Annotated in this window: 188 protein-coding genes and 8 tRNA genes (2 of these 196 cut by a window edge); 107 read left to right on the forward strand and 89 right to left on the reverse strand. The window is 51.2% G+C overall.

What is annotated here, in order from left to right:
- The 3 genes from EFB02_RS00705 to EFB02_RS00715 form a co-directional block, all read right to left on the reverse strand.
- A protein-coding gene (locus EFB02_RS00705) for an NAD(P)/FAD-dependent oxidoreductase (RefSeq protein WP_122819469.1) crosses the window boundary here: on the reverse strand, positions 1–1,265 show its 5' portion. 25 nt of this gene lie to the left of the window's left edge; only the first 1,265 of its 1,290 coding nucleotides appear in the window; it begins with the start codon at positions 1,263–1,265; its stop codon lies beyond the left edge, outside the window.
- A gap of 285 nt (positions 1,266–1,550) precedes the next feature.
- On the reverse strand, positions 1,551–2,267 hold the full coding sequence (locus EFB02_RS00710; protein WP_234992676.1) for a class I SAM-dependent methyltransferase: 717 nt from the start codon (positions 2,265–2,267) through the stop codon (positions 1,551–1,553).
- A 35-nt stretch (positions 2,268–2,302) separates the two neighbouring features.
- A complete protein-coding gene (locus tag EFB02_RS00715) occupies positions 2,303–3,058 on the reverse strand; it encodes an HAD family hydrolase (RefSeq protein ID WP_122819470.1) in 756 nt (251 codons plus the stop codon).
- Positions 3,059–3,130: 72 nt separating this feature from the next.
- Here EFB02_RS00715 and EFB02_RS00720 point away from each other — a divergent pair, with 72 nt between their 5' ends.
- Positions 3,131–3,850 (forward strand): histidine phosphatase family protein, encoded by a 720-nt coding sequence (locus EFB02_RS00720; protein WP_122819472.1) that lies wholly within the window; start codon positions 3,131–3,133, stop codon positions 3,848–3,850.
- Between the two features lie 92 nt (positions 3,851–3,942).
- Here the strand turns inward: EFB02_RS00720 and EFB02_RS00725 are convergent, their stop codons facing one another.
- The 4 genes from EFB02_RS00725 to EFB02_RS00740 form a co-directional block, all read right to left on the reverse strand.
- The gene (locus tag EFB02_RS00725; RefSeq protein WP_122819474.1) at positions 3,943–4,455 is read right to left on the reverse strand and encodes a PLD nuclease N-terminal domain-containing protein; all 513 of its coding nucleotides are present in this window, start codon (positions 4,453–4,455) and stop codon (positions 3,943–3,945) included.
- 36 nt (positions 4,456–4,491) lie between these two features.
- Complete coding sequence (locus EFB02_RS00730) at positions 4,492–5,382, reverse strand: 1,4-dihydroxy-2-naphthoate polyprenyltransferase (protein ID WP_122820594.1); 891 nt, start codon at positions 5,380–5,382, stop codon at positions 4,492–4,494.
- An 84-nt stretch (positions 5,383–5,466) separates the two neighbouring features.
- Positions 5,467–7,197 carry an AMP-binding enzyme gene (locus EFB02_RS00735; RefSeq protein WP_122819476.1) on the reverse strand — a complete coding sequence of 577 codons (1,731 nt, stop codon included), beginning with the start codon at positions 7,195–7,197 and terminating at the stop codon, positions 5,467–5,469.
- Positions 7,198–7,643: 446 nt separating this feature from the next.
- Positions 7,644–8,489, reverse strand: coding sequence for an SIR2 family NAD-dependent protein deacylase (locus EFB02_RS00740; protein ID WP_327395022.1), 846 nt, complete (start codon positions 8,487–8,489; stop codon positions 7,644–7,646).
- Between the two features lie 183 nt (positions 8,490–8,672).
- On the opposite strand from EFB02_RS00740, the gene EFB02_RS00745 reads away from it, so the two are divergent.
- The 5 genes from EFB02_RS00745 to EFB02_RS00765 all read left to right on the forward strand — a co-directional run bounded on the left by EFB02_RS00745 (position 8,673) and on the right by EFB02_RS00765 (position 11,560).
- A complete protein-coding gene (locus tag EFB02_RS00745) occupies positions 8,673–8,993 on the forward strand; it encodes a twin-arginine translocase TatA/TatE family subunit (RefSeq protein ID WP_234992677.1) in 321 nt (106 codons plus the stop codon).
- A 15-nt stretch (positions 8,994–9,008) separates the two neighbouring features.
- Positions 9,009–9,830, forward strand: coding sequence for a twin-arginine translocase subunit TatC (gene tatC, locus EFB02_RS00750; protein WP_234992678.1), 822 nt, complete (start codon positions 9,009–9,011; stop codon positions 9,828–9,830).
- A 143-nt stretch (positions 9,831–9,973) separates the two neighbouring features.
- Positions 9,974–10,246 carry a DUF6457 domain-containing protein gene (locus EFB02_RS00755; protein WP_122819478.1) on the forward strand — a complete coding sequence of 91 codons (273 nt, stop codon included), beginning with the start codon at positions 9,974–9,976 and terminating at the stop codon, positions 10,244–10,246.
- Between the two features lie 33 nt (positions 10,247–10,279).
- Positions 10,280–11,311 carry a GTP 3',8-cyclase MoaA gene (moaA, locus tag EFB02_RS00760; RefSeq protein WP_160115341.1) on the forward strand — a complete coding sequence of 344 codons (1,032 nt, stop codon included), beginning with the start codon at positions 10,280–10,282 and terminating at the stop codon, positions 11,309–11,311.
- A gap of 3 nt (positions 11,312–11,314) precedes the next feature.
- Positions 11,315–11,560: a MoaD/ThiS family protein gene (locus EFB02_RS00765; protein WP_122819482.1), complete on the forward strand. Its 246-nt coding sequence runs from the start codon at positions 11,315–11,317 to the stop codon at positions 11,558–11,560.
- A gap of 87 nt (positions 11,561–11,647) precedes the next feature.
- Here the strand turns inward: EFB02_RS00765 and EFB02_RS00770 are convergent, their stop codons facing one another.
- Positions 11,648–12,124 (reverse strand): molybdenum cofactor biosynthesis protein MoaE, encoded by a 477-nt coding sequence (locus EFB02_RS00770; RefSeq protein ID WP_122819484.1) that lies wholly within the window; start codon positions 12,122–12,124, stop codon positions 11,648–11,650.
- A gap of 64 nt (positions 12,125–12,188) precedes the next feature.
- Between EFB02_RS00770 and EFB02_RS00775 the strand changes: the two genes are divergently transcribed.
- From EFB02_RS00775 to mobA, 4 genes are read left to right on the forward strand one after another with little or no spacing between them, the layout of a single operon-like run.
- Entirely contained in the window at positions 12,189–12,932 is a 744-nt protein-coding gene (locus tag EFB02_RS00775; RefSeq protein WP_122819486.1) for a HesA/MoeB/ThiF family protein, read from the forward strand.
- Positions 12,929–14,293, forward strand: coding sequence for a molybdopterin molybdotransferase MoeA (locus tag EFB02_RS00780; protein ID WP_122819488.1), 1,365 nt, complete (start codon positions 12,929–12,931; stop codon positions 14,291–14,293). Before EFB02_RS00775 ends, EFB02_RS00780 begins: the two co-directional genes overlap by 4 nt.
- A gap of 56 nt (positions 14,294–14,349) precedes the next feature.
- Entirely contained in the window at positions 14,350–14,877 is a 528-nt protein-coding gene (moaC, locus tag EFB02_RS00785; RefSeq protein WP_122819490.1) for a cyclic pyranopterin monophosphate synthase MoaC, read from the forward strand.
- Positions 14,870–15,490, forward strand: a complete 621-nt coding sequence (gene mobA / locus EFB02_RS00790) for a molybdenum cofactor guanylyltransferase (protein ID WP_122819492.1) — start codon at positions 14,870–14,872, stop codon at positions 15,488–15,490. Before moaC ends, mobA begins: the two co-directional genes overlap by 8 nt.
- 174 nt (positions 15,491–15,664) lie before the next feature.
- Here the strand turns inward: mobA and EFB02_RS00795 are convergent, their stop codons facing one another.
- Positions 15,665–16,216, reverse strand: coding sequence for a MogA/MoaB family molybdenum cofactor biosynthesis protein (locus tag EFB02_RS00795; protein WP_122819494.1), 552 nt, complete (start codon positions 16,214–16,216; stop codon positions 15,665–15,667).
- A 195-nt stretch (positions 16,217–16,411) separates the two neighbouring features.
- Here EFB02_RS00795 and EFB02_RS00800 point away from each other — a divergent pair, with 195 nt between their 5' ends.
- The 9 genes from EFB02_RS00800 (at position 16,412) to thiL (ending at position 28,784) form a co-directional block, all read left to right on the forward strand.
- A complete protein-coding gene (locus tag EFB02_RS00800; protein WP_122819496.1) occupies positions 16,412–17,731 on the forward strand; it encodes a nitrate/nitrite transporter in 1,320 nt (439 codons plus the stop codon).
- A gap of 74 nt (positions 17,732–17,805) precedes the next feature.
- The gene (locus EFB02_RS00805; RefSeq protein ID WP_122819498.1) at positions 17,806–21,507 is read left to right on the forward strand and encodes a nitrate reductase subunit alpha; all 3,702 of its coding nucleotides are present in this window, start codon (positions 17,806–17,808) and stop codon (positions 21,505–21,507) included.
- Between the two features lie 41 nt (positions 21,508–21,548).
- Positions 21,549–23,042: a nitrate reductase subunit beta gene (narH, locus tag EFB02_RS00810; protein WP_122819500.1), complete on the forward strand. Its 1,494-nt coding sequence runs from the start codon at positions 21,549–21,551 to the stop codon at positions 23,040–23,042.
- Positions 23,039–23,764 (forward strand): nitrate reductase molybdenum cofactor assembly chaperone, encoded by a 726-nt coding sequence (narJ, locus tag EFB02_RS00815; RefSeq protein WP_122819502.1) that lies wholly within the window; start codon positions 23,039–23,041, stop codon positions 23,762–23,764. Before narH ends, narJ begins: the two co-directional genes overlap by 4 nt.
- Positions 23,765–23,768: 4 nt before the next feature.
- The gene (narI, locus tag EFB02_RS00820) at positions 23,769–24,545 is read left to right on the forward strand and encodes a respiratory nitrate reductase subunit gamma (protein WP_122819504.1); all 777 of its coding nucleotides are present in this window, start codon (positions 23,769–23,771) and stop codon (positions 24,543–24,545) included.
- A 213-nt stretch (positions 24,546–24,758) separates the two neighbouring features.
- Positions 24,759–25,163, forward strand: coding sequence for a TOBE domain-containing protein (locus EFB02_RS00825; RefSeq protein ID WP_122819506.1), 405 nt, complete (start codon positions 24,759–24,761; stop codon positions 25,161–25,163).
- Complete coding sequence (gene modA / locus EFB02_RS00830; protein WP_122819508.1) at positions 25,160–25,957, forward strand: molybdate ABC transporter substrate-binding protein; 798 nt, start codon at positions 25,160–25,162, stop codon at positions 25,955–25,957. The genes EFB02_RS00825 and modA overlap by 4 nt, the downstream gene beginning before the upstream one ends.
- Before the next feature lie 8 nt (positions 25,958–25,965).
- The gene (locus EFB02_RS00835; RefSeq protein ID WP_122819510.1) at positions 25,966–27,555 is read left to right on the forward strand and encodes an ABC transporter permease; all 1,590 of its coding nucleotides are present in this window, start codon (positions 25,966–25,968) and stop codon (positions 27,553–27,555) included.
- Between the two features lie 80 nt (positions 27,556–27,635).
- Positions 27,636–28,784 (forward strand): thiamine-phosphate kinase, encoded by a 1,149-nt coding sequence (gene thiL / locus EFB02_RS00840; RefSeq protein ID WP_122819512.1) that lies wholly within the window; start codon positions 27,636–27,638, stop codon positions 28,782–28,784.
- 40 nt (positions 28,785–28,824) lie between these two features.
- Here the strand turns inward: thiL and EFB02_RS00845 are convergent.
- From EFB02_RS00845 to EFB02_RS00855, 3 genes are all read right to left on the reverse strand, one after another.
- Positions 28,825–28,900, reverse strand: a tRNA-Phe gene (locus tag EFB02_RS00845).
- 20 nt (positions 28,901–28,920) lie between these two features.
- Positions 28,921–28,994: transfer RNA gene (locus EFB02_RS00850), tRNA-Asp, on the reverse strand.
- Between the two features lie 33 nt (positions 28,995–29,027).
- Positions 29,028–29,100 (reverse strand) — tRNA-Glu (locus EFB02_RS00855).
- A 166-nt stretch (positions 29,101–29,266) separates the two neighbouring features.
- Here EFB02_RS00855 and EFB02_RS00860 point away from each other — a divergent pair.
- The 5 genes from EFB02_RS00860 to EFB02_RS00880 are packed head-to-tail and all read left to right on the forward strand — an operon-like array spanning position 29,267 to position 32,876.
- On the forward strand, positions 29,267–30,451 hold the full coding sequence (locus EFB02_RS00860; RefSeq protein ID WP_122819514.1) for a mechanosensitive ion channel family protein: 1,185 nt from the start codon (positions 29,267–29,269) through the stop codon (positions 30,449–30,451).
- 3 nt (positions 30,452–30,454) lie between these two features.
- Entirely contained in the window at positions 30,455–30,856 is a 402-nt protein-coding gene (msrB, locus tag EFB02_RS00865) for a peptide-methionine (R)-S-oxide reductase MsrB (protein WP_122819516.1), read from the forward strand.
- A 1-nt stretch (position 30,857) separates the two neighbouring features.
- Complete coding sequence (locus EFB02_RS00870) at positions 30,858–31,691, forward strand: endonuclease/exonuclease/phosphatase family protein (protein WP_160115342.1); 834 nt, start codon at positions 30,858–30,860, stop codon at positions 31,689–31,691.
- Positions 31,692–31,708: 17 nt separating this feature from the next.
- Positions 31,709–32,605, forward strand: a complete 897-nt coding sequence (locus EFB02_RS00875; RefSeq protein ID WP_122819520.1) for an EamA family transporter — start codon at positions 31,709–31,711, stop codon at positions 32,603–32,605.
- A 22-nt stretch (positions 32,606–32,627) separates the two neighbouring features.
- Complete coding sequence (locus EFB02_RS00880; RefSeq protein WP_122819522.1) at positions 32,628–32,876, forward strand: GlsB/YeaQ/YmgE family stress response membrane protein; 249 nt, start codon at positions 32,628–32,630, stop codon at positions 32,874–32,876.
- A 506-nt stretch (positions 32,877–33,382) separates the two neighbouring features.
- Here EFB02_RS00880 and EFB02_RS00885 read toward each other — a convergent pair.
- Entirely contained in the window at positions 33,383–34,294 is a 912-nt protein-coding gene (locus EFB02_RS00885) for a phosphoribosylaminoimidazolesuccinocarboxamide synthase (RefSeq protein ID WP_122819524.1), read from the reverse strand.
- Positions 34,295–34,420: 126 nt separating this feature from the next.
- On the opposite strand from EFB02_RS00885, the gene EFB02_RS00890 reads away from it, so the two are divergent.
- On the forward strand, positions 34,421–35,326 hold the full coding sequence (locus EFB02_RS00890) for a cation diffusion facilitator family transporter (protein ID WP_122819526.1): 906 nt from the start codon (positions 34,421–34,423) through the stop codon (positions 35,324–35,326).
- Positions 35,327–35,581: 255 nt separating this feature from the next.
- On the opposite strand, the gene EFB02_RS00895 is transcribed toward EFB02_RS00890, so the two are convergent.
- A complete protein-coding gene (locus EFB02_RS00895) occupies positions 35,582–37,411 on the reverse strand; it encodes a phosphoenolpyruvate carboxykinase (GTP) (protein WP_122819528.1) in 1,830 nt (609 codons plus the stop codon).
- Positions 37,412–37,699: 288 nt separating this feature from the next.
- Between EFB02_RS00895 and EFB02_RS00900 the strand changes: the two genes are divergently transcribed.
- The 5 genes from EFB02_RS00900 to EFB02_RS00920 all read left to right on the forward strand — a co-directional run bounded on the left by EFB02_RS00900 (position 37,700) and on the right by EFB02_RS00920 (position 42,214).
- Positions 37,700–38,464: an LppM family (lipo)protein gene (locus EFB02_RS00900; protein ID WP_122819530.1), complete on the forward strand. Its 765-nt coding sequence runs from the start codon at positions 37,700–37,702 to the stop codon at positions 38,462–38,464.
- 255 nt (positions 38,465–38,719) lie between these two features.
- A complete protein-coding gene (locus EFB02_RS00905; RefSeq protein ID WP_122819532.1) occupies positions 38,720–39,793 on the forward strand; it encodes a CpaE/TadZ family protein in 1,074 nt (357 codons plus the stop codon).
- Entirely contained in the window at positions 39,790–41,013 is a 1,224-nt protein-coding gene (locus EFB02_RS00910) for a TadA family conjugal transfer-associated ATPase (RefSeq protein ID WP_122819533.1), read from the forward strand. Before EFB02_RS00905 ends, EFB02_RS00910 begins: the two co-directional genes overlap by 4 nt.
- Complete coding sequence (locus tag EFB02_RS00915) at positions 41,010–41,684, forward strand: type II secretion system F family protein (protein ID WP_122819534.1); 675 nt, start codon at positions 41,010–41,012, stop codon at positions 41,682–41,684. Before EFB02_RS00910 ends, EFB02_RS00915 begins: the two co-directional genes overlap by 4 nt.
- 2 nt (positions 41,685–41,686) lie before the next feature.
- Positions 41,687–42,214 (forward strand): PDDEXK family nuclease, encoded by a 528-nt coding sequence (locus EFB02_RS00920; RefSeq protein WP_122819536.1) that lies wholly within the window; start codon positions 41,687–41,689, stop codon positions 42,212–42,214.
- Here EFB02_RS00920 and brnQ read toward each other — a convergent pair.
- Positions 42,211–43,653, reverse strand: coding sequence for a branched-chain amino acid transport system II carrier protein (brnQ, locus tag EFB02_RS00925; protein ID WP_122819538.1), 1,443 nt, complete (start codon positions 43,651–43,653; stop codon positions 42,211–42,213). The two genes, EFB02_RS00920 and brnQ, sit on opposite strands and share 4 nt — an antisense overlap.
- Positions 43,654–43,817: 164 nt before the next feature.
- Between brnQ and EFB02_RS00930 the strand changes: the two genes are divergently transcribed.
- Positions 43,818–44,510 carry a hypothetical protein gene (locus EFB02_RS00930; RefSeq protein ID WP_122819540.1) on the forward strand — a complete coding sequence of 231 codons (693 nt, stop codon included), beginning with the start codon at positions 43,818–43,820 and terminating at the stop codon, positions 44,508–44,510.
- Here the strand turns inward: EFB02_RS00930 and rlmB are convergent.
- A complete protein-coding gene (rlmB, locus tag EFB02_RS00935) occupies positions 44,507–45,496 on the reverse strand; it encodes a 23S rRNA (guanosine(2251)-2'-O)-methyltransferase RlmB (protein WP_122819542.1) in 990 nt (329 codons plus the stop codon). The two genes, EFB02_RS00930 and rlmB, sit on opposite strands and share 4 nt — an antisense overlap.
- A gap of 8 nt (positions 45,497–45,504) precedes the next feature.
- Positions 45,505–46,950, reverse strand: coding sequence for a cysteine--tRNA ligase (cysS, locus tag EFB02_RS00940; protein ID WP_122819544.1), 1,446 nt, complete (start codon positions 46,948–46,950; stop codon positions 45,505–45,507).
- A gap of 212 nt (positions 46,951–47,162) precedes the next feature.
- Between cysS and EFB02_RS00945 the strand changes: the two genes are divergently transcribed.
- Positions 47,163–48,449 carry an adenylosuccinate synthase gene (locus EFB02_RS00945; RefSeq protein WP_122819545.1) on the forward strand — a complete coding sequence of 429 codons (1,287 nt, stop codon included), beginning with the start codon at positions 47,163–47,165 and terminating at the stop codon, positions 48,447–48,449.
- Between the two features lie 130 nt (positions 48,450–48,579).
- The gene (locus EFB02_RS00950) at positions 48,580–49,743 is read left to right on the forward strand and encodes an ICP22 family protein (protein WP_122819547.1); all 1,164 of its coding nucleotides are present in this window, start codon (positions 48,580–48,582) and stop codon (positions 49,741–49,743) included.
- A gap of 205 nt (positions 49,744–49,948) precedes the next feature.
- Here the strand turns inward: EFB02_RS00950 and EFB02_RS00955 are convergent, their stop codons facing one another.
- From EFB02_RS00955 to EFB02_RS00970, 4 genes are all read right to left on the reverse strand, one after another.
- Positions 49,949–50,635, reverse strand: a complete 687-nt coding sequence (locus tag EFB02_RS00955; RefSeq protein ID WP_122819549.1) for a Crp/Fnr family transcriptional regulator — start codon at positions 50,633–50,635, stop codon at positions 49,949–49,951.
- Positions 50,636–50,841: 206 nt separating this feature from the next.
- Entirely contained in the window at positions 50,842–51,582 is a 741-nt protein-coding gene (gene hemQ / locus EFB02_RS00960; RefSeq protein WP_122819551.1) for a hydrogen peroxide-dependent heme synthase, read from the reverse strand.
- Between the two features lie 19 nt (positions 51,583–51,601).
- Positions 51,602–52,717, reverse strand: coding sequence for a ferrochelatase (locus EFB02_RS00965; protein WP_234992679.1), 1,116 nt, complete (start codon positions 52,715–52,717; stop codon positions 51,602–51,604).
- Positions 52,714–54,078 carry a glutamyl-tRNA reductase gene (locus EFB02_RS00970; protein ID WP_122819552.1) on the reverse strand — a complete coding sequence of 455 codons (1,365 nt, stop codon included), beginning with the start codon at positions 54,076–54,078 and terminating at the stop codon, positions 52,714–52,716. The genes EFB02_RS00965 and EFB02_RS00970 overlap by 4 nt, the downstream gene beginning before the upstream one ends.
- Positions 54,079–54,304: 226 nt before the next feature.
- Between EFB02_RS00970 and hemE the strand changes: the two genes are divergently transcribed.
- From hemE to glnA, 5 genes are all read left to right on the forward strand, one after another.
- Entirely contained in the window at positions 54,305–55,339 is a 1,035-nt protein-coding gene (hemE, locus tag EFB02_RS00975; RefSeq protein WP_122820599.1) for a uroporphyrinogen decarboxylase, read from the forward strand.
- Positions 55,340–55,409: 70 nt separating this feature from the next.
- Positions 55,410–57,965, forward strand: coding sequence for an FAD-dependent oxidoreductase (locus EFB02_RS08775; RefSeq protein ID WP_122819554.1), 2,556 nt, complete (start codon positions 55,410–55,412; stop codon positions 57,963–57,965).
- Between the two features lie 34 nt (positions 57,966–57,999).
- Complete coding sequence (locus EFB02_RS00985) at positions 58,000–58,737, forward strand: uroporphyrinogen-III synthase (protein WP_122819556.1); 738 nt, start codon at positions 58,000–58,002, stop codon at positions 58,735–58,737.
- A gap of 122 nt (positions 58,738–58,859) precedes the next feature.
- Complete coding sequence (locus EFB02_RS00990; protein ID WP_122819558.1) at positions 58,860–59,666, forward strand: hypothetical protein; 807 nt, start codon at positions 58,860–58,862, stop codon at positions 59,664–59,666.
- 155 nt (positions 59,667–59,821) lie between these two features.
- Positions 59,822–61,243, forward strand: coding sequence for a type I glutamate--ammonia ligase (glnA, locus tag EFB02_RS00995; RefSeq protein ID WP_122819560.1), 1,422 nt, complete (start codon positions 59,822–59,824; stop codon positions 61,241–61,243).
- Positions 61,244–61,346: 103 nt separating this feature from the next.
- Here glnA and EFB02_RS01000 read toward each other — a convergent pair whose 3' ends face one another.
- A complete protein-coding gene (locus tag EFB02_RS01000) occupies positions 61,347–61,550 on the reverse strand; it encodes a hypothetical protein (RefSeq protein WP_122819562.1) in 204 nt (67 codons plus the stop codon).
- A gap of 97 nt (positions 61,551–61,647) precedes the next feature.
- Between EFB02_RS01000 and hemB the strand changes: the two genes are divergently transcribed.
- The 6 genes from hemB (at position 61,648) to EFB02_RS01030 (ending at position 68,310) form a co-directional block, all read left to right on the forward strand.
- Positions 61,648–62,643: a porphobilinogen synthase gene (gene hemB, locus EFB02_RS01005; RefSeq protein WP_200831518.1), complete on the forward strand. Its 996-nt coding sequence runs from the start codon at positions 61,648–61,650 to the stop codon at positions 62,641–62,643.
- A gap of 8 nt (positions 62,644–62,651) precedes the next feature.
- Positions 62,652–64,286, forward strand: coding sequence for a ribonuclease H-like domain-containing protein (locus EFB02_RS01010; protein WP_122819564.1), 1,635 nt, complete (start codon positions 62,652–62,654; stop codon positions 64,284–64,286).
- Positions 64,287–64,372: 86 nt separating this feature from the next.
- The gene (locus EFB02_RS01015; RefSeq protein WP_122820601.1) at positions 64,373–64,885 is read left to right on the forward strand and encodes a DUF4870 domain-containing protein; all 513 of its coding nucleotides are present in this window, start codon (positions 64,373–64,375) and stop codon (positions 64,883–64,885) included.
- Between the two features lie 205 nt (positions 64,886–65,090).
- Positions 65,091–66,458 carry an ABC transporter permease gene (locus EFB02_RS01020; RefSeq protein WP_122819566.1) on the forward strand — a complete coding sequence of 456 codons (1,368 nt, stop codon included), beginning with the start codon at positions 65,091–65,093 and terminating at the stop codon, positions 66,456–66,458.
- Entirely contained in the window at positions 66,455–67,669 is a 1,215-nt protein-coding gene (locus EFB02_RS01025; protein WP_122819567.1) for an ABC transporter permease, read from the forward strand. The genes EFB02_RS01020 and EFB02_RS01025 overlap by 4 nt, the downstream gene beginning before the upstream one ends.
- Positions 67,670–67,677: 8 nt before the next feature.
- Positions 67,678–68,310, forward strand: coding sequence for an ABC transporter ATP-binding protein (locus EFB02_RS01030; protein WP_122819569.1), 633 nt, complete (start codon positions 67,678–67,680; stop codon positions 68,308–68,310).
- Between the two features lie 132 nt (positions 68,311–68,442).
- Here EFB02_RS01030 and EFB02_RS01035 read toward each other — a convergent pair whose 3' ends face one another.
- From EFB02_RS01035 to EFB02_RS01045, 3 genes are read right to left on the reverse strand one after another with little or no spacing between them, the layout of a single operon-like run.
- Positions 68,443–70,170 carry an ABC transporter ATP-binding protein gene (locus EFB02_RS01035; protein ID WP_122819571.1) on the reverse strand — a complete coding sequence of 576 codons (1,728 nt, stop codon included), beginning with the start codon at positions 70,168–70,170 and terminating at the stop codon, positions 68,443–68,445.
- Positions 70,171–70,176: 6 nt separating this feature from the next.
- Positions 70,177–71,910: an ABC transporter ATP-binding protein/permease gene (locus EFB02_RS01040; RefSeq protein ID WP_122819573.1), complete on the reverse strand. Its 1,734-nt coding sequence runs from the start codon at positions 71,908–71,910 to the stop codon at positions 70,177–70,179.
- A 34-nt stretch (positions 71,911–71,944) separates the two neighbouring features.
- Positions 71,945–74,140, reverse strand: coding sequence for a YcaO-like family protein (locus EFB02_RS01045; protein ID WP_234992680.1), 2,196 nt, complete (start codon positions 74,138–74,140; stop codon positions 71,945–71,947).
- A 339-nt stretch (positions 74,141–74,479) separates the two neighbouring features.
- Between EFB02_RS01045 and EFB02_RS08780 the strand changes: the two genes are divergently transcribed.
- The 4 genes from EFB02_RS08780 to EFB02_RS01065 are packed head-to-tail and all read left to right on the forward strand — an operon-like array spanning position 74,480 to position 78,453.
- On the forward strand, positions 74,480–75,661 hold the full coding sequence (locus tag EFB02_RS08780; protein WP_234992681.1) for a prolyl oligopeptidase family serine peptidase: 1,182 nt from the start codon (positions 74,480–74,482) through the stop codon (positions 75,659–75,661).
- Between the two features lie 29 nt (positions 75,662–75,690).
- Complete coding sequence (locus EFB02_RS01055) at positions 75,691–76,677, forward strand: FecCD family ABC transporter permease (RefSeq protein WP_268811516.1); 987 nt, start codon at positions 75,691–75,693, stop codon at positions 76,675–76,677.
- 14 nt (positions 76,678–76,691) lie between these two features.
- Positions 76,692–77,681, forward strand: a complete 990-nt coding sequence (locus EFB02_RS01060; protein WP_122819579.1) for an ABC transporter substrate-binding protein — start codon at positions 76,692–76,694, stop codon at positions 77,679–77,681.
- Positions 77,682–77,685: 4 nt separating this feature from the next.
- Positions 77,686–78,453, forward strand: a complete 768-nt coding sequence (locus EFB02_RS01065; RefSeq protein WP_122819581.1) for an ABC transporter ATP-binding protein — start codon at positions 77,686–77,688, stop codon at positions 78,451–78,453.
- Positions 78,454–78,825: 372 nt separating this feature from the next.
- Here EFB02_RS01065 and EFB02_RS01070 read toward each other — a convergent pair.
- From EFB02_RS01070 to EFB02_RS01170, 21 genes are all read right to left on the reverse strand, one after another.
- Positions 78,826–78,898: transfer RNA gene (locus tag EFB02_RS01070), tRNA-Ala, on the reverse strand.
- Between the two features lie 167 nt (positions 78,899–79,065).
- Positions 79,066–79,139: transfer RNA gene (locus EFB02_RS01075), tRNA-Ile, on the reverse strand.
- 123 nt (positions 79,140–79,262) lie between these two features.
- Positions 79,263–80,033 carry a DUF3566 domain-containing protein gene (locus EFB02_RS08885; RefSeq protein ID WP_327395037.1) on the reverse strand — a complete coding sequence of 257 codons (771 nt, stop codon included), beginning with the start codon at positions 80,031–80,033 and terminating at the stop codon, positions 79,263–79,265.
- A 14-nt stretch (positions 80,034–80,047) separates the two neighbouring features.
- The gene (gene gyrA, locus EFB02_RS01085; protein ID WP_122819583.1) at positions 80,048–82,714 is read right to left on the reverse strand and encodes a DNA gyrase subunit A; all 2,667 of its coding nucleotides are present in this window, start codon (positions 82,712–82,714) and stop codon (positions 80,048–80,050) included.
- Positions 82,715–82,725: 11 nt separating this feature from the next.
- A complete protein-coding gene (gene gyrB / locus EFB02_RS01090) occupies positions 82,726–84,750 on the reverse strand; it encodes a DNA topoisomerase (ATP-hydrolyzing) subunit B (RefSeq protein ID WP_234992683.1) in 2,025 nt (674 codons plus the stop codon).
- A 338-nt stretch (positions 84,751–85,088) separates the two neighbouring features.
- Positions 85,089–85,772: a response regulator gene (locus tag EFB02_RS01095; RefSeq protein WP_122819585.1), complete on the reverse strand. Its 684-nt coding sequence runs from the start codon at positions 85,770–85,772 to the stop codon at positions 85,089–85,091.
- Positions 85,769–86,857, reverse strand: a complete 1,089-nt coding sequence (locus tag EFB02_RS01100; protein WP_160115343.1) for a sensor histidine kinase — start codon at positions 86,855–86,857, stop codon at positions 85,769–85,771. Before EFB02_RS01100 ends, EFB02_RS01095 begins: the two co-directional genes overlap by 4 nt.
- Before the next feature lie 137 nt (positions 86,858–86,994).
- Positions 86,995–87,774, reverse strand: coding sequence for a phosphate ABC transporter ATP-binding protein PstB (gene pstB, locus EFB02_RS01105; protein ID WP_122819588.1), 780 nt, complete (start codon positions 87,772–87,774; stop codon positions 86,995–86,997).
- 56 nt (positions 87,775–87,830) lie between these two features.
- Positions 87,831–88,970, reverse strand: a complete 1,140-nt coding sequence (gene pstA / locus EFB02_RS01110) for a phosphate ABC transporter permease PstA (protein ID WP_234992684.1) — start codon at positions 88,968–88,970, stop codon at positions 87,831–87,833.
- Positions 88,971–89,942: a phosphate ABC transporter permease subunit PstC gene (pstC, locus tag EFB02_RS01115; RefSeq protein ID WP_122819590.1), complete on the reverse strand. Its 972-nt coding sequence runs from the start codon at positions 89,940–89,942 to the stop codon at positions 88,971–88,973. It lies immediately after the preceding gene.
- A 79-nt stretch (positions 89,943–90,021) separates the two neighbouring features.
- A complete protein-coding gene (pstS, locus tag EFB02_RS01120; RefSeq protein ID WP_122819592.1) occupies positions 90,022–91,122 on the reverse strand; it encodes a phosphate ABC transporter substrate-binding protein PstS in 1,101 nt (366 codons plus the stop codon).
- 156 nt (positions 91,123–91,278) lie between these two features.
- The gene (locus EFB02_RS01125; protein WP_160115344.1) at positions 91,279–92,088 is read right to left on the reverse strand and encodes a class I SAM-dependent methyltransferase; all 810 of its coding nucleotides are present in this window, start codon (positions 92,086–92,088) and stop codon (positions 91,279–91,281) included.
- On the reverse strand, positions 92,063–92,728 hold the full coding sequence (locus tag EFB02_RS01130; protein ID WP_122819595.1) for a DciA family protein: 666 nt from the start codon (positions 92,726–92,728) through the stop codon (positions 92,063–92,065). The genes EFB02_RS01125 and EFB02_RS01130 overlap by 26 nt, the downstream gene beginning before the upstream one ends.
- Complete coding sequence (gene recF / locus EFB02_RS01135; RefSeq protein ID WP_122819597.1) at positions 92,728–94,041, reverse strand: DNA replication/repair protein RecF; 1,314 nt, start codon at positions 94,039–94,041, stop codon at positions 92,728–92,730. Before recF ends, EFB02_RS01130 begins: the two co-directional genes overlap by 1 nt.
- Before the next feature lie 24 nt (positions 94,042–94,065).
- Positions 94,066–95,199 carry a DNA polymerase III subunit beta gene (gene dnaN, locus EFB02_RS01140; protein WP_122819599.1) on the reverse strand — a complete coding sequence of 378 codons (1,134 nt, stop codon included), beginning with the start codon at positions 95,197–95,199 and terminating at the stop codon, positions 94,066–94,068.
- A gap of 207 nt (positions 95,200–95,406) precedes the next feature.
- Positions 95,407–96,201, reverse strand: a complete 795-nt coding sequence (locus tag EFB02_RS01145; protein WP_122819601.1) for an ABC transporter ATP-binding protein — start codon at positions 96,199–96,201, stop codon at positions 95,407–95,409.
- A complete protein-coding gene (locus EFB02_RS01150) occupies positions 96,194–97,018 on the reverse strand; it encodes an ATP-binding cassette domain-containing protein (protein ID WP_122819603.1) in 825 nt (274 codons plus the stop codon). The genes EFB02_RS01145 and EFB02_RS01150 overlap by 8 nt, the downstream gene beginning before the upstream one ends.
- On the reverse strand, positions 97,015–97,854 hold the full coding sequence (locus tag EFB02_RS01155; RefSeq protein ID WP_122819606.1) for an ABC transporter permease: 840 nt from the start codon (positions 97,852–97,854) through the stop codon (positions 97,015–97,017). The genes EFB02_RS01150 and EFB02_RS01155 overlap by 4 nt, the downstream gene beginning before the upstream one ends.
- Positions 97,851–98,813 carry an ABC transporter permease gene (locus tag EFB02_RS01160; protein ID WP_122819608.1) on the reverse strand — a complete coding sequence of 321 codons (963 nt, stop codon included), beginning with the start codon at positions 98,811–98,813 and terminating at the stop codon, positions 97,851–97,853. Before EFB02_RS01160 ends, EFB02_RS01155 begins: the two co-directional genes overlap by 4 nt.
- Before the next feature lies 1 nt (position 98,814).
- Positions 98,815–100,317 (reverse strand): ABC transporter substrate-binding protein, encoded by a 1,503-nt coding sequence (locus tag EFB02_RS01165; protein WP_200831519.1) that lies wholly within the window; start codon positions 100,315–100,317, stop codon positions 98,815–98,817.
- Positions 100,318–100,659: 342 nt separating this feature from the next.
- Positions 100,660–100,732: transfer RNA gene (locus tag EFB02_RS01170), tRNA-Lys, on the reverse strand.
- 144 nt (positions 100,733–100,876) lie between these two features.
- On the opposite strand from EFB02_RS01170, the gene purT reads away from it, so the two are divergent.
- The 4 genes from purT to EFB02_RS01190 all read left to right on the forward strand — a co-directional run bounded on the left by purT (position 100,877) and on the right by EFB02_RS01190 (position 104,889).
- Positions 100,877–102,091, forward strand: a complete 1,215-nt coding sequence (gene purT / locus EFB02_RS01175; protein ID WP_122819612.1) for a formate-dependent phosphoribosylglycinamide formyltransferase — start codon at positions 100,877–100,879, stop codon at positions 102,089–102,091.
- Between the two features lie 216 nt (positions 102,092–102,307).
- Positions 102,308–102,631 carry a histone-like nucleoid-structuring protein Lsr2 gene (locus tag EFB02_RS01180; RefSeq protein WP_122819614.1) on the forward strand — a complete coding sequence of 108 codons (324 nt, stop codon included), beginning with the start codon at positions 102,308–102,310 and terminating at the stop codon, positions 102,629–102,631.
- A gap of 53 nt (positions 102,632–102,684) precedes the next feature.
- A complete protein-coding gene (locus tag EFB02_RS01185; protein ID WP_122819617.1) occupies positions 102,685–103,419 on the forward strand; it encodes a phosphoglyceromutase in 735 nt (244 codons plus the stop codon).
- A 336-nt stretch (positions 103,420–103,755) separates the two neighbouring features.
- Positions 103,756–104,889: an ABC transporter ATP-binding protein gene (locus tag EFB02_RS01190; protein ID WP_122819619.1), complete on the forward strand. Its 1,134-nt coding sequence runs from the start codon at positions 103,756–103,758 to the stop codon at positions 104,887–104,889.
- Positions 104,890–105,121: 232 nt separating this feature from the next.
- Here EFB02_RS01190 and EFB02_RS01195 read toward each other — a convergent pair whose 3' ends face one another.
- Positions 105,122–106,888 carry a CAP domain-containing protein gene (locus tag EFB02_RS01195; RefSeq protein WP_122819620.1) on the reverse strand — a complete coding sequence of 589 codons (1,767 nt, stop codon included), beginning with the start codon at positions 106,886–106,888 and terminating at the stop codon, positions 105,122–105,124.
- A 674-nt stretch (positions 106,889–107,562) separates the two neighbouring features.
- Here EFB02_RS01195 and topA point away from each other — a divergent pair.
- A complete protein-coding gene (gene topA, locus EFB02_RS01200; protein WP_122819621.1) occupies positions 107,563–110,265 on the forward strand; it encodes a type I DNA topoisomerase in 2,703 nt (900 codons plus the stop codon).
- Between the two features lie 157 nt (positions 110,266–110,422).
- On the opposite strand, the gene EFB02_RS01205 is transcribed toward topA, so the two are convergent.
- The 4 genes from EFB02_RS01205 to EFB02_RS01220 form a co-directional block, all read right to left on the reverse strand.
- The gene (locus EFB02_RS01205) at positions 110,423–111,553 is read right to left on the reverse strand and encodes a variant leucine-rich repeat-containing protein (RefSeq protein ID WP_122819622.1); all 1,131 of its coding nucleotides are present in this window, start codon (positions 111,551–111,553) and stop codon (positions 110,423–110,425) included.
- A gap of 153 nt (positions 111,554–111,706) precedes the next feature.
- Positions 111,707–112,450 carry an anaerobic ribonucleoside-triphosphate reductase activating protein gene (locus tag EFB02_RS01210; protein WP_234992685.1) on the reverse strand — a complete coding sequence of 248 codons (744 nt, stop codon included), beginning with the start codon at positions 112,448–112,450 and terminating at the stop codon, positions 111,707–111,709.
- Positions 112,443–114,266, reverse strand: a complete 1,824-nt coding sequence (locus EFB02_RS01215) for a ribonucleoside triphosphate reductase (RefSeq protein ID WP_122819623.1) — start codon at positions 114,264–114,266, stop codon at positions 112,443–112,445. The genes EFB02_RS01210 and EFB02_RS01215 overlap by 8 nt, the downstream gene beginning before the upstream one ends.
- Positions 114,267–114,503: 237 nt before the next feature.
- Positions 114,504–115,418: a phosphatase PAP2 family protein gene (locus EFB02_RS01220; RefSeq protein ID WP_122819625.1), complete on the reverse strand. Its 915-nt coding sequence runs from the start codon at positions 115,416–115,418 to the stop codon at positions 114,504–114,506.
- Positions 115,419–115,516: 98 nt separating this feature from the next.
- Here EFB02_RS01220 and EFB02_RS01225 point away from each other — a divergent pair, with 98 nt between their 5' ends.
- Complete coding sequence (locus EFB02_RS01225) at positions 115,517–117,973, forward strand: DEAD/DEAH box helicase (protein WP_122819627.1); 2,457 nt, start codon at positions 115,517–115,519, stop codon at positions 117,971–117,973.
- 11 nt (positions 117,974–117,984) lie between these two features.
- Here the strand turns inward: EFB02_RS01225 and EFB02_RS01230 are convergent, their stop codons facing one another.
- Genes EFB02_RS01230 through EFB02_RS01240 form a run of 3 tightly spaced genes read right to left on the reverse strand, consistent with a single transcriptional unit; the run spans position 117,985 to position 118,974 of the window.
- Entirely contained in the window at positions 117,985–118,365 is a 381-nt protein-coding gene (locus EFB02_RS01230) for an Rv3654c family TadE-like protein (protein ID WP_122819629.1), read from the reverse strand.
- Positions 118,362–118,751, reverse strand: coding sequence for a TadE/TadG family type IV pilus assembly protein (locus EFB02_RS01235; protein ID WP_200831520.1), 390 nt, complete (start codon positions 118,749–118,751; stop codon positions 118,362–118,364). The genes EFB02_RS01230 and EFB02_RS01235 overlap by 4 nt, the downstream gene beginning before the upstream one ends.
- 10 nt (positions 118,752–118,761) lie before the next feature.
- The gene (locus EFB02_RS01240; RefSeq protein WP_122819631.1) at positions 118,762–118,974 is read right to left on the reverse strand and encodes a DUF4244 domain-containing protein; all 213 of its coding nucleotides are present in this window, start codon (positions 118,972–118,974) and stop codon (positions 118,762–118,764) included.
- 149 nt (positions 118,975–119,123) lie between these two features.
- On the opposite strand from EFB02_RS01240, the gene hemL reads away from it, so the two are divergent.
- From hemL to EFB02_RS01255, 3 genes are all read left to right on the forward strand, one after another.
- On the forward strand, positions 119,124–120,539 hold the full coding sequence (gene hemL / locus EFB02_RS01245) for a glutamate-1-semialdehyde 2,1-aminomutase (protein ID WP_122819633.1): 1,416 nt from the start codon (positions 119,124–119,126) through the stop codon (positions 120,537–120,539).
- Positions 120,540–120,687: 148 nt separating this feature from the next.
- On the forward strand, positions 120,688–122,253 hold the full coding sequence (locus tag EFB02_RS01250; protein ID WP_122819635.1) for a hypothetical protein: 1,566 nt from the start codon (positions 120,688–120,690) through the stop codon (positions 122,251–122,253).
- On the forward strand, positions 122,254–122,961 hold the full coding sequence (locus EFB02_RS01255) for a hypothetical protein (protein ID WP_122819637.1): 708 nt from the start codon (positions 122,254–122,256) through the stop codon (positions 122,959–122,961).
- Positions 122,962–123,001: 40 nt separating this feature from the next.
- Here EFB02_RS01255 and hisC read toward each other — a convergent pair whose 3' ends face one another.
- Positions 123,002–124,057 carry a histidinol-phosphate transaminase gene (hisC, locus tag EFB02_RS01260; RefSeq protein WP_122819639.1) on the reverse strand — a complete coding sequence of 352 codons (1,056 nt, stop codon included), beginning with the start codon at positions 124,055–124,057 and terminating at the stop codon, positions 123,002–123,004.
- A gap of 148 nt (positions 124,058–124,205) precedes the next feature.
- Between hisC and purB the strand changes: the two genes are divergently transcribed.
- The 3 genes from purB (at position 124,206) to EFB02_RS01275 (ending at position 127,599) form a co-directional block, all read left to right on the forward strand.
- A complete protein-coding gene (gene purB, locus EFB02_RS01265) occupies positions 124,206–125,651 on the forward strand; it encodes an adenylosuccinate lyase (RefSeq protein WP_122819641.1) in 1,446 nt (481 codons plus the stop codon).
- Positions 125,652–125,878: 227 nt separating this feature from the next.
- Positions 125,879–127,150, forward strand: a complete 1,272-nt coding sequence (locus EFB02_RS01270) for a hypothetical protein (protein ID WP_122819643.1) — start codon at positions 125,879–125,881, stop codon at positions 127,148–127,150.
- 176 nt (positions 127,151–127,326) lie between these two features.
- Complete coding sequence (locus tag EFB02_RS01275; RefSeq protein WP_122819645.1) at positions 127,327–127,599, forward strand: heavy-metal-associated domain-containing protein; 273 nt, start codon at positions 127,327–127,329, stop codon at positions 127,597–127,599.
- A gap of 74 nt (positions 127,600–127,673) precedes the next feature.
- Here EFB02_RS01275 and EFB02_RS01280 read toward each other — a convergent pair whose 3' ends face one another.
- A complete protein-coding gene (locus EFB02_RS01280) occupies positions 127,674–128,333 on the reverse strand; it encodes a DedA family protein (protein WP_234992686.1) in 660 nt (219 codons plus the stop codon).
- A 121-nt stretch (positions 128,334–128,454) separates the two neighbouring features.
- Here EFB02_RS01280 and EFB02_RS01285 point away from each other — a divergent pair, with 121 nt between their 5' ends.
- From EFB02_RS01285 to EFB02_RS01305, 5 genes are all read left to right on the forward strand, one after another.
- Entirely contained in the window at positions 128,455–131,022 is a 2,568-nt protein-coding gene (locus EFB02_RS01285) for a lysylphosphatidylglycerol synthase transmembrane domain-containing protein (RefSeq protein ID WP_122819647.1), read from the forward strand.
- A gap of 58 nt (positions 131,023–131,080) precedes the next feature.
- Complete coding sequence (locus EFB02_RS01290; protein WP_122819649.1) at positions 131,081–131,890, forward strand: DsbA family protein; 810 nt, start codon at positions 131,081–131,083, stop codon at positions 131,888–131,890.
- A 6-nt stretch (positions 131,891–131,896) separates the two neighbouring features.
- The gene (locus EFB02_RS01295) at positions 131,897–132,745 is read left to right on the forward strand and encodes a cytochrome c biogenesis CcdA family protein (protein WP_122819651.1); all 849 of its coding nucleotides are present in this window, start codon (positions 131,897–131,899) and stop codon (positions 132,743–132,745) included.
- Between the two features lie 109 nt (positions 132,746–132,854).
- On the forward strand, positions 132,855–134,126 hold the full coding sequence (locus EFB02_RS01300) for an aminotransferase-like domain-containing protein (protein ID WP_122819653.1): 1,272 nt from the start codon (positions 132,855–132,857) through the stop codon (positions 134,124–134,126).
- The gene (locus EFB02_RS01305; RefSeq protein WP_122819655.1) at positions 134,119–135,081 is read left to right on the forward strand and encodes a D-alanine--D-alanine ligase family protein; all 963 of its coding nucleotides are present in this window, start codon (positions 134,119–134,121) and stop codon (positions 135,079–135,081) included. Before EFB02_RS01300 ends, EFB02_RS01305 begins: the two co-directional genes overlap by 8 nt.
- Here EFB02_RS01305 and EFB02_RS01310 read toward each other — a convergent pair whose 3' ends face one another.
- The 8 genes from EFB02_RS01310 to rpmH are packed head-to-tail and all read right to left on the reverse strand — an operon-like array spanning position 135,082 to position 140,635.
- Positions 135,082–136,212 carry a ParB/RepB/Spo0J family partition protein gene (locus tag EFB02_RS01310; protein ID WP_122819657.1) on the reverse strand — a complete coding sequence of 377 codons (1,131 nt, stop codon included), beginning with the start codon at positions 136,210–136,212 and terminating at the stop codon, positions 135,082–135,084.
- Entirely contained in the window at positions 136,212–137,117 is a 906-nt protein-coding gene (locus tag EFB02_RS01315) for a ParA family protein (protein ID WP_234992687.1), read from the reverse strand. The genes EFB02_RS01310 and EFB02_RS01315 overlap by 1 nt, the downstream gene beginning before the upstream one ends.
- A 35-nt stretch (positions 137,118–137,152) precedes the next feature.
- A complete protein-coding gene (rsmG, locus tag EFB02_RS01320) occupies positions 137,153–137,806 on the reverse strand; it encodes a 16S rRNA (guanine(527)-N(7))-methyltransferase RsmG (RefSeq protein WP_122819660.1) in 654 nt (217 codons plus the stop codon).
- Positions 137,807–137,865: 59 nt separating this feature from the next.
- Positions 137,866–138,390 (reverse strand): Jag family protein, encoded by a 525-nt coding sequence (locus EFB02_RS01325; protein ID WP_122819662.1) that lies wholly within the window; start codon positions 138,388–138,390, stop codon positions 137,866–137,868.
- A gap of 35 nt (positions 138,391–138,425) precedes the next feature.
- Complete coding sequence (yidC, locus tag EFB02_RS01330) at positions 138,426–139,799, reverse strand: membrane protein insertase YidC (protein WP_122819664.1); 1,374 nt, start codon at positions 139,797–139,799, stop codon at positions 138,426–138,428.
- 12 nt (positions 139,800–139,811) lie between these two features.
- Positions 139,812–140,144, reverse strand: coding sequence for a membrane protein insertion efficiency factor YidD (gene yidD / locus EFB02_RS01335; protein ID WP_234992688.1), 333 nt, complete (start codon positions 140,142–140,144; stop codon positions 139,812–139,814).
- A complete protein-coding gene (gene rnpA, locus EFB02_RS01340) occupies positions 140,141–140,494 on the reverse strand; it encodes a ribonuclease P protein component (RefSeq protein ID WP_122819667.1) in 354 nt (117 codons plus the stop codon). Before rnpA ends, yidD begins: the two co-directional genes overlap by 4 nt.
- A 3-nt stretch (positions 140,495–140,497) precedes the next feature.
- The gene (rpmH, locus tag EFB02_RS01345; RefSeq protein WP_083378387.1) at positions 140,498–140,635 is read right to left on the reverse strand and encodes a 50S ribosomal protein L34; all 138 of its coding nucleotides are present in this window, start codon (positions 140,633–140,635) and stop codon (positions 140,498–140,500) included.
- Positions 140,636–141,044: 409 nt separating this feature from the next.
- On the opposite strand from rpmH, the gene dnaA reads away from it, so the two are divergent.
- From dnaA to rplI, 6 genes are all read left to right on the forward strand, one after another.
- Positions 141,045–142,457, forward strand: coding sequence for a chromosomal replication initiator protein DnaA (gene dnaA / locus EFB02_RS01350; RefSeq protein WP_122819669.1), 1,413 nt, complete (start codon positions 141,045–141,047; stop codon positions 142,455–142,457).
- A gap of 840 nt (positions 142,458–143,297) precedes the next feature.
- A complete protein-coding gene (locus tag EFB02_RS01355) occupies positions 143,298–145,364 on the forward strand; it encodes a transglycosylase domain-containing protein (RefSeq protein WP_160115345.1) in 2,067 nt (688 codons plus the stop codon).
- A 233-nt stretch (positions 145,365–145,597) separates the two neighbouring features.
- Positions 145,598–145,882, forward strand: coding sequence for a 30S ribosomal protein S6 (rpsF, locus tag EFB02_RS01360; protein WP_122819674.1), 285 nt, complete (start codon positions 145,598–145,600; stop codon positions 145,880–145,882).
- Positions 145,883–145,902: 20 nt separating this feature from the next.
- A complete protein-coding gene (locus EFB02_RS01365; RefSeq protein WP_122819676.1) occupies positions 145,903–146,478 on the forward strand; it encodes a single-stranded DNA-binding protein in 576 nt (191 codons plus the stop codon).
- Positions 146,479–146,523: 45 nt separating this feature from the next.
- The gene (gene rpsR, locus EFB02_RS01370; protein WP_022864511.1) at positions 146,524–146,766 is read left to right on the forward strand and encodes a 30S ribosomal protein S18; all 243 of its coding nucleotides are present in this window, start codon (positions 146,524–146,526) and stop codon (positions 146,764–146,766) included.
- Positions 146,767–146,781: 15 nt separating this feature from the next.
- On the forward strand, positions 146,782–147,243 hold the full coding sequence (rplI, locus tag EFB02_RS01375; RefSeq protein ID WP_122819678.1) for a 50S ribosomal protein L9: 462 nt from the start codon (positions 146,782–146,784) through the stop codon (positions 147,241–147,243).
- A gap of 155 nt (positions 147,244–147,398) precedes the next feature.
- Here the strand turns inward: rplI and EFB02_RS01380 are convergent, their stop codons facing one another.
- Positions 147,399–148,712 (reverse strand): MATE family efflux transporter, encoded by a 1,314-nt coding sequence (locus EFB02_RS01380; RefSeq protein ID WP_122819680.1) that lies wholly within the window; start codon positions 148,710–148,712, stop codon positions 147,399–147,401.
- 235 nt (positions 148,713–148,947) lie between these two features.
- Here EFB02_RS01380 and dnaB point away from each other — a divergent pair, with 235 nt between their 5' ends.
- Positions 148,948–150,273 (forward strand): replicative DNA helicase, encoded by a 1,326-nt coding sequence (dnaB, locus tag EFB02_RS01385; RefSeq protein ID WP_122819682.1) that lies wholly within the window; start codon positions 148,948–148,950, stop codon positions 150,271–150,273.
- 38 nt (positions 150,274–150,311) lie between these two features.
- Here the strand turns inward: dnaB and EFB02_RS01390 are convergent, their stop codons facing one another.
- The 3 genes from EFB02_RS01390 to EFB02_RS01400 all read right to left on the reverse strand — a co-directional run bounded on the left by EFB02_RS01390 (position 150,312) and on the right by EFB02_RS01400 (position 155,516).
- Positions 150,312–152,864: an MMPL family transporter gene (locus EFB02_RS01390; protein ID WP_160115346.1), complete on the reverse strand. Its 2,553-nt coding sequence runs from the start codon at positions 152,862–152,864 to the stop codon at positions 150,312–150,314.
- A gap of 202 nt (positions 152,865–153,066) precedes the next feature.
- Entirely contained in the window at positions 153,067–154,233 is a 1,167-nt protein-coding gene (locus tag EFB02_RS01395; protein WP_147471007.1) for a hypothetical protein, read from the reverse strand.
- A gap of 17 nt (positions 154,234–154,250) precedes the next feature.
- Complete coding sequence (locus EFB02_RS01400) at positions 154,251–155,516, reverse strand: hypothetical protein (RefSeq protein ID WP_122819688.1); 1,266 nt, start codon at positions 155,514–155,516, stop codon at positions 154,251–154,253.
- Between the two features lie 171 nt (positions 155,517–155,687).
- Between EFB02_RS01400 and EFB02_RS01405 the strand changes: the two genes are divergently transcribed.
- The 4 genes from EFB02_RS01405 to pntB all read left to right on the forward strand — a co-directional run bounded on the left by EFB02_RS01405 (position 155,688) and on the right by pntB (position 159,635).
- Entirely contained in the window at positions 155,688–156,089 is a 402-nt protein-coding gene (locus EFB02_RS01405) for a hypothetical protein (protein WP_122819690.1), read from the forward strand.
- 67 nt (positions 156,090–156,156) lie between these two features.
- A complete protein-coding gene (locus EFB02_RS01410) occupies positions 156,157–156,375 on the forward strand; it encodes a carbon storage regulator (protein WP_122819692.1) in 219 nt (72 codons plus the stop codon).
- 158 nt (positions 156,376–156,533) lie between these two features.
- Positions 156,534–158,090 carry a Re/Si-specific NAD(P)(+) transhydrogenase subunit alpha gene (locus tag EFB02_RS01415; RefSeq protein WP_122819694.1) on the forward strand — a complete coding sequence of 519 codons (1,557 nt, stop codon included), beginning with the start codon at positions 156,534–156,536 and terminating at the stop codon, positions 158,088–158,090.
- Between the two features lie 3 nt (positions 158,091–158,093).
- On the forward strand, positions 158,094–159,635 hold the full coding sequence (gene pntB, locus EFB02_RS01420) for a Re/Si-specific NAD(P)(+) transhydrogenase subunit beta (RefSeq protein WP_122819696.1): 1,542 nt from the start codon (positions 158,094–158,096) through the stop codon (positions 159,633–159,635).
- A 141-nt stretch (positions 159,636–159,776) separates the two neighbouring features.
- Here the strand turns inward: pntB and EFB02_RS01425 are convergent, their stop codons facing one another.
- From EFB02_RS01425 to EFB02_RS01450, 6 genes are all read right to left on the reverse strand, one after another.
- Complete coding sequence (locus EFB02_RS01425) at positions 159,777–160,457, reverse strand: LmeA family phospholipid-binding protein (RefSeq protein WP_160115347.1); 681 nt, start codon at positions 160,455–160,457, stop codon at positions 159,777–159,779.
- Positions 160,458–160,561: 104 nt separating this feature from the next.
- Positions 160,562–160,891 carry a thioredoxin gene (gene trxA, locus EFB02_RS01430; protein ID WP_122819700.1) on the reverse strand — a complete coding sequence of 110 codons (330 nt, stop codon included), beginning with the start codon at positions 160,889–160,891 and terminating at the stop codon, positions 160,562–160,564.
- 38 nt (positions 160,892–160,929) lie between these two features.
- Entirely contained in the window at positions 160,930–161,850 is a 921-nt protein-coding gene (gene trxB / locus EFB02_RS01435; RefSeq protein WP_122819702.1) for a thioredoxin-disulfide reductase, read from the reverse strand.
- 110 nt (positions 161,851–161,960) lie between these two features.
- A complete protein-coding gene (locus EFB02_RS01440) occupies positions 161,961–166,109 on the reverse strand; it encodes a murein biosynthesis integral membrane protein MurJ (RefSeq protein WP_122819704.1) in 4,149 nt (1,382 codons plus the stop codon).
- 16 nt (positions 166,110–166,125) lie between these two features.
- Positions 166,126–168,285, reverse strand: a complete 2,160-nt coding sequence (locus tag EFB02_RS01445; protein ID WP_122819706.1) for a DUF6049 family protein — start codon at positions 168,283–168,285, stop codon at positions 166,126–166,128.
- Position 168,286: 1 nt separating this feature from the next.
- The gene (locus EFB02_RS01450; protein ID WP_122819707.1) at positions 168,287–168,790 is read right to left on the reverse strand and encodes an NUDIX hydrolase; all 504 of its coding nucleotides are present in this window, start codon (positions 168,788–168,790) and stop codon (positions 168,287–168,289) included.
- A gap of 178 nt (positions 168,791–168,968) precedes the next feature.
- On the opposite strand from EFB02_RS01450, the gene EFB02_RS01455 reads away from it, so the two are divergent.
- The 9 genes from EFB02_RS01455 (at position 168,969) to EFB02_RS01495 (ending at position 178,074) form a co-directional block, all read left to right on the forward strand.
- A complete protein-coding gene (locus tag EFB02_RS01455) occupies positions 168,969–170,375 on the forward strand; it encodes a CCA tRNA nucleotidyltransferase (RefSeq protein ID WP_122820610.1) in 1,407 nt (468 codons plus the stop codon).
- 87 nt (positions 170,376–170,462) lie between these two features.
- Complete coding sequence (tmk, locus tag EFB02_RS01460; protein ID WP_122819709.1) at positions 170,463–171,209, forward strand: dTMP kinase; 747 nt, start codon at positions 170,463–170,465, stop codon at positions 171,207–171,209.
- The gene (locus tag EFB02_RS01465; protein WP_122819711.1) at positions 171,206–172,390 is read left to right on the forward strand and encodes a DNA polymerase III subunit delta'; all 1,185 of its coding nucleotides are present in this window, start codon (positions 171,206–171,208) and stop codon (positions 172,388–172,390) included. The genes tmk and EFB02_RS01465 overlap by 4 nt, the downstream gene beginning before the upstream one ends.
- Positions 172,391–172,465: 75 nt before the next feature.
- Positions 172,466–173,959: an alpha/beta hydrolase gene (locus EFB02_RS01470; RefSeq protein WP_160115348.1), complete on the forward strand. Its 1,494-nt coding sequence runs from the start codon at positions 172,466–172,468 to the stop codon at positions 173,957–173,959.
- Positions 173,960–173,977: 18 nt separating this feature from the next.
- Positions 173,978–174,499 (forward strand): fluoride efflux transporter FluC, encoded by a 522-nt coding sequence (locus EFB02_RS01475; RefSeq protein ID WP_122819715.1) that lies wholly within the window; start codon positions 173,978–173,980, stop codon positions 174,497–174,499.
- Entirely contained in the window at positions 174,496–174,891 is a 396-nt protein-coding gene (locus EFB02_RS01480; protein WP_122819717.1) for a fluoride efflux transporter FluC, read from the forward strand. Before EFB02_RS01475 ends, EFB02_RS01480 begins: the two co-directional genes overlap by 4 nt.
- A gap of 113 nt (positions 174,892–175,004) precedes the next feature.
- Positions 175,005–175,078 (forward strand) — tRNA-Pro (locus EFB02_RS01485).
- Between the two features lie 367 nt (positions 175,079–175,445).
- The gene (betT, locus tag EFB02_RS01490; protein ID WP_122820611.1) at positions 175,446–177,515 is read left to right on the forward strand and encodes a choline BCCT transporter BetT; all 2,070 of its coding nucleotides are present in this window, start codon (positions 175,446–175,448) and stop codon (positions 177,513–177,515) included.
- Positions 177,516–177,705: 190 nt separating this feature from the next.
- Positions 177,706–178,074, forward strand: a complete 369-nt coding sequence (locus EFB02_RS01495; protein WP_122819719.1) for a pyridoxamine 5'-phosphate oxidase family protein — start codon at positions 177,706–177,708, stop codon at positions 178,072–178,074.
- Positions 178,075–178,077: 3 nt separating this feature from the next.
- Here EFB02_RS01495 and EFB02_RS01500 read toward each other — a convergent pair whose 3' ends face one another.
- From EFB02_RS01500 to EFB02_RS01530, 7 genes are all read right to left on the reverse strand, one after another.
- Positions 178,078–180,333 (reverse strand): heavy metal translocating P-type ATPase, encoded by a 2,256-nt coding sequence (locus tag EFB02_RS01500; protein WP_327395062.1) that lies wholly within the window; start codon positions 180,331–180,333, stop codon positions 178,078–178,080.
- Between the two features lie 154 nt (positions 180,334–180,487).
- Positions 180,488–180,563, reverse strand: a tRNA-Thr gene (locus EFB02_RS01505).
- Positions 180,564–181,156: 593 nt separating this feature from the next.
- Entirely contained in the window at positions 181,157–182,575 is a 1,419-nt protein-coding gene (locus EFB02_RS01510) for an MFS transporter (protein ID WP_122820613.1), read from the reverse strand.
- A gap of 20 nt (positions 182,576–182,595) precedes the next feature.
- Positions 182,596–183,363 (reverse strand): IspD/TarI family cytidylyltransferase, encoded by a 768-nt coding sequence (locus EFB02_RS01515; RefSeq protein WP_122819721.1) that lies wholly within the window; start codon positions 183,361–183,363, stop codon positions 182,596–182,598.
- Positions 183,364–183,380: 17 nt separating this feature from the next.
- Complete coding sequence (locus EFB02_RS01520) at positions 183,381–183,896, reverse strand: CarD family transcriptional regulator (RefSeq protein WP_122819723.1); 516 nt, start codon at positions 183,894–183,896, stop codon at positions 183,381–183,383.
- Positions 183,897–184,089: 193 nt separating this feature from the next.
- Entirely contained in the window at positions 184,090–185,253 is a 1,164-nt protein-coding gene (locus EFB02_RS01525) for a metallophosphoesterase (RefSeq protein WP_122819725.1), read from the reverse strand.
- Positions 185,254–185,256: 3 nt separating this feature from the next.
- Entirely contained in the window at positions 185,257–187,458 is a 2,202-nt protein-coding gene (locus tag EFB02_RS01530; protein ID WP_122819727.1) for a transglycosylase domain-containing protein, read from the reverse strand.
- Between the two features lie 187 nt (positions 187,459–187,645).
- Here EFB02_RS01530 and EFB02_RS01535 point away from each other — a divergent pair, with 187 nt between their 5' ends.
- From EFB02_RS01535 to EFB02_RS01545, 3 genes are read left to right on the forward strand one after another with little or no spacing between them, the layout of a single operon-like run.
- The gene (locus tag EFB02_RS01535; RefSeq protein ID WP_122819729.1) at positions 187,646–187,975 is read left to right on the forward strand and encodes a WhiB family transcriptional regulator; all 330 of its coding nucleotides are present in this window, start codon (positions 187,646–187,648) and stop codon (positions 187,973–187,975) included.
- A 27-nt stretch (positions 187,976–188,002) separates the two neighbouring features.
- The gene (sp36, locus tag EFB02_RS01540; protein WP_022864469.1) at positions 188,003–188,164 is read left to right on the forward strand and encodes a Sp36 family protein; all 162 of its coding nucleotides are present in this window, start codon (positions 188,003–188,005) and stop codon (positions 188,162–188,164) included.
- Position 188,165: 1 nt separating this feature from the next.
- On the forward strand, positions 188,166–188,636 hold the full coding sequence (locus tag EFB02_RS01545; protein WP_122819731.1) for a RidA family protein: 471 nt from the start codon (positions 188,166–188,168) through the stop codon (positions 188,634–188,636).
- Between the two features lie 17 nt (positions 188,637–188,653).
- Here EFB02_RS01545 and EFB02_RS01550 read toward each other — a convergent pair whose 3' ends face one another.
- Positions 188,654–189,004 carry a hypothetical protein gene (locus EFB02_RS01550; RefSeq protein ID WP_122819733.1) on the reverse strand — a complete coding sequence of 117 codons (351 nt, stop codon included), beginning with the start codon at positions 189,002–189,004 and terminating at the stop codon, positions 188,654–188,656.
- The gene (locus EFB02_RS01555) at positions 189,005–190,498 is read right to left on the reverse strand and encodes an MFS transporter (RefSeq protein WP_122819734.1); all 1,494 of its coding nucleotides are present in this window, start codon (positions 190,496–190,498) and stop codon (positions 189,005–189,007) included. It lies immediately after the preceding gene.
- A gap of 93 nt (positions 190,499–190,591) precedes the next feature.
- On the opposite strand from EFB02_RS01555, the gene EFB02_RS01560 reads away from it, so the two are divergent.
- From EFB02_RS01560 to EFB02_RS01575, 4 genes are all read left to right on the forward strand, one after another.
- Entirely contained in the window at positions 190,592–190,963 is a 372-nt protein-coding gene (locus tag EFB02_RS01560) for a sterol carrier family protein (protein ID WP_122819736.1), read from the forward strand.
- Positions 190,964–191,086: 123 nt separating this feature from the next.
- Positions 191,087–191,806: a phage holin family protein gene (locus tag EFB02_RS08785; protein ID WP_234992689.1), complete on the forward strand. Its 720-nt coding sequence runs from the start codon at positions 191,087–191,089 to the stop codon at positions 191,804–191,806.
- A gap of 1 nt (position 191,807) precedes the next feature.
- Positions 191,808–192,089 (forward strand): DUF3618 domain-containing protein, encoded by a 282-nt coding sequence (locus tag EFB02_RS01570; protein WP_122819738.1) that lies wholly within the window; start codon positions 191,808–191,810, stop codon positions 192,087–192,089.
- A gap of 180 nt (positions 192,090–192,269) precedes the next feature.
- On the forward strand, positions 192,270–192,470 hold the full coding sequence (locus tag EFB02_RS01575) for a DUF3073 domain-containing protein (protein ID WP_122819740.1): 201 nt from the start codon (positions 192,270–192,272) through the stop codon (positions 192,468–192,470).
- A 146-nt stretch (positions 192,471–192,616) separates the two neighbouring features.
- Here the strand turns inward: EFB02_RS01575 and EFB02_RS01580 are convergent, their stop codons facing one another.
- Both EFB02_RS01580 and EFB02_RS08890 read right to left on the reverse strand, forming a co-directional pair.
- The gene (locus EFB02_RS01580; RefSeq protein WP_122819742.1) at positions 192,617–195,172 is read right to left on the reverse strand and encodes an ABC transporter permease; all 2,556 of its coding nucleotides are present in this window, start codon (positions 195,170–195,172) and stop codon (positions 192,617–192,619) included.
- Positions 195,169–197,214 (reverse strand): ATP-binding cassette domain-containing protein, encoded by a 2,046-nt coding sequence (locus tag EFB02_RS08890; RefSeq protein WP_122819744.1) that lies wholly within the window; start codon positions 197,212–197,214, stop codon positions 195,169–195,171. The genes EFB02_RS01580 and EFB02_RS08890 overlap by 4 nt, the downstream gene beginning before the upstream one ends.
- Before the next feature lie 165 nt (positions 197,215–197,379).
- Between EFB02_RS08890 and EFB02_RS01590 the strand changes: the two genes are divergently transcribed.
- Both EFB02_RS01590 and EFB02_RS01595 read left to right on the forward strand, forming a co-directional pair.
- Positions 197,380–197,643: a hypothetical protein gene (locus EFB02_RS01590; RefSeq protein WP_122819746.1), complete on the forward strand. Its 264-nt coding sequence runs from the start codon at positions 197,380–197,382 to the stop codon at positions 197,641–197,643.
- An 8-nt stretch (positions 197,644–197,651) separates the two neighbouring features.
- Positions 197,652–199,019: a lipase family protein gene (locus EFB02_RS01595; protein ID WP_122819748.1), complete on the forward strand. Its 1,368-nt coding sequence runs from the start codon at positions 197,652–197,654 to the stop codon at positions 199,017–199,019.
- Positions 199,020–199,095: 76 nt separating this feature from the next.
- Here EFB02_RS01595 and EFB02_RS01600 read toward each other — a convergent pair whose 3' ends face one another.
- The gene (locus tag EFB02_RS01600) at positions 199,096–200,601 is read right to left on the reverse strand and encodes a YwiC-like family protein (protein WP_147471008.1); all 1,506 of its coding nucleotides are present in this window, start codon (positions 200,599–200,601) and stop codon (positions 199,096–199,098) included.
- 327 nt (positions 200,602–200,928) lie between these two features.
- Between EFB02_RS01600 and EFB02_RS01605 the strand changes: the two genes are divergently transcribed.
- Genes EFB02_RS01605 through EFB02_RS01620 form a run of 4 tightly spaced genes read left to right on the forward strand, consistent with a single transcriptional unit; the run spans position 200,929 to position 205,702 of the window.
- Positions 200,929–201,504: a 2-oxoacid:acceptor oxidoreductase family protein gene (locus EFB02_RS01605; protein WP_122819752.1), complete on the forward strand. Its 576-nt coding sequence runs from the start codon at positions 200,929–200,931 to the stop codon at positions 201,502–201,504.
- Between the two features lies 1 nt (position 201,505).
- Entirely contained in the window at positions 201,506–202,771 is a 1,266-nt protein-coding gene (gene porA, locus EFB02_RS01610; protein WP_122819754.1) for a pyruvate ferredoxin oxidoreductase, read from the forward strand.
- 10 nt (positions 202,772–202,781) lie between these two features.
- Positions 202,782–204,047 (forward strand): thiamine pyrophosphate-dependent enzyme, encoded by a 1,266-nt coding sequence (locus EFB02_RS01615; RefSeq protein ID WP_234992690.1) that lies wholly within the window; start codon positions 202,782–202,784, stop codon positions 204,045–204,047.
- A complete protein-coding gene (locus tag EFB02_RS01620; protein WP_122819756.1) occupies positions 204,044–205,702 on the forward strand; it encodes an NAD(P)-binding protein in 1,659 nt (552 codons plus the stop codon). Before EFB02_RS01615 ends, EFB02_RS01620 begins: the two co-directional genes overlap by 4 nt.
- 148 nt (positions 205,703–205,850) lie before the next feature.
- On the opposite strand, the gene EFB02_RS01625 is transcribed toward EFB02_RS01620, so the two are convergent.
- The gene (locus tag EFB02_RS01625; RefSeq protein WP_122819758.1) at positions 205,851–206,864 is read right to left on the reverse strand and encodes a hypothetical protein; all 1,014 of its coding nucleotides are present in this window, start codon (positions 206,862–206,864) and stop codon (positions 205,851–205,853) included.
- A 72-nt stretch (positions 206,865–206,936) separates the two neighbouring features.
- Between EFB02_RS01625 and EFB02_RS01630 the strand changes: the two genes are divergently transcribed.
- The 4 genes from EFB02_RS01630 to EFB02_RS01645 all read left to right on the forward strand — a co-directional run bounded on the left by EFB02_RS01630 (position 206,937) and on the right by EFB02_RS01645 (position 219,274).
- The gene (locus EFB02_RS01630) at positions 206,937–207,590 is read left to right on the forward strand and encodes a lipocalin/fatty acid-binding family protein (protein ID WP_160115349.1); all 654 of its coding nucleotides are present in this window, start codon (positions 206,937–206,939) and stop codon (positions 207,588–207,590) included.
- Between the two features lie 2 nt (positions 207,591–207,592).
- Positions 207,593–208,708 (forward strand): CAF17-like 4Fe-4S cluster assembly/insertion protein YgfZ, encoded by a 1,116-nt coding sequence (ygfZ, locus tag EFB02_RS01635; protein WP_122819762.1) that lies wholly within the window; start codon positions 207,593–207,595, stop codon positions 208,706–208,708.
- Between the two features lie 9 nt (positions 208,709–208,717).
- The gene (gene dtd / locus EFB02_RS01640; RefSeq protein ID WP_122819764.1) at positions 208,718–209,164 is read left to right on the forward strand and encodes a D-aminoacyl-tRNA deacylase; all 447 of its coding nucleotides are present in this window, start codon (positions 208,718–208,720) and stop codon (positions 209,162–209,164) included.
- Positions 209,165–209,647: 483 nt separating this feature from the next.
- Complete coding sequence (locus EFB02_RS01645) at positions 209,648–219,274, forward strand: VaFE repeat-containing surface-anchored protein (protein ID WP_147471009.1); 9,627 nt, start codon at positions 209,648–209,650, stop codon at positions 219,272–219,274.
- A gap of 398 nt (positions 219,275–219,672) precedes the next feature.
- Here the strand turns inward: EFB02_RS01645 and EFB02_RS01655 are convergent, their stop codons facing one another.
- Positions 219,673–220,179, reverse strand: coding sequence for a hypothetical protein (locus EFB02_RS01655; RefSeq protein WP_122819770.1), 507 nt, complete (start codon positions 220,177–220,179; stop codon positions 219,673–219,675).
- Positions 220,180–220,350: 171 nt separating this feature from the next.
- Here EFB02_RS01655 and EFB02_RS01660 point away from each other — a divergent pair, with 171 nt between their 5' ends.
- The 5 genes from EFB02_RS01660 to EFB02_RS01680 all read left to right on the forward strand — a co-directional run bounded on the left by EFB02_RS01660 (position 220,351) and on the right by EFB02_RS01680 (position 227,212).
- Positions 220,351–220,860, forward strand: coding sequence for a peptidylprolyl isomerase (locus tag EFB02_RS01660; RefSeq protein ID WP_122819772.1), 510 nt, complete (start codon positions 220,351–220,353; stop codon positions 220,858–220,860).
- Between the two features lie 52 nt (positions 220,861–220,912).
- Positions 220,913–221,626: a rhomboid family intramembrane serine protease gene (locus EFB02_RS01665; protein WP_122819774.1), complete on the forward strand. Its 714-nt coding sequence runs from the start codon at positions 220,913–220,915 to the stop codon at positions 221,624–221,626.
- Between the two features lie 223 nt (positions 221,627–221,849).
- Positions 221,850–224,324, forward strand: coding sequence for an ATP-dependent Clp protease ATP-binding subunit (locus EFB02_RS01670; RefSeq protein WP_122819776.1), 2,475 nt, complete (start codon positions 221,850–221,852; stop codon positions 224,322–224,324).
- Positions 224,325–224,451: 127 nt separating this feature from the next.
- A complete protein-coding gene (locus EFB02_RS01675) occupies positions 224,452–225,165 on the forward strand; it encodes an HAD domain-containing protein (protein ID WP_122819778.1) in 714 nt (237 codons plus the stop codon).
- Positions 225,158–227,212 carry a hypothetical protein gene (locus EFB02_RS01680; RefSeq protein ID WP_122819780.1) on the forward strand — a complete coding sequence of 685 codons (2,055 nt, stop codon included), beginning with the start codon at positions 225,158–225,160 and terminating at the stop codon, positions 227,210–227,212. The genes EFB02_RS01675 and EFB02_RS01680 overlap by 8 nt, the downstream gene beginning before the upstream one ends.
- A gap of 162 nt (positions 227,213–227,374) precedes the next feature.
- Here EFB02_RS01680 and EFB02_RS01685 read toward each other — a convergent pair whose 3' ends face one another.
- On the reverse strand, positions 227,375–230,686 hold the 3' portion of the coding sequence (locus EFB02_RS01685; RefSeq protein WP_122819782.1) for a proline dehydrogenase family protein. It continues 183 nt past the right edge of the window; only the last 3,312 of its 3,495 coding nucleotides appear in the window; its start codon lies off the right edge, out of view; it ends in the stop codon at positions 227,375–227,377.

The following is a 230,686-nucleotide window of genomic DNA, read 5'->3' on the forward strand; positions in this document are numbered from 1 at the left end:
AGAATTTGTAGCACCCTGTCGGAGGCTACTCCTTTGCGGCGTTCGTAACCATCCGAAAGTAGTTTGTGAACAAACCGCATCAAGGCAGGTTTGTTTAGCCCGTACTTGGTGCAGGCATGCATAATTTTTGGATTTTCAATCAGCCGCACAAAAACGCGACCTAAACTGTAGTAGCCACCATATTGATCTTGCAGGTCACGGGGATATTCCCGAAGCGCAAGTTCAGATTGCGCACGCGAAGTACGCCCCAGAGCCTGCACTAAAGCAGCTGCCGCTCGCCGCCCCGCGAACATTGCGGGAGCGATTCCTTCACCATTAAATGGCGAAATCATTCCAGCGGCGTCTCCGACTAAAAGTAAGCCATTTTCGTAAGCCGGTTTGCGATTAAATGCCATCGGCAGAGGAGCGGAGCGCAGGGAGCCGAGCATATTTTCTTCCCGTAAGCCCCATTCTTCCGGTAGGTTAGCTATCCAACGGTGGAATATTTCCTTATAGGGCAACTTAGTGGATTGCGCTCCCGAAGATACTGATCCTAGTCCTACGTTTACAATCCCATCTCCCATTGGGAACAGCCAGCCGTAACCAGGTAAAAGATTAGATTTACCGGGTTTTCCATCCCATAGCTCCAGGTGTGATTCCATCATGGTTTCATTGCCACGAGGGGAACGGAAATAGGCTCGCGCCGCTACGGCCAGCGGACGATTCTTTAGGGGAGTTCTCCCTTGCCGAGAAGCTAGGCGGGCATTCGCCCCGGTGCAGTCCACTACATATTGCGCTCGGAAGGTAAGCTCGCGCTTTTGCCGACTTTCGCGGTCACGTTGAATAGCGCACGCCCCCCGGGCATAGCCGCTCCCATCGGTGAGCAAGTCTTGCACCACGGTATTTTCTTCCAGACGAGCCCCCGCGGCTACCGCCTGCTGGATTAAACGCTGATCAAGTTTTGTACGTTGGCAAGTAAGTCCATAGGACGGCAGGGAACCAGATTCCGGCCAAGGTAAAGCAATCCGATGCCCACCTCCGATTACGCTCAACCCGTAATTGGGCTGCCAACCTTCGTCCAGGGGATTGATCCCCATAGCTAAGATTTCTTTTACCGCTCCCGGAGTTAAACCGTCACCGCAAATTTTATCACGGGGGAAGATTCCTTTTTCAAGTACGAGGACGTCAACACCGGCTTTAGCCAAGTGATAAGCCGTTGCGGCACCCGCAGGGCCGGCACCTACAACCAGCACTTGGCACTGGCTATCTGCTAGCTGATCCGCCATGCCTTAACGTCCCTCCCTTGTAATCGCTAGTTCTTGCCACAGCGGTTACCGCGGCAATAACAACGAGAATTTAGGCATAATCCTCGCACCGTTACTAGGCTAACCTGCTTTTTTTATTTGCTTAAAGTTATATCGGTTTCTGCTGGCTAGCTGAACACCCTCAGGTTAGAGTCCTCTTAATTTTTTTATCGATTAAGCAAGGGTTTTCTTACTTAATTCGCAAAGACTTAAGAAAAACTCTAATATTTTCTGACCATAACGATCTACTCTGCAGGGGTTTTACTCTTAATCATCCTCTTTAAATGCACGATGAATTGCCACAACCCCCAAGGTTAGATTGCGATAGGAGACCTCTCCCCAACCATTTTCCTGGATTAGGTGTCCCAATGTTTCTTGGTCTGGCCAATCCACAATGGAATCGAACAGATAGTTATAGGCATCCGAATCTGAGGAAACGAGGCGCCCAGCCGTAGGTAACACGTTACGCATATAAAGCTGGTAACAGCGGGCAATCAGGGGTGAGGGCGGAGTAGAGAATTCCATAATCGCCAACTTGCCCCCCGGTTTGGTTACCCGGGCGAACTCTCGCAGCGCCCTTGCCGGATCATGCATATTCCTAAACCCGAAAGAACAGGTGACTGTATCAAAACACTGATCAGCGAAAGGTAAATCGTGGGCATCACCGACAACGAAATTTAGCTCACTATGGCGTTTCCGTCCCTCCGCAACCATTCCCGGCGAAAAATCACAACAGGTAACCTCGGCTCCCGCACGATAAAAACCAAGCGAAGAAGTGCCGGTACCAGCGGCAATATCAAGGATTTTTTGTCCGGGATGAGGAGCTACCACTCGCCGGAGGCAACGCCGCCAAATCCGATGCTGCCCAAAAGTCATCACATCATTAGTCAAGTCATAACGGGCTGCTACCTGATCAAACATCCCAGAAACTTCTTCTGGTTGCTTATCTAAACCAGCAGCTGCAGGTGGATTATTTTCGCTCAAAATAGCTCCTTCCCAGTAGGCACCTGCCAGGTTACTCAGAAATGCTTCCCCAATCCAACTAGATTAAATCCGCGTCTCCTGGCCTTAGCTTTTTGCAGAACTTTTCTAATCGGTGAGCGACGCCGAAAATCTATAACCGGCCATCCTCGTTGCAAGGCACGTACCCGTAACCAAATGTCCGGATTGATAGCCGAGGGCTTCCCCACCAGGGTTAACAGCGGCATGTCGTTATCCGAATCTGAATACGCAAAGCAGGATGCCAGGTCATATCCTCGTTCCTGCGCCAGCGCTACTACCCGATCCCGTTTACCCTGGGCATGCATAAGTTCCGAAGCTAAGCGAGCCTCGTAAATCCCATCTTTCACCGCAACTTCAGTGCCGATGCCCCCGGTTAACCCCAAGCGCTGCGCTAACATTTGCGGAAGTTCCGAGGGAGCGGCAGAAATCAACCAAATATCATGTCCCGCCGCTCGGTGCCGTTTGATCAAACCCTGCGCCTGGGGGAACAATTTTTTCTCTAAAAGGTCGCACACTTCCTGGGAAATCGCCATGATTTCCTGGCGGGAATGCCCCGCCATTACCTGCAAAGCTCGGTTTTTTACCTTTTCAACGCGTTCTTGATCTTCTCCTAGCACCACGTAGAGAAACGCCTGCCGCGCCGCGAAGGTCAGGTCGCGGACACCGAAAAATCCCTGACGAAAAAGTTCGCGAGTGAGCACCCAGGAGCTAGCGCCTCGAATTACGGTTTCGTCAAGATCAAAGAAGGCTGCTACCTTCGGTTCCGCACTCACGTTTCTAGCCTAGCGGTCTATCTACCGTTTTCGCACGCCGGTCAGTAAAAACGGTTTGCTAGGGTGGAGAGTATGCAGAATCTAACCACTATTCACCTCATGCGACACGGGGAAGTAGATAATCCGGATGGCGTCTTATATGGACGCTTACCCGGATATCACCTAACAGAACTCGGCAGGCAGATGACACGGATGAGCGCGGAATACCTCTTCGAAAAGGGCGCCTATCTGGATGCCATCATTTCTTCTCCCCTAGAACGCGCGGTAGAGTCTGCTACTCCGGCATCCGAGCGGTTCGATCTACCTATTCGTACTGACAAGCGTCTTTTAGAGTCTATCAATATGTTCGAGGGTGAAGTGGTTAATGGTAACCGCGCAGCTCTGCTACACCCGCATAACTGGCCGCGGTACCGCAATGTATTCCGTCCTTCATGGTGCGAACCATACGCAGTGCAGGCGAGTCGGGTCACAGAGGCGGTACGCTCAGCTTTGCATCTTCCGGTTCAAAGCCCTTCCCGTCTGGGACGCTCCGCTGATGGTTCCCAAATTCGCGAAATTTTGCTGGTTTCTCACCAACTGCCAATCTGGTCGTTCCGTTTATTTGTCGAAGGCCGTCCGTTGGCACATGTCCCTACTCGCCGGCAATGCGCTCTAGCTTCCCTAACTTCCCTTACGTTCTTGGGTAACACCCTGATTAGTCTGGATTATTGTGAACCGGCAGCGCCACTCCTAGCTCAGGCTTGCGATATGGTGCCGGGGACTTCGGCCGCTAGCTTAAATCAAGGGCAATAACAGCGCATTTAGCGGCAAACTAGCGCAGTTTTCGCTCTAAAATGTCTTATAGAGCGCTTGTTCCAATCTGGGGAATCTGGAAGATTTTAGACCTAAGAGGAAGGTTTTTCCGGAGGGTTCGCATCCGGATTCGCTTCGCCCTCGCCGGTATCCGCAGCGGAATTACCCTGACCTTCACCGGCTGTCTCTTCCCCACTAGCAGCATTTTTCTGCTTCTTTTCCGCTCGTTTCCTAACTTCTTCCTCTGCTTCACGTGCCATTCGCTCCCGGCGCATCTTGGCCTCTAAAGAGAACAAAAAATCCGGATTATCATCTGGAGCCTGTGGTATCTGTGGTTCTTGCGGCTGGGAACTCTGGCTACCCCCTCGGAAAATATCCAGGGGATTGCGGGGAATCTCTATACGACCATCAGGACTTTCAGCCCGACTTGCCCAGGAAATAACTATCCAGGCCAAAGGGCCAAAAACCGGCAAGATAATAATGATTAGGAGCCAAAATACGCGTGGCAGACGTCCAGGTAAATCCGATTTATCCGTGCGCAAGCAGTCCACTAGCGCATATACAGCTAGCAGAATCTGTACAAGGGTAATAACTACCGCAGCCATGTTTCCACCCTAGCAACAATCAATATTTTGGCCTCCCTACAACCCTTGGAAAGCCCACCCAACTGCGATAGCGATCCCATAACCCAGGGTGATTTGCCCCACCTGCTTCAAAGTTTGTATCAGGACTTTACCGCGCGCCCCCTGCAACACCTTCAACATCGGAAAACACACCCAAATCGCCATGGCCAGTCCGAACACTAATGCCACCCAGCGAACCTTAAAAGAAAGTATCCCCAGAACCAAGGCCGCATACAAATAGAAAACAAATAGGTAGCGCGAACCTTTATCCCCCAACTTCACCGCTAGCGTATTTTTTCCACTCTGCTGATCCCCGGGAATATCGCGTAAGTTATTGACCAGTAATAGGGCGCAGGAAAGTAACCCTATCCCGCTGGATGCTATCCAGGTGCGCCCAGGTAGTGTATGTGCTTGCACCCAAATAGTTCCCTGCACTGCCAAAAGGCCAAAAAAAGCAAATACCATCACTTCAGCTACCCCTGGTAGGTAACCGTACGGGTGTTTGCCCCCGGTGTAGAACCAGGCTGCGAGAGCCGCGAGAACCCCTAAACCAATCAGAACGTAGCTTCCTGCCCAGACGCAAAGGGCAATCCCGCAGATGCCAGCAAACGCATAGCAACTGAGGGCGGCCGCTAGCACCGTGCGAGGAGCCGCCAACCCTGCGCCTGTAAGACGTTGCGGACCTACCCGTTTCTCTTTGGCGTCGGTGCCCCGAATCCCATCGGAATAATCGTTAGAAAAATTTACTCCTATCTGGAAAAATAAGGCAACTAAAAGCGCCAAGGCCGACTTTCCTACCGATGCAGACCCCAGGCCAAGCGCCCCTCCAATCCCCATGATTACCGGCGCCAGGGACGCGGGTAAAGTTTTGGGACGAGCGGCTTGCATCCACTGTGAACCAGTTGCCATTACGACGCCCATCCCTTTCTGCCTGTGTCTTTTATATTGATTCGTTTACGGAGTTTGGCCGGTAGCCCCATTTTGCACACTGCCTTACCTAATCCAGGCTTCCCCCGCAGCTATTCGGCGTGATGCCAGGTCCCGACACGCCGCTCTATCAAGATTACCCTGCAGATCCGTAGGGATTTTATCTACCAGCACGAGGGCGCGGGGGGCATGAGCACGATCGAGCTGCCCGGTAACTAGGGAGCGCACCAACATTGCCAAATCTGTAGCCGGCTCGGACTCATCTTCGGTAGGAACAGTAGCACTATGGGGGCGATCTCCCCCAGTGGGGCGTTTGCCTCTCCCCAACATCTCAGTTGCCGCAATTTCCATTTGCTCTAGATCTCCATCCAAATCCTCGGGCAAACATACCGGCTCCGCCGCTGGGTTCTCAACAGCTGGAAAGACTATTCCGCCCTCCTCGGTGGGATTAGCGGTCCCGCGCGCAACCTCATAAATTCCCGCCGGTAGTTCTCCAGTTTCCGCAGCGGCGACCACATCCACCTTGGCGCCTCGAATCTTAGCGGCCATCGCTGCCATCGCGGCTTCTAAAGGAGTTAGCTTGGAGCCTTCATCATCGCTATCTGCAGATAACCCAGCAAGTTCCCGCACCCTTTCTGAATCAACTTTAACCGGTTCTACCTGGGGGAATTGCGGCTTATCTTCAGCTTTTACTCCCAGGTTATGTCGGGGGTTTAGCAGCTGCTCGGCAACATCGGGTGCCGGTTTTATTACCGCACTAACCAGGGAACCCCATTTGGGATCAGGAACTCCCACCACCACTACTTGTTCTACTTGCGGCAGATCTCGAATTACTCGTTCTACCAGGGAAGCCTGAATCCGCACTCCGGCAGTGGCAATCACATCCCGCCCCCGCCCGTCCACTACCAGCCGGGGTCCGCGCATGTGACCGGCATCTTTAGTACGTAGCCAGCGCCTGCGTCCTCGCGAAACCGAATCAACTTCTCCCGGATTCCCCAAGTAGCCGGCCATCATACAGATTCCAGACAGCCAAATCCGATCTCCGATAGTGGCCGCATGCACACCCGCTACTGGCTTTCCGTCTATCACGCACAGCCCACTGGATTCGGCAATGCCATACCCCTGCACAATATTTATTCCCGCTTCCTGCGCGGCGCTCGCCAAAAGATCCCGACTGGTCAACCCGGTAACTATCAGCTTTGAGGCCGCAGCCAACTCTTTGCGTTGAGCGGGGGGAATTTCCAGCAACTTCCCCAGTTGCACCTTAGAAATCTGCAGGTAAATAGGGGTTTTATCTTTCTCGGATCGATCTTTCGCCCTTTGGACAGCTCGAATTATTTCCAGGGCGTTGGCAGGCTGGGTCTTCGCTGCTATTACCGGAGGAATGTTGACCGCAATTGCCCGCGCTAAGGTCATTATCCCGTCAATATCAGTTACTGGCGCAGTCAGAATCCAACGTCCCGGCCTACCAACTGCAGAGTTAACCGCCTCTGCCATACCTTTAATAGTCAGCTGGGAATAGCAAATTATCGCTCCCCCTGCCGGAGCCGGCAATGCTAAGGCGGCAGATGCAGGCACTTTCCGACGAAGAGTCTCATACTCTGAAAGTTCTTGAGGGAATCCGCTGGTTTCCAGGAAAGGAAAGAGGATCTGTTTTCCCCTTAAACGCGGGTTACGGAGGTTTTTCGGAGAGTCTTCCGAGCTTCCCATATATTTAGCCAGAGTCGACAGCAACGTCGAGACATCAGCCGAGGAATCACCTATCGGCAGGTAATGAAAAGGAGAAAGAATTTCCATTGCGACTTCCTGAAAGTAAAGTAGTGTCGAATGCTATTCTAGCCTCTCATTAGCTTAGAGATCTTAAAGCAACGTAACCAAAAATGCCGATAAAACTGCAGTGAGTGACAAAATGTTACCTGTGCCATACAAAAAAAGATTAGGTTTCTTCCATTTTTTAGGTATACTGATTGCGGCCGGTAGCTCCGGCTACTTAGGGGAACGTGTGTCAAGATAACCCCTAAACGATAACCTAAAGCCGGTTTCGCAAAAGCGCAGGAGGGAGCGCGCGAAACCGGCTTTAGGCATTAAAACCATTTCCCTCCTCTACTCTAGGCTGCAGACTTTCGCCTCGAGTAAGCGAGGTGAAGTTAGAAAATATCCCCAGGCAACCAGCCTGTACAACTCCCATTAGCAGTAAACTCACCGCTTCATCGCGAATCAGATTATCCCCAATTCTTGAAACCTTAATCCAGCAAAATCTCTGCTATATCGGTCAACACCTGTGAAGAACCACCGGAAACCCGCACATCCGCTAATGAATCAGCAGCCGTAGAGCCGCGATTAATTACTGCTACTTTGGCACCGGTACCCCAGGCTTCCCGCAGCACCCAAAGTCCAGTCAGTACCGCCAGGGAAGTTCCCACCGCCAACACCAAGTCTGCTTCTCGCGCCGCCGCAAAGGAACGATCCATCGCCTCACCAGGTAGCGCTTCTCCAAAAAACACGATTCCCGGTTTAATAATCCCGCCACAACGTGGGCATGATAATAGATTGAACTGGCACGCGCGTGCTGCTACCTCATCTGCCGCCGCTAGGACTGCCACGTTTTTGGGATCAGGGTCGTCACGAACATCGGGATTTAACTTGCGCAGTTTCTGGTCAATACTTTGCCGCGAAAACACAGCCCCGCAGCCCAGGCATTGAACTTCTTCAAAAGTTCCGTGCAGTAATTGCACATTCTTACAGCCCGCCTTGCGATCCAAACCGTCTACGTTTTGGGTAGCGATACAGTTAATCAAACCCGCATCCTCTAGGCGCACTAAAGCATAATGCCCCGGTGTAGGCTGCAGTTTCGCTACAGTCCTCCAGGTCTCTTGATTGCGGCGCCATACCCATTTTCGCCAATATAGTTCTCCCAGGAACTGATCTATATCTACCGTAGGCATTCCCGAGGAACCGGTGCCGCGATAATCGGGAATCCCCGCGTCGGTAGACATCCCCGCCCCCGCGACCACAATAGTCTTTTTCCCCGTCATTAAATCCGCTATAGCCCGAGCTCCTGCCTTTTCTTCCGCAATAATCTCACTCACATTGCCTCCCCTTTCAGATTACCCGGTTTAGAGGAGGCTTACCGAGAATGCTGCCTACTACGCCGCGATTGCCAGTTTTAATAGCCCCAAAATCAATAAGTTGAGCCTACAAGTTTTAGCTATTCTCAACAGTAGTAGCTATTTGTCGTTTATCCCCGCTACAATTGGGGAAGGCAATTTTCGATGCCATCTAAAGAAAGGAAGGGCAGTATGCTGCGACCGGTACATCTTCTGATTCTGCTCCTGGTGTTAATCATTATTTTTGGAGCCTCAAAACTGCCCGATATCGCCCGTAACATAGGTAAATCAGCGAAAGTCCTCAAATCTGAGCTCTCTGATCTCAGCGAAGATGATACTAACAAGCCAATAACAGCAGGAAGCCCAAATCCACAAATTCCCGCTACTCCCTCTTCGCCGGCGCCGGCACAGGGTAACATCCAGGCTTCATCGCCAGATGTAGCTAGCGGGGAATCGAATCTGACTGATCCGCCTGAAAATAAATAATCACCCTTTCCCCCTATGCCGGGACTAAAAAAGACTAACCCGCAAGCTCGCATGCGGGTAACCGAGCATCTGCTAGAACTGCGAAAACGTTTACTATTGGCTCTGGCCGGTATTTTTGTAGCCGCGATTGGCGGCTGGTTTTTGGCCACCCCCACCCTAAACTGGATGCAAAAACCGCTGCAAGAGGTGAGCGGACAAGCCCCGCAGCTGAACTTTCAGACGATTGGAGCTGCCTTTGACATGCGGATTCAAGTATCCCTGTGGCTAGGGGTACTGATTTCCGCCCCCTGGTGGATTTTCCAAATTGGGGCTTTTATCGCCCCAGGTTTAAAGCGTAAAGAAAAAATCTATATTGCCAGCTTTGGCTTAGTAGGAATCTTACTGTTTAGCGGCGGCGCACTATCCGGAATGTGGGTAATCCCGAAAGCGGTTTCGATTCTAAATTCTTTCACCCCAACTGGCGCGGTCATGCTACTACGGGCAGATTCCTATATCACCTTCTTTATGCGCATGGTATTGGCGTTCGGACTATCCTGCTTAGCTCCCGAAATCCTGGTGGCACTGAACTTTGCGGGAGTGATGAAAGCTAAAACTATGTTAAAGGGTTGGCGTTGGGCAGTAGTGATTGCCGCAGTGTTCTCGGCAGTCGCGAATCCTCTACCCACCGCTTGGCCGATGATTGTGCAGATGCTAGCATTAATCGGACTTTACCTCTTGGCGGTCGCAATTTCCGCTATCAACGACTGGATTAGAGCCGGCGGTAACTTGCGCGAGCGTTTGCGAAAGATCTTGCGAAAGCGGAAACGTAATAGTGTTATTTCCGCTTCTAAGCAATAAAAAACGCTGGATTTCCGAGCCTATTTTGAGCCTGTATCCTCGGGGAAACCTCAGGTCCAAAAAACCCATCTTCCCTGATATTGTTAGGATTTGGGGTTTAGAAACAATCTCAAATCGGCCGCAGAAATTAAAAGGGGAATTGGATGTCCGGACATAATAAGAAAGACGATCCAGAAAAGATGGAGCAAATGCATCGCTGGTTGGAAGCGGTACGGTCTGAACTACAATTAACGGATAACCCGCTGGAACCAGTGGAATCAGATTTGCTGTCGCTGATTGGCACGGTGGCGCACGGCCCATCCCGTCCGGGAGCCCCACTTACCGCATTTCTTGCTGGTTACGTCTGCGGTAAAGGAGCTGATGCCCAAAAAATTATTACGCAGTTGCAGGAATTGGCGAAAAACCAGCAAGACTAGAGCTTCGCGAAAATGAAAAGCGCAGGAGAGCTAATGCGCGCTCGATCCGAGGATCCAGTATCCTCACACCAGCTGCTTGATCGTTGGGGTAGATCAGCAGCCGACCTGCGTCTATCGGTTACCGATCGCTGCAATTTGCGCTGCAGTTACTGTCTACCCGAGGATGCCACTACTTGGATACCCCGCCAGGATTTATTAACTCCCCGCGAGTTAGGGCGCCTTACCCAAATAGCCTTGTCTCTAGGGATTCGTAAGGTTCGTTTAACCGGGGGAGAACCGCTTTTACGTCCCGACTTGGCGGAAATTATCCGCCAGATTAACCAGGCGTTTTCCGAAGCTAACTTACCGGCTGATATCGCGCTGACTACTAATGCTATTGGTTTATCCTCCCAATTAAAATCTCTGATAGAAGCAGGTTTAAGCCGGATCAACATTTCCTTGGATACTTTAAATCCCCACCGCTATTACGCGCTCGCTAAACGCGACCGTTTCCCCGAGGTCTCGGCAGCCCTTAACAAATTACCTGATAGCGGCCTATCTCCAATAAAACTTAACTCAGTAATCTTGGATCAACAGTCCTTAGAGGAAATACCTGACCTGGTTCGTTTTTCCCTGCGGCGCGGCTTCCAATGGCGGGCAATCGAATTTATGCCGATTGGCCCCCTGGGGGATTCCGCTGCAAGTCGTCCCCATGCCCGCGATATCCTCGACCGTCTACGAGAATATTTTTCGCTCACTCCCATAGAAACTGATCCGGCAGCTCCGGCGCGGCGCTGGAACGTTGCGGCCAACAGCGACCATCCCGCCGGGATTATTGGGGTTATTGCCTCCGAGTCTGCTCCGTTCTGCGCTACCTGTGACCGCACGCGCCTGTCTGCTGATGGAAAAGTCTATTCTTGCCTATTTTCATTATCTTTTGTCGATTTACTTGCTCCATTGCGCCAGGGCGCTTCCAATGAAGAACTTGCTAAACTTTGGCTCGATGCCCAGGCGGCTAAACCAGCTGGTCACACTGAAATAGCAGTGGGGCGTAGAACTTATTCCCTTTCTCAGATAGGAGGATAACGCGTGGTCACTGTACGTTTTTTTGCTGGCGCTGCCCAGGCAGCAGGAGTCGATAGCGCACAGGTTAAGGCAGCTGCCGACCAGACTTTGCGGGAAATCGCCCAAGCCGCCAGCCACAATGACCTGGCACCAATCCTGGAGGTTAGTTCCTTCCTTGTCGATGGCGCCCTCGCCGATGGCGACACCCCCCTAGGCGAATCCGCCGATGGACGCCAAGTGGATGTACTCCCTCCCTTTGCAGGCGGTTAGGAGTAGCACCCAATTGGTGCGCGTGGGGAATAAGTTTTTCCTCCCGCCCGGATGCTCACAAGAACCAGATTTTAATCTGCGGAGACTTTAGGGACAGTTTGACCAGTGGTTACTACCATCGGAGAAGTATTGATCCTTCCAGATCGGCACCTGCGCCTTGATCTGGTCAACGATTTCGGCGCTCACTTTGAAGGCGGCGGCGCGATGCGGGGCATCAACTATCACTAGCAGCGCGGTTTCTCCGATCTCTAAACGTCCTATCCGATGGCGTACGAAAACCGCATCCAAACTTTTATCGCTATCATCGGTACCCTCCAGGGAAACCGCAGCCTCGCCCTCGGAAAGAGCTATCCCAATCGCGTCCCTAATAGCTTTAATCAAAAATTTTTCTGCTTCCGGATGCGCAGAATAAATCAGGCGGGTTACCCCTTGACCGCCGTCATGGTTACGAACGCAACCGTTGAACACTACTCGCGCACCAGAAGTGTTGGGAACAGCCGGTAATTCTGCCAAGGAACTGGATTCTACCAGTGGTTCTTCTGTCAGCTTTACGTCAAATAACATCTATCGCCCTCCCGATTGCGCTCTCCCGGTAGAGTATAAGGCAGTAGCTAGGGAAAGGACGCGGATGGTTTCTGAACGGGATCGCCTCACCGCGACCGTTGACGGAATTGGTGAACAAGGGATTGATTCTTTGCAGGCCGCGCGAGTTTTGGTAGTGGGCGCGGGTGGTTTAGGCTCTCCTGCTCTAGCCTATTTGAGCGCCGCGGGGGTCGGTACCTTGGGCATATCTGATCCTGACCGGGTAGAACAATCTAATCTACAACGCCAAGTAATCCATCCCGCTTCTAGCTTAGGACAGGTGAAATCGGTCTCAGCAGCCGCTACCATCCATTCTTTGAATCCCAATGTGCGAGTACAACTAGAACCGAAGATTACTACCGATAATGCTTGCAGCATTATCGGCGCCTATGACTTGGTGATCGATGCCACCGATAATTTTTACGCTAAATATTTACTTTCGGATACTTGCACGAAGGTGTCACGCCCGCACCTGTGGGGGACTTTGGTGGCGATGAATTTTCAGATCTCGGTGTTCGCCAGGGGACTTACTTTACGTGACCTGTACCCGGCACCTCCACCAGCTGGAACTACCCCCACCTCTCGGGTAAACGGCGTGTTGGGAGCAGTTTGCGGTCAAGCGGGTTCAATTCTGGCAACTGAAGCTATCAAGATGATCGTGGGAGTAGGCGAACCGCTAATCGGGAAACTGTTAATCGTAGATGCGAGCAGCGGAAAATGGAACGTGGTGCATTTTGGGAACGCAAACCAAAAGCGTACACCGGTATCCGGAAAGGATAAGCAATTATGAAACCGGTAGATGAATACCTAAAGCAGGTGTTAACACAGGTAAAACCGCTTCCTCCCACCGTAATGCCGGTGGCAGAAGCATTGGGGACTACCCTGGCAGAGGACATTTTCGCCCGTTTCCCGGTTCCGCCCTTTACTAACTCCGCTATGGATGGGTTCGCGGTACGTGCTTGCGACTTGCCTAACATCCTTGAAAATAATAGAAATCCAGGGTTCCATGGGGAAATAAACTACCCCGAGGAGAACTTCTCAGCTTCGGTCAGAAGTAACGACTTACCCAGCGCACCCGGGGATGATGGAGCACAAAAAACTTTGCCTTTAAATTTGCCCGTGGAAGCCGATATAGCTGCTGGTGATAACGAGGATTATCAACTCACTCCCGGGCACGCTATCCGGATTATGACTGGAGCGCGGATGCCGAATGGCGCCGATACCGTGATTAAAGTAGAGGACACTACCCTGCCGGCTGGCCCACTTGACGTGCCTAAAGAGGTCACGATTGTGCGTTGCCCCCGTGCGGGAGCCAATGTCCGCAAGGCAGGCGAGGACGCTGCCGTGGGCGACCTGGTGTTGGAGGCCGGAACGGAACTCACTCCCGCGGCACTTTCTTCGGCGGTTTCGATTGGTTATTCAGAGTTACCGGTGTATCGCCGTCCGCGAGTAGCAGTGATCTCTACCGGGTTGGAGCTGCGTCCCGCGGGAGCGAGCCTAAAAGGAGCACAAATTCCAGATTCAAATTCGGTACTACTAGAGGCGTTGCTGCGCCGCCAAGACGTAGTCGTGTCCGGGGTTTATTGCTCTGATGATGAACCCGGAGTATTTGCGAAAACTCTAGAGCAGGCCGCGCAGGGCGCGGATTTGATTGTCACCACGGGTGGGGTGAGCGCTGGCGCCTATGACGTGGTCAAACAGGTTGGTTTATCGGGTGGGTTAGCCTTTACAAAAGTTGCGATGCAGCCGGGTAAACCGCAGGGGTTTGGCACTATTGCTGCCCCTGACGGAGCCGATGTTTACGTGGCAACTCTACCGGGTAACCCGGTAAGTGTGTTTGTGTCTTTCCACGTATTTGTGCGCCCGATTCTGGCCGCTTTGGCTGGTAAATCAGGTCGCGCAGCGCTGCAGACTCGTGCCGCCACTACTACAGTGGCTTGGAAGTCTCCTGCTGGTAAACGCCAATTTGTACCGGTACATTTAACCGAGGCAGAGCGGGTAGGAGATACCCCCACGGTTACTCCGACTCACCGCTTGGGATCACGTTCGCACTTTGTGGCTTCGCTACATCAAGCAAATGCACTGGCAATCGTGCCGGAGGAAATTACCCAAGTGGAGCAATGGAGTCTGGTAGACGTGTTGCCCTGCTAGAGAACGCCTCACCCCGCATAACATCGCGAGCTATCATTAACGGACAAGGAGCACTAATGAAAACCGAGGACGCGAAACCTTTACCCCACTTAAATGCAGCCGGGCAGGCACATATGGTGGATATTACCGGTAAGCAACCCACGGTGCGTGAGGCGCGGGCACGCGCTTTTGTGCAGTGCTCACCGCAGATCATGACGGCTTTGCGAGCCGGGGAAGTCCCTAAGGGAGATGCTTTAGCGGTGGCAAGGATTGGGGGAATCGCGGCCTCCAAACGTACCCCTTTGCTGCTGCCCTTGGCACACCCGATTGGGGTGCATTATTGCGCGGTGGATATCGAACTGGCTGAAGAAGGGGTAGAAATTCTCGCTACCTGTCGCACTGCTGACCGCACCGGAATCGAGATGGAAGCACTTACCGCCGCCTCGGTTGCCGCCCTAAACCTGATTGACATGGTGAAAGGGGTGGACAAAATGGTTTCTATCCGCGAATGTTACGTCCTGGAAAAACGCGGAGGACGCTCGGGAACTTGGGTGCGTCCGGGATGTGATCAGGAAGCTGCGGGTCAGGAAGTTGATCATGGCTAGTTCCCCGCAGTACCTAAATGGAGTGATTGTGCTGGCGGGTGGAACCGGGAAACGCTTGGGCGGATGTAGTAAGCCTGATCTGCTAATTGCCGGGGATCGCCTGATTAGCTGGACGCTGTCTTTCTTACCAGAGGTTCCCACCGCGGTGGTAGCCCCCAATAATGTTGAAGTTCCCGAGAAAGTTTTCCTCACTATGGAGGAACCTCCCGGCTCCGGCCCTGCCGCCGCTATTGTCGCTGGCTGGCGTAAGCTAGCTAACTCTTTCGTATTTTCTCCCTCCGACATTATCGGGGTTTGCCCGGTGGACGCTCCCCTAGCAGGCCTGGCTTTACGTCAGCTTGGTCGAGAACTTATGGAAAATAATGAGGAAGCAGACGAAAAAGAAAAAATACTCTTAGGCCAGGTTGGGGAAGTTACCCAATATATTCTCGGGGCGTTTACCGCACGGGCGTTAATGGAGATGGCACGAGCAAATCCCTTAAATCGGTCAGTGCGTGGAGTGCTAGCTGAGATCGGGTTTGCCACCCGCGACATTTCCCCAGATTATGCCCATGACGTGGACACGCCGGCAGATATCGCCCCGGTAACAGAGTTACTACGCATCTCCCGCTAGCGGCGCGAGGATACCGGGTCACGTCGAGCGAGGGTTGAGCGGGGGAGCAGATGCCCCTCCTGCCCAAGAATTCGGAAAACGTAGCGTCATTTTCCGAATTCTTGGGAAGGAGAAAAAAGTTTTGCCCGCTCCATTCTTAGATTTTTCTATGCATTTTGGTGTTTGAAAGAACTACTAGTCTAGGGGGAAGGCTACCGGATCTAGCTGCTCTAAAAGGTGGGGCAAGAGCGGGCCGAGGACGCTCAGGGTGTCGCGAACTCCTCCTCGCGAACCGGGCGCATTGGCCACGATGGCACCCGCGGCACCGCGAGCGGTGATTCCCACCAGGGCGCGGGAAAGTGAAGCGAGCGGAGTGGCTTTTAAACCCTGCTGACAGATTTGCCAAGCAATCGCATCTAGGCGTGCCTCTAACAGTGGAGCGGTGGCCTCCGGTGTCAGATCCCGTTCGGTAATCCCGGTGCCTCCGGTAGTGATTACTACCCGCGCGCCCTCGGCAATAGCGGCGCGAATTTCATTTTGGACGGATTCGATTCCATCGCTTACTACCCGCACTCGATCTACATCGATTCCATATTGCGCCAGCAGTTCTTGCGCCAGCGGCCCCGACCTATCTGGACGTTCTCCGTTTTTACAACGGTCTGAAACGGTTATCACCGCACCTGCGGCGCGACCGCGTAATTTTTGTAGTTTTTTCTCTTTTAAATGCGCGTGCGGGTCCGTTGACAAGGCGAAATCCTCCTACCAATTACGCAAACCAAAACTTGCGATTACCTGGATATTTTCCCTAAGACCGGGCTATTACAACCGATAAAAATACCGCTTTAACCTGCAGATATTATCCAAAAACATCATAACACGTAAAAGTTAGAAAAAATCTGACAAGCTACAAGTGTTACCCAGCATCAAAGGAAGTTTTTCGCTATGGAAGCTACAAAGAAGTCTAAGTATGTACTAACTGACTGGGAACCCAACAACCCGGATAAATGGAACTCTGGTCTTGCCTGGCGCACCCTGGCGATTTCCACCTATTCCCTAATCTTGGCGTTCACCGTATGGTTCTTGGTCTCCGCAATCGCCCCCAAACTTAACGAGATCGGATTCGACCTCACCAAGGCGCAGCTTTATTGGCTGACCTCCATGCCTGGTTTATCCTGTGGGTTCTTGCGTTTGATTTACACCTTCTTGCCACCCATCGTGGGTACCCGCAAACTGGTGGGCTGGTCCTCAATCCTGTACATCATCCCCATGCTGGGCTGGTTCTTCGCGGTGCAAAACCCGAACACCCCCTATTGGTGGCTACTGGCTTTGGCCTTCATGTGCGGGATCGGGGGCGGTTCCTTCTCTGGCTACATGCCCTCTACCGGCTATTTCTTCCCCAAGCGTCTTTCGGGGACTGCTTTGGGATTGCAAGCGGGGATCGGCAACCTGGGGATGTCTATTATTCAGCTGGTCGGACCGATGCTAATGGGATTCTCGTTATTTGGCCTCACCTGGATGAGCCCTCAGCAGACCGCGGACGGGGCAAGTATTTGGGTATCTAACGCCGCGATTTTCTTCGTGCCTTGGTGTATCGTGGCCGCCATCTTGTCGTTCACCCTGCTACGTGACGTACCGATTAAAGCCAATATTCGCCAGCAGCTCGACATCTTCGGCAACGCCAACACCTGGTACATGACAGTGCTCTACGTGATGACCTTCGGACTATTTTCGGGGCTGTCGGCAGTGTTCGGTCTGCTCATTAACGATAACTATGGTGCCGAATCTCCCCTGAAACTAGCGGTCGCCGGCGCCTCCTTCGCCTTCCTCGGGCCGCTGATTGGTTCGGTTGTCCGCATGGCCTGGGGGCCTTTCTGCGACAAAATGGGCGGAGCGATCTGGACATTTATTTCCGGAGTGGGCATGGCAGCTACCCTGGCCATCGCCGGCTTCTATCTCAGCAACCCCCGCGGCATGAGTGACTTTTACGGTTTCCTGATTGCCATGCTGGTGATGTTCTTCTTCTCTGGGCTAGGCAATGCCGGCACCTTCAAACAGATGCCGATGATCATGCCGGCTCGCCAAGCAGGGGGCGCCATCGGGTTCACTGCCGCGGTAGCCTCCTTCGGTCCCTTCGTGGTGTCGGTAGCCCTCACCATGATTTCTCCGACGGCCTTCTTTTATGGCTGCACCGTTTTTTGCATTATCGGATCGGCACTTTGCTGGTGGCAGTACGCCCGCAAGAACGCACCCTTCCCCGGATAACCAATTATTCCCGAGGGCGCAGCGTCGTCCTCAGGATCAAAACTCAGTAAGCACAAAACTCAAAGGAAAATAAAATGGCTGGTTCTTCGTTATTAAAACTAGGTGCGAAGCTTAGGCGCGGGCAGGTAAGCCAGGATGCTCGCCAAATGTTCCTGGTCGGAGGGCGCGAAGCGGATGCGTTCTACCGGCAACGTTTCAGCCATGACAAAGTGGTGCGCTCTACGCATGGGGTGAACTGCACCGGTTCTTGCTCTTGGCGGGTATTCGTAAAAGATGGGCTGATCACCTGGGAGGCGCAGGCGGTCGATTATCCTTCTACCGGCCCTGACATGCCCGACTATGAGCCTCGCGGCTGCCCGCGCGGCGCCGCCTTCTCCTGGTACGAATATTCCCCCACCCGCATTCGTCACCCCTATGTACGTTCAGTGCTGCTAGATGCCTACCGCAAAGCGAAACAAACCCATCCTGACCCGGTAGATGCCTTCCGGGCAGTCACCTCCGATCCGGTAGCATCCGCCGCCTATAAATCAGCGCGCGGCAAGGGCGGCATGGTGCGTACCAGCTGGGAGGAAGCGCTGGAGATCGTAGCCGCCGCGAACGTAGCCACCATCAAAGACTATGGCCCAGATCGGGTCGCCGGATTCTCGGTTCTCCCCGCCATGTCGATGGTTTCTTTCGGGGCAGGTGCCCGTTACTTGCAATTGATCGGCGGGGTAAACCTATCTTTCTATGACTGGTATGCCGATCTTCCGGTCGCCAGCCCCCAGGTGTTTGGAGATCAAACCGATGTTCCCGAAGCTGGCGACTGGTTTAACTCTTCCTATCTACTAGTTTGGGGTTCAAACCTGCCGCTCACCCGTACCCCGGATGCGCACTTTATGACCGAGGCGCGTTACCACGGGCAAAAGATGGTGTCGATTAACCCCGACTATTCCGATAACACCAAGTTTGCGGATGAATGGTTGCGGGTTAATCCCGGTACCGACGGGGCGCTAGCTACCGCGATGGGGCACGTGATTCTAAACGAGTTCCACGTGGGCAAACAGTCTCCCTATTTCTTGGACTATATGCGTAGCTATACTGACTCCCCCTTCCTAGTAAAGCTAGAAGAAACCCCCGAAGGGCTGGTGCCGGGCAAATTCTTAAGCGCCGCTGATGTGTCTAGCCTGCCGGCAGAAGTTAAAGAAAAACCAAAGCCGGAATTCCGTTTCCTGGTAATGGATGCCGACGGCAGCGTGAAGGACCCGGGCGGCACCTTGGCTGACCGTTTCACTCCGGAAGGTAAAGGTCATTGGAACCTAAAGATGGAGGGGGTAAACGCCCAGCTCAGCCTGTATCAAGAGGGCGGGGAAAGCGCTGAAATCACCCTGCCCCGCTTTGACCTGGTGGCCGGGGAAAGTAAAGGTAGCTCCGTGGGTGCTGGCACGATTAAACGGGGGGTGCCAGTCCGCAAGGTTGACGGTCATCTGGTAGCCACGGTTTACGATATTTTGCTGGCTCAGTACGGGGTCAAACGTGCCGGTCTTCCGGGCATTTGGGGTGAGGATTACCAGGATTCCTCCAACCCGGGGACTCCCGCATGGGCGGAAGAAATCACCGGAGTGCCAGCTAATGCCACCATCCGGATTGCCCGCGAGTTCGCGCAAAACGCCCTCGATTCCAAAGGACGCAGCCAGATTATTCTAGGCGCGGGCACTAACCACTATTTCCACTCTGACCAGATTTACCGAACTATCCTGGCGCTGACTTCGATGTGCGGCACCCAGGGGGTTAACGGTGGCGGCTGGGCGCACTACGTGGGTCAGGAAAAGGTACGCCCGATTACCGGCTGGACCCAATATTCATTTGCCCTGGACTGGCAGCGTCCCGCCCGGCAAATGATCTCCACCGGTTTCTGGTATTTAACCACTGACCAGTGGCGTTACGATTCGCTGACCACCGACCGCTTGACTTCGCCCGCGAGCGTGGCGAAGGTTCCCACGCAAAATATTGCGGATTCTTTATTGGAAGCCACTGAACGCGGCTGGATGCCCGCATACCCACAGTTCAACCGGTCTTCTCTGGAGCTGGGGCGGCAAGCGCAAGAATCCGGGCAGAAACCAGCCGACTATGTGGCCGCACAGCTAGCTGCCGGAAAGCTAGAGTTCGCGGCGAAAGATCCGGATAACCCGGCTAACTATCCGCGCGTCCTCTTTAGTTGGCGTACCAACCTGTTGGGATCCTCTGCCAAGGGTACCGAGTTCTTCTTGCGCCACATGATTGGCGCCGATAATGACGTTCAGGCCGAGGAAGTTCCGGAAGATCAGCGTCCTCGTAACGTTCGTTGGCGCGAGCAGGCCGCGAAAGGCAAATTGGATTTGGTCGTAACTGCGGATTTCCGCAACACTTCTACCACTTTGCATTCTGACGTGGTGCTCCCTGCCGCCACCTGGTATGAGAAACATGACTTGTCCAGTACCGATATGCACCCCTATGTGCATACTTTTAACGCGGCGATCTTGCCGCCTTGGCAAGCCCGCACTGATTTCCAGTTGTTCCAAGATTTAGCGCAGCTGGTCTCCAAGATGGCGAGCAATCACCTGGGTACCCAATTGGATCTCCTGGCGGCTCCTTTGAACCACGACAGCCCGGATGAGCTGGCTAATCCCGCCGGGGTAGTGATTCCGCGCGAGGAATGTGGTTGGGTGCCGGGAGTCAATATGCCGAAGATTATCCCCATCGAGCGTGATTACACCAAGATCGGGGAGAAATTTAACTCCCTGGGGCCGGTGATTGAAAAAATGGGGATGGGTACCAAAGGCGTGCCTTTCACCCCCGATAAAGAACTGCGGGAAATGCGCGAACAGTTTGGAGAAATCGAGACTGCGATCGGGCCACGTCCGCGCCTAGACACCGACCAGATTGCTGCCGAGTTCATTTTGAAGTTCTCGGGCACCACCAATGGACGCCTCGCCACCCAGGGCTTTAAGACCCTAACCGAAAAGGTGGGCGCCGCTGGGGATATGACCGAAATGTCACGCGGGCACGCTGATTACCAGATCACTTTGACCGATGTGCAACAGGCCCCTAAGACAGTGGTTACGTCCCCCGAATGGTCAGGCAGTGAACATGGAGGCCGGCGTTACACTGCGTTTAGCCAAAACGTAGAGTACCTCAAACCGTGGCACACCCTGACCGGCCGGATGCATTACTATCTGGATCACGACTGGATGTGTGCCTACGGGGAATCCCTGCCCACCTATCGTCCTCCACTGGATTTGCATCACCTCTTTGGGGAACCCGCGCCGGGCATGGTGCGTGGGGATGGCACTCCCAGCGCCGAGGTCGCGGTCCGCTACCTCACTCCCCACAACAAATGGGCGATTCACTCCCAGTATTTCGACAACCTCTATATGTTGACCCTGGGTCGCGGCGGACAAACCGTGTGGATGTCTCCGCAGGATGCCGCCAAGATTGGGGTGCGCGATAACGAATGGATTGAAGCCCATAACCGTAACGGGGTGGTTAGCGCCCGCGCGATTGTCTCCCACCGCATCCCGGAAGGCACCGTGTTTATGCATCACGCACAAGAACGGATCACCCACACTCCGCTTAACCAGTCAACCGGTAAACGGGGTGGTACCCATAACTCTCTGACCCGCATCTTTATCAAACCAACTCACCTGTTGGGCGGCTATGGGCAGTTCTCGTACGCCTTCAACTACACCGGTCCTACCGGTAACCAACGCGACGAAGTCACCTATATTCGCCGCCGCAGCCAGGAGGTTGAGTTCTAAATGTCAGTGGCAGTTTGCATTTTCTCTAAAGGAGACCAGTCATGAAAGTAATGAGCCAAGTGGTCATGGTTATGAACCTGGACAAGTGCATTGGTTGCCACACCTGCTCGGTGACCTGTAAGCAGGCCTGGACTAACCGTACCGGCACTGAATATATGTGGTTCAACAATGTGGAGACTCGCCCCGGGCTCGGCTATCCGCGCACCTGGGAGGATCAAAAAAAGTGGAAGGGCGGTTGGCGGCGCACCGCCTCCGGCAAGTTAGTTCCGCGTTCTGGGGGCAAGCTCGCGCAGCTGGCAAAGATTTTTGCCAACCCCAATATGCCGCAGATAGACGACTATTACGAGCCCTGGACTTATGACTATGACAAGTTGTTGTCCGCTCCGGCAGGTTCTAAAGCACTACCGGTGGCGCAGGCGCGCTCCCAGATGAGCGGCAAGCCCCTAAAGAACATTGAGTGGGGGCCGAATTGGGATGACAATTTGGCCGGCTCTACCGAGACCATGCAGGATGATCCCATCCTTAAAAAGATGAATCAGCAGGTAAAGACGGATATTGAAAATTCGTTTATGTTCTATCTGCCGCGGATTTGTAACCACTGTTTGAACCCCACCTGTGTGGCCGCCTGCCCCTCGGGAGCGATGTATAAGCGTACCGAGGATGGGATTGTCCTGGTTGACCAGGATGCTTGTCGCGGTTGGCGGATGTGTGTTTCGGGTTGTCCCTATAAGAAGGTTTATTTCAACCACAAGAGCGGCAAGGCTGAAAAATGCACCCTCTGTTACCCCCGGATCGAGGCTGGTGACCCCACGGTTTGCTCCGAAACCTGCGTAGGCAGACTGCGTTACCTGGGGGTTATCCTCTATGACGCGGATCGGGTCAGCCAGGCGGCGGCAGTCAAGGAGGAAACGGATCTCTACCAGGCGCAGCGCGATGTAATGTTGGACCCCACAGATCCGGAGGTGATTGCGGCTGCGCGGCACAGCGGGATTCCGGAATCTTTCATCGAGGCGGCACAAAAGTCTCCAGTCTATAAGTTGATCGTGGAATACTCTCTGGCGTTGCCCCTGCACCCCGAGTTCCGCACCCTGCCGATGGTTTGGTACATTCCCCCGTTATCGCCGGTAGTAGAGGCAGTAACCGCTTCGGGAGCCGATGGGGAGAACCACCAGGTGCTGCTGACCGCCCTCGCCACTATGCGTATTCCTCTGGAGTATTTAGCAGACCTATTTGCTGCCGGGGATCCGCGGCCAGTAGAACTTTCTTTGCGACGCTTGGCGGCTATGCGCTCCTATATGCGCGATATTAATCTGGGTGACCAACCGAATCCGGAAATCCCGGCTGCGGTAGGCATGAACGAAGAACAAGTAAAAGCCATGTACCGCCTGCTATCAATCGCTAAATATAAAGATCGCTACGTTATTCCCACCACTCATCCCGAAACCGCCCGTACCCCCAGTGAATATATTTGTCCGGTGGGTCAGGGCGCGTCCTCGGGTAAAGTCCCGGTGGAAATCGGGAGGGCACCGCGGTGAGCGCTAAGGTTTCCTTTATTCCGAGCCGGCAGGAGGCACCCCCGGTAAACGCGGTGGCACTCGCGGCGGAGCAGCGCTCGGCTGCCCTTATGGCGTGCGCGCTACTCTTGGATTACCCCGGCGATAACCTAGAGGAAATCCTTTCCCAGGTAAAAGCGGAAGCTGAACTACTGCCTCAGGAGATCGGCCGGGAACTTGGGGAGTTTTGTTCCTGGGCACGCCTGCGTGGGGTACGCGGGGTGCAAGAGGACTACGTGGAGACTTTTGACCGCAAACGTCGCTGCGCCCTGGAGCTGACCTATTACGCCACTGGAGATACCCGGCAACGCGGGATCGCGCTGACGGTGTTTTCGGATTTATTTAGCGCCGTAGGTTTCGAACCTCCCCACCGCGAATCGCTACCTGACTATCTACCGCGGGTTTTGGAGTTAGCTGCCCGCTGTGAGGGCGAAGATTTAGCCCTAGTCTTAAGCGCAATCACGGCTAGCCGTGAAGGAATAGAAGTGCTGCACGCTGCGCTGTGCTCACTAGATTCTCCCTGGCAGAAAGTGGTCGCTGCCCTACGCATGATATTGGGCGAAGCCGATAGGGAAACCACCGAGCGCATGGAGCGCCTCATCCGTCAAGGTCCGCCTACCGAATTGGTGGGCTTGGATGACAGTAATAACTTACCGTGGCCGCAGTTAGCCCCGGTTCGATCAGACACCGCGAGCGAAGGGTGAAGTAATGGACGTGTTGTTTTGGGGAGTATTTCCCTATATTTGCATTACGCTGCTAGTTGCCGGTTTGATTTGGCGTTATCGCTCTGACCAGTATGGATGGACTTCCCAGTCCTCGCAGTTACGGGAAGCTAAAATCCTACGAATAGCTTCTCCGCTATTCCATTTCGGAATCCTGTTCGTACTGTTGGGACACTTTATGGGGCTGATTATCCCCGACTGGATGACGGAAGCCATGGGGGTCTCCCAGCATCAATATCACCTGCTAGCCACCGTTGGGGGTACCGTCGCGGGGATTGCGGCGCTAGTGGGTTTTATAGGTTTGCTGTGGCGGCGTTTCGTCAACCATTCGGTGCGGTTCGCTACTACCGGTCGGGATCTGGTTGCCTACATTTTCTTGGCTATCCCCCTGGCACTGGGGGCGATAGCTACTGCTGCCAACCAGCTCTTTGGGGCTGATGGCGGTTACAACTATCGCAAAACGATTTCGGTGTGGCTGCGATCCCTGTTTATGCTGCAGCCGCGAGTAGATTTAATGGCGAATGTGCCACTCAGTTTCAAACTGCATATTATTGCCGGTTTACTGCTGTTGGCGGTGTGGCCCTTCACCCGCCTAGTGCACGTGCTCTCGGCTCCGGTGGGTTACGTTACCCGTCCTCCGATCGTTTACCGCTCGCGGCGCCCCGCGACTGCCGCTAGCCCGGAAAAGCCGGGTTGGACTCCGGTGCGGGCAACTGTCGCCGGCGGTGAGGACGCTGGCAGGGCGCCTGCACAAGGGGCTTAAAACAGACCATTTTTCCGAGGACGCCGGTTTGCTTTTTGAGCGAGCCGGCATCCTTGAGGTGTCTTATCTTTAAAGAATTTCGCGTCCGCCAGCCGGTTTTACTAAATCTTTAATACTTGAATCTATTTTTTCTATTAGCAATTTTATTCGAACTATTTCCGCACTACCTTAATTTCTCAGATATTTTTTTCGTTTTTGCGATAACCTGGTTTTATGCCTAATTATCGGATATCTACTATTGCCAACCTGCTGGGGGTCAGTGATGACACCATCCGCCGTTGGCTCGATGAAAACCTAATCGAAGCTGTTGCTGGATCCGGTCCAAAGCGGGTAGACGGAGCCTCGGTAGCTCGTTTCCTACAGGAGCGGCCGGCTGCCACCCGCCTGGGGGAAGAACCGAATGAATCCATCCGTAACCACTTCCAAGGACTAGTGGTAGCTCTGAAAAAAGGCCAGGTGATGAGCCAGGTAGACCTGCAATGCGGACCCTACCGGGTAGTATCCCTAGTCTCTACCGAAGCAGTCGAAGAACTGAACTTGGAAATAGGTTCAGTAGCCACTGCCCAGGTCAAAGCCACTAACGTTTCAGTGCAACTTCCGGAAGGAGGCAAACTGTGAAAAAAATTCGTTTTGTTGCTTTAGCAGCCGGGCTCGCCCTGGCTCTGGGTGCTTGCTCCCCCTCTGGCGGTACTAAGGCTACGCAGAGCAAAGCTCCGGCAGAAAAAACCCAGCTGACAGTGTTTGCAGCCGCCTCCCTAAACAAGGCTTTCCCCGAAATTGTCGAGAAAGTACTAAAGAAGTCAGATCCCAATATCGAAGTAAAATTCTCTTTCGAGGGTTCATCTACCCTGGTAGATCAGCTAAAGAACGGTGCGGCAGCCGACGTGTTTGCTTCTGCAGATGAAAAGAACATGACCAAGGCAACCGATGCAGATTTAGTTACCGACGTCAAGCCTTTCGCCTCTAACACTTTGGAACTAATAGTTCCCAAGGGGAATCCCGCCAAGGTCACTGGGCTCGATGCTTCTTTGGAGGGTAAGAAACTAGTCGTGTGCGCCGAGGGAGTGCCCTGCGGTAACGCTACGAAGGAACTACAGGAAAAGCTGGGGGTCACCCTCAAACCCGCCTCTGAAGAACAGAAAGTTACCGACGTACGCGGCAAAGTAGAAAGCGGAGAAGCCGATGCGGGACTCGTTTACCGTACTGACGCTCTCGCTGCTGGCGACAAAGTGGAAATTATCAAGGTTGACGGCATCGATCAGGTGATTAATGCCTACCCGATTTCATTGGTGAAAGCTTCCAAGAACCAGGAAGCCGCGAAGAAATTCATTGCTGCCGTCCTGTCTGAAAAGGGGCTAAAGATCCTAGAAAACTACGGTTTCTCTGCTCCCCGGTCAAAAGATAAGAACTAAAGCTACCCTTGCGTAAATCTTTCGGAGCTAATCAGGCGGCAGGATCTCCAGCGTGGCTGTGGGGTCCCGCCGCCTTAGCGTTACTTTTCCTCCTGATACCTTTCGGCGCTTTGGTTATGCGCGTACATTGGGGACAGATTCCCCAATTGCTGGTTACTGCCGAAAGCCAAGACGCCCTCTGGTTATCTTTAAAAACCTGTCTGATATCTACCGGCCTGTGCATCATTTTCGGGGTACCTCTGGCGCTATGGCTTTCTCAGGCGCAAAACGGTTTCTTTCCCCGCCTAGTACGCACCTTCGTCACTCTCCCCATGGTGTTACCCCCGGTAGTTGCCGGTTTGGTACTGCTGATCACCTGGGGACGTATGGGAATTCTCGGTTCAAAACTGGATCTTTTGGGAATTCAGATTGGATTCACCACCCTAGCGGTAGTTATCGCCCAAACTTTCGTGGCGATGCCCTTCCTGATTACTTCTTTGGAGGGAGCGCTACGTACTCGCGGTTTCCAATACGAGGCCGCGGCTAGGGGCTTAGGGGCTTCCCGTACCCGCACTCTGCTACAAGTAACTTTGCCTTTATCAGCACCGGCGATTGTTTCTGCAACCGCCTTGGCGTTTTCCCGTTGCCTAGGAGAGTTCGGGGCAACTATTACTTTTGCCGGTTCTTTGCAGGCTATCTCGCGCACCTTGCCCCTAGAGGTTTATTTGCAAAGAGAAACTGATACTGACCTGGCACTTTCTTTATCATTAGTGATTATCGCCCTAGCTATAGTGATGGTGGGTGGCACCCAGGTACTTTCCGACTATTGGTATTCGCACCTAATGGGCAGGCATAAACAAGGAGAAATTCCCGGGACAGCTCATACGGTCAGCGGGTTTTCAAAGCAAGCACCCCGTGAAAAGCGGACAGGCCCCGGGGTACACCTGGAGGCAAAAATAGGGGTTCGTAATCTGGATGTTGATTTGGATATTAACCCTGGTTCTTCCACTGCTTTGCTTGGTCCCAACGGAGCCGGGAAATCTACGATTATCTCCCTACTGGCGGGTACGCTGATACCAGATTCTGGTTCTATTAAATGGAGCGTAGACCAGCCTCGAATCGTATTACTCGCCCAAGATCCCGCGTTATTTCCGCACATGTCCGTGCTAAGCAACGTGGTTTTCGGTTTGCGTTGCCTGGGAATTGATAAGCAGCACGCCCAACAGTCGGCACGCACCCAACTGGCGGCTGTGGGAATGCAATCCTTGGAACGACGCCGCCCCAACCAGCTTTCGGGAGGTCAAAAGCAACGCGCCGCCATTGCCCGTGCTATGGCAATCGAACCGGATGTAGTGTTACTGGATGAACCGATGTCCGCATTGGACGTAGAAGTAGCCGATCAATTGCGGCTGTTACTAAGAGAACGCATTGGGGGAGCCACCACTATCCAAGTCACCCACGACTTAACCGATGTGATTGCCCTAGATTGCCAGGTGGTGGTATTAAAACATGGAAAAATTACCCAGCGCGGTTATTGGCGGGATCTTTTCGAGGAAACTGAAGATCGTTTCTTGCAGCAACTAACTCGGAAAGCCCAGTTAGATAACGCCATCAAATAACTTCGCCAGCAATCTAGCCGAAACAAAGAGACCAATAATAGGGGTATAGGTGCTTGCGTGCTGCAGGTAAGCTAACAGCTATGAGAATCCCGCACCCCACAAAAAGCGAGCAGACTACTCCCCCCTCTCCCTCTCAGCCTCTATTTAAGGTCGTTCCAACCCCAATTACGGCAGAAGATCGCCTGATTGCTGATTTTAGCCGCGATTTACACACTCACCCTCGAGTATTGGTGGGAACCGGGGACGATTGTGCGGTTTTATCTCACCCTGATTCCCGTTCCGTCATCTCCACAGACGTGTTGGTAGAAGGAGTACATTTTCGCCGCGACTGGATGAGCCTCGAGCAGATCGGTCAGCGTGCCGCAGCACAAAATGCTGCCGATATTGCGGCTATGGGGGCGAGCGCCCACAGCGCGGTAGCGGCGGTAACTATTCCTAAAAATATGGATAAATTCGAGATTAGCTCCCTCGCTACCGGGCTAGCAAAAGGATTAGAAAGCTACGGATATGCACTGGTAGGTGGGGATCTGTCTTCCGGATCTTGCCTACAGTTAGCGGTTACGGTTATCGGGGACTTACAAGGGCGCCCTCCCCTGATGCGTAGTGGGGCAGAACCAGGTGATCTGGTATATTTCGCAGGTAACTTGGGGGATTCAGCCGCCGGTTTAGCACTGCTAGAACGCTTTGAGAGCCCCGAAGCAGCGATAAATAATCCTACTCTCCCGGAAGCGTTACGCGACCTCGCTAAAGAGGTGGTTTCCCGCTATCAAGTACCGCAAGTTCCCGCTGATCTTGCGTCTCAATTAGCGGGGGCAGGAGCTCACGCCTTGATGGACGTTTCCGATGGACTAACCCGGGATGGGACAAAAATAGCTGTCGCTTCCGGAGTGGTGATTGATTTACGACGCGAACTACTGGAAAAATACACGAAACGTCTATCGGGGCTTGCTAATATCCTGGGGATTAGAGTCTGGGATTGGGTTCTCGGCGGCGGGGAAGACCACGGACTCCTGTGTACTGCTCCCGCAGGATTTTCGGTTCCCGGATTTTCCCCCATCGGACAAGTAATAGCAGCTAATTCCTCTAGGAATTTAACGGGCTGCACAACCAGTAATGAGGATGTAAGTAGTGCCGATTCTTCTACCTGTGCGAATAAAACTATAGAAGCACAGTTATCGATAGATGGGAAACCACATTCCCAGCAAGGTTGGGATCATTTCGCTGGTTAACAGCAAGAAAATAAATAACTACAAATATTAAAAGTAACGATGGTGGCTCCGACCGGCATCGATCCGGTGACCTTTCGATTTTCAGTCGAACGCTCTCCCAACTGAGCTACAGAGCCTAGGGGTCTAATAAGACCTGCGACCCAGACGGGACTCGAACCCGCGACCTCCGCCGTGACAGGGCGGCGCGCTAACCAACTGCGCCACTGGGCCATATTCATTTGTGTTCCACCTTTTGGCGGATCGTACCCCCAACGGGATTCGAACCCGTGCCGTCGCCGTGAAAGGGCGGTGTCCTAGGCCTCTAGACGATGGGGGCCTTGCGGCCTGGCCCAAAGGCCTCGGCTCAGACTTGAATAAGCTTACCGGGCAAAGGCGACTAAAGGCAAAGCAATCACCTATGAAGCCTCTCACAACTAAGGTTTACCCAGTAATTTAGCAGTTCAATAACTGCATTTTTTTCCGGTGAAACGTAGTCTAGGAATATGCAGCTGCAACCTTGGGAAACCTCCGCATCCGATCAAACTGTCGAAAAAGTATTCGACTGGCTAACTAGTCTCGCCGGCATGGGCGTGGGGGTAGCCTCCGGGATAGTGCTGGCATTGGTGGCTACCACGATTGTGAAACTGGTAGCCAGGCGGGAACCTCTCACCAAATTAATCCTGAAACGTGCCACCCGCGCTTTCTTCCTAACTATGGTAATTTTGGGAGCCTACCTGGGATGGAAATACACCACCTCTGGCCTAGAGATTGAAAGTTCTACCGGCATTGGGCGCTTCAGTCACGGGCTACTTATCGCTGTCATTTTGGTGTTTACTTTCTTTACCACCCGTATTTGCTACCTGATTGAGGACGTTGCGGTTAAAGCCAATCAAGACAAGCCTTCCCGTAATCGCTCCAAAATGCTTACCCAAGCACAAGTAATTAGGCGCGTGCTTCAAGCCGTGGTTGTGGTGGTAGGTATCGCCAGCGCGATTCTAACTTTCCCTTCTGCCCAGGTGGCGATGGGTTCTATGTTGGCTTCAGCTGGAGTGGCGTCGATTGTGGCAACTTTGGCAGCCCAATCGACTTTAGCTAACGTGTTCGCCGGGATGCAGATTGCGCTCTCTGATGCGTTACGGGTAGGCGATAAAGTGCAGGTACCCGGCCTAGAAAATGCGAAAGAACTGGGAACAGTAGAGGAAATCACCCTCACTTACGTGGTACTAAATCTCTACGATGAACGTCGCATGATTGTGCCTTCCACCCATTTCACTCAGCAAAAATTCGAGAACTGGACACGTAAACATACCCAGCAGGTGGGAATGGTCGAACTTTATCTCGATTATTCTGCACCTATAGATTCCATCCGCGCGCAAGTGGACTTACTACTATCGGGTACTGAGCTGTGGGATGGACGCAGCGCCAGCGTAGATGTCTCCGACATGAACGCCGATTGTCAGACCGTGCGTATCGCGGTTTCCGCAGCCGACAGTTCAGATTTATGGACGCTCCGATGCTATCTGCGAGAACAGTTAATTCAATGGCTGGTGAAAGAGGTTCCGTGGGCGCTGGTTTCCCGGCGAATTCAGCCGCAAGAAGTCCGCTATTTTAATCGTGACCGTTCCGACGAGGAAGTTCATCGACTAGCACGCGAATTAGTCGGTGAAAATCAGCCACAGAAAGGATAAAACATGAGTGAGTTTGATCCCCACACGGCTGGCGAGCCCGAGTGGCGGGCGCGACTAGATGCAAAGGAATATTACGTTTTGCGTGAGGCGGGCACTGAGCGCCCGGGTACTGGAGAATATCTTTACGAAAATCGGCAGGGGATTTACCGTTGTCGAGGCTGCGGCGCCGAGCTATTCCGCTCGGATACCAAATTTGATTCCCACTGCGGGTGGCCAGCCTTTTTCCAACCCGAAGACGCCGCTGTCAGCTACCATCGCGACTCCTCACACGGGATGGTCAGAACCGAGGTTCGTTGCGCTAACTGTGGCTGCCATTTAGGACATGTTTTCGAGGACGCACCGGATATGCCAACTGGGCAACGCTACTGTATTAATTCGATCTGCCTGGATTTTCAGGCCGAATAATATGCGGATTATCAGCGCAAATCTTCAACACGGTACTACGGCTGAGGACATAGGTTCATCTAGGGATTGCTGGCAGGAGTTAGCCCGACTGTTTGCCGCTTACCACCCTGATGCGATCTGCTTACAAGAAGTTGACTATCACCAAATGCGATCAGGATTCCAAGACCAATCCCGTGTCCTCGTCGCTGCTTTAAAAGAGGCTACCGGACAGGAATGGCAACACAAATTTTTAAGCTTTTTCACCGGTCAAGTAACATTTGGGGTCAGATTTCCAGCGGTGTTAACTGCCAGTTCCCTGGCTATTCATCATCGCCTGTTTCAGGCTAATCGCCCCCTGCTGGGCGGGTATGGAGTGGCGATATTAACCCCGCATCCGGTACGCCGTTGGGTGAGTGCCAAGCTGGGGGCGGCTCCTCCACGGATTAAAATTTCCGGCTGGAATCCACTTACCTGGAGATTCTATGGCGGGCAAACCCGAAGCCTACTAGGGGCAGAAATTGTTACTGCACAGGGACGGTTTTTACTAGGAAACACCCACCTAGAGCTGGGAGTAGCTACCGCTAAAAGACAGCTAGTTCGCTCCTGGGAAGGGCTCTCTTTACGGGCAGGAAAGGCAACGCCGCTGTTGGTGGGGGATTTTAATCTACGCGAGGAGGCCACTCGCGCCCTCTATCCCTATTTAACTTTAGCGACTGCACCTACCTTTCCAGCCAGTGAGCCCACCTTCCAGATTGATCAGTTATTCGCACCCCCGAATTGCCAGGTTTTGGCAATAGACACTATCCAAATGCCGATATCTGATCACCGCGCATTATTCGTGGAATTGCAGTCATAACTGTAGGAGGGGTAACTATGGGGAACATGCGGAAATTTTCTGATCGAATTCCCGCGCCTCTGATTTTTGTAGGCTCCGGTTTGTCGCAATATTCGGGGGCGGCAATCGCGACTGTCTGGTTGTTTAACCTGATGAGTCCGACTACGGTGGCGTGGTGGCGAATAACCATAGCCGCCGTGATCTTAGTGCTGATTCGCCGGCCTTTTCATCGTAATCTGACTTGGCGCCAGGTAGCAGCCGCAACGGTTCTGGGGATCTTCATTGCCACTATGAACATGACGTTTTACCAGGCTATTTCCCGGATTCCCTTAGGTACTTGTGTCTCAATCGAGTTTGTAGGGCCGGTAGTGGTGGCACTTTTTAGAGGACGCGGCTGGGGTACTCGGATAGCGGCAATCCTCGCGGGGGTCGGGGTGGCATCTATTTCTGGAATTGGCCTGGATATTTCCACTTCTGCGGCGCGAATTGGGTTAGCTTTTTCTATTGCGGCCGGTTTTTGCTGGGCAGGCTATATCGTAGTGGGGCAAAAACTCGCCGCCGCCGGCCACGGGCAAGATGCTTTAGCAATGGGTTTGTTTATAGCAGCAATCCTGACCGTCCCCTTGGTGGGGTTGTCGGAAATCGCTAAGGGTTGGCAAAGCGGCTGGATTCTGTTTTGCTGTATTGCGGTAGGAGTGCTCTGTACTGCTCTGCCGTTTCCTTTGGAACAAGTGGCGCTTCGCCGCCTAGGCCCAGATATCTTTTCGCTCTTAGCTTGTTTAATGCCGGCAATTAGTGAGCTGGTAACGATGATAGCCCTTCGCCACCTGCCAAATGTAGGAGAAATCGTGGGATTGCTATGCATTTCTCTGGCGGTTGCTTTTGCACAATACCGTCCCGGGATGTTACACAGAGAGAGTACGCCTAACAACTAGAGAAGATATAACGGAGAAGAAAATGGGATTAATTGGTTCGATTATTGGTGGCGGCATCATTGGAGCTCTAGCTCGGTTCTTTATGAAGGGCAAGCAGAACATAGGCATGGTTATCACCATAATCATCGGGATGGTATCTGCGGCTCTGGCTGATTGGCTTTTGTTAAAGGTGGGAGTTACGAACGGATTCTTGCAGTTCCTAGGAGCTATCGTAGTAGCTGTGGTTCTGATCAGCGCCTACCTAGGTATCACTAACAAGAAAGAAAAGTAGCCCCGGCTACCGAAGAGTTTAAATACTTTCGACTCTTAGATTTACAAACTTTTAGTTGCTGCCCGGCATGTTGTTTGTCGGGCAGCAACTTTTTCTTATTGGCACTATTTGATACTTGAAATGTCTTTAACCCCTTAAATAGTGACTAGAGGGTGTAAGCCTGAGGGCGCGAGAGAGAATTCTTCCACAGAGTATCCAGGTAAATGGGGTTGAAAACCTTTACATTGCCGCCAAACTTCACAAATTATTAGCATAGTTTTCCGCAGGTTATCCCCAGGGAACCAGCAAACTTTAGTGCTCTGACTGGTCAAAGCCTCAATACTGTTACTACCAGCTCAAACCCCTAATACCCTCAAGGTTTACCTGAGAGTAATCGCCAAAAATTTGACTTTTCCAACTTTAAGGGTGTCACGAAAATAGTTATCCACAGAAATTATCCACAGGGTTGTTAACAGCTTCAAAAGCGCAGCAAAAGCTGTGGATGAAAGCTGTTAATAATTTACAAGCTATTCGTTTAGAGTGCGGCCGGTGAGGGTTTCATAAATTTCCTTATAGCGATCGGATGTTTGCTTCACCACATCTACGGGAATCTCCGGTGGATCTTCTAATTTGTAGGGTCGCCAATGGCATGCATCAGAGTCCACCCAGTCCCGCAAAATTTGGGTATCTAGCTGCGGGTTTCGCTTACCCGGTTCATAGCTATCTGCATTCCAGAAACGTGAAGAATCCGGGGTCAGTACCTCGTCACCCAAGACTATGGCCTCACCCCCATAGGGAAGAGCTGATCCGAATTCGAATTTGGTGGATCCTAAAATAACCCCACGTTCTAGAGCGATCTTGGCGGCTCGCGCATACAAATCCAGCGAATATTCGATAATCTGATCCACTCGACCGCTGCCAACTAGCGACCGTAAGGCCTCCCAGGAAACATTGCTATCGTGGCGACCCATCTGAGTATTGGCTATTGGATTGAAAACTGGCTTCTCTAGCTTTTGATCCTGCTGCAGACCCTCGGGCATCCGTGCTCCACCAATAGTGCCTTTGGCCTGATATTCTCGCCAGGCCGCCCCAGCTAGGTACCCGGAAACATGGCACTCCAGAGGGTACATATCAAGGCGACGGCAAATCATGGCTCGTCCAGCTACCATCTCGGGCACCGAGGAGGTAGATAGGAAATGGTTGGGAACCGATTCCCCCAATTGTTCCAACCACCAGGTAGTCAATTGAGTGAGGGCGATACCCTTACCGGGAATTTCTGTGGGAAAAACTTGACCGTAGGCGCTGAAACGATCAGTAGCTACAATCAGAACCGTATCTGAGTCATGCGCTGACTGCCCCGCAGGATAGTAAATCTCTCGTTCTTTACCCGAAAATAAATGGCGCCATCCACGCAACGCCGGAGTATCACTTGACGACATGTTTATCATTCTTACATTTTTTATTTAGATATGTGACAGCTGCGTATAAATATATATAACTTCCTATGGTTAAAATAGGAAACACCATAGAAATTTAGGTATAGCTAAGTTGGAGGTGTCCAGGCCTTGCATCAGCATGCTCCCGCTGCCGACTCTACCCGCAATCGGCTACTGATTGCTGCCGGGATAACATTGGCGATTCTGGTTGCTCAGCTCACCGGATCCATCTTGTCCGGTTCTCTTGCTTTAGCTGCCGACACCGGTCATGTTGCCATTGATTCTATCGGGTTATTCTTAGCAGCGTTCACTGCCACATTATTAACCCGTCCCGCGACTGGTGCCATGACCTATGGTTACGCGCGCCTAGAGGCTATCGCTGGCGGTCTACAAGCGGGGATGATCATTATAATCTGCGCGGTTATTGGCTATCACGGGATTATTCGCCTTATCACCCCGGTTCCGGTTGACGGTACCCAAATGGCCATCTGGGCGTTAGCCGGCCTAATCGGTAATTTAGTTTCTATGGTAGTGATGCTAGGGCGTCACCACGATAACCTGAACATTCGTGCTGCATTCTTAGAGGTAGCAGTCGATGCGATTTCTTCAGTTGGGGTAATAGTGGGGGGACTAATTACTCGTATAACCGGTATTACCCGTGTTGATGCAATAATTTCTCTGCTGATTGCAGCGGCAATGTTACCACGGGGCTACAAGTTATTAAAAGAGGCAGGGGCAATTCTACTTGACCGTGCTCCCAGTGAACTGAATGTAGAGCATATCCGGGAACACATCTTAGAGGTAGAACATGTGACCGGTATCCATGATCTGCACGTATGGCCGTTAAATTCTCAAACTGTGCTGCTATCGGCACATATTATTATCGCCGAGGAGTGCTACCGTGATGGGCACGCCCTAGAAGTATTACACCAGGTAGAAGAGTGCATGAAAGCCCATTTCCCCCGCAGAATCGAACACTGCACCCTGCAGATTGAGCCCGAAGGCCACGCCGCCCACGAGACCCTGGAACACTAGCTGATAGCTATTACTATTATTTTCCATTACTTGTTGCGATTACCCCAGTAACAGTATGAGTAAAAAATTCCGGGAACGATCAATATAAATGATCGTTCCCGGAATTTGCGAAAGCTCGTATTACCTCGGATCTTGAACCAAGCGTTTTAACAAGTTGGAATGCACATGCGGACAATAAGTAAGCGGCCGGAAACTTTCGCTTCCGGCCGCCCCTCTTATATCTCACAAAGAAAAGAGGTAACTCCTACAAGGAGGTTACTTCAGCGCCTGCAAACGCTCACGCAGTTTTGTGAGCTCATCAGCAATCGCCTTAGGTAGTTTGTCACCGAACTGCGAGAAGTACTTCTCGGTGTCTTCGGTTTCAGCCAACCAGGCATCGGGATCGATGGCGAACATCTTGTCCCATTCTGCCCGACCCAAACCGGTGCCTTCCAGGTTGAAGTCCTCGAACTTGGGGTAGTAGCCAGTCGGGCCTTCGATGGCGTCAACTTTGCCAGAAGCGCGGCGCACAATCCAGTCTAGAACGCGAGCGTTGTCACCATAGCCCGGCCACAAGAAGCTGCCGTCCTCGTTCTTACGGAACCAGTTAACCTGGTAAATACGCGGGAACTTCTCGCCCAATTTCTCTTGCATTTCCAGCCAGTGACCCCAGTAGTCAGCCATGTTGTAACCACAGAAGGGCAACATCGCGAAGGGATCGTGGCGCAGAGAACCAACCGCGCCCTCTGCGGCAGCGGTCTGCTCGGAGGCAACGGAAGCACCAATGAACACGCCGTGTGCCGGGGAGTACTGCTCAGCCACCAACGGAACGTTAGTAGCGCGACGTCCACCGAACAGGATGGCAGTAACCGGAACGCCCTCGGGAGCTTCCCAGTCGGGGCAAACAATCGGGCACTGCGCAGCCGGAGTGGTGAAACGGGAGTTCGGGTGAGCGGCCTTTTCGCCAGATTCCGGAGTCCAGTCTTTACCATGCCAATCGATCAGGTGATCGGGGGTTTCTCCGTCGATGCCTTCCCACCAGACATCGCCATCATCAGTCAAGGCTACGTTAGTGAAGATGGAGTTTTCCTTCATGGTCTCCATAGCCATCGGGTTGGTCTTGTAAGAGGTGCCCGGGGCAACTCCGAAGAAACCGGCCTCGGGGTTAATGGCGCGCAAGGTGCCGTCTTCGCCCGGACGCATCCAGGCAATGTCGTCACCAACGGTTTCAACTTTGTATCCGGGGATGGTGGGCTGCAGCATCGCCAAGTTGGTCTTGCCACATGCAGACGGGAAAGCCGCAGTTACATGGAACTGTTCACCGGTCTTCTCGTCGGTCAGACGCAGAATCAGCATGTGCTCTGCCATCCAGCCATCACGGCGAGCCATGGTAGAAGCAATACGCAGGGCGTAGCACTTCTTGCCCAGTAGGGCGTTCCCGCCGTAACCGGAACCGAAGGACCAAATCTCATTGGTTTCCGGGAAGTGAGTGATGTATTTTTCGTCATTGCAGGGCCAGGCTTCGTCAGTCTCGCCCTCTGCGAGAGGCTTACCTACGGAGTGAACCGCCGGAACCCAGGGACGTCCCTCGTTGATGAGATCCATAGCCTTGGCACCCATGCGGGTCATGATCCGCATATTGCAAACCACGTAGGGAGAGTCGCTCAGTTCAATACCCAGCTGGGAAATCGGGCCACCCAGCGGCCCCATGGAGAAGGGGATCACGTACATGGTGCGGCCAGCCATCGCGCCGTCAAACTTTCCATGCAGGGTCTCACGCATCTGCTTGGGATCTGCCCAGTTGTTGGTGGGGCCAGCATCCTCTTCCTTCTCGCAGCAAATGAAGGTACGGGACTCCACCCGCGCCACATCGGAGGGCAACGAGCGTGCCAAGAAGGAGTTAGGACGTTTTTCCGGATTTAAACGGGTGAACATCCCGGTCTCAACCATGAGATCGGTTAGACGAGTCCATTCCTCTTCGGAACCATCGCAAAACTCAATCGCTTTCGGTTTCGCCAGTTCTGCAACTTTGATTACCCAATCAACGACCTCTTTGGGCGCGTTCTTCGGGGCGGCAGCTAGCACATCTTTCTCAGTCACTGTCATTTATCTCTTGCCTCCTGCGGCACTCGACACGGCAACACATGGTTGCTCTTACCCCTCTATTGTCCTTCATCGCCGTCACATTCTCTACTGCGGAAGTCTAAAACTTACCCAAACATCTATGACCTGGCTCATATTAGACAGAACTTTAGGCCATAGGACACCTTCTAAGACAGTTTTCATAGGGAGCTAAAACTATATCTCCGGTATCAGCAGTTCCTTACAGTATGATGGCTATTAAGTGAAAGAGAGGCAGCGGGTGTTTATACCGGCACTCAAGGAGGCAGCGAAGTGAAACGCAAACGACTTTTAGCGTTGGCACTACTGCCCTTGGCGTTGCTGCTATCAGGCTGCGAAGCTAGTACTCAGATGCAGATTTACGAGAACGACACCTACTCGTTTAGCACTCATTTAACTCAGCCACGTACCGCACAAAACATCAAATGCAAAGACCAAATCCCAGGAATTGAGAACTACCTTAAAACTGCGCAAGTTGCGATAAAGGATAAATCTACCGAGAAGGTTTCTGACTGCACCATTACGGTAAAAGCACAGCATATTTCCCAGGCTAAGAAACCCTTCGTGACCATTAAACATATCGGTGATAGTTACCTGGTGAAACTGGAACCAGTACAGAGCCTAGATTTCTTGGATGCCCAAACCGATCAGTTCCGTTTGACGATTACTTTCCCCGGCCCCGTATTAAGAACTGACGCCATTTCAGGAGCACAAGTAAAGGACAATACCGTCACCTGGACTACCCCGCAAGCCCTGGTAAAAGGGTTTGAAGTGCGCGGACAAGATCACCCAGGGATAACTATGAACCAAAAGTGGGGAATCGCATTCCTGGTGATTCTGGTAGTCGCAATAACCACCCTGGTAGCCCTCCGTAAGCATCCGCGCATTGTCCCCATCTGGAACCAGATAATGCAAGCTCTGGGGATTTTCACTGCTTCCTGTCGCAAGCTGTTCTTGCGAGCTTTAAGCTACCTGGATTTAGGCGGCTCTTCGAGCGGGCGACGGACAAAGCATTCCCGGCGTCGAGGACGCAAATAGGTTATTCCTGCGCACCATCTCTACCCTAAAGCCGTAATAAATGGGGGTTCTGATGTACGTCCCCTAATATTTTTAATGCTTCCGGGTTAGCTTGCTCCCTCATCGCCTTTTCTGGTGTTTTTCTCCGAAAATATCCTGTCCCCAGGGGGTAGTAAGCTTGTATTTTCCTGCGAGCGTCCCAGCAGGTTTGCTCTTGACATCACCCTGGTTCCAGCCTGAGGTTACTCGCATAGCCTCATCCGAAAGGAGCCAGTGGTGTCAAAAGTTTCACCTACATGTCGCGGGAGTATCTCCAGCGCCATCCGCTACGACCCTACCTGTCTAATCTGGGGTTTTAATCGCGCGGAAATATATTTTCTATCCCAGACGTTCACTCTCGCCGGTTTTCATTTCACTACTTCACTTTCTCCCACTACCCCCGCCTTGCGAGTGGTTGTCACCGCCCAAAACATTTTCCCAAAGGGTTTCCCGCATGATCTGGCAATAATTAAAGCCAGCTTTTCCGGGGAAACCCCGCCACTAAAAGACAATCCTCCACCCTCTGATCTGCCGCAAAGATACGCGGCAGTCCACGGAATCAACGTACCGAAGAAAACCTGGAATCAAACTGGTATTTTCCAGCTACCTCGTCAGATATCTCCTTTATTAACGAAGTTAGATCAGTACTGCTATCCCCCACGGGCACGGGTGATTAACATTTTTGGAATAAAGCCAGGAATTGGCACCTCGACGACCGCTTTTGGCTTAGCAAACAGTGCCAAAGATTCGGTCTATGTGGATGCCACCAAGCAGTCCACTTCCGCTCAGTCTCCCAAATATGCGAAGGGGCCAGGTAAGTTGGGTTTTCCATCTGTTCCCCACTTTTCTTCTCTAAATATTGCCGATGATCTGTTAGCTTCGCGTTTACGGATGGTTTTACCTCGTTTAGATAAAACTCATTTCCTACAGCTCGACAGCTTCCATCTTCCCCATATTTCTCATGTATTTTCATTACTTGTCCGCTCATTTTCCCTGATAGTCGTGGATTGGGGTCATATGTACTCTTCCGGAATTCCGCTTGAGTTACCGGGACAAACCTTAGTAGTTAGCGATTATCAAACTTCAGCACAAAACCCACAGATCTTACTCCAGCTTCACCGCCGCGGAATACGGCTGGTGAACAATCGCGCTCCCAACACGCTTTCTACAAGCGGGCAAAAAACCTTATCTTTACCTCATTGCCGCGAATTAAAGCGTCTCCAAGTCCAAAGTCTAGGTTCTCTCTGGCCACCTAGTTTCAAAACGCACCTAGCCCGGCTTTTGCAAGAAATTTTAGAGGACAGACAATGAATCGCTTTCAAGCAAGACTGCATCACGTAATAAACACCCTGACTGCGCGACCAGAATACGCTGCTTCCATCGCGGATCCACGTTTGCAAGTCGCAGCCGGTAATAGCCCTGCCGAGGTGGTACGAAAAGAAAGCCCCGCCGGTGCGGGAACAGGGCAACTCCTAGCGGATCTAGCAAAGATAAATTCTGAGCTTACAGGATTTGGCCCGCAACTTGCGCCCCTATTGCAAGATCCCTTGGTGACCGATGTGTTGATTAATGGCCCCCAGCAAGTTTGGGTGGATAACGGTCGCGGCCTCTGCAAAGTTGAAATTAATTTCGGTTCCGAAGCAGATTTACGGGCTTTAGCCGTGAGGTTAGCCGGAGTAGCCGGGAAACGCCTGGACGATGCGTCACCGATTGCTGACGGTACTCTCCCTGGTGGGATTCGCCTGCACGCAGTACTACCTCCCCTGGCAGTTCCCTCTCCCGTTATCTCCCTGCGCTGCCCCCGTGCCCGCGGGCTAAACTTCGCTGAGCTGATTAAATCTGGAACGGTAGCCCCGGCGTTAGCACCCGTACTTGCTGCTTTAGTCCACCAGCGCGCCTCCTGCTTCATAGCGGGAGCCACCGGCAGCGGAAAAACAACTTTGCTGTCTGCCCTCCTTGAAATGGTTCCCCCTAATCAACGGATTGTGTGTATCGAGGAAGTTTCCGAACTTTTTCCCGTTCACCCTCACCTGGTTCACCTGCAAGAACGTTCCGCCAATGTGCAAGGTGCGGGGGCAGTTCCCATGTCAGATTTGGTACGTGCGGCAATGCGCATGCGCCCAGATCGCCTCGTACTGGGAGAATGCCGGGGCGCAGAAGTGCGCGAAGTACTCTCTGCTATGAACACCGGTCACGAAGGTACTTGGGCAACCGTTCACGCTAACGCAGTCACTGATATTCCTGCTCGCCTGGTAGCACTGGGATCCCTAGCGCTCATGCCGGAAGCTACTATCGGAGCGCAAGTAGTTGCCGGCGTTGATGCCTTCGTTCAGATTTGCCGAGTAACTGAGCGCGGGCGAACTCTCCGCTATATTTCTGAGGTGGGGATTCCAGTTTGGACTGATTCTCGTTTGTCAGCGCAGTTAGCTCTAAGAGTTACCCCTACGGGTCAGCTGCTGCGCGCGCCGGGGTGGCGTGCATTATCGAAGCTGCTCAATATAGATTTAACTCAATTTGCGGAGGCAGTATGAACTGGGGATCCACCATTTTACTAGCGCTTTTACTGCTGGCCGCGGGGCTCCCTTGGCATTTACCGGATGCGTTAGTCTCAAAGAAGAAGAATCTGCCTCTGCCAGGACTTTCCGCATTTTACGGGCGTGCCACCACTTTCTTTCGACGCCACTTGGAGGCAAAACCGCACCTGGCATCGGCAGTAATCGAAGTTGCTAGCCGCTTAAACGCGGGAGCTGACCCCACCTCTGCCTGGATCAAGACCTTGCCCCGACACGGATTTGCTCGCCCCAAAACTGCCAGTACGACAGATCTGCAGATTGCTATCGAACCCTATTTAACCACTTGGGAACAGGCGGCACTTACCGGTTTACTCGCTGCTCTGCGCTTTTCTGAGGCAGTAGGCGCTCCTTTGTCCGAGGTATTAAGTGGTTGCGCCGACTCTCTTACCGAGGCTTCACGGGCAGCTCAGGCTCGCAAACTAGCCCTGACCGCCCCGAAAGCCTCCGCAACCATCTTGGGTTTTTTGCCCGTGGGAGGAATCGCCTTGGGAACACTTCTCGGAGCTAATCCTTTGAGGAGTATCTTTGCTGGGGGACTGGCTAGTATCAGCGCGCTTGCCGGTCTGATTTGTCTTTGCGCCGGGATGTTATGGATGTTTCGCCTTGTTGCCCAAGCCGAAAAAGCGTAACCATGTTTTACCTAGCTATCTGGATTTTCCTGGGCGCCCTACCCTGGTTCCTACCTCAGCGTTCCTGCTCCGAATCTACTATCAATTCTAAGCGCGAGCCCCCAATTGATCCGGCAATAATCCTCGACTTAGCAAATGCCGGGCTAGCTGCCGGGTCTTCGATTCCGCGGGTACTTTCCGCCCTGGCTACTGCCTGTCGGGAACCCCGTTTATCCCAGGTTTCTAGCGCCCTGATTTTCGGGGTTAACTGGAAAGCGGCGTGGAGCTTGTTAACGCAAAGCAACCAGAGTCCCGAATGGGCAAGATACCTATCTCAGGCACTAGAGCCAGCCTGGAAAGATGGGGTAGCACCAGAAGCGTTGTTAAAGGGAGCCGGAATCAGGGTACGCGCCAGTAAAGACCAACGTGCCCGCCAGGCTGCCCAAAAACTAGCGGTACGCCTGGTGGTTCCCTTAGGAATATGCCAGCTACCGGCATTTATATTCTTGGGAATAGTACCGATAATTTTGGCGGGACTAGAAGAACTCTAGCTGTCCGAATCAGACTTTTCTTCCCTACTCCCCTTGGGATTATCGGATCCGTCGAGCTCATCCTCGTTAAGAGCCAATCCGGCGCTCACCAGAGCCTGGTTACGTTCACGAGCCACCGCGTCATAATCGTAATTCTGTTTCATTCGACCTTGCGCAATATCGATAACCAGCCCCAGAGCCAGCATTATGAAGGAGGGGATTAGCCACCCCAACCCTAGCGAAGCCAGCGGAATCGTACCGTCAATCCACTTCTCCAACACTCCGGCTGCTTTCAAACCATCGAAAAGACCGAAAATGCCCGCTACCCACACTGATAAGCGGTAAGCCCAGAACATATGGCCAGGGATAAAGATGTCCAGGATGCAGGTGACAGTAAGCATGATGGTGATGGGGTAACAGAACATCATTACTGGAACAATCACGTTTACCAGTAACTCTAGCCCGAGGTTGGCGATCGCCAAGGAAATCACCACGTGCAAAATTACCCATACGGGACGGGAAACCTGGGGGAACAATCCTCTAAAGAACTGAGTCGAAGCCTCAACTAGCCCGATGGCGGTAGTTAAACAAGCCAAAACGGCAATGGCCCCCAAAATTACGCTACCAGTGGAGCCAAATAGGTGTTTAGCTGCAAAAGCCAGTCCTTCTCCACCGTCTTTAACGTTGGGGTTTAACCTACCCACACGCGATCCCACCATCGATAATCCAAAATAGACCAGACCGAGGAAGAAGGCTGCGATTACCCCCGCAAGTGCAGTAACCCCAAAAAGCTGCCGACCCGGTTTGAAGCCTTTTTGCCGCAAAGCTCGAATAATTACCACCCCGAACACGAAGGAAGCGATAGCGTCCAAAGTGTTGTAGCCGTCAAAGATCCCTTTCAAAGTGGGGGTGGCAGCATACTTTTCAATCGGGGCCGCCTCCGAAGGGGACATGGTGAACACCGCAGCAATAATCGTTACTGCCAGCAGAATCAACAATGCCGGGGTTAGCAGACCTCCGATGCGATCCAAAACATTTCGAGGATTCAGGCATAGGTACCCAGCAATTCCGAAATAGATAAGAGTGTATACAAATAACCACAGATGAGAGTCACCTGCAGTAGCCTGGAATGACATCGAATAGGAGGCGGCGGCAGTACGTGGAATCGCATACAGCATCCCGGTAGACAGGAAGATTAACCAGCAAAAAACCAGGCCGGGATAGTGAGCAATCCGTTCAATAATCCCCAACACCCCGGAGGAGGAAGTAGCGGCGGCAATCATACCGGCCATGGGTAGCAGCACTCCCGTAAGCATAAAACCGATGGTGGCAGGCACCTGTTCTACACCTGACTGTACCCCAATCATTACCGGGAAAATCAGGTTACCGGCACCGAAGAACATGGCGAACAACGCCAACCCGGTAACTACCACATTGCGCATACTTGGCTTACTATTCATGCTGTAAAATCTCCACTCTCATCTTTTCAACCGTTCTAGTGTTGCAAACACCAGCTTTGATTCAAAATAATCTTCCATACTGGAATACTGGGTTACCATAATTTTGAAAAGTTGTTTACAATTGCGCCGACTTAGCGCATTTTTTAACGGGTGAGGTGAGATGTTTGCAGACAGAGGCACAGCTTTCCCCCCTTGATGAGTATTTCCAGCAGTTGTCGGCTCTGCTGTCACTTGCCCCGATTCTGCGTCGTAATCAGATAATCCGAGCCGTCCGTCTTGCAACCCGACAGATGGAGGAAACTGCTGCCTTACCCACGCCCTATACCAGGGAGCAACTCCATGCTTATTTAGGTACTCCCGAACAGGTTGTAGCCATAGCGGATGCAGATTTAACCGTGATTAAAGCCGGTAACGGCGAGCAGGTTATCCAAGCGGCAGAAGCTGCCAAAGACGCGGGAGCCCCTTGGGGTAAGGCTGCGGCTTTGGTTCGCTCAGAGGATGCGCGGCGGTTGAGAAAGTATGGTCAACTCGTCGGTTGGGGAGAAACCGTACCAGCCGTGCCCGTGCAATCGGACTTGCTAGACAGCAAAATTGAGTCGCTGGTTAATTCGGAACGTGCACGGCATAACTTCTTCGCTTATTTTTTACCCCTTGCTTTCGGTGTTGCCTGCACCGCCACAGCTCTTTTGATACCGCTAGGGTTCTTCCTGGGAATCTTCGCCCTGGTGTTACTGTTTTACCTATGGCGTAAGCGGATTACTCCCATGTGGCCGCGTATCTTCTGTGCCCTAGCCACCCTGTTCGCGATTGTCTGCACCGTGGTCGCTACCATGCGTCTACTCGGATATAATCCTTAAATTTCTGCCGCCTTTTCTCGGCGTACCTCTGCCACTTCGAATAAGGCAATCCCCGTGGCTACCGCGGCATTTAGGGATTCCACATTGGAGGAAATCTCAATCCGGGTGAGTACATCACAGTTTTCTTTTACTAAGCGAGAGATGCCATCTCCCTCAGCTCCGGTTACTAGTGCCAGAGGACGATCTGCCAGCCCTGACTCTCGCACCGAGGCGGTGCCGCCGCCATCTAGCCCCAACACGAAACAGCCTTGTTCCTTACACTGCTTGATCGCATTTACTAGGTTGGACACTCGAGCAATTGGCAAGCGCGCGGCGGCTCCCGCAGATGCTTTCCAGGCAGTCACGTTCATCGAGGCACTGCGCCTGCCGGGAATCACTACCCCGCTGGCACCAAACGCGGCCGCGCTGCGCACGATCGCCCCCAGGTTATGCGGATCAGTAACCCCATCTAGCAGTACAATCAACGGATTAGAATGATTTTTTTCGGCATTTTGAAATAGCTCACCTAAATCGGTGTACTCAAATTCCGGAACCTCGAGGGCAACTCCCTGGTGGACTGCGCCCTCAGTGGCTAAATCCAGATCCGAGCGCGGAACTTCCACAATGGGAGCTCCTTGCGCGCTAGCTTCACTAAGCAGCAGGGATAGTTTCTTGTTAGCTGCCAGATTACCGGCTACAAACACGCGGGTCACGGGAATATCAGATTGCAAAGCCTCCAACACCGGGTTGCGTCCCGCAACCAGTTGATGTCCGCGTCGCACCTGAATCAGGGACCGTTTTGCGCGTGCCTTGCGTTGAGCTGCTTGCGTTTCTTCGCGCCGTTCTTTTTGGATACGGGCGCGATAGGCCGCGTGGTAAGGGCGGTTTTCCGCTTTCGGCGTGGGGCCTTTTGCCCGCAAGCCGCGTTTATTTCCGCCGCTGCCTTTAGGTGCACCCTTTTTATCTGTACGTTTCAACCTGCCGTGGTGATCTCCGCGAACTGCCATGTCAACCTCTAACCTAAATGCCAAGTGGAGCCATTGGCTCCATCCTCAATAATTATCCCGGCCGCGCTTAAACGATCGCGAATCCCATCCGCACGTGCCCAATCCTTTTCTTTACGCGCCTGAATACGCTGCTCCAGCTGTTCATTTACCAGCTTTTCTAAGGCAGCAGTGGCGGTAGAATCGTTACCACTGTCGCGTTCGCGCCATTGGGGGGAAAGTGGATCGAGCCCCAAGACTTCTAGCATGGCGCGAATCTGGATGGCGATCTTTGCGCCCTCGTCAGTTTTCCCACCTTCAAAAGCCGTATTAGCCTGCTTGATTTTCTCGTGTATTACCGCTTGAGCGGCCGCGATATTTAGGTCATCGTCCATAGCTTCACCAAAAGCCTCCGGGAGGGAAATAATAGCCAAATCTTTAGCAGTTACTTTAGCGACCTCGGGAGCAGCCTGCGCAAAACGCGCTAGGGACGAGGCAAACTTATTCCAAGTTTCGCCGGCCTGTTCCAAGGTTTCCGGGGAATATTCCACGGTCGAACGGTAATGGGTAGTCCCCAAAGCGAGCCGGAGCACGGCCGCGGGAGTGGTCTTTAAAATCTCTGAAACCACCAGGGAGTTCCCCAGAGATTTCGACATTTTTTCTCCCTTAATAGTTACCCAGGCGTTATGCATCCAATATTTAGCGAAAGGCCAGCCGGCACCATGCGATTGCGCTTGCTCATTTTCATGATGCGGGAAACGCAGGTCAATCCCGCCACCGTGAATATCGAAAGCTTCACCCAGATAGCGCCGCGACATAGCCGAACACTCCAAATGCCAGCCGGGACGTCCTTTGCCCCAGGGCGAATCCCACTTGGCGGTTTCCGGTTCGGTGGGTTTAGCGGCTTTCCAGAGGGCGAAGTCGCGCGGATCGCGTTTACCCGCCTCGGTTTGAGTGTCGATTTGGTTCTCGTCCTCGGTAGTGCGCATATCCGAAAGCTTTTGCCGGGTCAGCGAGCCATAATCCTTGAGAGATTTAACATCGAAATAGACATTTCCATTCCCATCACTATAGGCGTGACCCGCATCAATAAGACGCTGGGTGAGGGCGATTTGTTCAGGAATCTGCCCGGTGGCGCGGGGTTCGTAGGTCGGGGGCAGCACCCCCAGGGCACGATAGGCGGCCGCGAACTCTTGCTCGAAGCGATAAGCCCACGCCCACCAATCCCAGCCGGCCTCCGCGGATTTATTCAAGATCTTGTCGTCAATATCGGTCACGTTACGCACATAAGTAACTTGATATCCGCTGCGACGTAACCACCGAATCAGCACATCAAAGGCAATCGCCGAACGCACATGGCCAATATGGGGCGACCCCTGGACAGTAGCCCCACACAGGTATATCCCTACGTGTCCGGCTTTCACCGGCTCAAAGTCCACGATGCGGTGACGGGCAGAATCATAAATACGAAGGCTCATGCCCCCATGGTATCGGCAAGCACCCCCTTGCCCGAATATTTCCTTGGTTTTCAGCCAATGCGTCCTCCTTTTGGGTGCGTCCAAATAGTTCCGGAAAACTGCACAGCTACCAACTAGAGCGCAAGACGGATAAACTCAGATGGTAAGAGTGCATACGCTGAACGGAAAATCACCGACAGCCTTGCCAAAATCCTTATTCGAGAGGAATATTCATGCCCGCACTGATTGTTGTCGGAGCCCAATGGGGAGACGAAGGAAAGGGTAAGGTCACCGACCTGGTTGGTCAGAACGTTGACTGGGTGGTGAAGTTTAATGGTGGAAATAACGCTGGTCACACCATTGTAGTCGGGGATCAAAAGTTTGGTTTACACCTGATTCCCGCTGGCATCCTCTCGTCCACGGTTACCCCGGTAATAGGTAACGGGGTGGTAGTTGATCTGGAAGTATTGTTTGCTGAAATCAAGATGCTGGAAGAGGCCGGGGTTGACTGTTCACGACTAAAAGTCTCCCTCAATGCCCATATTATTCCGCCCTATAACAAGGTAATGGATGGACTGGCTGAGCGGTCTTTGGGTGAACGCAAAATTGGAACTACCGGACGTGGGATTGGCCCAACTTATGCGGATAAGATGAACCGAATTGGGCTGCGCATCCAGGATTTATTTGATGAATCAATCTTGCGACAGAAAGTTCGCTCAGCCCTCAGCGGAAAGAACTTCGTTATTGAAAAACAGTTCGCGGAAGCACCTATTGACCCTGAAACTATTTCGGAACAGCTTCTTTCCTATGCAGAAAAAGTACGACCCATGGTTTTTGACTGCACTAAAGAACTCAACCTGGCTCTAGACCGCGGGGAAACCATCCTCTTAGAGGGCGGTCAGGCCACTATGCTGGACATTGATCACGGCACCTACCCCTTCGTAACCTCCTCATCTTGTACCGCAGGCGGTGCCTGCTCCGGATCGGGAATCGGGCCAACTCGTATCAATCGGGTTATCGGGATTGCCAAGGCCTACACCACTCGCGTGGGAGAAGGACCATTCCCCACGGAACTATTTGGTAAAGAAGGCGAGGAACTGCGGCAATCCGGGGGAGAATTTGGGGTAACTACCGGACGTCCTCGCCGTACCGGCTGGTTCGATTCCGTAGTTGCTCGCTACGCCGCTCGAGTCAACGGCCTTACCGACTTGGTGATCACCAAGCTAGACGTGCTCTCTAGATATGACGAAATCCCAGTTTGCGTAGCTTATGACGTTGATGGCCAGCGTTTTGACGATTTACCTGCTGACCAGACTGCTTTCCATCACGCCCAGCCTATTTACGAAATGCTGCCGGGTTGGCACGAAGACATCAGCACCTGTAAAACCTTCGCAGATTTGCCGGTTAAGGCTCAGGAATACATTCAACGCTTAGAGGAACTTTCAGGATGTCGCATTAGCGTAGTCGGAGTTGGACCCGACCGCGAAGAAACTATCGTGCGTCATCAATTGCTGGATTAATTTTCCACCGGCACTAAGTTACTCATCTGACACGGCTATTTCTAGGTAGCGCGGCGCGGTTTGCACCGAAAGCCACGCCTATAATCTATCGTGGCTTTTGTATAGACTACGCGATTTCGTTGGAGGTCAGATGAGTAAGAATGAGCCGGATAACGACTTCACAACCCGCACCTGGTTCGTGGGGGAAGAAGGCGATGAGGAGCAGGCTCCCGAAGATACTTTGATCCCCGGCACACATCCCGGCACTACTACCTCCGGGAACGACTCTTTAATCGCTGGCGATGGGCTGAGCGCAGCTCCCCCTTCCTTAAGCGAAGATGAGCTACCGGCTGACCAGCTAGATCATACCGATAGCGTAATTGCTGGTGTCAATGAAGAGCCCGAAGAATCAACTCCCGAGCTATCCGAAAAGCTAATCCCTCAGGACCTCGATGCTGCTGGGGATAGCGCAGACAAGAATCCCTCTCCTCAGCCGCTAGAACGTAAGTCGCTTAGCGAACGTGCTGTTGAGCTCGAGGAGGATTCCTCCGATAATCTCCGACCGGTATCGGAAGCCACGAATGAGGTCGAAAGTACTGCCGACCGGCGCTATTCCTTGCTAAACAGCTCAGAAAATATTCCAGATTCAGGTGAAGAACCTCCTCACTGGGATTCAGTTGAGGAGACTGAACCGGAGGAAGTGCTGACCACTGCAGAGCGGGAAAAGAGCTATGAGGATACGATTTTTGAGGGCGCAACAGTTAAGCCCACGGTGCCTTCCCGGGCAGCAGCCCACATCTGGTCGCTTCTAATCTTCTTAGTGCTAGTGCCGCTTAGTTGGTATCTAATATTTGATGTTGCTACCCGTTTGAGTAACCGCAGTGAAGATACGTTGCCGGCATCAGCATTGAATGCTGGCCAATGGGTAGAGTTGGTTTCCGCAGTAATAGTGGTGTTCTTACTGATTGTGGTGGCCAGATTCTCGTCCCTGGGTGCTTTCATTACTGGTCTGGCGCTTACTGTGGGTGGCTGCTTCTTCCTGGCAAATCCAGCAGGCACTGCTCATTCCCTAAAACCACTGCTCACAGCCTTAGATAATGCGGGACAGCAAGGACATTTCTACCAGGCACTACCTTCCAATATCGCCCACCATTTGGCTTGGTCAGGTGGATCTGGAATGCTGCTGTTTACAGGACTTGCCCTGCTGGGGATAGCTTTGCTTTCTCATAGCGCACGCCGTGCCGGTCGTAAAGACTACTTGGTTGAACGAAAGGTAAAAACCGCAGAAAAAAGCGATACCTCTAAGGAAAACTAACAGGTAACCAGCATTTTTGAACGCGTTCCGTCTGGCAGGTAACACCTGGTTCTAAGTGCGGGTGCAGTTAGTTATCCCGAAAGCGATTAAAGCAGCATTCACGAAAATGTTCTAGTAAATTTTTTTTTGGGGGGCGGCAACCATACTGGTTGCCGCCCCCCAAAAACATTATTTAGCGTCAGGTTCTTAGTATCTTTCCCAAATTTTAACGGGCACGCCGCGCCAAGCGGTCAACGTCCATCAAAGTGACTGCCCGCCCCTCGAGCCGAATCCATCCGCGGGACACAAACTCGGCCAAGGACTTGTTTACGGTTTCACGCGATGCCCCCACCAGCTGAGCTAGTTCTTCCTGAGTGAGATCGTGCGGTACATGAATTCCGTCCTCGGTGCGAATCCCGAAACGATCAGCCAAATCCAGTAAGGCTTTAGCTACCCTGCCTGGCACATCCGAGAAAACCAAATCTGCGAGAGTACCATTTGTGCGCCGCAAGCGTTTAGCCAGGGCTTTCAACATGTGCTTTGCCAAAGAAGGGTTATCTTCCAGGAATGCCATTAGATCTGAGTGGTTCAAGAAAACCAAGCGAGCCGGTGAAACCGCAGTGGCGGTAGTAGAACGCTGTCCAGGATCAAACAGAGTAAGCTCTCCTAGAATTTCTCCAGGTCCTAACACTGCCAGTAGGTTTTCGCGACCATCTGCGGACTGATGGGAAAGCTTTATTTTCCCCTCGGCCACGATATACAAGCGGTCTCCATCATCGCCCTCTTCAAATAGGTTTTCCCCACGTCGTAACGTGGTTTGCCCCATCATGGTGAACAGACGCATCTGCGCTTCCTGGTCAAGCCCCTCAAACAGGGGAATTCTAGCTATAAAGGACGAATCCAAGCCAATCACTCCTTAGACAAAACTTTTGATACCGATAAAACAGTACATACCGTCTTAACACTACCCGCTTGCTGTGACATGTGCCACCCAAGAAATGGTGTACCGAGAAAAAAATCTTTTTTTCCCAAAGATACTTGCCACGCCTGGGACTTCAATCCTTAAAGCCAGACCGAATAGGCGGGAAAACCAATTTCTAACTTGATCCAAAAACCAGTTTACTTGGCGGTAGTCTGCCGCTGCACCCACTCCACTAATTCCATACGTTTTCCGGTATAGAAGGGAGTGTCCTGGCGTACATGCAAACGAGCCTCACAATCACGCTGTTGCCGTAGCACGCCCATAACTCGGGTAATATCGTCTGACTCCAAGGTCACTGACCATTCATAGTCATTAAGCGCGAAAGTTGCCAAAGTGGAAACCGCAACATCCAGGTAGCCGGCACCATTGCGACCATGCTCGGCCAGCATGGCACTACGTTTGGCCTTAGGCAGGTAATACCATTCGAGGGAACGCACAAAGGGGTAAACCGCGGCATAGGCACGCGGTGCCCAACCGCCGAAACAGGCCGGCAAATGCGGTTTATTGAACTCTGCAGTCATATGCGCGCTCATAATCGACCAAACCGGAACCAAGTGGGCTCCTAGCCGGGAATTCAATACCGCATGATAGGCAGCCTGCAGCTTGTCATTAGACTCATCCAGGAACCAGAACATCAGGTCAGCGTCGGCACGGTATCCGGCAACGTCATACCAGCCTCGCACAGTTACCCCCAACTTAGCGATTGTTTCCTCGAGTTCGCGCACCATTGCTGTCCGCTCTTCCTCCTGGGCGGGCAAGGGCAAAGCCAGCTCGAAAACCGCGTGCATGGAAAAATTGTTGCGCGCATTCACTTCGTCAGGATCCACTTTATGATCGCGAGGATCGGGGGACACGTCATTGGGCATCGGATGAGCCATATTTTTCTCCTTTGGATTTCTACTTTTGCTTAATTTCAAACTCTACGGGCAGGTCAGCTCCATACTCGCTGACTCGGGAATCCCCTGGCGGAGCCCAAGCCGGCCACCGGGGCTCCAGGGCATCCGGAGCGTAAACAACTTCTCCACCTGCTTTCTCCTGGGCGCGCTCGCTCACTAAGTCCGCGAGCGCCCCTATAAAGTTGGGATCTGTACCCACCGTGGGTACCCGATAATAGTTAAGTCCTAGCCGCTTCGCAGTTGCTTGCGCTTCTGTGTCCAGGTCATACACCACTTCCATATGGTCACAGATAAACCCAATAGGCACGCAAACCACATCGGTGATTCCATCTGCTTTAAGCTGCGACAGCCGGTCATTAATATCAGGCTCTAACCAGGGCATTTGGGGCGGACCTGAACGAGAGCAGAAGGACAAATCCCACGGTAATTCTTGTCCCAGTTCTTTACTGGCTCGTGCCGCTACCTCGGCACAAACCTGTTGATGCTGCCTTTGATAGTCAGGACGAGAATGATCGACAGGTCCAGAGCACTCCTGCATGGCACGAGGAATCGAGTGCGTAACGAATGCCACATATGGGACAGATCCGCTAGTTTTCTCCCGCGCCCTTACCGCCTCTACCAGCAGTTTCGTATACGCTTCCACGAATCCTTCCGTAGTGTAGTAGGGGCGAACTTTATCCAGTTCCAGAGATACTCCCTGTGCTTGCAGCTGAGCACGTGCTGCCGCTAAGTCTTCCCGGTACTGCCGACATCCTGAGTAACAAACATAGGCGGAAGTGAAAATACACAATACCCGCTTAAGACCACGCATCCCCAAGTCACACAAGGTGTCGTGAATAAAGGGATGCCAGTTGCGGTTACCAATTACGACTTCAATTTCATTCCCGCGCCTACTGAGCTCTAACTCTAGGGCGCGCCGAATTTCTAGGTTACGGGCATTGATGGGACTGATTCCATGGAAACGTCCATAGTGGGTGGAAACCTGTTTTAACCGTTCATCGGGAACTCCCCGCCCAGAAGTAGCGTTACGCATAAACGGCAACACGTCCTCCATTTGTCGCGGACCGCCATAACTGACCAGCATCACCGCATCGTATTGGGAAAGAACCTGACTCACTGCCCCTCCTCGCTGGAGATTTCCTGTTTCAAATCATCAACTTTCAATCCGGTCATCGGACAAACCTGCGTTTCCTCTTGCTGCCCTAGCGGCATATCTAGATCTAATCCCCACACCTGCTGAAGAGCGTTTACATATTCACTGCCCGTCCCCTCACGTCCAGCTCTATGAGCGTTGATAGTAGGAATATGGGCAAGACGGGCAGCTAGATGTCGCAGCGCATACTCAACTTCTTCGCGGGGAATAACATCCCCTTTCGGCAGGCGGGCGACTTCATCGGCCAATACCTCACGGAAAGTATCGCGTAGCGCCACCACTACCGAATCCATCTTCCTATCCGCAAGTAGAGCTTCGGCTTCATCTACCCCCTCGGCCACGATTTCTTCCGCCCTCTTTACCTGAACCTTTCCTGCTTCAGGTACATGGGCGCTGATTTCTTCTAGGTCGATTACCTGCACCCGCTCTAAATCAGCGACCCCGTCCTCAATATCGGTTTGCAAGGCCAAATCGAGAATGGTTTTTTCGCCACTAGAGAGCGCTAAAGCCCGTTGAACTTCCTCTTTAGTGAGAACCGGCGATCCTAAACCGCGGCAGGTAACAATCAAAGTAGCTGCTTCTAAAGCGGAAACTAACTGGTCTTTAGCTACCGGTTGTAGGTCATGGCCATAAGCGAAGCGTTCGGCACGGCCAGAAGTAGAATACACCGAGATATCTTGCACCCCGCGGGCACGCAATGCCGCCACTGCCGCTCCCGCATAGGAGCCGGTTCCAATCAATAGCGTAGGAGTGCCCGCTATCGGGTCAATGCGCCTAGCGGCCATATCCAGGGCGCAGGCTACTACTGAGCGTCCCTGGGAAGCGATTCCGGTCAACTGGGCAACCCGACGGGAAGTACTGAGTGCTCCTTGACAGGCACGGGTAATAGTTGCCGAGGATACGCGTTGCTGAGTTGCTACCTTGAGAGCACGACGCAACTGTCCGGAGATTTCACGTTCCCCTACCACCATGGAGTCCAGCCCACAGGCCACCCGAAAGAGATGTTCCAGCACTTGACGGTCACGGCGGATTTCACAGACAGTGCCGAGCCGAGATTGGATATACCGATCTACGCCCGCCCGTTGTTCACCAGAGAGCACCGGAGCGGTTTCGATGATGACTTCCACACGGTTACAGGTCGAAAGGGACAGCACTCCCAGTACCTCGGGAAGGCGCTGGAGCAAATCTTGCGCAAGCCCCTCGGTGGTACTAGAAGCTGCCGCCACGGCGTTAAGCCCGTGCCGGAGATGATGTACCGAATAGGATGAAAGACCCACCGCCTCATTAGACCATTTTTTTATTTTTTGAAAAGGGGGCGAAGACATTCAAGGATTCGTGTCTATTATTTTTTATATATTTGCAGGTCTATTCGTTATCTCAGAAAAATAATCTGCCAGCATGTCACTAAGAATCCAGGTATTAGACAACAGACAGATGCGGAAAATATGTCAGAAAAATATTTTCTATAGTGGTTTCCCTGGCTATGAGACGCCCTTCCGCTAATAGGTAGATTTGCTTGCGCCAGCCGAAAATGCCGGCGATGATGGAAATATGTCTGAGCAAAATTCTTTCCTAAAAGCAGTCCGCGGTCTGCGCCCCGATAAAACTCCGGTTTGGTTTATGCGCCAAGCGGGACGTTCCCTCCCGGAGTATCGCCGTCTACGTACTGATAACGATATGCTCACCGCCTGCACTACCCCCGATTTGGCTGCCGAAATCACCTTACAACCGGTGCGTCGCTACGGGGTGGACGCCGCGATTTTCTTTTCCGACATTGTCACCCCCCTTTACCTGGCGGGCTTAGAGGTGGAGATCGTTCCCGGTAAAGGCCCAGTTTTCTCGGACCCCGTCCTCGATCCAAAGGACGTTGATCGTCTTACCAGCCATAAGGGTTTTGACCCGGATTGCATTACCCAAGCTGCCCAGATCGCCTGCGCCGAGCTGGACGAAACTCCCCTGATAGCTTTTGCAGCTGCGCCTTTCACCTTGGCGTCCTATCTGATTGGGAAAACTCGCTCCAAGAATCACCTGGAGGCACGAGCTTTCATGCACTCCTATCCGGATGCTTGGAACCGGCTTGCCCGCTGGTGCGCGGATATGTCGGCAGCTTTCCTGGCTGCTCAGATTGCGGGTGGGGCGCGCACTGCTCAAGTTTTTGATTCTTGGGTAGGAGATCTATCTCGCGCCGACTATCAAAAGTACTGTTCTGAGCATTCGCGAGTGGTGATTGACTCCGCTCATGCCCACGGAGTACCGGTAATTCATTTCGGGGTGGGCGCCGCCTCCCTACTGGATTTAATGCGCGACGTGGGCGCGGAATGTATTGGGGTTGATTGGCGCATCCCTCTAGGTGAGGCCGTAAAATTAATCGAACACGGCCCGGGAGACCGCTTTGCGGTGCAAGGAAATATTGATCCCGCAATTTTGTTCGCTTCCCAACAAGTGCGCCATGAGCACATAGTCCAGGTTTTAGCCGAGGGGGAAAAGGCTGCAGCCCATATCGTCAACTTGGGGCACGGGATACCACCAAACGCCGACCCGGCGATTTTACAAGAAATCGTCGACCAGGTACATGAATCGCGTTAAGCGCTAGCAACTATGCTGAAGGATCACTCAGGCATTATGCCTCGAACACCACTTGTGGCAAGGAGATGCAATGCACGACCTAGCTAAATTAGCCGATTATGATGTTTTGGTTATCGGAGGAGGACTAGCCGGATTAACCAGCGCCTACACTCTGCAAAAACAAGGTGCACGGGTAGCAGTAGTTGAGGAACGAGGACGCCCTGGCGGGTTGATCTGCTCGGGACGCTTCGGGGATTTCACTTTCGATATCGGCGCTGAGGCATTCGCGGCCGGGGCTACCGAAGTCAAAGATTTATGCCGGGAGCTAGGTTTACCACTGATTGCTCCCCAGGGTAAATCTTGGATTTTCCATCACGAGCGCGCAGGTCATCCCGAGGGCGCCCTTCCAATTCCTCACGGAATGTTAGGGATTCCCGCCAGCCTGGATGATCCCGGGATCGTGCAGGCGCTTAGCAAAGCAGAAATGGAGCGCGCCCGCCAGGACTTAACTATGGGACCGGAGGTGGGAACGGAAGAGACCACCGTCTCCGGTCTGGTAACTGCCCGCTTAGGTCAGGCGGTTTTAGAGAAAGTAGTCGCGCCCGTAGCCGGGGGGATTCACTCCGCCAGCACCGACCGCCTTAACGCTGATACCGTATTGCGCGGCTTGCGCCCGGCACTAAAGGAACATGGATCTCTGGTGCAAGCAGTGGCATCTTTGCGGGGACTTAAGCCGGGTAAACCGGCAGTGCTCGCCCCCGAAGGGGGAATGTTCCGTCTGGTAGAAGCCTTAGCGCAACGCATTGAAGAGGGCGGAGGACTAATTTTGTCCCATGTGCGCGCTCTCGACCTGGAACCGGTTGAAAATGAATCAAACACTGCTGCCGGCGCCGCTGCAGGCTCGAATCGGTCCGGCTTGGCAGGCTGGAAGGTAACGGTTTCAAACACCAAATCGGGGCCCACCCCGGGGGCAAGCCCGATTAATATTGGCGAGACAGTCACGGTCACCGTACCGCAGGTAGTAGTGGCTTTACCAGGGAAAATAGCAGCATCTATGCTACGCAAAGTACCGGGGATTGAAATCGGTCAGCTCCCGCAGGGTGGGCCAATCGCCCACGTATCCTTATTTGTAGACTGCCCGGCCTTAGATGCCCATCCGCGCGGTTCCGGAATGTTGGTACAGCGCCCCAGCAGTGAAGATATCGAAAACGACTGCGTGAGAGCCAAAGCCATCACTCACTACACTTCCAAGTGGCCATGGGCGGAGGAATCCGCTGGTAAAGGTCGCCACCTGCTGCGAGTATCTTATGGCTGGGCAAATGAGACGCAGATTCCGGTATCGGTCGAGGGGGCATTGAAGGACGCTTCCCGGCTGCTGGGGGTGCAGATTTCCCCGGATCAGCTACTGGGCTCCATGATTATTCACTGGGATGGTTCCTTGCCACCCTTCACCCCCAAGCATCGGGAAATGACCGCTAAACTGCTGGAAGATGTGCGTTCATATCCCGGTCTGGAACTGGCGGGCTCTTGGGTTGCCGGTTCCGGGATTGCGGCAGTAGTCCGTCAGGCGCAGACTATTAGATTGCGCGGTACCGGCTGGATTAGCGAGGCGGATCCGGATGCCTTGATTTTAGGAACTCGCGCCTCTCGCCTGGCAGTTACCCAATCCGAAACCGTAGCTAACGTTTTACGTGATCAAGGGCTAAAAGTGCAGTTGCGGCAGGTGCGCACCGCCGGAGATATTTCCCGTGCCTCTTTACAAAAACTGGGAGGAGTGGGTGTGTTTGCCGCACAATTACGCTTGGCACTCCTGGAAGGAAACTGCCATTTAGCAGTGCATTCTTTTAAAGATTTACCCACCCGGCCAGTAGCCGGTCTAAAAGTTGCTGCTATCCCTAAACGCGCTGATGCCCGGGATGCACTATGCGCGGCTCCTGGTTTAACTTTAGAAACTTTGCGTCGGGGGGCCAAAGTGGGGACCGGCTCTCCACGCCGCGCCGCCCAGATCCTGGCTTTACGCCCTGACCTAGAGATAGTGGATATTCGGGGAAACGTTCCCACCCGTCTGGGCAGAGTGAAAGGTATTAGCGCTCCTAAGGCCGACTTTACTGATGGCCGGGAAACACGGGAAAAAATCTCGCAGGGCGCGCATGACTTGGATGCGGTAATTTTGGCGGCCGCCGGTTTAGACCGCATCGGGCTAGGAACTTACGCCAGCGAGCGTTTCGATCCCGGGCAGCTGCTACCGGCGCCAGCTCAAGGAGCGCTGGCAGTAGAGGCGTCGGAGGAAGCGCTTAAAGCCCACCCCGATTTAGCGGCTACCCTGGAAGAGCTTAACGACCTAGCAACTGCGCTTACCTCTACAGCGGAACGGGCAGTGTTAGCGGAACTAAAAGCCGGGTGTGCTGCACCTGTAGGGGCGTTTGCCCAGATAGAGAGGGGGATACTCACCCTGACTGCCGCGATTATTTCCCTGGATGGCACCCGTAAAGTACGTATCAGTGATTCCTTGCAGGCCAATCCGGAAAAAACTTTTACCGAAATGCTAGATCAGGCTCGCGAACTCGGTGAAAACGTGGCTCGCGCCCTCTTGGAGGCAGGTGGCGGTGATATCGCTGACCTGAGCGCGTCTAAGGTGCGCAGCTAAGCACCGGCAGGGGAAACTATTTCGGAGGACGACGATGACTTTTACAGTGGCAATTACCGCAGCGGAAACTCGTCCACTGACTAAAATGCTACAGGCGAAGCTACCGCAGTACCGCGTAATTGGCGCCCCAGTTACCCATTCGCGCCCGGTTTCATCTGCGAAACTTCCCGTCTGCCTGCAACGTTTACAGCACGAGGAATATGACTGGGCAATTGTTACTTCTGCCCGGACTGTCAAATACTTGCAGCAAATTTTAGCGGGTAATCCGTCTTTAAATACGTTTCCACAGGTAGCTGCAGTAGGGAAGGCCAGTGCTACAGCTGCGAGTAATGCGGGTTGGCGCGTCACCTTGCAGGGGGAGGGTAACGCCACAGATTTGGCGCGGCAGTTTGCGAATATTTCCCCCGGTGGTCAGGTATTTTTACCGGGATCTTCCCTGAGTAAACCCGACTTAGCTAAAGCGTTAAGCGAAATGGGTTACCAGGTCGACACTTGTCCCCTCTACACCATGGCTCCGGTTTCCGCATGTCCGGAGGAATATTTTCACGCCGATGCAGTGGCGGTTACCGCTGGCTCTAATCTGCGTGCCCTCACTGATTTCGGGATATTTCCCCGCCGCAAAGACCCTGCCCGCTCCCTCCCCTACCTGGTTTGTATCGGAGAGCCTTCTGCCCAGGTAGCACATAATCTAGGGTTGAAAGTTGATGCGCTAGCCCCAACCCCGGATGCCGCAGGTCTGGCGGAGGCTTTACGTACCTGCCTAAAATTTTAGAAAAATAGGAAAATGACGCAGTCAGCGGCGAATGTACGATGAGCTTCTTGAATATTGGGCAACAGCAGCACAAAACGCGTTTTCGGAGAGCCTAAGTTATTAAGGCCTTGTTAGCATGAAGTATGACTTATGAAGCTCAGCCTGCTGAAGAAGAGGTTTTTCTCGAAAATAACCCCGATTCGAAGCATAAGAAATCCGGATTGATTGTTACCATCGCGATTGGGGCACTGGTGATACTCGCCCTGGTGGGGGTATTTATTGCTAATACCCTGGTAGCCAAGGCAGAACAAAGTAATCTGAAAGCCAATTTCACTAATGCTGGTTTTTCAAAGGTACAGACAGAGATTAACTCGAGCCCCATGCTGCTCAGCTACCTCAAAGGCTATTATCGGCACGCCAAGGTTACCGCTGCGGCAGGAACTCTTAGCCGCACAACTGTGGATGATAAAAAAGATCAGTCTCTAAAAATCAAAGATATGGTACTCGATGTCTACGGCCTTTCTAGAGGGGACAACCCTAGTATTGAAAAGGGAAGCGCGAGTTTCACGGTTCCGGGAGCAGAGTTCGATAAGCAGCTCAGCAATAGCAGTCATAATTCTGGCTTAAATATCAAGCGAAATGGAAACCAGATTACTGCCGAAAGTAACCAGGACGGACTGAAACTACTGGTTACCATGACTTTACATTTCAAACCGGCAGAAAAAGGTAAATCCGGAAAACTAATGATGACTACGGAAAAAATCAGCGTTAATGGCAGTGACGAACTTCTAGGACAAAAACTAACTCCCGCGGACATAGGGATGAAGCCAGAAGAAGAAATCCCCTTAGGATTTGCAGAGGGGACATTCCTAAAGAATATTGAGTTTTCGGGCAACGACATCAAATATGTCCTTGCCTTCAATAATCTAACCCTGAGTGACCTGACCTAGAAGTTTATTTACAGGAATAGGGAGAGTGCATCCTCGGGAATATCTGCGACACTGTTCACGGTTTTGAGCGTGAATCCCGCTCGAAGGCTAGGGCGCGGTATGCTTTTTCTAGTTTTCTTATCCGCAAGCCATATGGCTAAGCCAAGGAGGAACGATTGTTTAACTCCCACGAAGAAGCCCTCAAATTTGTTGCTGACCAGGGTATCGAACTGATTGATATCCGCTTTTGCGACCTGATTGGTACCAGTCAGCATTTCACTATCCCCGCCGACCAGTTTGCAGATGCTCTGGAAAGCGGACTGATGTTCGATGGTTCCTCTATTCGCGGTTTCACCTCGATAGAGAAATCAGATATGAAGCTAATAACTGATGTGTCTGATGCCTATGTGGATCCGTTCCGAGCTTGCCCCACTTTGGCCGTGAACTGTTCCATCGTGGATCCTTTCACCGATGCACCTTTCCCGCGTGATCCTCGCCAGGTCGCCTCTAAAGCAGAAGCCTATCTGCGTTCTACTGGAATCGCCGATACCTGTTTTATTGGTGCTGAAGCCGAATTTTACCTTTTTGACTCGGTGCGTTACCAAACCCAGCCTTATGACACTTTCGTAAAACTGGATTCGGTTGAAGGCTACTGGAACACAGGCCGGGACGAAGAGGGCGGAAATCTCGCCTATAAGACCCCTTTGAAGGGCGGATACTTTCCGGTAGCTCCCTCCGATAAGTTCTGCGACCTGCGCGATTATATGGTTAAACTGCTCAGCGACGCGGGATTAAAAGTGGAACGCGCTCACCACGAAGTCGGCTCCGGGGGGCAACACGAAATTAACTATCGTTTCAACTCGCTGCGGGCAGCGGGTGACGACATGATGAAGTTCAAGTATCTGATTAAAAATGCTGCACAAGAGGCGGGAGTTACCGCTACTTTCATGCCGAAACCAATGGCAGGCGATAACGGATCGGGGATGCACTCCCATTTTTCACTTTGGAAAGAGGGCGAGCCGCTGTTCTACGACGAAACCGGTTACGGTTCCCTCTCTGACCTGGCTCGTTACTTTATCGGGGGCTTGCTGCAGCACGCACCGGCGCTGCTGGCGTTCACTAACCCTTCGGTTAACTCTTACCGGCGTCTGGTTCCCGGTTTTGAGGCTCCCATTAACCTGGTGTATTCGGCGCGTAACCGTTCGGCTTGTATCCGGATTCCAGTGACCGGCACTTCCCCGAAGGCTAAACGGGTGGAATACCGGGTTCCTGATCCCAGTGCGAATCCTTATCTGTCTTTCGCGGCTTGCCTGATGGCGGGGATTGACGGGATTCAAAACCGGTTAGAGCCGCCAGCTCCGGTAGATAAAGACCTCTATGAACTACCACCTGCCGAATATCACGACATTCCGAAACTGCCGTATTCTTTGGATGCAGCTTTAGAGGCACTCCGAGCTGACCAGGACTTCTTGACTGAAGGCGAGGTATTCACCCCAGATTTGATTGAAACTTGGGTCAACTACAAGGAACAAAATGAGGTCGCTCCGCTGCGGCAGGTAGTTCATCCCTACGAATTCCAGCTTTACTACGATATTTAGGTCTGTTTGCTAAATAAATCCCGCCCCCGCGGCCTCGGAAAAATAATGGCTTTACCCAAAGGATTTCCGAGGCCGCGGGGGCGGATTTTTAGTACTAGAGCTATTACTTTCGGTCGCGATTAGTTTTAGTGATTTCCACTCCCCACAATACGCAGCCGATCACCCCGAAAACTAGGGCGGCCATCACCATAATTCCCGCTCCAAAGGGGAAACTACTGTCAGTGTCGGTCACATAAATAATCAGCGCCCCTACAGCTACCAACACTGCACCCAGGAGAGTGAATATCCAGGCAAAAACTTTTAACATTCTGTTTCTCCCTTCCGAACGGCTGGCAGTTAACCGTACTAACATACACCTAGCATCATGAGTGGGTTAAAATCATTGCAGATACCTAGGAGAAAAAATGACTGATGACTTCATGCTGAAACCAACTATTCGTCCTCGCCGCCTGCGCTCTTTTCCCGCGATGCGCAACCTGATCGCCGAAACCCGGGTCAGTCCCGCCCAGTTGATGCTGCCCGCGTTTGTGCGCGACGGGATTGAGGAAGCGGTAGAGATTCCCTCTCTACCGGGGGTTTTCCAGCATACCGTCGAGTCGATCCGCGAACTTGCCGCCGAGTGTGTGCAAGCTGGAGTAGGCGGAATCATGCTATTTGGGATTCCCAATACCGCCGATAAGGACGCGCAGGGCAGCACCGCCTGGGATCCGAACGGAATCTTAAATCGCGGCATCCGTGCGGTGCGCGAAGAAGTAGGAAATGACCTGGTTGTGGGGGCAGATACTTGCCTGGATGAGTTCACTAGCCACGGACATTGCGGGATAGTCACCGCCGACGGGCAAGTCGATAATGACGCCACCTTACCGCTATATGCGAAAATGGCGCTCAGCCAAGCCCGCGCCGGAGCCCATATGGTGGCACCTTCCGGGATGATGGACGGCCAAATCGCGGTGATTCGCCAAGCGCTTGACGAGGCCGGATTTACCGATACCGTGATATTGGCTTACTCCGCCAAATATGCCTCCGCTTTCTTTGGTCCTTTCCGGGATGCAGTGGCCTGCTCCTTAGAGGGCGATCGCCGCTCTTACCAGCAAGATCCCCGTAACCGCCGGGAAGGCGTATTTGAAACCCAGCTAGATTTGACTGAGGGTGCCGATATGGTGATGGTCAAACCTGCCGGTTACTATCTGGATGTGCTGACCGATGTAGCGGAAATGTCGCCGGTTCCGGTCGCGGCCTACCAGGTCAGCGGGGAATATGCCATGTTAGAGGCGGCAGCCGCTAACGGCTGGATTGACCGCGAACGCGCCATTGACGAATCTTTGCACGCGATTGTACGCGCCGGAGCTGATATGGTGCTGACCTACTGGGCACTAGAATACGCACAGCGAGACAACTAGCCCAGTCAATGCCTAATTCCTCCCGTCTACTTGCAGTCTCCGAGATAGCACACGCTGCTAACTGTCAGTGGCGGCTGTGGTGCTACCTCACCGGTAATACCGAGCTGAAATCTACCGATGTTTTTCACCGTTATATCGGGAATTTAACTGGCGCAGAGGAGGAAAAAATTGCAACAAGATACCGGGCAGCCGGGAGGATCTTTCAAACTAACCGCGAGTTTACTAGCGCAGATCTTAGCGGAAACCTGCCGTTCCTGGTTTACCAGGACGATTCGTGGGTGCTGCAATTGGCACGCTTTTCCGCCCATGCCCGCCAAGACTCGGTGAACCTCCTTGCCGGATATGCGCATCTAGCTAGGGCTAATCAGGAGTTATTAAACGCAGATTTTCCCGCTTTAGCGGCAAAACTTGCCCCTTATGCACAGATATTGCTCGCCGACGGCAAAACCGTAGATTTTTCCCTGGCTGAATTGGATGAAATCTGGGAACCCATTGCGGAGCAGGCGCACGCTTTAACCACCGACCAGAGTTTACTGTCTGCTACCCCCGAGGAGGCTTGGCGCGCCCTCGACACAGTGTGTGGAAGCTGTTCACACTGCGCTTGGGCACTGGCACGTTATGATGACCCCCTCTTGATCAGCGGGGTAGGTCCCGGACTGCGCCGGGAGCTGCGAGCCGAGAATATCTTCACTGCCAGTGGTTTTGCTGCCCATCCCCCTAGCGGTTACAGCCCGGAGCTAATCCGGCAAGCCCAGCTGCAGGTGGCGCAGCGCCCTGGAGAGTTGCTGCTAGAAACTAATCCCCTGTCTCCGGCGCTGATGGCGCTTCCCGAGCCTCATCCGGGAGATGTGTATTTGGATTTTGAAAATGACTCTCTTTGGGGTTGGACGAAAAAAGATCACACCGGGTTAATTTACTTGGGCGGCATGGTCTGCTGTGATGAAAATTCTTGGGGCGAACAAAAATCTTTAACCCCAGCGCTCTCGGTTCGCGGGCAAGAATCGCTACCAGCAACACAAAGCACAAACGTGGCAGAGGAAGTGGGGAAACTATCAACCCGTATCGGCGGAAAATACCAGAGCTTTTGGGCGCATAATCGCACTCAGGAACGCCAAATGTTGATAGATCTACTCGATTTCTTGCGCCAACGTTTCCACCGGTTCCCGCAGATGCATATCTACCATTACTCCCCGCAAGAACGCCTCTACCTGCAACGTTTATCGGCTCGGCATAGATTATTACAGGGCCAGGTGCGCGACTTACTGGCCAGCGATGGGCCGATGCGGGATCTGCAACAAGTCGTGCAATCAGCCATTCGCACCGGTCAAGGCGGATATTCCCTTAAAGAGATGGAACCGTTCTATATGGGCTCTTGGATGCGCTCTAGCGACCTGGATAACGGCGCAGACTCGGTAATTGTTTATGACACCTTGGCGCGAGCAGGCGCCCTCGATCCGGGAGCTGAGCTTAGCGCGGAGGATACCGAACAGCTGCGACTCCTCGCCCTTTATAACGAGTATGACTGCTGTTCAACCGCGCTTTTGCATCACTGGTTAATCGCTCAACGCCGCCGCCCGCGCCAAAGACTCAACTCGACTCCTGCTGATTTTGCTGCCAAGCAAACTGCGCACCAACCCTTATAGCTGTGCTCTTGTCTGCGCTTTTCGCTGCAGAAAAATTATTGCTAGCTCTACTGTCCCTGCCCCCAACCCCATGGGAAAATAAAGATATGACTGAGAATCAACTACCATCGAGCAACTTAAACAGTTCTGAGTCCTTTAACGGGCAGCAGGAAACCTCTAACCCGAGTTTTCCCCAATTCGCCCCGCAAAGTGGCACTGACAACTATTCTCCGCAGGGTTTTAACCCCGCCGCTAACAACGGCGTCGCCGCAGATGAACGGACCGTGGCGATTCTGGCTCATTTAGCAGCACTCATCGCCATGGTGGTTTCGGCCGGCTGGCTCACCTTTGTCGGCCCCCTCGTCGTTTGGTTTATTTATAAAGATAAAAGCAGATTTGTGCGTAACGCCGCCGCAGGTGCCTTTAACTTTAACCTGGCAATGACTGTCACTACTGTGGTGGCTTGGATACTCTGCTTCACCATCATTTTGATCCCGGTGTCCATCATTGCGTTCATTGTGGTTTTCGTGATGACTTTAGTGTGCTCGATTAAAGGCGCTTTGAAAGCCTCCGATAACAGGCTTTACCGCTACCCCTTAGGGATTAACCTGCTCGACTAGGTTTTCTGAGGCGCTAAACAAATTTGTGACTTAACGCACCAATTGTACCATTTCCCTGGTAAGCGGATTTTTTGCCTTCCATTTTTTGCCTTTCCAGATTTTTACTGTCCTAGACCCAGGTTTCTTCCAGCCCCGCCCGAAAAGCTAATAATTGTTTATTTGGGTTACCTAAGTTGCACTTGGGTTATTTTGAAAGGATCTGGACTTGTCCTTCGCGGGAAGAGCTTGGCGTTACGTCGTCAGAAAACCAGTTAGAACTATTGTCATCTTCGCGGTGCTCACTTTGGTAGCCACCGTTTTAATGTCAGCGGACGCTATCGAGAGGGCGAGTGCGCGGGAGGGCGCGAAGGTAGAAGCCAAGGCAGGTGCCGGCTTCGTCCTCGGAAATAATCCCCAGTTCAACCAGGGAACCCCACGAGGAGCCGGAACTGTTAAACCCGCAGATATCACCCAAATCGCAAAGCTACCTGAGATCAAAAGCTACGTGGCTCGGCAAAACGTGACTGCTGATTTAGTTGGAGCCCAGACCCAAAAACTGGGAACCAATGACTATGACGAAAAGAAGGAAGCGCAGTTTGGTAATGCGGTGAACGTGTGGGGAGTCAACCGCACCGATATCGACAATAATTTTCGATCCGGAGCATTGACCCTGGCAGCGGGGCGACATTTACGACCCGGAGATCACCATAAGGCGATTATCCATGAAGATTTAGCGAAAGCTAATGGTCTGAAGATCGGCAGCAAGTTAAAGCTTAAAGGCAACCCCTATGACGTGGATAATATGCGGCAGTCTACTGCGGAAACCGAAATGGAAATCGTGGGGCTGGTGCGAGGTTCCAATACCCGGCAGGCGGCTCAACGCAGCGAACTGTTTGCAAATACTGTTTACACGGATTTGGACACCACCCGCGCCCTCTACCAGATGAATAAAGACAACGAGATTTACCAGGACGCTAACTTCTTCGTGGCTTCCGAAAAAGACTTAGAGCAGGTAGAAAAGAAGGCCGGCTCCCTAAAGATTGATTGGCGCAACTACCAACTATCGCCCGCCACCCAGTATTTAGCGGGGATCACCGGAGCCCTGAGTGGAATAAATTCCCTGATGAGCACCACTAAAATGGTTGCCTTCGGGTTTGCGCTGCTGATTTTAACCTTGGTGTTGTTCCTGTGGATGAATGAACGCAAGAAGGAAACCGGGGTGCTACTTTCCGTTGGTACCTCCAAGGCCAGTATTTTCGCGCAATACCTGTGTGAATTAGTGATGACCGCGATCCCTGCGTTTGTGCTGGCGTTCTTTATTTCTGGAGCAGTCGCGCAGTGGCTCGGTAATTCCGCACTGGCCTCCGTGAATAGTTCGCTAATGCAAGAACTGGCTCAGGCCGGGCAGGCAGGCGCTGATATGGAATCTTCAGCCGCTACTAAGACCCTAGACGCGTTAGCAGTGTCCCTGTCTACCCCCTCAGTGATAACCGCTGTGTTACTAACTTTGCTGGTAGGTTTGCTTTGCGTATTAGCAGCATCATTCCCAATGCTGCGTCGCCCCCCGCGCGCTCTTTTGGTGGATATCAAATGAAATCTCTTAGCATTTGGCGGCGCTCCTGGTATTCGCTGATCCGCCGCCCGCGACGCGCCTTGCTGCTCACGCTACTAATGGCGGTGGTGTTTACCGCGCTGATTTCCCAGTCAGGAGTGCGCGCGCAGGTGGCCGGGATTTCCGAGGCAATCAACTCCGGAGTGAACGCGGGATTTACCGCCCGCAACGCCGGCGGTGCGCTCACTTTAAAGCAAGCAGAAAAGCTGAGCCACTTGCCGCAGGTAAAACGCTCGGCTTTGGAAAAAGAAACTTTAGCTAAGCCCGAGGGGGTTCGACTGGTAACTACCGCTTCCGGAGTGCAACTTGACGCCGAGTTTGCCGGCGATGCCGGGATTATCGGGACTACTAATAGCCAGTTGCATCCGTCTTTTATGGGGAGGCTGTATCGGCTAGAGGACGGCAAACACCTGGCTCCAAGAGGGCAGGGCGCGCTGATTCACCGCGAGTTTGCCCAGCGCAATGGATTACGTGTTGGTAGCCAGCTGCACCTAAGCGCGAACGGCAATGCAACAACGGTACCGGTAGTGGGGATTTTCAGCGGAAAAACCGAAAATCCGGGAGGACTACCTGCCGGGGCTTCGGAGAATCAGATTTTCACTGACCTGGCTAGCAGTCAGCGCCTGGGCGGAAAAGAACTGACCACCGCAAGGTACTTTACCGAGGACGCGAACTCCCTACCTGCCGCGTTACGAGCGGCAAAACAGGCGGATTCGCAGCTCAGTTTCGAATCTAATGCCGCCCAATTTGCGGGAGTACTGGCAACCCTGTCGGGGGTAAATAAACTGCTCACCGCGCTGGCCGTGGGGGTTAGTGCAGCCGGGCTAGCCGCCCTCGTCCTCATCATGATCTTTTGGATCCGCGGACGCACCCGTGAAATCGGAGTGCTGTTGGCGGTAGGAAAAACTAAGGTCAATATTTTGGGGCAACTCGCCCTGGAGTCGGCTTTCTTGGCGCTAGTCGGTAGCGTTATCGGTGCCACTTTGGGTTACTTGCTATCAGGTAAGGTATCTTCCCTGGTATTTGCCAAGTCCGCCAGTCCCTCCCTATCCGCCCTGTCTGCGAGCGGGAGCATCGGGAGTATCCTGGCCGCCCTCGTCCTCGGATATGTGATTACTTTCGCGGCGCTACTGTTAGCGACCGCTCCCCTGCTTCGTCAAACCCCGCGAGCTATCCTCGCCAAAATAAGTTAGGAAACATTATGAGTATTTTGCAATTAGACCACCTGGAATATGTGTACCCGGGAACCAGCACCCAGATTCTATCGGACGTGTGCACCGACTTCGAGATTGGGAAATTTTATGCGATTGTAGGTGCTTCGGGAGCCGGCAAATCCACCTTGTTGAACCTGCTGGCCGGATTAGATAAACCCACCTCCGGGGCGGTGCGTTTTGATGGCACCGATATTGCGGAGACTGGTTATGCTCAGCACCGCAAAAAACAGATTTCGCTGGTTTTCCAAAACTATAATCTGATTGATTATTTGACGCCGCTAGAGAATCTGCGGCTGGTGAACGGGAAAGCCGGGATCGATACTTTGACCCAGTTGGGACTTTCTGAAAAGGAGGCGCGGCGCAGCGTGATGGCGCTTTCGGGGGGTCAGCAGCAACGGGTAGCGATCGGGAGGGCGCTAGTGTCGGGGGCTCCGATTATTTTAGCCGATGAACCTACCGGGAATCTGGATGAGGATACCGCCCGCGAAGTAATCGAGATTTTGCAGCGAGCCGCGCATGAACAGAACAAATGCGTGATTGTGGTGACCCATTCGCGCCAACTCGCCCGCAGCGCCGACGTTACTTTGCGCCTAAATCGCCGCAAGCTAGTGGTGGCGTGAACTGCCATTAGCCAAGTGTTTGCATGCTGAATAATGTAGAGGAATGCTCACACTAGTACCTTGCTGCAAAATATAGGCATACCTTGATAAATGCAAACTATCAGATCGCCTATTTTCTGATTTATGTGGTAGCTAAGCAATTTGTTGCCCTAAAAGCGTTCTATAAATTGGGTGATCTTTAAGCTCCTGATGAGTCCCTTCCGCAACCACGCGCCCACCATCAAGAACTACGATATGGTCCGCGATACGAATAGAAGCCAGCCGATGGGCAATGACGATAGTAGTACGGTCAGCCCTCGCGTTACGAATATTCTTCGCAATGGAGGCTTCAAGGAACGGGTCAATATTAGCTAGCGGCTCATCGAGGATAAGCATGTCGGGACGCCGAAGAAAAGCACGAGCAATCCCGATACGTTGACGTTCCCCACCCGAGAGCGTGGTTCCCCGATCCCCGACTTTCGCGTCTAATCCCCCTAAAGAAGTAATCAGCTCACTGATATCAGCTTCGGCAAGAGCTGCCCAAATATCATCATCACAGGCTTGCGGATTAGCTAAAACAAGATTGTCTCGTACGGTTCCGGCAAAAATATGGCAGTCCTGGGGAACAAGAGCCAGTCTTTCGCGATATTGGTTAGGTTGATAGGAGCGAAGATTTTTCCCATCAAAACGCAGTTCGCCTTCCTGAGGATCAAGATAACGCATAGCCAGATTGGCTAGGGTAGTTTTCCCCGCCCCTGATTTTCCAACAATGGCGATTGAGCGTTTAGGAGTTGCGGTTAAGTTAACTTGGTTAATAACTGGCTTACCGGCCTGATAGGAAAAAACCGTATTGTCGCTAACTAAATGGTTGGTTTCTGCCTCGTATTCGGCATGATTGGTTTCCGGGATGGAGGGGATGGGATCCTTAGCGTTAAGAATGGTATTAATCCGGTGTGCGCATGCCCCAATTTCTCCGACTCTCCCCAGCATACCGACTAGTGTTGTCGCGGGGGTGGGTACTAGACCCGCTAGCACCACCGCAACTGGTAACAAAGCTGAATCTAAATGTCCGGTCAACACCCATCCAGTTAGGATGACTAGCAAAATCGTGGATCCGACTGTGGTTGCAATCGTAGAAAAAGCTGATTCCCAGGCTTTTCTTATCGTTTGCGAATTCTTAGTTACCTGCACTTTTCGTGTTAAATCCAAGATCTGCGCATTTTGTTTATCCACCATCCCCAATGACCGCAATTCCCTTTGCCCTTGAATAGAATCCAAAACTGCAATACGCAATTGGGCTAGTTGATAACGTAATTCTTTACCTTGCCGGCGTTGTATGGACATAAGGGCGAAAGGAAATGCAATCATAGCTGCGGTTGGTATCAGCATTATCAGTCCCATCGGACCAATAAAACTCACCAGCACCCCGGTGAATAAAGTTGGAGTAAGAATGGCACAGATGGCAGTAGAGGCCGTGTGCGCATAAAACCATTCCAGCTGTTCCGCATCATTCATGGCTGCCGATGCCACATCACCGGTGCGTTTTCCTTGCAACCCTAAGGGTGCGATTCGCTCGATAGCGTTATATATGTGCACCCGCAAGGTATGTAGAATCCGGTAAGCAACTTCATGTGACCACCAAACCTCAAAGAGGGTACTCACGGCATGCACGACCACCAGGGTAAACATCATAATGAACAGCAGGGTCAGATTGTTCGTACGGTTTAATATGAATTGCGTAGATATCCATACTGAACTGACCGCAACCCCAACAACGGTAATTTGGGCAAGTGCAGTCACAATGGTGGCGGCTACGAACAGGGGAACACATTCGCGTAGCCGCTTCATCAGTGCAAGGAAATTACTGAAAACTAAGGTCATAGTCGACTAGGCTCCTATCTGTGCACTAATCAATTTTGACCAGGCATTATCTTCCTGGCTTAACGTACAGGGATTCCCGCTACAAAGCACTTTCCCATGTCCCATTACCACTACATGATCTGTTTGCTCAGCAGCGTCAATACGGTGGGTAACCAGCAATAAAGTGAGATTTGGGTACGCCTTGCGAATATTAGCTAGAACCGTTGTTTCTGTTTGGGTGTCCAAACCAGAAGTAGATTCGTCGAGTACGAGGAGAGGACATTTGCGAACCAAAGCCCGAGCGATTGCCAGTCGCTGTTTTTGTCCTCCCGAAAGGTTCTGAGCATGTTCTTCAATTTCTAAATCAAGAATATTGTTACCAGAATCAGGATTGTTATCAGGATGCAGGTTTGTGGCACAAGCTAGCTTTAGAGCCGTCATCATCTCCGCTTCCTCCGCTTTGGGATTAGCTTCGGCCAAAATTGACCTTACTGTTCCTGGAAAAATAATCGGGTCTTGCGGAACCAGCGTGACGGTACGCGCGATATCTAAACTGTCAGCTGAAACCCCTCCAACTGTGATACTTCCACTATCGGGATGGTCAAAACCCATTAATAACCCGAGCGCGGTGGATTTTCCGGAACCCGACAACCCTACCAAGGCGGTTGTTTTACCTGTAGGTACTACGAAAGTGGCTTGCTCAAGAGCCGGCTTAGCAGCTCCCGGATAAGTATAAGAAACTCTCGCAAAGGAAACTTCGTTACTGTGAGGCAAGTTTTGCGAAGATTTGCGGGTAGCGGCAGAAGTTTGCTCCTGTTCAAATAACTCGCTCATCGCTGGCAGCGCGGAAATACCAAAGAATGCTTCATGCCAACATGACGATAAGGCAGTAAACGGGCGAAAAAGTTCGATAGCTAACAAGGTAACCACAAACAACGAGCTGATTGACATCGCCTCGGAAGTAATCAAAGAAATTGCGATCACTAGGCCGAGAGCAGGACCGAGCACTTTCATCATTCCTGATAGTCCCGTTTCTCCCAATGAAAGCCGCAGCTGCCCCATAGTAGTTTTCAGCAGCTGGCTAGACTGTTTTTCTAATTGGGTTCCATGATTTTTAGCCGCCCCAAAAGATTTCAAAGTGGACATCCCCATCATAGAATCCACGAAATCGGCATTGAGATTTTCGTACGCTACCCAATGCGATTGTCCGCGCTCAGCCAGAGCTCTATCCCATAATCGGGGAATAGCAACAATCGCGACTCCGCAGGCTAAAAGAACTCCCGCAATCAGGGGCGAGATACTGGCAATAGCAATTGTTAAACCAATTGCTGTTAGAGCGGTGACCGCAAGTTGGGTGAAATACTTGATGAAATAGGGTTCGATCGCCTCGACCCCATCGGTGAGAACCGACTGTATTTGTCCAGAACGCCCCATTCCACCTCGCATGGGTCCACGTGCATCTAGTTGTTCCAGCAATGCCTGCCGTAGGCGGCTTTTTACCACTAATCCCGCTCGATTTTGTAGAAGCTGTCCACTTACCTCAAGTAATGGACGGATTAAAAGCAAACAGGCGATAGCAATGATTAGTCCCACCACCGTGGAGACCCGGCGAGTACCTAACAACTCGTTGAAAAGCATGGCGTTGCACACCGCGGTCGCGATATATAAGCAAGATACCAAGACCCCCAGCATCATGGCGGGAGCCAGCAGCCACACGGAGACTCCGGCGGCGCGCATAACTAAACGCTGCTTTGCAAACACAATGGCCTATCCTTTCTCCACAACGGTATCGGTTCTACGCGTGCGGCATTGGGAAGGGATTCATGCTACCTTCAGGCTTTGGCGAATCCACCCATCCTAACCGTACTGCTTCTTCTGCCACCATATTGCGACCCAGGTAGGGAAATGCCGCAGGAGTGTTACCGATTGTGCCAGGAATTAATGTGCGGAGCACATGCAACCCGCAAGAAGCAACATCGCGAGAGGTGATATCAACGGTTATTACCCGCATCCCCCGGGCATGGATACGCTCTATATAGCTGGCTAATAGACTATCTTTCAGCTGCGGCACGGATGAAATACTGCGGGTTGCTGGTATGTCCAACAGTGGTTTCACCCTGTCTACCGCCCGAGGATCTAGAAAGACCTCTTGTTGAATTAGGAGGTCGTCTACATCCTTGAGATCCGCTCGGAAATCATCCAGATACCGGCGGTCACGGCGCCATTTCTTATATGAACGTCCAGGAAGTAGACCTTTGCGGATTGCTGTCCAATGCGCCCCTTCGGGGTTGGCGAGGTCATGAGCTCCCTCTTGCAAGGTGAGCGCCTCACTCCAGGCTTTTAAGGCACCTTGTTCAACGCTAGAGCGGCATGAAAAACCAACGTGTACCAGTTTAGAGACATCATTGTGAACTACCCCGGCTAGCACCGGGATATTGAAAGTGTTGTCTAGATTGATCAAAGCGGGACGGAGCGGCTCTTTCGTCCCACTAAAAAGATCCAAATATTTCTGCGATAATTTCAGATGAGGAAGCGGCTGGTTATTTAACCACCACACCATGGTGGCATGCCGCTCAATGATTTCACTGATACCCGATAATATTGCCTGTTCACGACTAGTTCCTGCAGCTACTCCAGCAAACGCCGGAAAATTTACTTTCGGTTCTTGCCGATACTGGTTGGTATACCAGTTGACATACACCAAGGAGGCGGGAACGAAAACTGGCGCTTCATCCTCATAATAGCTACCTTCCACCCACCCTACGGGCAGGTCAGGCGTCAAAGGCACAAAAGGAAATCCGGGTTGCCGATACTGGTTGGGTGAGAATAGTACCAGTTTTTCTGGATGCAGAAGTGGGTATCCTTTTCTTGCTAATTCTCGATAAGAACCATGCAATACCGGTTTGAGATCAATTAGGTTTGAGCAATAACGCTCAACTGACTCACCAATTGCCGCTAATTCCGTGTCGTGGATCTGCGCCTGCTTTTCTTCTTCTCCAACTTCATTGGGAATTAACGTTGATCCTTGGCAAAAAACGGTGTTTATATAGGTTGCTGTTCTGCGTAAGTCACATGTTCGCGCCTGAGTGGTATACAGCGTAGGCGGCATATAGGGACTGTGATGGACCCGGGTGAGCTCTTTTACAATTCCGTAGCATTTATCCACTACAAAAGTGGGAGGATGAATTGGGGGCTTAGACTGGGGGCCCATCATAAAATTCGTGGGCAGTACCGCATGAACTTCTAGCTCTCCATCCAGGGAAATTGCCCAAACAGTGTCGAGGGGAGTTGATTTCTGGCTATCGATGTCATTGAAAGTAATGGATTTAATCAGCTCGGCAGCTTTCTGCCCCATATTGGTGGCTGCCCCTAAGCGCGGTAAGAAACTTCCCCACGCAGGACTACCCATTTTTGCTTGAAATACCTCACTATTAACTGCATTTCCGGCGAGACGAGCCAGACTGTCGCTATAGGTTGCACCTTGCCCTTTAAGTACCGCAGGTCCAACTAATAGCTGGTTGGGGGTGTGATCAACCGCGATTAATGAAATATTTAGCCCCAAATTATCTTCAATAGTTTGGGCAAATACGGGAGCGGACTCCTCGCCGCGACACACCACAAGGGTGCCGCGATTGAAGACTTGGTAAGCACATTCGCGAACCGACTGGGAGGACAGGCGCGCTGTGACATCAATCTTTTGAAGCTCTGCAGTAATTAAGCGCGCAATTGTGGGATTCCCACAGACTATTACTTCTGGGTCACCTACAGATTGAGGATCAGGGGTCGTGGAGATTAGGTCATGCGTGTTGATAAAACAGCTGTGTTTTTCTAATGCTTTTCTCAACGGAGTGCCCAAAGGGTGAGTGGACTGGACATCTTGCGCCGCATCTAAAACACGCATGATGCTATTAGCATCCATTGAGAGCACTAGATCACGACCATCGGCACAGGTAAGAACGCATCTATTTACATCTAAAGGCCTTACTTGCACACAAATCTGCCACATAACCCCTGACCCTCTTGTCTATATGAATATTGGGTAAAGTGCGTCTTAGCTATCTTTAACCCGTTGCCTATCTACTTTTACCTCCATGCAAAACTCTGCTGGGTAGCGCCGTGATGGCAATGAGGAACAGTGATTTGATCGGTGTTAACTTCCTCAATCTCCACGATTTCGAGTGTATCCATCTCCCCTCCTTTCCAACGACAAAAGCTCTAGAGGCTAGCCTTTAACCTTATACTTAGGTTATGCTAACCTAAGCACAGTTTACATGGTTTCCTTTTTCACACAAGAGGGAATCAAAACTACGAAATAGCCGAAGGAGATTAGGTGAGCCCGACATTGCTGCGACCCTTACCTAAATACGAAAGCATCGTAAAAGTGCGAGGTGAAATCCTATTACCCGACGGCAGCACCTTCTACCCACAGTGGAAAACCTCTGGTTCTACCCCTATCTATGGCGGTTACCAAGATGCTTGTGAAGCACTGGTTTACAGCCCCCAAAAAGTTGAGGTCATCACTCACAAATCTGGAAATTCCTTCCCCTTAGGCCAACACGTTAAACCGATAAAAGTGCTCGACCATGAGCTATATATACAAACCTCCTCCTTTATCAACGCTCCCCGCCTTTACCGCCTCGACCGTAAGACCGGAGAACTAACTTGCGCTAAGAACAACACCTCCCAATACAACAACGCCTTTACTTGCCAACAGATTTGGGCTACTAGCGAGGACGGTACCCAAATCCCTATAGACTGCTTTGGAAAACTAACGGGAAAACAGCCGACTATTGTATTCATTTACGGGGGATTCGGAAGATCCAATCATAGTTTTTACAGTCCCGACATTTATTCAAAATGGTTAACCCACGGTTACAGCATTGCGGTTATTCACTCCCGAGGGGGTGCTGAATACGGGAAGAGCTGGCATCAAGCCGGGGTTAAAGCAGGAAGACGCCAAGTCAGGGCGGATATAGCCTCATCTATTCGCGAATTGCATCGTCAAAATATTTGCACCCCCGAGACTACTTTTATACACGGCATGTCTCACGGAGCATTGCTAGCAGCGATTACCGCCATTCACCACCCAGAACTCGTATCTCAAGTGGTATGCCGCGTCCCAATCAGCAGCACAAAGCACCTATCAAAAACGACCTTAGGTCGTCAATGGCTAGCCGAGTATGGGAATCCTCAAACCACAGATTGGGATAACTTTATGAAACAAGAAGATCCCTTGGCCTGTAATGTCAACCCCGAGAGTCTAAGCGGAACATCTTGGCTCATTATTGGCTACTGCCGCGACGAAGTAACCACCATTTCTCATGCAGATTCCCTAGTTGAACGGGTAAAAAATTTACGAGGAACAGCAACTTACTGGCGTTATTCCAGCAAAGGCGGACATGAAGGGGCGGTGGATCCCAACGAACGAATAACCCATGAACGCAGGCTGTGGAGCTATCTAAGCCAAAAAGCAGCTGATTTAAAAATGAAAGCATCGTATTCACCATGTTAACGACTCGAAAGCAACGCCTGATACTCGGAATGGTTTTAACGCTAGCGCTAGCTTGCTCACTAATAGTGGCTGTCATTGTCGGAGCCACTGATATTTCGTTATCGGCAGCACTTGAGGGCATAAATGCCACACTTAGAAGAACTGCTGAAACTGACGTGGACACACAGATTATTGGACAGGTGAGATTTCCCCGCGCTGTTTTGGGAGCAATCGTTGGTGCCGGCCTAGGCATATGCGGTCTGATAACTCAGTCTTTACTGCGCAACCCCTTGGGAGATCCCTACATTCTAGGTATTTCCTCTGGGGCTTCCACTGGCGCAGCAGCAGTAATTGTTTTGGGAACAACCAGTAATATCTTATCTGCCCTGGGGGTCACTTTCGGGGCTTTCCTAGGGGCTGTAATCTCCATCCTGCTTGTTACTCTTTTGGCTTCCGCCGGCGGAAAAATCACTCCGACACGCATCATTTTTGCAGGTATGGCGGTAACTTACTTTTTCTCCGCAGTCACCAGCCTGATAACTCTCATGGCTAAAAATGCTGCTGGAACCAAATCCGTAATGTTCTGGATGCTGGGATCAATATCTAATGCCACCTGGCATGACACCTTCATTGCCGGCAGCGTGGTAACTATTGCATTAATCTGCTTCAGCATCTGGGGAAGAAGGGTGGATATCCTGAACTTGGGAGACGATGCGGCAATCTCACTGGGCACCAGCCCCCGCCTCTATCGAAATCTCTTATTTCTCATAGTGGCACTAACTATAGCGGTGCTTGTCTCCCTTACTGGCGCCATCGGATTCGTGGGTCTAGTCGTTCCTCATGCTGCGAAACAACTAGTAGGTTCCACCACCCGAGCTGCGTTACCTATCTCTGCCCTGGGAGGCGCACTCCTCGTCGTCATTGCCGACACCTGCACCCGCGTGGCTATCAGACCAGCGGAACTACCTATCGGAATACTAACAGCACTGGTAGGAACCCCTATGCTAATGGCTCTCATCAAGAAATATTCCAAATAGAAAGGAAGAAAAGAATGATAAAGAAACGAATTGTGGCTGGTGTACTGGGAGCAAGCCTGGTGGCCGCCGCCCTCACTGGCTGCTCCGGCACAAAGGAATCGTCCAGCACTGCTGCTGACCAACCTATTACGGTTAAAAACTGTGGGGTAGAAACGAAATTTACTACTCACCCTAAGAAAGTCGTGTCGATGGGAGTCACCGGTCTGGCATACCTCTTTGCTGCCGGAGCAGAAAAATCCATTGTTGGCCGCGCTAACGAATGGGGCGAAGAACCACCCTCCTGGATAGGTAAAAAAGCAGACGGCATCAAGGTATTATCAACAGAATCCATATCTATGGAAGCCCTCATGAAACTCAAGCCTGATCTTGCTTATGGTGGTGGATTCAGTTCCGAAACCACCGCTCCAAAAGCGGTAGCAGAAAAAGGAATCCCTGCCGTTGTGGATGCTACCGAGTGCAACTACTTCTATCCAGATCAAAAATCGGATGAATCATTCAACAACACTTTTGCGGAGATTACTCAGCTAGGTAAAATCATGGGCACCTCCGAAAAAGCGGATGCCACGGTAAAGGAGCTAAAAGAGAAAATCGCGCAAGTTAGCAAAGAGAAAATCGGTAAAGAACGCAAAGTTTCCTACGCCTACTACTACGGAGAAGATCCTGAACTGTTTAGTTACGGAAACAAAGGGGTCATGGGAGAAATAAATAAGACCCTTAACCTCGTTACTGCTATTGATCCGAACTATCACCCACATCAGGGTCCCATTGCGCCGGAAGCATTTGTTAAATCAGACCCCGATGTAATCATCTTGCTCACCGGGATGGGGGGCGCCACCAAAGAAAGTTCAATGCAGCGGCTTGAAAAGATTCCCGGCTTCAAAGACATGAAAGCGGTTAAAAACGGCAACATTATCTACGCAGAATCCGCAGTAGCCTACGCCTCTCCCACCGCAATTTATGGAACGTTTGAACTGGCTGATCAACTCAAGAAACTAGGGAAGTAAACGGATGATTGATTCTCCCCTCACGATAGAAAAAGCTAGCGTCTATTTCGGTGACACCAAAGTTCTTGACGAGATCTCTTTCGAGGTACCGCAAGGAAAAATTTTAGGTATTGCCGGCCCTAATGGTTCTGGGAAAACTACCCTCATGAGAGCCATGTTCGCAGCTCAAAAGCTATCGGAGGGGAGGATCCTCCTCAACGGGCAACCTTTAGACGAAATGCGCCCCGGACAGGTTGCTCGGCGCATTGCAGTCGTTTCCCAATTTGAGCATGACATGGAAAGAACCCGTGTGCTCGACATTGTTCTCTTGGGGAGATCTCCGCACCGTAAAGATCTCCAAGGATATAACGCAACCGATCGAAAAATCTGCAATGAGGCTCTAGGCGCTGTTGGAATGAGCTATGCACAAGATCGATACGTAGATACGCTTTCCGGTGGGGAACGCCAACGAGTTCTAATTGCCCGTTCCCTCGCCCAACAATGTAAATGTATCCTGCTAGATGAACCCACGAATCATCTGGACATAAAATACCAACACCAGATTCTTAGCATAATCAGAAAAGTTAGTGACACTGCTGTCATAATCTTACATGATCTTAATCTGGTAACCCGCTACTGCGACCAGGCAATTATTCTTAAAAATGGACGCGTGCATACCCAAGGTATCCCGAACAAAGTCCTCACCGCTGAACTCATCCACGATGTTTATGGGATGAGTGCCAAAGAAGTCCAAGACGGAAACGTGAAACAGTTTATTTTCAAACCACTGTAAGCCAAAACCTGATAGTAGAGCATGAGGGTCAGGTTTTCTTCTCCACCTAAGATTTCGGAAGACGGCGCTACGTTTTCCAAATTCTTACACCCACCGTGCCATTCGGATAAAGCCTAGCCCACACACCTAACGCCCCGTGTAAATAACCACAGGATCCGCGTTCGCTACCTCCCCGCGCCAGCCCTCACGGGTTCGAGTCCCTAAGCTTAAAACACTGATGCCCCGGCACAAGGCCGGGGCATCTAGTTAGTGCCAGTAATCCCTGACGGGATTACGCACGATTTCGTCATCCTCACTAATAAAAAAGCCCGGACGGTTTTCGTACCGTTCGGGTTCACCGTGCTAGCAACACTTCGTGTTGCGCCAACGAAGTGGAGCTAGCGGGACTCGAACCCGCGACCCTCTGCTTGCAAAGCAGATGCGCTACCAGCTGCGCCATAGCCCCTTTAGAGCCAGAAAACCTACTACAGGTACTTCCAAACTCCGGAATCATTGCGTAAGTCATTTGCTGCATTCAAACACCAGGTAAAAAAGACGCCGATAAAAAGCAACTTTAAAATCTTTTTCAAATCTACCTACCTGGTTGATTGCTGAAACAAACTTCCCTCGCAGTGGGCCTAGCTGGGCTCGAACCAGCGACCTCAGTCTTATCAGGACTGCGCTCTAACCAACTGAGCTATAGGCCCATCGTGTCCATCACGAACACCATTGCAGATTACAACATTACTAACCCGGCTTTCAAACCCTTTTTAGGTGCGTTCCGTCACGCCATCGATCAGCGCCTGCAGCCAGCTCGAAATGCTGTAATACTACTCGTCAGTAAGCGCCAACTTAATCCCGCCAACCAGCGAAGTTGCCAAGTTATAGATAAGTGCCCCTACCGTACAGAACGCGGTCATCAAAATCACGTTGGAAACCGCGATGATCGTGCTCATTGCCATCATCCGCGGCAAACGCAGATAATCAATCATTGAAGCAATCGATCCCGTGGGATCAATATCATTAATAAAGTTCTCTACCGAACTAAATACATTCATTGAGTTCAAAAGCAACCAAACCAGCAGACCTGCCAGCACCATCGCAATACCCAACGCAACCGACAGTAAGAACGAAACTTTCATCACCGTCCAGGGATCAATCCGGGAAACCACCAACGAGATTTGACGGGGCTGATATTCGCCCATACTTGCAGAGGAGGGCGAAACTTTATCTGCCTGCCCGACTTTACCGCCAGCAGCTGAACCAGATTTGACCTTTGGAATCGTTATATTCTTGCTGTTTTTAGAACCCGGTTTCTCTGAGGATTTTTTCCCCATCAGTTTGGAAGATTTTCCATCCTTACTCACTGAACTTTCCCCCGATTTTTCGTGACCACCATGCCCGGAAATATTTGAATCCTGCCTGGTCTTCTCGTCCGTGTGCTCTTTAGCATCAGCCGGCGTTGCCACCTTATCGTGCAACGCGTTATGCATGCTACTTTCCTTCTCCGCAACTGACTCCTCCGCAGCGCTGTTTACAGGTACCGCGTCCTCTCCCTGTCCAACAGGAGCTTTACCTTGATCTTTACCATCAGTTGTCATTGGTTAACCCCTCGTTAAAGCTCGGTTGTTTCAGTTTCTAATGCTGCCACTTCTTGATCGAGATCCTCGTTAGTGGCCTCATCGTTTTCGTTATCGTCTGCCTTCTCATTATTTAACGCTACGGCCAAAACTGCATCCCCTGGAGCCGGGCGAGTAAAAATTACTCCCTGCGTGTTACGCCCCGTGCGCGGAACCTCGTCAACCCGAGAACGCTGCACTTTCCCAGACTGCATAATCACCATAACTTCATCATCGGTGTTAACGATTAAGGCTCCTACCAGTCCGCCACGCTCGGCAACCAGGTTAGCTACCTTAATCCCGAGACCACCGCGGCCTTGTACCCGATATTCCTCTACCGATGTCCGTTTCGCATATCCACCCTCAGTCACGACCAACAGGTCGCTATCGGGACGGATTACCGTCATCGCCAACAGATGATCCCCCTCACGGAACTTCATTCCCCGCACCCCAGAGGTTGCACGACCGGTAGGACGCAAAGCCTCGTCAGTCGCTAAGAATCGCAACGACTGTCCCTGGTGGGAAACCAATAGCAACTCATCATCGCCATTTACCAGTTCCGCAGATACCACTTCATCAGCGGTTCCATCCGGCATTTCTCGCAGGTTAATCGCAATTAGACCGCCGGTACGATTGGAATCGTATTCGGTAAAGCGAGTTTTTTTAACCAGACCCGAGCGGGTGGCCAACGCCAAATATTCGGCATCATCATAGGAACTGAACGCCAAAACTTGGGCGATTTTTTCTTCCGGCTGGAAGGCCAACAGGTTTGCTACGTGCTGCCCCTTAGAATCACGTCCTCCCTCGGGTAGTTCATAGGCTTTTGCCCGGTAAACTCGACCCTTGTTGGTAAAGAACGCCAACCAGTGATGGGTGGTGGTGGTAAAGAAATGATCCACCACGTCATCCTCGCGTAGCTGCGCACCCTTGATCCCTTTGCCACCACGCTTTTGACTGCGGTACTGATCTAGGCGGGTACGTTTCACATACCCCGAACGAGTAATGGTAACCACCACGTCCTGTTCTTCAATCAGATCCTCCATCGACATTTCCCCGGCAAAGGGCACAATCTTTGTACGCCGCTCATCGCCATATTTATCGACAATTTCGGCCAGCTCAGTGGAAATAATTCCCCGCTGCCGTTCAGGACGAGCCAAAATATCTTGTAAATCTTTTACTCGTGCCTCTAATTCGGTGTGTTCATCGAGAATCTTTTGCCGCTCGAGGGCGGCTAGGCGGCGCAGCTGCAAAGCAAGAATCGCATCCGCCTGGACTTCATCTACCCCCAGCAGCTCCATCAGTGCGCTACGCGCCTCATCTACCGTTGGCGACTTGCGGATAGTGGCAATTACCGCATCCAAAGCATCCAGCGCCATCAGATAGCCTTGCAAAATATGTAGGCGATCTTGCGCCCGCTTCAGGCGGAAATTAGTTCGGCGCACGATTACTTCTAGTTGATGATTAATCCAGTTCGAAATAAATCCATCAATAGATAGCGTTCGCGGAACCCCATCTACCAACGCCAACATATTGGCAGGGAAAGAATCCTGCAACTGGGTACGCTTATAAAGGTTATTCAAAACCACCTTGGGAACCGCGTCTCGTTTCAGCACGATTACCAGGCGCTGACCGGAGCGATCTGAGGATTCGTCACGTATATCCGCAATCCCCTCGATTTGCCCATCTTTAACCAGTCCGGCAATTTTTGCCGCTAGATTATCCGGATTGACCTGATAAGGAAGTTCGGTAACCACCAGACATACCCGGGAATTAATTTCCTCCACGTTAACTATGGCGCGCTGCACAATCGAGCCGCGGCCGGTGCGATAAGCACTTTCTATCCCTTTACGTCCCAAAATAGTGGCGCCCGTGGGGAAATCCGGTCCTTTAATCCGCTCGATCAGAGCTTCCATTAACTCTTCGCGCGAAGCCTCGGGATGCGCTAAGGCCCACTGCACCCCGTCAGCAACTTCTCGCATATTATGGGGAGGAATCCGGGTAGCCATCCCCACTGCGATCCCCTCTGACCCATTCAGTAGCAGGTAGGGCAGGCGGGCAGGCAAAACTGTGGGTTCTTGAGTGCGCCCATCATAGTTGTCCATAAAATCGACAGTGTCTTCATCAATGTCGCGCACCATTTCCATCGACAAAGGTGCCATTTTACATTCCGTATACCGCGGAGCTGCCGGCCCTAGGTTACCTGGGGAACCAAAGTTACCTTGACCTGCCACCATCGGGTAACGCATTGACCAGGGCTGCACTAAACGCGCCAGGGCGTCATAAACTGCGGCGTCACCGTGGGGATGGAAATGCCCCATCACGTCCCCTACTACGCGCATACATTTAGAGAATCCGGCATTAGGACGGTAACCACCGTCATACATGGCGTACAGAATCCGCCGGTGTACCGGCTTTAAACCGTCTCGTACCTCGGGGAGGGCACGCCCTACAATCACGCTCATCGCATAATCCAGGTAAGACCGCTGCATCTCGGTTTCTAAGTCAACCTGGTTGATATGCCCTTTTGCCTGGAAAAGACCGGAATTATTTTCGAGGGCGCCTGGTGAGGAAACATCCCCTCCCCCGAAAGCTGCCTCAGAATGCTGGGAATCTTCCGGGGATTCTGCTTGCTGATTTTGATCCTGGTTGTCTATTTCGCTCATTTTCCCGTCCCTTAAATATCCAAGAATCGTACGTCAGTGGCATTGCGTTGAATGAAAGCCCGCCGCGACTCCACGTCCTCACCCATTAGCATGGAGAAAACTTCATCCGCGCTGGCCGCCTCGGATAAGGTCACTTGTTTGAGCATCCGCTCTTCGGGATTCATAGTGGTTTCCCACAGTTCCTGAGGATTCATTTCCCCAAGCCCCTTGTAACGCTGCACCCCGCCCTCTTTCGGTAGGCGTTTACCATCGGTTTTACCGTCCTCTAAATATTCATCGCGTTGGCGATCCGAGAACACGAACTGGTGGGGCGCATTCGACCATTTCAGTCGGTAAAGCGGGGGGCAGGCAATAAATACATGCCCTTTTTCAATCAGGGGACGCATATAGCGGAACAGCAAAGTCAGCAACAATGTGGCGATATGTTGACCGTCTACATCGGCGTCCGCCATAATCACGATGGCGTTATAACGGAGCTTGGAAATGTCGAAATCTTCGCCAATTCCGGTGCCAAAGGCGGTAATCAACGACTGAATTTCTTGACTAGAGAGGGCGCGATCTAGGCGTGCTTTCTCTACGTTTAGGATTTTGCCGCGGATTGGCAGGATGGCCTGGTGAGCCGGGTCGCGCCCCTGTACAGCCGAGCCACCTGCCGAGTCACCCTCTACAATGTAGATTTCACATTGCGAGGCATCGCGGGAAGAGCAATCCCGCAGCTTCCCGGGCATAGATACTGATTCGAGTGCGGATTTGCGTCGGGTAGCTTCCCGGGCTTTGCGAGCAGCGACTCGCGCGGTTGCCGCCTGCTGTGCCTTTACCAGAATCGCTTTCGCATCCATAGGGTGGGCATCTAACCAGTCACCTAGCTTGGAGTAAACCTGCTGTTGAACAAAGGTACGTGCCTCCGTGTTGCCCAGCTTGGTTTTAGTTTGCCCCTCGAATTGTGGCTCGGTAAGTTTAACCGAAATAACTGCGGTTAGACCTTCGCGAATATCGTCACCGGTGAGATTATGATCCTTATCTTTGAGAATGCCTTTATCGCGGGCGTATTTATTCATCAAAGAGGTCAAAGCCGAGCGGAAACCTTCCTCGTGGGTTCCGCCCTCGGTAGTGTTAATAGTATTCGCGTAGGTATGCACCGACTCCGAATAAGCAGTGGTCCACTGCAACGCGATTTCTAGGCTGATCGATGCGTCTTCGTTAATTGCCTCAAAATCAATTATCTCGGGATTGATGACCTCGGATTTCTTGGAGTGGTTAATGAACTCTACATAGTCACGCAAACCATTTTCATACATGAAAGAAACACGGCGGAAACCGGGAACCGGATCATCAGCGGTACCTTGCGCATCGCCAGTGACTAGATCGCCAGCATCGGTAGCCTCGGGGCGTTCATCGGTTAGGGTGATACGCAGTCCTTTGTTCAGGAAGGCCATCTGCTGGAAACGCTGCCGCAAAATCTCGAAACTAAAGGTAGTGGTTTCAAAGATTTCCGGATCTGGATAAAAGGTCTGCTGAGTACCGGTTTCTTCAGTTTCTTCCCCGCGTTCCAACTCAGTGAGGGGGTGCCCCCCGTTACCGAAGGACTGCCTCCAGACATATCCTTGCCGTTTAACCACGGTATCCATGCGCAGCGAAAGGGCGTTTACGACCGAAACCCCCACCCCGTGCAAACCACCAGAAACCGCGTAACCGCCGGATCCAAACTTTCCACCCGCATGCAAGATGGTCATAACTACTTCAACCGTGGGGCGTTTTTCGGTGGGATGAATATCGACTGGGATTCCGCGACCGTTATCACTGACCCGCAAACCCCCATCCGCCTGAATGGCGACTTCAATATGGTCACAGTAGCCGGCGAGAGCCTCGTCAACAGAGTTGTCAACTACCTCATATACCAGGTGATGTAAACCGCGCTCCCCGGTAGAACCGATATACATACCGGGACGTTTGCGTACTGCCTCAAGTCCCTCTAAAACTGTAATGTCGCCCGCACCGTATTCGTGCTGGACTTGTTGGTCACCCAGATCAGCCACCTGCTGGATCTCCTTGGTCTAGTTCGTTGACCCCGAGCCGGATATTTCCAGCCGTTGGGCACCGTCTGCCCCAGGGCATTCACGCCGAAAACCCGGCGCTCACTGGCTCTATTCTACCGTGAAAGCCTCAAAAACCCACATTTTACGGCTTAACCCTACTTTTCGGGGGAAAGTCACTTTTTTACTTTTGGGGCGTTAGAGGCAAATTTTTTCCGAGGACGCAACCGAGATCAAAAAAGACGGGGACAGCATCAAAAATACCTGGGTATCGCTTTGAGACAGCAGGGGGCGTGCTGGGCAGATGCCAGCGATGCGACATTTTAGAGAAATAGCGAGTGCTACTTAGGATCCATGATCCGGTAACCCAGCCCCCGCACAGTCACGATAATCTTTGGCGAGTGCGGATCGTCCTCAATCTTGGAACGTAGCCGTTTGACGTGCACATCCAAGGTCTTGGGGTCACCGAACCAATTTTCTCCCCACACTCGATCCATAACCTGTCCGCGAGTAAGCACCCGTTCCGGGTTACGCAAAAAATACTCCAACAGTTCGAACTCACGCAACGGCAGCTCTTTAAGCTCTCCGTTTACCCGTACTTCATGACGGTCAACATCCATGGTGACTGGTCCAACCTTCAGCAGGTTTCCTACTTCCGGAAGATCCTGAGTGCGGCGCAACACTGCGGTGATTCGCGCCAAAAGTTCACGGAAACGATAGGGCTTGGTCACATAGTCATCGGCTCCCAGCTCCAGACCAATTACCACGTCAACCACGTCATCTTTCGCCGTAACCATAATGATGGGAGTATCGTAGCTTTCACGTACTTGCCGACAAACCTCGGTACCGGGGATCCCGGGAAGCATCAGATCCAGCAAAATCAGGTCAATATGGTTACTTTTAACCACTGAAAGCGCCCGGTCACCGTCGGCTGCCCCGATTACTTCGTAACCTTCGCGTTTAAGGGAATACTCCAGAGGTTTACGATAAGCTTCCTCATCCTCAACTACTAATATGGTGGTCATTCCTGTTCCTTTGTCAGCGCTATCTGCTTAGCCTCTGGTTGCTGTGGGGTGTGTCGAGGCAAAGTAATGATGAAAGTGGCTCCTTCCCCCGGTTTCGAGTTCACGTGGATAGAGCCGTTAAGATCTGAAACCACGTGTTTAACGATGGAGAGCCCTAAGCCAGTTCCTCCGGTGGAGCGGGAACGCGCTGGGTCTACGCGGTAAAAGCGTTCAAAAATTCTGCCTTGGTCTTCTTCAGAAATTCCGATACCGTCATCAGCTATTTCCATCACTACATTGTCATTTTCCCGCAAGGTGACATACACGTGACCTCCAGGATTAGAATAGCGAATCGCGTTTTCCAGCAGGTTTTGCAGGGCGGAAGTCAGCAGTTCCAAATCGGCGTGCACCAAAATATCTTCCCCTTGCGGAAAATCGGTCTTTAAAGTGATATTCGCGTCTTCGGCGGCTGTACGCACCTGATCGAGAGCATCGTTGATGGCTTCGATTGCCAACATAGGGCGCGGCTTGACTGGCAGACGCCCATCTTGCAGACGCGCTAAAGAGATAATTTCGTAAACCAACTTGGTTAGCCGTCGTGATTCTTTTACTAGCTGGGTGGAAAAGGTTTCGACCGCCTGCACATCATCGGCATTATCATGAATCGTTTCTGCCAGCAAGGAAATCGCTCCTACCGGGGTTTTCAACTCGTGAGAGGCGTTAACCACGAATTCGCGGCGGGTAGCATCAGCTTGGAGGACGCGAGTGCGATCTTCTAACAAAACCAAGGTATGTCGGGGTGAGATTGGAGCCACCCGCACCCGTACTGACCAGGGGACGGCCGCATCGGGATGCACCAATTCATAGTCTTCCTCTACGATCCGCCCTGCGCTGCGTGCTTTTTCAATCTGTGTTAACAGCTGCGAGTATTCAATTTTCCCTTTATGGAACAAGGGTACTAGCCGCGCCAACTGCGAAATGTAAGCGAAAGAGTTGTCGGGATTGAGCACTACCGAAGCCTCAGGCAGGGCGTCAAGAATCGTAGATAGATCCTCGACTTTCCAGCCGGAGCCATCCCAATGTAACCGGCCGCTTTGGCTCTCCATACTTATCATCTTAGGGGCGTCAATCTCTCAGAAACTAATTGTAGGGACTTTGTTAACCAAACGTTCACCCTGGGTAACAGTTTTTTGTTAGGCTCTGGTGGCTATAAATCTCACCCGATTACCACTGCACGAACACCCTAGCCGAAACGCCCTGCAATATAGTTTGCAGTCACTTTTTCGCAGGGGGTGAGGAATACGGATTCGGTAGGCCCAATCTCCACTAGTTTCCCGGGTTGGCGCGGCCCGGAAATGTTGAAGAATGCGGTCTGGTCGGAAATTCGCGCCGCTTGCTGCATATTGTGGGTAACAATCACAATTGTGTAAGTCCGTTTCAACTGGTCAATTAGGTCTTCAATCGCCAAGGTGGAGATGGGATCCAACGCCGAGCAGGGTTCATCCATCAGCAGCACCTCAGGCTTTACCGCAATTGCCCGGGCTATACATAAGCGTTGCTGCTGTCCTCCGGATAGGGAAGCACCCGGTTTATCTAGCCGGTCTTTAACTTCCTCCCATAGGTTCGCGCCCTTAAGGGATTCTTCTACGATCTGATCGCCCTCGGATTTGCTAATTTTTACCCGATTTAGATGCAAGCCGGCTAGCACATTGTTCTTAATCGACATAGTGGGGAAAGGGTTAGGACGCTGGAACACCATCCCGATCATCCGTCGTACCTCCACCGGGTCGACGTCTTTGCCGTAGAGATTATCCCCGTTGAGTAGGACTTCACCCTCAATACGTCCTCCGGGAGTAACTTCATGCATCCGGTTCAAAGTCCGTAGCACGGTAGATTTACCACACCCAGACGGCCCAATCAGGGAAGTTACCGTTTGGGTTTCTATCGCCATATTTACGTCCGCTACGGCTTTGAAATCCCCGTAGTAAACGTCTAAATGTTTAGTCTCTAAACAGATTGCCATTTTCTTTTCCTATCTGCTTTTCTTCGTGAAACCCTGCCCCGGCGAGGCTGGGCTAGCTATTTACCAATCGAGAGTTTTTTGGCAAGGAACCTGGCTCCCAGATTCAAAACCAAAACTGCAAATACCAGTACTAAAGCGGCACCCCAGGCGCGATCCACATTGATAGTGGGGTTACAGTTCACCGCATGGGCAGCACAAGAAACCGTGGAGGTGTATTGCTGATAGATGTACACCGGCAGAGTTTCCATGCGGCCGGAAAACACATTGTTATTAATGGCGTCAAACATGCCCGCAGTAATCAGCAAAGGCGCAGTTTCGCCCACTATGCGCGCAATCGCCACTACCACTGAAGTAACCAAACCTGCCGCCGAGGTGCGCAGCACAACCGAGATCACGGTGCGCCATTTGGGAACCCCTAAAGCATAGGACGCTTCTCGTAAATCGTTAGGCACCAGCCTTAACATTTCGGCTGATGAGCGCACTACCAGGGGAATCATTAATACCGAAAGGGCTACTGCCCCCATCAGTCCGGACCGGTATGCAGGACCGATCACCATGGTGAACAAGGCAGCCGCGAATAGACCAGCTACTATGGAGGGAATGCCGGTCATTACATCAACCAAAGTGGTGGTTAGCTTGGCAAACTTAGTATTACCCGCGTATTCAGTCAGGTAGATGGCTACCAACAGTCCTAGGGGAACGGAAATAGCCGCTGCTACCAGGGTAATCAGCAGAGTACCCATCATCGCATGATAGATACCGCCGGCCTCCATTCCTCCGTAGACACCTTTCATAGAAACACTCAAGAAATAGGGGGAAATAATCCCGATACCTCGGCGGATAAGTTCGTATCCAATAGAAGCCAAGATGACCAGCACCAACAGGCCGCACATCCACATGGAACTCGCAATCGCGTTATTGGTGAATCTGCGGCGGATGGTTAATGCTTTATCTCCGCCCAGCCGGGCGCGCTTTATCTCAGTTTTCAGCTGCGCGCCTTCTAGTTTTTCCTGGTACTTTAGTTTTTTCTCTAGGATTACTGCCTGCAGAGCGGAAGTGTTATCTGAAGCAGCTAAACCTGCCAGTTTAGCGTTTGTTCCTCGACTAACTCCCCCGCTGTTAACAGGAGTTTGCCCGGCACCTAAGAATTTTTGTTTTATTTTTAGGTCGCCCTGATTCTGTTTTTCTATACTCATTTATTTCCCCAAACTTTCCTTACGGGATACCATCCACCGTGCTCCCGAGTTGACCAACAGCGTCAAAACAAACAACACCAGACCGGTGAATATTAGGGCAGCCGCCATATTAGAATCAGCCTCCGGGAACTGCAGAGCGATATTAGAGGCGATTGTAGAGTGCGCTCCTGCTTTAAACAGTGACCAAACGTAGGACGCTCCGGGAGAAAGTACCATCGCCACTGCCATGGTTTCTCCCAATGCCCGTCCTAGCCCGATCATCGCTGCCGAAACCGTACCTGACCGCCCAAAGGGCAGAACCACGGTTTTTATCATTTCCCACTTTGTTGCTCCCAGGGCTAGCGCCGCTTCCATTTCCAGAGGGGGAGTACGGGCATAGACCTCGCGGCACAGCGCGGTAATAATCGGAATCACCATAATCGCCAAGACCACCGCGGCCGAGAAAATCACTCGCCCAATCGGGGAAACTGGCCCTGAAAACAACGGAAACCAGCCGAAATAGGTGGCAAGAACCTCCATGATTGGCTGCAATATAGGCAGCAAAATCAGTCCACCCCACAGACCATAAACCACGGAGGGAATCGCAACCATTACGTCAATCAATCCGGCGATAACTGCCGAGGTTTTCTGGGGAGCATAAAAGTTTATAAACACTGCCAGCGCCATAGAGAACGGCACCGCAATCACTAAGGCGACTACCGCTGCCAGAACCGTTCCAAAAAGCTGGGGCGCCACGTATTCCCAGATGCTAACCATTTCGGTACGCCCGCGCATCCGGAGTCGCAAGTCAGGATTAGAGATCGCCGGCCAGGCTTGCAAAGTTAGAAACATCGCTACCAGGGCTAGCACCGCGGCAATGACTATCGCTGAACCCTTGGTTGCTAGATAAAATAATCCTTCCCAGTTAAAAATATTTTTCCGGGAGGAAACCTGCCAGGATTCTCTTTTGTCGAGCAACGTTTTGGTACTCATGTTTTCTCCAGGGGATTACGGCCAGGAGTACCGGTTTTCCCGATACTCCTGGTAACCAGAACCTAAACTTGGGGGATTATTACTTGATTTCGTCAAGCGCGGCAGTGATCTTCTTGGTGATTTCCACACCTAAGGGAGCAGATCCGGCTGCCTCGGCAGCTTTCTTCTGTCCGTCAGCGGATACCACATAGTTAACCCAAGCTTTCACCAACTTTGCCGTGTTGGCATCTTTATATTGCGGGCAAACCGCATAGTAAGAGACCAATACCAGCGGGTAGGCTTCGGGATCATCCGGGGTGCGGTTCAGATTCAACGCCAAGTCGTTCTTTTCCCGCCCATCCTCAACTTCGGTGCTTTCGACGACTTTGGCAGCTGCCTCGGCCGAGTATTTAACGAAACCATCGCCAGCTTTGAGCGCAACTGTTCCGAAGTCACCGGCCTGGGAGGCATCAATATAGCCGATTGCACCTACAGTTTTCTTCAGGTTATCCACCACCCCTGCGGTTTTATCTCCAGATTCCCCACCAGCTACCGGCCAATCTTTCGATGGCTTATCCGGCCAGGCGTCCGGAGCCGCCGCATGCAGATAATCGGTGAAATTCTCGGTAGTACCTGACTGGTCAGCGCGGTGTACCGCCACGATCTTAGCGTCGGGCAGTTTGGCATCCGCATTATCCGCAGCGATAGCCGGATCGTTCCACTTGGTGATTTCTCCACGGAAGATCTTAGCGATGGTTTCCGGTTTCATATTAAGCGTCTTTATTCCCTCCAGGTTGAAGGCAACCGCCACCGGGGATACGTAAACCGGTAGGTTAATGGCTTTGGAGTCTTTACAAACCGCGGCTGATTTGTCGATTTCTTCCTTAGAGAGTGCCTGGTCTGTTCCGGCGAAGGCCACTCCACCTTGGAGGAAGGTGGTCACCCCTGCCCCGGAACCAGTGGGATCATAGGTTACTTCCACATTTTGCGCGACCTCGGAAAATCCAGCTTTCCAGGCGTCAACCGCATCTTTTTGTGAGGATGCACCCGCGCCCGCCAACTTGCCGGAAATATCGACAGTTTTCACTTTCTTTGAGTTATCTACACTTCCAGTGGCATTATCGGAGCCACAGGCGGCCAGGCTAGTTGCTGTCAAGGCAAGACCAGCGATAACCGCTAAAGATTTAATGCTCTTACGCATGTCTTTCCTTCGATTCTTTGAGATTTTCATTGACACTTGCAAAATAAGACAAGAAGTTAACGCCACCCTGACGATTGCGTTAATTCTTAGTGAACAATGCTCGAGACAGATAGAAACAAATCGGAAAAACTATTTTAACTGCGAAAATACTAATAACTAACTAATTTTTGAAGCGATCCACACCAGGGTGTAATAAGGCAAAGTAACAGTTTGTTTGGGGTTTAAAGCCAAATCACCCCACAAATAAGATTGCAGGTTTGCTTGCATATGCTGTTTTCCTCGCTCACTCGCTTTTAAATAGGAAGAGCGCGTCTTAGCCAAGGCGAAGAGGGCGGCTACCGGTAAAGATATTCCCCATTGGAAAAGTTTTAGCTGCGGGGGAGCGAACTGTTTTCCCACTTGCGGTACCCGATCCGGGTGGTGTACATCCCCGGAACGCATCACCCTTGAAAGTCGTTTCACCCAGGGGAAAGACACGTTCATCTGGTTATAAATAATCACTATTCGTCCGCCAGGTTTCAACACATTGGCTGCGGCACCGCACCCCGCCTCCTTATCGACCCAATGCCAACATTGTGCAAAGCAGAGCGCATCGAAGGTTTCAGGCGCAAACAGATCCGCCACATCCTCAGCTTTCCCCTTATAAAGGGGGATTTGAGGGAGAGATTCGCGGAACATTTTCTGCATGGCTACCGCGGGCTCGAGGGCACTAACCGTTATTCCACGCGCCACTAACGCCCGGGTAAATTTGCCGCTACCAGCACCTACATCTAATACTTGGGGATTTTGTAATCCGGATAGCGCCGCGGTTACGGCTTCAGGTAGATAGGTGGGGCGATAACGTTCGTAATCCGTCCCGGCCAAAGTGTAGGGGTTTCCCCCGGTCGCAGCCCCGCCTACCTGCTGCTTATCGGTAATCGTTCCGGGCGGCGGACCTAGATTAACCATAGGTATCGCGCGGGCCACGCCCTTTAACCGAGCGTGGCCCATGTTTCCAGGAGGGTGCCTGTGGCCCTAACACAATCAATCTTTTTATTACTACTGAACCAGCATGATCTTCGATGAGCCCCATTAATTGCGGAGTCAGATTCCGCAGTTCGCTGGCCCAACGGGTAGAGTCACAGCGCACCACTACGTCCCCATCTTTGATGGACTCTATTTCCGCGTGTTGTGCTACTTGACTGCCAACTATCTGTTCCCAATCGGCTTTCAGTTTGCCCACATCTAGCATTTTTCCGAGGCCAAAATTATTGACGTATCGTTTCCACACCGCATCTAACCTGCGCGGCTCCCTACGTGACCATCGGCCGCCATGGCCCCCTCCCGCCAGTCCCGGCGAGGGCTGCAACTGGGCTAATCCCGGAACCTGGTCGCGAGCATAGCTGTCGTTTATTCCCTCAATCTGACCCAGGGAGATTTCTTTTGACTCTAGGAAACCATCATCCTTGGATGCGGTGGCGGCAAGCCCGTCCCAGTTGCGCCGCCCGCGGTGGCGCCGCAGGTCGCTGGCTGACATTCTGATTAGCCCTTTAGAGAAAGCGTGCTCTTGGGCAGCACGCAATACCCTTTGAGTGTAGGTGAGGTTCCCCTCTGGCTGCTCAGTCATCAGGTATCCTGCCTGCTATCTTTGAGACTATTTTCTGTGCTGACCTCACTTGATAGAGCCATGGGGGTAATAACGGTTCCCTGCGCAGCGCGCAATACCGCAAAAAAATACCCTTCGATTTCGGCGGGTAAATCTTTGCGGCTGGTGGCGGTAATCAGTACCTGGTCAGCGCGGTTCATGAATTCGAGGAGAGCGGAACGGCGGGAGGGATCCAGTTCCGCAAACACGTCATCCAAAATCAGGATAGGAGTTTCCCCCACCTGACGTAACAGTTCAAACTGTCCCAGACGTAAAGCCAAGGCAGCGCTCCAGGTTTCCCCATGAGAAGCGAAACCTTTCACCGGTAGAGCATCTAGCATCACCGCCAGATCATCACGGTGCGCACCCGCCAGATTGACCCCACGAATCAGTTCTTCCTCACGGCGAGCCGCAAAAGTTTCCTGGAGTGCCCCGGCTACCGCCTGCGGGTCAGCCAAATCAGCGGGAGCATTAAAGGAAGGAACATATGACAATCCCAAAGTTTTAGAGGAGTTCGCCAGGTGCTCATCTCCTAAAACCAGAAGGTAAGACTGCGCAGCATGAGGAGTAAGTGCCTGCAAAGCCCGGACTCTACCTGCAATCAAACGCGCTCCTACCTGGGCTAGCTGATTATTCCAAACATCAAGGGTAGACAGCTCTAAAGACAAATCTGCCCCGCGACGCTTCTTTTTTGCCGCCTGCTTCAACAGGGCGCCGCGCTGCCGCAAAATCTTTTGATGCTGACTGATAGTGCCAGCCTCAACCGGCCATAGTTGCACTAACAAATCATCCAGAAAACGGCGGCGAACCGCCGGATCACCCTGCAAAATATCTAAATCTTCTGGAGCGAACAGGGTAGTGGCCACCAATCCGCGCACCTGTTTTAGAGGTACTGGGGAGCGGCCTAAACGGGCACGATTAGCCTTCCCGGAACCTATTTCCAGGTCTACCAGCATTTCGCGATCCTGACAGTGAGCCTTCACCCGAATAACCGCCGCCCCAGGAACGGTGCCCTCAGTACTGCTATCTGCCTGTCCGTCCCCGGTTTCCAGACCTGCTCGCGCTACTGCCCCCGCATGAGCAGCCAACGCCGCTGATTGCGGGGCAAAACGTACCAGCGCACTGTCGACGCTAGCGCGATGGGAGTGAAAGTTTGTTAAATATCCGATTGCCTCTACAAAATTGGTTTTACCTTGACCATTAGGGCCAACCAGGACATTTACCCCCGGCGATAGATGCACTACGCAGTGGTGAAAACTGCGGTAATCGTCGAGGGCAATATCGGAAATATACATGACCTTGGGTGGTCCCCCAGCTGACTAGGAAGAATAGCGAATCGGCATCAGCAGATACCTAAATTCTGAAGAATCGTCCCCATCTAGTTCTTCCTGTCCAGTAATCACTGCCGGCTTCGTGGGGTGAGTAAACGACATCCGTACATAATCGGAATCCAAAGCCGCCAAACCATCCAGAAGATACTGGGAGTCAAACACGATCATCATCGGCTCATCTGCAATAAAGGTGCAGGTCATTTCTTCATGTGCCTGCGCATCATTGCCCTGCCCGGCCTCTAAAGTAAGCATTCCGTCTGCGAAATTCATGCGGATCTGGGCACTGCGATCAGTCACCAAAGAAACTCGTTTGATTGCCTGCTCAAGTTCTTCACGGCGAACAACTGCTTTAATCGGCGCTTCCTTGGGGAACAAGCTGGTTACCGGCGGATAATCACCTTCAGTGAGCTGGGAGGTAATCTTGCGCCCTCCGGCTTCTAGGGCGATAATCGCCCCACCCTCGGAAGAGTTTTCCAAACCCAAATGAATCTCCCCCGCACCCGAAAGCGCTTTCGCCATTTCTGAAAGAATCCGCGATTTTACCAGGGCATCTGCGGAAAAATCGGTTTCTTTCGGTTGCCAATCCATTACCCGAACTGCCAGGCGATACCGGTCGGTAGCCATTAGGTTCAGATGAGAATCCGACAGCTCCATCCGCACGGTAGCCAGGAGGGGCAAGGCTTCATCGGAGGAGGCAGCACGAGAAACTTGAGCCACTGCCCGTGCGAACTCTACCGAGTCAAGTTCTCCAATTGCCTCGGGAACTTGTGGCAAAGCAGGATAATCATCCAGGGGCATTACTGCCAACTGGAAACTGGAGGCGCCACAGGAAATACTAACTTTTCCCCCCTCCATCTGCACAGTTACTGGCTTCTTGGGGAGCTGCTTGCAGATATTAGCCACCATTTTCCCAGAGACTAGGACTTCTCCCTCTGATTCCACGTCGGCCTCAAATTGATTCCGGGAGGAAACTTCATAGTCGAAGCTTGACAAGGTGACAATACCGGCCTTGGCGCTCATCCAGACTCCGCCCAATACCGCCACTGCTGGACGTGCCGGCAAAGTGCGGGCGGTCCAGCTGATTGCGTCCTCGAAAATATCCCGCTCGACTACGAACTTCATGCGCTGCCCCTTTTATCTTCTTGACCATGGTTTATGGCGCGAAATTTGCAAAATCCAACCGGCGAAACCCGAACTGGATAATTTGTTCCAGTCTCCCATTATAGGGTTTAGTATCCCGATTAGCACTAAAGCGCTAAAAACTGGGGATAACGCGCCGATTCTTGCCTGAAGGGACAGTTTATTCCCAGGTATAACCGGTTTTGAGGGTTAACTTCTCAGCTTCAACTGGGGCACGGCCACGATTAGTTCGCGAGTATAGTCTTGCTGCGGGTGTAAAAACACCTGTTCAACTGAGCCTTCCTCTACTATTTTTCCCTCTCTCATCACTATTACTCTCTGGCAAAGGTGCCTCACCACCGCCAAGTCATGGCTGACAAACAGTAAAGTCAAGTCATCTCGCTGAGCGACTTGCATAATCAGATTTAATACCTGCGCTCTTACCGAAACGTCTAGGGCGGAAACCGCTTCATCAGCTATTAGCACGTCAGGACGCGCAGCTAGGGCGCGGGCTAGAGCAATTCGTTGTCGTTGGCCTCCCGAAAACTGGTGAGGATATTTATCGGCGTCCTCGCTACTTAAACCAACTTCCGCGAGCACTTCTTCTAGGCGCGCCGGGATATCGTTAGGTACTCCTTCCCGTCCACGTACCCAAGGGGAACGTAACGGTTCAGTAATAATTTTACCCACCCGCATCCGTGGATCCAGAGAACTCAGCGGATCTTGAAACACCATTTGTACCCGGGAACGCAAATTGCCTAACTGTTTTTCTTTTAATCCAGTAATAGTTTGTCCAGCGAAGCTAATTTCCCCGCTAGTAGGACGAGAAAGCGCACACAACATGCGGATCAGGGTAGATTTTCCCGACCCAGATTCCCCTACGATTCCTAGACGCTCCCCGGCACTAACTTCCAGGCTTACTCCAGCTACCGCATGTACCTGTCCAGTAGAGCGCGGATAAATTTTCACTAAATCTTTGGCGAGGAAAATCGGTTGCTCACTCATCGTTCCCCCTAAAGAAATCACTCAGGACGGGCAGGCGCGCTCCCGGTTTTACCGCCGCAATATCGGCGGTCGCCAGCAGACCGCGAGTATAGGGGTGTTTAGGCTGTGCCAGCACTTGCCGCAGGGGGCCGCGTTCCACAATTTGCCCCTGATGCATCACCAGCAGGTAGTCACAAATCTGGTTGACTACCGCTAAATCGTGGCTGATAAACAGGCAGGCAGAAGCGGTTTCTGTCAGCTCTTTATCTAAAAGCCGGAGCACTTTTGCCTGCACAGTAACATCCAAAGCGGTGGTGGGTTCATCACAAATCAGCAGTTGGGGGGCATTTATCAGCGCCATCGCCATCATCACCCGTTGGCGTTGCCCTCCAGACAGCTGGTGAGGGAAGGCATTGGCGTTTTGCTCCGGATCGGGAAGACCCACCCTGCCCAGCATTTTTATTACTTCCTGACGTTTTCCACGCCGCCCACGTTGGTGCAACGTTAAAACCTCCGCCACCTGTTTACCTACCCGCATGGTGGGATCGAGGGCGGTCATCGGTTCTTGAAAAATCATTCCGATTTTAGAGCCTCGCAACTGTGCCATCTGTCTATCTGGCAGTGATAATAGCTCCTTACCATCCAGGGACACCGAACCGGTAGTTTTTACGCCCTCCCCAAGCAACCCCATTAGCGACAGTGCCGTAACCGATTTACCCGAACCTGATTCGCCAATCAGCCCCACCCGCGCGCCAGCAGGAATTTCAAAACTGATTCCTTTGATTACCTGGCGTTCCCCCAAAAAAACCTGTAAATCCTTTACTTTAAGTCCCTTCATGAGTGCTCCCTAAGTTGCGGATCTAGCACCTCACGCAACCCATCACCTAATAGGTTGAACCCGAGAACAGTCAGGGCAATTCCCAATGCTGGCCACAGCGCCAATTGTGGGCTAACCAGTAGCGATTTTTGGGCTTCAAAGAGCATTAAACCCCAGGTGGGAGTATCCGGGCGAGTACCCAATCCCAGATAAGATAAAGCCGCCTCCGCCAAAATTGCAAGAGCGAAACTCACCGAGGATTGCACAATAATCGTGGGAGCGATATTGGGTAACACGTGGGTAACGGTGGCGCGATAGCGGGGAGTACCTGCTGCCCTTGCCGCCACCATATAGTCCTGCGACATTACCCCCAAAGTGGCTGCCCGGATATTACGGGCAAATGCGGGAATAGAGGCAATCCCAATCGCTAGCATCGCCGTCCAGGTAGAACCGGATCCGCCTGCCGCCGCCAGTAAAATCGCCAGCAGTAAAGCGGGGAAAGCATAAAGAATATCGAGAGCGCGCTCAATGATTCTTGCCGGCCACCCTCCACGCTGAGCAGCATAAACACCCAGCGGAACCCCAAGTATGGCACCGATGCTGACGGATACTATCCCCACCAACAGACAGATTCCAGCTCCTGAGAGAATCCGGGAAAACACGTCGCGTCCAAAATCATCGGTACCGAAAATATGGGAGGCCGAGGGGGGACTTAAACGCTGCTCACTAACTTCCGTAGGGTCAAACGGCAAGTAGAAGAAAGACCATATTCCCATCAGTACTATTAGGCTCACGAGCACAATCCCCATCCACAGGCTGGGCTGGCGGCGCAGCGAAATTTCCCGGCTGATAGTCATCGCTCCACCCCTTGCCGGATTCTAGGATCCAGTAGCTGGTAAACCACATCTATCAGCGCGTTAATTACCAGCACCACCGCAACCAGAATCATCACTACCGCTTGTACTACGGTTAAATCTCGCTGGCCAACCGCAGCAATCAGGTAGGTACCCAAACCAGGAATTGCAAACACTTGCTCGACTACAATCGCCCCGACCAGTAAGGTCGAAAGTTGCAGCCCCAAAACGGTAATTACCTGTAAGGCGGCATTTCTCACTCCGTGACGTAATAGTGCCCCGGGAAAACTCCAGCCAATCGCCCTTGCCGTGCGAAAATAATCCTGCTTGATTACTTCGATAAAAGCCGAGCGGGTGTAGCGGGTAAGTACTGCTCCTTGCACTACGGCTATCGAAAGTGCCGGCAGAAACAGGTAGCGTGCCCATTCCAGCGGATCCTCTTGAAAGGAAACATACCCGTTTGCTGGCAGCAGTTGCAGTTTCACCGCGAAAACTATGGTTAGCAGCATTCCAGCTAAAAATGCGGGGATCGCCATTCCTAACTGGCTGAGAACCGATACCACGATTCCGATTTTGCGGTTACGGCGTAGCGCCCCGAACATCCCCAGGGGAATTGCCAGCACTAAGGCCAGGATCATCCCCGCAAAAACCAATGAAAATGTGGCTTCTAACCGGTGGGGTAACTGTTCGGCAATCGCTTGTCCGGTGAAAATTGAGGTACCGGGATCCAGACATAACATTCCACCAAGCCAAGTTACATAGCGCAACATTAGGGGTTGATCCAGTCCCATAGCGATCCGTAGTTGCGCCACCGAAGTCGGGTCGGCATTCGCCCCTAAAATCACCCCAGTAACATCTCCAGGAAGCAGATTTATTAGCAAGAACACCACCAGGGAAGCCGCTATTAGACTGACTAATAGGGTGGCTACTCGCTTTAGGATGGCCTTCGCCGGCGCTTTCATGTCAACCCTGGTAATTAATAGATGATAAATCGAAGGATAGTCCAGTTACATTCGCGGCCAGCCCGCTAATATCTGCCTTAGTCACAATCAGATTCGGCAATAGCCACAAGAATCCGGCAGCGGCATCATCCGAAAGCACCTTCGCCGCTTGCTTCATGTATTTTACCTGTTCTTCTGGGGTACCCTCATCGGCTTTTTGATACAAATCCCGGAACTGTTGTGAATCGTAATGCCAATAGTAATCGGAGTTAGTAAAGCGGGAAATATCGCGCGGCTCCATGTGGGCAACAATGGTGAGGTCGTAGTTAGATTTCACCATTACTTCATCAATCCAGCGCGCCGGAAACTCTAACTGTTCAATCTCCAAGGTAATTCCAACTTTAGAAAGCTGGCTCTTAATGTGAGTAGCGGCTCCCGAAGCATAAGGCAAGGTAGGGATTCTCATTTTCAGGGTTAGCCCCTCGCCATAACCGGATTCCTGCAGTAATTTCTGGGCTTTTTCCCGATCTAAGGGATAGGCAGTAGATAAATCTTCGTACCAAGGATCAGTTGGCGGTACCATCGATCCAATCAACAGACCTTTACCTGCCCAAACTGCATCCCTAACCGCTTTGCGGTCAAGAGCATAGTTAATCGCTTGGCGTACTCGTTTATCTTTGAGGGCGGGGCGCTGTTGATTCATCCCCATCACCACTTCGCCGTTGGTATTACCTTCCAACACTTTAAACCGGGAATCATCACTGAACTTATCGAGTGCCTGCGGGGCAGCCAAGTTGGAAATAATATCGAGCGAGCCAGAAAGCATCGCAGTATTCATGGCATTAGGGTCGGAAAAATACCGGAAAGTCGCCCCCTTAACCTTGGGTTTTTCACCCCAATATTTTTGGTTAGTCACCAATTGAATCTCTTCACCCTGTCTCCACTCTTTGAGAGTATAAGGTCCGGAACCAGCCGGTTTGGTAGCTAAATTCCCCTTATCTAATGCCTGCGGGTCATAAATGATTCCCGCAGTAGAACTCAGGTAATACAGCCAGGCGTTCGAGGGGTGGGACAGTTCAAACTGAACTTTCTTTCCTCCCAAATCTTTCACCGCTTTTAGAGCTTCCATCTCTTGCTTGCGGGTTGGGCTCACGGTCTTATCGTTGAGGAGGTAGTTAAAAGATTTTGCGACTGCTGCCCCATCCACCGGTGCACCTGAAGCGAACTTAGCATCCTTCAAGGTGAAAGTGTAAGTCTTGCGATCAGCAGAAACTTGGTATTCTTTCGCCAGCAGCGGCACGATTTTGCCTTTACCGTCCACCCGCAACAATGTTTCATACACGTTATAGAGCAGCGCGTAGGTAATAGCAGCAGCATCATTATGCGAGGGATCTAAAGTCGAGGGCGTGGCATGTACCCCGATCGTCAACACCCGCTGAGATTTAGCACCTGAAGAATTAGCACTAGAACAGCCAGCTAACACCAAACCGGCGACTGTCAACATGGCCAAAAGACGCTTACGCAAGGATCTCCCCTTTATTGGTAATGGGTCATGATTGTTTCAATCATAGTCGTTTGCCCGCCTCACCCGAATTTACCGCCCACTTCCCGCAAGGGTCGCGGCCGGTAAAAGATACGAGAGGGGCTTGACCGGCGAAGCCGGTCACGGGGTCCCCGGAGTGCTTTTACCGAGCCAGACCCGCAGCGCACGTTAAAGCAAAATGTGGATAACTGAGGGGATTACGCCAGTGTTAGTAATCCCTGATGAGATCCTCGTTGTGTCAGTAATCCCATTCGGGATTACACACAACTTCCTCCTCTTCACTGATGAAGAAACAAGTTTCTTCACCGTTCATCGTCGTCGTTGTACGCCCGCAGGGGATCGAACCCTGGACCCACGGATTAAAAGTCCGTTGCTCTACCAACTGAGCTACAGGCGCCTGCCTTAAAGGCACGTTTTATTCTACAAGGGCATCGGCTATTTCCCAACTTAGATTTTGGTTGCTTCCATCACTAAATAGCCCTTAAAGTAGTATTCAAATCCTTCCATAGCAGGCTGAAATTAGAATTAGGAAAAGAATTTTATGTTAACGCCAACTACTTTTGGAACCCCCAGGTCGCAATCTGCTTTGCGAGTATTACTTCTCGGTTCCGGAGAGTTAGGTAAAGAACTGGCGATCGCATTCACTCGCCTCGGGGTGGAAGTTCACGCCGCAGATCGCTACCAAAATGCGCCGGCACAGCAGGTCGCACACTATTCCTACACCCTAGATATGACCGATGGCCAACAGGTCGATTTATTAGTGAAAAAGGTACGTCCTCATTTTGTTATCCCCGAAATTGAGGCCATAGCTACCGACACTTTGGAAAAGATTGCAGCTTCCAGCCAGGTAACCGTAATCCCCACCGCTCACGCTACTCGGCTAACTATGGATCGGGAAGGTATTCGCCGCCTGGCTGCGGAAGAACTTGGTATCCCCACTTCCCCTTACCTTTTTGCTTCCGGAGAGGAGGAAATGCGTCAGGCGGTAGAAAAAATTGGGTTGCCCTGTATCGTAAAACCGGTGATGTCTTCCTCTGGCAAAGGACAGTCTCTGCTAAGAACCCATGAGGATATCGCATCTGCCTGGCATTACGCTCTTGAAGGAGGGCGCGGATCCAGCCAGGGACGAGTCATTGTAGAAGGGCTAGTGAAGTTTGACTATGAAATAACCCTGCTAACAGTGCGCTCCCTCGATAATAAAACGGGGAAAATAGTCACCAATTTTTGCGAACCAATTGGTCATCTACAAGTTGATGGCGACTATCACGAATCTTGGCAGCCAGTACCTATGGACAGTACGGTGCTAGAAAAGGCGCAAGCTATCGCCGAGAAAGTTACCCACGCCCTGGGGGGACGCGGCCTTTTCGGGGTGGAACTATTTATTTGTGGAGACGAAGTCCTATTTTCCGAGGTATCGCCACGTCCTCATGACACCGGTATGGTTACTATGGCTTCCGGATACCTATCTGAGTTTGAGCTACACGCACGCGCTATTTTAGGGTTACCAGTTGACACCCGCCTACGCACCCCCGCAGCTTCAGCGGTGATTTGTGCGCCTCTTGCAACCGCCGCTCCAGTTTATCGTGGGTTAGCGTCGGCTCTTTCTCTTCCCGAAGTGGATTTAAGGTTATTTGGAAAACCAGATTCTCGTCCCGGCAGGCGGATGGGAGTGGCCTTGGCGCGCGGAAAGAATATTGCCCAGGCGAGGGAGCGCGCAAAACAAGCTGCCGAATTAATCACGATACAAGATGCCTGATAACTGGAGAATAATAGTTTTTACTTTCGCCTAAAAACCTATTTTCTGTTTTCTATCAAAAATATTAATTTTATTTACCGAAAGATATCTGCGATCTTTTATTTAACTTTTCTTCATTACCGCTTTTTCTGATACTTTTTAACTGGAAATAGAAATACGTTATTGCTGGCATTAGCATAAGAGCAAATGTAACTCGCAAAACGGAAAGGTAAAAGTATGGCGAGGAAAACCCGAATTGTTCTAATTGATGATATTAACGGTGAACTTGGGGATGAAACAGTTAAATTCGGCCTGGACGGTGTTGATTACGAAATTGATTTAACTACCGAAAATGCTGCGAAGTTACGTGAAGTTTTGGAACCATGGATTCAAGGAGGACGCCGGGTAGGAGGACGCCGAGTGGCCGGCACTGATACTCGCGCTACCTCAGATGCTGCCAAAATTCGCACCTGGGCACAGGAACAAAACATGCAGGTTTCCGAAAAAGGACGCATTTCCGCGAAAGTGCGTACTGCCTACTATCGCACTCATTTGAAATAATTTCGGGACTTATACCCCGTGCAATCTCACCGTCAAAGTGAAAGACTGAAGATATGACTTACAAATTGATACTGCTCCGTCACGGGCAAAGCGAATGGAATGCAAAAAATCTTTTCACCGGCTGGGTAGATGTTCCCCTATCCGATCAGGGTCGCCAAGAAGCCACCCACGGGGGTGAACTAATGAAGCAAGAGAACATCTTGCCGGATATTGTGTTCACTTCCCTGCTGCGCCGGGCAATTATGACCGCCAATCTTTCTTTGGATGCCGCTGATCGGCATTGGATTCCGGTTAAGCGCAGCTGGCGGCTAAATGAGCGCCACTATGGTGCCTTGCAGGGCAAAGATAAGAAAGCTATCCGTGACGAGTTCGGTGATGAACAGTTTATGTTGTGGCGCCGCTCTTACAGTACGCCTCCGCCAGAAATCGAACTGGGTTCAGAGTTCTCTCAGGATGCTGATCCCCGCTACGCGGGAGAGCCGATTCCGCGCACTGAATGCCTCGAACAGGTACTAGAACGTCTGTTACCCTACTGGGAACAGGAAATCGTTCCTGAGCTTAAGAGCGGCAAAACGGTTATGGTGGCAGCGCATGGTAACTCGCTGCGAGCGATTGTTAAGCACCTTGATCAGATCAGTGATGACGATATTTCTGGTTTGAATATTCCGACCGGCGTTCCCCTATATTACGAGCTGGATGAAAATCTTCAGCCAGTTAAGAAGGGCGGAACCTACCTGGATCCGGATGCCGAAGCCAAGATTGCGGCGGTAGCTAACCAGGGTAAATAGTTTCTTTTCTCTGACAGTCCCCAAGGGTAACCTTGGGGACTTCGTCATGTCTGCTTTCTATTACCCGAATCTTCGGGGCTACCTCAGACACTCTCTTGGGAAGTGTAACTATTAGGTTTGGGGTCTAAGGAGACAAATGAAGGTTAAAAAGTAAAAAATAGCGAAACTTTGTCAAATATAACTACCACTATGCCGATAAATATGGCAGACTGGTTGCAGGCGCAACCAGCGCCCGTGTCGCAGGTGACACGTGGGGATTGTATTCCTCGCAGTTACAAAAAGACACTCCACTCGGATCGTCGGGCACGTACCTGCCCGTGGAGGAGATATATAAATATGGGAAAAGTTGTATTTGATTCGGTAACCCGAATTTATCCGGGCTCAGATCACCCGGCTGTTGATAAGTTGAATCTGGAAATCGAAGACGGAGAGTTCCTAGTTTTGGTGGGTCCTTCAGGCTGCGGTAAAACCACTTCGCTGCGGATGTTGGCGGGCTTAGAGGACATTAACTCCGGCAAAATTTACATTGGGAATAAAGACGTGACCAATGTACAGCCCAAAGACCGTGATATCGCCATGGTTTTCCAAAACTATGCGCTTTACCCACACATGACGGTACGTCAGAACATGGGCTTCGCCCTCAAAATCGCCAAGGTTCCACAAGAGGAAATCGATAAGCGAGTTGAGCAGGCTGCCGAAACTTTGGATTTGACCGAGTATCTAGATCGTAAACCGAAGGCTCTGTCTGGTGGTCAGCGTCAGCGGGTGGCGATGGGACGCGCGATTGTGCGTAAACCCCAGGTGTTCTTGATGGACGAGCCGCTTTCTAACTTGGATGCGAAGCTGCGGGTTCAGACCCGTACCCAGATTGCCCAGTTGCAGCGTACTTTGGGGGTCACAACTTTGTATGTGACCCACGACCAAACGGAAGCGCTAACCATGGGTGATCGCATTGCGGTGATTGCGGGCGGCATTTTGCAGCAGGTGGGCACCCCGCGTGAACTATATGATCGCCCCGCGAATGCTTTCGTGGCCGCTTTCATTGGCTCACCCGCCATGAACATCGGTACCTTCAAGGTTCAGGATGGTTCCGCAGTGCTGGGCGGAGCGAAGATTCCGTTGGCAAAGTCAACAGTGGACGCGATTAAGCCCGAGGATAACGGGGAAGTCATTATTGGTTTCCGTCCCGAGGCTCTCGAGGTTCAAGACGGCACAGCGGATCCGGAACACACCATTCCGATTAAGGTAACCCACGTGGAAGAACTAGGCTCTGATGCCTACGTTTACGGTACTTTGGATGGTCATGACGCCAAGGAGCATCGCAGCGATGATCGTCCTTGTTTGAACCAGGTAACTATCCGGGTGGCTCCGCATTCTGCGCCGCCAGCGGGATCAGTTATGCCGGTGCGGATTAAAGAGGGCGGGCGACACATTTTCTCGGCCTCTACCCAAGAGCGGCTACCGGAATAATCTAGTCAAATAGCAACCACGCTATTGGGGGGCAGGCGAAACGTCTGCCCCCCAATAGCGTAAAAATAATCTGGCTCCTAGACTGGGAACGTCCTAGGAGCCAGATTTTTTCTTTTCAGTTATTGAAGCCAATCAGCCAGGTAACGACTGGATTCTTTTATTTTTGAGGAGTCGCGTCCTCATCCCTAAGGACGCGACCCTCTTTGGGACCGTTAGGCTTAGAAAACGCAAGTTACCCAACGGAGTATGCGGGCAGCTTCAGCTCATAGAGAGAAGCTGACATGAACGAGGTGAGCCAGAACTGGACGGTAGGACGAATTTGCTTGCCCTTCATATCGGCGGTAAGAGTCAAGGTATCACCGGTTCCCACCTGCTTACCGTTTTCATCTTTCCAGATCACATCAGTGTAGCGATCAACCGAATCAGAATTACCCTGCAAGGTAACCTTCGCGATTAGTTTGTCGCCCTGGCGAACTACCTGATCCTGATCGAATCCGTAGTATTCCAGTTTCATCGGCTCAGAGATTGAAGTACCCACCGGATTGGTGACCTTCAAGCGGAAGCGCAAGGATTCGGCCTCGGCGCGGCTGGCAATCGGAGCCGAACGCAGCAGACCCCATTTGTCTTCGGTGCGAGCACCGGGAGCATAGTCCAAATCATTTGCAGTTCCGTAGAAGCGGTGATCAGCCGGAATCCGGAACTTATCTTTCACATCCTCCCAAGTCTTACCGGCATCCCGGGAACGCTGCCACTGGTACTTCATTCCGGTGGAACCCTGGACGGTAAGTTTAGCCGGTTCCGCATACCCACCCTGGGCTACGCGAGGAGCGGCGTTCACCTTGATCTGGGGAGCCATCTGGCTAGAGGAAATCATAGGGTCGAATAGTTTCACGGTGTAGGTGTAGGAGGAGCGAGCAGCTCCCTTAATCCCGGAAACGCTAACCGTGTAGTCACGAGAGCCATCGGCACCCACCGGCAGATCCTTAATCTTCGGCATCTTGATTAGCAAGGTGTTGTAGTAGTTCCAGGTTCCTGGCCCCTGCCCATCACGACCGTTATTTAAAACTGTCGTGGGAACTTCCGCGCCTTTCGGATCGGTTACCCGCACCTGCGCTCCAGAGAGGTCAGGACGCTGTGACTTGCTTTCACCGCGGAAGGAAATGCTCCAGCGTTCTACATCGTCACGGTCATCTCGGTTGGTGGTCAGCAGCTGGTACGGGAAGTACCCGGCGGACGGCCAGGTCATGACTTCCGGCTTGTAAGCGCTGTCATCAACCAGCTGTTTGTTGTTGAAATCAGCAGTGTTAACCAGGTGATCTCCAGTTACCACAATGGCGTTATAACCATTCACATTCCCGTAAGAGGAAGTAGCCAAAGTAGGATCCATCAGGGCAATACGGTGACCCAGGCGGTCATTAGAACCAACCTTTGTCATTGTAGAAGCACCCAAGTTCGAAGGATCAATGAAGTACCACAGAATCTGTTCGGCTGGAGTTTGCCCAGAACCATCAGAAAGGTTAGAGATAGCAGCTCCCTGCTGTGCTTTCCGGGAGAAACACTTGGAGTTTTCTTGGATCGAGTGAGAGAGGCGACCGTTGGCTGCCATATTAAGAGCGGCCTGCTGCGCGTAATCTTGCAACCCGGAAGTCATATCCATTTTGACCGCCTCGGCACCGTTGAGGCCGCGGAAGAAATTAAGAGCCCGGGCTACCGAATTAGCAGTGGTGGGGTTGGCTACGCCCGCACGGCATTTTTTATGATCCGCACCGTTGTTGGGGCTTTCGGGGTAGTCGGTGTCAGCTATATCGCTAAGGTAACGGGTGCGTACCGCCTCACGGTTGTTAGTGTCAATGGCATTAGCGGTGACCGCAGTAGAACCTGCGTCGGAGGTATTGGTGAAAAAGGTAGCTGCATCAGCCAGGTTGACACCTGCCGCAACCACACCGGCGACCAGAACACCAGCGACTAGAGTCTTGGCGTGTTCTTTCCACGTTTTCATCGTAGTTCCCGTTTCCTTGCGTTTTCTTCTTGTGGAAACCAAATCCTTTGACTTCCGCGAACCTTGCGTTCCTTCGCTCCGTTCATTAACTATTATCCAGTAAAACGAACATGATTGAAAGCGAAAATGTTGGAAAATGAAAGTTTTACACCTGGTAGGGAGAATTTGCGAATACTTACCAACCATAAAGTAGTCCTGGCCTGCAATATTAGGCTATTTTTAGATTTTTACTCCGTTAGTAGCAATCAGAAGCTAAACTGTGTTTTACGCCGCCGGCAATTTTGACCATGTGAATGATTTAATGTTGAGTTTAATCCAAAAGAAGCTACGGCCTGCTATTACGGGTGGAAAGTAGTTGGTTTCTCATCAAAAGTTTAAAAAATGGAAATCTACAAATCGACATCGCTTTGGGGATTGAGCTTTCACTCATGCTGAGAATCCAACAGAAAATCAGCCAAAACATTTAACTATCCTCATTTTCAATGATTTTTATGAGAACATCCCCATCTTTACGTCATTCTTAAGCTGCCGTCAAAGAATAACTTCCCCCCTGGGGTAAACCGGTTCGAGCCTAGAAAATAACCGTAACTTAAAACCCGATTTGGATACGCCAGAATTTTGCGAGATATATATAAGGTATAAAGGTCAATCGTTACCCCCGAGAAGAGGCAGTTTTGAGCGCTAAGAAACTGGTAATAGTAGAATCCCCCGCCAAGGCCCGCACAATCAGCGGATACCTGGGTGCTGACTACCAGGTGGAGGCGTCGGTGGGGCATATCCGCGACCTGCCCCAACCTTCCGCGCTACCCGAGAAACTAAAACATTCGGCGTACAAAAAGTTCGCGGTGAACGTAGATGATGGTTTCCAGCCCTACTACGTGGTTAACCCCGATAAGAAAAAAACGGTAGCAGGATTACGTAAAGATCTTGCTCAGGCCGATGAACTCTACCTCGCCACTGATGAGGATCGTGAAGGTGAGGCAATCGCTTGGCATCTCTTAGAGGTATTAAAACCCAAGGTTCCAGTCAAACGAATGGTGTTTCATGAAATCACCAAAGAAGCGATTGCCCGCGCCCTGGAAAACACTCGGGATATTGACACTGCCCTGGTTCAGGCTCAGGAAACTCGAAGGATATTAGATCGTCTCTACGGATATGAGGTTTCCCCGATTCTGTGGCGTAAAGTTGCCCGTCATCTTTCTGCCGGGCGAGTCCAGTCAGTAGCCACTCGCCTCGTGGTAGAACGGGAACGCGAACGCATTGCCTTCGTACCTGCCAGCTATTTTGATCTTAACGCCATCTTCAGCGTCGAGGGACAGGACTTTAATGCTCGTGCCCTAGAAATGGACGGAGTGCGTTTCGCTGTGGGGCGTGACTTTGATGATCGCGGACAACTAAAACGCAATGCCACGGTTATGGATCAACAGCTATGGGAGAAACTGGCACAGGCGCTGACCGAAAAGCCTACTTGCCAAGTAACTTCGGTAGAATCCAAGCCCTACACACGCCGCCCCGCCCCTCCCTTCACCACCTCCACCCTGCAACAAGAAGCCGGGCGGAAACTGCGCATGTCTTCACGCCAAACCATGGCGGTAGCCCAATACCTGTACGAAAACGGCTATATCACCTATATGCGAACTGACTCGACCGCGCTTTCCAGTCAGGCGGTTTCAGCGGCGCGGCGCCAGGCAAAAGATCTGTACGGCGCGGACTCTATCCCCGAAAAGCCCCGCATTTATGCCAAAAAAGCTAAAGGAGCGCAAGAGGCACACGAAGCTATCCGCCCTGCGGGAGATAACTTCCGCACCCCCTCTCAAGTCAAAGAAGCGCTTAGTGATCAGCAGGCGGCGCTTTACGAACTGATTTGGAAACGCACCCTGGCATCACAGATGAATGATGCACGCGGAACTACCGATACCGTGCGGGTAAACGTTCAACTGGTTTTAGAGGGCGAGACACGTGAGGTGGTGTTTACCGCCTCTGGAACCGTAATCACTTTCCGCGGCTTCCTGGCTGCCTATGAAGAAGGAAAAGATAAATCCCGTTACGCCAATGCTGATAGTTCTACGGCACTGCCAAAACTTAGCGAAGGACAAACACTGGCAGTAACCAGCGTAGATAGAGAAAAAGCCGAGCACGTTACCAGCCCGCCCCCTCGCTATACCGAGGCCTCCTTAGTGAAAACCCTAGAAGAAAAGGGAGTGGGGCGCCCCTCTACCTATGCTTCTACTATCGGGGTAATTATTGAGCGCGGCTACGTGCGCCGCGCCGGGCAAGCCCTGGTGCCTTCCTGGCAGGCATTTTCTGTGGTCAGGCTACTAGAAGAAAAACTCGCTTCCCTGGTGGATTACGATTTTACCGCCACCATGGAAGGCGACCTCGACCAGATAGCTGCCGGTGAGCGCGATGGGAAAGAATTACTCACCCACTTTTATTTCGGAGGCGGCTCCAACGGGGACTTCTGGGAGCGGGGCTTGAAAGATACCGTGGAAGGCCTAGGCGAGATTGACGCTCGCGCCCTCAACTCCATCGAGGTACAGCCGGGAGTAAATGTGCGGATAGGGCGTTATGGACCTTATCTTGAGGACGCGGAAGGCAAGCGGGCATCAGTACCCGAAGATTTGGCACCCGACGAGTTAAACGCTGAGAAAGTTAAAGAACTGTTCACAATTTCAGCTGATACTGGGCGGGAACTTGGTAAAGACCCCGAAAATGGCAACCTGATTTTAGTAAAGAATGGGCGCTACGGACCTTACTTTACCGAAGTGCTGCCCGAGGACGCCCCCAAGAGCACCAAACCTCGCACTGCCTCTTTATTTAAAAATATGTCTATCGAAAGTGTTGATCTGGGGGATGCCCTGAAACTACTTTCGTTACCCCGAGTAGTGGGCAAGGATCCAGAGTCAAACACCGAGATTACCGCACAAAACGGTCGCTACGGGCCCTATTTAAAGAAAGGGTCAGATTCTCGCTCCCTGGAAAATGAAGACCAGATTTTTTCAATCACTTTGGAGCAGGCCTTAGCGATTTACGCTCAGCCCAAGACCCGGCGGGGACGCACCGCGAAGCCCCCCTTAAAGGAATTGGGAACCGATCCTAACTCCGGCAAACCGGTGGTGATTAAAGATGGGCGCTTTGGCCCCTACATAACCGATGGCACCACCAATGTTACGGTTCCGCGCGCTAGCACCGTGGAAGAGATAGAAGCCGATCAAGCCTATACTTTACTGGCGGAAAAGCGGGCGAAAGGACCGGTTAAAAAACGAGGGACGCGCAAAACTACCAAGAAGACCACAGCCAAGAAAAGCACCAAGAAACGCACCAGCGCCAAGAAAACTACCGCTAAGACTACAAAGAAAACTGCGACGAAAAAGTAGTTAGGCGTGACAAGGTTGACGCAATAACCTAGCGTTGTCGCTGACACTAGCGCCCAGAGTTAGACCTGTTTTAGTCCAGGCTAGTAAGTTCTGCCGTCTTGTCCCCACTGACGCTGATAAATCTCGTAAGATAACGTGCCACTATCCTTCACATGACCTATGTTTTGGGTTTGCGCGTAAAAATCATGTCTTCATAACCCACGTTTAGGGGTATCGATTTTCCACTTTGGGTGAACGTCGGGGCAGTAGGAGTTACGCTAGGTATCACCGCGACCACCTTTGTACTTGCAGTGGCGGAAGTAAAAGCGCTAGCACCTGCTTTACCGCTACGTGAAGACACAATCCAAGTAACTACTACGGTAAACGAGATTAAAGCCAGTACTAACAGCACCGTCAAGATAATAATTCCCCAGTTGTGCCCAGGTTTTTTCCGCTGAGGAACATTAACTACCGGTGGGTTTCCATAGTAAGCGGCATAGGGCGAATACGGTGGGTAATTAGCAGGCGGAGTTATCACAGGCTGCTGCTGGGGCAACAAATAGCTGGGAGCTTCTTGTTGCGTTGGCAATGAAACCGTAGCTGCCAGCCGAGTGGCCCCCTCATCAATTGAGGGAATCTCTGTTTGTAGGTTTTCCATAGGGATACTGCCCAGGTGGGTAGCATCCTCATCGCCCTCTGCTTCACTCCCTTCCTCTGCCTGAAACTCGCTGTCCAGCTGGCTTTCAATAGAACTTTCCGTTAGCTTTTCTTCCTCCGATTCCGCGGGTTTTCTTCCCTGTTCTGAATCCTCCGCTTTCATATCTTCTTGAGAACTCATATTTTCCGTTACCTGTGCAGTTTCGACTGGGCTTTCTGCCTCTTCTCTCGCAGCGTCAGCTACTGGAACTGCAAAGTCTTCCTCTTGCCGGGGAGCAAACGGACTATATGGAGACGGAGATTGCTTTTGGGGAATTTCTTGTTTGGATTCTTCCTGGTTTTCCGCGCTTAACTGCTGCATTTGTGGAGCAGATAAATTCGGCGTCGTACAGGAGGCAGAGGATACGAATTGGGCTTGTGTAAGAGCGGCTCGCCCCATAAGTCCGCCTCTGCGCGCAAGCACCACGGCCCTTACCCGCTCATCGCCCACTTGTTCCAGCCAATTAAGAAGATCCGGATAGGCATTCGGATTAGCAGCTACCTCAGCAAATACCTCGGGATGTTGGGCTGCGATTTCAAATAGTTGATTCGCATCTGTTTCGGACGCTAGTGCCCGTTCGCGTAGCTTTTCCAGGTCGTGATTATCAGTCATGGCTCGCCTTTGGGTAGATAAAATACTGCCCTTATTCTAGCGGGCAAGGCGAGCCAATGGCTAAGAGTTCTAAATATCCCCGGCTGAAAATCCTGCTCTCAAAGATTCTTACTAACTTCAACACGGGTGAGGCATACTAAAGCTGCCGCCTCCTCAAGCGGGACGGAAAGAAAAGTTTGCAAACCCCAGCTCCTTGATTTCTTTAGCCCAGGTCTTAACCTGGCTATCCCAGCCGGCGGCTTGCGCCGTAAACTCTGGGGAAGCTCCCAACTTGCGTGCCTGCTGCAGGGCAAAGTTTTTTACCCCCCGCGTAGCCAAATCCCGCGCCAATTCCACCACTTTCCCCGGATGTCCTGGGTATATGGTTAACCGCACCTCATAGTTAACGCCGCTAGCCAACAGCGTCTCCAGGCAAGCAAAAGCTTTAGCTGCTCCCGCTACCCCGGTAACCTTGCGGTAGTCAGTGGGCATGGCTTTAATATCTAGACCCACCCAATCAAGCAGATCGGCAGTTAACATTTCTTGCAGGCGCGAAGGATACGCGCCGGCCGCATGCAGTCCCACCTGGAAACCCTGACCCTTAACCCAACTAGCCGCCGGGATTAGGGCCGCCTGTGCTAGCGCCTCCCCGCCGGAGAAAACTACCCCATCCAGCAGTTTTTTTCGACGTCCTAACAAGTCCTCTAGCTCCGCAAACGGCACTGCTCCGGGCACTTTGAAATCTAAGATTTCATAGTTCTGGCAGTAGGTGCAGCGCCAAGGGCAGCCCTGGCAAAAGACACTCGCCACAATTTTCCCCGGCCAGTCGACCGTGGAAAACGGCACTAAACCCGCGATATTGAGTCGGCGTGCCTGACCCAGCAAACTGGGCTGGGGAGGCAACGAAGAATCAGACACCAGCTAACTCTTGTGAAAAAGTGGTGCGCTCGGCGTACTCACTCTTCTTGCCGGTATTGAAAGAAGTCACCGGACGGAAGTATCCCATAACCCGCGTCCACACCTCACAGGGCTGCTCGTGGTTGCCTTCCTGAGCGCACTTGGGGCAATCAAAATGTTCACCCGACAAATACCCGTGTACCGGGCAGATGGAGAAGGTGGGAGTAATCGTAATATAGGGTAGCTTGAAGTTAGCTAGCGCCCGATGTACCAAAGTCTTGCAGGACTCCGCGGAGTTCATCGCTTCGCCCATATACAGGTGCAACACAGTGCCACCTGTATATTTACCTTGCAGTTCTACCTGTTCTTCTAGTGCTTGGAAAGCGTCTTGGGTGTAACCCACTGGCAACTGCGAAGAGTTGGTGTAGTAGGGAGCATCCTTAGTTCCAGCCTGAATAATGCCGGGGAAACGTTTGGCGTCCTCTTTCGCAAAACGGTATGTGGTCCCTTCAGCGGGGGTAGCTTCTAAGTTGTAGAGGTGACCGGTTGCTTCCTGCAACTGTACCATCCGCTCTCGGATATGATCGAGCAGGTCAGCACACATTTTATGTCCCATCTCGCCGGTAATGTCATCTGCATCATCGGTAAAGTTACGAACCATCTCGTTCATACCATTTACCCCAATAGTGGAGAAATGGTTATCGAGAGTACCCAGATAACGACGAGTATAGGGGAAGAGACCGGAATCCATATGCCAGGAAATTATTTCTCGTTTCTTCTCTAGGGACTGGCTGGCCAGGTCAATCAGGTAATCGAGGCGCTGAGTAAGCCCTTCCAAATCGCCCTTATAAAGGTAACCGAGACGCGCCATATTAATGGTTACTACTCCTAGGGAGCCGGTTTGCTCCGCCGAACCAAACAGCCCGTTACCTCGTTTTAAGAGTTCCCGTAGATCTAGCTGCAAGCGACAGCACATCGAACGAATCATGTGGGGATCCAGATCCGAGTTCAGGAAGTTCTGGAAGTAGGGCAGACCGTATTTGGCGGTCATCGCAAACAGCCGCTCGGTGTTGGGGGAATCCCAATCAAAGTCGGGAGTGATGTTATAGGTGGGGATGGGGAAGGTAAATACCCGCCCATCGGCATCTCCGGCGGTCATCACTTCAATGAACGCCCGGTTGATCATCTCCATTTCTTCAGATAGATCCCCGTAGGTGAAGTCCATCAGTTCATCCCCAATCAAGGGGTGTTCATCTACCAGATCGTCCGGGCAAGTCCAGTCGAACGTCAGGTTAGTGAAGGGGCATTGGCTGCCCCAACGGCTAGGCACATTTAGGTTATAAATCAGTTCCTGCATGCACTGGTGAACCTGCTCGTAATCCAGGTTGTCTTTGCGGATAAACGGCGCCATATAGGTGTCGAAACTAGAGAAAGCCTGGGCACCTGCCCACTCATTCTGCAAAGTTCCCAAAAAGTTTACGATTTGCCCGCACGCAGAGGAAAAATGGCGCGGAGCATTGGAAGCAATCGCACCGGACACCCCGTTAAAACCTTCCTGTAGCAACTGTTTTAGGGACCAGCCTGCGCAGTAGCCTGCGAACATATCCAGGTCGTGAATATGATAGTCACCCTCGCGGTGCGCCTGCCCAATTTCGGGAGTGTAGATTTCATTTAACCAATAGTTGGCAATCAACTTACCTGAAGAGTTAAGAATCATCCCCCCCAGCGAATAACCCTGGTTCGCATTGGCGTTTACCCGCCAATCAGCTTTCGATAGATACTCATTTACCGTCTGAGCAGGATCAACCAAATGTTTCGATTTTATCTGGGGTTCCATCTTCTTCCTCTTCTATGTATTTGCATCTCCGGCTTTTTAGCCACCGCTACCGACTATAGGTAAAACTGTCCACAAAGACTAATAGACACACGAGATATAGTAGGTTTCCCAAATATAAACCACTAGATATTGTGTTTTTCCCGATTTTTCTCATATTTGCTGGCGAGAGCGAAGATAGTTACTTTATTCGCGAGTGCGTACCCATTCGACCTGCCCAAATACTTTGGGTCTTAAGCCCTAGCGAATGAGAGAGGAAGATTTTTGCGGCCGCATCCCCGCGCGGGCAACCTCAAAAACAAAAATCCAACAGACTCCCCCCAAGGAAAGAACCGTTCCCCCCGCCAACATAAGGGCGAGGGGGTGACGAATTTTAGCTAGCTGGCTGAGATCTGCGGTAGCACTACCGACCATAAAATAGTTGCCCCCCTTAGCTAACTGGTAGTAACAGTAGGCAACCATAACTACTCCTACCAGCGCAATGGCTGCCGCAAAGGGAGTGAAAATACGTCCTCGTCGCAACGCTCGCTTTCCACGCTCTCCGCCCAGCTCCAGGGGAGAAAGCAATAAAGCGAACACTGCAACTACACCGATGGCAGCAAATACATCCGATGGCCGATGCCAACGCGCTACAACCACCGCTAGAGCCACCATCCAGAGCACCAGAGCCGAGAGATAGGTAGCCACTTCCCGCCAGCGATCAGCCGCCACCATCACTAACGCAACAGCTGCCGCTCCTGCCGCCGTAGTGTGACCCGAGGGGAAAGAGTTGGTCATATAGTAGGTGATCCCCAAAGCGGGTCTGGACAGCACCAGATGTTTTAACACCTGAGTAGTGACGGTGGCGGCCACCACCATAACTAACATGCGCGCACCCAACGCAAAACGTCGTCTCACCAGCGCCACGATCACCGCCACAGCGATTAAGGGAAGCAAAATAAACAGGTACCATTCCCGTAGCAACACCTGATCCCAAGGCGCAAACGAACGGTTGAGATCAGATAGCGCAAACATGGCGAGCGTATCAGTTGCTTGTCCTGCGCGGGTACGCACAAAAAGCAAATAGCAGGCCACCAATAGTAGTGCAGCAAGGAAGGCTGCCGAAAAACGGCGCACATAACCAGCGGTTAAACTACTTCTCACCCCACTACTCATGCTTTAACCTTATTTTGTCACCCCCCTGGTTTCCACAATCGCCGGGAATTTAGCTGCGTGTTGTAACTAAACATTGTCGCTAAGGAAAGGAGTAACTAATGAGGATGGATAATCTACTGGCAGGATTACGATCCCTGAGCAGTGATCAGTTGCTTTACGAAAAAGTGCTTCCAGCTCGCCACGCTAGTTTTGCTCCTTGGCCCAGTTGGGTTGGAAAAAATTTACGGACGGGACTTACCTCCGCCGGAATAGACAAACTATGGGAACATCAAGCTAACTGTGCAAATGCACTTTACAATGGCCAGAATGTGATTCTAACTACCGGTACTGGTTCGGGAAAATCTTTGGCCGCATGGCTTGGGTTCCTAGCCCAAAACACCCAAGCAAAGAACGCCGTTACTCACCTTAAAGGGATACGACCCACCGCCCTTTACTTGGCACCGACTAAGGCACTGGCTCGCGACCAGGCGGCGGCTTTGAATCGTTGGTCTGAGCTTGCCAATCTAGATTTGCAGGTGGCTCCGGTAGACGGCGATAGCTCCGAAGAAGTTAAAAAGTGGGCTCGAGCAAGCGCGGATATCGTGCTAACCAACCCGGATTTCTTACATTTCGCTATTTTGCGCGGACACAAGCTTTGGCGACCATTCCTGCGCAGCCTTTCGTTGGTGGTCATAGATGAGGCACATTATTACCGCGGAGTGTTGGGAGCAAATGTGGCCTTAATTTTACGCCGACTACACCGCCTTAGTCGCCATTATCAAGCCCAACCAGTCTTTGCTCTACTGTCAGCCACTACTGCTAATCCGGCAGCTCATGCCACTAATCTTTTGGGTGAAACCCGCAACCTTAAAGTTATCGACCACGATAGTTCCGGCGCTGGAACCCATACAGTACTGATCTGGCGCCCACCGGTAATTGAAGCGAGCGATCCTGCCTGTTGGGATAGCCAAAATTTCGGAGAAGAAAGTAAGCAAACCCCAGGACAATCAGAAGCTTTCGTCTTAGAAAACCAGAAACTTTCCGGTACCAATGAAACCGCCCATCCTGCAGGTAAACAAGATGAAAAACCACGTTATCCCGCCATTTGGGAAGGTGGGCGGCTACTGGCTCAGCTAGTAAATAACGGAGGGCGAGTGCTGGCCTTCGCATCCTCCCGACAAGGGGTGGAAACAATCGCCCAGGTTGCCCGAGATCAGCTCAGTACCCGCAATCCATCGTTAATGTCTCAGGTGGCTGCCTATCGTGGTGGCTACCTGCCAGAGGAGCGGCGAAAGTTAGAAAAAGACCTGCGCGAAGGCGTCTTACAAGGCCTATCGGCAACTTCCGCCCTGGAATTGGGAATCGATATTTCCGGGCTGGACGCTACCATTACCTGTTCGTGGCCGGGAACTCGCGCCAGTTTCTTTCAACAAATAGGGAGATCTGGGCGCGGGGGGCAAGAAGGAGTCGGCATCCTGGTGGTTTCCGATAATCCTTTAGATGATTTTTTAGCAAACCACCCAGAAGAAATTTTCCACCCCGTTGAAGCCATAGTCTTCGACACCGAAAACCCATTCGTTTCAGCTCCCCAACTGCTCTGTGCCGCCGCCGAACTCCCTTTGACCCGTAAAGATATTTCCTTATTTGGGGAGAGGAGCGCCCAGATTATGTCGGAGCTTCAGCGGCAGGGTTTGCTGGTAGAAAGGCCGGCAGGACTTTGTTTCGATATCACCAAACCCTTCTCGCCTTGGGAAGAGGTAAAAATTCGCGGCGATCTCGGTCAGATACAGATCATTGAGGCCGAAAGTGCGCAAGTAGTGGGTACTGTTGATAGCTCCCGTGCTGATAGCGTGTTACATCCCGATGCTATCTATGTGCATCAAGGCCACGTCTGGCAAGTTTGCGCTCGCGATGAGGATACCGCACAAGTAGTTCCTGGCCCCCAAATGCTACGTACCCGTGCGAACATAGATACCAGTATTTCGATTCTGTCGGAAGAAGTAACTCCGCTAACCCATCCGCTAGGAGTCAACTGGCATTATGGCAGAATCGAGGTACAAAATACGGTTACTTCTTTTGATTTACTACGCCTACCTGGTCACGATTATCAAGCTACTTTTCAGCTGGATTGCCCCACCCGAACCCTGCAAACCACCGGCAGCTGGTTCACGCTCGAAGAAAAGATAATTAATCAGTTACAGCTAAACGAAGAACAGCTTTTGGGAGGGGGATTGCATGCCACTGAACACGCCCTCATCGGAATGCTTCCTCTAGTGGCTACTTGTGACCGCTGGGATCTGGGAGGACTATCTTTGACGCAGCATTTGGAAACTGGGTTACCAACGGTGTTTATCTACGATGGAAATGCCGGAGGCGCCGGTTTTGCGCGGCATGGATTTCGCCAGCTTTCAACCTGGCTAGATTTAACTTATAGGCAGGTAAATGAGTGCTCCTGTAAAGAGGGATGCCCCCGCTGTATTCACTCCCCCAAATGTGGGAACGGAAACAAAATGCTATCGAAATCCGCAGGACGTGATCTTTTGGAATTTTTGCACTCCATCTTTCAGGGCGAATAAACTACTGGCGTTTAATCCTTACTTAGGGCAGGTCCGGCTCGCGAATGAGCTTTAACTTCCCAGTTAGAAAGGGTTTTTACGTTAACTTCAACTCTCACCTCAGAAGTATGCAAGCTACAAGTAACTAGGGAAACCTGGTTTTCGAGAGCAACTTTCTCAGCTGCGGAGCAAGGAGTATTTGTACCGCCGAAAAAATGGGTTTGGGCGGCGGCTAAAGCTGCAAAATCGGCTCCACTTTGTGCTCGCACCTTCGCGACAAAAATCCCATTTAACAGCCCAATTCCCACCGCCAGTGCCGTCAACAGACAAATGAATCCCACCGCCCAAATCGTGGCGGAGCCTGCTTCTAGCTCTGCGGAATTTAGTTTTCTTCGCCCCCAACAAGGATTCACCGCTCTAACCCCATCATTAACTCAGTTTCTTTAAGTGCACTGGCCTGGCAGGTAACAACTGGTAATACCGGCCCCACCAATCTTTTGCTGGCAATAGCATTAACCCATTGCCCGCCAGAGTTTATCTTCACCGCCACCCCGGTTGCGCCTCGCCAGGGCACACCTATACTTGCCCCGCGGGCGGCAGTCCTAGCTGCATCACAAACTTGCACTTTGGCAGCCCCCGCCACGCCGGCTCCCAAGCCCAAAGCTGCTACCGCCACTAGCGCGGGCAAAGCCAAGGCGGTCTCAACGGTGGCGTAGCCGCCCTGACTTTCCCGCCGCATTTGCCACAGTCGGCGCAGCCACTGCCAAAACTGCGCCGACCGCGGATGATGCCTGAACATTTTTCTCACTTTAAATCGCGAGCGCCTGTTGAATAATTGCAGTTAAGGCACTTTTTATCCCTCCTCCCTTAATCACTGCCATCAATAAGCCGGCAAACGCTGCTGCCGCTAAAGTGCCGATCGCATATTCAGCGGTAGTCATCCCGTCCTCCTCGGTTTTCAAGCGGCCAATCGCCTGCCGGGTTTGTACCCACACCAGTGTTCGTAACGCCAAATTCTTCATCCCTTCCCCTTTCCTTATCCCCAGACCCGCTTCGGCCTGTGGTGATACCAGGATTCCGTGGGGGAGAGACCCCTAACAATGTCCGCATAAATCGGTCTGCAAACACTGCGATTATCACTCCTTGGGGACTTGTGGGCGATAATGGGCGCATGAGCGAGCAAGCAAACCAATCCGATAAAGAACTATTCGCCCAGGCACGCAAAGCAATCCCTGGAGGCGTTAACTCTCCGGTACGCGCCTACGGAAGCGTGGGCGGCACGCCGCACTTCATCAAAGAGGCCTTCGGCGCCTACGTACGTGATGAAGAAGACAACACTTTTGTGGATTTGGTCTGTTCCTGGGGACCGGCACTGCTAGGACACTCCTGTCCCCCGGTGGTGCGGGCAGTGCAAGAAGCCGCTGCCAAAGGCCTCTCTTTTGGTGCCCCTACGGTAAGTGAAACCAAGCTGGCACAGGCAATTACCGCCAGGATGCCTTCCTGTGAACAAGTCCGCATGGTTTCTACCGGTACCGAAGCCACTATGACCGCTATCCGTCTGGCGCGGGGAGTTACCGGACGTGACTTAATCATCAAGTTTGCCGGCTGCTATCACGGGCACTCCGATGGTCTTTTGGCCGCAGCTGGTTCCGGGGTGGCCACCCAGGGACTGCCTGGCTCTGCCGGGGTGACCGCAGCGGTTGCGGCCGAAACCATCGTCCTCCCCTATAACGACTTTGACGTCCTTACCGAAACCTTTGAGCGTAAAGGGGAACAAGTCGCGGCGGTTATTTGTGAATCCTGCCCTGCCAATATGGGAGTGGTGCCACCACTGCCTGGCTTCAATCAACATATTCGTACACTCACCAGCAAGTACGGGGCGTTAATGATTACCGACGAAGTGCTAACTGGTTTCCGGGTAGGTCCCTCGGGGTATTGGGGTTTACAAAATGATTATTGGATTGATTTACCTGCTAGGCTTCCTGATTTTTCCAACGAGGACGAGCTGGCTAGCTGGCGGGAAAGCCAGTTAGAAAAAATGGAGTTCGTGCCGGACATCTTCACTTTCGGAAAAGTCATCGGCGGGGGCATGCCGCTGGCCGCTTTAGGTGGATCTCGGGAAATTATGGAGCAGCTGTCTCCCCTGGGACCGGTTTACCAGGCCGGAACCCTTTCGGGTAACCCATTGGCCACCGCGGCCGGTCTGAAAACTTTGGAGTTAGCCGACCACGCGGTCTATGCCCGCACTACTGCGGTTGCTGACGCTCTCATCGGGGCGATTGAGCACGAGGCCGCGGAAGCGGAGGTAGCGTTGAAAGTCAACCGGGCAGGCAGTTTGTTCTCGGTGTTCTTCGGGGAAGGTCCAGCAGAAAATGGAGTAACTAATTTCGAGCAGGCCAATGCGCAGGAAACTTTCCGTTACCGCGCGTTCTTCCACGCGATGGAGGAAGAAAATATCGCTTTACCACCCTCCGGGTTTGAGGCTTGGTTCGTGTCTTCTGCTCACGATGACCGGGCAGTGGGACACATTCTTGAGGCGCTTCCCTCTGCGATGCGGGCTGCTGCCGAAGCTAAGGAAGATAATTAAGTTAAAGCTATTTCGACACCCTTTCTAATTGAACGCTCATTACCCCAGGAATTTGCGTTAACTTCGATTAAAACTCTATCGCTAAACTTTAATGTTGTGATACACTTGTGTTGATAATACTAATTGGGTTGGAAAGTTTCGATTAGCTATGAGCATTCTGCGCAAGATCAGCAGTTTTGCTGCCACAACTCTAGTGGCAGCGGCGCCGCTGTACATTGGCTTCTGCTCTGCTCCTTCCGCCTTTGCCACTACTCTCGACACGCCGCCGACCAGTAATTCCTCAGCAACACCAGCGTCTGGAACCCAAAATTTGAATGACTGGGCAAAGGCTAATTGCCCTGGTGGATCCGGATTTGTTAACGACACCGCTGTAAACACCCCGATTTACTTGGGGTACGCAAATGGAAACACCTATCTGGGGTATACCAATACCACCTGGAAGTCCGGGGTTGACTCTAGTAATCAGTTCACTGACACCCGCACCCTTAAAACCATAAATGAGCGGGGCGAAGAAACCACGACCTACAAACCCAAATTCGGCACCTGCGTGCGGGTAGCTTCCGATCAAAGTGGACAGATAGTCGCGCGAGTCTATTACGGAACCCTGTTTAGTGCAGATAAATCGGCCTTATCCGCCTCCGGTTTCAGCGATAAAACTCAGACAGTTTTCCAAGTTACCAAAGTAAAAGCTTGGAATCCGGAAACGAAAATAGAATCACGGTCAGAACAATCTGGTGGCACCTACCAAGAAATGCCTCATTCCCTGGCTCAAAACAGTTCCGATAGCGGCTTCAAAAATACCCTAGTAAGCAGAGAAGACGTTATTAACCTGCGCTTTAGCCAATCTGGGTTTTATACCATCAACCTGAAGGCGATTACCGAAGACCCCGGACAGCCTGGAAAAATTTACCAGGCTGAAATGGCCTACACCTTTATCGTTGGTAAAGAAGCCGCAATCCCTCAAGATCTGCAGGATATCGTTGATGGAAACTCTGGGGAAGGATCAGAGATTCCTCCCACTCCCGACCCGGGAGAAAATACTCCTGAAACACCGACGCCAAGCCACGGAGATAATGAGGAAAACCCCCAGCCAGGACCTGTCCCCACCCCCAATCCCGAAGACACCACCCCCGTTAATCCCACGCCAGGTCACGGAGATACTGGCGAAAATTCCCAGTCAGGAAATGATTCCACCCTCGATCCTGGGTTAAATCCTCATCCTTGGATACCCTCGGAGGGAGTCGGGAACGAAAATTCTCATACTCGACCTAATTCCGACCGCAAGCCTACAGGTACCTCCACTAATGCTCAGAGCTATTCTTCTCCCCACTTACATGCGAGTTCGCGGCTTGACAGTGCTAACACTGCCAGGACTGGCAACTCCCTAGGTCACGCGCAACTACCCCAACCGCTGGCAGGTGCATTCCTCACCCTTCCCGCCCCGACAACAATCTCTGCAGATGCTGGGAAATCATCTGGAAATCAGGCTGACTCTGCGGCCCCTAAGCATTACTCTGCCAATACAAATGGTTCCGATTCCAATACCTATACCGATAGCGGAAGTTCCTTAAAGTTCCAGGCGGATAGCACTTCTACCAAGCAAGCTGCTCAAGAATGGGTTCGTTCCTCCTCTCTCGCGGTATTTGCTTTCGGTCTGGCAGCTTCCGGTATTTCCGGTATCGGGTTACTTGCTTTTTCGCGGATGCATCCGTAGATGAAAAAACCATGGCGTACCCGGTTTCGTAACTTCCGTCTAAAACGCGAAAAAGATCAACCTCTTGATGAAGCTATCTATATGTCGGCTGCTACTGGTCGACTCGAACCTTTGCTTCGTGCCCTCGCAATTTATCCGGTTTATAGCAGTGGGCAAGTCACGCATAGCGATGATTCCCATTTTTTACTCACCTATTCCACTCGTCTGCGAGCAACCGATACCTCCCCGATAAAAGCTGCGCTTTTAACTGAGCATGTGGAGGAAATCAGCACAAAATTTGCTCCTTTGGGAGCCATTTTAAATCCGGGCGGAAAGTTTGAGATCACCCTAGAGGCGCATAATCTTCCACGTCTGCACACTCTGGTTGCCGGTCTTCCTAGCGAAGATGCACTCACCCCGATTGCCTCTGAATCCCTAGCAGTCACTCCAGCCACTGACAATCATAACCAACTGCTAAACGTACTAACGCAGCGTTTAAGGGTGCCCGCCGGGCAAATGCTACGTGTTCTCACTGCAGAGTTTCACGGTTTTAAACCAGACGCATGGCCAGTACTGTTCTTAGTTAATCCTGACGGCGTACCTCAAGAGATTCCCGCCTTCCTTAGTGAGCAGCTTAATCGCGATTTTCCCCAGGTGATAGTGGTAAACCCCGCGATCGCTGATTGGCGGCGTGACCTATTTTGGCACTACCGCGAGCTGCTGCTATAAAAGTTTGCTAGCTAACTTCCCGGCTCCACAAAATAGGGATCTAACTGGGTTTTATATCCCTCATTACCATCAAGAACTGATCATTTTCTGTGCGGCTACCGATAGTTACCCTCAGCCCTTCAGGAAAACCGCGGGTTTGTATCCCCTGGGAAAGCATAGCTGCCTGAATTTCCGCGCCTATTTGCCCGTTAAACCAAATAAAATTACCGCCTGCCTGCGGAATATTCCAACCATTGTCGCGCAGTATATTCAATACCCGCTCTCGTTCTTGAGTAATCTCGCCTACTTGCTGACGCACGGTTTCCTCCGCCGCTAACGCCGCCAGCGCGCATGCTTCTGCCACATTTGACAGTCCAAAGGGGGTTGCCACTTTGCGGATTGCCGCCGCCACCTGGGGACTGGTTAAACCATAGCCGCAACGCAGCCCCGCCATCCCATAGGCTTTTGAAAAAGTTCGTAGCACCAGTAAGTTAGGAAAATCTGCAAGTAAATCCGTACCATCAACATGCCCGGGAGAGGTATCGAACTCGAAATAGGCTTCATCCAGAACTGCCAGCACCGTATGGGGTAAAACCTTTAAAAATTCGCGAACCTGCTCTGCCGATAGGGATGAACCGGTGGGGTTATTGGGACTGCAGAGAATAACTGCTGAGGTATCTGCATCTACTGCCTCTAAAATGGCCTTTAAATCATGACTACCCTGTTCGGTGAGCGGAATCTTCCGGGAAGAGGCACCGGTGATTCCCACCAAAATCGGGTATGCCTCAAAAGAACGCCAAGGGTAAATTACGTTATTGTTCGCCTGTGCTACGGCAGTAATTGCATTAGCGAGCACTTGAATGGAGCCGGGACCTACCACCACTTGGTTTTGCTCCAGACCAAAGCGGGCAGCTAGTTTTTCTACTAGGGCGCTACCAATCGCACTCGGATAGCGGTTAGCCGATGATAAAGCATTTACACCTGCCTGGATAACCGATGAGTCAGGCGGGAACGGAAGCTCGTTACTGGAGAGTTTAACTACTTTTCCCGCCTCGCCTTTGCCGGCGACATAGGTGGGAAGAGTAGCAAGTGCCTGCCGAAATCTAACTTGGGTCATAACTTAAGTTTGCTCCCTTATGGCAGATACTGCTCGCCCGTTTCAAAAAATACGGCTGGTGGGGATGTTCACCACTCACCCCTGATCTGTCAGCTCCCCCAAGTACGCACTACGACTGACCCCTATTGACCGTGTCATAATAGGAGTCATGCAAACCCTGCTTGATAACTGTTTTGATTTCGCCCACACCGATACTGCTTTAGGCCCCTTAGATGGACGTTACCGCTCCCACGTAGCTGCGCTAACTAACTACCTGTCCGAACCGGCTCTTAACCGTGCCCGGCTTTTAGTGGAGGTAGAGTGGCTGATTTTCCTGGCTGACAACCGAGTATTAAAAGGGGTACCTCCTTTTTCTGAGGAGGACAAACGCTACCTACGCTCCCTGATAGAGAGTTTCGGCGAGACCGAGGTAGCGGAGCTGAAACAAATCGAAGCGGAAACCAAGCACGATGTGAAGGCGGTCGAGTATTTCTTACAAGAACGTCTGCGTCGCGCGGCAGATGTTTTAGCGGAAACCGATTTACCCCACTACTTGGCTGCCGTACATATTTTCTGCACTTCTGAAGATATTAATAATCTGGCCTACGGGATCGGGATTAAAGGTGCTGTAGAAAAAGTGTGGCTCCCGCAAGCCAAGAAGCTTGTAAAACAACTTGATGAACTTGCCTGTAAAGCCGCTGAAGTACCTATGCTGGCACACACTCATGGTCAACCAGCTACCCCGGTGACTCTCGGTAAAGAAATGGCAGTGTTCGCTTACCGTCTAAAACGACAGATTAGCCGGATTGAAAATGCCGAGTATTTAGGCAAAATAAACGGTGCGACTGGTACCTGGGCCGCACATAAAGTGGCTGTGCCCAGTGCTAACTGGCCGCAGCTGGCGAAGTCATTCGTGGAACATCTAGGGCTAACCTGGAATCCTCTTACCACCCAGATTGAGTCCCATGACTGGCAAAGCGAGCTGTATAGCGACCTGGCTAGGGTCAACCGGATTATGCACAATCTGGCGACAGACTGCTGGACCTACATCTCGATGGCCTACTTCCACCAAAACTTGGCAGCGCAAGGCTCGACAGGTTCTTCTACTATGCCCCATAAGGTCAATCCCATCCGCTTTGAAAACGCAGAAGCCAATCTGGAGATTTCGTGTGCGCTACTGGAAACCTTGGCACAAACCCTGGTTACCTCCAGATTGCAACGTGACCTTACAGATTCTTCCACCCAACGCAATATCGGAGTGGCAATCGGGCATTCCCTGCTCGCCCTCTATAATCTTTCGGGTGGTCTCAATGGACTTGATATAGCCGATCAAGTGATGGCGCGTGACCTTGATCGAAACTGGGAGGTTCTTGGAGAGGCAGTGCAGCAGGTGATGCGGGTCGAAGGCTTAGCCGGTACTCCCGGGATGGATAACCCGTATGAGCGTCTAAAAAAGCTCACCCGCGATAGCAAAGTTGATCAAGCAGCTATGAGAGACTTTGTACTATCTTTAGGCCTGTCTGAGGATGCACAGGCACGGCTAGCAGCGCTCACCCCCCAAACCTATATCGGTTATGCCCCCGAGCTGGCTAACGGAGAACTACCCCAAAATTAATACTTACCGACTGGTAAGTATTAAAAATAAAAAGTTTACAGCGGGATTACAGAAAAATTACGAGCATCCTCTGGATATTTATCAAGGTTAAAGCCTTATGTGAGCTATCTTACCTAGATTAGATAATTTTCAGCTGGCAATTTAGTGACCACGCGGTAAGATTATGAGTGGTACCAAATGAATGGAGTGTTCCCAAAACGGCTCCACAATAGATGAGGGATTTAATCATGAGACTTAAGAATTTCGCCCAGACCCTAGTGTCTGGGGTTTGCGCAACGGCCTTGATTCCTGCCGGTCTCTTAGCAGTAGCTGCAGCCGGAAACCTCCAAGGTGAATCGCCAGCTGGCGAGATAAACGTAACCACCTCAGTAGCAAACACCCCCAAGTTTTTAAGTGGTTGTATCGGTTCGGATCAGCTGGGTTCCGAAAATGTGGAGATTCGTAACCTCCCAGCCGGCAAAGACTGGTTCCTTACTGTTTCTGATTCTGATCAAAGTCCTTTCCCCAGCCGCGACAGCTACCGCAATCCCAATGGCGGCGGCTATATGTACATTTTTAACTCTGACGCTGATGCTAACTACCGCCATATAAAAGAGGCAGTTAAAGACAGCGGTTTTGGTTTAGCTGCAAGCTACAGTTTCAAATCGTCAGTCAAACACACTTACGCCTGGGTTTTTGTCCAACTAGAGGATGAACTATACGGAGCTTTGAAAGTGAATGCGGGGTGTGATTACGACTTCAGCTCGGTATTGGACAACAATCTTTTTGACAAATATTTACAAATTAAGAAGATGCTGGTTAACCCCCAGGCTGTAAGGCAAGATGTTAATCCTCATCTAGAGCTACACCAGTTTAGGGCTCCGGCTGCTGGCGACTTTAAGGTACTAGATGCTGCTCCGGAACCTCTGCCCGAAACTGATCCAAACACTGAGCCTTCCCATCCCGACGTTCCCGAGGTTCCGGAATCTCCCGCAGCTCCCACGGTGGAGCGCCAAGCTCCAACGCTTGATGCTTCCGCCAAGAAACCCGCTCCACATGCTGCAACACAAACCAGCCCCAGAACTGGTCAGGCCGACACTACCAGCCAAGCTAAACCACAACCGACTCCGGTACGCACCGTAGTTGAGTATCGAGAAAGCACCCGTACAGTAACTGTTCCCGGTCCGATTCGTTTCCGGGAAGCTCCAAACAATGCTTCATCCTCCAATAACGCAAGTGGAACGGATATTCCTTCTACTACCGCGAACAACTCCGCTAAACCGGCTCAAGAGGGGTCAAATAGCGCGAAGGAGAGCACTGGCAATGGGACCGCCAGTCAAGTTCAGGGAGTAGAAAAACCCAAGGCAGCCCCCTCGGCACCCGCTGCGGCTCGTGCTGTAAGCAACCCCAGTGTGGTTGATCGCATGGGTGGGCTCGGCACGATTGTCGCAATCGCGGTTCTTGGGTTGATTGGCGCAGGTGGCGCCATTGCCCTAACCAGGTCGTTAATAAACGGTTAAGGCCACTGGGAACTGGCCTTAGCAGTTTGCTGGTTAGGTACGGGGCAGGAGATTCCCTCAATCTCCTGCCCCGTCTGAAATTTCTGTGGGTTTCATAAACAGCTGAACCCGTTGCAAACCGCCAACGAGAGATTAGAATTCAGGCAGAACGCATCAAAATACAAGAAGAGGAAATTATGTGGTTCTTCCCAGCTAAACGTCCAGGACAAAAGGCTACTGATCGCACAATCAATATTTTGGTCACTGGAATGACCTGTAATAAATGTGTAGAGCATGTAAGTGAAGCTTTAGAACATCTGGATAAGGTTAAACGGGTATCGGTGTTGCTTCGCACCGATGAACCCAGCCAGGTGACCATCCTTAGTGACTACGAGATCGAGGATCAGGTTCTCCGTGACACCATTAAAGATGCCGGATACCAAGTCGTCGGCATCGAACGTGACCAGTAAAAGCGAAAATTTCCCTTCCTTTTAGCAGGTCACACAGGCAAAGAAACGCTGGCTATTAGCAAGCTTCCACTCGCCTATTTTCCGGCAGCTTTTCTCTGAGAACGCGCCTTGAAATAGCTGAACACCATCGGTAGTACCGAGATTGCCACGATGGCAAGGGCGATTACCTCTACGTTATTGGCTATTGCCGGAATATCCCCTAGCAGTATCCCTGCGAGCATAAAAACCCCAATCCAGAGCGCGGCACCTAGCATATTCCAGATCAAAAAAGTCCGGTAATGTTGCTTGCCAATCCCGGCAATGATCGGCACAAAAGTGCGGACGAAGGGAACGAATCGTGCCAACAATAAGGCCACTCCACCGTAACGGCGGAAAAACTCCTCAGATTTATGCATATTTTCGGTTGATAAATAGCGGGCATCATCTTTAAATAGCCGTCGCCCGTATTTACGCCCCAGCCAATAACCCACCAGGTTTCCCCCGATAGCGGCAATAAAGAGCACAAGAAAAGTCAACCATTCCGGCACTCCTGGAATCCGGTTATGTAAAATTCCCAAGGCAAAAATCATGGAGTCCCCCGGAAGTACCGGGAACAGCACACCGGATTCGATAAACACGATGAGAGCGACTGCAGCCACCATCCAGCCACCAAGTTGCGTCAGGAGGGTGTTGAGCAGAAGATTGGGATCAGTAAGGTAATCCATCGCTCCGGTGGTAGGTATAAGCCCCAACATTAGCCCTCCTAAATAGATTTATGAACTTCTTTCATCCTAGACGAGGGCGCTAAACCCCTAGCAAGCAAAAATCTACCCTGGGCGCAAGGTCACATCCGGGTTAATCGCATAGAATCAAGACATGGGTATTTCGGGAGATACTGCCAGCCCCCAGCGCAATCAGCACGTTACCGAAATAGTTGATGCCAAAAACTCGCGTTTGCGTCGCATAGATGACCTGGCACGTGCCGGGCTTTACTTGGCAACCATCATCCTGGTGGTATTACTGGCTATCTACGCCCACACGACCACTCAAGCGGTCGCTCAAGATTTAACTAAAGTTTTTATTAACACGACTTTAGCGCAGATTCTACTGCTTCCCCTCTCCATGCTCCAAAATCTATTTATCCTGCTATCCCCAGTGTCATTGTTGATTATGCTAGCGCTGCGTGGGCAATGGTTACGAACCTTCCAAGCTGCTTTTACCGCGATAGTGGGGGGAGTGGTCGCATTCGGAGCTTCCGTCTTATTTTCGGCGCTACCCTACGTTTTTTCTAACGCGTTAAAAGTTTGGGCAGTGGGTGGTTCTATCGTCGCCATCTCCATTCCCTTTACTGCGGTAGTAGCAATGATGACTATGGCGGGGGAACGCCGACGAGACCAACTAGTACGATTGCTATGGGCAATAACTTGGGCAATCTTAGCTCTGGCAGTACTGCAAGGCCGAATGACTTTACCTTCGGCACTAATCACTGTGCTATTAGGTACTTTCACCGGATGTATAGGACGCTACCTGTGGGGAGTGCGGAACTATCGCCCCACCGGAACTGCCCTGATTCGAGCTTTAACCCGAGTGGGGATTATTCCCCGACGAATCTTGCGTCTAGATCCTCCCACTGAAGGAGATTTACTTTGCGTTGAACAAGTGACTTTCACTACCGAAGCTGACTCCCTACTGCCGGTGGGGAAAATGAAATCAGCAAGTCTGCCCCTAGATCCAGTTTCAGAGCTAGCTACCTTCGCCGGTCAGGATCTGAAATCCCAAGGGGAAACAGCTGGCTTGTCCGACCGAGTCTATTGCGTCATCTCTGAGAATTCTCGCCGCTACCGGGTGGTGGCTACCGATGGCGACTCCCGCCTCTCCACTTGGATTACAGGAATCTGGAATAACCTACGGTTACGCTCTTTCTCAAAGTCAACTGCCGCTACCGTGAGGCAAAACGGGGAATACACCGCATTAATGGGGGCGATGACCACGCGTACACAGGTGAATACGCGTCCCTATCACGGTCTTGCCCACTCGGGAACCACTATGCTCAACATTTTCGAGGACGATATTGCTCTCAGACCTTTTAGTTCCCTAGACTCTGCGGATATTTTAGATGAACAACTTATATCCGCCTGGAAACAGTTGCTCCACGCCCATCAAGGGGGGCTCGCCCACCGAAATATCAATGCCCAGAATCTTTGTTTAGGATCCGATGGATCCCCCTATTTTCTCAACTGGTCACAGGGAGAAGTTGCGGCCTCCAAAATGTCTATTCTAATCGACCAGGTACAACTGTTAGTACTAACCAGCCTGGTAGTGGGGGAAGATCAGGCTGTCAAAGCCATGGGACAGGTACTTCCCGCTTCTCAAATAGAGGCAATGGTGCCCGTATTGCAAACCTTGGCACTGCCAGATTCCACCAGACGACAGGTACGAAAAACTTCTCTACTTCCCAACTTGCGCCAACGACTATTAAGTATCAGTCAAACCGATCCCGCAACTATTCCGCGAGCTCAGTTGCGCAGCTTCTCTTGGTCTTCGCTTATTTTCACGGCGTTGGGGGTAGCGGCAGTTTTAGTCATCTTAGGTTCGCTGAACTTCAAAGAAATCTACGCCACGATTATTACTGCAAACGGTTGGTGGATTGGGGGCGGAATATTTTTCGCCATCGTTATGAGCTGCGGGCAAGCATTATCCCTGCAGGCAGTCACCCCTAATCCTCTAGGTTACCTAGAACTATTTTTACTGCAAATGGCGGGTTCGGTTACCTCACTAGTAGTTCCCGCAGGTTTGGGAGTTGGAGCGCTAAACCTGAGGTACTTGACTAAGAAAAATATGACTAGCGCCTTGGCGCTAGCAACCGTTTCCTTAATGCAGCTTTTCCAATTTGTGATCACCGTGGCGCTGCTGGCGGTAATGGTAATGTTCACCGGGACATCGATGAACGTACGACTACCGTCCTCGACTATGGTGGCCGCTGTTTTAGTTATTGTCGCTGCACTAGTAACCGCGTTTGCCCTCCCCAAAGTGCGTAAATGGATTTGGGGGAAAATTGAACCCTCCTTCTATCAGGTCTGGCCGCGTCTAATCTGGATTACCTCCAGTCCCCGGCGAATGTTCCTAACCGCGTTGGGTTGCCTGTTGCAAACCGGTCTGCAACTCAGCGCCTTCTATTGTGCAGTGGCAGCTTTTGGCTACCACTTGCCGATTGCCACCATTACCGTAACTTTCCTAGTCTCCAACACTCTAGGCTCCCTCATTCCCACCCCGGGAGGGCTAGGTCCGGTCGAGGCCGCCCTCACCGCTGGCCTGCAGGTAGCCGGGGTTCCAGGTGCGATTGCCCTCTCTGGAGCGTTGCTGTACCGATTGTTAACTTTCTGGATGCGAGCACCCCTGGGCTGGTTAGCAATGCGCTACCTGCAACGGCACGACGTGCTTTAACTAACTGGCTCCAACCTGCTTTTCTCCCTTAGGCTAGAAGCAAAGAGAGGAATAGGTAATGAGTGAATCCCCTGCCTTAGAGCGACCCAAGAAAAAGCCGGCGGCCATTATTGTCTTAGTGCTACTGGCAATTTCCTTCTTAGTGCTGGTATTTTTTATCGCCTATTATCTAGGTTCGAGTAAATCCGATAGTACTAATACCAACGCAACTGATTCGTCATCGCTAAGCACCCAAGGTACACAAAATGACCAACAGTTACCTCAAGGGGTGAACCTAATCAGCGACGAACAGGGTAAAAAGCTTATCAAGTCTTTTTATCGCTCCAATAGGAACGATGCCCGGGCGATTGGCAGCCCGAAGGCACCCGTGACTATGGTTCAGTTTTCTGATTTTTCTTGCCCGATGTGTTATCAATATGAATCCACTGTGTTTCCCCAGTTGAAACCATATATCGATAATGGTACTTTGCGGATCGAATTTAACAACTTGACGATTTTCGCTCGAGAGTACCATTCGGATCTCGCGGCGGCGGCTTCGATTGCAGCCGCGAAACAAGGCAAGTTCTGGGAATTCTTAGTTTCAGCCACCAACTTAGCTGGTGAGGAAGGGAGTGGTCACATCACCTGGGATCAACAGTTGGTCACTGAAGTGGCTAAATCCGCTGGAGTTGGTGACCTCGAACGATTCACTCAAGATCTTAACTCTTCGGAAACTGCAAAAATTGTGCGGCAAGAAAGCAGGCATGCCAGTTCAGCAGGTCTTAGTGGCACCCCGGCGTTTTTCATCAATAACTATTACATTACCGGAGCTCTACCTGCGGAAAGCTTCCTACAAACAATTGAAATTGCGTTGAAAGACACGAAGTAATCTCCCATGACCATTAACTTTACGATTGCTTACTTGGGAGGCCTGGTTACCTTCCTAGCTCCCTGCGGAGCTTTCTTACTACCGGCATTTTTCGCCTGCGCTTTTGAGGAGCGCGGCCGCCTCCTGCAGCGAATCCTTGTGTTTCTGGTTGGGCTAGTCGTTGCCTTGGTACCCCTAGGCTTTGCCGCCGGAGGACTCGGAAGCTGGCTACTTTCCCATTCTCACCTAGTTACCCTAATCGCCGGGGGGGTTATTATAGCCCTGGGTCTCACCCGAGTATTAGCCCTCCCCTTACCTAAACTGCCTTTACCTCGAGCATTAGGAGGGGTAACTCGTCCCAGTATCGCCGGGATTTTTTTGTTCGGAGTCTCTTATGGGCTCGCTGGCTCCGGGTGTACCGGCCCAATCTTAGGAGCAGTCCTTTCCGCTGCTACCCTCACTGGTTCTAGTGTCCGCGGCGGCATCCTAATGTTTTGGTATGCACTTGGTATGTTCACTCCTGTAGCTGGACTTTCCCTCATCTGGGGTTCCCTTACTGCCCGCCAACAACGGCTATTACATCCGCGGCCACTTCGATTCTTAGGGCGTCAGAACACCTGGGGTTCACTACTGACCGGCCTTATATTTGTGGCGGTAGGAGGATTCCTATTGGTTTCCGGTGGTGCCAACTCTAATTCTTTACTTAACCCCTCCCAGCAGGTGTCGTTAGAAACCCGCATCACCAGTATGGCCAGTGTCCTCCCGGATTTTCTTTTACCACTATTGCTAGTGGTTTTACTGGCATTTATTGCCACACTCACCTGGTATTTACGCAGTCAAAAGCAACAATTTTCCAAGGATAATCCCCCAGAATGACCGTTAGGTAAATCCGTATTACTCCACTTTTGACCACTTTGTGACTTTGGCTTTGGCTGGGTTGGTTCTTCGTGCGAAAATGGCAATTAAGCTAGCAAAGGAGAGCTAAATGAGTGTGCGAGAAAAAGGAACCCATCTAGATTTATGGCAAGGCTCCTATGCAGCGCGAGCTCATAACTTGCGTGAATCCGAGATTCGCGCCCTATTCTCTGTAGTTTCCCGTCCAGAAGTGGTGTCTTTGGCAGGCGGGATGCCCAATATTCATGATCTTCCACTGGCAAAACTAGCTATTAGCGCCCAGCAATTAGTACTTGAACACGGCGAACAGGCAATGCAATATGGTGGCGGCCAGGGCTGGGGTCCACTACGTGAGGCTATTACCGAGGTCATGGCAGAAGAGGGCATTCACGCCAATCCCGATAACGTAGTCGTAACCACCGGCTCTCAACAGGCATTAGACCTGGTTACACAGCTTTTTATTGAACCGGGAGATGTGATTTTAGCTGAATCACCCTCCTATGTAGGAGCACTCGGAGTTTTTAACGCTTATCAGGCGGATGTACGTCATATAGCTGTCGATGAGCAAGGAATAATTCCCGCGGATTTCGTTCGCACAGTAAAGCAGGCGCGTTCCGAAGGTAAACGTATTAAGTACCTGTACACAATTCCTAATTTTCATAATCCCGCCGGGGTTTCGATGTCGATTCCGCGACGCCAGGAACTGGTGGAACTCTGCCGAAAATATCGGGTACTTATCTTGGAAGATAACCCTTACGGTCTTTTAGGTTTTGAGGGACAAACTATGACTCCCTTGGTTGAGCTCGCTCCCGACCTGGTAGTTTATCTTGGTTCTTTTTCTAAGATTTTCGCTCCGGGATTCCGCATTGGTTGGGCATACGCACCTCCAGCGGTGCGGGACAAGTTGGTAGTGGCGTCGGAATCAGCAATTCTTTCGCCGTCTATGGTGGGGCAAATGGCTATTCAGGCATATCTACGGGACTACGATTGGCGCGGGCAAATTGACTCTTATCGACAAATGTATCGAGGTCGCCGCGACGCTATGTTAGAAGCTTTAGCTGACTATCTGCCGGAATGTCGCTGGACAATTCCCGAGGGCGGTTTTTACACTTGGCTTACTCTCCCCGAGGGGCTGGATTCTAAAGATATGCTTACCCGGGCGGTTAGCGAACTGGTTGCTTATACTCCCGGCACCGCTTTTTATGCTTCGGATAATGGGCACCAAAATATCCGACTAGCGTTTTGTTATCCTCCGGAAGATGAGATTCGCGAGGGGGTGCGCCGCCTAGCAAAGGTCGTGCATCGGGAAATGGAACTAGTTAAGTTATTCGCGTTCCAGCAGAAAGGCCACGCCCATGACTAATAGTAAAAGCCTGAAGGTTGCGATTGTTACTGGGGGACAGCTCCACGAGCGGGATGTTTCGTTGCACTCCGCTAATCGGGTAGCCACTGAACTACGCAAATACGGTCATCAACTGCAATTTTTAGAGCTGGATCGAGATTTACTGGATGGGTTATCAGACTTTTCTCCTGATGTTGTTTGGCCAATAATTCACGGACGCGAAGGCGAGGATGGCTCGCTACAGGATTTGCTGGAGCTTAGCGGTCTACCATATGTGGGTACCGGGCCAAAGGGTTGCCGTATTTCTATTTCGAAACCGGTAGCTAAATCGGTGGTGGAAAAGAATGGTCTACCTACCCCGCGTTCTGTAGCCCTCCCTCAAATGCTATTCCGCCAGGTAGGAGCAGATACTTTGCTAACTGAGGTCTCCAGACGCCTGGGTTATCCTCTAATGGTTAAGCCTTCACGTGGTGGATCAGCGATGGGAGTCACCTACGTAGAGAACGAGCGTGCACTACGCACTGCGATGGTAAACGCCTTTTCCTATGACGACGAAGTTTTAATCGAGCGCTTTGTTCCTGGGCGGGAAATCTCGGTTTCTATTGTTCAAGAAGCTACTACCCCTCGGGCTCTACCTCCTGTAGAAATTCGCACCGACATCGGGCGATATGATTTTGATGCACGTTATTTGACCGGACGCACCGAGTTTTTTTCTCCAGCTCCTTTAAACGCGGAGCTTGATACGCGTATTCGTGCCCTGGCGCTAGACTGTCACCGAGTTCTAGAGCTAGAAGGTTTTTCCCGTATTGATATGATTATCGATACAGCAGGTAATCCCTGGTTTATTGATGCAAATGTGGTTCCCGGAATGACCGATACTTCACTTTGGCCTTTAGCCGCCCAAGCCGACCTAGGTTTCGGTAAACTAATCAACGCAATTACTAGTGAAGCCGCAGTTCGCGGTGCCCGCGCTTAGTTAACTTTGGCTACTAGCGTTTTCTAATAGTAGGGTAATCCGAGCTAGATCCTCTTCATCTGCGTATTCAATCACCAATTTGCTAGTTCTTTTACCGGGTTTAATAACTACCCGAGTATCGAGAATGTCCATCCATCGCGACTGCGCGGCTTGCTGGCTGGCAGAAAGATTTGGTTTTATCCGGCGAGATCCGGATTTGTGGTGCGTTGCGCCCCGAACATTTCCAAGTGCCACGATTTCTTCAGTGGTACGTACCGACAGGCCTTCAGCGATTATTCGTTCTGCTAGGTATTCTTGATCTTCGGGATTAGTTACCGCAAGCAAGGCACGGGCATGCCCAGCAGAAAGCACGCCCGCCGCCACCTTAGGTTGTACGCTAGCTGCCAAACGTAACAATCGGAGAGCGTTGGTGATTGCCGGTCGCGATTTAGAAACCCGTTTGGAAAGTTCTTGCTGAGTACACCCAAAATCCTCCATTAACTGTTGATAGGCAGCAGCTTCCTCTAACGGATTCAGTTGCACTCGATGCAGGTTCTCAATTAACGCATCTAAGAGCATCTTATTATCGCTAGTTTCGCGAACAATAGCAGGAATTCGAGTAACTTTCGCCAGCTGGCACGCCCGCAACCTACGTTCACCCATTATTAATTCATAGGTGTTCTTATCATTGGGATCCGTGCGCACCACTATTGGCTGCAACAGTCCAACTTCCTTAATTGAGGCCGCTAGCTCAGCAATCTCGTCCTCATCAAAAGTCTGACGGGGTTGTGAGCGATTCGGAATTATATTCTTAACTGCTATCAACTCGAGTCTCGCGCCCGGAACAGGCACCAAAGATGTTTCACGTGAAACATCTTTACTTGAGGTACTTAGTTTTGTATTAGAAAAGTGCCGAGCCTTCTTTTGTTCATTGCGCTCCCGAGTGGTACGTGATGTTTCACGTGAAACAATTTTACGGGGTTCCAAAAGTTCTTTAGCCGAACCACCTTTTGGAGCGTGCCCGTGGCCACCAAAAAAAATATCTGCTGGTCGAGAGGCTTGATCTTTGCCTACCTCAGCAACTTTAGATTCCACCGGATCGGTAGGAATCAACGCTGATAATCCGCGTCCTAGATGTTTCTTTCGCGCCATTACGGTTTCTCCTCGCGATTAACTAACTCGTATGCAGCATCTAAATAACATTTTGCACCTTTAGAAGCAGGCTGGTACGTCAAAATAGATTCCTCATGCGAAGGTGCCTCTGCTAAAGCAACATTACGAGGAATAACTGTTTCCATCACGATGTCGCCATAGTAAGCACGTACCTCTTCTAACACCCCTTTACCGAGTAAAGTATTACTCGTAACCATGGTGGGTAAAATCCCAGTAAACCGCAAGTGCGGATTAAGGCGAATAACCAGCATATCTATGGTTTTGGTGAGCTGGGTAAGTCCCTCTAAGGCCAAATATTCTGCTTGTAAAGGTACTAGTACTTCTTGCGCAGCTACCAAAGCATTGACCGTCATAATTCCCAGAGAGGGAGGAGAGTCAATAAAAATATAGTCAAAATGCGCGCCGCTACTTAATAACTGCTGTACCGCTTCCCCTAGAATCTGTTGAAAATTCGTCCGCTCATTGAGCTCAAGTTCAATCCCGGCCATATTCATGGAGGCTGGGACTAACCATAGATTCGGTATTTTTGCATTCTGCAACAAAGCATCACGCAACGCCGCGCCCTCAGTCATAACTTCATAAAGAGAGAGCTGGTTATCTGCCAGGTTCCGAAAACCAAGGGAAGAAGAAGCGTTTCCCTGTTGATCGGCATCAATGACCAGAACTTTCAGTCCTCTAAGGGCAAGTGCTGCCGCCAGGTTGACTACCGTGGTAGTTTTACCGACGCCTCCCTTTTGATTCGCCACCGCAATCACTCGAGTTTTTTTTGGGGCAGGTAAAGTAGCAAAAGTGCGTATATTAACCGCCCGACTAGATGCGCCATTATCGGTTCCGCTATCTGCTTGTTCCACCATATCTACATCTGTTAGCCGATGCTTGCTCATCCTGCCTCCAAGAGAGTTGTGAAAAAATTTCCCAGCTACTGGCGTTTAATTGCCATTATGACTCGGGTTACGGAATCATCCATTACTGAGGGTACTTCTTCAATATGTGCTTCTTCCAACCGAGCCGCCACCAATTCCTCCTGAGCTGCGGCTAATTCTAGGGGAGCACGCTCACCCTTAATAGCTAGCATCCTTCCCCCAGGAGCAACCAATCTCCCCGAAATCCGCACTAACTTCTGGAGATTAGCTACTGCTCGAGATGTAACCGCCGTGAACTTTTGATTCGGGGGCAAATCCTGGCTACGAGAACGTAAAACTTCTACATTTTTCAGTTTTAATTCTTGCTGCACTTCCTCGAGCCATTTACTACGCCGAGCCAGAGGTTCAATTAAATAGAACGGCAGGTCAGGGCGCATTATTGCCAAAACTACACCCGGTAGTCCTGCCCCAGAACCAACATCCGCAACGGTAACATTCCTCCCCAGTGGTAAGAATTTTTCCGCTGCCGCACAGTTGAGTAAATGTCGTGACCATAACCGAGGAAGCTCTCGCGGTCCCAATAGTCCCCGCAATTCTCCCTGCTCAACCAACATCTCTGCATAGCGACTCATAGTCGCAAAAGACGAGCCAAAAAAATCCTTTACGTTTTCGCCTGGTACCGTTACCTCGGAATCTACGACTGCTGACATAGCTAAACCCAATTCAGTAACGCGAACCAGCTAGCGGCTAGCTGCGCCGATTCGCTGACCTATTCGTCTTCTGATTCCGGACCTACTTCAGTAGGGTAAATAACTACTGCCCGGTTCGGGGCCTGACCTTGCGAACCAGAATATACACCTTCTCTGGCCGCTACATCATGACATACTTTACGTTCAAACGGATTCATAGGCTCTAGACGTACCGGTTCTCCGTTGGTTTTTGCCTTAGTGATTGCCTCTTCCGCAATAGCCCGCAACTCTTGTTTGCGCTCCTCGCGATAACCCACGATATCCAACATTAAACGAGAATGTTCTCCGGTCTTTTGCGAAACTGCCAAGCGGGTTAAATCCTGGAGCGCTTCTAAAATCTCGCCCTCTTTACCTACTAAACGCTTCAGGTCGGGAACATCCTGTGAATCCGCGACCACATCTACACTGGCACGATCGTGTTCCACATCAATTTCTAAATCCCCGCCTAAATCGGCAATATCGAGTAATTCTTCCAAATAATCGGCGGCGATATCGCCTTCTTCTTCCAAAGCCGATACCCGGTCTGGGGATTCCTCTTCGCTCATTATTTTTATTCCTCTCTTAACTACCTGCAATAATCCTATCGGTTATTCCGCCGATTTCTACCGGTATTATTCTTCCTACGCGCCTGGCGGCGTTTCGCTTTTTCTTGTTCACTAAGCCCGCCACTCTGACGACGCCGTTTAGCTTGGGCGTCCCGCTGCGCCCGGGTAAGTCGTTTAGGTTGTGCCTGGGCGTTGCGTACCCCGGGTTTCATCCCTTCCTGTTGTTCTGCAGCCTTTTTTTGTAAAGCCGTCATCATTCGGGACTGTTTTACCGGTTTCCTAGGTTTTTCTTCTAGCTCTAGATCTTGAGCTTTCTTATGTAACCGATCCTGAGTCTTTTTATGGAGCTCAACACCTTCACGCAGTACCTCGCCATTTTCCAGCTCTGCGAAGGGATCATCATTACCTTGGCGATTAGCTTTAACCTCTTGCCGCAAACCCTTAGCTACATCCTCACCAGTTAGCCCCATTTGGGAAAGCTTCCGATTATATTCTGCTAAAGTTTCCGCCTTAAATTTATCGTATTGAACCTGATGACGGCGCATTTGGGCATCATGTGCGGGAGAACCGGGCGTCGGCAAATAATGCATGACAAATAGCTGTTGAATAAAGCTAACCACCATGGTTACTACCAGGTAAACGAGTACCCCAATCTGCACAATGAAACCGAACCAGGCGGTCATCAAGGGCATTACATAAACCATCATCTTCATCATCCGCATTTGCTGCGGATTGGAAGTATTCATATTGCGCCGCATATTGATGAACTGTTGGAAGAACATCAAGCCGCCGTATAGAAGCACCGAGATGATAATCAGAACTTTAGTAGCTGCGGGATTAGAGGCAGTGTTAGTAAAAGTATCAGAAAGATAAACCCCAAACACTGTGGATTTATCCATCTCTGCGGCAAGAGTGGAATCAAACCCTCCAATATGAGCTTCCGGGTGCTTAGCTATCAAGGGCATTTGCCAAAGAACCCGGTACAAAGCCGCCAAAATTGGTAATTGAATTAGCAGCGGGAAACAAGATGCCATGGGATTGACACCATACTCTTTGTATAAAGCCATGGTTTCCTGACTCATCTGCTGCTTGGAAACCTGATCGTTACGACCTTTATATTTCTCTTGAATCGCTTTTATCTGGGGCTGAATAGCACTCATTCCCCGCGTGGACTTAATCTGTTTGATGAAAAGGGGAATAATCAGTAATCGCACAAAAATCGTGAGTACCACGATCGATAGCACCCAAGTCGCACCAGGTCCTTCCGGCAAACCGAGCAACGTTAGTCCCTTGTGGATTCCTACCAGTACCCAGGCAGTCACCCACTTAAAGGGGTATAAAACACTGTCATACCAACCGCCCGAAGTCGGCTGGGTAGATGCCGCTAACATCTGCGCACTTAGCAACATGGATTTGCTCCTTTACTGTTTTACCCGGTTAAGCAAGTCTAGATCATCAATCTTTGCCCAATGTTCTTCGAGTTCCCTTAGGGTCATCTGGTGATAGGGGGCACTCTTCCACTTTCCTGCTTCTGGGGGATAATCTACCCCTCCATCTGAAAGCGGATTACAGCGTAGAATCCGCCAAGTAGCAAGCAAACCTCCTTTGAAGGCACCGTGAATTTGTAGTGCCGAGAGGGCATAGCTACTGCAGCTGGGATAATACTTGCAGCGGGGCGGAAATAGGGGAGAAATACGGCGCCGATAAAAACCTATTAGAGATATCAACGCTACCTGCGCGATATTTCCTCTCACGATTTCCCCTTTTTTTGCGCCTTAGCTAAAGCCTGATCAAAAGCCGTCCCCAATTGCAGGTAGGAAGCAGATCTAGCTTTTCCTAAAACACGCACCACAGTTACGCTTCCACTACCTAACTTTTCAAGACGACTAGCACTAAGTGCTCGTAAACGCCGTTTAACTCGATTACGATCAACCGCCCGAGGCAAGAACCTTTTAGGCACAATGAAACCGACCAGCGGCGCCGCAGTGCCAAACTGGTCGGAAAGGTGGTGCACCACCATCAGCTGGTTTCCGGCGCGCGTTCCCCGCCGAAAAACTAAAGAAAAATCGGCTGATTTTTTCAGGCGATTGGCCTGGGGCAACATGCTTTAAGCTGAAAGTTCCTTGCGTCCTTTGTTCCGCCGATTAGCAATAATGGCACGACCAGCGCGCGTGCGCATCCTTGCCCTAAATCCATGTTTCTTGGCTCGGCGACGGTTATTCGGCTGAAAAGTCCGCTTTGTCACTTTACTTCTCCTAAATGTTTTTCACTTACCGGAATAAAATTTTCCAGTACCTCAGGTTCCAGGTTTGTTTTCCCGGAAATAGACAACATAAGCAAGCCTACGCATAGCACTTAGCCAGGTCAAATAGTTATTCAGTGGTTATAACCACTATTTTTTATTCCCTTTGTGAAGCCTGTGGAACTTTAAAAAACTACAAAGATGTAAGATGTTAATTTTCTATTTTAAAATTTTTCTCTTTATCAAGAGTTTTCGCACCCTACAACCCTTTACGCCCTTAAACTACAACCGCGTAAGTTATCCACAATCTTTTCCCCAGATTGGGGATAACCTGTTTTTATCCTAAAATCATCATTAACCCCCAAAGTTGGGGAAATTCCTCACAATGGTTTAAGAAATTTTGGAGAAATCGATGTCTAGTTCGCTGCAGACAATCTGGCAAGACGCGATCGAAAAGTTGAAACAAAATCCCCAAGTTGGCCAGGCAGATTTGGCGTTTGCTCGCATGTCTAAACCCTTGACTACCTACGAAAACACCATTGTAATCGCCACTCCTAACAGTTATTCAAAATCTATTCTCGAAACCCGTTTAGATCCGTTCCTACGCAAATACCTATCCGAAGCTACTTCTCGGGAAGTTATTTTGGCAGTCTCCGTAGACCCCTCCCTAGATACCGGTGAAACCGTAAATCCCAATAAAAAACAGGTAGTTGCACCTGCACCGAAAACTCCGCAAAATACCTCTTCAAAAAAAACCGCTGTATCTCAACCCAATAAATCTTTCGACTCGCGCCTTAACTCTAAATACACATTTGAGTCCTTCGTTATCGGAGCCTCTAACCGTTTTGCTCACGCTGCGGCAATTGCGGTTGCCGAGGCTCCGGCTAAGGCTTATAACCCACTGTTTGTTTATGGCGGCTCCGGGCTTGGAAAAACTCATCTCCTCCACGCCATTGGAAATTACGCTCTGAAACTGTATCCCCACATCAAGGTACGCTACGTAAACTCCGAAGAGTTCACTAATGATTTTATTAACTCCGTATCGGAAGGTAACGCCCACGAGTTCCAACGCCGCTATCGTAATATCGATATTTTAATGATCGACGATATTCAGTTCTTACAGGGTAAAGAACAAACTATTGAAGAATTTTTCCATACTTTCAATTCTTTGCATAACGACAATAAGCAGGTAGTTATCACTTCCGATGTCCCTCCCAAAAAACTTGAGGGATTCGAGGAAAGGTTGCGTTCTCGATTTGAATGGGGTTTATTAACCGATGTTCAGCCTCCTGATTTAGAAACTCGCATAGCAATTTTGCGTAATAAGATCCGCCAAGAAGGCGTAGGAGCACCTCCGGAAGTTCTTTCCTATATTGCTTCGCGCTTTACTATCAATATTCGCGAACTAGAGGGGGCCTTACTTCGAGTTACTGCCTTCGCATCTCTTACTAAACAGCCTCTAACCTTACAGCTAGCTGAAATGGTTCTAAAAGATATTGTTTCTGATCCCAATGATCAAGAGATTACCCCCGCGTTAATTAAGGCTCAGACTGCCGGATATTTCGAAACTACCGTTAACGACTTGTGCTCACCATCGCGTTCAAGATCCCTTACAGAGGCTCGCCAAATCGCCATGTATTTATGCCGAGAATTAACTGAGCTCTCCCTACCTCAAATCGGAAAAGAGTTCGGAGGGCGCGACCACACTACGGTAATGCACGCAAATAAAAAAATTACCCAATTGATGAAGTCTAAGCCCCAGGTTTTCGATCACGTCAACGAATTAACTAATCAAATTCGCCAAGCAGCGCGACATGCAAAATAACTTAACCAATATAGCTTTCTACTCAGCACTAATCTTATAGAAACCTTGGGAATTTCTTTAACAATATTTTCCATTCCCTCCACCAGTAGAACTACAAAAATGTAGTTCTCATGAACACAGGTTAAGTAGGGTTTCTCCACACCTGTGAATAAACCTGTGAATAATTGGGGATTTTTTCAGAATTTTTGTGCATAGATTCTTAAATAATTCACTGCTCACGATTTCATCCCCACACAATCCCCAATGAATCCCCTACAAATTAACAGTATCGATTTCCATGATTACCTGTAGTTATAGCTAATAATCCCAAATATTCTAGGAAGTGATGATGGTGAGAAGAAGAAAATTAAAAGTTTAAAAAATTACTAACAATCTCCCGTCAAACAGAATTAGAAAATCTGTCATTAGCTATTAAATCAATACGGAACTTAAGGCTTGCTAGGTTAACCTGTATCTATGACTGAAAAGCACTCCGCAACTAGCGCCGGGTTAGGCGACCATGATTTTCCTTCCCGTAAGGAGCGCCGCAGACATGAAAGAGAACAGATACAGGCGCGAGCACAAGCAAATACCACCCGTTCGGTAGCACCAATAAATCCGGCTCGCTATGGCAGCGCCCCCCAAAGGACTATACCTAGTGCTTCGAATGTTTCTCGGTTGGGAAAAAATAATAATATATCTCCATCTTTGTCCTCCAAAAAACTAAAATCTGCAGGTAAACCTGCAAAGATAGTTAAGAAAAATACTGGTGAGGTTACTAAAAAGAGTCCCGCGATAAAAAATAATTCTAGGGGGAAAAAAATTCTTCGACCCACTAGTTCGAAACCAAGTAGTTCTCGTTTGAGGAGCGGGAAAAAAGCAAACGTTACTCGACCGGGAAAAAATTCTAAAAGAGCTGGGATATGGATAAAAAGAATTCTAGGGGTTATTAGTGGACTGATTCTAGTAGGGATTATTGCCGGATGTATTACCTTCTTGATTGCTTACTACCGTCTGGAAGTACCGGAAGCTCAAAAGTTTGCCAGTGCCCAAGTAACCACGATTTATTGGGGCGATAACGAAACTATGATGGGTAAGTTTGCAGAACGGAACCGAACCATTGTAGATACTAAATCTTTCAAAAATTCTTACATTCGGGACGCGGTAGTAGCTAGTGAAGACCGTACCTTTTATGAAAATAGTGGGATTGATATCAAAGGTATTGTGCGTGCCTTCTGGAATAATGTGAGGGGGCGACCTACTCAGGGTGCCTCTACCCTTACCCAACAATATGTAGAAAACTATTATACCGGGAGAAATACTGGGTACACCGGGAAATTTAAAGAAACCATTTTGGCTTTGAAAATTAATCGGCAGGTACCGAAAGAAAAAATTATTAACGATTATTTAAATACTATCTATTTTGGTAGGGGAACCTATGGGATAGAAGCTGCAGCTAATGCCTATTTTGGTAAGAGTGCGAAGGATCTAAATCTTTCAGAGTCTGCGCTACTGGCCGGGATTATTCCTGCTCCTAATGCCTGGGATCCGCTAGTTAGTCCCGAACAAGCTAAGTCACGGTGGAAGCGGGTATTAAATCTGATGGTTAGCGACAAAATGATTAAACCAGAAGATAGAAAAGCCGCGACGTTTCCGAAGGTTAAAGAAAAAAAGCAAGAAGCTACCTATTTTAAGGGAACTACTGGGTATTTATTACAACATGTACGGCAAGAGTTGATAACTGAAATTGGATATAACGAAGATGAAATAGATCGCGCAGGGATTAAGATTTACACCACTATTGATCCTGAAAAACAAAAGATGCTAGAGGATGCGGTCAATATTCTACCTGATGATAAACCCGAAGGACTTAGGATTGCGGCAAGTTCAATAGATACCGCTACTGGGGCGGTTATTGCAGAGTATGGGGGAGCGGATTATCAAAAAATTCAGCGAAACGCAGTTACCCAAGATGTAGCACAAGCTGGTTCTACCTTTAAGCCATTTGCCCTGTTAGCCGCATTAGAACACGGGCATAAAATTAATGAAATGGTAGATGCCTCTGGACCGATGAAAGTCGGGGATGCCACGGTTGGTAACTATGGAGGAGCATCTTATGGGCAAATAGATTTTGTACAAGCTACGAAGATTTCAAGTAATACCGCCTATGTGAGACTTACTCAAGAAATTGGGATTGATGCTGCCCGTCAAGTAGCGATTGCAGCCGGTTATCCGAAAAATACTATGGGATTAGATAATTCTTCGGTACTGGGAGTATTGGGTACCAGTTCTCCCCATAATCTCAATATTGCAGATGCCTATACTACTTTTGCCACCGGAGGGATCCGGCGACCGGCACATATTATTGACAAAATTACTGATTCTTCTGGGAATGTACTTTATGAGGCTGATACCGCCGGAACCAGACAGTTTGCAGAAAAAGATATTTCTGAATTAACTAAAGCTTTAGCAGCGGTAATGCAAAGTGGAGGTACCGGTATTAATGGTGCTCTTCCTGGACGTCCCTCAGCAGGAAAAACTGGTACCTCTAATGATAATCGTTCTGCGCAATTCGTAGCTTATGTACCCCAAATGGTAACCGCAGTTTCTATGTATCAAGTGGGTAAAGATGGCTCTGAAGAATCGATTACCCCCTTCGGGGGAGTTACAGATGTAGGAAGTAGTACCTGGCCAGCAAGGATATGGCAGCGCTATATGATGAATGCGGTTAAAGATTTACCGGTTAAACCACTTTTCTCGGTAAAAGGAAGCGTTGAAAATATCGGTCCGAGCGAAAAAAATACGCCCTACCAAACTGCGGAAGTACCTTCCCCTCCGCCACCGCCTACAACCGCAAAAACTCTTACGGTTACTAGCCGACCATCAGAGAGTCCTTCTCCCGAAGAAAGCGAGCAGCCTGAGCCCTAGAGGAAAATTGTTAAAATATCAGGGAAATCTAAACAGTGTATTGGTATTACCTAAATCAGTAATCACATCATTGTGGATGAGATCCTAGAAAAGAGTAGTTCATAACAATGTTGGGAATGGGCTAGAAATAGCACTTCTAACTGGGTTATTCTGAAATGCGACCTTCGGGTCGAATGCATATACCCTCCTGCCACGGAAGGACCGTGGCCGTTAGACCAAAGGAGGTGGGTTAAATGCGTAAATACGAGATGATGGTGATCCTGAATCCCGAAATTGATGAACGCACAGTAGCCCCGGCGTTAGAAAAGCTACTCAATGTAGTTTCTGCTAACGGGGGAAGCGTGGATGCGACCGATATTTGGGGCAAGCGTCGCCTTGCATATCAGATTGAAAAATATTCTGAGGGGATCTATGCGGTTATAGATATGACCACTACTCCGCAGATTGCTGAAGAACTAACTCGGCAACTATCGCTAAACGAAACAGTTTTGCGTACCAAGTTGCTGCGTCGTGATTAAGTTCGCGGAGAGGAACAAGAATGGCTGGAGACACCCTAATAACGGTTGTTGGGAATCTGACTGCAGATCCCGAATTGCGCTATACCGCGCAGTCGGTGCCAGTGGCCTCGTTTACCGTGGCCTCCACTCCCAGAACCTATAACCGCGCATCCGGACAGTGGGAAGATGGTACCGCCATGTTCCTACGTTGTTCTGCCTGGCGGGAAATGGCTGAAAATATCGCCGAATCGTTAACCAAAGGAATGCGAGTGATTGTTCGCGGTCGCTTGCAACAACGTAATTGGGAGCGGGACGGACAAACTCGTTCATCGTTAGAGATTCAGGTTGATGAAATTGGCCCCTCTTTGCGCTATGCGCAGGCCCAAGTCACTCGGATTCCGCGTGCGGGAGCAAACGGATTTAACCAGGGTGGACAGGGCGGATTCTCCGCGGGCGCTCCAGCTGGCAATTTCAATCAAGGTGCAGGATTTAACCAAGATAACGCTGTAAACCTGGGAACAGGTTCGATGAGTGTGGCGCAACCAGACTCGGATGATAATCCTTGGGCAGCTCCTGTCACCAGTGATAACGACGACAATAATGCACCGCCGTTTTAAAATTTCAGGATAAGACCCCTAGGGTCACACCATTAAGGAGTAAATATGGCGAAGAAAGTTCTTCGCGCGAAGCCAATAAAGAAAAAGGCTAATCCGCTACGGAATATGCCGGTTGAAAAAATCGACTATAAAGACACCCCATTTTTGCGGAAGTTTATTTCCGATCGCGGAAAGATTCGTTCGCGCCGGGTTACCGGAGTTAGCGTACAGCAACAGCGCGCCATCGCTAAAGCAGTTAAGAACGCCCGCGAAATGGCGTTGCTTCCTTACACAAGTTCTGGTCGCTGATAGGAGGGTCTAGTCATGGCAACAGCCAAAATTATTTTGAACATGGATGTACCGGGGCTGGGTTCCTCTGGTGACGTAGTAACCGTAGCTCGCGGCTATGCCCGCAACTACCTAGTACCGCGGAAAATGGCGCACCCTTGGAGTAAGGGAGCCCAAAAGCAGATCGACGAAATGATTCGTGCGCGTCGGCGCCGGGAAATCTCTAACGTAGAAGATGCTCGGGCAGTGCGGGACGCTATCGAAGCTCACGATACCGTGGTGGTTTCCAAGCGGGCTGGCCATTCCGGTCGCCTTTTTGGGGCAGTATCCACCCAGGATGTAGTGGCAGCGGTTAAAGAGCAGATCGGGCAGACCGTTGATCGACGCAAAGTCATTATCGAAAAGCCGATTAAAGCGGTTGGCAAGTATCAGATTCAAATTAATTTGCATGAAGATATTAGCGCCAAACTGTTTGTAAACGTTGAGGGTGGCAAGTAGTAGCAAGCTATTTTATTAGCAGCTTTCAGCAGATAAAAGTCGGACGACCTTTATTTAGGTCGTCCGACTTTTTATTCGTTAACAGGGGAAAACATTAGATAAAGCATAGGTGGCGTTAGCAAACTTCCTGGTTTAGATAAAATAGTTAAGAGTGTTTATAACCAGGTGTCGGTACGGACGCGTAACCACAGTGATCCTGCCCGACCACCCATAAAGACGATTCCGTACATTGCCCAAATTCCTGCTAAAGCAAGGGCACCAGCCGGTAAAAGGTTCACCAATAAAATCGCGGGCAAGTAGATAAGAAAAACTGTTGCCATGGCTGCAGCTAAGTATTTACTATCATCAGCACCAATCAAATAGCCATCGTAAATATAGGCGAGAGCAGCTAAAGGTTGTACTAGACCCACCACTATCAGGCCGGCAGTAGTAACCGAGAGAACCTGAGAATCAGTGGTAAATAGTTGCGGGAAAACCGGAGCACTAGCCGCAAGTACAAGCCCAACTAGGGTTCCACATGCTAGTGCCCAACGGTTTAGCCGTCCAATGAGGATACGAATCTGTTGTTTGTCGCCCTCACCAAGAGCATTAGCAAGCAGAGCTTGGGCAGAGATTGCTAAGGCATCTAACCCGAAAGCCCCTAACACCCAGAGGGTTTTAAGAATCTGATAGCCTGCTAAAGTATTTGCTCCAAAGCTAGCTGCCTGCCAAGTAGTTACCACGATGGAAGCTTGGAGGAAGAGAGAGCGGAAAACTAGGGGTATCCCGTGTAGACCCGACTTTAAAACCAGCTGCGGATGAGGGAAAGCGGATACTCCCTCCAAATTTAGTTTTTTCACTATTACTATCCACAGCCAGATAGCCATGAAAAACTGACTAATCGCGGTACCTGCCCCTGCTCCAGCTACTCCTAAGGAACATCCGAAAATTAAAAATGCAGATAGTGGTACATTCAGGAATGCTCCGATAGTAGTAACTAGTAACGGAGTTCGGGTATCCAGGAGAGCACGTAAAACCCCGGTAGCAGCTAATACAGACAGCATTGCAATTAATCCTGGGGCGGAAGCTACTAGATAGTGACGAGCAAATGTGGCAACCAGTGGTGGCGGAGCGAAGATGCTCACTATTTGAGGGGAAAAAATAATTAAAATTACCGCGAGAACTGCCCCGAGGAGAGTTCCTAGCCACATGCCTTGAATTCCCAGTTGCAGCCCTTCAGCCCGGTTACCTGCCCCGACTGCCCGCCCGGTAACTGCGGTCGTGGTGTAAGCCAAGAATACGCAAATTCCCACGATTAAGGTTAATACCGTTGATCCGATAGCTAGACCGGCCAATTCTAAAGTTCCCAGGTGACCAACTAAGACCGAGTCAGCCATTGTTAGCAAAGGTTCGGCTATTAATGATCCCAAAGCAGGTAGTGCTAAAGAAAAAATCTGGCGATTCAGACTCTGTTTTTCCGGTTTATCCACGAATCCTCGCTCCACTTGTTATGCACAGCCAAAGAAAAACTATGTAAGTAGTTTTCCAGTTTGTTAACCATTTAGAAACTTGCGGTGATCTATTACCCACAGTTCTCCTAAAATGTTCCACAGGTTATCAACAGTATTTGCACTATTTAAAATCGGTTTTTAACAAGTTATTTCTACTTTTATCTCAGGTTTATGGCAGAATTAACCAGTTAACACACACGGCTAGGAGGTAACGATGGCAGATTTTGATCGCACTCCTCCCCAAGATATCGCTGCTGAACAATCAGTTTTAGGAGCGATGATGCTCTCTAAAGATGCAATCGCCGACGTAACTATGACTATCAGAGGCGAGGACTACTACCGCCCAGTTCATCAAACTATTCACGAAGTAATCCTGGATTTATTTGGACGCGGCGAACCAGTGGATGCCGTCACTGTAGCTGGACAGTTAAAACGCAACGGAGATTTAGAACGAATTGGGGGTGCCCCCTACCTTCATGAGTTAATTTTCGGGGTACCCACCGCCGCGAACGCAGGATACTATGCTCGGATTGTGCGCGAGCGGGCGCAGCTACGATCCCTAGTACAGGCAGGAACCCGAGTCGTGCAACTGGGTTATGCCGCCGATGGTGGGGACGTAGATGAACTAATTAACCAGGCACAAAGTGAAATCTATGCCGTCAGTGAACGTGGTGATAGCGAAGACTATCGACCAATCACCGAATTCTTGGATAAAACTGTTCACGAACTGCAAGAACTCGAAAAAAATGGGGGGATGTCTTCGGGGGTTCCCACTGGTTTTTATCAGTTAGATAACCTTACTCATGGTCTTCATCCTGGTCAGCTGATAATTGTTGCTGCTCGCCCTGCCATGGGTAAATCCACTTTGGCCTTAGATTTTTGTCGCAATGCCGCCATCCATCACAAAATGACCTCGGTAATCTTTAGTTTGGAAATGGATGGTACTGAAATTTCTCGACGTATGATTTCTGCGGAATCAGGAGTGTCCATGTCGCGGCTCAGCGCCGGAGATTTAGAGGACGCGGACTGGACTAAAATAGCGCAGGTACTTTCCCGCTGTGATCAAGCTCCGCTCTATATTGATGATTCGCCGAATATGACCATGCCGGAGATACGCTCGAAATGTCGCCGATTAAAGCAGCAAAGTGATTTGAAACTGGTAGTAGTGGACTACTTACAGTTGATGAGTTCGGGAAAACGGGTAGAGTCCCGACAACAAGAAGTCGCCGAATTTTCCCGATCCCTTAAACTATTGGCGAAAGAACTAGAAATCCCAGTAGTGGCAGTTGCGCAGCTAAACCGGGGACCTGAACAGCGAACCGAACACAAACCAATGCTCGCAGACCTCCGTGAATCCGGCTCTTTGGAGCAGGATGCAGACGTGGTAATGCTGCTAAATCGTCCCGAGGTTTATAGTCAGGAAGATCGCCCCGGGGAGGCAGATATTATCGTGGCTAAGCATCGTAATGGGCCAACCGCAACTATTCCCCTAACTTTCCTTGGACGCTTGTCCAAATTTGGAAATCCGGCACGCGAATAGAGAGCACGAAGCCTTATACGGCTTACTCGCGTCCTCCTCTAGTGTCCTGGAAGAGGCAAGCTGGAATGCAAAGATTGTAACCATTTCGGAGCCCACCAATTAGCTTGTCCACAGATAGCCATAATCGCAGGTACTAGCCCCATGCGTACTAAAGTGGCATCAAGAGCAACCGCAACCGCCAATGTAAAGCCAATCTGTTTAATCGCTTGGATACCTCCGGTGGTGAAACCCAAAAATACTACTAACAAAATTAGGGCGGCTGAGGTGATGGTAGAGGCCGAATGAGTTAACCCCTCGCGAACAGATCGTTTATTATCATTGGTTTCGTCCCAGATTTCCTTAACTCGCGAAACTAAAAACATTTCATAATCCATTGACAACCCAAAACCGAAGCAAAATACAATCGCTACCACATAAGATTCCACTGCCCCGAGCGAAGTAAATCCGAGAAGTTTTTCCCCGTGACCATATTGGAAAACCCAAACCGCAATCCCCAGGGATGACATCAAAGACACCATATTTAACACCAGAGCTTGCAGGGGAAGCAGCAAAGCCCCGGTCATTAAGAAGAGCATAAAATAGGTGGTGAGGGCGACAGTAATGAACACGTAGGGGGCATAATGTGCCAAAGTGTCTTGAAAATCCGTTTGCAACGCTGCCTGACCGGTAACCCAGGTTTGGAAGGGGGCAGGTAAATTACGCACCTGCTGCATTTCTTGTTTTACTTGGGCAGCAAAGGCATCTTTTTCGGTAGTGTAAACATCGACAGCAGCATATTGTTTGCCATTGATTTTTAGGTCTTCGGCGGGATGAATTCGCTTTACGTGAGTAAGTGGTTTTATTTCCTTATCAGCCCACTCTTGTAGCTGGTGGGGAGTAGTTTTTGCTACCACCCGAATTTGAGGGTTGGCCGAGTCAGGGAAACGATCCCACATATCCCACAGTGCCCCTATTTGGGGGATAGATCGAGGCATAGATTCTACTGCGGAAGAACGCATTTCCATGTGGTACAAAGGAATCGACATTATCACTAGAATTGATGTGACTACTACTAGGACTGGCCAAGGACGGCGGGTTACAAAAGTAGAAACTTTGCGAAAAACTGGCGAAGGATCGTCCTCGCTACGGTTAGTACGTAGGCGTAAGAGGTTACGACGCACCCAGTTTAGCGAGGTAGCAACGGAAGAGGGCGCAGCCAGGGTCGGTCCAAAAAGCATCATTAATGCTGGTAATAAGGTCATATTGGAGATCATGGCTAAAATAGTTACCCCTACGCCCCCGATTCCCATTAGCCGCAGTAGGGGTAGCGGGAAAATGCAAAGACCTAAAATCGCCATCGACACGATCAGCGCGGAAAAGAATACGGTAGCTCCCGCGGTATTCATGGTTTTATCTAAAGCCTGCAGATACGGCTTGCGGGCGATAAGCAGTTGAGCGCGATAATCTTTACGAGAGAGAATCTGCATTTGAGGATTATTTTCGCGGTGTGACGCTAATATAAGTTGAATGAAACGAGGATAAAAAATAAAGGTATTTTCCTGGCCGTATATACCACGTTTATGCAGTTCAGATCGGTAACGGGATACGATTAATAGCCCGTAATCAATAGATAATCCCAGTCCCAGAAAAGAAACAATATTTACCACGAACGACTCTACGGTAATCAGGTAGGTAAGTAATAAAATCAGTAGCAGGGTAATCCCAATGGCGGCTCCGGCACCGATTAGGGGCATTAGGGCGGCTAACATCCCGCCGAAAACTATTGCCATTATCAGCAGGGAAATCGGGATGGAAATTCCTTCTCCACGCAGCATATCTGCTTTTACCTGCCCATTAGCTGCATCTTGCAAACCGATACTGTCTACCACATTTACTGTGGCGTCAACAGTGGAACCGGCAAAATAATCGGGGACTTCACTTAAAACTGCGGCGACTTGGTTACGTGCAATCGGGTCAACCTGTTCATATCCGTCAGCAGCTAACTGCACATTAATCAGGAAAGTTTTATTATCCGTAGCAATCATCTGTTTTAGCTGACTGGACTGGATAGTGTCCCATAATGGGGGCAGGTGGGTTGCAAACTCTTTTTTTACCTCCTGTTCGGCGCGCTGCTGTGCCTTTTTTACTTGGTTTTGGTTCGCACCTTTAGCTTTCGCGATTTTTTCCGCCTGTTCTCTTCCTTCTTTTAAGGTCTGTTCTAAGGCATTATCAATTGCTACTTGTGCCTTTTTCCCAGCGGGAAGTTGCGGGTCAAAAGCAATAAAAGGATCGGCTATTCCCTTAACTTTTTTTACTTTTAAGAGGTCAGCGTGCAAGGGGATTAGCATTTTAGCGATCTGGTTGGCGTTTTGTTCCAGGTCTTTGACCTTTACCACTGCAGTAACTGGATAGGTATCGCCGTGAGCTCGTTCGTAGATGTCTTTTCCCATTGCCGAGGGCGAGGCGGGACTCGCAGGTTGCGGGGTTATTAAGCGCTCGAATAAAGGTTTTCCTCCGAACCCGGAAAATACAGCCATTATAGAAATCGTGACTGTTAGCAACCAGATACTTACGGTGAAGCCAGGGTGTTTGCCCCACCAAAAGTGCTTCATCCGATTCATAACTTCAATTGTGCTGGTTTCTGGGCGTTAGTGCAGCGGAATCAGGAAGGGATTTGAAATAATATTTTTCCGTCAATAGCTCACCGAAGTAGTCATAGCGTTTTCCAAGGTTATTGTAATTTTAAAAGACTTTTAACGGTAACGATTGCATCGGGAAAGCCTGGAAAATAGAAATATTCTGTACGAACTCCTCCTAGAAACCGGAATCTTCTAGCCATTCCGGAGATGGCATTACAAAGTTCTTTCCTGCCTGCTTTTTGAGTTGCGCTAGTAACTGGTCTGAGTCATGAGATAGTTTTTTTAAGCGAGCGGCAACTTGGTGGTTACCAGAACCTTTGTAGGTAACCTTCCAAGAGTTTTTTCGCATTTTTAAGGCCTTCTGATTGCAGTAAACCAGTAGATCCGCAGCCTTATCTACAGAATAATTCTCTTGTTTTTGCTGCATAGCTTTAGTTATTGTCAAAGCTAAGTTGTATTTAACCTGGCAGCCGGCCAGCACTGCCTGAGGTTCAGTCATTTTCGTTTCCAGCAGGAAAGGAAGTTGTCGCGAGGAACGAGAAAGATAGGTATTGGCTTCCATCAGGTTATCGGTCTTTAAATAGCTGGTGCCTAAGTTATAGTTGACCAGCCAACGATCAGCTACCAGCTGGGAACCGGTTTGCTGTATCCGTAAAGTTTGTGCTTGGGTAACATTTCCTGCCCGGTCAGCGCGCACCGCTTGCTGCTCTAAAAACCAGTTACGAGTTTGCAGCCCGGAAGCAGCTACTAGGGAGACCACCAGTAAAGTAACAGGAATAATCCACAAGCGGGAACGTTTAGGTGATTTTATTACCAGGTCATGTCGGGTGTTTAGGGAACGTTGATGTGCCGATATGCGCATATCAATCTGGTAAAGCGCATCGTGAAAGCCAGAAACTTCATTTAACGGATAGCTGGCGGTAATCGCGTCGGGATGTAGCAGTCCCGAAATTAGGAAAGCCATTTGTGGCCAGTCTGTAGCCAGGAGCTGCTGTGAACGGTAGTTGACCCAACCTGCAGTCCGGTAATACTGTTTCGCCAGATTAACCAGAATTTTTCCCAGGACTACTTGTCGCGAGCAGGAATCTAAACTGTGGTAACGTCGATCAGCTTCTAGGGAAAGCAGATGCTGGCGATAAGCATTTAACAGCCGGAAGAGATTTTCTTGGCGGCGGGCACTGAAAGTAAAAATTGGGGAACGAGCGGCGCTTTGGTAAAAAACCAGTGTCCAGATAACTAGCAGCACCGCTACCACTATCATCGCGGCGGAGCCTGCCAGTGCCATTAAGGAATGCTCCATTAGCGGTTGGACAGGTAAGTTAGTTGATGAGTTTGGGTGCATAAGTCCCATCCTTGGCCTCAGTTATTTTGCGGAGGCTGCGAACCTTGCGGCGGGTTGGGTGGCATAAAGGATTGCTGCTGAGGCGCCTGGAATTGTGAAAACTGCTGTCCGGGTTCGTTTGGTGGCACCAGGGAGAATTGCCCCCCGTAATAAGGCTGCCGCGGGTAACCGGTGGGAGGATATTGCCCCTGCTGGTAATACCCCGAATACGGGTTCGGCTGCGAGTTGTTTCTAAATACTTCGATGAGGTCAGTGACCGGTTGCCGGGAAATGGTCTGGTAGATTGCTAAGATGCAAGCCGCCAGCACTACCAGGGAAAATGCCCAAGTCAATCCCCCGATTATCCAATAAATCCACCCTACATTTTCTAATGGTCCTGAGAAGAACGCACCGTACATGCTTAGCCCAGTATCGTAGTCACCCTTGCCCAGAAAGGCGGAGGCGGTTTTTGAAGCCAGGCCAATAATAAAGCTAACTAGCGCTAAAAGGGCGGTAAGTCCCAGGAGAACAAAGTAGGCAGGTCGCGGCTTAATAACTGAACAAGCGGTCGCCCCTATCAAAAGCAACATTCCCACGGCGTGAATAACGGGAGTGATAGTTGCTGTCAGTAGCAGGAAGAGGCAAATCGGGAGAATCACCCCTGCGGAAACTGGTTCGCTAGGTTTGCCAGAAAGCACTGATCCTGCGATCATTCCCCCGATTAGCATTACTACCGTTAGGGTTAGGAAAATTAGAGCGGTGGTTACGTCGTGTACACCCCAGAGAGAAAACTGTAAAGCTAAGTTTATTATCAGACCAAGCCATCCGCAGGTAATAATAACGGTGGCAACCCAAATTGCTACCTTGGTGAACTTACCTACGTGTTTGCTGCCAGCAAGAATGAAAGCTACTAGCAGGGCGTGTCCGGCGCCAAAGAACAACAAACCGGTGCCCTCTGCCGCAGGTGATTCAAAGTTAATGGCAGCAAAAACTATGTATCCAATCAAAATCAGTAGTAAAGAAATCGGGATGAACCAGACTCGATTTCGCCTGAAATTATTTAGTAGCCAAGACAGGTCAGTGCCTTGCGGAGGCTGAGGCATGACATTGGGGTAGTCCGATCTCGCAGGATACTGTGAGCCAGCGGGGTAGCCTGATCCACCCGGATAACCTGCCGGTAGATAGGGATAGTGGTCATTGAATCCGTTACCGGCTTGCCCAGGGTAAGAACAGGGCGGAGATCCCGAAGGTGGATTTCCTACTGGCGGATTTCCAAGTTGATAGGAATTATCAGGGAACGACATTTCTTCTCCCGGTTAGTTGTGTAACAATCAATTGAGCTCTGTTGATACAAAACCACTGCTCCTCAGTTTAAAGTCGGCGCTAAATCCAAGCAATAATTCTGCAAGTAGCTTCATATTCGGCAACCATAATCTAGAATTGCAAACAGAAAAGAAATACAGGGAGGTATCGCAATGACGCAGGCGGATCGGCCAGTACCTAGCGACCATGAACTGGAAGCTTTATTAGCCGATACGCGGGCGCTGCTAGCCGAAAAAGCCCGGTGGGAAGATGATCAAGTAAATCGGGATCTAGATTTATTATTACGGCGAGTGCGGGGAGTAAAGCGTGGTTCTTATGCCCAAGCGCTACGGAGTCGTGCAAAAAATTTGCAAACAAAATCCCCCAAAAACGCCGTAGACGAGATGAACTGTCTGGAGTTACCTGTCTCTGACCCAGCGTCCGCTCGTTTTGCAGGCGTCGCCGCTACTACCCCCGATCAGCTAGCCGAACAGCTCGCGCGCGCAGAAGCTGAGATCGATAAAGAGCTATTTCGGTCTGCAAAGGAAAGTGAAGTTGCTGAAGATGGGGCATAGCAGCTTCTCACTAAGCTATGGATAATCTCGATTAAAAAATAAGTTTTAACTATGGAGGAAAGCAAGGATGCTAGTACTGACTCGCCGGCGCGGCGAAGAGATTGTAATCGGCGACGAAGTGGTGATTACGGTGGTGGAATCGCATAAAGATAATGCCCGCATCGGAATCAGCGCTCCACGTAATCTCACTATTCGACGAGGAGAACTTCTGGATGAACCAGCCCGGAAGCGTTTAGGTTTACAAGGACCTGGACCAGTTAATAAAACGGACACTGCTAAGCAATAATTTTTTCTATCTGTACCCACACCGGGATAACATCCTATATAGCTAGACTTAGAGTGCGCTCTCATAGGGCACCTAGTACGCTAAAAATAAGTTATCCACTGTTAAAACGGGGATAAAAATGTATTGGCGTTTGAAAAGCCAAACAGTAAGGAGTAACTGTGCGAATTGGAGTTCCTAAAGAGCCCACGCCAGACCAAACTTTGGTCGCTGCCACTCCGGATACGGTAAAGAAGCTCAGCAAACTGGGGTATGAAGTCCTAGTCGAACACGGGGCGGGCGAAAAAGCAGCCTATCTCGATGAGCAGTATTTGGCCGCCGGAGCGCAAATTGTGGACACTGAGGCTGCCTGGCAGGCGGATATTGTCACCGTTCTAGATACACCCCCCACTAACTATCTCGATTTGATTAGACCTGGAGCGCTTTTAATCGCTCGGATGGCGCCTGCTCGACACCCTGAAACCGTAGATACCCTGGTAGAACGAGGTATTACCGGGTTTGCAATGGATACGGTTCCGCGAATCTCTAGGGCGCAATCTATGGATGTGCTCTCCTCTATGTCGAATGTTTCCGGGTATCGTGCGGTTATTGAAGCGGCAGAAAGTTTTGGGCGCCTCTTTACCGGGCAGGTAACTGCTGCTGGGAAAATCCCGCCTGCCAAAGTCTATGTAATTGGGGTGGGAGTAGCCGGACTCGCCGCTATCGGTACCGCCAACTCTATGGGTGCGCAGGTGAGTGCCACTGACGTGCGCAGTGAAACTGCCGAACAAGCCGAATCAGTGGGAGCCACCTTCGTTCCTATCCCGATTGCCCAAGAAAAATCGGATGACGGCTATGCTAAAGAAATGAGTGCGGATCAAGCCGATGCCGCCACCAAACTTTACACGGAACAGGCCGCCTGCCACGATATCGTAATTACCACTGCTAATATTCCCGGAAGGCGCTCCCCCCTGTTAATCACCAAAGAGGCAGTAGCGGGGATGGCTCCCGGTTCCGTGATCGTAGATATGGCAGCAGCAGGCGGCGGTAACTGTGAGTTGACTCGTCCCGGTGAAAAGGTAGTTACCGAAAACGGGGTGACCATTATTGGTTACACCGATTTGGCCGGCCGCCTGCCCGGACAGTCATCGCAGCTGTACGGGCAAAATATCGTAAACCTATTTAAGCTGATTACTCCGGAAAAAGACGGTAAATACGTCCTGGATATGGAGGACGAAGTAGTACGGGGAATTACGATCGCCAAGGACGGGGAAAATATGTTTCCTCCGCCTCCAATCAAGGTACATGCCGCTCCTGCCCCCGAGAAGACCGAGTCAGTTGCCGATGCCGCCGAGATGGCCCGCAAGAAAGCTGAAGCAGCGGCCTCTAATAAGCGCAAACGTCTGCTGTGGGCAGCAGTGGGGATTGTTTTGGGACTGGCACTGATTGCCGCCACCCCCAAACCATTGATTCCCTACTACTTCATATTGATGCTGGCGATTGTGGTGGGCTTCTATGTGATTACCTCAGTTACTCACTCGCTACATACCCCGCTAATGAGTGAAACCAACGCTATTTCCGGAATTATTCTGGTAGGAGCGATATTGCAGGTAGGCAGCGCCAACCCGGTGGTGTCCACGCTCAGCTTCCTAGCAATTTTGGTAGCTTCGATTAATATTTTCGGCGGTTTTTCGGTGACACACCGAATGCTAGCCATGTTCCGGGGGGAGGAGAAATAAGAAATGAGTAATGTTCTATTCACGGTAACTCCTACCCTGGTTGCCAATGCTTCTAAAGGCGAATTTTGGATTAGCAGAGGGCAAAATATTGCCTATCTGATCGCGGCACTGTTGTTTATTTTGGCGCTAGCGGGTCTATCCAAGAACGAAACAGCCTTGCGGGGTAACCGGTTCGGCTCGATTGGAATGCTGGTCGCAGTGGCGGCTACGATTGCGGTCGCACTACATAACGCAGGGAGTCCCGGCTATCAATCTACCCTGGTAACTGCACTTTTAATTGCAGTAGCAATGATTGCGGGAGCGATTATTGGACTGTGGAGAGCCAAAACTATTCCCATGACTGGAATGCCAGAACTCGTGGCGATGCTGCACTCTTTTGTAGGTTTAGCGGCTGTATTGGTTGGCTATAACACCTTTATCCATATGCCTGGAGAGTTTAAGAAACCGGGCGCTGATGCTGCTACCGCGATTGATCCCGCTACCGTAGGTTTCCACCTCGGTGAAGTGGGGGTAGGGATATTTATCGGTGCGGTTACCCTAACTGGTTCAATAGTTGCTTACCTGAAATTATCCGGAAAAATCAAAGGTGCTCCTCTGACTTTACCGGGACGTAATTGGTTGAACGCTATCGCTATTATCGTTTCCATCGTGCTTATCGGGGTGATGGTGCGTGGATCGCAGCTTAGCGCGACCACAATGAGCTTGACCTGGATGCAATGGGTAGCAATTATCCTTATGACCGTCATCGCCTTAGTTCTGGGGTTGCACCTGGTGGCCGCTATTGGCGGTGGCGATATGCCGGTAGTAGTCTCGATGCTTAACTCATATTCTGGTTGGGCAGCCGCGGCAGCGGGCTTCATGTTGGGTAACAATATGCTGATCATCGCGGGCGCCTTGGTGGGTTCCTCAGGTGCGTACTTGTCCTACATTATGTGTAAGGCTATGAACCGGGCATTCGTTTCCGTAATTTTAGGAGGTTTCGGCTCTGATGGGGGACCGGCGAAGGGCGCGGATACCGATTACGGTGACTATACCGAAACCAGTGCTGCCGAGGTGGCGCAAGCGCTAAAGGAATCTTCTAGCGTGATTATTACCCCCGGCTACGGGATGGCGCAGGCGCAAGCCCAGTTCCCGGTAGCGGATTTGACTGCCAAGCTGCGTGCTGCCGGAGTAAATGTACGTTTTGGGATCCACCCGGTAGCCGGACGGATGCCCGGACATATGAATGTACTGTTGGCAGAGGCCAAAGTACCTTACGACGTGGTGCTGGAAATGGATGAGATTAACGATGATTTTCCAGATACCGACATGGTGCTGGTGATTGGGGCGAACGACACCGTTAATCCCGATGCCACTAAACCGGGCAGCCCGATTGCGGGAATGCCGGTGCTAGAAGTGTGGAAAGCACGCCAAGTAGTGGTGTTTAAGCGTTCGATGAATCCTGGCTATGCCGGGGTGCAAAATCCGCTGTTCTTTAACGAGAACACCGAGATGCTTTTCGGTGATGCGAAGGCCTCGGTAGAAGAAATCGTGCGTAACCTCTAAGCCGATTCCCAAAAATGGGTTAATACCGGAAAGCAAGGGGCGGGGTCGAAGTAGCTACATTCTATTTCGACCCCGCCCCTTGTTTTTAAGCTGTGAAAATGGGGGCGGGGTTCAGTCGGGCAGCACCCCCAAACTCCGTTTTTACGAATTAGAATCTTTAGGCATCAAGACATTCTTACCCTCCAGTTCTAATACCAGGTGATCAGCTTTAACCTCGGCATTTTTCAACTGCAAACTGGCGGGAATACCACTAATCGGGATATTTAATGTCGGCAAGAAATCCGGAAGTTGGATTTGGTCAGCTGGCAAGGACAGCAATTGGGTTTTCAGCGCAGTTGGTTTAACTACTAAAGTAGGGGAAACCCCATCTGATCCCCCGTTTAGTTCGATTTGCCCGTCAGCGAGAATCTCTTGTCCCCACTTAGTAGTGGAAAAAGAAAGCTTCCCCTGGCTCAAATGTACTTTCACTTCAGGTGCATTTTGCGCTACCAGCGCAGATAGTGCCTCTCCGCCTAAATCTGCCTGTATTTTTAACCGCCCGATCTTATCGATATTAAGACGAGTAGGACTCAGTTGCAGCCCCTTGAGCTGAGCGGTCACATCAGATACCGGTAGCGCTCCACCCGCGGCCGCAATATCGAAACGGGGAATCGTAACCGCCACCTGATTAATATCTCCGTTGATTAGTGAGGTTAAGAAAGGTAAATCATTCACCTTTACCGTGGGGTTTTCTGCCCCTCGCCTCTCTAAAGCTTGCGTGGCTTCGTTTTGTACCCACCAACAAGTAAGCCGGTCTAAAACCCCCATTAGCAGCGCGAGCACTGCTATTACTATTAAAAATCGCTTTAGATTCCGCACCAGTTAAGTATAAAGCGCTAAAACTATAGCAGCCAGGCAGTCTTGCCTACACCCTGAGGAGAGGAAAATTACTTATCGATTTCCGCCTGCAGCGGGCCTAAGAGTTCCCGCTTGGGGTTGGCTCCTAGAATACCGCGAACGATTTCGCCCTGGTTAAATACCATGAACATAGGAATAGAATTGATTCCGTATTTGGCCGCGAGCTGTGGGTTTTCGTCGATATTCACCTTGGCAACTGTAGCTTTTCCGGCAACCTCGGCGGCTACCTCGTCTACTATCGGACCCATCTGGCGGCAAGGTCCGCACCAAGGTGCCCAAAAATCTACCAATACCGGGATATCAGATTGCAGTACTTCCTGGTCAAAATCTTTTTCGGTAACTTCAATGGGGTTTGACATCTTATGTTTTCCTCTCTAAGTGTTTAACAATAATTCTGCTAGTCGGTTAGGGAACGTTCGGCATCGAGGGCAGCTCGGCACCCGGAACCGGCAGCGGTAATTGCTTGGCGATAGGTATGGTCAACCAAATCCCCGCAGGCAAAAACACCGTAAATATTGGTGGCGGTACCGGGTAGGGCAACCTGCACATATCCGGCAGCATCAAGATCCACTTGACCTTTAACTAGCTGAGAGCGAGGTTCATGACCAATCGCCACAAACACACCAGTAGCGTCCAAAGTGCTTTCTTTGCCGTCCACAGTTGACTGCAAAGTAATAGATTCCACTTTGTCTTCCCCGTTAATCTGGGCAACAGTACTGTTCCAAGCAAAATCAATCTTGGGGTTAGCATGCGCCCGCTCGGCCATAATCTGGGAGGCACGTAGTTGGTCGCGACGGTGAATAACCGTCACTTTCTTGGCGAACTTAGTTAAGAACAGCGCTTCCTCCATTGCGGAGTCACCGCCTCCAACCACTGCTAAGTTTTGATCTTTGAAGAAGAAACCGTCACAGGTAGCACAATAGGAAACCCCCCTGCCAGACAGCTCTATTTCACCGGGTACGTTCAGTTTGCGATATTCCGACCCCATTGCCAAAATGACGCGGCGAGCAAAATACTTCCCCTCGGAAGTGACTACTAGTTTTTCTTCCCCTTCTAGGGAAAGCTCGAGCGCGTCCTCATAGAGAATTTCGCAACCGAAACGTTCAGCTTGAGAAAGCATATTTGCCATTAAATCTGGCCCTTGAATCCCTTCGGGAAAACCAGGAAAGTTTTCTACCTCACTAGTATTCATAAGAGCACCACCTGCGGTTACCTCTCCAGCGATTAGAAGAGGGTTAAGCCCTGCGCGGGCAGTATAGATGGCCGCCGTATAGCCAGCCGGTCCCGATCCGATAATGATAATGTCACGTACCGACATAAAGCCTCCTAGGTGTCGCCTTTCCCGCAGTTACTAAGCCTATTTTCGCAGCTTAAAAGACCGCGCCGCAAGCAGTTAACGCAGTGAGCGAAACCGGAATAATTACTGGTCTAAGAAACCGAAATTTCAGAAATGTTAGCCCGATTGTTACCCACCTTGTCGACCGGTAATTCCGGGAACCATAAAATTAAGGCATGCGCATTAGCTCTGGGTTTCAGTTTGATAGTAACTGTATCTGCGAAACTGCCGGTCGCTAGGATTTTTCCGTCCCGCGGGAGCCCAGATTTAGGTAGCGAACGCACCTCAATCTTGCCGCCGCTAGCATTGGTTTTTAACTTTATCTGCGAGATTTTGGTTTGTGCCTTGAAGGTGACTACCACCCCGAATCCGTTTCGATCTCCAAGTTTAGGATCTGCAAAGTATCGAGATAACCAGTATGTTTCCTCGTTACCATCGATCATTTTGTCCGCAAGTTCAGGATGTTCGGTATCGTTGCCTTCGGCATCAATTGAGGCTACGCCAGCGATTTCGGCTGGAGGGTAAGTATCTTCTGGCTGAGGGGACTTTTCTATGGTCTGAGTTTGGGAAGGAGCTGGTTTCGCCACTGGCGGGGTGTGGTTCGGCCAAAGAATCAATACTAGAACCGAAACCAGCAACAAGATACCCATTCCGGCGAAACTAGAGCGAATCACTAGACGGGTAGCATTCACTGGTTCTAAATCCCGGGGCGAAAGCTCGGTCATTTTTTGTTTGCGTCGCTGGTCACGAAGTTGTTCCCGTTGCCGGCGCTTAGCTGCTCTTTCTGCATCCTTACTTATCTTTTGCGCCAATTTGGCTTTCTGCTTCGCCGCTTTTTCAGGGTTCTTAGAAAATTTCTTCTTCGTCGACCAGCTATCGGGAGCAGTTTTTACTTTTGTGTCAGTGAGTTTATCTAGCGGCTTTGCCCCTGAGGCCCAATCGGGGACAGTAGGAATTTGACCTGCCGAACTCGCAGAATTAGTAGCCAACCTATTCAGGAAGTTCGGAGCAGTCACTCTACCCGCTCGGGCTTGTTCGGCACTCACCGCTTGCGGTACCCAGGCATCCGATCCCGCTTTTTCTTCCTGGGGATCCAGGTTCATTTTTTGCATCTCGGCAAGGGGAATTGCTTGAGTTCTGGCTGCCTCTTCATAAGGGAGATCATTATGACCAGGAATTTTAGCTCCCGGAGGTAATACCGGTTTGATTGGCCGTTGGGAGGGAGAAACTGCCATTGCTAATCGCTTAGCGGCAAGTTTAGATTTTTCCTGTACTTCGTCCTCAATATCGGAAGCCCCAATCGTTTCTTTGGACTCGTTTCCACTTTCTTTCCTGGATTCTGAATCGTCCTTATCGCTATTAGGCCTATGATCAGAATTATTATCAAAAGGTTTATCGATTCCGTCAGAATTTTCGTCACTTGTGGGCTTCTGGGCTCGGCTAAATGCAGAGGAAGTTTCCTTGGAATCAGTAACAGATTTAGAATCCAAACTTTCAGAAGTTTCAGCCATAGACGACTTCTCGCTCAACCATTTCTGGACAACCAAGAGATCAGCTGTTCCCAGTTGCTGTGCGATCGCTTGGCACAGACGTGGGGACGGCATCGCTGCCCCCGCGAGGGCAACCGCATCTAAATCAATATCAATGCCATGGTGGAAACTAGAAGGAGGAAGCAATTTTTCGTCTGTTTTTGCCCGCGCAAACTGGTCGGATTTTCCGGTGCATAGGAAATACAACAGTTCTAATACGTTTTGCCCATCTTTAATTTGTGCCCTCTGCAGTTGGGCAGGCGCGTTTTGATCGGCAACATCCAGGCGAATAATCACCTTTCCCATCGGCGAAACCAAAACATGAGCAGGACTGATAGCGCCATGTGCTAAATCTACTTCATGAACTTGCGCTAAAGCTGCGCTTACCTGCGAAATTAGGGAATGAATAACTTGTGGTGGCATTCCTGAGGAAACGATTTCACTAAGCGGATGTGCCGGTGTTGCCCGCAACAATACTGCTTCAACCGGATTAACACAGCTCCAAATAAACTCTTGTAACCCAATAGCGTTAAGTTGACGTAAGCGCTGATAATATTCGCGAGTTTTTTCCCTTTGGCCTTGGAAAACGAGCAGTTCTGCGTTTTCACCGTTCTCGGCGGTCACTGTCCATGCGTCTTTTTCAGGCAGAAAATCTCCCGCTAAACGTTGTCCCAAAGTTAAAGCTTGAAAACTATCTTGATTGGGGAAACTTAAGGTCGTCCCAGGTTGGAGATTAACGTATCCGTCTGCGTTATAACTGGCGGTGACCACCTGGGATTCGGGGTGCTGACTGGCCACTTGATCCTCATCTTCCTTGCTTAGTTCACCTGCATACGGCGAAAGCGATTCCTCATCTGCCTTAGGGGGTACAGTTTCGACACTGTTTTCATCTTCTGCATGCACCGGGTAAGGGATGTCTTTCCCCGATTTTAGCCCGCCTGCTGCGACCTCGTCATCTACGGTTTGGTTATCTGGGGTAGCTAGTATTTCTTTTTCGTAAGTTAAGAGGCGGGGTAGGGCTTTCCCAGGGCGAATTTTTTTCCAGGTGGGAACCGCTAAAATCGCAAGGGCGGGAGAACGCCAGACCAGTAACAGACCCAAATATATTATCGTCATTAGTGCTGTTACCACTATTAGTCGCGCAAAAGCTCCCGTCATGTGGATTAGTGAGGGATCTTCATCTCCACCTGCGAACGGTCCCCAATAATGTAATAGCAGCCAACCTGCGCATCCGGCTCCTAAAGATGACAACAGAATAGTCCATAATGAACGCCATAACTGGGAAGTAAACTTTAGGGGTAGATGTTTATTGTGTAGATGCCAAAGGGTGAGTCCCGCCCCTACTAGGTAGGAAAGTTGTTCGCCTGCGGCAGCTCCCATTACCCAGTATTTTGCTGGCAAGAAAAGCACGGTTATTCCACAAAAAATTAAAGTGCAGATAGTCATGGGAATTTGCACGAAGAAGAGGCTGCGGGCATCTGCAAAAGCTAATACTAGGCGTTGGGTAAGATCGCAAAATCCTAGGAAGGGAATACCCAAGGCCATCACCGCCAACACCTGTGCAAAGTTACGAACTGAAGCGCTGGGGGTAGTAGGCATAATAAATTGCATAATTGGTAGCGCTAACACCAGCATTAACGCCGCACAAAGAACGGTTATGAGGCTAACCCCCTGCTGGGTAATCAAGAATTGGTTACGCAAGCGCCCAATTTGTCCGACCGCCACCATGGCGCTCATAGAGGTAAATAGAGCGGTGATTACCGAGATAACAATAATGGATTGGGGAATCATGAACACTGTGTAGGCAGTGCTGTAAGCGGTGGTGGTAGCAATAGTAACCCCATGCCGTGCCGCATAACCATTGGCAGCCGCCGCGATGTTTGAGATTGCTAGGAAACCTACCTGGTTTACACACAAAGTGAAAAATGCCCACATTGCGGTGCGGGACACTTCCCCTAAACCGTAACCACGAATTCCCCAGACCAGACGCATTTTAAAACCGGTACGACGTAGGGGAATCAACAAGATTAGGGCTTGCACGATGATTCCCAGGGTGGAAATTCCCGCCAGTAGCATGATTGGTTCCCCGGTCCAGACGCTGGGATCGCCCGCCCAATCCGTTTCAGTTCCGAGCACTCGCCAAAAAACAATGATTCCCGAAATGCCCACTACGTTATTTACCACTGGCGCCCACATATAAGGGCCGAAGGAACCTTTAGCGTTTAGGAACTGTCCCCACAGGGAATATAGCCCATAGAAAAATATCTGCGGCAGCGACCAGTAAGAAAAGGTAATCGCTAGCTGTTTCCAACCGGGATCGAGTTTCGCGGCAAACAGAGTGATAAAAACGGGAGCTAGAGCCACGCAAATGAGAGTTAAGACTAGTAATGCGGTGGTGAACAGGGTTAGCAGTCGGTTAATGAACTCGTCAGAGTTTTTTCGTTGCAGGGCGCGCACAATCTGGGGCACCAGCACTGCTGAAAGAATCGAAGAAGCAAGGAGGTTAAAAATAATATTTGGTAGGTTGTTGGCGGCTTGAAAAGCATCATTAGCTCCGATTGAACCAATCAAAGCAATTAGCAACGCTGCTCGCGCGAAGCCAAGGATGCGCGACACCATTGTGCCCGCCACCATAATTCCCGAGGCACGGGCAACATTAATTTTTTTGATGCCCTTGATCTCCGGGGTGGTCTTTTCGTCCTCGTTGCTCACTTCCTCCTCCTTTACCCTATTGTCGTTTCATCCGGGTGCCGCGGCGGAAATTAATAACCAGACCAACTAGGAAAATCGCCGCGGTGGTGATAGTAAAACCTAGGAAAATGCTATCCTCCCATCCACTGCGAATTCGCAGGTTAATCCGTTGTTGATTGCTAAGGACTAGATTACCTTGTTGTGACAAAATCGCCACGTAAGCGCGCACGTTTCCATTTCTGACTGCAGTAACCGGAATTTTCACAGTTTTTGACCCTTTAGGGGGAAGATTTACCGCTACCGCAGATTTTGCTCGCAGGCGGGAATCGGTAGGACGCAGTTGTAAACGTACGTTTACCTCCAAAGGAAGCCGATTTATTACCTTTATCGGTATTTGGGAATTGGTGGCGATGAGATTGATTCGGGAGGAGGACTGGATTTGTACCGCTCGAGAAATAATTTTTAGCTGTTTCCTGGCATTGGTGATTGCCTGATTTCGCTCTGGCGTGGTCATAACTCTAGAAGTTGCTAACAGTAATTGCTGGTTAAGTGGGATAGTTATTCTTTGTGGTGACTGAGCTATCTGATCCAGTGAGAGAATAATCTGTTGGCGTGCTTGGTTGAGCTCAGTAGTGCTCGCTTGTGTAGAGCTGCCAGCAACTCCCAAAGAATCTGGCAGTGAAGGTGTTAACCGCGCCCTTAGTTGGCTGTTAGTGAGCGCTACAGGGGTGGGATCGGCTGTCAGTGCTTTAGCTAGGGGTAAGGGATTTACCCAAGGATCAGATAAGACCTTTGCTAAACGTTTCTGGGTAGCAGTATTTGCGGCAGTTCCATTAGGTAAAATCGCGTTTATTAGCCTTGGCTGGGCGGGACGCTCGCTGGTTATGGCAGCCAGCAGCGCCCGTGCCAACTGGGTGTTAGTGAAAGCCTCTTGGGGGGAATTATCTGCTAGCAGTCCCGACAAATCCCCGTAATCCGCCAGTAGAACGCGGTTTTTTGCTCCCAGCTGTAACCTGACGAGCAGGTCAGGTTGGTAGTTGTAGCTATTAGTTAAGACCAGGCGGTCTGATCCAGTGAAAAATACGCAACCAGCGGTCAGCTGTGGGGATTTACCCTCACAGAGAGAATCAGTGCGTTTTACCCAACGCGGATCCGCTAAAAATATACTGCTAGGAGACAGTTTTAGATGTTTTCCAATAAGTGCTCCTACTCGGCGGTTCCATTTTGCTGCTCTAGCGAGTCCTTCCTCATCAAGTTGCACTAAATCGGGTGCCCCCCATAAATCAAGGGAAAGGCTAGCCCCTTTGCTTTGTGCAGTTTTCAGGGCGGTTAGCATCGCGGGATCCAGGGTTATAGGCGCAGGTCTCTCTGCTAAAGGAGCAAATCTACCGGTCAATAAAGGGGAGTCAGAATGAATCAGCGCTGGATCTACCACCCAGGTAATTCCAGTAGTAGACACCTCATTGAGGATTTTTAGATTATCTTTAGCGCTCTGCAAAGATTTAAGGGAAGGAATACTTCTCGGATCAGCAGCAGCTGCATTCCGACCGGCTCCTCCTTTTGCCAGCCATTTTGCCATTTCCGAGGAGGAGGCAGAGATAGGAGCAATTATCGATAAGTTAGTTTTTACCTCTTGTTTTGTTGCTGGTGCATACAACAGTAGCGATTTTCCGGAGATGGAATCAATATATTTCACCTTATTTGCACTGGCTAATGCCTGAATTCCTAGGGTACCCAGGTTGGTGGGAGTTGGTTCCGGCAAGGCAGAAACAGGGATTTCAATTTGGAAAGAGCTGACACTACCTGCCTTGATGGTACCGATATTTGTCCTGGCTGCAACATAGAATTGTCCCATACCCACATTTGAATCCCCTTTAGTCCAATTACGGATATTAGTGGCATTGGTTGCTAGGAGCGAACCCACTAAAACCTGGACATTCACGTCCTCGATAGCGGATTTAAAACTATTGCTAACGTGCCCTGTCACCGTAATTCTTTCATCTGCGGCAGCTACGTCCTCTTGGATCGCAAGCGTATCAGGGCTGATATTAGAGATCGAGGTGGTTAATTTTTCTTCCCCACCATTCTCGGTGGCATTAGCCACTGGTAGACGAGCGGATAGAGCAGATAGGAATAATAGGCATATACAGAGGAAAGCAGCCGCTAAATTTCTTGCTTCAGGGCGTGAGGAAGCCAAGCTAATCCTCAATTTCCAATAGCTCGAGGGCAGTGGCCACTACTTTACGTTCATTGGGGTAAACCAGCACTTTGGAAACCATTTCCAGGGGTACCCAAGCAGCGGCTTCGGCTTCTTGATCGGGATCGTTATCGACAGTGATAGTTCCGCCTGTGGCCTCTAACAGGTAGTGATGTACTACTTTATGAATACGTCGACCTGCCCCTGCGAACCAGTAATCAATAGAAATTAGGGGAGCAACTATTTTTCCTTTGATTCCGGTTTCTTCGAAAATTTCTCGTCGAGCCGCCTGCTGTGCAGTTTCGCCCTTCTCCAAGTGGCCTTTAGGTAAGCACCACTCAATTTCTCCATTACGATTTCGACGTGCAATTAGTGCTACGAAAGCTTGGCGGTTTTCGACCTTTAATACCAATCCGCCGGCAGAAGTTTCGTCGACAATTGGTAAAGAACCGGGCCGGCGCGAACCAGCGCGGCGGCGGCGACGATACGAATTGCGAACGGACATATCTTTAATGCTACCTTGCGCCCTTATTAGGGGCTAACAGGTTGCCACTTGGAAGAGTGGTCCAGTTTCTGGCAATCTGGAAACAATGAAGAAAAATCTGAAGTTAGCTACTGATTTGACCGGTTTGTCAGCAAGCCAGGTACAACTGCCAGAAAATGCAGCGGTTGCCCTAAATAATATGCTGAGTGCCCTCGCACATTTACCAGTGCAGATCCGCGAACTTGCTGACTTATTTTCCGTTGAAGGTGAGGAGCTTGCCCTGGTAGGCGGGCCAGTACGTGATGCCATGTGTGGACGAGAGCCCCACGATTGGGATTTAGCAACTTCAGCGCGCCCAGATAAAACCGAACAGATTCTGAAAAACTGGGCGGGTAACGTGTGGACAATGGGTAAAGAATTTGGGACCATCGGCGCCCATAAAGCGGGTTTAACCGTAGAAGTAACCACCTATCGCAGCGATAAATATCAAAAGGACAGCCGCAAACCGGCAGTTCAGTTTGGGGATACTTTAGAGGGAGACCTGACGCGTCGGGATTTTACGGTTAACGCGATGGCGTTGCGTTTGCCGGACTTAACCCTAGTGGATCCCCATCAGGGGATAGCTGATCTAGTCAGTGGGCAGCTGCGTACCCCGGTTTCCCCGGAGCAATCTTTCGATGATGACCCGCTGCGAATGATGCGAGCTGCTCGCTTTGCTTCCCAACTGGACTTAGATGTGACCATGCCGGTGATGGCAGCTATGGAAAATATGGCGAGCCGGATCGAGATTGTTTCCCCCGAGCGCGTACGCTCCGAACTGGAAGCCTTGATGGTAGGGAAAAATCCGCGCAAGGGTCTAGAGCTAATGGTTTATACCGGGCTGGCGGCAATGGTGCTACCGGAAGTGGCGAATCTGCGCGCCACTGTAGATGAACATGGCCGTCACAAGGATGTTTACGAACACACCTTAACCGTTGTCGACCAGGCAATTGCCTTAGAAACCGGTCCCGAGGGAGAGGTACCGGGACCCGATTTTATTTTGCGGTTCGCCGCCCTCATGCATGATGTGGGCAAACCCGCCACCCGACGGTTTGAAAGTAATGGCACAGTTTCTTTTCATCACCATGAAATCGTGGGAGCTAAACTTACCCGGAAACGGATGCGTGCCCTCCATTTCGATAAACAAACCATTAAAGACGTAACTTTGCTGGTTTCCCTACACCTGCGCTTTCATGGCTACGGGGAGCAGGCCTGGAGTGACTCGGCAGTACGGCGCTATGTGGCTGATGCGGGAGATATGCTGACTCGTCTGCATCGCCTAACCCGCGCCGATTGCACTACTCGGAATCGGCGCCGTGCCGCCCGCCTGGAACACGCTTATGATGACCTCGAAGAACGAATCTCTCAGCTGGCAGAAAAAGAGGAATTATCCCGGATTCGTCCCGAACTAGATGGGGAAGAAATTATGCAGATACTGCAGTTAAAACCGGGTCCGCAAGTGGGGAAAGCCTATAAATATATGTTGAATCTGCGGCTAGAAGAGGGTGAAATCGGTAAAGCAGCGGCGCGTGAACGGCTACTTGGATGGTGGGAAAGCCAATCCTAGTTGTAGCCCCTTGGTGAAATGGCTTTTAAAACTGGTTTTACTAACAGGGGAGCGCGCTGCTCCTGTCAAGTTCGGTAAGCTAAACACATGAATGCCGCAGCACCCTACCCGGGTTTCTTCATCTCCTTCGAAGGAGGGGACTATACCGGGAAATCTACCCAGGTCAAACTATTAATGCAGGCCTTGAGGGCGCGGGGAGCGGCGGCAATTGCTACTTTTGAACCGGGCGGTACCCCCTTGGGGCAAAGATTGCGCCGGGAAGTCATGCACGGTGAAGACCTCGACCCCTATACCGAGGCGCTACTTTATGCGGCCGATCGAGCTTGGCATGTGGAAACAGTGATAAAACCACATCTGCTGGCGGGAGAAGTGGTAGTTTCTGACCGATATTTAGATTCTTCTTTGGCCTATCAGGGAATAGGACGAGAACTGGGACTAGAAAAAATTGAAAAAATCTCCCTATGGGCTACTGGAAATCTGCTCCCTGACCTAACAATTTTGCTTGATGGAGATCCGGAAGTGCTAGTAGCGCGGCGCACTGACAGCCCCGACCGGATGGAGGCTGCTGGATCCGAATTTCATCAGGCAGTGAGGCAAGCTTTTTTGCAGATCGCTGAGCGTGATCGGCAGCGGATAAAGGTTATAGATGCTACCTGCGGAGTGGAAGAAATCCACCAGCAGATATTATCACTGGTTACCACAGCTTTTGCGGCGAGGGCGAAAACGGAGGTAGCACAGCAACAAAAACAGGATTGTACGAAAAAAAACTTCGTCTACCTGGCAGAAGCAGCTGAGAACTTACGTAATCACCAGACAGGTTTGCGGCAGCTATGAGTGTTTGGGATCAGATAGTTGGGCAAAAAGCAGCGGTAGCGGTTTTCGAGGCCGCTGCTCGGGCCGCGCGTAGCTTGCGGGAAGCTGGCAGTGATGATGCTGCTTTAGCTCGACAAATGGCGCATGCCTGGCTGATTACCGGCCCTGCCGGTGCAGGACGATCCGTAGCCGCCCTGGCTTTTGCGGCGGCCTTGCAATGCGAAGATCCGCAAACCCCGGGGTGCGGTACCTGCCCCGAGTGTAATCGCGTCCTTAAAAACACCCATCCAGACGTTAAAGTGGTGACCACCGAACGCCTAATTATTAAAATCGATGAAATTGCTTCCCTAGTGACCCTGGCACAGCAGGCACCTGCCGGGGGAAAATGGCGGGTGATTTTGATGGAGGACGCTGATCGGATGGTGGAGCGTAGCTCGAATCTGCTGTTGAAAGCGATTGAAGAACCGCCCCCACGCACCGTGTGGCTATTGTGTACCACCCAACCCGGAGATGTACTGCCTACCATTCGCTCCCGGTGCCGCCACCTCAGCCTGGTCACCCCTAGTGTGGAGGAAGTGGCGCAGTTACTGGTTGAACGGGAAGGGATTGCTCCTGATACTGCCCGACAGGCAGCGGCGATGTCTCAGTCCCATATCGGGGTGGCTAAATCTTTGGCTAGCGATCCAGCAGAACTGGAGCGTCGCCGTAAAATTCTACTTTCTGCCACCACTACTTCCAGTGTGGGTGAGGCTGCGCTGCTAGCACAACAATTGGTAGATGCGGCAAAAGCGGATGCGAGTAAGCGGGCGGAAGAAAAAGACCAGCAGGAACTGACGGAATTACGCCGATCGCTGGGATATGACCAGGAGGGCACGCGCTTACCCCCGACATTAAAAGCCCAGGAAACTGCGTTAAAAGCAGATCAAAAGCGGCGTGCTACCCGTTACCTGCGTGACAGTCTAGATCGAGTGCTACTGAATCTTTTGGGTTTTTACCGTGATGTTTATCTGTTGCAATGTGGAGCTCAGGTGTCGGTGATTAATGTTGATTTAGAGGAAACTATCGTTACTCTGGCGAGAGGATCTTCGGCTGCTCGCACCTTGGCGCGCCTTGATGCAATTCGGAAGGCTAGGCAGCGTCTGGGGGCAAATGTGACTCCGTTACTTACTATGGAAGCCATGATGATGGATTTAAGGCAGTAAACGATGGGCAAACGAAAATTATTCTCACTGGTAGCAACAGTATTTGCGCTTTGCTTGGCCCTCTCGGCGTGTGGGGTGAGGATTAAACCTCACGCCGCAGTACCCCCTGCTGCTTCCTCGAAAACCAATTCTTTAATTGGAGGAGAAGCTGCCATTCCCGCCGGGCTGGAAAGTTATTATCAGCAAAAAGTTTCTTGGGCGCCCTGTGCGGAAGATGATCTTAAAGATTATCAATGCGGACAGGTAAAAGTACCTTTGGATTACACCGACCCTACGAAAGAAGATATTGAGTTGGCGCTGGCGCGTTCTCAGGCCAGCGGAAAAAAATTGGGGAGCCTATTGATTAACCCCGGAGGTCCCGGCGGATCGGGGGTTGACCTGGTAGGAAACTCCGAAGATATGTTTTCTCCCGAAATATTTTCAGCCTTCGACGTGGTGGGGTTTGATCCGCGGGGGGTTTCTCGCTCTCATCCCATAGAGTGCACCACAGATGCCCAAAAGGATGAATCTTTGGCCGAAAGCCTCGATCTGGGTACTACCGCTGGTCGGAAACGTTCAATTGCTGATATGAAAAAGTTCGCTCAGCGTTGTCGGGAAAAAAGCGGTGACTTGGCACGATATTTAGATACGGTTTCAGCGGCACGGGATTTAGATATTTTGCGAGCAGTTCTTGGGGATAAAAAACTATCTTACCTGGGATATTCCTATGGTTCCTTCCTGGGGATAACCTATGCGCAGCTATTTCCGAAGAATGTGGGTCGCCTGGTGCTGGATGGGATCTTGGACGGGTCGTATTCTTTTGGGCAGGTATCCTTGGCGCAGGCTAAAGGTTTTGAGGAGGCGTTCGCCAATTTTGCTTCCTGGTGCGCTCGCGAAGCAAAGAATTGCCCCTGGAACAATAAAGAAGCCGGGTTAAAACGCTTGAAAGAGTTTTTTAAAGATGCTGATGCCTCCCCGATTCCCACCAAAGATTCTTCCCGTCCGTTAAATGGGGCTTTAGCTTTTGGGGCGGCGATTGGGATTCTCTATTACGAAAATCTTTACCCCTCGCTGTTGGAGGGATTGCAAGCAGCATTTAAGGGCGATGGCACCCCCCTGTTGAAGGTATCGGATTTATTTAATGATCGCAGTTCTGACGGAAAATTTAAGGATAATTCGCAGGATGCTTTTATGGCGATTAACGGTGCAGACTATCCGGTGCAAGGGGATAAAAAAGAGTGGAATCGCCGCGGGAAAAAGATTTTAAGAGACTTTCCGATTATGGGGTCTTCGATGGCGTACGGCGAGTATGCGCTTCAGGAGTGGCCGTGGCCATCTACCGCAAAACGGGAGAAAGTAAAGATCGAGGGAATCCAACCTATTTTATTAGTTGGAAATACCGGGGATCCGGCTACTCCCTATGAGATGGCGCAATCCGTGCATAAACAAATCTCTAACTCGCGGCTGCTGACCTGGAAATCCTATTCCCATACCGCTTATGGCCTAGGGTCTCATTGCGTGCAAAACGCCGTAGATAAATACCTGGTAGGCGGGATTTTGCCGGATAGTGATGTTACCTGTGACGATTAAAGGCGGGAATTTTAAGTGATGAGCGTGGAAAATCCAGGATCGAAGCATCCTGCTCATCTGCTTTTTGCCGATGGTATTGCCATTTTTACCGGAGGAATGGCGGGAACTTGGGCACGCTGGGTCCTAGATAGCTGCACCCTGTCGATTTCTAAAAGTTATTTTGGCTGGGTAGCAATCACTTTTGGGGTGATTTTAGCGAATTTGATGGGTGCGTTCCTACTGGGATATTTCAAAACCCGCGCTAATCGCAAAGGTACCCGTCTTCACCGCCTCGGTACACGGATAAAGTTGGGGATTACCACTGGATTCTTAGGTGCTTTCACCACTTTTTCAGCTTTTGGAATCGCGGCGGTGAGTGGTGACAACACTCCTCTAAACAGCGATTTTTGGGTGTTAAATGGAAAGTTTTACTTCGCGGCAACCCTAGCTTTAATCCTGCTGGTAGTAGGAGTAGTTTGTGCGGGAGTAGGGTATCGATTGGCCATAAAAGACACTCCGGAAGGGAATGCTAAGAGTGGGCGCGGGCAGGTGCGCGCATGAGTGAGATAGGTTTTGTGCTGGCACTGGGAGCCTGCGGTGGGGTGGGGGCGCTTTGCCGCTGGGGAATCGATGTTAGTTGGCTGAAGCTGGTAAAACGCCATCCTGCCGGGGGAATTGCGCTAGTGAACGTGTTGGCATGTCTATTGGGTGGGGTGCTTGTTTCCGCCCTGGTAAGCGGTAATCTTGAAGCAAATTGCCGGGTTTATACGCTTTTAGCTACCGGTTTTCTTGGCGGGTTTTCAACTTTCTCTACTTTCGTACTTGATATTTTTTCGATTGCTGAACGAGGGAATTGGCGTCGTGCCTGGGGAGCGCTACTACTAGTGTGGTGGCTCTCGCTGTTGGCGGCGATAGCAGGTTTTGTTCTCGGCCTCTGGTTTTTTAGTTTTTAAGGATCTCTCGCGATTTTTCTAGTTGTGCGTCCTGGTTTTATGTGAAATCCGCCGGAATCTTGGCAGGTGATTTTTAGAATTAACGAGGGTCTGCCTACAATGTTGGAGTTACACGGGGTGTGGCGCAGCTTGGTAGCGCGCTTCGTTCGGGACGAAGAGGTCGCAGGTTCAAATCCTGTCACCCCGACGAACGAGACCGAGAGGGAGAGAAACGAAAGTTTTTCTCCCTTTTGTGTTGAGTGAGGATGGGGTCGTAGGCGTTGTGCCGAATACCCCGACGAACGAGACCGAGAGGGAGAGAAACGAAAGTTTTTCTCCCTTTTGTGTTGAGTGAGGATGGGGTCGTAGGCGTTGTGCCGAATACCCCGACGAACGAGACCGAGAGGGAGAGAAACGAAAGTTTTTCTCCCTTTTGTGTTGAGTGTTGGTTTTGCTTTTTTATTTTGATCCCAGCAAATCAATAGGATTACGAACCTGGTGTTTTAACCTAGAGATAGAACTAGTCGTCACCTTTAAGGGTGGCGGGCGAAGACAATATGGAACGGACGGTTTCTATGAGCCAATCTGTAGGCGAAACCCCAGTTAATCAGGCAGCACCAATACCGGAAGAAGAGCGGCAAAGCGCGAAAGTAAACTTCCCAGTTTTCCTGGGATCATCCGCGGGTATCCTCGCGATCGCGCTGTGGGCCCTTTGTTCTCCCAACAGCGCCGCCGATGTGTTGGGGGTAGCGGTTACTGCTATCTCCAAATGGTTTGGCTGGTTCTACATTGTATTAGCTGCCATCATCTTGGTTTTCGTGTTTTTCCTAGGATTTTCTCGTTACGGGGAAACCCGGCTAGGCCCGCCCAACTCACGACCCGAATTTTCCACCTTTTCCTGGGCATCTATGCTCTTTGCTGCCGGTATCGGCACCGATATCCTGTTTTTCTCGGTAGCCGGTCCAGTAAGCCAATATATGCAGCCTCCCGTAGGGAAAGGCGAAACCATCCAGGCTGCCCGGGAGGCCACAGTCTGGACTCTTTTTCACTACGGTATTACCGGTTGGGGAATGTATGCCCTAATGGGAATGGCTTTAGGATATTTTGCCTATCGCCGAAAAAAACCACTATCCGTGCGCTCTGCTCTCTACCCGATTTTTGGGGATAAACTTGACGGCCAGCTAGGGCACATTGTTGATGGAGCAGCCATCCTGGGGACGATTTTCGGGGTGGCCACTACCCTAGGGATTGGGGTGGTGCAGCTCAATGTGGGACTTGAAATTTTATTCGGGATTGACCAGGGTATTCCCGCGCAAGTGGGGTTGGTAATTTTAGCGGTAGCCATGGCTACCATCTCGGCCACTACCGGAATCCATAAAGGGATTCGTTTCCTCAGCCAACTCAACGTACTACTAGCCTTATTCCTGGCAGGATGGGTTTTCATCACTGGAAAAACAGATTTTCTACTCAACGCTATCGTGATGAACATTGGTGATTTCGCTTGGTCTTTCCCGCGTCGCGCCCTCGAAACTTTCGCCTACAACGACGTGAGCGCCTGGATGTCCGCCTGGACCCTGTTCTTCTGGGCATGGTGGGTAGCATGGGCATCCTTCGTGGGAATGTTTCTGGCACGGATTTCCCGGGGGCGCACCCTGCGAGAATTCGTAGTGGGAACCATGCTTATCCCTTTCTCCTACGTCCTCATGTGGGTAGCCATCTTTGGTAATGCCGCGATCGACTTAATCCGCAGCGGAGATAAGACCTTCGCGCAGGCCACCTTAAAAACTCCGGAAATGGGCTTTTATCTACTTTTGCAGCAGTGCCCGGCAGCGATATTCATTATGGGACTAGCCACCTTCGTAGGGCTACTCTTCTATGTAACCTCCGCGGATTCGGGCGCCCTCATCATGGCTAACCTGTCCTCATTTTTACCAACGGTACGCTCCGATGCTCCTGGTTGGTTGCGGATTTTTTGGGCGGGGATAACCGGGCTGCTAACTATCGGAATGCTGGTAGTAGGGGGTATTCCGGCGCTACAAAACGCGACCATTATCATGGGGCTTCCTTTCTCGTTAGTAATGATTCTGGTGATGGTTGGTCTGGCCAGAGCTTTAAAACAAGATCGGCGTGCTCGACAGTTGCGTGCCCACTCTGCCCGGAATATTTTGGCGGGAACGGGCTCAATTGCAGGTCGCATAGAGGCCAATTGGCGTGAACGTATCTCACGGACCTTTGGGCAGGTAACTCCCCTAGAGGCCCAGACATACCTGGATAAAGTGGCAGAGCCGGCTCTGCGAGCCTTTGCGCAGCAATTAAATGAATATGGAATTCCTGCCGAAGTTGTTCGCGGTGATAGCGATTCCCTGGAACAAGTAGATTTGCAAACCCGGATTTATGATCGGCTAAAACTAACTGCCTTCAAAGGTCCAGATCAGTTCGTTTACCGAATCTTGGCGGTAGATACCTCCAGTACTATTCATGCAGGCTCTGCCCCCACCACTCCCCGCTCGACTCGTCTGGAAGTACATTTGCCCGATAATGATCAAGATTATGATGTGATGGGTTATTCCCGTAGTGCCATCATTCACGATGCCTTCGATCATTTTGATCGCTACCAGGACTATTGGCGGATTAACGATGTCTAAATAGGGGAGGAAACCCCTAAATCTGCTTGGACGTTCCTTATTGTCTGGCAGATTTTTCGGGTAGGCTGCAGGTACAGACAAGATTTTGGGACGTCCCTTTGGCTGCAGCTGTTGGTAGCGTTTTCAAATCAGGCAATCCATTACCTACTTTTGACGTTGACTGCCGTCAGAATTTTAGAGAGGAAAATAGATGACTATCCCGGTGCCCCTGCATAGATTACCCGAGGCTATGGCCTGTTTTAATTCAGCATCCTTGATTACTTTGCCCTACGGGGCACACGTGAAGGTACATACCGTAGATCCGCTACTAGAGGACGGACGGTTGGTAATTAAGAATGCGCGGGACTCTGCGTTGCGCAACGGAGCTGCAAACCCGAATGTTACTTTGATTTGGCAAAGTCCCTATCCACACGGTTGGAGCCTAATAGTTGACGGTCAGGCGTGGGCAAATGGGCCTGATCTGATGATCGAGTACGAGACGGGGATTCTGCATCGTCCCGGCTATCATAATGACGGCCCCCAGTGGGTTTGGCAAGATGGAGAACGACCTGCCCAGTAGTGTTTAGCTAAGGGATTTCACCGGCTTAAAAGAGCGTAACCGTAAACTATTACCAACTACGAAAGCTGAGGAGCAAGCCATTGCCGCCCCGGCAAGCATTGGGTTAAGTAACCCTAGTGCCGCCAGCGGTATAGCCGCCACGTTATAGGCAAAAGCCCAAAACAGGTTTCCTTTAATGATTTTCAAGGTGCGGCGGGAAAGTCGAATCGCGTCCACTGCCGCCAACAGATCTGGGCGCATTAAAGTAATGTCGGCAGCTTGCATTGCCACATCAGTACCATTGCCCATCGCAATCCCTAAATCTGCTTGCGCGAGAGCTGCTGCGTCATTAACCCCATCGCCAATCATCGCCACAGTGGCTCCGCGCCCCTGCTTGCGGAAAACTGCCACCACTTTATCCTTCGGTTTTACTTCTGCGATTATCTCTTTAATGCCAACTTGCTGACCGACCTGGCGAGCCACATTTTCGGTGTCACCAGTTAGCAGCACCGGAGTTAACCCTAACTCTTTAAATAGGGAGATTGCCTGGGCACTGGTTTCTTTTACTTGGTCGGCAATGCCCAATACTCCTTTTACCTGGTTACCGAGCGCTACCAGTACTATAGTTTCTCCGCGCCTAGTGTATTCAGTGATTACGTCCTCGATAGTGGATGAAATTACGGCGCCTTGCTCGCAAATGAACTTGCGGTTCCCGGCAAGTACCTGCTGTCCATCGCGGGTACCGCTTACTCCGCCTCCCGGGTAACTTTGGAAATCCGCAGGCACTTGGGCACTGGTGAGCATGATACCTTTGGAGGCAGCCGCCTGGGTAACGGCTCGAGCGATGGGATGTTCACTGCCGCTCTCCAAGGAGGCGGCCGCTTTTAACACCCCAAGATCATCTGGGGGAAACACACTGACCAGTTCCATGTTTCCCGTGGTTACAGTACCGGTTTTATCGAGGATAACCGTGTCGATTTTCCGGGTAGATTCCAGTATTTCTGCTCCCTTAATCAAGATTCCCAGATTTGCACCTCGACCGGTTCCCACCAGTAGCGCCGTGGGGGTGGCGAGCCCTAGGGCACAGGGGCAAGCTATGATAAGTACCGCAACTGCGCAGGTAAAGGCGGTAACTGGGGTTCCTATGAATAAGTGGATAACTAAAGTTAGCGCGGAAATGACAATCACGAATGGCACGAAAACTGCGGAAATTCGGTCAGCTAGACGCTGAATAGGGGCTTTTCCTGCCTGGGCTTGCTCCACTAGTCGGGTAATCTGAGCCAGTTGCGTCCGCGAACCCACGCGTGTGGCGCGAACTATTAGGCGACCATAGGTGTTAATAGTTGCACCGGTAACTTGATCACCAGTCCCCACCTCTACTGGTACTGATTCCCCGGTAAGTAGGGAGTTATCGACTGCGCTTATCCCAGAAACCACGACCCCATCAGTAGCGATTTTTTCGCCCGGTAAAGTAATAAATTCTTCACCCTCAACCAATTGCCCAATTGGAATCTGTACTTCCTGGCCTGCTCGCAGCGCGGTTACTTCTTGCACTCCCATTTCGGCGAGGGCGCGCAAAGCGTCCCCAGCTCTAACCTTGGCACGTTTCTCAAAATAGCGTCCACCCAAGATAAAAAGAGTTACCCCAGAACAAACTTCCAGGTAGATATGGCTAGCAGCATCTCCAGGGCGGGCCAGTAGCTGAAAATCATGAGTCATTCCCACTCGGCCGGCATCGCCGAAAAATAGGGCATAAAGCGACCAGATAAAAGCCGCGAGAGTACCCAGAGAAATCAGGGTATCCATGGTGGTAGTGGCGCGGCGGGCATTTAAGAAAGCCGCACGATGGAACGGATAAGCTCCCCATACCACTACTGGAATTGTCAGCACTAGAGACAACCACTGCCAATAGGGGAATTGCAGGGGCGGAATCATCGCCAGGGTGATGACCGGAGCCGCTAAAATCGCGCAAATAATTAGTCGGCGGCGCAACCCGATGAGTTCTCCTATTCCTGTATCCGAGTTTTGCGACCCGTCCTCGCTATCTAAATCGCCGTCAGTAAACGCGCTATAACCCGCCTTTTCTACGGCTTTTATAAAATCTTTTGCACTGAAAGTTCCGCTTTCGGAAATAGTGGCTTTCTCGGTGGCATAGTTAACGGTAGCATTTACCCCCGGCATTTTATTTAGGGCTTTTTCGACATGTGCCGCGCAGGCCGCGCAGCTCATCCCCCCAATTATTAGCTCCAGGCATTCGTGACTTCTGCTGCTACTATCCACTGCTTACCTCCTGTGCCTATCCTAACTGGTTCTTATATGCCTGGTACGGGACTTTTCCTCGGGTGAAAACCATCTATTTCTTAACCAATAACCATTGCCTACGCCAGAAAAATTGATGAAAGGTTACGGGAAAATACGGCAGGTTGAAACGAAATGGAGCCGCTAATCGGACTTGAACCGATGACCTACGCTTTACGAGAGCGTTGCTCTACCAACTGAGCTATAGCGGCATAATGCCCCAGGCACCGTGTCAGTCTATCTAGCTTGGCGCCTGCTTTCCAAACTTTTCGACCAGGTAGAGCGGTTATTTTCGCCACGCTAGAAGTGCAGGCAGGGTGGAAAATAGAAATGAAAGGTTATATCTGGCGGATAGGTTAGTCATCGCAATCATGCTGGCGGGCACGGAAAGTGAATGCACTCTTGTGTGTACCAGTTTGTCTGCCCAGGCTGGATCAGAAGCCATTTCTCCTTAATAGGCAAACCTCAACAGGATCTGTGGGGTCAATGTATTGACTCAAATTTTAGTAGCTTCCGATACTAAGTCCACAGAGCTACAAACGCTCTCTTCAGCGTTTACTCAAAATGAATAACTACCCTAGGTTTTTAGCTATTTCCCATGCTTGTTGCAGCCAATCAAGCACTATCGCCTTTCTCAAATATCAAGGTGCTAATGGCTGATTTATAAGACAAGAACTGTCCGCTGCTTCTCGGAGGATAATCCACCCTGGTTGAGGCTGCCACGGTTTTCGTATACGGGTTGCATACTCGTCCCTAAAATTTTTTGCTCGATCTATTTGCGAAGTTTAAATGGGTTTTTGGGGTTTTATTTGTGGGGATGTTCCGGGGCTTTTAGCGGAATCAGCAGCGCAAACCCTATCCCTAGTAGCAGGGTGATTCCCAAGACTCCGAAATGCTGCGAACTGGCGCCTGCCGGCATGAAAAGTCTTCCGATCCATACGAACAGGGCAAATAAGGTGGGGGAGAGGAAAGATACCGCGCGCCCAGTAGTGGCATAAAGACCAAAAAGTTCACCCTCGCGTCCCTTAGGAATAATCCGAGCCAAGAAGGAGCGGGAGGCTGACTGGACGGGACCGACAAAAATACACAGCAATAACCCGAAGGACCAAAAGATTTTAGCGCCGCCACCGTGGGCAAAGAAGAGAATCAACCCTAGGGTGGTCATACATCCTAAGGAAAAAATCATTACTTTCTTTGGGCCGAAAAAGTCATCTGCAGCGCCACAAGCGATAGTGGCAATTCCTGCTACCACGTTGGCCACGATGGCGAAAATCATGACCTGACCGCCGTTTAGACCGAACACGGTGGATGCCAAGATAGCACCATAGGTAAACACGCCGGCTAGACCGTCCCGGAAAATCGCGGAAGCAATCAGGAAACGTAAAATCTCGGGTGCGGTACGGGCTAGACGTTTAATGGTTTCCCAGAGCTCTCTATAGGCAGCTTTAACCCCTGCTAGTCCCCCGAGTGGTTCTTGATCTTGACTGTCTATTCCCGACATAGTCACTGGATGGAGTTTCCCATCCGCACCCCGCCGGCGTCCCGGTAGCGCCACAATCACCGGAATCGAAAACACCCCGAACCAGATGGTGGCAAAGACCATGGCAATCCGGATATTCAAAAAGTTTTCCCCGGTAACCCCGAACCAGCCTACCTCGGGGGAAATGAAACCGACATAGAGCACTCCCAGTAAAATAATTCCACCCAAATAGCCCATACCCCAGCCAATCCCGGAGACTTTCCCCATGTTTTCTTTAGTGGAAACCCGAGCTAACATGGCGTTATAGTTTACAGAGGCAAACTCAAAGAATATATTTCCGAATGACAGCAACGCCACCCCTAGCCACAGCGCTCCAGTTTTTCCTAGGGGAGAGGTGGGGTAGACCGCGAACATTAGAGACATACAGATGGTAACCAAGGCGGAAAATAGTGCCAACATCCGGGTACCGCGACCTTTGTGATCGGCGCGTTGACCGGATACTGGTGCAACCAGAGCAATAACTAGTCCCGCAAAGGCTAGCCCAATCGATAAATCAGTGGTGGCTTGGTCTCCGGGAGCAAATAAATCTTTGCTGGTCAGGTAGACGGTAAAAACAAAAGTGGTGGCCACGGCGTTGAAGGCAGCGGAACCCCAGTCCCAAAGCGACCAAGCTAGTATCTTGCCCTTGGTGCGATCCTGGTTTTCAGCTAGTAAATCTTGCTGGTTGTCACCGTTGTCAGCCATAATTTTTTCTGCTCTCATTCTCAGTTTGAATTTTGTGCCATCCAGGTGGCTAGCTGTAAATCTAAAGGATAAGTGATTTTCAATGCTCGCCGCGATCCGGCCACGAAGTATTGCTGGTAACCCAGACGCGTCACTAACATAGCATCATCGAGAGCCCCACCCCGAACCTGGTCTGCTTCCTGCTCTTGCTGGTGGGCTGCAAAAATGATGTTTCCTGCAAATCCTTGCGGGGTTTGCACACAGCGCAGGCGGGAACGGTCAGGAGTAGCACCGGCCGGGGTAATCTCTAGCTCTTGGCGGGTAAAGCTCTCGCCCGCGATTTCCCGCACAGTATCGACTAACTCCGTAGCAGGTACTACCGCGGGGCATCCGGATGCGACTGCGGAACAAACCCGTTGGAACTGATCTAGGGGTGTGAGGGCGCGCGCGGCGTCATGAATCAAAACGATAGCGTCGGGATCATCTGGGGCTAACTGACCTTCGTCTTTATCAAAAGTTAAAAGTCCCTGTAAACCCTGATAGACCGAATATTGTCGGGTGGAGCCGCCGGCAACAATTTTACAGGGGTAGGGTAAAGCGGCATTTTGGACAATCTCGGTAAAAGCTTCTAAATAGTCTTGGGGAGCGGTAACTACCACTCCTACCAGGTCTTTCAGAGATTCGAGGGTGTGCAGGGCATGGTGTAACAGCGGACTACCCGCCAAATTTACGAGTGCTTTCGGTCCGGGATTACCTAACCGAGTTCCGGAACCGGCAGCCGTTACGACGCAGTAGATGCTGCGTCCCATAAGCAGTCCTTTAACCCTTACTTACTGTTTACCCGGTCGTGTTCTACCTGGGCTTCTTCCATGATTTTATCGAGGCGATCGGAGGCGGCTTCTTCGTCTTCGTCTTTAGCTAAGGCGAGTTCGGAAATCAGAATTGCCCGTGCCTTGGCTAACATCCGTTTTTCCCCCGCAGACAGCCCGCGCTCGTTATCGCGGAAAGTTAAATCCCGTACCACCTCCGAGACTTTCAAAATGTCTCCGGTAGCAATCTTCTCACCATTGGCCTTGTAGCGACGTGACCAATTGGAGGGCTCTTCAATATGGGGTTCCTGCAGTACGGCAAGCACTGCTTTGAGTCCTTCTTCGTCCACCACGTCGCGGACTCCCACCATATCCACATTTGCTGCCGGCACCTGGATAGTCATATCTCCATTGGTGACCCGGAGCATTAGGTAGGTGGTGTCCTCACCTTTGAGTTTGCGGGTAGTGATGTTTTCGATCACCGCGGCACCGTGATGGGGGTAAACAACGGTCTGGCCGATTTCAAATGTCATAAGTTACAGGCTCCCAAATACAAATTTTCCGGACACTATTCTATCGTAAATCGGTCTTACCTGCTAAAGGGGTTCGTTTCGTGGATCGGGCAGGGATAATCTGCTTGCTGCTGAGATTGTGTGATACGTCCTCACCAGCTTATTTTTAGCTTTTCCTGTTTTCTACCTTTAAAAATCTGGCAGATTTATCCAGCTATTTATTTTCGGAGAAAGCGGAAATAGTGAGGATGGTGGCCTCGGGTGGGCAAGCTAGACGCACCGGCGTGAACTTTGAGGTTCCTAAGCCTCGGGAAATATGTACTGTAGTTTTTCCGGTGGTGGCTGGGTTTAAAATTCCTGCCTGAGCTGTAAGCCTCTGTAAGTCAACCGGGGGATAGGTTCTTCCTAGGCGCACCCGAGGCGCCGGATTTTCAACAGTACCCATTTGCCAGGAACAAATTCCCCCCGAATAGGCAAGTGGTAAATCCGTGTTGTTCACTAGTGCCCCATAGCCCGGCAGGCAAACTTGACCTCCATGGGTATGTCCCGCGAGTACTAGGTCAGCTGCGCAAGCCGCATATTGGTCTAGGACACGGGCGTAAGGGGCGTGGGTGAGAGCGAGGCGTAAATCGGCTTTTCCCCAAGTATTTGGCAACTGCACCGCCTCGTCCCTTCCGATATGCGGATCATCGGTACCAGAAAGCGCTACCAGTACCTGCTGAGCTAGCCGCCCTTGTCGCGCCGGAGAAGTTACCTCTAGGGTAGCCACTTGGTTATTAAGGTCATTCCAGCCTCCCGAGATTAAGAAATTGCGAAATTCGGTGGTAGGAAGGTCGGGTACACGGCGAAGTTTTGGTTTCTTTTCCGGGAAAAAGTAGTGCAGTGGCACCTTGAATTGTCCCGAATAGTAGTCATTGGAACCAAATACAAAGGCGCCGGGAAGCTTTAGTAAAGGGGTAAGGGCGCGCCGCAGCATATCTAATCCTGAGGCATCGCAAAAGTTATCTCCGGTTAAAGCTACAAAATCTATCTCTGTAAACTCGGCCAGGGAAGCCACATATTTAGTTAGCCACTTATTTCCTGACCAAAGATGTAGGTCAGAAAGATGTAATATTCGCAGTTGCCAAGCAAGATTGGTCTGTTGGTTATCTGCTTTAGCAGCAGATTCCTGGCTGCCTGGTGTCTGTTGGGAATGCCCATATTCATTTGAGAAATTCGTTAGGTTTCTGCCTGCAGAAGGATTTTCTTCTAGTTCTAGCCCAGGTATTCCGGGTGTTTTATGCAGTTGATAGCGACGCAATTGGGGGGAGCGTGCCTCCACGAACGGATAGACCGCTGCAGATAAAGCCAATCCCCCTAAGATGCTACGCTTCCTCACAGCCTAATCTTCCTCGTAGATAACTGTCTCGGTAACATTGCTAGGACTGGGGCTAGGGGATTTCTCTTCATCTTGAGAATCCCTTTTCTTAACCGGTCGGCGCGGCCCTTGATTTAGAATCTTGCCTTCCCCAATATTGGCTTTGGGGAAAGTGGTAGCCGGCAGACCCTGTACCGCTTTCGCCATGTATTGTCTAAATCCCTCGGCAGGAATAGTCTGTCCATAAATGGTTCCCCAGTACCTGCCATTAACTGTCATTCCTTGTAACGGACGAATATTTCCTTGGGAGAAGCCCACCCAAACTGCGGTGGCCAGGTTGGGAGTTGCCCCTGCTGTCCAAGCCGCATCCGGCCTATCGGTAGTTCCGGTTTTTGCCAGCAATTCACGCCCAATATTCACCGAGCCTCCATAGGTTCGCGCGGTGGAAACCAGTACTTGAGCGGTTTTGTTAGCCACTTTCTCGTCAATGGTACGTTTACATTTCGCGGAAGGAACTCTAAATTTTTTACCTTCTGAATCCACTACTTTTTCCAGAGCAATCGGAGTGCAACGATTTCCTCCAGAGGCGATAGTTGCGAATGCATTTGCCATATTCAAGGGAGGAACCGAGGAAGCACCGATAACGAAAGAGGGACCAAGATTTTCTTTTACATCTGGATCTCCGTTGACCGCTCCCATTTTTTCGCTCATCTTATAAATGTCACAAAGGTTCAAGTTGGCCGCCATCGCAGCAAAAGTGGTGTTCAAAGACTGCTCGGTTCCCTCTAAAACGGTAGTGGCGTGATCATATCCGCCAAACGCGTTCTTTAAATCCCAATTTCCGGCCTGCACCGGACAGTTACCAGAAATCTTCCAATCCCCGGCGTTGAAGTGGTTCTTCCCGCCTACCATGGAATAGGCAGAGTAGCCATTATCGAACCAGCTAGCCAAAGTAACGACCTTATAGGAGGATCCCGGTTGGAATCCGGCACCCCCGCCATGCGCCTTGTCTACTCCGAAGGAGTTTTCTGTTGCTCGCGGATGTTCCTCATCGGGACTGCCGTAAGTGGTGTTTTGCGCTAAGGCGCGAATTTTTCCAGTCCCCGGTTCCAATGAGGATATCGCGATAGATAATCCAGAGGGATCCTTCTCTGGGATCTGATCCAAAGCGGCGTCGGTGGCGGCCTCTTGCATCTTTGAATCCATAGTGGTGTAAATCTTGAGACCCCCACGTAGCAGCAGCCGAGCACGGTCGTTAACTGACTTTCCGAAAGCGGGATTGTTGTAGATTTCATTAACCGCAAAAGCGCAAAAATAGGAGGCTTTCCCAGCCGCTCCACATCCCTGTTTTTCGGGGGAAATATTCAGCATTTCTGATATTTTACGGCTCTTAGCTTTTTCGTATTGCTTATAGGTAATCATTCGTTCCCGTAACATGGCCTTTAAGACCTGGTCGCGACGATTCTTTCCCGCCTCGGGATGTACCGTGGGATCATATTTTGCCGGGGACTGAGTCATCCCAGCAAGTAACGCACCCTCGCCAATCGATAGATCTTTAGCACCCTTGGAAAAATAGTAACGGCTAGCGGATTCCACTCCGTAAACCGAAGCTCCATAGGGGGCAATATTTAAGTACCCCTCTAAAATCTGGTCTTTGGAAAGTTTCTTTTCGATAGCTAGGGCGTCTTTGGCTTCCCGCAGTTTCCGGGAAATGCTTTGTTCGCGGGCTTTGCGAACCTCGTTTGTATCCCCCGAGCGTAATCCTCTGTCAATCAGGGTGTTCTTGACTAGCTGTTGGGTAAGGGTAGAAGCACCTTGGGTATCGCGACCAGCTAAATTATTGACGATGGCGCGAGCCATTCCTTCCAGATCTACCCCCCGGTGTTCGTAGAAACGGTGATCCTCGATGGCAATCGTCCCTTTTTGTACCCAGGGGGACATATCCTTAAGTTTGACTATGATTCGGTTCTCTGCGTAAAAGCGAGCGATTTCTTTGCCGTCGTGGGAGTAAAGAACGGATTGTTGGGAAGGCGGGGTGGGTTTAAACACACTGGGAATCTCGGTCATTGCGCTCATCCCTACCCGAGCCGTTAGCCCAGCTATGCCCACGACGGGGAGGGAAAGCCCGGCTAACAGTACTGCTGCCAGTGCGATTAGAGCCGCCATTGCCGTCAAGGTACGGCGGAGCTGCTGGCGTGGCAGATAACGATCAGTGCCTTTTTGCATATTCCTACCCTACTTTGCCTGACCTGATTTCGACACCTTCAAGGGCAGTTGGCGCGCAGATTGTGGGCAATCACCATCGGGCGGTCTGGGTAGAATCTTCCTCTCGTTTTCATTTTGTGTTTTTAGCAAAATGTAGGTACGGTCACATATATGGGCAATGTCGCCACAAGAGTTCAAGGAGTGAACAATGAGTTTTAGCCAGGATGAGACGTGGGCTGCGCGGGCTCTGTGTGCTAGCCAAGAACCAGATGCGCTGTTTGTACAGGGTGCGGCGCAAAGACAGGTTCGAACTCGCTGCTTCTCATGTCCGGTACGTCTAGAATGTTTGGCTGATGCTCTGCAATCGGAAGCAAATTATGGGGTTTGGGGCGGCCTTACCGAGCGGGAACGCCGGGCGATGCTGCGCTACTACGATGAGGTCACCGACTGGTGGGAGTGGCTTAATCATTCTTCTGACGAACTCGCAGCCGAGCTGCGCCAGCCTGCCACCCCAAACGTTTTGGCTCGAGTACGCTAAGAATCGCATTATCGTTAGACTTGAGTCATGACTAAATGGGAATATGCGACTATTCCGTTACTGTCGCACAATACGAAAGCAATTCTTGATAACTGGGGCGAGGACGGTTGGGAGCTGGTAAGCGTAATCGCCGGCCCAAATGGTTGGGAAAACCCGGTTGCCTATTTAAAGCGTCCGCGCGGTGAGTAAAATGTCGCAGGTATCAAATCGTCTAGTTGACGCGGGGTTATCTTTACCTCCGGTAGCAACGCCAGTAGCAGCCTATACGCCGGCGATCGCCCTTCAGGGCGAGGGTGGATTAGTGGTGCGAACCTCCGGACAGATTCCAGTAGTAGACGGACAGCTGGTGGCAACCGGTTTGGTGGGGGCAGAAGTTAATCCTCAAGACGCTTATAACGCTGCCCAGGTGTGTGCCCTCAACGCTCTGGCTGCTGCCGCCGAGATAGTGGGTGGGGTGGATCTCCTAGAGAGGGTACTAAAAGTTACTGTTTTCGTGGCATCTGTCCCCGGTTTTACCGGTCAAGCGAGTGTTGCCAATGGAGCTTCGGATACCTTTGGGAAGCTGTTTGACCAGCCTCATATTCGCTCCGCAGTCGGGGTAGCTTCCCTGCCACTAGGGGCGCCTTGCGAGGTAGAGGTAGAGTTCCTAGCTCACGCATAAAGGCAGCGCATACCCGGTTAGCTAGTTTTCTTGGCGCTAACCGTGGCAGCGCACCGCGCCGACCAGTAAACAATGCCGGTAAAAATCACGGTGCCTAATGTGCAAATAAGCTGCATAGACACTGCCATTTCGGCGGTTAGCGCGGCGATGGCGAATCCATTAACTACGCAAATTACTGCACACGCCCCTAGCAGGGGAGCGGCTGCGCGGTGAGCGTTTAGCCACGCATTATCATTAGTAGTTGTAGTGGCATTTACCACCCCCCAACGGGAACCGCGGGGTAGGTGGTCGCGATGAAATAAAATCAACCCCGTCCCTAGGTAGGCTGCCAGCAACAGATAGCAGATACCAATTACCAGCGCAATCATTTATCTCTTCCCTTCCTCCGGTGAGTTCAGTTCAAACTTTAATGGATTTTCCCGGCGTTTCAGGGCGTCGACTAGGGAAAATAAGAAAGCGATGATGATGAAAGCGATTACCGCGCTCATCCCATAGCTAAATGCCCCGGTATAAGCTTCCCGGGCAGGGGTACTTCCGGGAGATGCATCGATGCTTCGCAGCCGTAGGTAAAAAGCTAAAGTGGCTCCCGCCAGCCCGATTGCACCTCCTACCCGTTGGGCGGTTTGGGAAATTCCCCCAGCAGCTCCGGCTCTCCCTGCCGGTACCGAAAGCAGTGAGAGTGCTTGGGCGGGAGAAAAGAAAATTCCCGAGCCTAAACCTGAACCAAACATGGAGATTATTAGCAGGTAGGGAATGGTGTCCGGGGAGGCAATGCGGGTAATTAACACTGTAATAACCAAACAAAGAATAACTAGGGCGCAGGAAATAACTAGAATCCAACGACCCCACTTTAGGGTTAGGCGTGAAGATTGGGCAGAAGCAATCGCCGAACCCAACGCTAAAGGAATCTGTAAAAGCCCAGCTACTAGGGGACTTATTCCTAGGCCTTGCTGTAGATAGAGGGTGTAAATAATAAATAATGCCGTCCAACCTGCGCTAAAGGCGGTTAATACCGTCGTGCCCACCATGTAGGAGGCATCCAGGAGCAGGGAGCGGGGCATGACTACCGGAATCTCGCGTCTTTCACGAGAGTTTTCCAGTGCCCAAAATCCCAGAAAACCTAGAGCTCCTCCCGGTAGTAACAACCAGCGCCAGGTGCCGAATCCGCCACTGGGCATTGTGGCGTCAATAAAGGGATACATCACGGCCAAAAATGCTGCCGCTAGCACCAAGATTCCCGGAAGATCCAGGCGAGTGTCGCTGGTTAATTTGGCAGGGTCGGGGGCAATAGTATGGTAGGTTACGAAAATAATTACTATGCAGATGGGGATATTAATTAAAAATGCGGCTCTCCATCCCAGATTGGTACCTAACATTGCGATCAGCAGCCCGCCCATAGTGGGGCCGATAGCGGTGGCAATTCCGATAATCATTCCGAAGGATCCATAGGCACGGGCACGTTCTTGCCCGTGGAAAAGTATTTGGATCAGACCTAATATTTGGGGACTGATAATAGCTGCACCAACGCCTGCCAACAGGCGCATTAGGATTAAAGTTAGGGGTGTCATGGCGAGTCCAGCTCCTAATGAGGATACTGCGAACACTGCTACCCCGATTACGAAAAGACGGCGATGACCCCAGGTATCCCCCAATCTTCCGGAAGGAATTAGCGCCAAGCCAAAAACCAGGGTATAGCCAGCCATAATCCATTGCACGTCGTTACTGGTTAGCCGTAACGCCTTGGTCATGGAAGGGATTGATACGTTGAGCATTGACACTGCCAGTAAGGTTAAGGCTGCAGCTGAAAGTAAGGTGTAAAGAGCGCGGTAGTGTTGGCGCTGGTCTGGCTGTGGATTGTGCATTGGTTATAGCCTAAGGGGTGGCGAGGTAAAAGCGTTAGTGCATACAGGGTGCAAGCATTGCCACAGTTTTTGGAAACTTGAGGAGGTTGGGGCTTGAGCCGAAAAATTTCTGATGAGGACGGACAGCCGGCTTTAGCAGCTTGGAGGACGCGAAAGGCCAGTCGGGAAGAAATCGGTACTGCGGTGCGTTACAGCTTACAGCTTTTAGCTCAGCGTTATCCTGGGCAGGCGGTTGAGGTGCGGGTACCACCCTTTGGGGCAGTACAGATTGGCACGGGAACTGTACATCGGAGGGGAACTCCTCCAGCGGTGGTCGAGATGAAAACGGATACTTGGCTTGCTTTAGCTATGGGGATTCTTACCTGGGAAAAGGCAGTGGAAAGTCAGGTGATTAGTGCTACCGGGGTGGGTTCAGATTTAACTGCCTATTTGCCGGTATTTTCCCCGCCGCAGTCACTGTCATAGCCCGTAACTAGCTGTTTATATAAAGATCCCATCATCCTCGATTCGCTAATGGGGAAACTAGACCACTGTATAAAAACTGCCCGTAACGTAGAATATGGTTACTTAGAGCAATAGCTCTCCGCAATGGATAGGAGCGATTTAAAAATGTCAGATCCGCAGCAATCCGTGCCTGCCACTCCGGGTTACCATCCCGTACCGGGCACCCCGCCAGCTCATCGGCCGGCTCCGGGAGTCCCGGCTACACCCGGTTATCACTCTAATAAAAATACCGCAGATGAGGGCGCGACTCAGGGTTCTGGGAGTCAGTCAGGAGAAAGCACTGTCGGTTTGGGCGCAGCCAAGGCATCCTCTGGTGCAGATAGCAAGATTTCATCCTATGCTTTCCCTATGGGTGCCGCCTCAGCTGGAGCTGAAAACGACGTGAACAGTCGTGACTCTTCTGGCCTGCAGGGTAAAACTGCCTCGAATCGCCCTAATTTGGGAACCCTGATATCCAAGTTATCTGACCAGATACAGGCGCTGGTAAAGGGTGAAATTGAACTGGCGAAAGTTAAAGCCACCAATATGCTCAAGCGTTCCGGGGTGGGAATCGCCTTGCTGGTAGTGGCAGGGGTGCTCGTCCTCTATATGCTGGGATTTCTGTTTGGAGCAGCTGGGGATGCCCTCTCGCTAGTGGTACCGATTTGGGCAGCAAAACTGATCGTGGCAGGCATTCTTATGGTGCTGGCGGCGATTTTAGCGCTGATAGGTAAGGCTTCATTGAAAAAAGGATTGTCTGATAAACCGGATCCGCAAGCGGGAATAAAAGAAGGTATCGAGGCGGTAAAGAAAGGCTTGGAATAGCATGACACCACGTAGCGAAAGTCAGATTAAGGCAGATCTTGAGGCCGCGCGGGCAGACCTGAGTGACACGGTAGAAGAGCTCTCCGACTATTTTTCCCCAAAAGCCAATGTGGAACGAGCGAAAGCTGATGCCCAACAGAAGGCACGTGCCTTTGCGGATAGGGCTCAAAATACGGTGGAGCAGGCCAGTGCGGGTAAGCCCGAGGCGATTAAGAAAGTCGCAGCTGTAGCTGGGGGCGCGCTCTTGTTGGGGGCACTAATAGTGCGCCGGATATTAAAGTAATTTCCAATCACCAGTTTGCTGAAGCGAAAGATTCTCCCGCAACTTCGTGTGCCGTGGAACTCAACCGTGGATTTGAATGGTCATAGCGCTCGTAATGCGGTATCTTTTTATACAGAACATTTAAGGAAGGTTTTAGGGTGCGTTTAACGTACCCGTGATTATAGTGGAGGGGGTCACGCCATGGGGCGCGGCCGTCAAAAGGCTAAACAGACAAAAGTAGCGCGCAAGCTAAAGTATTACAGTCCCGAGACGGATTACGAGGCACTGCAGCGAGAGCTGCAGGCTAAACAGCGTGATCACGTCGCTGAAGATAGGGACGACGATTACGAAGATTGGCGCGATCATATTCCGTCCGCAACTGATGACGACTGGTTTAACTAACTGTCGGACTATCCGTTTCTACTAGCGGTTGACAGTTAGAGGTGTGGCAGATATATAGCTGTCAGCACCCTAGCTAGGCGATTGTCTGCACGATAAATCAGAGTCACCTATCGGCGATACCCTGACGGAAACTACTGGTTTGCGCACTAATCCGTAGAAGAGATTGCCTGAAGGATTGGCATTTTGCGGGCGCGTCGTGCTGGCAGTAGAGCCGCTAAAGTTCCTACCAGCACCGCTAATAGGCAAATCCAGCCTAGTGAGACCCAGGGAACTTTGATAGTGCTGATTCCTTGTTCAGATAGGTATCGGCAAACAAACACTGCAAGCGACACTCCACCGCCTATCCCTAAAAGCGTGCCTGCCAGGCTAATCAATATAGACTCCACCGTAATTATCAGGGAAAGCCCGAAAGAAGAAATACCCACCGTGCGGATTAAACCCAGTTCTCTGAAGCGTTGCTGCACCGAAAGCGAAAGGGTGTTCATAATCCCTAAAGCTGCGATTATCAGCGATAAGGCAAGCAGTGCGTATAGGATGGCCAGCACTTGATCGACGGTATCAGCCAATTTGTCGGCAAGCTGATCTTGATTTTGCACCACCATAAAAGGATTGTCAGCAATCGTTTTTTCCACTGCGTGTTGCACCTTATCCTGGTCAGCGTCAGGTTTAAGCTCGATGGCTGCGGTAGCGGTGATATCGGCAGCTACCGGGCCTAACTTGGCTGATAATGAATGGGGTAACACCACATCCATAAATAAGAAACCGCTGTCTACGGTGGCGGCAATGCTTACGGTTGTCCGCCCGCGAATTCCAACTACCTCGAAGGTATCTTTGGGGCCAAGTCCTTGAGATTTTGCCCAGGTACGGGAAACTATTGCCTGTGGAGCAGTAGGGGATTGGGCAAAATATTTTTGAACCGAGCCTGAGGTGGCACTAATCCGAGCATAACGTTGGAACTGGGGATGGGTAACTTGCATCATGGTGTCAGCTGGATTCTTGCCTGGAACCAGTACTTGGAAAACTGCCATGCCGGTCATGGGATTCACCCGCTTAACTCCGGGAACTTTGGCCACTTTGTCTATTAAAGTTTTAGAAATAGATACTACTCGAGGCTCGGGAGCAATCATTAAATCAATATTTACCTGCTGCTTTACCATGGATTCGGTAGATGCTTTAGTTGAAGCAGCTAGGGTTGCTCCCACTGCCACCAGGGCAACCCCGATCATTAAAGCAGCTGCGGTGTTACCAGTTTGTCGTAGATTTGCGGTCAATGTGCGCATCGCTAAGCGGGCATGAGGGCGCAACCACCAAAGTAGCCCCGCTAAGGCTCTTACTACCACTGCGGACAAGGGGGTTACCAAAACCAGCAGCGACAGCAAAAACAATGCAGCCCCAATTCCTAACCGAAGCCCGCTATGTCCCCCATCAGATGATGCCCAGGCCAGCAGAACTATCGCTACTGCAAGTAGCAGCGTTCCGATAATCACTCGCGTCCACAAAGGCTTTTGGGTTTGCGTATTTTGCCGCATCGCCTCTACCGGAGGAGTCAGCGCTGCCGAGCGGGCTGGCCATAGGGAACCAATGACCGTAACGGTGATGCCCACGGTTAAAGCCAACAGGGTAATTGACCACGACCAGCTAATATGTAGTATTTCAAATCCAGCTTTTGCCAAGCCCCAGGAAATCAGGCGAGTGAGCAGATAACCGACTCCCACCCCAATTAGGGAACCTAAAATACCGACCAGTAGCCCCTGGAAAGCCACCACGAAAAATACTTGTCCCCCGCCAGCACCGATTGCCCGCAGCATGGCGAACTGTGGTTGCTGGGCGCGTACCATCATTTGGAAAGTATTGGTAATGATAAACGCCCCTACGAATAGGGCAATTACCGCAAACACCAGTAGGAATACGTTCACGAAATCGAGGGAGGAGCTAGCCGCAGTATTGATTTCCTCGTTGTATTCCGCCTGGGTCATTACTTCTGCAGTTTTAGAAAAGTTTTTATTGAGGCTGGCGCGAATACTCTGAGCGGAAACCCCTTTTTCAGCGGTAATGCCAATAGCTCTAGTTTCCGGGGGTATCGGCTTTTGGGACAGCGCTTCAAAGCCCTTCTCAGACGTAAAAACATAGTTGGTAAAAGCTACCGGATCTGGGAAACGGTAAATACCAGAAACTTTGGCGGGTATTCCTTCACTGGAAACATAAACTTTTAGGTTTTTACCCGGAGAGATTCCCAGGCGCTTAGCCGCGGATTCTTCAAGCGCAATCTGATTTTTAGCGCGAGGAGCCTGTCCGTTGATCAGCTGAGGTTGGCTAGTGTGTCCCGGGTAAATCACCTGTAAAATCGAAACCTGTTTGTCTTTGCCCAGGCGCTTACTGTACTGGTCAGTCAGCATAGAAAAATCTGTCAGATAGGGGTCGGCGTATTTGACCCCAGAAACTGTTTCGGCCTGGTGAGCTACTGTTAAAGGTAGATTTGCCCGCACGGGAGCTTCGCCCTGGGTACTGCTGCCTTGAGTTTTCCCCACCAGGTAATACTGATAGGTACTGGTGGTGGAAATTAGCGAATTGTACGAGTCAGCAAGGGTGGCGCGCAGCGCGAAAATCCCGGATAAAAAAGCAACCCCCAGCACTACTGCCAGTAGCGCCATTTGGAAACGCAGCAGGTGATCACAGAGGTTGCGCCAAGCTATTCTAATCATGCTTTATCCCGGGGCTCATGGAATGATGCAATCGCGTCCTGCGAAGAATCCAGCAGTGCTTCGGCCTTCTTAATCATGGCCAGCAGGCGTTGTTTTTCCTGGCTCAAGGTATCTTCCGGAGTGCGCGGTATCGGCCTGCTCTGGTCGCTAGCTTGGTCTTTTTTATTGGTTTTTACAGTCAAATTACCGGTGTCACCAGTGGTTTTGTGACGAGTATTACTGGGGTTGGTGAGTGAGGATGTGGGTTCGTACTTGGTGGCTGCCTCGATATGGCGGGACCAATTCTTCGAAGTTTTTTCCGAATTTTCCGGGTGTTTAGTTGTCGATTTTACCTGTGATTTGGTCGTATCTATGTCATTTTTATTCGCGGGCATATCCTCCCAAAAATCTGAAGTTTCTTTTACGGGATTTGAAAACACTGAATAAAGATCTGACCAGCGTTTACTATCTTCAGGTCTTTGGGAATCTTTTCTTAAGGGGCTCTCTGGTGGATCCAGGGGGAGGTTAGTCGCTACCGCACTGCTGGCGGGTTCAGTAGGTGTCGATTTGAGGCTTTGCTTTGGCAGTGGCAATGCTACCGACCGTTTCTTTACCGGTAAGCTTTTTGTAGTGACGTTAGTATCACCTTTACTGCTCGCGGATTTGAGATTTACTTCTTGCTCTTTCTGAGAGGGGAGAGAGACTGCTGGCTTAACGGTAGTAACTTCATCCTTGCTGGTTTTGGTAGGTTGTTGGCCTGGTTTAGGAGTCCATCCCTGCCAAGTGGTACCTCGCTCATCATGGGTTTTCCAAACGCTACCACTAAGTTGCGGAGTCGCTTTCTTAGGAGCGGTCTTTGGTTTAGCAGGAGAAGTAAGGTTACTGGTAGAGGTGGTGTTTGCTCGGGCAACGGTTCTCTTAGTTGTCTTCGGAGTGAACTTCTCTCTTGCGAGGGCGCGCCGCGCACCCTCTTTCGTAAGTAATTCTGCAGGTACTACTGGTTTAGACGGCCCCATTAAGGCATTGATTGCCCCGGTATCTAGACCCGTTACTGGATTATCTGCCGGGTGAGGAACTGGAGCACTGGTTATCGGGCTAGTTTTAACTTCGATTTTAGCACCCCTAGCTACCTGCAAGTTCGCTAGCTTTTCCTGCATTTTTTCCCGATCTGGCCAAGCCCCAGTTTTATTTCCTGCCGGCAAGAAACCTTTACCTTTTTGCGCAATGGTTTCTGGGCGGCTAAACCGACTCTTGAACCTTTCCAAAGGATATGATTGCACGAACTGCGGCAACTTGGTTTGTGCTGCCAATACCCGTTCTCGTTCGGGATGATCAAGTTCAGCAACGATTTTGCCGTCTAAGAGGAAAAGTACCCGGTCAGCATAGGAGGCAGCCGAGGCCTCGTGAGTAACCATTACTACCGATTGACCAAAGTCATTGACCGCTTCCCGCAGGTAATGCAGAACTTGCTGCGAGGATTCAGAATCCAAGTTTCCGGTAGGTTCATCCGCAAATAGTACTACTGCATCCTGCATTAAGGCACGAGCGCATGCTACCCGTTGCTGCTGTCCCCCCGAGAGTTCCGAGGGACGATGGGATAAGCGATCTTTCAGTCCTAAAGCTGCAATTACCCGTTCAAAACGTTCTTGCGGGACTTTACGGCGGGCAATTTCGAAAGGTAACAGGATGTTCTCTTTCGCGTTCAGCGTGGGTATTAGGTTAAATGCCTGGAAAATAAAACTAATATGATCGCGGCGTAGCCGAGTGAGGCGGCGCTGATTCATACCTACGATTTCCGTGCCATCAATCTTGATGGAGCCGGAAGTAGCAGACTCAAAACCCGCTAAACAGTGCATAAACGTAGATTTTCCAGACCCGGATGGCCCCATAATCGCGGTAAAGTGCCGCCGGGCGATTCCTATGGAAATATGATCAAGGGCACGTACCTTGCCCGCGCCAGAAACGTAATCTTTGGTTAAGTTATTGACCGTAATTACAGGATCAGAAACACTGGAAGGCAATTGGAGTCCAGTCTTGAGGCGGGCATCTGCGGGGTTCACCATGTGTTTTATGTTATCTCATCCCGCGAGAGGTGCAGGTGGTGCCACTCGTACCTTTTGTGCACAAGAGAGAATAATCCCTAGGTTTTCTGGCCTACTTATCGGGTCTTAGAATCCAAATCCTCTTGCTAGCTATGGTGTAAAAAACGAGGTTAAAAGGGGAAAACTATGGTCAGTGACGCAGCAATAGCCGCCGGTATCAGTTCCGATATGTGGCAAGCGGCAAAGCTCGCTGCCTCCAGCGTAGAGCAACTGGGGGGAATGGATCTGCGTCACCGATGGGAATCTAACGCAGCTGATTATGCCCAAAGACAGCTACAAGACAGGAAACAGGAAATGTCCGGGCTTGCCCAGACAGCATCAGCCGCAGCCAGATTGGCAGAGCAATCTATACACTCTCTGCTGGCATTGCAGCAGCTGGGAAAACTGTAAGGAAAGTCTTGTCTAGTAACAATAAACTGCCACCCATTAGCGTAATCGGCGGTCATCAAATGGGTATTGATACCGCGATTATCCGCGCTAGTGCTGACGCTTTAATACAACCGGAAATGAGTGCCGCGCGGGTCAAACAGACTGCTAACGATGCCTTAACCGCTGCCTTGAATCTACCGCGTATCCCGATAGTGGTAGAGCTAATCCAATCCTTGCTAACGTTGCGACAGGTAGCATCCGATACCTGCTCCCATCTTGTTGTTTTAAAACAAAAATTACTGGGGGCAGCAGACCGTTACGATAACAGTGAAGCCCGCTCCCGGAAATATATTTCTTCTTTAGACTCGCTTCCATTTTTTGTTCTTGGCGGAGGTCTCTTTGGTTACTTAGCGTGGAAAGAGTGGGACAAGAAACTGGCAGCTGATCCGCTGCAGATTAAGCAATCTACCTGGTGGAATGATAATCAGTTGCTGGCACTGATAGGGAACGTTAATGAGGAATACCACGGAATGTTCCTAGCTTTTCCTTCTGCTGTTTTAGCTTGGGATATCAAATATTCCCGCGGTCCCAGCCGCCTTAAAGTAGCACCTAAAATTGGCGCTAAACGTACTAAACTCCCAGTTCCCTTAGATGCTTACGGATTGGTGAAACAGTTTAACCAGGCGAAAGCTTATCCAGATCACGGGGAGATTCGGGTAGTTAAATACCGTACGGGGGAAAAGATTGCCTGGCGGGTTGATATTCGCGGCACCCAGGTGTGGAGTGTTCTGGGGCAGAATCCGCAAGATATGCGCACGAACCTGCAAACTAACGCATCCGGATTAGCGGGCAGTTCTGATATGACAAAAGCGGTTACTCGTGCACTTGATCAGGCCGGATATAACCGTGGGCAGCCGGTAGAATTAATCGGACATTCCCAGGGGGGAGCCGTGGCGGCACAGATCGGAGCGAATCCCTATTTGGTGAAAAAGTACAACGTTAAAAGCGTAGTTACTATGGGATCTAATATCGGTAGATTTCGTCCTGCGCCAGGAGTGCATATGGTGGCGCTGGAAAACACCGCCGATGTGGTGCCGCGCTTGGATGGGAGGGCTAATTCCAACGTTCCTAACCTGACTACGGTGCAAACTTATCAGGACAACCAAAGTCTGGGCAGCAATCATTCTAAAGAACTCTATGCGCAGATAGCGAAGGCGTGGCAATGCTCGGGTGATGGCGATTATTACCGCTTTGTCGAGGCACGTAATCGTAATTTAGGAATCAATGCGACCAGCACTGCCAGCGCGCAATCCTTTGTAGTGAAGAGGATAGAATCACCGCAACCAAAAAGTTCGAAAGCTTTTGAAAAATTGCTGCAATCTAGGTCGGGAAGTTAACGCAGAAAATCGGCAGATTGCCATATAAATCAGTTTCCCTGCCGACAAGGAGAGTATACGCTACAGTCTGCGGAAGTTAAACCAGTAGGGTGATTAGTACCAGCAGGGCTACAGCTATCTCGGTAAAACCAACTCTGGAAACCGTCACTAACTGTGGAGAGCGCTTTTGGAGCAGCGGTATTGCCAGCGATCGGGCAAATAGCAGCACCCAAACAAAGAGGTGCCACCAGGTCACCCAGCCTAAAATAAAGAACCCTATAACCATTGCGGTTAGGACCGCATGGCAGGCGACCGAAAACGCTACAAATGACTGGGAGCCGCGTTTACGCACCAGGGAACGCACGTAGGGGACAGTAGACCAATAGTAGGAGGTGACTATGCAGGCCACCACCAGCATCCAACTCCAGCCTTGCAAGTTGCCGGTGGGGGACACCGCCCAGTCAATATTGTTGGTGGCAGTATGCTCCAGCCAGGAAATCGGGGCAAAAGAACGAGCAAATTGGGTTCCAATGTCATAGGCAACTAAGGTCATTACCCCGGTCGCCACAATGGTACTGGTACGTGCCAGCAAGGAACGTTCACGGTGACGTACCGATTCGGTAACCGCGATGATAATCAGCGGGAAAAATACTATCGCCCACTCGAGCAAGGGAGGGGCTAACAATAGACAAATAATCCCTAAAATCAGGGTTATTGCCCCATAGATCTGTAGGGGTTTAAAGTAGCGATCCTTGCGGTGAGAGCGTAGCCAGATGCCCCCGACGTTAAACGCGAAATATCCGCAAATCCACAGTGCAAACACTAACCAGTGGATCCATCGTAGTGAAGATTCGAGTACTCCAATCCAATAGGGCAGCAATGCCATCGCATAGGCGCCTTCTTGCGCTGGTACCCAACCCGCGCGTGCCCACCGTCCCCAATTAAAGTTATTTTTACCGGTGCGTTTTGCCTTTGTAATGCTACTATCTTTGCCTGTCTCCTTGTCTCTAAGGGAGGTATCTTTCCCATTGGAAGGTCGAGCTAGCTGCGAAAATTTGTTAGTGGTTACTCGCCGAAAGCGGGAAGTATGCGCTTTTACTCCCGGTAGATGTATTTTTTCTAGTGCCGGAGGTATTTTTTCCGTTACCGGTGTGGGCTGAGAAGGTACTTCAGGGTTTTCCGTCAGGTTGGCGGAGCCGCTATTACTGGTATCCCCCGGCAGAGGAACGCGCACCTTTTGGAGGTTTCCAGTGTTGGGTACGGCAGTTACCCCTCCAGTGGCGGTAACAGCCGATACGCCCTCGGCGCTAAAACCCTGAGGTTTGCGGGTTAGAAGAGAGCGTCGCTTCGGATGATTCTTGCGATCTGGGAGCGGAATATTGTCGCTGCTAGAAGTAGGTTCACTAGTGATATTTTTTTGGTTAATAGCACCTTGTTGGCTACTTTCTTTACCTGGTTGGAAGTCTACGTCCTCGGAAATAGTGGACGCATTCGAGCTAGGAAAAGCTTTTTGAGCCGGGCGGGTATTTTGGGAGGTATTGGGGATAGTGCTGTGCGCGGATTTCCGTTGAGAGAGGGGATTAACTTGCTTTCCCCTGTCCATACCCGAAAGTTTTTCGGGTTCTTCGGCTCCGTACACATTTGACACATGGGCAACCGTACTATGAAGTCATGAGATTCTGCTTAATGCTGGCTCAAGAAGAGACAACGATTCGGTATCAAATAGATATATAAATCCCGCTTACAATGGTTAATAACACTTTGGTCACAATTTTAACAGGGATAGCAAGCGTGACTTTTCTTATTTAAGATACATGTGTGTCAGGGAATAATTTCTCTGTCATCCAAGTTGTATTTTTTAAAAGCGCAGGTCATTGCAATTTAATGTACTGGTGTCTTTTCCTTGGGACTGCAGTCCTAAGGTGAACATATGACTGAAGTTCGTATTCATGGTAGAGGCGGACAAGGGGTTGTAACCGCTGCTGATCTCATCGCCTTCGCAGCATTTACCGATGGGCATCATGCGCAGGCGTTTCCTTCCTTTGGCTCTGAACGTACCGGTGCACCAGTAGTTTCCTATTGCCGTATTGAAGATAAAGAAATCCGAACCCGCGAACCCGTACAGGAACCAGATTTGATAGTGGTACAAGATGCCACGCTATTAGCGATTATGGATGTATTTTCCGGGCTGAAACCAGACGGTTTTGCCCTAGTAAATTCGGCGAAATCTGCTGTTGAACTGGGGATTGAGGATGTGATTGCCGCTCACCCGGAAGGGCATGTGGTGATGATTCCGGCCACTGAAATCGCGAAAAAGCATCTAGGACGCCCCCTGCCGAACGCGGTGATGCTCGGGGGGGCAGCCGCCCTCACCGGTCTGGTACGTCTATCTAGCGTTACCCAGGCGATTCAAAACCGTTTCCACGGCAAAGTCGGCGAGGGGAATGTGGCGGCCGCGGTTGCTGCCTACGAAATGGTTAGCTCGATGAAAGAAGAGGCCAAGTAACGTGCTAAAACAAATTGAAGGTTCGCAAGCTATTGCGCAATCAGTTGCCGCCTGCAGCCCGGATGTGATCAGCGCCTACCCGATTAGCCCTCAAACCCACATCGTAGAAGCATTATCTGCCCTGGTAAAAGCAGGAAAGATGGGTAGTGCTGAATATATAAACGTTGAATCCGAGTTTGCAGCCATGTCGGCATGCATCGGGGCGTCAGCAGTAGGAGCGCGTACCTATACCGCCACCGCTTCCCAGGGGCTGCTCTATATGGTAGAAGCGGTTTATAATGCTTCTGGCCTGGGGTTACCAATTGTAATGACGGTGGCTAACCGGGCGATCGGCGGACCCATCAACATTTGGAATGACCATTCCGATACGATGAGCCAGCGTGAATCCGGGTGGCTGCAACTATTCGCCGAGAACAACCAAGAAGCCTCGGATCTGCATGTACAGGCCTTTAGGATTGCTGAAGAACTTTCGGTTCCGGTAATGGTATGTATGGATGGCTTTATTTTGACCCACGCGGTGGAGCAGGTCGATGTGCCGGAAAAAGAGCAGGTAGAAAAGTTCCTGCCCCCCTATAATCCTCGTGTCGTCCTAGACCCGGCCGATCCCATTACTATTGGGGCGATGGTTGGTCCGGAGGCCTTCACCGAGGTTAAGTACCTCCAGCATGTTAAACAGTTGCAAGCTCTAGAGCTCATCCCCAAGGTGCAGGCAGAGTTCCAGGAGATTTTTGGGCGAGATTCTGGCGGTCTGGTTCGCCCTTATCGAATCGAGGATGCTGAAACTGTAATCGTGGCGATGGGTTCGGTTCTGGGCACTATTAAAGACGTAGTCGATGAGCGGCGTGAACAGGGAGAAAAATTAGGGGTACTAGGGATATGTTCCTTCCGTCCCTTCCCCTTTGAGCAGGTAGCCAAGTATTTGGGGGACGCGAAACGTTTTATATGTCTCGAGAAAGCTTTCAGCTTAGGAATTGGCGGAATCGTGGCCACCCACTGTCGCTCTGCGCTTTCACGAGCCGGTAAATCGGTTCGGGATTATGAAGTGATAGCTGGTTTGGGCGGGCGCAATATTACGGAGCGTTCTTTGAACCAAATGTTAGATCAGGTAGTAGCTGACCAGCTAGAACACTTAACTTTCCTGGATTTGGATCGGGAACTGGTTGAGGCGGAGCTGAAACGGGAAAAACTCACCCGGCGTTCTGGTCCGATCAGTGAAAACATTCAACGTCACGCCACTCAGCGTGCCAATGCAGCACGCGGAATTTAGGAGGCAGACCATGTCAGCAACTATGAGCGTTCCGCTTCCGGCACCGCAGTTTCGCGAAAGCATTGAAACCGCGATTCCGGCACGGGAAAATGTAAAGTTTTATCAGGTGGGATCGTATGCGGTCGGTAACCGGCTGGCGGAACTGGATTACCGCTCCCTCCAATCCGATCCCAACCGGATTAACTCGTTGACTTCTGGGCACCGCGCCTGTCAGGGTTGCGGGGAAGCTTTGGGGGCACGTTACGCCCTCGACACCGCGATGGAGGCGGCAGGAAAGGATCTGGTGGCGGTGAATGCTACCGGTTGCCTCGAGGTTTTTTCTACCCCTTATCCCGAGACCGCCTGGACGATTCCCTGGGTGCACTCCCTGTTTGGGAATGCTCCAGCAGTTGCCTCGGGTGCGGCGGCGGCTCTGCGAGCCAAAGGCAAGAACACCCGGGTAGTTGCCCAGGGTGGTGATGGCGGCACGGTTGATATCGGCATGGGTTGCCTGTCAGGAATGTTTGAACGTAACGATGATGTCCTCTATATCTGTTATGACAATGGCGCCTATATGAATACCGGGGTGCAGCGAAGCGGTGCTACTCCGCCCGCGGCTCGCACCGCCACCACGCAGCCAGTGGGTGAACGTCCTGGGAATATTTTTGGACAAGGCAAAGATGTGCCGCGAATCGCGATGGCGCATGAAGTTCCCTATGTGGCGACGGCAACGGTTGCGGATCTGCGTGACCTGGAATATAAGGTACGTAAAGCCATGCAGTTCCGAGGCTCTCGCTATATTCATGTGCTGGTGCCATGTCCACTAGGTTGGGGCGCTGCATCCAACCTGACTATTCGCCTGGCACGCCTGGCTACCCAATGCGGGCTGTTCCCAGTTTACGAAGCGGAGAACGGGGAAATAACTTCGGTTACCAAATTGCGTCGTCCGGTGCCGGTTACCGAATATATGCGTCCGCAGCGGCGCTTTGCCCACGTGTTTAAGAAGGGGCAAGAAGAAGTTTTAGCGCGTATGCAGCAAATCGCGGATCGTAATATCCGCCGCTACGGCCTCATCGATCCGGATGAGCTTGACGAGGATGTGCTAGAGCGGATTCTCGCGGCTGGCGAGGATCCAGAAGGTCGCTTCACCAAGCGCATTATCGAAGAGGCCTCGAAAGCCAAACGCACGCGCAGTGATGCATTTTCATCGGATATCCACCCGGATTCGGGAGCAACTTCCGCTTCTGCGATGCGCCATATTGCTGGAAATTCGGCTCCGAAGGGAGAAAATAAATGAGCTCCACACTCTTACCAAATCCGCAGGTTCGCAGCGAAGAGACCGCTCCTTGGGCGGTTACTCTGAATGTGGGCTCTTCTCTGGCAAATGAAACCGGTTCCTGGCGCACCGAACGCCCAGTTTATGTGTCTATGCTACCCCCTTGTAATAAGGCCTGCCCAGCGGGTGAAAACATCCAGGCGTGGCTTTATCACGCGGAAGAGGGCGACTATGAAGCTGCCTGGCGGGAAATCATGGTAAATAATCCGCTACCTGCCACTATGGGGCGAGTTTGCTATCATCCATGCCAAAATGCCTGTAACCGCGGGCAAATGGATGAGGCCGTGGGCATTAACGCGATTGAACGTTTCCTGGGCGATAAAGCCATCAAAGAAGGCTGGAACGTAAGCGTAGATGCGGCTCTCAGTGGTAAACATGTACTGGTCGTGGGAGCAGGTCCATCCGGATTGTCCGCTGCCTATCACCTGCGCCGTTTTGGTCACGAAGTCACTGTAAAAGAGGCTGGTCCAATGGCCGGCGGGATGATGCGTTTTGGGATTCCCAAGTATCGCCTGCCGCGCGAGGTGCTCGATGCCGAGATTAAGCGGATTGAAGACCTAGGGGTACGTTTCGAGTTCAATGCTAAAGTCGATAACGTTGACGATGTTGCCGATGATTTCGATGCCGTATTCCTGGCGGTGGGCGCCCATGTCGGTCGCCACGCGGATATTCCTGCAGGTGCCAGCGCTAAAGTTATGGATGCAGTGGAGATGCTCGCCGAGATGGAAGGCGAAGAAAAGCCGATGGTGGGACGGAAAGTTGTGATTTATGGCGGGGGGAATACCGCTATTGATGCTGCTCGTACCGCCAAGCGTCTGGGTGCGGAAGAAGCAGTGATTGTGTATCGCCGTAATCGCGACCGCATGCCTGCCCACGATTCCGAGGTGCGTGAAGCCGAAGAAGAAGGGGTAATGATGCGTTGGCTATCCACCATTAAACATATTGATGGCGGAAAACTAACGGTGGAGAAGATGGAGCTGGACGAGAATGGTTTTCCTCAACCTACCGGCGAGTTTGAAGAGCTAGGTGCCGATTCGGTGGTGATGGCTTTGGGGCAAGAATCCGATTTGGGTTTGGTCGAGCGTGCCCGTGATATTGAAATTGAAAAAGGAGTTGTGCAGGTTAATTCGCAAATGATGACCGGGCGTCAGGGAGTTTTTGCCGGTGGTGACATGGTGCCTTCCGAACGCACGGTTACGGTAGCGATTGGTCATGGCAAAAAAGCTGCCCGTTATATTGATGCCTTTTTGCACGGGACTGAATACCACAAGCAGCCGGTGACCGGAGATGCCAGCTACGACCGCCTTACTAACTGGTATTACGCGGATGCTCCCCACCGGGTACGGGCCAAGATTGAATCTGCTCGGCGAGCTTCTACCTTTGACGAGGTAGTGCAGGGATTAGATGAAGATTCCGCCCTATTTGAGGCGCGGCGTTGCATGTCATGTGGCAACTGTTTCGGATGTGATAACTGTTTCGGGGTTTGTCCCGATAACGCCATAACCAAGATTAAACCTGGTGAGTACGAGTTTAAGTACGATTATTGCAAAGGCTGCGGAATCTGTTCTGAAGAGTGTCCCTGTGGATCCATCATGATGATTCCGGAGGAAAGTTAAGTAACTCAGGGAAAGTTTCCGCTTTATCGGTTGCTCGTGTACTGGCGTTAGCCCACTTTCTCTGGGGTTATCTACGCAAATTTCCCTGGTTTATTGGGTGTGGTTATGTGATTTCGTGCCTGTAATCGGCAGACGCGCAAGCGTTTCTTTATCCGGTAATTAGGCGCGCCAATGAGTAAATCGGAACTGAAATAAACAGGGTGGGAAGCAGGGCTAACGCCAGTTGCCGCCAGTGGTAATTCCTTCCTGCTGGCACCACAAACAATACGTTAATGCAGGCTACCAAAAGTCCAGATCCGAATCCCATTCCCAGGGTCATGGTCCAGATTGCCAAGGCGGGATTGCGGTAAGCAAAGGGGATCGCCAGGGCTAGATCGGAATATCCGTAAAGCAGAAAATAGGTGAGGATTCCAGCGGCGAAAATTCCACTAGAAACGCAGTACAGCCAGCGGATACTGGCGCTTTTAGCGGGAAGTGCTAGGGATAGAGACGCTAAGCCCATTGCGGGCAAGGCTGCCATGGCCAGCAGATTCATAGTGGGGTAGGCGGTGGCTAGTCCCCACGCTGAGCCAGCTGCTACCAGAGCGCATCCGGTTACAGTGCTGGATAGAGACCAGGTAGTCAAGGGGCGATGTCTTCCGCGGGTCATTTCCGCGATGAACGCTGCCAGTATGCACCAAGAAAGCACTAACGGAACCCAGGTTAGATTAGCGGTAAGGAAGGTGGCTAGCAGACATCCGATTCCGGTTATCGCCACTACGATACCGGTACGTGCGGGGCTGGGAGCCTGCGAGAGACCTCCCCAGGTGATGGCGACCGCGATAGTGACTGCGGCGACGATTAGCACCACCAGGTAGGGGTTCCAATGTAGGAATACCAACATCGCTAAGGGAGGAAGGGCAGCTAGCAGTGCCACCCACCAGCTGCGGGCGGCGATGGGGGATATTGATTTGTTCCCAGGTGAATCTGGCAGTTTAGGTGAATCCATTTGTTTCGCTGGATTTGAGGTTACTTGCGTGGAACTTGCTATGCTTTCGCCTCTAGCTGCCGGTGTTAGCTTAGTGCGTAGGGAGGGCAGACCCGCGCTGCGGGATGCCCCTAAGGAACTAGCTGCCGAATCTTCCATATCCTCGATGTTCTCACGGTTTTGCTCTTCGCCCAATTATGTCTGTTTTCTGGTCTGCTGCTTCCCTACTCTACTAGGCTTAATCTCATGATGGATTTACCTTTAGGCTTGGCAAAAGAATTAATCCCCTTGGCGTGGCTATTAGGTTCGTGGCGGGGTTGGGGAACTGCGCATCTGCCTAAGGATCCGAAAAGTGAAAGCGGCGAGCGCGAGGAATGTTTCATTTGGCAGGAAACTACTTTTCGCGCGGCGGGCACTAGCGTGCAGCAAGTAACTCTTACTTGGTTGGCGGAACCGGAAAGCGATGCTCCAGATATGCAGGCGGATGCGGCCACCGGGATCTCCCAGTTGCGGCGGGGAGCGTTGTTATGGCGAGAAGATACGTCCTGGCAAGTAACCGCTTCGGCAGTAGCTGATAGTGAGCAGGAAGCACGTTCTCGGTGTTGCCTAACTTCTTCCGGCGGCCCCTATACGCAGGAGGTCTCCTGGGAGGCGGTTTCGATGGGGCCGCGAATCATGATTTCTTCTCGCCACGCTCCTGCCCCCTTAGAACAGCTCAGCCGGATGATGGGGCTGGTTTCATCGGAACTTTTTTGGGCGCAAGATTCGGTTTTACCAGGCAAAGATGCAGAATCTGATTTTTCGGCGCGCCTGCTGCGTCTGCCGGAGGGAGAGGGAACTATAGCTGCTCCCGGAGTGACTTCTTTGCCTGCCGGTGAGTGCAAGGAAACTCCCGACGATAAACGGGAAGCAGGAGCCTAGACGTGACTTTTGTAGACAGCCAAGTGGCTTTGCGCTGCGGATATGGGATTGCGGAAACCGGTCTAGAGGTGCTCACCGTGTCTGGCCCTGACGCCTCCTCCTGGCTAACTACCCTATCTTCACAGATAGTAACGGATATGGGGGTGGCGGAGAGTCGGGAAATGCTATTCCTAGACGCTAATGGCCGAGTTAAATTTGCGGCTGGAATTGTTTGGATGGGTGAGGTAGCCTGGCTGTTTACTCCGGACGCTTCGGCTTTGACGCAGTTTCTAGAATCCATGAAATTCATGTCGCGGGTAGAAGTTACCGCCCGTCCCGATCAGCAGGTCTGGGGATTTTTCGCCCCCAGCCTGGCAGAGGAAGTGTTAGCCGGTTTCGGTCCTATTTGGTCTGACCCATGGCCGGGGATTACTCCCGGAGGGACTGCCTATTCTCCCCGCGCTACCTCCCATCCGGGGCAGGATTACTCGGCGCGCCTGGGGGTAGTTCCGGACGTGAATATTGCTAAGGCGTACGCCGAATTACGTAGCCGCTGGGAACAGGTATCCTGGCCACGAGAAACCGAGGACGGATACAGCCTGTCTGCCCCGGTTTTTGCCACCGAGTCCGATTGGAGGGCATTACGGATTGCGGCTTGGCGCCCCTACGGTACTGATATTGATCAACGTACCCTGCCGCATGAACTGGATTGGTTGCGCACCGCCGTGCATCTTAATAAGGGATGTTATTGCGGGCAAGAAACTGTGGCGCGGATAGTTAACCTGGGGCATCCGCCGCGGCGGGCGGTCTTTTTACAACTTGACGGAACTTCCTCTCTACTTCCTCCCGCAGGCGCGGAGCTTTATGCGGGCAGCCGCAAAGTTGGTACCGTGCACACAAGCGCTAATCATTTCGAGGACGGACCGATTGCCTTGGGGTTGGTTAAACGGACTGCTCCTACCGGGGAACTAACTGTCTGCTGGCAAGAGGGGCAGGAAGAGCATTCTTTAGCGGCAGCGGCGACGATAATTGGGGATCTTTCGGGGGTTTCCTGGCAGGGACAGTCCCAAATTGACCGGAAAGCCTTTGCTGACGCTTCGCCGCGTCCAGGTTCCAAATCGTTAAATATCGCCGGTTAGGAGAGTTTTATGCGTACCTTAATTCAAAGAGTGCTTTCTGCTGAGGTAACGGTGGATGGTAAGACTGTTGGTAGGCTAAATCGTCCCGGAATAGTTGCTTTTGTAGGGATTACTCCGGGTGATGGGCAGGCACAGATTGATTGGACAGTACGTCGTCTGCTGAATCAACAAATTTTTGAGGATGGATCTTCAGCTCTGGAGGCGGGCGCACCCCTACTGGTGGTTTCCCAATTCACTCTTTATGGTTCAGTGCGCAAGGGGCGACACCCTTCTTGGACTTACGCTGCAAAAGGTGAGGTAGCGCGACCTATTTTTGAGAAGTTGGTAACGGATTTACGCGCGGAAGGTGCGGAAGTGGAAACCGGGGTTTTCGGGGCGATGATGCAAGTGTCCTTAATTAATGACGGTCCCTTTACGTTGTGGTTGGCAAAAGAACCAGAGGATTTCTCTGGTTAAAACGGTTAGCTTTGGGTATGCTTAGTAGCTTTTTGTATTGTTTGTACAGGTAAACTTGTTACTTTTAATGATTAGCACTAGCAGTTTTCAATAAGGCAATCCATTGCTCATCAAATTCTAATGTTTTTTGGGGGCTTTATCCAGGTCTTTCGACCTGTGAAGCTGTGCACGTTTTTCGCCACAAAGGAGCCGGAAGTAAATTAGAATAAGCTGCTACCAGGGAATACAGTCGTTTATTTATTCGAAAATCCGTACCGAAACCTTGTGGGTTTGTTGCGGGTTTCTATGAAAATCTTGTAAGATGGTAAATGTATTAAAATGCATTAACTGCACTGAGACAAGTTAATAGTGTTCCTGTCGGCATTGACAACAGGCCAGGTCCCTCCAGGCAAGGTCGTTTGGGCGCGACATAACCCGGATGAACGCCTTGTCAGGATCTGTTGGTGGAGATGCCGATCCCTCCTTCTAGTAGACACAGGATAAATGATGATTAACAGTCAAACTGCTAAGTTGTTGCGGCGTTGGATTGTCGCTGGACTAGCTGCCGCATTAGCTCTGGCCTGGACTATCACCACCTTGGTAGCCCCTTCCCAGGCTTCTACCGACCAAACTTATAATATTTCCGAGACTTTCAAAGGAACCAGTTCTCAGCAGCCGGTTTCCTTAAATATGGCAGACGGTTGGAATAATCCGGGTGCGGTAGTCAATATGCGTGTTGATACTCGGGGCGCGCAGCGGCAATGGTACGAACAGTACGCCGCGCAAATTGGGCGTACTCAAGCATTGCGAGAAGCTTTTGGCCGCAATTATCAGGACAACCTAAACGCTGAATCCACTCATGCTAGGTATTTTGAGATTGAGTCTTACCCCGGTGCTGGTCATAGTCCGATTATCGGCGGTGTTTTCTGTGCTGACCCAGAAGTAATCACAGGTGCTGATTACCATTTAGGAAACCCAACGCAACTCCAGGATAAAGCGAATAAGTATCTGGAAATGACCCTCGATCCTACGCGAGCCCGGACTAATCATCTTGGCGCCAGGAATTCTGCTTTTCAGATGGGTTCAGATAAGCAAAAGCAAATGCAGGTACTGGCTTATCTTTACCAGGGGGGAGATCCTCGTCTGGAATATGTAAAAGCTGATCAATCAGTGGCTGCTCAAGAGTTCATAAAGCAAAATCAAGAAATCTTTGACGCCTATGATCAGGCGATGGCGCAGTATGCCGGTAAGACCACTCAACAGAAGAACGGTATGACTCAGGTGATCGCGTGGTATATAACCAAGGGGCAGTGGTGGACACTTGATAACCCCAACCTTAATGCCGCGGCCTGGACTGCATATAACAATATCGTTAAACTTGCTGGTCAACCATTAAAACTATGGGAAGCCTACCAAACTCTAAAGAAGAACCAAGAGATACAGAACAGGAAAGAGTATCAGGCAGCTTTAGCAAAATGGAAAGCAGATACCGCAAAGGCAATAGCAGAACAAGATGCTCTTTATAAAACTAATTCTGAACTACTTAGCTCACTGAAGATAGCGGTTTACCGCGCCAGTGACACGCAGTTCCGGGTGCAGTTAACCGGTTCTTCCCAAGCGGCTGCAATGCTTGAAAAATACGGCAAAGTTACTTTGACCGGTACTAACGTGAAACTTCCTCAAGAAGTTACTATCCCGCAGCTAAGCGAGGGCATTCTGGTAGATGCGGAAGTACCTGCTGGTACTGCTTGTGACAGCAATGTTACTGCTTCTGTGACTGCAGAGTTTAGCGGTGACATGGAAACCTCAGCTATCTATGTGTTCAGTAAGGGAAACACGATTTTCCAACGTCAGGTAATCCTGAACAAGTACAAGATTCACGTATCTGGTAATTCCACCCACAGCTTTGACTTCAAAACCACTTGCCCGGTTGCTCCGGAGCCTGCGATTGGGACGACTTTGGTGGGGTCAGGAGATGCTAAGCAGATAGATACTGCCGGCATGAAAGACGCCGATACCATTACTTTGACCGACAAGGTTGAGTTCAAGAACCTTAGGGGGGGACAGAACTACGTTATCAAGGGCGAATTGGTAGACGGGGACGGCAACAGCGTTGGAGTAACCGGCGTCAGTGACCCCTTTGATCCTGAAGTATCCGGTGGAATCAACAACGGAAAGGGATACTTCTCCGGAACCATTAATATGACCTTCCAGGTTCCGGTAAAGAAGATTCGCGATAACGCGAAACTGGTGGCTTACGAAACGCTCTACAAAGGCACTACACCCCAGGGCGGAAACGAAGTCACTCAGCATAAAGACAAGGGTGATCCCAGCCAAACCGTAACCGAAAAGCCGCGGATTGGCACTACCGCTAAGGTGAATGGGGAATCGCAGAATAATGGCAAGATAGCCCGCCCAGCTGAAGGCGCGGACGTGAAAATCAAGGACATCGTAGAGTGGCATAAGTTGCAGCCTGGCAGCTACACCCTCAGCGGTAAGTTGATGAAGAAAGTTGGTAACCAGGTAAGTGAAGTACCGGGATCAACCACCCAGAAGAACTTTAGTGTTTCTGGTGGTAACACCGGCAAACTTACCATGGATCTGACACTTCCGGCTAAAGAAATTGAACCCGGTGCATCCTACGTGGTCTACGAGAAGGTCTATAAGGGCGCCAATAACACTTCGGGTGATCCCGTGGCCAAACACGAAGACCCGAATGATGGTGGTCAGACTGTGAGCGTCAGTCCCAAGGAACACAAACTGCCTACCATTAAAACCGTGGCCTGGGTACGTGATGACGGCAAGGCTCTAATCAGTAAGGTCGAGGCAGATGGACGTGACTTCAATGTTAAAGACAAGATTATTTATCATGATCTCAAGCCCGGCACCTACACTACTTTTGCCACCCTTGTAAACGCCAGTAACCCGAAGGAAATTATCGCCACCGGAAGCCAGGTATTTACCAACGGAACCGAAAATGGTGACATCACAGTAGAGCTGGCAGTTGACGGCTCTAAAGTCAAAGCCAACGGTAAATATGTGGTGTTTGAACGTATCTACCAAGGAGAGCAGACTAGCGAGCCCAGCGGAGAGCCCTACGCCAAACACCAAGAGAGTAATGATCAGTCGCAAACCATTACGGTAGCGCCCAAGAAGGCGGTACCTGCGGAATTCAAAATTGTGAAGAAGACCGCCGGTGACACCGCAAACACCACGCGGGTATTCGACTTCGATGTAGCCTGCGGGGGATACAAAACCACGGTGGCTGTGGTGGTGCGTAAGGGTCAAACCCAGGGTGAAACCAAGGTTTCTGACCCCGCTCTAACCAGCGGTATGAGCTGCCAGGTAAGCGAGCGAGCAGTACAAGATGACTTGAACACGGTGAAAGTAAAGTTCTCCGGAACTGACACCAACCCTGAAGGTACCCTTGCCAAGTTCGACCTAACCGAAGGTAACGCGAAGACCGTAGTGGTCACCGCGACCAACACCTTCACTCCTAAGCAGGCGAAGTTCACGGTTCGTAAGAATGTAGAAGCACCGGAAGTAACTCACTTCAGCGTGCCGAACTCTTTTAACTTTTCCTACCTGTGTGAAGGTGATGCCCACTGGAAAGATTTGCCCACCCTAGCGGCAGGTCAGACTTCCCAGGCCATATCAGTGAAGCCTGGCGTGCGATGCCAGGTGAAAGAAAACACCGCTACCCCGCAGAATCTGAACCATGCGCTGAAATGGGATGGCGTGGACAGCCAAACGGGCGGAATCGCTACTTTCCGTACCGATGCCAATAGCACCGTGGCACTGGTAGCCACCAACACCTACACCGAGAAGACTGGGCGACTGGAAATCTCCAAGCAGGTAGTGGATCAGACCGCAGGAGCGGGTACTATTCCAGGTACTTTCGAAATGAAATATCTGTGTGCCACCGGCAAGAGCGCGAGGAGTCTGACGGTTCCGCTGAAGTCGGTGAGCGTAAACAAGAACTCCACGGTAACCATCACCGGTATTCCCGTAGGTTCCTGGTGTGCGGTAGCTGAGGACACCACCGGGATTAACGTAGCGAACACCACTTTGACCACCACTTTCGATGGCAAAGCCCCGCAGATGGTAACCATTGGGGGACAGACCCTGCATAACGCGGCACTTTCCAACCCGATTCAGGCTGGGGAAAGCCAAAAGGCCACTATCAAAGTCGAAAACAAATACGTCAATCAAAAGGTTGGCGGATTCGAAGTTAAAAAACTAGTTTCCGGAGTAGTTTCCCCGGAAACCGTCCTCAAAGACGTAGCCTTCGACTTTGGTTACTCCTGCACCATTCCTGGTAGCTCTTACCCGGTAAAGGGTAACTTCAAGCTCAAGCATGGCCAGACGTTCTCCAGCGCCGATCCCACCCGCCCGCAGCTGAATAACCTGCCGGTAGGTACCGAATGTAAAGTTTGGGAGGAAACTCCGAAATCGGTAGAAAACGCCGATTACGCAGGTTCCGGCATGCAGGTAGTTGGAAATGAGGGAGTAAAGGCTACTGCCAGCGAGGACAAGCCGGAAGTAACCATCAAACTCAAGAGCGCAACGGCTAAAGCCAATATCCTGGCGACCAACCAGTACACCCAGGAACTAGGTGCGTTCACCTTGAAGAAGGTTGTTAAAGGAAATGCGGATCAAGCGCAAAATATCAGTGCCTACCGCTTCCAGCTAACCTATAGGGATGGAAACAATACCCACGAACAAGAGGTAACTCTATTCCCGGGTGAATCCAAGTCCTACTGGGGTCTGCCCCTGCACAGCCAAGTTCAGGTGAAAGAACTAGGGGCTATTAATGCTTCTGGTAAGTTCATTCCGGTAAACGAGCTGTCTACCGCCAAGGTGAAGCACGCCATCAGCTGGAATGGTAGCTTGAACGATTCTTCAACCGCAGCCTCCAACACCTTCACCATCGACAAGCCGATGACCAAGGCACAGTGGGAAGCTAACGGCAAACAAGGCAACGTGGTGGTAACCGCCACTAACAGCTACAAGCAGATTGAACAAAAGGGTACCTTCTCGGTACAGAAGACCTCGGTGAAAGTAGCCGGCGAAAGCAAGGATAAAGTAAAGAACCTGCCCACCAGCTACAACTTCACCTACAACTGCACCGATGGTATTCATGGCAATATCTCGAACGTCAAGCCGGGCGGAGAACCGGTATTGGCGTCCGCCCAGTTCCGCGCCGGCACTGTCTGCACCGTAACTGAGCAGCAAGTCTTACCTAAAGGCACCAATGCCCAGACCGTCAGCTGGACAGTTGACGGTAAGGGCGCAGGAGTTGGTCCCGCCTCCGGAACCAGCGTGAACGTAACCGTTGGTTCGGACGCCAAGACTCCGGTTGCCGTGCAGGCTGCCAACGAATACCAGACCCCCGATGAGCCGAAGATTGCCACCGAGCTGAAAGGCGAGGGACGCGACGGCAATATCGACCTGGTTGAGGGCGCAGATCACAAGTACACCCTGACCGATAAGATCAGCTACTGGAACCTGGAGGTAGGCAAGACCTACAAGTTCTCGGGAGAACTTGTGGTGCCTAACGCGGACAAGACCGATGCCACCCGCACCGGAATCACCGCCGAAAAGGAAGTAACCATTACCACCGCCAGTGGGGTAGTGGAATTACCGTTCACCCTTACCCAGGCTGATGTTGCTAAATACTCGACGCTAGTAGCGTTCGAACAGCTAGACCTGAAAGTCGATGGCGGATTCGAGCCGGTTACCAAGCACGAGGATCCCAAGGACGAAAACCAGACCAGGCAGGTTAACCCCTGGATTGCGACGGTACTCACCGACGAGGGCGGCAACAAGCAGATCGACACCACCGGTAAAGCCGATAGCGATCTGGTAACCCTGGTTGACACCGTGAAATACCGCAACCTGGAAGCGGGTAAGACCTACCACCTGACCGGGAAACTGGTTGACGGTTCCGGTAAGGGGATTGGCGTAAGCTCCACCTCCAAGGCGTTCACCGTTCCCGGTACTGCAGGAACCCTGCAGTCCGGCGAAACTACGATGACCTTCCAGGTCACCGTGGGGCAAATCCGCCAGAACCAGAAACTGGTGGCTTACGAATACCTTCACCCGGGGCAGCCGAACACCCCCGGTGACAGAACTGTGATCACCAAGCACGAGGATCCGAATGATGAAAATCAGACGGTAAACGAAGGGCCGCGGGTGGCAACTACTGCTACCAGCTCCACGGGAACCAAAGTATTTGACGCCAAGGCTCCAGCCAAAGTGCTCGACCGCGTGCAGTGGGCGAAACTGCCCGCCGGTAACTACATGCTGGTTGGTACCTTAATGGATAAGTCAACCAAGCAGGTGGTTCCGAACGTTCAGGCGAAACTTGTGAAGTTCTCGGTCGCCAGCGGAGAGCTACAAGGCACCCAAGAAATGACCTTCGAGGTACCTGCAGATCAGGTGAAAGCCAAGTCGCAGTTCGTAGCGTTCGAAAAGATTTACCGCCAAGGCGATGTCGATGAAAATGGCAACGTTAAGGATGGAAAGAATCCGGTCGTTGAACACTCGGATATTAATGACGAAGCACAGACCGTAAGCATTGCCGAAGAACCACAAAGCCCGGTTGAACCTAAACTCACCTTGGAAAAGGTAGTTAAGAGCGAAGGGCTCGAGGTTCCCTCCAGCAAACAATTCGGCTTCAATTTGAAATGCTCCAGCCCGATTGATGGCAAGTCGCGACAAAAGTCCTTCCAGGTAACTGCCGGATCTCCAATCCACCTGCCTTATGTTAAAGGCGCAAATTGTACCCTTACTGAGGATCGGGCAGCAGCCAAAGTTGCGGGGATTGCCCCCTCCCAAGTAGCGTTCAGTGCCGACTCTGACAAGATTGGTCTGACCAGCTCTGAGAATTCGGCATTCTTCAAGATGCCGAAGGAAGAGCTCACGGAAGTGAGAGTGGCATTTACCGCCACCAACACCTATCCGGAACCGGAAAAGCCGACTGTGGCGACCTCTGCAAAGGATGCGAACGGAACCTCTGGAATATACGGTCAAACCAAGCAAGCCAACCAGGTTTACGCTGGAACCACCGCTAAGATTACGGACGAGGTATCCTGGGCTAACCTGCTGCCTGGTAACTATGTACTAATCGGTAAGCTGATGGACAAGGAGACCGGTGAAGCAGTTACCTCCTACACCTCTGCCCCGGTGCCCTTCACAGTTACCGAGGGTGAAAAGAACGGGACCCTGAATAACGATTTCACTGTCAGTGGTAGCTCTCTGAAATCCGGTAGCCACTACGTGGTTTACGAATACATCTACCACGCAGGTGATGTAAATGGAGTAACCCCAAATAATGGCGCTAAACCGGTGGCAGAACACGCGGTGATTACCGATGCCGACCAAACGGTTGAGGCGATTACTCCGCCGCCTGCCCCTGCCGCCAAGGTTAAAATCCTGAAGAAGGTAGTGGTCTCGGGTATGGATGACGTGTCCGCTAACCGCGCCTACTACTTCACCGTGAGTTGCCATGACAAGGACGGCAAAGCCCAGGGCGATAACACTGTGCTGGTACGTCCGAACGTGGCTACCGAGGTAACCGGTTTACGTAGCGGCTACGTATGCTCCATAAACGAGGATTTGCGTAACGCTATCGAACAGCAGGTGACCCCCTCGGTCTCGCTGACCAGCGGAACCAATGGTTTCACCGTGCAGCAAGACTCCACGGCAGGTGCGGCACACTTCACCGTGCCAGCGGCCACCGACCAGGTGCCCGAAGTGCTCGTGAACGTGACCAACACCTACAACAAGATGGGTAAGCCGGAACTGCAGACCAACGCGGTAACCGATAATGGTAGCTCCCGCGTGCAGGCAGGAACTGCCACCACGGTGACTGATACGGTCACCTGGAAGAACCTTCCGGAAGGAAAGTACCTGCTGACCGGTAAGCTCATGCACATTACTGATAACGATGCTGCTCCGGTAGCAGGAGTTTCCAACGAGCCTGTGGTACTGGAAATCACCAAGGATAATTCCCTGGCGGGCAGCACCACTATGAAGTTCAATGTGCCTGCCGGTGCAATCGGTGAATCCGGAAAGTACGTAGTGTACGAATATCTCTACAACTATGAAGACACTGACGGTACTAACCCCAAACCAAACACCTCCACTGTGGTTTCCCACAACGACCCCAGCGATGATGGGCAGACGGTGACGGTTACCGAGGCGCCCTCGGTCAGCACCACTGCCACCACCAATGGCGCAAATGAAAAAGAAATCCAAAAAGGTGAGGCTGCGGTAGTAACCGATACCGTCAACTGGAAGAACCTATCTGCAGGAAATTACCAGGCGCTCAGCCAACTGGTTGATATGAAAGGCAACTCGGTTGCCGGCGCGACCACCAAGGCCGTTCCTTTCACCGTGAATAATGGCGAAACCGCGGGTAGCCTGACTACCAAGATTCAGGTACCGGCGTCAGCAACCGGAAACGCAGGTGCAAAGTTCGTAGTGTTCGAACGTATCTACCGAGCTAGTGATGTTAACCCTCAGACCGGACAGCCGGTTCAGGGAGCCGAGCCGGTAGTATCCGAACTGGATTTGAATTCCATCAACCAGACGGTAACGGTTGTTGAGAAGCCACAAGGCCCGCCCAAGATCAGCTTCACCAAGGTGACTGAAAAGGTTTTGGACGGACAGATGCCGGATAAGGATCGCAAATTCAAGTTCACGATTAGTTGTGACAAGAACTTTGGAGGAGCGTTTACCTTCGATATGCCTGCAGGTGTTTCTGCCGGCATACCTGCCAAGCATCAGCTGCAAAGCGGCGCGGTATGCACTCTGACCGAGATGCTAACTGAAGACGCAAATCCGGACGGGATCATGCCGAATGCGATTAGCTTCAGCTCCTCTAATCCAGAAGAGATGGTGGTTACACAGATTAACAACCAGACTGCCCGGTTCACAGTGCCGAATGTCGATACGGATGTGATACCAGAAATCCAAGTGACCATCAAAAACATCTACTCGAAGGACTTTCCAGAGTTAGGCACGGTCGCGCGTGACAATGCTGATCAGGACAAGGTATTGAATCTTAACAAGGGCGAAAATGCTCAAGTTCAAGACGCTGCCACCTGGAAGAACCTAGCTCCCGGCAGGTACACCATGATTGGCACTTTGATGGACAAATTGACTGGTAAGCCAGTCTTAGGGGCAAATACCCCGGCGGTTAACTTCGAAGTCAAAAAAGGCGAAAAGACCGGAACAGTCAATGCGCTATTCACCGTGCCGGCAGAGAATATCTCCACCAACTCCAGCTGGGTAGTCTTTGAACAGGTCTACAAGGCCTCCGAGGTAAAAGATGGCAAAGTTGTGGGTAAAGCTACTCCGGTAGTGGATCACTCCAACTTTGAGGATGCCGACCAGACGGTTCAGGTAGTAACCCCGCCGGCCTCACCGGAACAAAAGACTCCGGAGATTGCCACGGTCGCTAAGAATGTCACCACCTTCAACGATAAGACTAAGGATCTAAACTTCGGTAAGAAGATCTTGACCCCAGGTCAAGAGTCTGTAATCGAAGATACGGTCAAGTGGAAGAACTTAGAGCCCGGCGAATACACCATTACCGGAACGTTGATGGATAAAACCACCGATGCCCCGCTCACCTACCTGGATAATGAAGGTAACCAGCAGGATGGAGCGAAAGCTACCGCTGGAACCCTCCGGGTCACGGAAGGACAAACCAGCGGAGAGGCGAAAGTTTACTTTACGGTCAAGGGTGAAGCAATCCAGGCCAACCGCCAATATGTAGTATTCGAGGATCTCTACAAGACCTCGGATATCAAGGATAATCAGCCTGCTCCTGGCGCTAAGAAGGTTGCTTTCCACCGCGATATTAACGATGCGGCTCAGACCGTTAGTGGGGACAACCCCACTCCCGGAACACCGCCCGAAACACCTAAGACTCCGAACACTCCGGGAACCACCCCGCCGCCTCCGGTAACCCCTCCAGGGTTCCCGAACGTGGTGCGTACGATTTTGGCTAAGACCGGCTCCACCACTGGGATTATGGCAATGACCGGTGTGCTAGCAATGGTTGCGGGAATCGGATTAGTGCTAATCCGGCGCTACCAACGCGAAGAACAAGAGGACTAGGAAAAAGACATAACTAAATAACTAGAAGGACCTCGGGGTCGGAAGTAGAACTTCCGACCCCGAGTGCTATGTAGCCGCGCTCCCCTTCGGGTGTTTAAGTCGCTGCGGTGCTTGAACAATTGTTGGTGAGCAATGGGTCTGGCACGGCTCAGGTGGCGTCCGCGTGGGCAAAAGTTTTTCCTCCCGCCCAAGAATTTGGAAAACGTAGCGACGTTTTCCAAATTCTTATGCCCACCGCACCCACTCGGATAAAACTTTTGCCCACGCTCTGGCAGTCGTTCCTTTTTACCGAGCCAGACCCGTGTCGGGGTGTCACGTGGTTTCAGCGGCAAGAATTGCAGAACAATGCCCTCCCTGCTTTTTGCAGGGAGGGCATTTCTATAGGACTTAAGAAAGTGTTAATCTAGTTTTTCTTTGACCGTATCAACGGCTTCATCGGCCTTCTGAGCTGCATTGTGCGCAACCTCTTCGGCCTTGTCCTGAGCTTTTTCCGCAACTTTTTCCGGATCAAGCTCACTGACTTCTACGTCTTCCCAATATTCTTCAGCCCAGGGGTCATCGACCGGCTGGGAACGACGGTAAAGCAGGTATCCGGCGCAGGCGGCGGCCGCCGCTAACACGAGGAACAGTAGCGATTTACGCCCCCGCTTAGGAGTCGGATTACCAAACTTTTCTGTTGATTGTTTCTTCACTTGCTTAGCAGCCTCCTTCAAAGACTCCTCGGAATACTTCTTTACCTCGTGGAACTGGCCGCGCATACTGTCCATTGCGTGTTCCACACTGGGCATCAGGTCGCTGCTAACCTTTTCCTGTAAATCTTGTGCACCCTCAAGAACAATATCCTTGCCTTGATCCGCCAGGGTCCGCGCCTGTTTGAACAGCTTATACGGGCAGCGTGTCTTCATATTAGCTCCTTTAACTTCGGCGTACCGAGGCTCCCCGGCTCCGGCAACGAAAATTAGTACGTTTCCAGTTTAGACGTTCAATCCGAACTTGTGGGCAGAATAGGCTGTAGGATTAGCTAGATTTACAAAGGTGAGTATCAGATTTTTGGTTTTCATGAGAGGATAAAAGCTATGGAAGCAACAATTCACACTTCAAAAGGCGACATTAAGGTTGAACTGTATCCGGAAAAAACTCCGGTGACGGTAAATAATTTCAAGGGTTTGGCTACCGGCGAACGTGAATGGCAGAATCCCGCCACCGGGCTGAAATCCAACGAACCCCTATATGACGGAGTGATCTTCCACCGCGTTATCCAGGGTTTCATGATTCAGACCGGCGATCCCCTGGGTACCGGAACTGGCGGGCCGGGCTACCGTTTTGGCGATGAAATCGTTCCAGAACTAACTTTTGATGAGCCTTACGTATTAGGAATGGCGAATGCTGGCCCGGGAACCAATGGATCCCAGTTCTTTATTACTCAGGTTCCAACTCAGTGGCTTAATGGCAAACACACCGTTTTTGGGAAAGTAACTGACCAGTCCTCTCGAGAGGTTGTTGACGCCATTGCTGCGGTTAGCACCGATGGACGTGACCGTCCACTCGAGGACATAATCATCGAGTCCATTGAAATCAGCGAATAAATTTTTATTTGTCCGCCACTGTAGTGGCGGACAAATTTAAGTTTCAGGAGAAATGATTAAGCCTAAAGATCGCGTCAATGTAATCAATGTCCTCATCATCGCCTGTGGGATTGTCTATGTGGCTTCGTGGCTGGTTCCCGGGCTGGTAGATCAATTCTTGTTCTATCCCAGCTTGGGTTTCACTGAGCCTTGGCGGTTTTTAACTGCAGCATTTTTACATGGTGGAATCGTGCATCTGGCCTCCAATATGGCGTTCTTATACATTTTGGGGAGTCTAGCTATACGGGTGATGAGCAGCTATCAGATCCTCTTAATCTACTTGCTCTCTGCTTGGGGAGGTTCGCTTGGTACCTTGACGTGGGCACTGCTTACCGGCCAGCAGCAGGCAGTAGTGGGTGCTTCGGGAGCGGTGTTAGGTCTATGTGCGGGAATCTTTGTCTATACCCGCAACCTGCACGCCTCCTCCAGTGCTTTAGGAGGCCTACTGCTAATCAATCTGCTGATTGGGTTCGTGATTCCTAATGTGTCATGGCAAGGACACCTAGGGGGTGCCCTGGTCGGAGCCTTTATTGGATGGGCTCTACACCTGGTGGCAGTAATCTCGGGCAGACGGGGACGCCAGCAGCTGGGACAAGCCATCCCGGACGTTGTCGATCGGCAGCGTGCCGTAGCCACCGTGAAACGTACCCAAATCATCGGAAATCTGTTGGTAACTGTACTTTCGGTAGTGTTGCTACTGGCGGCTACTTTAGGGTGCTATATCTAGGTTTAGCCTGGTGCAATTTCTAGGTCGGATTAGGTAAACCAACTTGATCCTCCGTCTGGAAATAATCCCTGTCATAAGGTTTTCGCCTCCTGGCTCTCATCCTGGTAAAAAATTAACCTTAGCCAGTAGTGAAACCGGATGAGCGCGAGAGCAAAAACCTAATAATGTACATAGTGGAGTCAATTCCCTAACCGAAAATCCTCCCTAAAGGTCAAGGAGCAAAATGTTCGAACGCTTTACAGATAGGGCGCGCCGGGTAGTAGTGCTGGCGCAAGACGAGGCACGTAGCCTGGAGCATAACTATATTGGTACCGAACATATTCTGCTGGGGTTGATTCGCGAAGGAGAGGGCGTAGCCGCTAAAGCCTTAGAAATGGCGAATATTTCTCTTAAAGGCGTTCGTGACCAGGTCATTGAGATTATTGGTAAAGGTGAAAACGATTCAAAAGATCACATTCCCTTCACTCCCCGTGCTAAGAAGGTCTTGGAGCTCTCAATGCGGGAGGCTCTGCAACTAGGACATAACTATATTGGTACCGAACATATTCTGCTGGGGTTGATTCGCGAAGGAGAGGGCGTAGCCAACCAGGTGCTCACCAACCTGGGCGCTGACCTGGGAAGCATTCGTCAAAATGTGATTCACCTACTCTCTGGTTATCCGGGATCGGGACAAGATGAGGCGGGTGGAGAAACCGTCGGGGTTGGCACCGGCTCGCAGAAGCCGCAAAAGTCCGGTTCTGCAATCCTGGATCAATTTGGGCGCAACCTGTCGGAGGCGGCGCGAGAGAACAAACTCGATCCGGTGATTGGGCGTATTAACGAGATGGAACGGGTAATGCAGATCCTCTCGCGGCGCACCAAGAACAATCCGGTGTTAATCGGGGAACCCGGGGTGGGTAAAACCGCGGTAGTAGAGGGGCTAGCGCAGGCGATTGTACGCGGAGATGTCCCAGAAACCCTGAAAGACAAGCATATATATTCCCTGGATATGGGCTCGTTGATTGCGGGATCGCGTTACCGAGGTGATTTTGAGGAACGCCTAAAGAAAGTTTTGAAAGAAATCCGCACTCGCGGGGACATTATTCTGTTCATCGATGAGATTCACACCCTGGTAGGGGCGGGTGCTGCCGAGGGTGCAATTGATGCAGCTTCCATCCTCAAGCCTATGTTGGCGCGCGGGGAACTTCAGACTATCGGTGCTACCACCACCGAGGAGTACCGCAAGTATATTGAGAAAGACGCAGCTTTGGAGCGGCGCTTCCAGCCAGTCCAGGTGGAACAACCGAGCGTGGAAGATACCGTGAAAATCCTGACTGGTCTGCGTGACCGTTACGAGGCGCACCATCGGGTAATTATTACCGATGATGCAATTCGGGCGGCTGCTTCTTTATCTGATCGCTATATTTCGGATCGCTACCTGCCCGATAAAGCGATCGATTTGATTGACGAGGCTGGGGCGCGTCTACGCATTCACCGCATGACAGCTCCTCCCGAGATTCGGGAAATGGACGAGAAAATCAATGAGGTGCGCCGAGATAAAGAGGCGGCTATAGATGCCCAGGATTTCGAGAAAGCTGCGCGCTTACGGGATGAAGAAAAACAATTAGGCGAAAAGCGTGCCCAGCTGGAGGCTGACTGGAAGTCCGGAGAGGGAGACCGCATTGGAACTGTTGATGAGGATTCCATCGCCGAAATTCTAGCCATGTCTACCGGCATCCCGGTGTTTAAGCTTACCGAGAAGGAAAGTGCCAAACTGCTACATATGGAAGATGAGCTGCATAAGCGGGTTATCGGCCAGAACGAAGCGGTCAACGCTCTCTCGAAATCTATCCGCAGGACGCGGGCGGGACTCAAAGATCCGAACCGTCCTGGTGGTTCCTTTATTTTTGCCGGTCCTACCGGGGTCGGGAAAACAGAGTTGGCTAAAGCCCTGGCAGAGTTCCTTTTTGGTGACGAGTCAGCGTTAATCCAGTTGGATATGTCGGAGTTTGGAGAGAAACATACTTCTTCACGCCTGTTCGGGGCGCCCCCCGGATATGTTGGCTATGACGAGGGTGGGCAGCTGACCGAAAAAGTACGTCGCAAACCCTTCTCAGTGGTACTTTTTGACGAGATTGAAAAAGCCCATGCCGATATTTTCAATACTCTTTTGCAGGTGTTAGAAGACGGGCGGCTCACCGACTCCCAAGGGAGGATGGTTGATTTCAAGAACACCGTGATTATCATGACCACCAACCTGGGTACTCGCGACATCAACAAAGGGGTGCAGACCGGGTTCCAGGTTGATAACGATCAGGTCGGCTCCTATCAGCGGATGAAGAATCGGGTGCAGGAAGAACTTAAACAGCAGTTCCGTCCCGAGTTCCTCAACCGCGTAGATGAAGTGATCGTATTCCCGCAGTTGGGGATGGAGGAAATCCGCCAGATCGTGGATTTGATGATCGCCAAACTTCAAGAACGTACTAAAGAGCAAGATATGACCTTGAAGCTCACTGATGCGGCGCGCGAGGAACTAGCTACCCGCGGTTTCGATCCGGTGCTGGGGGCGCGTCCTTTGCGACGTACCATCCAGCGCGATATCGAGGACGCCCTCAGCGAAAAGATTCTTTTCGGAGATATCGAGCCTGGTCACGAAATCTTGGTGGATGTTCGAATCGGCGAGGATGGGGAAAAGGAATTTACCTTCAACGGAAAGTAGTTTCCGTGCGGTGACGTCTGTATCCAGATTGCATAAAAATACCAACTGAGTACCTTGGGCAGGTAATTTTTCTCCGCTGCTTATCATCTCGCGATAATGTTGAGTTAGCAGTTTTTAAGGAGGACGGGTGGCTACGGCGAAGGATCTAAAGGGGCAGATGCCAGCTGGGGTGTTGGATGCCGAAGACTGTTCCCGTTTGTCGTTGCCGTTTCCCATTCTATTCTTGGATGTTGATGGTCCTTTGAATCTCTGGGGTCGGGTTGGGAGGCGTATTCTTAATCCGCTGCTTCGCGCGCACCTGGTGCATTTGCAGTCTGACGATTCTTTTAATGTAAATGTGGTGTTTTCGCGGAGGATGGGTGCTCGCCTGCGTGAACTCGGTAAACATTTCCAAGTTCGCTGGGCAACTTCCTGGAATCAGTGGGCTAATCAGTACCTATCTCCGCTGCTGGGTATTTCCGAAGATCTGCCCTGGGTGTATTGCCCCAGCGGGGATCCCCGCTCAAAGTTCCCTGCAGTAATTACTTCTGCAGCAGGTACCAGTTTTGCCTGGGTAGATGATTATTTGACGGAAGAGGTGGCACAGGCGACTCGCAAAAAACTACTACCTTCACAATGCGCCCTCTTGGTTTCGCCGCATATCATGCGTGGTATCGATACTGAAGTTCTCCACCTGCTAAAATGGTTCTCACAGATACAGCGAGGGGATCGGGAACCAGGGCGACGCGAAGCTCGTAAAGCGGTTGCTCTTGTCAGTTCCGGACGGGTTGATTCCTGGTTAGTTACCCCCTCTATGGTGACTTGTTTGAGTCTACGAAAGGGGGCGAAGCGCCTTGGCTAAACTGACGGTTACTCAGGTGGCGCAACGCTGCCTGAAACTAGCTGACCAGCTAAAATCTCAGCTTGCTGATCCGCGCCTGCAGGATTTAAATTCCGGTATCGAGCAAACGCGCCGCACCCTCAGTTATGGGGAATTACCGCGGTGGCAGGTAAAAAGACTGGTAGATACGGTGGCTTTAGCGGCCATGTTAAGCGGCAAAGGTGAACTGGCCGAAACAGTTTTCGGGTTGTGGATGAAATCTGGGCAGTCTATTTCCCAGAATCCAGCCTCTTTGGTTGTACAAGCTATCCCAGATTTGGGAAAGAAGGGGGCCGGTAAGGTAGAGAATTACGCCCTGCCTGTGCCGCAATCGCAGTCAGATTCGGAACCGGATTCCCCTTCCGCGTCCACGCCGCCGCTCACATTAGTATCCCCAGGTAATGAGGGTTCGGTAGCGTCGGTTCTAAGCCCGCAACCGCAAGACTCCCAGGAGGACGAAGAAGGTACCCAAGCGCTGGAGATGAGTTTAGCGGCTATGATTTCAGAGGCATACGCTGACGTTAACCAAGAATCAGCAAATAATGCTGGGGCTGAAGATGAAGAATCCTCGCCGGTAGATGGGCAACATTCCCCGGCTACTCTAGATAGTGCCAATGATTTAGAGCCAGCCGTATCTGCTACTAATTGGCGCGTTCCTAACGGGGAGATTCCCTGGATTCCCATGCAGGACAGCGCCAATAAAACTTTGACAGGGGGTGGCAGTGCCGTTGCTGAGTCAGTAACACCAGTGCATAACCCGTCTACTGCTATTCGTTCTGTTCACAGGTTTCCCTCTCGCCGTTCCCTGCAGGGGGAGCAAGCGACTCCGGAATTGCAACCTGTTAAGAGTAAGGACGGCGGGTCGCGTCCCGCGCCGCCACCACCGCAAGTTGCACCACCGTCACCGGCCTCGCCGCCGCCAGCTGCACCGCAGCCGACATCCTTACCTCCGGTTTCAGCAGCAGTTCCCACTGCTGCCGATAGTGAGTCACCGAGTACCCCTGCCCCCGAGGTTGCTTCGACTCCTCCCGCAATTACTGAGTCTTTTCCCAGCCCGGTAATTTCACCCGCTGCTAGGTCGAGTGTTAGGCCTGTCCCTACCTCCGACGTGGATTTGGCAAGTGCTGCTGGTTGGGAATATTTCCGGTCTCTGGGGTTGGATTCTCAGTTAAACATGAGTTATGAGGAGTTCATTGCTCGCAAGAAACACGTCACTAGCCAGGTGGGGGAGGTGCAAACTGCCCCGGTCTCTAGCACACCCCGCTCAACCTTTGCAGAGGTAGAAGATGATATGCCAGATTCGGAAGCTCTCTACGGAGCGAATCTGCTTAAGGAAGCTTCTTCGCCAACAGATTCAGCTTTGCGGAGGGTGGCACAAAGCCCGCTAATGCCTTCACCGGTACCGCCTGCGGCTCCGATGAAACCTCGGGAAATACTGGCTGAAGCTGACCGCCAACCTTCTACTCGATTAATCGCTATTCGAGTGCGCGGCTATTTCGACTATAAGCCTCGTTTCACCCGACCTAAAGAAAGCTTGGCTGAACCTGCGGTTGCTGGGTCTACAGAATCGTTTGCAAAAAGTATTATCGGTGCCGAAGGGCCGATGCCGCTAGACTTTTTAGCACGCAGGCTGTGCCAAAAATATCGCATTGCCTATAATGAGCACCGTCCAGATGAAGCCGGTCGTTGCTTGGGGCCCAGCCTAAAGCTGGTGCCTGAACCGGGAATGCGTACGGTCTGGCCGGTAAAGATAGATCCGCTAACTTGGAACACTGCCCTGCAATCCCCGATTGGGTTACCCCGCAAATTGGGTTCACTAACTCTGACTGAGGTTGCAAATGCGTTGCGGTGGCAGATTTCGCGTACCAATAGTATTGAGCGTGTAGAAATTGTGCGTGAAGCCTTCCGGCTGCTCTATGGGATTAATTCGGTAACACCACAGGTAACTGCGCTTTGTGATCGCGCGATTTCCTACGGGATTGCGAATAATATGCTGGCAGCGGGAGATGGTACCTTGTGGCTGCCCTGATACGAGAGAAGTTTCTTTCTTTTAAAATTCGCTGTTGATAATAATTTTTTGGCCTCATAGCTTTATTAGTTAATTACCGAGCACTTAGATAGAAGGGCGGGGGTTGGGAAACATTTCCCAACCCCCGCGAGTTATTTTTTAGTTCTTGATCTTAGGTAGCTCCTAGATTTTCACCTGCTCTGAAAGCGGGGTGTGATTACCAAAACGGTGGTTAGTGAAGGCTACCGCCTGTTCACGTACAAATGGAATTATTTCTACGCGTCCACAAGCAGTCACCGGATGCGACCAGACTGCCACGTTAACATTGCCATTGACGGCTTCGTTAACTGCCTTGACATCCCCACCAATGAGACGGATACGGGCATCCAGACCTGCACCGGCGGCCCAGGCGGGTAAACGGTCACGGAATGATTGATCAGACTCCACCTCGTAATCAATGTGCTGTACGCGCAGGTACTGGAGCAGCGCAGAGTCAGGTTCTTGCGGCATCGATACCGAAACCTGAGAACCAGCGGCGCGGCCGGCGGCTGCCAGCATTAGCACTTGCGAGGCGTCCTCGCCCTCGGATAGCCGGATAAGTACTGGCAGCGGACGGTAACGCAACACGTTGCGTTCAACCCGTAGATCAGAAGGGTCGTGCCCGATAGCAAACTCGCAGTCCAGAGCTTGCTGAGAAGAACGCAATGATGCCATCACGAACTCTTTGTTGGAGTCTAAAGAGCGCGCTACTTTCGCGGCTTCAACCAAGGCACGGTTACGCAGCTCCACGCCTTCGTTCTCCGGAATACCATCGGCCTCCCATTCACCTAAACCAAACAGGTAGGACGGACCGCCGGCTTTCGTACCCGCGCCAATCGCGGAGTTCTTCCAGCCGCCGAAGGGTTGACGGCGCACGATAGCACCGGTGATACCGCGGTTGACGTAGAGGTTACCGGCTTGTACCCGATCTAGCCAGAGGTTAATTTCGTCGGCATCCAAGGAGTGTAAACCGGCAGTTAAACCGTAGTCGGTCGCGTTTTGAATCTCGATGGCTTCTTCCAGGGTGTCGCAGCGGATAATGCCCAGAATTGGGCCGAAATATTCGGTCAGATGGTATTCACTTCCTGGCTGCACCCCGGCACGGATACCCGGAGTCCACAGCTTCCCGGAATCATCTAGCTGTTTGGGCTTGAGAGCCCAATGTTCGCCCGGCCCTAAAGTGGTTAGGCCGCGCAGCAGCTTGCCTTTGGCTGGGGTACATAGGGAACCGGTTTGGCTGGAGGGGTTGGAGGGGTAGTCCACGACTAGGGAGCGTACGCCGTCAAGTAACTGACGATGTAATCTTTCGGAATACCCCACCGAACCGACCAGAATTGCCAGCGAGGCGGCGGAGCATTTTTGCCCACAATGACCAAAGGCCGAGTTAATGATGTCTTTTACTGCCAAGTCTAGATCTGCCGAGGGGGTGACAATAATAGCGTTCTTGCCGGAGGTTTCTGCCAGTAGCCCCATATTGTTATCCCAGGAGCGGAACATTTTGGCAGTATCGATCGAACCGGTCAAAATAACCCGGTCTACTCGTTCGTCAGCCATCAGATTCTTCCCCAGATCCCGGTTGCCCAGCTGCACGAACTGCAGAACTTCGCGCGGAACTCCCGCATCCCACATTATTTTGGCCAGTAACGCACCTGTACGAGCAGCTTCTTTAGCTGGCTTGAAGATTACAGCGGATCCGGCAGCTAGTGCCGAAACGGTGGAACCGGTGGGAATCGCAATCGGGAAGTTCCAGGGAGGGGTAGAAACCGTTACCCGTGCGGGCTGGAACTTGGCACCTGCTTGCTGTTCTAGCTCTAGGCATTGCTGGGCGTAGTAGTGGCAGAAGTCGATTGCTTCAGATACCTCAATATCGCCGCCATCTAGGGCTTTGCCACATTCGGCGGCTGCAATTTCCATCAGCTCTGCGCGGTGTCGGCTGAGCCCGATGCCTACGTGGTGAATGATCTCGGAGCGTTCCTTGGCGGGACGCGCTGCCCAAACCTCGGCGGCGGCGGTCGCTCCGGCCAGCATTTGATCTAGCACGTTAGCGTCGGAAACGGTGGCTTCTTCGACCTCTTCAATCCCGATTTGGCAATCGGGAATAGCCCTGACGATCTGGCGCGACCATTCGATATTTTCCGGTAGCGAAGGATCCGAATCCGGGATGTTGGCGAAAGTCCAATCCCCGTCCTTTTGTGTGAAAGACTTAATATCCTCCGCGGTCTCAGTTATACGATTTTGCTGACGTACCGGACCAACCTCGACATCGTAGACCCGATCCAGGGCATGACGGAAACGTTGTTCTTCCTTGTGTAGCACATTCGCGTCATCCAAATCGAAAATATCGGACATGAAGTTTTGATCCAGCGAGTTCTCTTCCAGCCGTCGCACCAGGTAGGCAATCGCTACGTCATATTCTTCGGGGTTAACTACCGGCACGTAGAACAAAAGGTGGCCAGTGTCCTCGGCCACTGCCTTGGACTGAGGAGAAGCCATACCGGTAAGCATCTCGAATTCCACGCCGCCGGTTTCTAACACCCCACGTTCACGTGCCAACTCGTAGGCGAATCCCACGGTAAACAAGTTCATCCCGGCTACCCCAATCTTGATATTCCGGGTGTGCTCTTTAGTTAGGGCGTAGTCCAGTACCTTCATGTAGTTGGAGTCGGTGTCTTGCTTGCTCTTTTGGGTGGTGAGTTTCCAGCCGCGCTCGCGAGCATCCACAGTTTCCATCGAAAGGTTCGCGCCCTTTACCACGCGAACCTTGATACGTCCGCCCCCATTGGCTACGCGCCGCGCTGCCCATTCTTGCAGGTGCTTCATAGCGGGGAGGGCGTCGGGAAGGTAAGCCTGCAAAACAATGCCGGCCTCCAGTTTTTCTAGGCCAGGGGTTTCCAGAATCTTCTTGAACACATCAATGGTCATATGGAGATCTTTGTATTCCTCCATGTCCAGGTTGATGAACTTCTTGGGTTCATAGGAGTTGGCGCGGCGGTATAGCGGAAGAAGCGCGTTTACAGCTCTATCTACCACGTGATCGTAGGCCCAGGGGTTGTGGGGACCAGTGACTGCCGATACTTTCAAAGATACGTATTCTACATCTGGGCGTTCCAGCAAAGCCATGGTGTCAGTGAGCCGTTTATTGGCTTCTTCATCACCCAGAATTGCTTCCCCCAGTAGGTTCATGTTGAGCCGCATTCCGCCTTGTTTTAACCGCTCAATCGCCGGCCCCAGTTTGGCATCGGATACGTCCAGTACCAGATCTCCGACTAGTTTCGCGAACACGCTGCGGGTGAGGGGGATTACCACCTTGGGTAGTGCGGGAGCCAAAGCTCCCCCCACTTTGAAGGGAAAACGCAGGTACCAGGGGAGGAAGCCTACTGAGGAGGAGGCGAGGCGATTCATCTCGTCCGCAGCCACCTGCAAATCTTCGGGGCGAATAACCCCATCTACGAAGGC

The sequence above is a fragment of the Varibaculum vaginae genome (assembly GCF_900604285.1).
In the GTDB taxonomy this organism is placed as follows: Bacteria; Actinomycetota; Actinomycetes; order Actinomycetales; family Actinomycetaceae; genus Varibaculum; species Varibaculum vaginae.

Bases quoted from the DNA above. Each gene is read 5' to 3' on its own strand.
- EFB02_RS00720 (WP_122819472.1), top strand. From the start codon at position 3,131: ATGCAGAATCTAACCACTATTCACCTCATGCGACACGGGGAAGTAGAT.
- EFB02_RS00725 (WP_122819474.1), bottom strand. From the start codon at position 4,455: ATGGCTGCGGTAGTTATTACCCTTGTACAGATTCTGCTAGCTGTATAT.
- EFB02_RS00730 (WP_122820594.1), bottom strand. From the start codon at position 5,382: ATGGCAACTGGTTCACAGTGGATGCAAGCCGCTCGTCCCAAAACTTTA.
- EFB02_RS00735 (WP_122819476.1), bottom strand. From the start codon at position 7,197: ATGGAAATTCTTTCTCCTTTTCATTACCTGCCGATAGGTGATTCCTCG.
- EFB02_RS00745 (WP_234992677.1), top strand. From the start codon at position 8,673: ATGCCATCTAAAGAAAGGAAGGGCAGTATGCTGCGACCGGTACATCTT.
- tatC (WP_234992678.1), top strand. From the start codon at position 9,009: ATGCCGGGACTAAAAAAGACTAACCCGCAAGCTCGCATGCGGGTAACC.
- EFB02_RS00755 (WP_122819478.1), top strand. From the start codon at position 9,974: ATGTCCGGACATAATAAGAAAGACGATCCAGAAAAGATGGAGCAAATG.
- moaA (WP_160115341.1), top strand. From the start codon at position 10,280: ATGCGCGCTCGATCCGAGGATCCAGTATCCTCACACCAGCTGCTTGAT.
- EFB02_RS00770 (WP_122819484.1), bottom strand. From the start codon at position 12,124: ATGTTATTTGACGTAAAGCTGACAGAAGAACCACTGGTAGAATCCAGT.
- EFB02_RS00775 (WP_122819486.1), top strand. From the start codon at position 12,189: ATGGTTTCTGAACGGGATCGCCTCACCGCGACCGTTGACGGAATTGGT.
- EFB02_RS00780 (WP_122819488.1), top strand. From the start codon at position 12,929: ATGAAACCGGTAGATGAATACCTAAAGCAGGTGTTAACACAGGTAAAA.
- moaC (WP_122819490.1), top strand. From the start codon at position 14,350: ATGAAAACCGAGGACGCGAAACCTTTACCCCACTTAAATGCAGCCGGG.
- mobA (WP_122819492.1), top strand. From the start codon at position 14,870: ATGGCTAGTTCCCCGCAGTACCTAAATGGAGTGATTGTGCTGGCGGGT.
- EFB02_RS00800 (WP_122819496.1), top strand. From the start codon at position 16,412: ATGGAAGCTACAAAGAAGTCTAAGTATGTACTAACTGACTGGGAACCC.
- EFB02_RS00805 (WP_122819498.1), top strand. From the start codon at position 17,806: ATGGCTGGTTCTTCGTTATTAAAACTAGGTGCGAAGCTTAGGCGCGGG.
- narH (WP_122819500.1), top strand. From the start codon at position 21,549: ATGAAAGTAATGAGCCAAGTGGTCATGGTTATGAACCTGGACAAGTGC.
- narI (WP_122819504.1), top strand. From the start codon at position 23,769: ATGGACGTGTTGTTTTGGGGAGTATTTCCCTATATTTGCATTACGCTG.
- EFB02_RS00825 (WP_122819506.1), top strand. From the start codon at position 24,759: ATGCCTAATTATCGGATATCTACTATTGCCAACCTGCTGGGGGTCAGT.
- thiL (WP_122819512.1), top strand. From the start codon at position 27,636: ATGAGAATCCCGCACCCCACAAAAAGCGAGCAGACTACTCCCCCCTCT.
- EFB02_RS00860 (WP_122819514.1), top strand. From the start codon at position 29,267: ATGCAGCTGCAACCTTGGGAAACCTCCGCATCCGATCAAACTGTCGAA.
- msrB (WP_122819516.1), top strand. From the start codon at position 30,455: ATGAGTGAGTTTGATCCCCACACGGCTGGCGAGCCCGAGTGGCGGGCG.
- EFB02_RS00870 (WP_160115342.1), top strand. From the start codon at position 30,858: ATGCGGATTATCAGCGCAAATCTTCAACACGGTACTACGGCTGAGGAC.
- EFB02_RS00875 (WP_122819520.1), top strand. From the start codon at position 31,709: ATGGGGAACATGCGGAAATTTTCTGATCGAATTCCCGCGCCTCTGATT.
- EFB02_RS00880 (WP_122819522.1), top strand. From the start codon at position 32,628: ATGGGATTAATTGGTTCGATTATTGGTGGCGGCATCATTGGAGCTCTA.
- EFB02_RS00885 (WP_122819524.1), bottom strand. From the start codon at position 34,294: ATGTCGTCAAGTGATACTCCGGCGTTGCGTGGATGGCGCCATTTATTT.
- EFB02_RS00895 (WP_122819528.1), bottom strand. From the start codon at position 37,411: ATGACAGTGACTGAGAAAGATGTGCTAGCTGCCGCCCCGAAGAACGCG.
- EFB02_RS00910 (WP_122819533.1), top strand. From the start codon at position 39,790: ATGAATCGCTTTCAAGCAAGACTGCATCACGTAATAAACACCCTGACT.
- EFB02_RS00915 (WP_122819534.1), top strand. From the start codon at position 41,010: ATGAACTGGGGATCCACCATTTTACTAGCGCTTTTACTGCTGGCCGCG.
- EFB02_RS00920 (WP_122819536.1), top strand. From the start codon at position 41,687: ATGTTTTACCTAGCTATCTGGATTTTCCTGGGCGCCCTACCCTGGTTC.
- brnQ (WP_122819538.1), bottom strand. From the start codon at position 43,653: ATGAATAGTAAGCCAAGTATGCGCAATGTGGTAGTTACCGGGTTGGCG.
- rlmB (WP_122819542.1), bottom strand. From the start codon at position 45,496: ATGGCAGTTCGCGGAGATCACCACGGCAGGTTGAAACGTACAGATAAA.
- cysS (WP_122819544.1), bottom strand. From the start codon at position 46,950: ATGAGCCTTCGTATTTATGATTCTGCCCGTCACCGCATCGTGGACTTT.
- EFB02_RS00945 (WP_122819545.1), top strand. From the start codon at position 47,163: ATGCCCGCACTGATTGTTGTCGGAGCCCAATGGGGAGACGAAGGAAAG.
- EFB02_RS00950 (WP_122819547.1), top strand. From the start codon at position 48,580: ATGAGTAAGAATGAGCCGGATAACGACTTCACAACCCGCACCTGGTTC.
- hemQ (WP_122819551.1), bottom strand. From the start codon at position 51,582: ATGGCTCATCCGATGCCCAATGACGTGTCCCCCGATCCTCGCGATCAT.
- EFB02_RS00970 (WP_122819552.1), bottom strand. From the start codon at position 54,078: ATGTCTTCGCCCCCTTTTCAAAAAATAAAAAAATGGTCTAATGAGGCG.
- hemE (WP_122820599.1), top strand. From the start codon at position 54,305: ATGTCTGAGCAAAATTCTTTCCTAAAAGCAGTCCGCGGTCTGCGCCCC.
- EFB02_RS08775 (WP_122819554.1), top strand. From the start codon at position 55,410: ATGCACGACCTAGCTAAATTAGCCGATTATGATGTTTTGGTTATCGGA.
- EFB02_RS00985 (WP_122819556.1), top strand. From the start codon at position 58,000: ATGACTTTTACAGTGGCAATTACCGCAGCGGAAACTCGTCCACTGACT.
- EFB02_RS00990 (WP_122819558.1), top strand. From the start codon at position 58,860: ATGACTTATGAAGCTCAGCCTGCTGAAGAAGAGGTTTTTCTCGAAAAT.
- EFB02_RS01000 (WP_122819562.1), bottom strand. From the start codon at position 61,550: ATGTTAAAAGTTTTTGCCTGGATATTCACTCTCCTGGGTGCAGTGTTG.
- hemB (WP_200831518.1), top strand. From the start codon at position 61,648: ATGACTGATGACTTCATGCTGAAACCAACTATTCGTCCTCGCCGCCTG.
- EFB02_RS01010 (WP_122819564.1), top strand. From the start codon at position 62,652: ATGCCTAATTCCTCCCGTCTACTTGCAGTCTCCGAGATAGCACACGCT.
- EFB02_RS01015 (WP_122820601.1), top strand. From the start codon at position 64,373: ATGACTGAGAATCAACTACCATCGAGCAACTTAAACAGTTCTGAGTCC.
- EFB02_RS01025 (WP_122819567.1), top strand. From the start codon at position 66,455: ATGAAATCTCTTAGCATTTGGCGGCGCTCCTGGTATTCGCTGATCCGC.
- EFB02_RS01030 (WP_122819569.1), top strand. From the start codon at position 67,678: ATGAGTATTTTGCAATTAGACCACCTGGAATATGTGTACCCGGGAACC.
- EFB02_RS01035 (WP_122819571.1), bottom strand. From the start codon at position 70,170: ATGACCTTAGTTTTCAGTAATTTCCTTGCACTGATGAAGCGGCTACGC.
- EFB02_RS01055 (WP_268811516.1), top strand. From the start codon at position 75,691: ATGGTTTTAACGCTAGCGCTAGCTTGCTCACTAATAGTGGCTGTCATT.
- EFB02_RS01060 (WP_122819579.1), top strand. From the start codon at position 76,692: ATGATAAAGAAACGAATTGTGGCTGGTGTACTGGGAGCAAGCCTGGTG.
- EFB02_RS01065 (WP_122819581.1), top strand. From the start codon at position 77,686: ATGATTGATTCTCCCCTCACGATAGAAAAAGCTAGCGTCTATTTCGGT.
- EFB02_RS08885 (WP_327395037.1), bottom strand. From the start codon at position 80,033: ATGACAACTGATGGTAAAGATCAAGGTAAAGCTCCTGTTGGACAGGGA.
- gyrA (WP_122819583.1), bottom strand. From the start codon at position 82,714: ATGAGCGAAATAGACAACCAGGATCAAAATCAGCAAGCAGAATCCCCG.
- EFB02_RS01095 (WP_122819585.1), bottom strand. From the start codon at position 85,772: ATGACCACCATATTAGTAGTTGAGGATGAGGAAGCTTATCGTAAACCT.
- EFB02_RS01100 (WP_160115343.1), bottom strand. From the start codon at position 86,857: ATGGAGAGCCAAAGCGGCCGGTTACATTGGGATGGCTCCGGCTGGAAA.
- pstB (WP_122819588.1), bottom strand. From the start codon at position 87,774: ATGGCAATCTGTTTAGAGACTAAACATTTAGACGTTTACTACGGGGAT.
- pstA (WP_234992684.1), bottom strand. From the start codon at position 88,970: ATGAGTATAGAAAAACAGAATCAGGGCGACCTAAAAATAAAACAAAAA.
- pstC (WP_122819590.1), bottom strand. From the start codon at position 89,942: ATGAGTACCAAAACGTTGCTCGACAAAAGAGAATCCTGGCAGGTTTCC.
- pstS (WP_122819592.1), bottom strand. From the start codon at position 91,122: ATGCGTAAGAGCATTAAATCTTTAGCGGTTATCGCTGGTCTTGCCTTG.
- EFB02_RS01130 (WP_122819595.1), bottom strand. From the start codon at position 92,728: ATGACTGAGCAGCCAGAGGGGAACCTCACCTACACTCAAAGGGTATTG.
- recF (WP_122819597.1), bottom strand. From the start codon at position 94,041: ATGTATATTTCCGATATTGCCCTCGACGATTACCGCAGTTTTCACCAC.
- dnaN (WP_122819599.1), bottom strand. From the start codon at position 95,199: ATGAAGTTCGTAGTCGAGCGGGATATTTTCGAGGACGCAATCAGCTGG.
- EFB02_RS01145 (WP_122819601.1), bottom strand. From the start codon at position 96,201: ATGAGTGAGCAACCGATTTTCCTCGCCAAAGATTTAGTGAAAATTTAT.
- EFB02_RS01150 (WP_122819603.1), bottom strand. From the start codon at position 97,018: ATGAAGGGACTTAAAGTAAAGGATTTACAGGTTTTTTTGGGGGAACGC.
- EFB02_RS01155 (WP_122819606.1), bottom strand. From the start codon at position 97,854: ATGACTATCAGCCGGGAAATTTCGCTGCGCCGCCAGCCCAGCCTGTGG.
- EFB02_RS01160 (WP_122819608.1), bottom strand. From the start codon at position 98,813: ATGAAAGCGCCGGCGAAGGCCATCCTAAAGCGAGTAGCCACCCTATTA.
- purT (WP_122819612.1), top strand. From the start codon at position 100,877: ATGTTAACGCCAACTACTTTTGGAACCCCCAGGTCGCAATCTGCTTTG.
- EFB02_RS01180 (WP_122819614.1), top strand. From the start codon at position 102,308: ATGGCGAGGAAAACCCGAATTGTTCTAATTGATGATATTAACGGTGAA.
- EFB02_RS01185 (WP_122819617.1), top strand. From the start codon at position 102,685: ATGACTTACAAATTGATACTGCTCCGTCACGGGCAAAGCGAATGGAAT.
- EFB02_RS01190 (WP_122819619.1), top strand. From the start codon at position 103,756: ATGGGAAAAGTTGTATTTGATTCGGTAACCCGAATTTATCCGGGCTCA.
- EFB02_RS01195 (WP_122819620.1), bottom strand. From the start codon at position 106,888: ATGAAAACGTGGAAAGAACACGCCAAGACTCTAGTCGCTGGTGTTCTG.
- EFB02_RS01205 (WP_122819622.1), bottom strand. From the start codon at position 111,553: ATGACTGATAATCACGACCTGGAAAAGCTACGCGAACGGGCACTAGCG.
- EFB02_RS01215 (WP_122819623.1), bottom strand. From the start codon at position 114,266: ATGGAACCCCAGATAAAATCGAAACATTTGGTTGATCCTGCTCAGACG.
- EFB02_RS01220 (WP_122819625.1), bottom strand. From the start codon at position 115,418: ATGAGTAGTGGGGTGAGAAGTAGTTTAACCGCTGGTTATGTGCGCCGT.
- EFB02_RS01225 (WP_122819627.1), top strand. From the start codon at position 115,517: ATGAGGATGGATAATCTACTGGCAGGATTACGATCCCTGAGCAGTGAT.
- EFB02_RS01235 (WP_200831520.1), bottom strand. From the start codon at position 118,751: ATGTTCAGGCATCATCCGCGGTCGGCGCAGTTTTGGCAGTGGCTGCGC.
- EFB02_RS01240 (WP_122819631.1), bottom strand. From the start codon at position 118,974: ATGAAGAATTTGGCGTTACGAACACTGGTGTGGGTACAAACCCGGCAG.
- hemL (WP_122819633.1), top strand. From the start codon at position 119,124: ATGAGCGAGCAAGCAAACCAATCCGATAAAGAACTATTCGCCCAGGCA.
- EFB02_RS01250 (WP_122819635.1), top strand. From the start codon at position 120,688: ATGAGCATTCTGCGCAAGATCAGCAGTTTTGCTGCCACAACTCTAGTG.
- EFB02_RS01255 (WP_122819637.1), top strand. From the start codon at position 122,254: ATGAAAAAACCATGGCGTACCCGGTTTCGTAACTTCCGTCTAAAACGC.
- hisC (WP_122819639.1), bottom strand. From the start codon at position 124,057: ATGACCCAAGTTAGATTTCGGCAGGCACTTGCTACTCTTCCCACCTAT.
- purB (WP_122819641.1), top strand. From the start codon at position 124,206: ATGCAAACCCTGCTTGATAACTGTTTTGATTTCGCCCACACCGATACT.
- EFB02_RS01270 (WP_122819643.1), top strand. From the start codon at position 125,879: ATGAGACTTAAGAATTTCGCCCAGACCCTAGTGTCTGGGGTTTGCGCA.
- EFB02_RS01275 (WP_122819645.1), top strand. From the start codon at position 127,327: ATGTGGTTCTTCCCAGCTAAACGTCCAGGACAAAAGGCTACTGATCGC.
- EFB02_RS01280 (WP_234992686.1), bottom strand. From the start codon at position 128,333: ATGTTGGGGCTTATACCTACCACCGGAGCGATGGATTACCTTACTGAT.
- EFB02_RS01285 (WP_122819647.1), top strand. From the start codon at position 128,455: ATGGGTATTTCGGGAGATACTGCCAGCCCCCAGCGCAATCAGCACGTT.
- EFB02_RS01290 (WP_122819649.1), top strand. From the start codon at position 131,081: ATGAGTGAATCCCCTGCCTTAGAGCGACCCAAGAAAAAGCCGGCGGCC.
- EFB02_RS01295 (WP_122819651.1), top strand. From the start codon at position 131,897: ATGACCATTAACTTTACGATTGCTTACTTGGGAGGCCTGGTTACCTTC.
- EFB02_RS01300 (WP_122819653.1), top strand. From the start codon at position 132,855: ATGAGTGTGCGAGAAAAAGGAACCCATCTAGATTTATGGCAAGGCTCC.
- EFB02_RS01305 (WP_122819655.1), top strand. From the start codon at position 134,119: ATGACTAATAGTAAAAGCCTGAAGGTTGCGATTGTTACTGGGGGACAG.
- EFB02_RS01310 (WP_122819657.1), bottom strand. From the start codon at position 136,212: ATGGCGCGAAAGAAACATCTAGGACGCGGATTATCAGCGTTGATTCCT.
- EFB02_RS01315 (WP_234992687.1), bottom strand. From the start codon at position 137,117: ATGAGCAAGCATCGGCTAACAGATGTAGATATGGTGGAACAAGCAGAT.
- rsmG (WP_122819660.1), bottom strand. From the start codon at position 137,806: ATGTCAGCAGTCGTAGATTCCGAGGTAACGGTACCAGGCGAAAACGTA.
- EFB02_RS01325 (WP_122819662.1), bottom strand. From the start codon at position 138,390: ATGAGCGAAGAGGAATCCCCAGACCGGGTATCGGCTTTGGAAGAAGAA.
- yidC (WP_122819664.1), bottom strand. From the start codon at position 139,799: ATGTTGCTAAGTGCGCAGATGTTAGCGGCATCTACCCAGCCGACTTCG.
- rnpA (WP_122819667.1), bottom strand. From the start codon at position 140,494: ATGTTGCCCCAGGCCAATCGCCTGAAAAAATCAGCCGATTTTTCTTTA.
- dnaA (WP_122819669.1), top strand. From the start codon at position 141,045: ATGTCTAGTTCGCTGCAGACAATCTGGCAAGACGCGATCGAAAAGTTG.
- rpsF (WP_122819674.1), top strand. From the start codon at position 145,598: ATGCGTAAATACGAGATGATGGTGATCCTGAATCCCGAAATTGATGAA.
- EFB02_RS01365 (WP_122819676.1), top strand. From the start codon at position 145,903: ATGGCTGGAGACACCCTAATAACGGTTGTTGGGAATCTGACTGCAGAT.
- rpsR (WP_022864511.1), top strand. From the start codon at position 146,524: ATGGCGAAGAAAGTTCTTCGCGCGAAGCCAATAAAGAAAAAGGCTAAT.
- rplI (WP_122819678.1), top strand. From the start codon at position 146,782: ATGGCAACAGCCAAAATTATTTTGAACATGGATGTACCGGGGCTGGGT.
- dnaB (WP_122819682.1), top strand. From the start codon at position 148,948: ATGGCAGATTTTGATCGCACTCCTCCCCAAGATATCGCTGCTGAACAA.
- EFB02_RS01390 (WP_160115346.1), bottom strand. From the start codon at position 152,864: ATGAAGCACTTTTGGTGGGGCAAACACCCTGGCTTCACCGTAAGTATC.
- EFB02_RS01395 (WP_147471007.1), bottom strand. From the start codon at position 154,233: ATGCACCCAAACTCATCAACTAACTTACCTGTCCAACCGCTAATGGAG.
- EFB02_RS01400 (WP_122819688.1), bottom strand. From the start codon at position 155,516: ATGTCGTTCCCTGATAATTCCTATCAACTTGGAAATCCGCCAGTAGGA.
- EFB02_RS01405 (WP_122819690.1), top strand. From the start codon at position 155,688: ATGACGCAGGCGGATCGGCCAGTACCTAGCGACCATGAACTGGAAGCT.
- EFB02_RS01410 (WP_122819692.1), top strand. From the start codon at position 156,157: ATGCTAGTACTGACTCGCCGGCGCGGCGAAGAGATTGTAATCGGCGAC.
- pntB (WP_122819696.1), top strand. From the start codon at position 158,094: ATGAGTAATGTTCTATTCACGGTAACTCCTACCCTGGTTGCCAATGCT.
- trxA (WP_122819700.1), bottom strand. From the start codon at position 160,891: ATGTCAAACCCCATTGAAGTTACCGAAAAAGATTTTGACCAGGAAGTA.
- trxB (WP_122819702.1), bottom strand. From the start codon at position 161,850: ATGTCGGTACGTGACATTATCATTATCGGATCGGGACCGGCTGGCTAT.
- EFB02_RS01450 (WP_122819707.1), bottom strand. From the start codon at position 168,790: ATGTCCGTTCGCAATTCGTATCGTCGCCGCCGCCGCGCTGGTTCGCGC.
- EFB02_RS01455 (WP_122820610.1), top strand. From the start codon at position 168,969: ATGCTGAGTGCCCTCGCACATTTACCAGTGCAGATCCGCGAACTTGCT.
- tmk (WP_122819709.1), top strand. From the start codon at position 170,463: ATGAATGCCGCAGCACCCTACCCGGGTTTCTTCATCTCCTTCGAAGGA.
- EFB02_RS01465 (WP_122819711.1), top strand. From the start codon at position 171,206: ATGAGTGTTTGGGATCAGATAGTTGGGCAAAAAGCAGCGGTAGCGGTT.
- EFB02_RS01475 (WP_122819715.1), top strand. From the start codon at position 173,978: ATGAGCGTGGAAAATCCAGGATCGAAGCATCCTGCTCATCTGCTTTTT.
- EFB02_RS01480 (WP_122819717.1), top strand. From the start codon at position 174,496: ATGAGTGAGATAGGTTTTGTGCTGGCACTGGGAGCCTGCGGTGGGGTG.
- betT (WP_122820611.1), top strand. From the start codon at position 175,446: ATGAGCCAATCTGTAGGCGAAACCCCAGTTAATCAGGCAGCACCAATA.
- EFB02_RS01495 (WP_122819719.1), top strand. From the start codon at position 177,706: ATGACTATCCCGGTGCCCCTGCATAGATTACCCGAGGCTATGGCCTGT.
- EFB02_RS01510 (WP_122820613.1), bottom strand. From the start codon at position 182,575: ATGGCTGACAACGGTGACAACCAGCAAGATTTACTAGCTGAAAACCAG.
- EFB02_RS01515 (WP_122819721.1), bottom strand. From the start codon at position 183,363: ATGGGACGCAGCATCTACTGCGTCGTAACGGCTGCCGGTTCCGGAACT.
- EFB02_RS01520 (WP_122819723.1), bottom strand. From the start codon at position 183,896: ATGACATTTGAAATCGGCCAGACCGTTGTTTACCCCCATCACGGTGCC.
- EFB02_RS01530 (WP_122819727.1), bottom strand. From the start codon at position 187,458: ATGCAAAAAGGCACTGATCGTTATCTGCCACGCCAGCAGCTCCGCCGT.
- EFB02_RS01535 (WP_122819729.1), top strand. From the start codon at position 187,646: ATGAGTTTTAGCCAGGATGAGACGTGGGCTGCGCGGGCTCTGTGTGCT.
- sp36 (WP_022864469.1), top strand. From the start codon at position 188,003: ATGACTAAATGGGAATATGCGACTATTCCGTTACTGTCGCACAATACG.
- EFB02_RS01545 (WP_122819731.1), top strand. From the start codon at position 188,166: ATGTCGCAGGTATCAAATCGTCTAGTTGACGCGGGGTTATCTTTACCT.
- EFB02_RS01550 (WP_122819733.1), bottom strand. From the start codon at position 189,004: ATGATTGCGCTGGTAATTGGTATCTGCTATCTGTTGCTGGCAGCCTAC.
- EFB02_RS01555 (WP_122819734.1), bottom strand. From the start codon at position 190,498: ATGCACAATCCACAGCCAGACCAGCGCCAACACTACCGCGCTCTTTAC.
- EFB02_RS08785 (WP_234992689.1), top strand. From the start codon at position 191,087: ATGGATAGGAGCGATTTAAAAATGTCAGATCCGCAGCAATCCGTGCCT.
- EFB02_RS01570 (WP_122819738.1), top strand. From the start codon at position 191,808: ATGACACCACGTAGCGAAAGTCAGATTAAGGCAGATCTTGAGGCCGCG.
- EFB02_RS01575 (WP_122819740.1), top strand. From the start codon at position 192,270: ATGGGGCGCGGCCGTCAAAAGGCTAAACAGACAAAAGTAGCGCGCAAG.
- EFB02_RS01580 (WP_122819742.1), bottom strand. From the start codon at position 195,172: ATGATTAGAATAGCTTGGCGCAACCTCTGTGATCACCTGCTGCGTTTC.
- EFB02_RS08890 (WP_122819744.1), bottom strand. From the start codon at position 197,214: ATGGTGAACCCCGCAGATGCCCGCCTCAAGACTGGACTCCAATTGCCT.
- EFB02_RS01590 (WP_122819746.1), top strand. From the start codon at position 197,380: ATGGTCAGTGACGCAGCAATAGCCGCCGGTATCAGTTCCGATATGTGG.
- EFB02_RS01600 (WP_147471008.1), bottom strand. From the start codon at position 200,601: ATGGACAGGGGAAAGCAAGTTAATCCCCTCTCTCAACGGAAATCCGCG.
- EFB02_RS01605 (WP_122819752.1), top strand. From the start codon at position 200,929: ATGACTGAAGTTCGTATTCATGGTAGAGGCGGACAAGGGGTTGTAACC.
- EFB02_RS01615 (WP_234992690.1), top strand. From the start codon at position 202,782: ATGTCAGCAACTATGAGCGTTCCGCTTCCGGCACCGCAGTTTCGCGAA.
- EFB02_RS01620 (WP_122819756.1), top strand. From the start codon at position 204,044: ATGAGCTCCACACTCTTACCAAATCCGCAGGTTCGCAGCGAAGAGACC.
- dtd (WP_122819764.1), top strand. From the start codon at position 208,718: ATGCGTACCTTAATTCAAAGAGTGCTTTCTGCTGAGGTAACGGTGGAT.
- EFB02_RS01645 (WP_147471009.1), top strand. From the start codon at position 209,648: ATGATGATTAACAGTCAAACTGCTAAGTTGTTGCGGCGTTGGATTGTC.
- EFB02_RS01655 (WP_122819770.1), bottom strand. From the start codon at position 220,179: ATGAAGACACGCTGCCCGTATAAGCTGTTCAAACAGGCGCGGACCCTG.
- EFB02_RS01660 (WP_122819772.1), top strand. From the start codon at position 220,351: ATGGAAGCAACAATTCACACTTCAAAAGGCGACATTAAGGTTGAACTG.
- EFB02_RS01665 (WP_122819774.1), top strand. From the start codon at position 220,913: ATGATTAAGCCTAAAGATCGCGTCAATGTAATCAATGTCCTCATCATC.
- EFB02_RS01670 (WP_122819776.1), top strand. From the start codon at position 221,850: ATGTTCGAACGCTTTACAGATAGGGCGCGCCGGGTAGTAGTGCTGGCG.